Below are 171,888 nucleotides of genomic sequence, written 5' to 3' on the forward strand. Positions count from 1 at the left end.
CTTTCCGGAAGGGGTTGTATCCGCTGCCGAGGTTTGCGAGTCTCTTCTTGGCGATCGGGACGGCCCGCAAGACCGGCCTCCACTGAGAGCCAGAACCCCTCCTCAGTCCAAGGACCACACCAGTTCATCTGGCAGTCGGCCCTTCCCTTGCGGAGGGATTCGTGAAAGCGTTCACATTCACAAGCAACCTGCACGTAATACCAAGAGAGGTAGCAGCCATGGACTGGCGTCACAACGCCGTTTGTCGTGAGGAAGACCCCGAGCTGTTCTTCCCCATCGGCAACACCGGTCCTGCGCTGCTGCAGATCGAGGAAGCCAAGGCCGTCTGCCGCCGCTGCCCCGTCATGGAGCAGTGCCTGCAGTGGGCGCTCGAGTCCGGCCAGGACTCCGGCGTCTGGGGTGGCCTCAGCGAGGACGAGCGCCGCGCGATGAAGCGCCGTGCCGCTCGCAACCGGGCGCGCAACGCCAGCGCCTGACGCCCCACTTACAGCCTCAGGCGAGCGGCGCACACATCGCGTGTGCAATCACCGCCCTTGAGTCGCAGCGCGCAGTAGTAACCCACAGCATTCGAGCCCCGGACCGAATTCCCTTCGGTCCGGGGCTCGCTGCTCTGTTCCCCCGCCCGCTTCCCGGTCCTGTTTCCCGGTCCGTTTCTCCGCCGCGATGGCGGCGGAGGTCACTTCTGGGGCTGTACGGGAATGTCGAGGACCACCTTCGTGCCGCGCTCGGGGCCCGGCAGCATGTCGAAGGTTCCGCCCAACTCCCCCTCCACCAGGGTCCGTACGATCTGGAGGCCGAGGTTCCCGGCCCGCTGCGGGTCGAAGCCCTCGGGCAGGCCGCGGCCGTCGTCCTTGACCGTGATGAGGAGGCGGGCGTCGGCCCGGGCCTCGCCGCGGACGGCGGAGACCTCGACCGTGCCCTGCTCCCCCTGTGCGAAGGCGTGTTCCAGGGCGTTCTGCAGGACCTCGGTCAGCACCATGGAGAGCGGGGTGGCGACCTCGGCGTCGAGGATGCCGAAGCGGCCGTTGCGCCGGCAGGTGACCTTGCCCGGGGAGATCTCCGCGACCATCGCGATGACGCGGTCGGCGATCTCGTCGAACTCCACGCGCTCGTCCAGGTTCTGGGACAGCGTCTCGTGGACGATGGCGATCGAACCGACGCGCCGCACGGCCTCGTTGAGGGCCTCACGGCCCCGGTCGGAGTCCATCCGGCGGGCCTGGAGGCGGAGCAGGGCGGCCACCGTCTGGAGGTTGTTCTTCACCCGGTGGTGGATCTCCCGGATGGTGGCGTCCTTGGTGATCAACTCGCGCTCGCGGCGGCGCAGTTCGGTGACGTCCCGGAGCAGGACGAGCGAACCGATGCGGGTGCCCTTGGGCTTGAGCGGGATCGCCCGCAGCTGGATCACCCCGCCGTTGCCCTCGACCTCGAACTCGCGCGGCGCGTAGCCGGAGGCCAGGGTGACCAGGGCCTCGTCCACCGGGCCGCGCGAGGGCGCGAGTTCGGCGGTGATCTGGCCGAGGTGCTGGCCGACGAGGTCGGCGGCGAGGCCGAGCCGGTGGTAGGCGGAGAGGGCGTTGGGCGAGGCGTACTGGACGACGCCCTCCGCGTCCAGGCGGACGAGACCGTCGCCGGCGCGGGGCGAGGAGTCCATGTCGACCTGCTCGCCGGAGAAGGGAAACGTTCCGGCGGCGATCATCTGGGCGAGGTCGGAGGCCGACTGGAGGTAGGTGAGCTCCAGTCGGGAGGGGGTGCGGACGGTCAGCAGGTTGGTGTTGCGGGCGATGACGCCGAGGACCCGGCCCTCGCGCCGCACGGGGATCGACTCGACCCGCACCGGGACCTCCTCGCGCCACTCCGGGTCGCCCTCGCGGACGATCCGCCCCTCGTCGAGGGCGGCGTCGAGCAGCGGGCGGCGGCCGCGCGGGACCAGGTGGCCGACCATGTCGTCCTGGTAGGAGGTGGGGCCGGTGTTCGGCCGCATCTGGGCGACGGAGACGTACCGCGTGCCGTCGAGGGTCGGGACCCAGAGGACGAGGTCGGCGAAGGAGAGGTCGGAGAGCAGCTGCCACTCCGACACCAGCAGGTGGAGCCACTCGAGGTCGGAGTCGCTCAGGGCGGTGTGCTGGCGTACGAGGTCGTTCATGGAGGGCACGGTGCGAGCGTACCCGCGGAATTCGGGGGCGGTGAACCTGGATCTCCGGGGCCGCGTGTTGGAGTATGGGCCGGGAAAGACCGCGTTCCCGTGGATGGACAGACAAGAATGGTCTAGTCCACAATGAACGCAACGAGCCTCCATCCTCCCCGCACAGGAGGGTGGAACGAGGTACCCGACGCCCTCTGCCCTGATCGCGTCGAGACCTCCCACACGGCCGAGGGACCGCACACCCCCGGCCGGGCAAACTCCGGGCTGCGGTGCCGGGCGGGCCGAGGGTCCCGCCGGGTGCCGCGGCCCGCGGGTGCTTCCGGGGGCTTCGCCGGGATCGCCGCCGGGTTCGCGGCCGGGGCCCTACTCGCCCGCCTCTCCCGCCCCCTCCGCCGGCCAGGCGCGCATCGCCGCCCCGGCCACGGCCGCGAGCTCCTCCGCCGTCGCCCCGTCGCGGGCCTGCTGCGACATGCCCTGGAGGACGGCGCCGCTGAAGCGGGCGAGGGCGCGCGGGTCGGTGCCGGCCGGGAGCTCGCCGGACTCCACGTCCCGGCGGATCCGGTCCTCGAAGAAGGCCAGGTTGGCCTTCCTGCGGTCGCGCAGGGCCTCCTCGACCTCGGGGGTCGAGCAGTTGGTGGCGGCGGAGATCACCAGGCAGCCGCGGGGGTGACCGGGCTCGGTGAAGAGGTCGGCGGCCTCGCGCAGCATGCGGCCGACGGCGCCCCGGGCGGTCGGCTCCTCCGCGAAGGCACGGCCGCCGTAGGCCCCGTGCGAGAGCACGTACGCCTCGACGACCTCCTCGAAGAGGGTCTTCTTGTCGCCGAAGGCCGCGTAGAGGCTGGGCGCGCTGATGCCCATGGCGCGGGTGAGGTCGGAGACGGAGGTCGTCTCGTAGCCGTGCTCCCAGAAGGCCATCGTGGCCTGCTCCAGGGCCGTGGGCCGGTCGAAGGAGCGGGGGCGGCCGCGCTGTCTCGTCACCATGGAGTGAATTCTATAGCGCACGTTAAGGAAGTGGGGTACGGTCTTTACGTAACGACCGCTACAGATATGGGGGCATCGTCATGAGCGTGCGCGACGTGAGGGCGGCGGGGAAGCTGGCCGGGAAGACGGCCCTGGTCACAGGCGGCAGCCGGGGCATCGGACGCGGGATCGCCGAGCGACTGGGGCGCGACGGGGCGCGGGTCGCGGTGCACTACGGGACGAACGAGGCGGCGGCGAAGGAGACGGTGGCGGCGATCGAAGCGGCCGGCGGCGAGGCGTTCGCGCTCGGCCAGGAGCTGGGGGTGCCGGGGGACGCGGCGGCGCTCTGGGCGGCCTTCGACGCGCGGGCGGACGGGCTGGACATCCTGGTGAACAACGCGGGGATCGGCGCGTCGAGCCCCTTCGCGACGATCGCCGAGGAGGAGTTCGAGCGGGTCTTCGCGGTGAACACGAAGGCCCCGTTCTTCCTGGCGCGACTCGGCGCGGAGCGGCTGCGGGACGGCGGCCGGATCGTCAACGTGTCGACGGGGCTGGCGAGGACGGCGCTGATGCCGGACCTGATCGCCTACTCGATGTCGAAGGGGGCGCTGGACGTCCTCACCCGGGACCTGTCGAAGCTGCTGGGCCCGCGCGGGATCACGGTCAACTCGGTGGCGCCCGGGGTCGTGGCGACGGACAACACGGCGTGGCTGGAGGGCGACGAGGAAGCCAGGGCGCGGGCGGCGGGGTACTCGGCGCTGGGCGGGATCGGAAGCACGGCCGAGATAGCCGACGTGGTGGCCTTCCTGGCCTCGAATGACGCGCGGTGGGTGACGGGGGCCTGGATCGACGCCACGGGAGGTTCGCTGACCTGAGCCGCCGGGGCCGCGCGCCCGGGCTCCGAGCCGCCGGGGCCGCGTGCCCGGGGCCGCGTGTCCAGGGCCGCGCACCCGGGATCCGAGTGGCCGGTGGGGCGGGTGCGGCAGACGATGGGAGCGGGGCCGTCCGGGGGGCGGAACGGCATGGGAGGGGCGCCTCTCCTCTGCTAGATTTGGCCTTAGATTGGTCTATACCACCGGACCCCTTCCCAGCCCCTCACCAGATCGGCAGGCACAGCGTGGAAGTTGTCATCGTCAAGGACGCCAAGGCGGGCGGAGAGCTCATCGCGGACGGCATCGCCGGCCTCCTGCGCCGCAAGCCGGACGCGCTGCTCGGCGTGGCCACCGGCTCGACTCCGCTGCCCATCTACGACGCCCTGACCGCCCGGGTCAAGGCCGGCTCGGTGGACGCCTCGCGGGCCCGGATCGCCCAGCTGGACGAGTACGTCGGCCTTCCCGCCGGGCACCCGGAGTCGTACCGCTCCACCGTGCTCCGGCAGGTCGTCGAGCCGCTCGGGCTCTCCCCGGAGGCCTTCATGGGGCCGGACGGCTCCGCCGAGGACGTCCAGGCGGCCTGCGAGGACTACGACCGGGCCCTGCGCGACGCCGGCGGCGTGGACCTCCAGATCCTCGGCATCGGCACCGACGGGCACATCGGCTTCAACGAGCCGTGCTCCTCGCTCGCCTCCCGGACCCGGATCAAGACGCTCACCGAGCAGACCCGGGTGGACAACGCGCGCTTCTTCGACGACGACATCGAGCAGGTGCCGCACCACGTCATCACCCAGGGCATCGGCACCATCCTGGAGGCCCGCCACCTGGTGCTGCTCGCCACCGGCGAGGGCAAGGCCGAGGCCGTGGCGCAGACCGTCGAGGGCCCGGTGGCGGCGCTCGTACCGGCTTCCGCGCTCCAGCTGCACCCGCACGCCACGGTCGTCGTGGACGAGGCCGCCGCCTCCAAGCTGAAGCTCGCGGACTACTTCCGCCACACCTTCGCCGACAAGCCCGCCTGGCAGGGCATCTGACCCCTCCGGAGCCCCCGGTGACAGCGTGAAGGGGCCCGGCACCCGAGGGCGGGTGCCGGGCCCCTTCGCGTACGGGCGGCCGGGGCGGCCGTCAGGCGCCGGTGCCGACGACGGCCTCGGCGGCGGCGCGGCCGCAGACCCGGGCCGCGCCGTGCGTGGCGATGTGCAGGGCCCCGCGGGGCTCCGCCTCGTTGAGGCCCATCTCGACCACGACGGTGTCGGGGCGGGCCGCGAGCAGGCCGTCGAGGGCCCGGATCATCCACGGGTGCCGGTGGAGGTCGCGTACCACCGCCACGACGCGCCGCTCCCCCGCGGCGGCCAGGGCGGTGTCCGCGGTGGTCTCGTCGTACGAGCCGGTCTCCGTGCCGGGCAGCAGGCGCTCCAGCTCGGCGGCGATCCCCCAGGGGGTCTCGTCGCCGACGGCGAAGTTCGCGACCGGGGTGAAGGAGGCCACGTAGGGGGCGCTGGTGACCGGGGCGTACGGGCGCTCCCCGCGGGTCACCTTCAGGGCCCGGCGGGCGGCGACGAGCCCGATGTCGGCGCCGGGCGCGGTCCCCTCCTGCACTGCCGCGCCCGGCACCGATCCAGCCCCCCTGGCCCGGTGCGCCTGGGTCCAGGCCGCCAGGGCGCGCACGCGCGCCGCGGCGTCGGCCAGCCGCTCCTCGGGCAGTTCACCGGTCCGTACCGCGGCGACGAGCGCGTCGCGCAGTCGCAGCACGGTGTCCTCGTCGCACAGCCCGCCGCCGACGCAGATGGCGTCGGCGCCCGCGGCGATGGCGAGGACGGATCCGCGCTCGATGCCGTACGTCGCCGAGACGGCCTGCATCTCCATGCCGTCGGTGACGATCAGCCCCTCGAAGCCCAGCTCCTGGCGCAGCAGACCGGTGAGGATCTGCGGGCTCAGGGTGGCCGGGCGGTGCGGGTCGAGCGCGGACAGAAGGATATGCGCGCTCATGACCGCTTTGGTACCCGCGGCGACGGCCGCGCGGAAAGGCACCAGCTCACGGGCGTGCAGTGTGGCGAGGTCCACATCGATCCGGGGCAGCGCGTCGTGCGAGTCGACGTTGGTGTCGCCGTGTCCGGGGAAGTGCTTCGTGCAGGCCGCGACCCCGACGCCCTGGAGGCCGTCGACGTACGCCACGGTGTGCCGGGCGACCAGGTCCGGGTCCGGCCCGAAGGACCGGACGCCGATGACCGGGTTCTCGGCGTTGGAGTTGACGTCGGCGGAGGGGGCCCAGTTGAGGTCCACGCCGCACTGCGCGAGCCGGCGGCCGAGCTCGCGGGCCACGGCCCGGGTGAGCTCGACGTCGTCGACGCTGCCGAGGGCGTAGTTGCCGGGGAAGGACGAGCCCTGCTTGACCTCCAGGCGGGTGACGTCGCCGCCCTCCTCGTCGATGGCGACGAGGACGTCGTCCCGTTCGGCCCGCAGTTGCGCGGTGAGCGCGGTGAGCTGCTCGGGGGTGACGATGTTCCGGCCGAAGAGGCCGACCGACGACAGGCCCTCGCCGATGCGGCGGAGCAGCCAGTCGGGGGCGGTGGTGCCGACGAAGCCGGGCTGGAGGACCGTGAGCGCGTCACGGGTCAGGGTGTCCGAGCCGTGTACCAGTGTCGTCATGGGGATCCGTTATCCCTTCACCGCGCCGGCGGTCATGCCGCCGACGGCCTTGCGCTGGACGAAGATGAAGACGATCAGCACGGGGAGCGCGAAGAGGGTCGAGGCGGCCATGGTGGCGCCCCAGTCGCTGCCGAAGGCGGTCTGGAACTCGGTCAGCCAGCGGGTCAGGGTCTGCGACTCCCGGTCCTTGTTGAGCATGAGGATCATCGCGAACTCGTTCCAGGCCGTGATGAAGCCGAAGATCGAGGTCGACATCAGACCCGGGGCGAGCAGCGGGAAGATGACCTTGCGGAAGGCCTGGCCGCGGGTGCAGCCGTCGATCTGGGCGGCCTCCTCCAGCTCCACCGGGACGGCGGCGATGAAGCCGCGCAGGGTCCAGATGGTGAAGGGCAGGACCATCACGAAGTAGATCGCGGTGAGCATCGGGATGCTGTTCAGCAGGTCGTTCTCGCGCGAGATCATGTACATCGCGATGACCATGACCTCCCAGGGGGCCATCTGCGCCATCATCACGACGAGGATGATGCCCTTGCGGCCCCTGAACCTCATCCGGGCGAGCGCGAAGCTCGCGGCGAGGGCGACCAGGAGGGCGAGGAGCACGGCACCGAGGGTGACGGTGAGGCTGTTGCGGACGTAGGTCCAGAACAGGTCGACGCCGGTGGAGGTGCCGTAGTTCTCCAGGGTCGGCTTGAAGAGGAAGACCGGGTCCTTCGTCAGGATCTCGTGCTGCGGCTTCAGCGAGGACGAGAACATCCAGTAGACGGGGAAGACGAAGACGGCCGCGACGACGAGCGCGACGACGTTCTTGACGACCGCGCCGGCCGTGAGCTTCTTGCGGGTGCGCAGCTTCTGCGGGGCGGAGGCCGGGGCGCCCAGCGGGGCGGCGGCGTCCTGCGGGGCGGGGGCGGGGGCGGTGGCGCTCACAGCTCGTCCTCCTCCTTCAGGATCAGGCGGAAGTAGAAGGACATGATCGCGACGAGCATCACGATCGTGAGGACCGAGATGGCCGCGGCGACGCCGTAGTGGAACTGGCCGACGCCCTCGATGTAGGCGAAGACGGGGAGGGTCTCCGAGGCGCGGTTGGGGCCGCCCAGGTTCATCGCGTAGACCTGCGTGAACGCCTTGAAGATCCAGATGATCTCCAGGAACGTGGTGATCATGAAGAAGGACTTCAGGTTCGGGAAGACCACGGCCCAGAAGGTCCGCCAGCCGCTCGCGCCGTCCATCTTGGCCGCCTCGTACAGCTCGGTGCCGACGGTCGTCAGGGCGGCGTACATGTTGAGGGCGACGAAGGGGATGGAGCCCCAGACCAGCAGGATCAGGGAGATGGTGAGGGTCGAGAAGCCGGTCTCGAACCAGTTGTGCTGCTCGTAGCCGGAGAAGCCGAGCGTGCGCATCATCCAGTTGGCGACGCCGAACTGCTCGTCGAAGAGCCAGCGGAAGACGGTCACGGAGGCGACGATCGGCATGGCCCACGCGAGGACGAGGGACAGCGAGAGCACCAGCCGCATCTTCTTGCCCAGGCGGTCGAGGAGCAGGCCGATGCCGGTGCCGATGACCATGATGAGCACGACGTTGACGGCGGTGAAGACGGCGGAGCGGAGGGCGACGGTCCAGAACTGCGAGTCGCCCAGCAGGTGGGTGTAGTTGTCGAAGCCCGTCCACACCGTCTCGCGGGTGATGAACTCCTTCCGGTTGAGCGACTGGAAGGAGAGGATCACATTGCGGATCAACGGGTAGAGGAGCAGTCCGGCCATGGTGAGCAGGGCCGGTGCGACGAGCAGGTACGGCAGCAGCCCGCTGGGCAGGGAGCGTCTCCCGCGCGAGGGCTGAAGGACTTCCTTCGGGCCGGAAGAGGCCGGCGGGGGAGTCTGAGACGTCCCTGCCGCCCTTCCGGGCGCGTCCTGGGTGACGGCGGCCGCCGTCCCCGGGGAGTCCACGGTCATGGTCTTATTCCTCGCGGTCTTGGGGCTCCCGCGCCCACCGGGTCGCGGCCCGGGGGAGCGGGCCACTGGTCGCTGCGGAACCCCGGTGGTGCGGCCGGTGTCGCACGGCCGCACCACCGGGGTCGCGGATCACTGCTGGTTGATGCGCTCGTTGATGACCTTGTCGGCGGCCTCGGCGGCGGCCTTGGCGTCCTCGCCCTTCAGGACCTTGCTCATGTAGTCCTTGATCGGGTTCGGGGCGGTCTCGACGTTCGCCCAGCCCGGGGTCACCGGGGTGACCTTGCCGGAGACGGAGGAGGCGGCCATGGCCTCGGCGAAGGAGCCGGCGGCCGGCTTGAACTGCGCCGCGTCGGTGTTCGGAAGCAGCGCGCCCTCGGTGGCGGCGGCGTACTTCGTCATGTACTCCTTGCCGGCGGCCAGGGCCAGCCACTCCTTCGCGAGCTCCTTGTTCTGGGAGCGCTCGGCGATGGCGAGGTTGGAGCCGCCGAGGAAGACGGAGCCCGGCTTGTCGGCCGTCTTGCCCGGGATCGGGAAGTAGCCGAAGTCGGCCGTCTTGCCGGCCTTCTTGATGGCGTCGATCGCGCCGCCGGCCTCCCAGCCGAGACCGATCCAGGACGACACGCCGCCCTTGGGAACGACGTCGGTGGACTGCTGCGGGGTCGCCTCGTCCTTGTCCTTCGGAGCGGTGGAGTAGGACGCCAGCTCCTTGTAGAAGTTCATGGCGCTGACGGCCTCGGGGGAGGACAGGTTGCCCTTCCACTTGTCGCCGTCCTTGACCGCGAGGTCGCTGCCCTCGTCCCAGATGAGACCGGCGAGGACGTACCAGGACTGGCCGGGCAGGTAGATCGCCTGCGACTTCGGGTCGGAGGCCTTGAGCTTCTTCAGGCCCGCGATCCACTCGGCGCGGGTCTTCGGCGGGGTGACGCCGGCCTTCTTGAAGGCGGCCTTGTCGTAGACGACGACGCGGTTGGCGGCGTACCAGGGGGCGGAGTAGAGCTTGCCGTCCAACTCGTTGGAGGCGACCATGCCCTTGTTCCAGCCGTCGTAACCGAGCGTGGCCTTGTCGCCGCTCAGGTCCGCGAGGCCGCCGGTGACCGCGTAGCCGGCGGTCTGGGTGTTGCCGAGCTCCAGGACGTCCGGCGGGGTGTCCTCGGAGAGGGCGGTGGTGACCTTCTCCTGGATGCCGTTCCAGACCTGCTTCTCGACCTTGACCTTGACGCCGGGGTGCTTGGCCTCGAACGCCTTGTTGACCTCGGCCATCCAGGCGTCGGGCGCCGAGCCGTCCATGACCCAGACGGTCAGGTTCTTGTTGCCGCCGGCCGTGCCCTTGTCGCCGTCCTTGGCCTTGTCGCTGTCGGAACCACATGCAGCGATGGAGACCATCATGCCCGCGACGCCGATCGCCGCGATGAGCTTGCGCTTCACGCCACCCTCCTCAGGGATGCCTGCAACCCCCCTGCCCACCGCGCGAAGACATACGTCGGGTAATGCTCGTGGGGCTGGGACCTGGTCTTTAATGGTTTAGACCAGTACTCGGAGCTTGGCCTAGACCTTTTTGGGTGTCAAGGGTGCGCAAGACGGGTATGGGCGTCCGTTATCGGACCGACACCTGGTCGACGTCCGGCCACGACCGCCGGATTCACGCCAGTCGCCGCCCCCCGAAGACGCCGTGCGCGCCCCGGCGGACCGGAGGATCCCTTCCGTTCCGCCGGAAGAAGCCTCTCACCTCTCGGCCGGAATGGCCTAGACCAACGGGGGATATCACGGTGTATAAGAAGCAGGGAACGACTCCTCCTCGCCGGCGGTCCGCCGACGCCCCACCGGAGCGGCACGGATCGGCAGGAGAAACCGTGGCGGTACGGGAAGCGTGCCACCATGTGAGCCGCGACAGACGGAGGAGCCGGTGACGGCAACAGCACAGGAGTCGGGAAGGCAGGCCATGGCCACGGACGCGGGGAGCACGGAGACAGAGAGCGGGACGCCCACCCGTACCGCGCGCGTGCCCAAGTACTACCGGCTGAAGCGGCACTTGCTCGACATGACCGAGACCCTGCCGCCCGGCACGCCCGTCCCGCCGGAGCGGACGCTGGCCGCCGAGTTCGACACCTCCCGCACCACCGTGCGCCAGGCCCTCCAGGAGCTGGTCGTCGAGGGACGCCTGGAGCGCATCCAGGGCAAGGGCACCTTCGTCGCCAAGCCCAAGGTCTCCCAGGCGCTGCAACTCACCTCGTACACCGAGGACATGCGCGCCCAGGGCCTGGAGCCCACCTCGCAGCTCCTCGACATCGGCTACGTCACCGCCGACGACACCCTCGCCGGGCTGCTCGACATCTCGGCCGGCGGCCGGGTGCTCCGCATCGAGCGCCTGCGGCTCGCCAGCGGGGAGCCGATGGCGATCGAGACCACCCACCTGTCGGCGAAGCGCTTCCCGGCCCTGCGCCGCTCGCTCGTCAAGTACACCTCGCTCTACACCGCGCTCGCCGAGGTCTACGACGTGCACCTCGCCGAGGCCGAGGAGACCATCGAGACCTCCCTCGCCACCCCGCGCGAGGCCGGCCTGCTCGGTACGGACGTGGGCCTGCCGATGCTGATGCTCTCCCGCCACTCGCTGGACGCGCAGGGCGAGCCGGTGGAGTGGGTGCGGTCCGTCTACCGCGGCGACCGGTACAAGTTCGTGGCCCGCCTCCGGCGCCCCCACGACTGAGCGACCGCGCGCACCCCGCGCGAAACGGCCGCGCCCCCGGCGGGTGCGGCCGTTTCGCGTTTCCTGGAATGTCGTATTCCCGCCCCGCGCCACCGCGGACGACCGAAGAGGACCGCTTCCGACAAAACGCATCCGTTATGCGGACGGGGGTTCCATGCAGCGGACGCGTCCCCTAGATTTCCCCAGCATTACCGAGGTGATCAGTGAGGGGACGGAATCGCCATGTCAGAAGTGGCACAAGGGAAACAACCGACCATCACCCCCCTGCGGGTGGTGATCGCGCTCTGTCTCGTCGCCCCGTTCGTGGCGATGCTCTGGGTGGGCTCCTACGCGAAGGTCGAACCCCTCTTCGCCGGCATCCCCTTCTTCTACTGGTACCAGATGCTCTGGGTGCTGGTCTCCACCGCGCTCACCATGATCGCGTACAAGCTGTGGCAGCGGGACCAGCGGTCCCGCGAGGGGGGTGACGCGCGATGAAGGACGGCGTGAACGGCGTGGCGCTCGGCGTCTTCGTCTTCTTCTTCGTGGCCGTCACGGTCATGGGCTTCCTGGCCGCGCGCTGGCGCAAGGCCGAGAACGAGCACAGCCTCGACGAGTGGGGCCTGGGCGGCCGGTCCTTCGGCACCTGGGTGACCTGGTTCCTGCTCGGCGGCGACCTCTACACCGCGTACACCTTCGTCGCCGTCCCGGCGGCCATCTACGCGGCGGGCGCGGCCGGCTTCTTCGCCGTGCCGTACACGATCCTCGTCTACCCGCTGATCTTCACCTTCCTGCCGCGCCTGTGGTCGGTCTCGCACAAGCACGGGTACGTGACCACCTCCGACTTCGTCCGGGGCCGCTTCGGCTCCAAGGGCCTGTCGCTCGCGGTGGCGGTCACCGGCATCCTGGCCACCATGCCGTACATCGCGCTCCAGCTCGTCGGCATCCAGGCCGTCCTGGACGTGATGGGCGTCGGCGGCGGCGAGAACACCCACTGGTTCGTCAAGGACCTGCCGCTGCTCATCGCCTTCGGCGTCCTCGCGGCCTACACGTACTCCTCGGGCCTGCGGGCCCCCGCGCTCATCGCCTTCGTCAAGGACACCCTGATCTACATCGTCATCGCGGTGGCGATCATCTACATCCCGATCAAGCTGGGCGGCTTCGACGAGATCTTCGCCGAGGCGGGCAAGGCGTACGCGCAGACCAACCCGGCGACCGGCAAGCCGCGCGGCGCGCTCGTCCCCGGCGAGGCCGGCCAGTGGACGTACGCGACGCTCGCGCTCGGCTCCGCGCTCGCGCTCTTCATGTACCCGCACTCCATCACGGCGACGCTGTCGTCCCGGAGCCGCGAGGTCATCCGCCGCAACACCACGATCCTGCCGCTGTACTCGCTGATGCTGGGCCTGCTCGCGCTGCTGGGCTTCATGGCGATCGCCGCCGGGATCCAGGTGAAGAACGGCCAGCTCGCCATCCCGCAGCTCTTCGAGACCATGTTCCCCGACTGGTTCGCGGGCGTCGCGTTCGCCGCGATCGGCATCGGCGCGCTCGTCCCGGCCGCGATCATGTCCATCGCCGCGGCCAACCTCTTCACGAGGAACATCTACAAGGACTTCATCAAGAAGGACGCCACCCCGGCGCAGGAGACCAAGGTCTCCAAGATCGTCTCGCTCCTGGTCAAGGTCGGCGCGCTCGCCTTCGTCCTCACCATGGACAAGACGGTCGCGATCAACTTCCAGCTCCTCGGCGGCATCTGGATCCTGCAGACCTTCCCGGCCCTGGTCGGCGGCCTGTTCACCCGCTGGTTCCACCGCTGGGCGCTGCTCGCGGGCTGGGCCGTCGGCATGGTCTACGGCACGGTCGCCGCCTACGGCGTCGCCAGCCCGACCCAGAAGCACTTCGGCGGCTCCTCCGCCGAGATCCCGGGCATCGGCGAGATCGGCTACATCGGCCTCACCGCCTTCGTCCTCAACGTCGTGGTCACCGTGGTCCTCACCTTCGTCCTCAAGGCCGTCAAGGCCCCCGAGGGCGTCGACGAGACCTCCCCGTCGGACTACACGGCCGACGCCGGCGACCCCGGCGTGCAGGTCGAGATGGAGAAGGTCACCGCGCCGACCCACTGACGCCGGCCGTACGCAAAGGGCCCGGGACCTCCACCAGGAGGCCCCGGGTCCCGTCACGTACCGGGCAGGCACACTTCCCCCCATGGACTTCACGATCAGGGCGGTACGGCCCGAGGAGTACGAGGTGCTCGGCGAGCTGACCGGACGCGCCTATCTGGACGACGGACTGCTGACGTACGGGACGGAGGACTCCTACCTGGAGGTGCTGCGGGACACGGCGCGCCGGGCCCGCGAGAGCGAGGTCCTCGTCGCGGAGGACACCCGGGACGCGGCGGGCCGGATCGTCGGCGGCGTGACCTTCGCCCGGGGCGGCACCCCGTGGGCCGACATCGCCGTGCCCGGCGAGGCCGAGTTCCGGATGCTCGCGGTCGCCCGGGAGGCCCGCGGCCGGGGCATCGGGGAGGCGCTCGTACGGACCTGTGTCGACCGGGCGCGGGCCCTGCCGGGGTGCGCCCGGATCGTGCTCTCGACGGGCGCCGAGATGGTCGCGGCGCACCGGATCTACGAGCGGATGGGCTTCGTCCGCACCCCGCACCGGGACTGGGAGCCGATCCCCGATCACTCTCTGCGCACCTACTCCCTGGACTTCTGAGCCCACGTCCCGTCCAGGGGACGACACAACATGTGGGGGGTGCCACGAGCGGCGCCCCCCACATGTATGCTCGTCCTCGCTGTCGACGCAGGGGAATCCGGCGCGAATCCGGAACTGTCCCGCAACGGTGTACTTCGTGCGGTTTCGTCCGGGGTGAGTCCGAACACCTGCCGACAGTGCGCCCGGTCCTTCCGTTCCGGGTGCCCAGACGTCCGGGCCTCGCGGAGTGGGCCGGTGGACGCGGCGCGTCATGCCTGGACGCCCGCCCGTCCGCCCTCCCCCGCCGAGGCCCCGAGCCGAGCGAGGGAGAGCCCCCACGTGACCATCGCGCCCGCCGATCCGGCTTCGGCCGAGGCTTCCGCGGTCGAGAGCGACGGCCCCGGGACCGTACTGCTGCGGACCCTGACCGACCTCACCGCCGATCTCCCCGACACCGACCCCGGCAAGGTCGCCGCCGCCGCGCTCCGCGGCCGCAGCTCCGCCGCGGACGAGGCGGAGCTGCGCGAGCTGGCCACCGAGGCGGCCGCCGGCCTGATCGCCGAGGACCCCGCGTACTCCCGGCTCGCCGCCCGGCTCCTCACCATCACCATCGCGGACGAGGCCGCCTCCCAGGGCTCGGTGAACTTCTCCTCCTCGGTGGCCGTCGGCCACCGCGAGGGCCTGATCGCCGACCGCACCGCCGAGTTCGTCGCGCTGCACGCCGACCGCCTCGACGCCACGATCGACCGCGCCGGCGACGACCGCTTCGGCTACTTCGGCCTGCGCACCCTCTACTCGCGCTACCTGCTGCGCCACCCGATCACCCGCAAGGTGATCGAGACCCCGCAGCACTTCATGCTGCGCGTCGCCTGCGGCCTGGCCGAGGACGAGAGCGTCCGCGCGCTCGACGAAGTGGCCGCGCTGTACGGCCTGATGAGCCGCCTGGACTACCTGCCGTCCTCCCCCACGCTCTTCAACTCCGGCACCCGCCACCCGCAGATGTCCTCCTGCTACCTCCTGGACTCCCCCCAGGACGAGCTGGACTCCATCTACGACCGCTACCACCAGGTCGCGCGCCTCTCCAAGCACGCGGGCGGCATCGGCCTCTCGTACTCCCGCATCCGCGCCCGCGGTTCGCTGATCCGGGGCACCAACGGGCACTCCAACGGCATCGTGCCGTTCCTCAAGACCCTCGACGCCTCCGTCGCCGCCGTGAACCAGGGCGGCCGCCGCAAGGGCGCCGCCGCGGTCTACCTGGAGACCTGGCACGCGGACATCGAGGAGTTCCTGGAGCTCCGCGACAACACCGGCGAGGACCAGCGCCGCACGCACAACCTGAACCTGGCGCACTGGATCCCGGACGAGTTCATGCGCCGCGTGAACGCCGACGCCGAGTGGTCGCTGTTCTCCCCCTCGGACGTGCCCGAGCTCGTCGACCTGTGGGGCGAGGAGTTCGACGCCGCCTACCGCAAGGCCGAGGCGGCCGGCCTGGCCCGCAAGACGATGCCAGCCCGCGACCTGTACGGCCGGATGATGCGGACCCTGGCCCAGACCGGCAACGGCTGGATGACCTTCAAGGACGCCTCGAACCGGACGGCCAACCAGACCGCCGAGCCCGGCCACACCGTCCACTCCTCCAACCTCTGCACGGAGATCCTGGAGGTCACCGACGACGGCGAGACCGCGGTCTGCAACCTGGGCTCGGTCAACCTCGGCGCGTTCGTGGTCGGTTCGGACATCGACTGGGAGCGCCTGGACGCGACCGTCCGCACGGCCGTCACCTTCCTCGACCGGGTCGTCGACATCAACTTCTACCCGACCGAGCAGGCGGGCCGCTCCAACTCCCGCTGGCGTCCGGTCGGCCTGGGCGCCATGGGCCTCCAGGACGTCTTCTTCCAGCTGAAGCTGCCCTTCGACTCCCCCGAGGCGCGGGCGCTCTCCACCCGCATCGCCGAGCGGATCATGCTCGCCGCGTACGAGGCCTCCGCCGACCTCGCCGAGCGCAGCGGTCCGCTGCCGGCCTGGGAGAAGACCCGCGCGGCCCGGGGCGTGCTGCACCCCGACCACTACGACGTCGAGCTGAACTGGCCGGAGCGCTGGACCGCCCTGCGCGAGCGGATCGCCGCCGTCGGCATGCGCAACAGCCTCCTCCTCGCCATCGCGCCGACCGCGACGATCGCCTCGATCGCCGGCGTGTACGAGTGCATCGAGCCGCAGGTCTCCAACCTGTTCAAGCGCGAGACGCTGTCGGGCGAGTTCCTCCAGGTCAACTCGTACCTCGTCGACGAGCTGAAGAAGCTCGGCGTGTGGGACGCGCAGACCCGTGAGGCGCTGCGCGACGCCAACGGCTCGGTGCAGGGCTTCACCTGGGTCCCGGCCGAGGTGCGCGAGCTGTACCGCACGGCCTGGGAGATCCCGCAGCGCGGCCTGATCGACATGGCCGCCGCCCGCACCCCGTTCCTGGACCAGTCGCAGTCGCTGAACCTGTTCCTGGAGACGCCGACCATCGGCAAGCTGTCGTCGATGTACGCGTACGCCTGGAAGCAGGGCCTCAAGACGACGTACTACCTGCGCTCCCGCCCGGCCACCCGGATCGCCCGCGCCGCCCAGGCGTCGACGGCCGCCGCCGCGCCCATCCCCGTCCAGCAGGTCGCCGACCCCGACGCGGTCGCCTGCTCCCTGGAAAACCCCGAGTCCTGCGAGGCCTGCCAGTAATGTCCACCGAACAGAAGAACCTGCTCGACCCGGGCTTCGAACTCACCCTCCGCCCCATGCGCTACCCGGACTTCTACGAGCGCTACCGGGACGCCATCAAGAACACCTGGACCGTCGAGGAGGTCGACCTCCACTCGGACGTCGCCGACCTCGCCAAGCTGACCCCGGCCGAGCAGCACATGATCGGCCGTCTGGTCGCGTTCTTCGCGACGGGCGACTCGATCGTCTCGAACAACCTGGTCCTGACGCTCTACAAGCACATCAACTCCCCCGAGGCGCGGCTCTACCTGAGCCGGCAGCTCTTCGAGGAGGCCGTGCACGTCCAGTTCTACCTGACGCTGCTCGACACCTACCTGCCCGACCCGGACGACCGCGCCGCCGCGTTCGACGCGGTCGAGGAGATCCCCTCCATCCGCGAGAAGGCGCAGTTCTGCTTCAAGTGGATGGACTCGGTCGAGAAGATCGAGCGCCTGGAGACGGCCGCCGACCGCCGCCGCTTCCTGCTGAACCTGATCTGCTTCGCGGCGTGCATCGAGGGCCTGTTCTTCTACGGCGCCTTCGCCTACGTGTACTGGTTCCGGTCCCGGGGCCTGCTGCACGGTCTGGCGACCGGCACCAACTGGGTCTTCCGCGACGAGACGATGCACATGAACTTCGCCTTCGAGGTCGTGGACACCGTCCGCAAGGAGGAGCCCGAGCTCTTCGACGACGCGCTCCAGCAGCAGGTCACGGACATGCTGAAGGAGGCCGTGGAGGCGGAGCTCCAGTTCGGCCGCGACCTGTGCGGCGACGGCCTGCCGGGCATGAACACCGAGTCGATGCGCGAGTACCTCCAGTGCGTCGCCGACCAGCGCCTCCAGCGCCTCGGCTTCGCCCCGGTGTACGGCTCGGAGAACCCGTTCTCCTTCATGGAGCTCCAGGGCGTCCAGGAGCTGACCAACTTCTTCGAGCGCCGCCCGTCCGCCTACCAGGTGGCGGTCGAGGGCTCGGTGGACCTCGACGAGGACTTCTAGACGGTACGTGGAAGGGCCCCGCACTCCGGAGAGTGCGGGGCCCTTCCGCATACGTACGCGATACGTACGCGCGCGTGGATCAGTCGTTCGGGACCGTCTCGTAGCGCGGGGTGCCCTCCTCCATCTGGCGCAGGGCGTCCTTGCGGTCCCGCTTGGAGAGGCGGTCGATGTAGAGGCGGCCGTACAGGTGGTCCGTCTCGTGCTGGAGGCAGCGGGCGAAGTAGCCGGTGCCCCGCACCTTGATCGGGTTGCCCTGCGCGTCCCGGCCGTGGACCTCGGCGTAGTCCGGGCGGGCCAGCTCGGCGTAGGCGGTCGGCACGGAGAGGCAGCCCTCGTTGGACTCGTCCAGGACGCGGCGGTCCGCCGGCAGCTCCTGGAGCACCGGGTTGATCACGACGCCGGTGTGCCGGACGCCCTCGTCGTCCGGGCAGTCGTAGACGAAGACCTTGAGGTCCACGCCGATCTGGTTCGCGGCCAGGCCCACGCCCTCGGCGGCCTTCTGGCTGGCGAACATGTCGTCGATCAGCGCCGCGAGCCCGTCGTCGAACTCGGTGACGTCCTTGCACTCCTTGTGCAGCACGGGGTTGCCGACGACCGTGATCGGGCGGGCCTTGCCGCGCTCACGGTGGGCGAGCTCACGCGCCTCGCAGTCCTCCGTGTCCACGACGAAGCCGTCGTCGTCGATCTGCGTCTGCTCGTCCGTCTCCTGCTGCGCCATGTCCGGCCGCGCCTTCCTGAAAACCCGATTCCGTCGGAGGACAGCCTACGGGGAAGGGACGGACCGCTCAGCAGACCTCTTCGAGATCCCGCCACTCGCGGCTGTCCGGGCTGTCCGCCACCCAGCCGTCGAGGAGCCCGCGCACGAGCCCGGCCGGGGCCGCGATGCCGCACTCCCGCTCCGGCACCCACAGCTCGCCGGGCGAGCGGTGGCCGAGCGGCCCGGGGTGGCCCGGCTCGCTGTGGTCGTGCGGGTCGGAGTGCTCGCCCTCGCCCTCGGCGCTCGGCATGGTCGACTCCGAACAGGCGCGGCAGAGCAGCCGCACGGAGGACGACCAGTCCTCGGCGGCGAAGCCCGCCTCGGCGGCCAGCTGCTCCAGGGCGTCCCTGTCGGCCTCGGTGGCGGCCTCCAGGAGGACCACCCAGGTGGGGACGGGCGAGGGCGCCCACAGCTCGATCTCGTCGAAGACCGGATAGGAGGGCCCGGCGGTGGTGGTCCGCTCGCCGTTCGGCACGCCGTCGTGGAGGACGACCTCGCCCCAGCGGCGCCCGGAGGACGGCAGCGGGATGGAGAGCACCTCCATCCGGGCCGGGTCGAGCCGGCGGCCCCACACGACCTCGGCCTCGCCCTCGGGCGAGAGCCGGACGGCGGCGCTGCCCAGGTCCATGCCGGCGGGCTCGCCCGTGCCGGAGGCGGCCCCGGGCACCCGCAGTCCGTACGCCTGCCAGGCGCGGCGGGCCAGCGGCCAGTCCTGGAGCGCGGTGGCGGCAATGCCGACGTTCCACCAGTCGGGAGCGCCGGTCTCCTTGTCGAGCAGGGCGACCGCGCGCAGCCCGGCGGCCCGGGCCTGCTCCCAGTCGTGCCGGAACTTGTGCAGCAGCGCCAGGTTGAACCAGGACTCGGAGAGCCAGGGCTCCAGGTCCGCCGCCCGCGTCAGGAGCGCGCCCGCGTCCTCGTACCGGCCGTCGCCGATCAGCGTGAACGCGCGGTCGGTGGCCTGCCGCCACGAGGCGGAGGGCCGATGCCGTACCTTCCCGAAGATCTTCACGATTCCCGCCTGCCGGTCGCTTCACCCTCTTGTTCGCATCCAACCATGCCCGGTCGGACGCGCGCTCATTACCCATGGGTTACCCAGGGACGACCGGGGTCATCCCGGCGGCCCCGCCCCGGGCCAGGACCCTGGCCAGGCACTCGACCACGTCCGGGTGGTGGTCCCGGGCGGTGCCGAGCCGGAGCCGCTCCAGGGCGTCGAGGACGGCGCCCGCTCCCCCTCCTGCCCCGGTTCCCGGCCCGGCACTCGTCAGGTCGTCGTAGGCGTTCACGGTCCGGACGATCCGGGCGGGCAGCGGCTGCTCGCGGTACGGGTCGGCCTGCCGCTCGACGATCACGGCGACGGCCGGCGGGACCCCGGTCCTGCGGACGACCTCGCCGCCGAGGAGGGCGATCCGGCGCTGCTCCTCGGCCGGCAGGAGGGCGGTGGCGCCGCCCTCGACCGGGTCGACGAGGGAGAGTTGGCCGATGTCGTGCATGAGCGCCGCGTGTTCGAGGACGGTCAGCTCGGCCCCGGAGAGGCCCAGCTCGCGTCCGACGGCCGTGCTGAGGGCGGCGACCCGGCGGGCGTGGCCGGGCGGGGTGCAGCCGGCGACCTCGGTCGCCCGCGCGAGGGAGGCGATGGTCTGCCGGTTGACGGTGCGCACGGCCTCGTACCGCCGGTAGGAGACCTGGGTGAGCAGCAGCGGGACGGCGAGCACGGGCAGGGCCCAGAGTCCGGCGGCGGCGACGCCGAGGGCCATGACGGCGCCGGTGGCGCAGACGGCGGAGCCGATGCCGAGGAGGGCGCGCAGCTCGTCGCGGAGGAGGGGCCCGTACGGGAATCCCGTACGGGCGCGGAGCAGGAGGGCGGCGAGCACGGCGTCGCACAGGGCGGTCAGGACGAGCAGGAGCCCGAGGAAGAGGGCGTACGGGGGGCCCTCGCCGAGGTGCCGGACGACGGCGCCGGAGTTGTAGAGGGGCTGGAAGCAGAGCGCGGCGAAGCCGACGGTGAGGAGGCGGCGGGCGAGGTGGTCGGGGCCCGGCCCCCGGCCCCGGGCGAGGTGGGGGACGATCCCGGCGAGACCCCCGGCGGCGACGACGGCGACGGTCTGGAGGACGCCGTGGGTGGTGGCGTTCCCGGCGCTCTGCCCGAGCAGGGCGTACGCGAGGGCTCCGGCGGCGGCGAGCGGCGCGGGTTCCCGCTCGCCGGGGGCGGCGCCCCAGCGGGCCAGTTCGCCGAGGGCGACGAGGGTGCCGAAGGCGAGGGCGTTGCCGGGCTGGTCGACGCCGTGCCGGAGGGTGGCGCCGAGGGCGGTGAGGACGAGGAGCAGGGCGGCCGCGCGGACGGCGCCGACGGTGGCGGTGCCGGGCCTCACGCGCGCTCCCCGAAGGGGGCGGAGGACGGGGCGGACGCCTCCCGGGCCTTGGGGACGCCCCCGCCGGACGGGGTCTCGTCGGCGGTGACGGCGGGCCGCCAGCCGTGCCGGTCCAGGGCCCGGACCAGGGCACCGACCATCCGGGGGTCGAAGTGGGTGCCGGCGCACCGCTCCAGCTCGGCGACGGCCACGGGCACCGGCCGGGCGCGGCTGTAGGAGCGGTTGGAGGTCATGGCGTCGAAGGCGTCGGCGACGGCGACCATCCGGGCGAACTCGGGGATCTGCTCGCCGCGCAGCCCGTAGGGGTAGCCGCTGCCGTCCATCCGTTCGTGGTGGTGGAGGATCGCGGCCCGGGCCTCGTCGAGGAAGCCGATGCCCCGGACGATCTCGTGCCCGTACTCGGGGTGCAGTTCGATGACCCGGCGCTCCTCGGGGGTGAGGGGCCCGTCCTTGCGGAGCACCCGGGTGGGCACGCCCAGCTTCCCCACGTCGTGCAGGATGCCGGCGAAGCGGACGGCGTCGAGCCGGTCCTCGGGCATGCCGAGTTCGCGGGCGATGAGGACGGAGGCGTGGCCGACGCGCTCGCTGTGGCCCCGGGTGTAGCGGTCCTTGATGTCGACGGCCTGGACGAGGGCGCGGATGGTGGCCCGGTGGGCGGCGCGCTCGCGGTGGTACTGGGCGAAGACCCAGCAGGAGATGTACATGGGCAGGAGCACGAAGAGGCCCGCGACCGGCCCGTGGCTGCTGCTCCACAGGACGGCCATCATCAGGCCGGCGAGGCCGTGCACGGCGTGCGGGGCGAGCGCCCGGCCGAGCAGGCCGCGCCAGGCGGCCCGCACGGGCAGTCCGTCGGCGGTGGCGCGGATGCCGCCGTCGAGGGCGGTCAGGACCAGGCAGAAGGCGAGGGCGGCGGCGCCGGCGGGCAGCAGCGCGTACGGGAAGTCGGGGGCGCTGCGGCCGTGTCCGAGGGCGGCCGGGCCGCCCAGGGCCCCGGCGGTGTGGGCGGCGGCCCAGGCGGCGAGGGCCGTGGCGGCGGCCCGCCAGGCGCGGCGCGGTGCGGCCGGGGGTTCCTCGACGCGGGCGAGGAGGCTGCCGGGCACGGCGGTGAGCGCGGCGGCGGCGGGCGGCAGGAGCAGCGCGGCGGCGAGGAGGACGGGGAAGAAGGAGCCGGTGCCCATGGGGACGGAGCCGCCGAGCGCGCGGCCCAGGAGGGGGCAGCGGGCGGGCAGCTCGCAGAGCGCGTACAGGGCGGCGAGGAGCGCGATCGACTCCCAGGGCGCGCCGGGGCGCAGCGCGGGCAGGACGCACGCTCCGGCGGCGAGCAGGGCACAGCCGATGTACACGCGGGCCGCCGGGGGGACGACCTTCACACCCGTCATCCCCGTCACGCTAGCGAGTCGGGCGGCCCGCGACGGCGCGCCGGGACCGATTCGCACCATCGGGTGATACAAGCCGACTTACGCCGGAGGCCGCCGCGATCGCGTCGTGGCGGCCTCCGTTCCCGTCGGTGCGGGAGGGGTGCTACTCCTGTGGCGCGCTCGCCGTGACGTCCTGCTCGACCTGCTCGGGCGCCAACTGGCCGGCGCGGATCAGCTCGATCCGGCCCATGACCTTGGCCCTCAGGTCGGTGGGGACGTCGTCACTGCCGCAGCAGCGCTTGACGAGCTTCTTCACGGCCTGCTCCAGGCCGTACTTCTCCAGGCACGGGGAGCACTCCTCGAAGTGCACCTCGAACTTGGTGCAGTCGCTGTCGGGCATCTCGTGGTCGAGGAACTCGTAGAGGTGGTCCAGGACCTCCGAGCAGTCCGTCTCGTGCGGCTCTCCGCAGCTCATGAGCCCGAGCCTTTCAGATCGTTCGACGACTCTCCGGCGCCCGCGGGAACCAGCCCGCGGTCGCGGGCGTAGTCCTCGAGCATGCCGCGCAGCTGGCGGCGGCCCCGGTGCAGCCGGGACATCACCGTACCGATGGGCGTCCCCATGATGTCCGCGATCTCCTTGTACGCAAAGCCCTCGACGTCGGCGAGGTAGACGGCGATGCGGAACTCCTCGGGGATCGCCTGCAGCGCTTCCTTCACGTCGGAGTCGGGAAGGTGGTCGAGCGCCTGGGACTCGGCGGAGCGCAGGCCGGTCGACATGTGCGACTCGGCGCGGGCGAGCTGCCAGTCCTCGATCTCCTCGGCGGCGCTGCGCTGGGGTTCGCGCTGCTTCTTGCGGTACGAGTTGATGAAGGTGTTGGTGAGGATGCGGTACAGCCACGCCTTGAGGTTCGTGCCCTCGCGGAACTGGTGGAAGGACCCGTACGCCTTGGCGTAGGTCTCCTGCACCAGGTCCTCCGCGTCCGCGGGGTTGCGCGTCATGCGCAGCGCGGCCGAGTACATCTGGTCGAGGTAGCCGAGGGCGTCCCGCTCGAAGCGCGCGTTGCGCTCCTCGGTCGTCTCCTCGGGGCCGTCGTCGGTCCCTGTGTCGGTCCCAGTGACCGGACCCACCTCCTCCAGCGCGCCGGCGAGCCCGGGGGCGGACCCGCTCGTTTCGGAGGATAGACGAGGAACCGCTCCGCCCGCCGCCCGAATCGAGACGCCCTTGGGCGCGGGCAGCACCGTCCAGTCGAGGTCAGCGCCCTGCGCGCGCTCCGGGCAGATGGTCGAACCCATGCGACGGACTCCCTCTCCTTGCTCTTCCCTGCTGTCGTACGACGTACGGAACAACAGTGCTCCCCCGCCCGGCATTCCCGGGGCGGGGGCGCGGCGGACGGGGCGTCAGCGCAGGGCGCCGAGCCATTCGGCGACGCCGTCCACGAGGAGTCCGAGGGCCTCCTCCTGGCCGAGGGGGGCGCGCTTGGGCAGGGCGAAGCCGTGGTCCCCGTACGGGACCTCGACGAGGCGGTACGGGCCGTCCGGGAACTCCTGGGGGCGGCCGAAGGGGTCGTTGCCGCCCTGGACCACGAGGGTGGGCAGGCCGGTGGCGAGGAGTTCGCCGGCGCGGGTCTTCTCCGGCTTCCCCGGCGGGTGCAGCGGGAAGCCCAGGGCGAGGACGGCCGTCGCGCCGAGCTCGCGGCCGGTGCGGCAGGCGACCCGGGCGCCGGCGCTGCGGCCGCCCGCGACCACGGGGAGGCCGGGCTTCGCGAGGGCGGGCCAGAGGCCGCGCCAGGCGGTGTCGAGGGTCTTGGGGGCGGGCGCGAGCTTCTTGCCCGCGACCCGCCAGGGCTGTTCGACGAGGGCGACGGTCACGCCCCGGGCGGGCAGGGCTCCGGCCAGGGCCCGCAGATCGCGGGCCCCGATCCCGCCGCCGGCGCCGTGGCCGAGGGCGAGGACGGTCCGCGGCTCCGTGCCCGCGTCCGGCTCGTACCAGGTGACGCGGGCGTCGCCGGCGTCGGTGGGGACGGTCTCGTGCCGCGTCGCTCCGCGGGTCGTTTCGTCGGTCACGGCCCCATCCTGCCGCCCGGGCCCTCCGGGGCGGCGGTTCAGAAGAGCGTGCCCTCCTCCGGGCCCTCCAGCTCCGTCAGGAGTTCGGGGCCGTTGTTGCGGACGTTGCTGACGGCCGTCGGCACCGGGTAGGCCCGCATCAGGCCCTCCGGCGGCGGGGCGAGCAGCCCGCGCAGCTCGTCGGGGTCGGTGTTCTCCGGGGTGAGCCAGGCGTCCCAGCGGTCCTCCGTCAGCATCAGCGGCATCCGGGGGTGGATCTCGGCGAGCGAGCGGGGCCCCTCGGCCGGGGCCACGCCCAGCGGCCCGGTCTCCGCCTCCGTGGTGATCACCGAGCAGGTCACCCACCAGGAGGAGGGGTGGTCGTCGGGGAGGGTCCGGTCGCGCCAGAACTCGTACAGGCCCGCCATCGCGAAGACCGAGCCGTCCGCCGGGGTCACGAAGTACGGCTGCTTCCGCGGCCGCTTCTTCTTCCCCTCGACCTCCAGGTCCCGCTCCGCCGTCCCGGTCACCCATTCGTAGTAGCCGTCGGCGGGAATGACGCAGCGGCGGGAGGCGAAGGCCCGCTTGAAGGAGGGCTTCTCGTGGAGGGTCTCGGCCCGCGCGTTGATCATCCGGGCGGCGCCGTCCGGGTTCTTCGACCAGGAGGGGACGAGTCCCCACTTCAGGGTGCGCAGCTGGCGAACCGGCTCCTTGGAATCCGCGTCCTTCAAAGGACGCTCCAGAACGGCCCAGACCCGTTTGGTGGGGGCCACGTTCCAGTCGGGCTCCAGGGTCTCCTCCGGGTCCCACCGCTCCACCCCGAAGGTCTCCACCAGGTCCTCGGGCCGTCGACTCGATGCAAAGCGTCCGCACATACGTGCCACACTGCCACGATCCCGCCCGCGACCGAGGAGCCTTCAGCCGAATGAACGACGTCCTCGGCACCCAGCCCGCCCCGGACGAGTGGATCGTCTGGTTCACCGCCGGGTGCGCGCTCTCCCTGGTGCTGTTCCGGCGGCTCTGGCTGCCGGCCCGCAACGCGATCACCATCGCCCACGAGGGCGGGCACGGCGTCGTGGCCCTGGCCACCGGCCGCCGCCTCGAAGCGATCCGGCTGCACTCGGACACCAGCGGCCTGACCGTGTCCCGGGGCCGCCCGACCGGCCTCGGAATAGTCCTCACCCTGGCCGCCGGCTACCCGGCGGCGCCGCTGCTCGGGCTCGGCGGCGCGGCCCTGCTCGGCACCCACCGGACCACGCTGCTGCTGTGGGCGGCGACCGCGCTGCTCCTCGCGCTCCTGGTGATGGTCCGCAACGCGTACGGGGTCCTCACCGTCCTGTTGACGGGCGCCGCCTTCCTCCTCGTCTCCCTGTTCACCGGGCCCGACGTGCAGGGGACCTTCGCCTGCGCGGCGGTCTGGTTCCTCCTTCTGGGCGGTGTCCGGCCGGCCTTCGAACTCCAGGCGAAGCGGCGCCGGGGCGGCACCCCGGACTCGGACGCGGACCAGCTCGCGCACCTCACCCACGTGCCCGCCGGGGTGTGGCTGGTCTTCTTCCACACGGTGTCGATCTGCTGCCTGATCGGCGGCGGGCGCTGGCTCCTGCGCTTCTGACACCCCCGTACAGTGAGGACATGACCGCAGCAGCTTCCCCGCACACCGACCCGTCCACCGACCTCTGGCCCGCTCCGTACGCGCGTGGCGCCGTCGACGCGACCGTCACCGTGCCCGGGTCGAAGTCGGTCACGAACCGCGCCCTGGTGCTCGCCGCGCTCGCCGCCGAGCCCGGCTGGCTCCGCCGCCCGCTGCGCTCCCGGGACACCCTCCTGATGGCCGAGGCGCTCCGTACGCTCGGTGTGGGGATCGAGGAGGGCGTGGGCCCGGACGGGTCCGGCGAGGCCTGGCGGATCATCCCCGCGCCGCTGCGCGGCCCCGCGGCCGTCGACGTCGGCAACGCGGGCACGGTCATGCGCTTCCTGCCGCCGGTCGCGGCGCTCGCGGACGGCCCGGTGCGCTTCGACGGCGACCCCCGCTCCCACGAGCGTCCGCTGCACGGCGTGATCGACGCGCTGCGCGCGCTGGGCGCCCGGATCGAGGACGGCGGCCGGGGCGCGCTGCCGATGACCGTGCACGGCACGGGGGGCCTGGACGGCGGCACGGTCGAGATCGACGCCTCCTCGTCCTCCCAGTTCGTCAGCGCCCTGCTGCTCTCCGCGCCCCGCTTCAACCAGGGCGTGGAGGTGCGGCACGTGGGGTCGCGGCTGCCCTCGATGCCGCACATCCGGATGACGGTCGACATGCTGCGCGCGGTCGGCGCCCGGGTGGACGAGCCGGAGCACGGCGGCGAGCCGGACGTGTGGCGGGTGGCGTCCTCCGCGCTGCGCGGCCGCGACCTGGTCGTGGAGCCGGACCTGTCGAACGCGCAGCCGTTCCTGGCGGCCGCGCTGGTGACCGGCGGCCGGGTCACGGTCCGGGACTGGCCCGCGCGGACCACCCAGCCCGGTGACGCGCTGCGGGAGATCTTCACCGAGATGGGTGGTTCCTGCGAGCTGACGGACAGGGGCCTGACCTTCACCGGCACGGGCCGGATCCACGGCATCGACGTGGACCTCGGCGAGGTCGGCGAGCTGACCCCGGGCATCGCGGCGGTCGCGGCCCTCGCCGACTCCCCGTCCACCCTGCGCGGGGTCGCCCACCTGCGGCTGCACGAGACGGACCGGCTCGCGGCGCTCACCAAGGAGATCAACGAGCTGGGCGGGGACGTGACGGAGACCGAGGACGGTCTGCACATCCGACCGCGCCCGCTGCACGGCGGCGTCTTCCGCACGTACCACGACCACCGGATGGCGACGGCGGGCGCGGTCATCGGCCTGGCGGTCGAGGGCGTGGAGATCGAGGACGTGGCGACGACCGCCAAGACCTTGCCCGACTTCCCGACGATGTGGACCGAAATGCTCGGGGTCTGAGCGATGCGGCGCTACGGCAAGAACACCGACGAGGACGACATCCGCCAGCGGCCCAACCGCAAGGGGACCCGCCCCCGGACCAGCATCCGGCCGAAGCACGAGGACGCCGTCGAGGGCATGGTCCTCACCGTCGACCGGGGCCGGCTGACCTGTCTGGTCGGCGACCGGCCCGTGACGGCGATGAAGGCGCGCGAGCTGGGCCGCAAGGCCGCCGTGGTCGGCGACCGGGTGTCGCTGGTGGGCGACCTGTCCGGCGAGAGGGACACCCTCGCCCGGATCGTGCGGATCGGGGAGCGCTCCTCGGTGCTCCGCCGCACGGCCGACGACGACGACCCGTACGAGCGGGTGGTCGTCGCCAACGCCGACCAGCTGGCGATCGTCACCGCGCTCGCCGACCCCGAGCCGCGGCCCCGGCTGATCGACCGCTGCCTGGTCGCCGCGTACGACGGCGGCCTCTCCCCGCTCCTCGTGCTCACCAAGTCGGACCTGGCGTCGCCGGACGCGCTCCTGGAGATGTACGGGGCGCTGGGCGTGCCGCACGTGGTGACCACCCGGGACGAGTTCGTCGACGGGGCCGCCGCCGAGCGGGTCCACGAACACCTCAAGGGCCGGACCACCGCGTTCGTGGGGCACTCCGGGGTCGGCAAGACGACCCTCGTCAACGCCCTGGTGCCGCCGGAGCGGCGGCGCACCACCGGCGTGGTGAACGCGGTCACGGGCCGCGGCCGGCACACCACGACCTCGGCGCTCGCCCTGCCGCTGGACGACGAGGAGGGCGGCTGGGTGATCGACACCCCGGGCGTGCGCTCCTTCGGCCTGCACCACGTCGACCCGTCCCGGGTGATCCTCGCCTTCCCCGACCTCGTGCCGGGCACGGAGAACTGCCCGCGCGCGTGCAGCCACGACGAGCCGGACTGTGCCCTCGACGCGTACGTGGCGGAGGGGCACGCCGATCCGGCGCGGCTCGTCTCACTGCGGCGGCTCCTGGCGACCAGGGAGCGACGCGAGGGGGACTGAGACGCGGGGGGCTGAGACGTGAGGGGACTGAGACGCGAGGCGGCTGGGCCGTTCGCGTTTGCGCCCGTTCGGTACAGGTAAGTGCATAATCGCACCAAGTGCGACGAAGCAGTCACCGACGGCGTGGGAGGCACTGACGATGGCGTGGCTGCTGGTGGTGGTGGCCGGGTTCCTGGAAACGGGCTTCGCGGTCTGCCTCAAGCTCTCGCACGGCTTCACGCGCCTGTGGCCGACGATCGCCTTCGCCTCCTTCGCCCTGGGCAGCTTCGGGCTCCTCACGCTGGCGCTGCGGAAGCTCGACGTGGGTCCGGCGTACGCGGTGTGGACGGGGATCGGCGCGGCGGGGACCGCGATCTACGGCATGGTCTTCCTGGGGGACGTGGTCTCCACGCTCAAGATCGTCTCGATCACCCTGGTGATCGTGGGCGTCATCGGGCTCCAGCTCTCCGGCTCCGCACGCTGACCCTCCGCCCTCCGCGCCCCCGCGGCCGTTCCGTACGGCACCGGGGGCGCGACGACGTGACTGAGGGCGATCCTGACGGCGAGTTCGCAGCCGGCCGCCCACCGCTCGTCCGCGCAGGCCACGACGGCCGCCACCAGCTCCCCCGGCGCGGGCGGCCCGGCGTCGGCGCGGCGCTGGGCGGGGACGGCCGCGGGCCGGGCGCCCGGTCTGGCCGGCCGGGGCGCCGGGAGCCGCGCGTCCCAGGCGCCGGTGAGCAGGGCCCGCAGGACCGGCCGGGCGGCGGCCCGGACCACGATCCACTCGGCGAGGGCGGCGAGGGTCCGGCCGGGCGGACCGGGGGCGGCGAGCAGCTTCCGGACGCCCTGGAGGTAGGTGTCGGCCTCCCTGCGCACGAGCGCGCGGGCGAGCCCGTCCTTGCTGCCGAACTCGTTGTAGAGGGTCTGCCGGGAGACCCGGGCGGCCGTGGCGAGGTCGGCCATCCGCACGGCGGACCACGGCCGGTGCGTGAGCGCGGCGAGCGCCGCGTCGAGCAGGGCCTCGCGGGCAGTCGGCATGGGCGCCTCCCGGGCCGTACGGTTCGGTGCGGGGCCCGGCACGCTCCGCGTCCGGACCCGTACACAGCGTCGACAGGCGTGCGCGCCCTGTCAAGGAGCCGGGGGTCCGTGGACGGTTCCGCCGGCCGCGATCACCCGGGGATAGAGTGCCGACCATGGCCGATTACCACGATGACCTGCGCCTCGCCCACGTCCTCGCCGACGCCGCCGACGCGGCCACCACGGACCGCTTCCAGGCGCTCGACCTCAAGGTCGAGACGAAGCCGGACATGACCCCGGTGAGCGAGGCCGACAAGGCGGCGGAGGAGCTGATCCGCGGTCAGCTCCAGCGCGCCAGGCCGCGCGACGCGATCCTGGGCGAGGAGTACGGCGTGGAGGGCTCGGGCCCGCGCCGCTGGGTGATCGACCCGATCGACGGGACGAAGAACTACGTGCGCGGGGTGCCGGTCTGGGCGACCCTGATCGCGCTGATGGAGGCCGGGGAGACCGGGTTCCAGCCGGTGGTGGGCGTGGTGTCGGCCCCGGCGCTCGGCCGCCGCTGGTGGGCGGCGAAGGGCCTGGGGGCGTACACGGGCCGCAGCCTGGCCTCGGCGACCCGGATCGGGGTCTCGAAGGTCGCCTCCCTGGCGGACGCCTCGTTCGCGTACTCCTCGCTGAGCGGCTGGGAGGAGCGGGGCCGGCTCGACGGCTTCCTGGACCTCACGCGCGCGTGCTGGCGGACGCGGGCGTACGGCGACTTCTGGCCGTACATGATGGTCGCGGAGGGCTCCGTGGACATCTGCGCGGAGCCGGAGCTGTCGCTGTGGGACATGGCGGCGGTGTCGATCGTGGTCCAGGAGGCCGGCGGCACGTACACGGGCCTGGACGGGCGGCACGGGCCGCACAGCGGGAACGCGGCGGCCTCCAACGGACTGCTCCACGGCGAGCTGCTCGCGTACCTGAACCAGCGGGCGCCCGAGGAGGGCTGACCGCCCCTCAGGAAGGGCCCGGCGCTTCCGGACGCCCCCGGCGCTCCCGGGAAGCACCTCGCGCGCCCCCTTGTCGGCCTCCTCCCCCGGTGCCACTCTGAGACTCCCCCACTTGTGAACTTGTGAAAAAGTTCTCGAACCGGAGGTGGTCCCTTCCATGCTCGTCCGCGACGCCATGAGTCCCGTGACCCTCACCATCGGCCCGGCCCACACCCTCCGCCAGGCGGCGCGCCTGATGTCGGCGCGCCGCGTCGGCGCCGCCGTCGTCCAGGACGGGGATTCCGGCGGCATCGGCATCCTCACCGAGCGCGACATCCTCGACGCCGTCGGCGCCGACCGGAACCCCGACCACGAGACCGCCGACGCCCACACCACCCGGGACGTCGTCTTCGCCGCGCCCACCTGGACGCTCGCGGAGGCGGCCGAGGCCATGACCCGCGGCGGCTTCCGCCACCTGGTCGTCCTCGACGACCACGGGCCGGTCGGGATCGTCTCCGTGCGCGACATCGTGCGCTGCTGGATCCCGGTGCACAGCGCCGGCGCCGCCGCCTGAGCACGTGCGAGGGGGCCGGCCCCTTCCCGTACGGATACGGGTGGGGCCGGCCCTCTTCCCCTCGGCGGGCCGCCGTCAGCCGCGCAGGGCCTGGACCGCGGTCTCCAGCCGCTTGCCGAAGTCTCCGTCCGCGCCACTCTCCGTCCGCGCTGCGGAAGTCGTCGTCCTCGGCGCGGAGCGGGGCGGCGTGGTCGCCGAGGCCGCCCGCGACGGTGGAGAAGCGCAGGAAGGTCTCGGTCCCCTTGCCGACCTCGGAGAGGAACGCGGCGCGCGTCCACCGCGAGACGTCCCGGGTCGCGGTGAAGGTGCCGTAGGCGCCCGCCCCGCGCGCGTGGACCACGCTCCCCCACTGTCTTGAAGGCGTGGGGGGACCCCCGCCGGGACGCGCTCGCGGTTGAAGTGGGCGAGCTTCTCCAGGAGGAGCCGGTCCCGGACGAGGACCGGTCCGCCGACGCCCGCGGTCTCGCCGTTCCGGTTGTCGGCGACCGGAGCCCCGGCCTCCGTGGTGAGCGGTCCCCGCGTCACATGCGCCTCCTGCGTCATACCTGTGTCCTGTCTCCGGCCCACCCCTCATGGACCGCGCCAGTGCCGAGCTCGATCCCGCATTGGACAAAGTCCAAATCAATCTCATATCCAAAGTCACACTCGTTCGCGATCTTGTCACCGACTGTTAGGCTGGCCCTCATGAGCGACCTGTTGGAACGACTGCGCGGACATGGCTGGCGCATGACCGCGCAGCGGCGCGTCGTGGCCGAAGTCCTCGACGGGGACCACGTCCACCTGACCGCCGACGAGGTCCACGCGCGTGCCGTGACGCGGCTGCCGGAGATCTCGCGCGCGACCGTCTACAACACGCTGGGCGAGATGGTCACCCTCGGCGAGGTCATCGAGGTGGCCACCGACGGGCGCGCCAAGCGGTACGACCCGAACGCCCACCGCCCGCACCAGCACCTGGTCTGCGGCCGGTGCGGCGCGATCCGCGACGTGCACCCGGGCGGCGACCCGCTGGCGGACCTGCCGGACAGCGAGCGCTTCGGCTTCACGATCTCCGAGGTCGAGGTCACGTACCGGGGCGTCTGCCCGAGCTGCGCCACGACGGCCTGAGACGGACGGAGAAGGCCCCCGCCCCGAGCCCCCGCTCCGGCGGGGGCCTTCTCTCGTGTGTCGATACGACGAAGGCCCGGATCCGAGTGCATCGGATCCGGGCCTTCGTTTGCTACTGAGTAGCGGGGACAGGATTTGAACCTGCGACCTCTGGGTTATGAGCCCAGCGAGCTACCGAGCTGCTCCACCCCGCGTCGGTGAACCCAACCTTACGGGTCCTCCGTCACCAGCGCAAATCCGTTAACGTCCGCCACCTCCGGCCCGGCCGTCACGCCGCGAGCCGGCCGTCACGCCGTGAGCTCCTGGTGCAGCGCCTCGCTCAGCCGCGCGGCCCGCTCGGCGACCTCCGCCGGACCCAGCTCCACCGCGCGGGCGCACCAGCGGCGCCCCTCGGTGAGCTCGCCCCGGCGCGCCGCGAGCAGCGCGAGCCGGAGCGCGGCGCGGCCGTGGCCGGCCCGGGCGGCCCGGGTCCACCAGAGGGAGGCCTCGCGCTCGCTGCCCTCGCGGGCGAGGAGCAGGCCCAGGTTGAAGGCGCCGTTGCGGCTGCCCGCCTCGGCGGCCTCGCGGTACCAGCGGTCGGCCTCCGCCAGGTCGCCGCGCGCGGCGGCGAGCATCCCGACCCGCACCTGGGCGCGCCGGTGGCCCTGCCGGGCGGCCCGCTCGTACCACTCCTCGCACTCGCTCTTCTCCTCGCGGGAGGCGCCGAGCACGGCGGGGCCGGGCTCGGGGCGGCGCGCGTCGAGCACCGAGGCGAGCCGGAAGGCGGCCTCGGCGCTGCCGCCGCCCGCCGCGCACCGCAGGTGCCGCTCGGCGGTCAGCTCGTCGCCGTCGCGCAGGGCGGCGATGCCGACCTGGAGGGCGGCCTCCGTGTGCCCGGCGGCGGCGGCCCGCTCGTACCAGACGAGGGCCGTGCGGTCGTCGTCGCGGCCCGCGTGCAGGATGCCCAGGTTGAAGGCGGCGTCCACGCTGCCGGCCTCGGCGGCCTTGGAGAACCACGGCTCGGCGCCGTTCGCGTCGCCGGCCTGGAGGAGCAGTACGGCCAGCGCGTTGGCGGCCTCGCGGTGGCCCGCGTAGGCGGCCCGCCGGTACCACTGCTCGGCCTGCGGGATGCGGTCCTGGGCGGCGCAGAGCAGCCCGAGGTTGTAGGCGCCGTTGACGTCGCCGGCGTCCGTGGCGGCCCGGTACCAGCGCTCGGCGGTCTGCTGCTCGCCCCGGGCCGCGTGCAGGGCTCCCAGGGCGTTGGCGGCGTTGCCGTCGCCGTCCTGGGCGGCCCGCAGCCACCACACGGCGGCGCTCTCCTCGTCGCCCGCGTCGCGGAGCAGGAAGCCGAGCGCGCAGGCGGCCCTGGCCTCGCCCTCCTTGGCGGAGCTGAGGTACCAGCGGCCGGCCTCCTTCAGCTCGCCGCGCTGCTCCAGGAGGGCGCCGAGGTGGAGCGCGGCCCGCCGGTGGCCGCGCGCGGCGGCCTGCCGGAACCACTGCTCGGCCTCGGCGAGTTCGCCCACGGGCTCGGCGGCCGGACCGTCCGGCGCGGCGCCGGGGGTCGCCCCCGCGGCGCTCCTGGCGGCGCCGGGGACCGGGAGCCGGGTGCCGGTGGCGTGCGGGCCGCGGGGCGTCTCGGTGGCGCGCCGCTCCAGGGCCATGGCGAGCCGGTAGGCGGCCTCGCGGTGCCCCTGCTCGGCGGCGGCGCGCAGCCAGCGCTCGGCGCCGACGTCGCCCCGGTGCTCCAGGAGGTCGGCGAGGGCGTACGCGCCGAGGGCGTGGCCCTGCTCGGCGGCCTGGCGCAGCCAGTACTCGGCGGCGGGCTCGTCGCCGCGCTCGCGGTGGTGGCGGCCGAGCGCGTGGGCGGCGGGGGCGGAGCCGGCGACGGCGGCGACCCGCCACCAGCCGGCGGCCTCGTCGGCGTAGCCGCGCTGGTGCAGCAGGACGCCCAGGTTGTTGGCGGCGGCCCGGTCCCCCTCGGCGGTGGCGGCGCGCAGGTAGGGTTCGGCGCCGTCGAGGTCGCCGCGGCGCAGCAGCATGGCACCGAGGGCGCTCATCGAGGCGAGGTCGCCGTGCTCGGCGGCACGGCGGTGCCGGGCCTCGGTCTCGGTCTCGTTCTCGGCGTCGGCATCGGCCACGGCGGTGGTGCCGAGGACCGGGTCGGCGGCCCCCGCCGCCTCGATGATCTCGTCCGCGGCATTCCTCGCATGCCGCTGCACAAACCGCCCTGTCTCCAACAGAGTTGCCCTGTCCCCCATAAATACCATCGTCGCACCACCCGCCACCCGAGCACACCTGTAAACCGCAGCCAGTGAGGTCACTCAGCGTTTTGTCGACATGCCCACAGAGAGACAAGTCAAACACGACTCACGCCAACTCGCCCCTTCCCTACCGCTCTTCGGTACCCCCTGGCACGCCGACACACGACGAGGGCCCGGATCCTTATGGATCCGGGCCCTCGTTTGCCACAGAGTAGCGGGGACAGGATTTGAACCTGCGACCTCTGGGTTATGAGCCCAGCGAGCTACCGAGCTGCTCCACCCCGCGTCGGTGACGTAACAGTATCACGACGCGGAGGTGGAAAACCTCAGGTCAGCCCCCTGCTCCCGGGGACTTGAGCTTCGCCCCGGCGTCGGCGGCCTTCTGGAGGGCCGCCTGCAGGTCCTCCTGCGCCTTGCCGTACGCGGTCCAGTCGCCCTTCTGCAGGGCGGCCTCGCCCGCGTCGTACGCCTTCTGGGCGTCGGCGATCGCCTGCTTCAGGGCGGCGTCGTTCGACACCGGCGGCGTGGTGCCCGGCTGGTCCGGGTTCGGCTGCTCCGGCGTCGGCTGCGTCGGCGCCTCCACCCCGAAGACCGCGTTGAGCGCCTGGGTGAGGTTGTCCTCGAACACCGTGGTGTCCTTGGTCGTGTCACCCGCGGGCTGGTCCGCGTCCACGTACGAGACCGCGACCTTCTTCAGGAGCGGGTAGAGCGCGTTCCGCCCCTGGGCGTACACCGGCTCCACGTACAGGAACCCGCCGTCGAGCGGCACGGTCAGCAGGTTGCCGTACTGGATGTCGGAGTCGGCGCCCCTCATGTCCCGGACGAACTGGGCCACGGACGGCAGACCGTTCAGCTTGCTCTGCACCTGGGCCGGGCCCGGCACGTCCTGGGTGACCCGCAGCAGTCTCAGCCGGCCGTACTCCTTGCTGGTGGCGTCGGCGTCGACCGCCATGAAGCCGCCCAGGTTGGGCCGCCCGTTCGGCGTGAACGTCGTCGTCAGCGAGAAGCGCTGCGCCGTGTCCCCGGGCATCTTCATGCTCAGGTAGTACGGCGGGACCGCGTTGCCCTCCTTGTTGGTCGGGTCGTCCGGCACCTGCCAGGCGTCCGAGCCGCTGTAGAACTGCGCCGGGTTGGTGACGTGGTAGCGGGTCAGCAGCTCGCGCTGGACCTTGAACATGTCCTGCGGGTAGCGCAGGTGCTCCAGGAGGTCGCCCTTGATCTCGGACTTCGGCTCGACCGTGTCCGGGAAGGCCTTCATCCAGGTCTTGAGGACCGGGTCCTCGGCGTCCCACTGGTAGAGCTTCACCGTGCCGTCGTAGGCGTCGACGGTGGCCTTCACCGAGTTGCGGATGTAGTTGACCTGGTTCTGCTGGGCGACGACCGTGCGCTGCTGGTTGCCGACGGTCAGCGAGTCGGCCGTGGTGTCGCCGAGCGTGGTGCGCGAGGCGTACGGGTAGCCGTTGGTCGTCGTGTACGCGTCGACGATCCACTGGATCCGGCCGCCGACGACCGCCGGGTAGGCGTCGCCGTCGATGGTCAGCCAGGGCGCGACCGCCTCGACGCGCTGCTTGGGCGTGCGGTTGTAGAGGATCCGCGAGCCGTCGCCGATGGCCCCCGAGTAGAGGATCTGCGGCTCGCTGAAGGCCACCGCGTACGCGGCGCGGTTGAAGGTGCTGGAGAGGCTGACGCCGCTCTTCTCCTTGTAGCTGGTGGTCTTCTCGCCGTTCTCCTCGTAGTCCAGCTCCCGCTGGGGGCCGCCCACGATCGAGTACTGGTCGGTCTTCTCGCCGTAGTAGATCCGCTGCTCGTACGTCGGGAGCTGACCGGTGGTCGGCAGTCCGGCCTCGGTGAAGACCGGGGAGCCGTTGGCGTCCGTCTGCGTGCCCGCGGCCATGATCGCGCCGTAGCCGTGGGTGTAGGTGAAGTGGTCGTTGATCCAGTTCCGCTTCGGGATGCCCCGGATGTTGAGCTCGCGGAGACCGATGACGGTGTCCTTGCCCTGGTAGCGGTCCACGTCCAGGGTGGTCGGGAACTGGTAGTACTTCCGCTTCTGCTCCAGCTGCTGGAACGTGGGCGAGACGATGTTCGGGTCGAGGAGCCGGTAACTGGCCGCCGTGTTGGCGTCCGTCCGCAGCCTGTCCTTGTCCTTGACCGTCGACTTGCCCGAGTAGTTCTCGGGCTTCGTCCCGTCGATCGCGTACGCCTTGCGGGTCGCGTCGATGTTCTTCTGGATGTACGGCGCTTCCTTGGCCTGCTCGTTCGGCTGGACCTGGAACTTCTGCACGATGGCCGGGTACAGGCCGCCGATCAGGACCGCGGAGAGCACCATCAGGCCGAAGCCGATCACCGGGAGCTGCCAGGTGCGGCGCCAGAGCGTCGCGAAGAACAGCACGGCGCAGATCGCGGCGATGCAGAAGAGGATGGTCTTCGCCGGCAGGTAGGCGTTGGCGTCGACGTACCGCAGGCCCGTCCAGTTGCCGGTGGCCTTGAAGTCGCTCGACTTCACGGCCAGGCCGTACCGGTCGAGCCAGTACGCCACGGCCTTCAGCGACACGAAGACGCCGAGCAGCACCGAGAGGTGGCCCGTGGCCGCGGCGGTGGCGCGGGCGCCCGGGCTGGTGATCCGCAGCCCGCCGTACAGGTAGTGCGTGAGCGCGGCGGCGATCAGCGACAGGACGGCGGCGGCGAAGCCGAACGCGAGGAGGAAGCGGTACCAGGGCAGGTCGAAGGCGTAGAACGACACGTCGAGCCCGAACTGCGGGTCCTTCTGGCCGAACTTCACGCCGTTGACCCACATCAGCCAGGTGCGCCACTGGCCGGAGGCGGAGGCGCCGGCGATCAGGGCCACCAGGACCGTGACCGCGAGCAGCACCCACTTCTTGAAGGGGGCGAGGCCCATCCGGTACCGGTCGAGGCTCTGCTGCTCCAGCGACATCGCGCTGAGCGGCGGCCGCAGCCGGTACGCCAGCCAGATGTTGAGGCCGACGGCGAGCCCCATCAGGAGGCCGAAGACCGCGAAGAGGCCGATCTTGGTCCACAGGGTGGTGGTGAACACGGACGAGTAGTGGACCGAGCGGTACCAGAGCCAGTCCGTCCAGAACCCGGCGAACATCACGAACGCCATGGCCAGGACGGCCAGCACCCCGAGTGTCATGAGCAGGGTACGGGCCCGCCGGGACGGCCGGCCGACTCTCATCCTTGGCCCTGACGGGCCTCCGCCGCGGTCCGGCATCTGGAAAGCCAACGTACGCCCCTCGGTGTTGATGCGTCTCGGTGTCGATGCGTGTCGATGCTGCTGGTGGGTCCGACAGCAGGCCCCGCGATCGTAGGGCCCACTGATGCAACTTACCGAGGCTTTACCTAGTTCCCGGCTTCGGGGGAAGAGGAGGCAGGATATTGGTCATGTCCAACGTTTCCCCCTCCGGCCCGGCGATGGCCGCGAGCCCCCTCACCCGCGCGGTGCTCGAGATCGACGAGTACGCGTCGGGCCTCGGCTGGGACCAGCCCGCCCGCCTGTTCGCCCTGGTCGACACCGCTCGGCTGCGCGCCCGGGAACCCAAGCTCGCCTCCCAGCTCGGCCTGGGCGACGACGCCGCCTCCTACACCCCGATCGAGCAGGACAAGCTGCCGCGCGGGAAACCGCTCGACGAGTTCCTCGGCACGGTCGCCTGGCCCGACACCGTCGCCGGCTGCGCCATGACGGTGGAGCGGCTCATGCTGCCCCCGTCGGCGGAGGCCCAGGTGCCGCAGGGGCTGAGCGAGAAGCAGCTCGCCAAGTGGGTGGCCGGGCACCCCGACCGCCAGGAGGTCCGGATGACCGTGGCGGTGCTGCGGGGCGGGGCCCGCGAGGCGGCGATCCGGCTGCGCGAGAAGGACTCGCCGACCGAGGTCCTGACCGGCCCGGACCTGGTGCCGGGGCTCGCCGAGGCGCTCGCGGCCACCTTCGAGGGCTGAAGGCCCCTACGTACGCAGAAGAGGAGGGCGCCCTTGCCGGGGCGCCCTCCTCCCTTCTTCCGCGTGCTCTCAGTCCTTCGCGCAGTGCGGCAGGGACGCCGTGTCGCCCTTGCGGAGCTTCTCCAGGGACTTGGTGGCGTCGTCGATGGTGTCCACCTTGACGAGGGTGAGCCCGTCGGGGGTGTCCGAGGCGGCCGCGGCGCAGTTGTCGGCCGGGGTGAGGAAGTACTCGGCGCCCGCGTTGCGCGCGCCGACCAGCTTCATCTCGATGCCGCCGATCGGGCCGACCTCGCCCTTGTCGTCGATGGTGCCGGTGCCGGCGACGAACCGGCCGCCCGTGAGACTGTCCGGGGTGAGCTTGTCGACGATGCCGAGCGCGAACATCAGTCCGGCGCTGGGACCGCCGACGTCGGCCAGCTTGATGTCGATCGTGAACGGGAAGACGTGGTCGGTGCCGGCCTGGATGCCGACGACGGCCCGGTCGCCCTCCTCGGAGGTGGTGGTCGTGATGACCACCTTCCGCGTGGCGGTCGGCTCCTTGCCGGCCTTCTCGGCGGCGGCCGCCTCCTTGGCGGGGACGATCGTGAACTCGACCTTCTGACCGGGCTTCCGCTTCGTCACCTGGGCGGCGACGCCGCTCTGCTCGGTGATCGGCACGCCGTCGACGGCCTTGATGACGTCCCCGGCGTGCAGCTTGCCCTCGGCCGGGGCGCCCTTGACCACCGTGCCGACGACGACCCGGGAGACCACCGGGACGCCCAGCTCCCCGAGCGCCGCCACCTTGGCGCTCTCCTGGGACTGGGTGAACTCCTCGGCGTTCTCCTGGCTCGACTGCTCCTCGGTCTTGCCGTCCGGGTAGAGCGTGTCGTGCGGCACCACCACGTTGTCGTGGGCGAGCCAGCCGTAGACGGCCTCGACGGCATTCATCCGGTAGTCCGCGCTGGTGACGCGGACCGTCGTCATGTTGAGGTGGCCGTCGGTCGGGTAGGTCTTGCGCCCGGAGATCTGGAGGACGGGCTCCCCCCTGGCCTCACCGAGGGTGTTGACCGTCGGTCCGGGACTCATCTCCGCGTACGGCACCGGGATCAGAACGCCGGCGATGAGCAGGCAGATCAGGACCAGGGTGGAGGCGAGCATCGTCGCGGTGCGGCGTGGCATGGAACGACAGTACGGGACTCGCCTGTGGGCGCACCCCCGGGGCGGGTCCGTACGAGGCGGCCCGCGTCAGCCGGAGGAGGACGGGGTGACGGCGGTGGCCGCCGCGGCCGGTTCGCGCTCCTGGTGGACGGATTCGGCGAGCGTGGGGTGGGCGCGTTCCATCGCGTCCCGGAAACGGGCGTAGCCGGCGAGTTCGGCCACGTCGCCTATCGTCTTGTTCCTCGAAGCCCAGCTTCCCCATATCGCCGCGCCGACGACTGCGAAAAGCGGAATCAGCAACCAGGCCAGCGCTGCCATTCCGACCTCCCATCCCCAGTGAGTTGATCAGCAGACTGTTTCATCCCTGCCGTCAACGCTCGCGCGCGGGGGTCGGTTACGCAAATCGGGCGTTCGGCTACGCCGTGTCGGCGCGTCGCCTTGCCTCCCGGTCCTCCCTAGCAGGCACCCACCCATTCCTCGGTCCCGTCCGAGAAGGTCTGGTGCTTCCAAATGGGTACTTCGTGCTTGAGGTCGTCGATCAGCCTGCGGCAGGCCTCGAAGGCCTCCGCGCGGTGGGGGCAGGAGACGGCCACGACGACCGCGATGTCGCCGACCTTCAGGTCGCCCACGCGGTGGACGGCGGCCAGGGCGCGGACCGGGTGGTTCGCGACGACCTTCTCGGCGACGCGGCGCAGCTCCGCCCCGGCGGTGGGGTGGCAGGAGTAGCCGAGCGCGTCGACGTCCGCGCCGCCGTCGTGGTTGCGCACGGTGCCGACGAAGAGGGTCGTGCCGCCGGAGGCGTCGTCCCCGACCGCCCGGAAGACCTCGTCGACGGAGAGCGGGGTCTCCCGGATCGCGAGGAGCTTGATGGGGTCGGCCGCGGCCCGCTCGCCGGGGTGGTCAGACGTCAGTGCCATGAGCCCATCGTGCCGTACGCCGCCGACAACCCGGAATAGCGGTTTCGACCGGCGCTCCGGACCCTCCGTAGGAGGGTCCTACAGTCGGCCGGAAGGCCGCCTTCCGGATGGGGCCGACCCGCCGGAGGGCCGCCTCCCGGGCCGGGTCAGATCCCGCGCCGCTTCCGCATCTGCCGGACGAGCGCCGCCGTGCCGAGCAGCGCCACCGTCGCGCCGGCCGCGCCGGCCGCCGTCGCGTCCTTGCGGCCCAGGCGGCGCCCGGCGACCGTGTGACGGCCCTCGACCTCCTCCAGGAGCGCGGCGAGGACCTCCTCGTTCGTCCACTTCGGCCGCCAGCCGGCGTCGTGCAGGCGCCCGACGCTCACCACCCAGGGGTGCATGGTGTACGCGAGGTCGCCCGCCGGGGACGGGGTGAGGCCGATCCGGTGGAGGCGGGCCGCCGTGCCGAGGGCGACGGCGGAGGGCAGCTCCATGCGCCGGATCCCGGAGAGCTCCTCGACCTCCTCCTGCTCCAGCCAGCCCTCGCAGCCGACCGCGAACTCCCCGTCGACCTTCCCCAGGGCCGCGTACTCCAGGGCGCTCACCAGGTCCTCGACGTGGCAGAACTGCCAGGTGGGCCGGGAGCCGGCGACGACGAGCAGCCGGGGCGACTCGAAGTAGCGGGTCAGCGCCGTGTCCGTGCCGCCGACGAGGACGGCCGGGCGGACCACGGTGACGTGGAGGCCGGGGTGCGCGCGGGGCGCCCGGCGGCCCAGGCGCTCGATCTCCAGCAGGTCGCCGACGCCGGTGGCCTCCGCCGTGGCCTTCAGCTCGGCGTCCTCGGAGAGCGGGACGTCGTTGTCGGGCAGGGCGCCGTAGACCATCGCGGAGGTGCAGAGCACCACCCGGTGGACGCCGGCGGCCGCGGCGGCGGTCAGGACGGTCTGCGTGCCGCGCACGTTGTAGGCCGTCCGGGCCGCAGGGTCGGTCTCCAGGTCGAGGTCGACGGCGAGGTGCACGACGACGTCGGCGCCGCGCAGCTTCTCGGCGATGGCCGGGTCGCGCACGTCGAGGACGTGCCACTGCGCCTCGGGGACCTCGCCGCGGCGCTCGTCGATGGCGACGACCCGCTTGACCTCCTCGGAGGCGGCGAGGCGCCTGGTCAGCAGGTCGCCGACGCCGGAAGCGGCGCCGGTGACCGCGACGACGGGGCCACGCGCGGTGGACCGGGTCGAGTGGTTTCGCGCTCCGCGAACCTGTGGATCTGGGGAACTCACCGGGCGTCTCCAGCGGTTGTCTTCAGTACGTACGCCGCACGACGTACGGACCAGGTGGCGTCCATCCTGCCGCAGGGCACGCCCCGGCGGAGCACCGAGCCCGTTTCCGGCCCGGATGTCTACGCTGGTGGTGTGCGGAGCCTGTCGCGGGCAGGCTCTGGTCGGGCAGTCGCCGTCGGCAGGAGGCCGGCGGCCCTACGAGCCGAGGAAACCTGTGAGTGACACCCCATTCGGATTCGGCCTTCCGCCGGAGGAGCCGGAGGACGGCGACGAGGGCAAGAAGAAGGACCCCGCCGGAGGTGGCCAGGGGTCCGGTGGCCAGGGCGGCAACCCGTTCGGGGCGAACCCGTTCGGTTTCGGCGCACTGCCGGGCATGGGCGGGCCGGGCGGTCCCGGCGGCGCGGACAATCCGTTCGCGGCGATGTTCGGCTCGCTGAACCCCAACGACCTGGGCGCGGCCTTCCAGCAGCTCGGGCAGATGCTGAGCTACGAGGGCGGTCCCGTCAACTGGGACATGGCCAAGCAGATCGCGCGCCAGGTGGTCGCCCAGGGCACGCCCGACGGCACCAAGGACACCAGCGTGGGCCCGGCCGAGAAGTCCGCGGTCCAGGAGGCGCTGCGCCTGGCCGACCTGTGGCTGGACCAGGCGACCTCGCTGCCCTCGGGCGCGAACGTCGCCGTGGCGTGGAGCCGCGCGGAGTGGGTCGAGGCGACGCTGCCGGCGTGGCAGCAGCTCGTGGACCCGGTCGCCGAGCGGGTCGGCACGGCGATGGGCGACGTCCTGCCGGAGGAGATGCAGGCCATGGCGGGCCCGCTGATCGGCATGATGCGCTCCATGGGCGGCGCCATGTTCGGCCAGCAGATCGGGCAGGCCGTGGGCGCGCTCGCCGGTGAGGTCGTCGGCTCGACCGACGTCGGCCTGCCGCTGGGCCCGGCCGGGCGCGCCGCGCTGCTGCCGCTGAACATCGAGGCCTTCGGCAAGGACCTGGGCGTGCCCTCGGACGAGGTGCGGCTCTACCTGGCCCTGCGCGAGGCGGCCCACCAGCGCCTCTTCGCGCACGTGCCGTGGCTGCGGGCGCACCTGTTCGGCGCGGTCGAGGGGTACGCGCGCGGGATCAAGGTCGACACCTCGAAGCTGGAGGAGGCGGTGGGCCAGCTCGACCCGACGCACCCCGAGCAGCTTCAGGAGGCGCTCCAGCAGGGCATGTTCCAGCCGGAGGACACCCCGGAGCAGAAGGCGGCCCTGGCCCGTCTGGAGACGGCGCTCGCGCTGGTCGAGGGCTGGGTGGACGCGGTGGTCCACGAGGCCGCCAAGACCCGTCTGACCTCGGCGGACGCGCTGCGCGAGACGCTGCGCCGGCGCCGGGCGTCGGGCGGTCCCGCCGAGCAGACCTTCGCGACCCTGATCGGTCTGGAGCTGCGTCCGCGGCGGCTGCGGGACGCGGCGCGCCTGTGGGCCTCGCTCACCGATGCGCGCGGGGTCGACGGCCGGGACGGCCTGTGGGAGCACCCGGACATGCTGCCGACGGCGACCGACCTGGACGACCCGGACGGCTTCGTGCACCGCGAGCACCTCGACTTCTCCGAGCTGGACAAGATGCTCGGCGAGGCCGCGAAGGGCGACGCCCCGAAGAGTGACTCCCCGGAGGGTGACTCCCCGAAGGGTGACTCCCCGGAGGACGACGGCCGGGACGGGACCGGCGGCGGGGACGGCAAGGAGTGACCCTGCACGACGACGCGGTCCTCGTACTGAAGGAGTACGGGGGCCAGGAAGAGCTGCGGCAGGTCTATCTGGACCACCTGGACGCGCACCCGGACGGCATGTACAAGCCCTGCTCGGCCGGGCACCTGACGTCCAGCGCGCTGGTGGTCGACCCCGCGCGGGGCAGGGTGCTGCTGACCCTGCACAAGAAGCTGGGCATGTGGCTGCAGATGGGCGGCCACTGCGAACCGGGCGACGCGACGGTCGAGGCCGCCGCGCTGCGGGAGGCGACGGAGGAGTCCGGGATCCCGGGGCTCGTCCTGCTGCCGGGCGGCCCGGTGCGGCTCGACCGGCATCCGATCCCGGCGCCCTGCCACTGGCACCTGGACGTGCAGTACGCGGCCCTGGCGCCGGCGGAGGCGGTGGAGCGGATCAGCGAGGAGTCGCTCGACCTGCGCTGGTTCGCTTACGAGGACGTGGCGGGCGTGGCGGACACCTCGGTGGTCCGCCTCCTGGAGGGCACGCTGGCGCGGCTGTGAGGACGCGGGAAGGGGGCGGGCGCCCGACCGGCGCCCGCCCCCTTCTCCGTACCCCCTCCGTGCCCCCGGCTAGTTCCAGGCGTTGTTCTGGTTCTGGCCGTGGGCCCCGTGCTGTCCGGCGCCGTACTGGGCGGCGATGCCCTGGCCGATGGCCGCGTGCTGCGGGGGCATGACCTCGCTGGGCTGGACGAGGGCGAAGCCCTGCCCGAGGAAGCTGAGCTCCCAGCCCTCGCCGGTGTCGCCGCGCCGGCGGCGGATGCTGGAGTTGTGCGTCTGTGCCTGCATCTGGACCCGCAGACCGGTGGACCAGGCGACGATCGCGTCCGCGTCGACGCTGACGTACTTGTCGGGCGTGACCTGCATCATCAGCGGCTGCCCCGAGGTCATCAGGGCGACCTTGCCGCGGCCGGAGATGTTGAGCTGGTACTTGCCGGAGCCGGAGATGCCGTACTGGCTGTCGACGGCGATGACCTCGGTGTGGAGGGTCGAGTCGAGCGCCAGGACGTAGGCGCTGTCGACGGTGAGGCCCTCCTGCTCGACCTCCACGACGTGGACGTACTGGGCGAGGTTGGCGAAGTAGACCGTGCCCTGCCCGGAGCAGCGCATCAGGTCGAGGCCCTCACCGGTGCGGGCGCGGGCCCGGCGCTGGTTCGCGGTCTGGTACTCGCCGTCGAAGTCGATGAGCCCCTGGTAGGCGACCATGGCGCCCTTGCGGGCGAGGACGTCGTCCTGCCCGGTCAGGCTGACCCGCAGGAGCTGCGGGTTCTGGATGACGTACCGCTCCTGGCTCTGCTGTTCGGCGTGGTTGAAAAGCGGGCTCTGCATGGTGTGTTCTCGCTCCCCCTCAGCCCCGGACCCGCAGGCGGTCGGTGCTGTCCTCGCTCGGCTGTACGACGACGATGCCCTGGCCCGAGAAGGCCATCTGGTAGGCCTCGCCGCTGCCCCGTCCGATGAGGGAGGAGGCCTTGAAGCTGCGCTTGCCCTTGACCTTGAGCGCGGGCGACCAGGCGACGAGCGCGTCGGGGTCGACGTACGTCTCGTCCTCGCCGCGGCCGCAGTCGACGACGATCGGGGTGCCGCGCGAGGTGAGCGCGACCCAGCCGGTGCCGGCGATCGTCACGTTGAACAGGCCCTGGCCGGCGAACTTGGCGAGGCCCTTGACCCGCTCGACGCCCCACTGGAGGTGCGCGTCGAAGGCGAGGAGGTTGGTGCCGTTGACCGACAGGGAGTCGTTGTTCAGGTTGATCACGACGACGTCGGCGCCGTAGTCCGCGAGGTAGAGCAGTCCGTCGCCGGAGCACTTCATGATCGGCGCGCCTTCACCGGTGACCCACTGCTGGGCGTACTGGCGGACGGCGGGCGGGTTGGGCTCGTAGGTGATGAAGCCCTCGTAGGCGACCATCGAGCCCGACCGGGCGTAGAGGTCCTGGCCGCTCGCCATGGCGACCTTGAGCATGGCGCTGCCGTGGTTCTCCATCCGGGCCGCGACGGGGGTCGGGGCGTAGCCCGCGAGTTGCTGGTTCATGACTTCGGGCTCCCTCAGACCTCGTAGGGCTGGACGACGATGAAGTTGCCGGGGGCGCCCCGGAACTGCAGGTTCACGGTCTCTCCGCTGTGGCCCGGGTAGGCGTTGCGGCGCAGGCGCACCTGGCTGGAGAGGACGACCTGGGAGGCCGACGACCAGGCGACGACGGCGTTGCAGTCGGCGAAGGTCGTGGGCGTGACGGGGAGGACCACGGGGATGCCGCGGGTCTTCACGACGACCGTGCCGCTGCCCTGGAACTGCATGGCGAACAGGGCGCCGCCGGGGATGCCGTGGCCCTCGATGCGGCGGACCTCGTACTGGAGGGTCTCGTCGAACGCGAGGACGTTCTCGGCGGAGACGCAGATGCCGTCGCCCTGGAGCTCGATCGGGTGCAACTGTGCGCCCTCCTCGGCGAGGAAGACCTGGCCGCGGCCGGTGCAGCGCATGAGCTGCATCTCCTGGCCGGTGGCGTTGCCGACGATCCGGCCGGCGAAGCCCGCGCCCTTGTAGCCGAAGTCGACCTTGCCCTGGTACATGACCATGGAGCCCTGCCGGGCCAGGACGGGCGTGCCGCCCATGCCGAGGTCGACCCGCATGAGCTGCTGGTTCTGCGGGGTCCAGCGGGAGCCGGTGGCGGTCTCCTTGTACGGCGCGAGCGCGGCGGCGAGGCCCGCGCCGGCGGCGGGGACGCCCTGGGGCACGCCCGCGTGCTGCTGCCCGTACGCGGGCGGCTGCTGGCCGTACGGGGGCGGGGTCTGCCCGTAGGGGGGCTGCTGGCCGTACGGCTGCTGGTGGCCGTGGGGCGGGGTCTGCGGCGGCTGGCCGTGACCGGGGTACTGGCCCGGGGGCTGCCCGGGGACCTGGCCGTACGGGGGCGGCGTCTGCCCGTACGGGGCGGGGGCCGGAGCGGGCGGGGGCACGGGAGCCGGGGCCAGGGGCGCGACCATCGTGGGCGCCGTGTGGACCGGCGGCGCCGGCGGGGCGGGCGCGGGGGCCGGGGCGGGCGGGGCCGCCGGGGCGCCGAACGCGGGCGCGGGGGCCGGTGCCGGGGCGCCGAAGGCCGGGGGCGCCGTCGCCTGGGGCGGCGGGGCGAAGCCCGGGGCGGCCTGCTGCTGCGGGGCGGCGGGCTCCTCCTCGGCGACCTCGCCGCCGAAGTTCCGCAGGAGCGCCTCCAGGCCTCCGTCGAAGCCCTGGCCGACGGCGGCGAACCGCCAGACGTCCTTGAGGTAGAAGTCGCCGAGCATCACCGCGCGCTCGGTGGAGAACTCCGCTCCGGTGAACGCGTACCGGGCGACCTCCTCGCCGCCCGCCACGATCCGCAGGTGGCCGGGGCCGATCTGGGACATCTGGCCGGCGCCGTCGACCGTGGCGGTGAAGGACAGCTTGTGGATGTGCGCGGGGACGCGGTCCAGGGTGACGCGGAAGGACTCGGTGTCGCCGGCCTGGGCGCCGAGGAGCTGGACGGACTCCTCGGGCGACTTCGGCTGGTTGAAGAAGACGAAGTAACGGTCGTCCGAGAGCCTCTCGTCGGCGTCGAGACCGAAGCAGCTGATGTCGAAAGTCAGTCCGGGCGCCGCGATCTGCACGCCCACGTACAGATCGGTCCCCGCGGTCAGATCACTGATCTTGGCCTTGTGGCCGCGTTGGAATTCCCTGGCCATGCGTAACGACCGTCCCCCATCCCGAATGGCGAATGCTCGCGCCAGGCTAACCGCTGTGTGCGACATTGAGACAGGCCAGGCGGTTTTCGGTACGGAATCGGGAAATCCGCGTACCGCCGTGCGGGGGCGCCGTCACTCCTCGCGAGCGTCCGGGCCGTCCGGGTGATCCGGGTGATCCTGGTCGTCCGGGCCGTCCTGGCGGCCCGGAAGGTTCGGGAGGCGCTCGGCGGCGGCCACCCCCTCCAGGTAGCCCCGGGCCCGCTCGGTGCGGGGGTAGACCTCCAGGAGCCGCCAGAACCGGGGACCGTGGCCGGGGACGAGCAGATGGGCCAGCTCGTGCAGGAGGACGTAGTCGACGACGTACTCGGGCATGCCCTGGAGCCGGTGGGAGAGGCGGATGCTGCCCTCGGAGGGGGTGCAGGAGCCCCAGCGGGTGTTCTGGTTGGTCACCCAGCGGACCGAGCCGGGGCGGGCCCGGCCGTCGAAGTACTGGTCGGACAGGCGGCGCGCCCGCTCGGTGAGCTCGCGGTCGCCGAGGACGCTCCGGCTCTCCTTGGCGGCGAGCTTGTCCAGCATGACGCCGACCCAGCGCCGCTCCTCCGCCTCCGACATGCGGGCGGGGATGAGCACGATGGTCCGGTCGCCCTCGCGGTAGGCCGAGACGGTCCTGCTCCGCCGCGCGCTCCTGCGGACCTCGACCGCGCTCGTCCCCGTGTCGCGGGGCGGCTTGCTGGTCACGCTGCGTCGTGGATCGGCGGGCACGGCCCCGACGTTACCCGCCGCCGGGGCGGTTTCGGGAACGGTCCGGCCGCACCGCGCCCCATTTGAATGACTAATCCCCGGGCCTGTGGACAACTTTCGGCAGCGGCCGGAGCGACGGGGCATTCTCACTCACGGACGACGGAAAAACCGTTGTCGATCATGAATGCGGATCATGGTGTGCGGATCACGGTGTGCGGATCACCGATCACTGGTCGGCGATCACGGCGTGCGGACGGACGGGGGCGGGAAATGCATCCGATGGTGAAACCGGCGCTGCGGCGGGCCTGGCGGAGTCTGCGGTGCGTCCAGTTCGGGGTCGCCCCGGCCCACGCCGTGGTGCTCGATCCGGTCGGTCCGGAGACGGAGGCGGTGCTCGGGCTGCTCGACGGGACGCGCGGGGTCGAGCTGCTGCGGGCCGAGGCGCGGGCGCTCGGCCTGCCGGACGGACGCCTGGAGGCGCTCCTCGGCCGCCTGGAGTCGGCCGGTCTCCTCACGGACGCCGCGACGGGACGGCCCGGAAGGGCGGGGCCGGCCGCCGGGGCGGCGGGCGCGGCCCTCGATCCGCTCCGGGCCGACCTGGCCTCCCTGTCCGTGGTCCATCCCGCGCCGGAGGGGGCGGCGGGGGTCCTGGCGGCCCGCCGGGCCCTGCGCGTCCAGGTCCGGGGCGCGGGGCGGGTGGGGGCGACGGTGGCGGCCCTGCTCGCCGCGGCGGGCGTGGGCCGGGTCGAGGTGCTGGACTCGGGCCGGGTCGAGCCCTGGGAGACGGCGCCGGGCGGCCTGCCGGACGAGGCCGTCGGCGAGCGCCGGGCGACGGCCGCCCGACGCCTGGTCGGCCACTGGTCACGGGGCGGGCAGCGCGGGACCCGGCGCTCCGGGGGCGGCAGCGGGCCGGGAGCGGGCGGTCGCGGGCCAGGCGGAGGCGGCACCGGACCTGGCGGGGGCGGCAGCGGACCGGGCGGAGGCGGCACCGGAACGGGCGGCACGGGCGGCGGGCCGCGCGGAGGAAGCGGCGGCGCGGGTGAAGGGAGCGGCGGGGCCGGGCTTTCACTCGTGGTGGTGACGCCCCGGGACGGCCTCGGCGCGTACGTCCCCGATCCGCTCCCGGCCGAGCGGTGGATCTCCACCGGCACCCCCCACCTGTACGCAGGGGTCGTCGAGGCCACGGGGACGGTCGGCCCGCTCGTGCTGCCGGGCGGCACGGCCTGCGCCCGCTGCCTCCAGGAGGAGCGGACGGACCGGGAGCCGGTCCGGCCCCGGCTGCTCGCCCAGTGGCGCTCCGGCGCCCCGCACCCGCTGCCGGCCTGCGACCTGGCGCTGGCCACCGCGGTGGCGGGCCTGGCCGCCGCGCACGCCCTCGCCTTCCTGGACGGGGACCTGCCGGCGAGCACGGGCACCCGCTGGGAGGCGTCCCTGCCGTTCCTGGAGTGGCGGGCGGAGCGGCTGAGACCCCATCCGGCCTGCCCCTGCGGGGCGGCACCCCGGGGGAAGGGGGAGCGCGCCTCGGCAGCGGAGGACGCGCACGACACAATGGCGGGGAAACGGCCCGCGCGGCACGACAGTCTGGGTTTTGGAGGGGCGCATGTCTGATCTTCCCCGGAAGGCGGTCACCCGGACCGCCAAGCTGGCCGCGTTGCCCCTGGGCTTCGCGGGCCGGGCCACCTGGGGCCTGGGCAAGCGGATCGGCGGCAGGTCCGCGGAGATCGTCGCCCGCGAGCTCCAGCAGCGCACGGCCGACCAACTCTTCAAAGTATTGGGCGAGTTGAAGGGCGGTGCCATGAAGTTCGGGCAGGCCCTCTCCGTCTTCGAGTCGGCCCTGCCGGAGGAGGTCGCCGGGCCCTACCGGGCGGCCCTGACGAAGCTTCAGGACGCGGCGCCGCCGATGCCGACCCGGACGGTGCACACGGTCCTGGAGGAGCGTCTCGGCGCCGACTGGCGGGAGCTGTTCCTGGAGTTCGAGGACAAGCCGGCGGCCGCGGCCTCGATCGGGCAGGTGCACCGGGCCGTGTGGTACGACGGGCGCGAGGTCGCGGTCAAGGTGCAGTACCCGGGCGCCGGGGAGGCGCTGCTCTCGGACCTGACGCAGTTGAGCCGCTTCGCCCGGCTGCTCGGCCCGCTGGTCCCGGGCATGGACATCAAGCCGCTGATCACCGAGATGCGGGACCGGGTCTCCGAGGAGCTGGACTACGGCCTGGAGGCGACGGCCCAGCGGAAGCACGCGGAGGAGTTCGCGGACGACCCCGACGTGGTGGTCCCGGCGGTGGTGCACCAGTCGGAACAGGTCCTGGTGACCGAGTGGATGGAGGGTCTTCCGCTCGCGGAGGTGATCGCGGACGGCACCCGGGAGCAGCGGGACCGGGCGGGCCAGCTCCTCGCCCGCTTCCTCTTCTCCGGCCCGGCGCGCACCGGCCTGCTGCACGCCGATCCGCACCCGGGGAACTTCCGGCTGCTGCCCGGGTCCGGGGAGGACGAGGGGCCGGAGGGCTGGCGGCTCGGCGTCCTTGACTTCGGCACCGTGGACCGGCTGCCGGGCGGGCTGCCCGAGACGATCGGCACCTGTCTGCGGATGACGCTCGCCGGCGACGCCGAGGCGGTCTACGACCTGCTGCGCGCGGAGGGCTTCGTCAAGGAGACCGTCTCGCTCGACCCGGACGCGGTCCTGGAGTACCTGCTGCCGATCATCGAACCGGCCGAGGCGGAGTCCTTCCTCTTCACCCGCTCCTGGATGCGCGCCCAGGCTGCCCGCATCGCCGATCCCCGCTCCCCCGCGCACCAGTTGGGCAAGCAGTTGAACCTGCCGCCCTCGTACCTGCTGATACACCGGGTGACGCTGAGCACCATCGGCGTGCTGTGCCAGCTGAACGCGGCGGTCCGCCTGCGCGACGAACTGGACGCGTGGCTCCCGGGCTTCGCGCAGCCGGAAGCCGACTAGGGCCTGTCCGGCGGATCAGGGTCGGGTAGGCCGCGGCGTCTGGTGCATGGGGTCTCCCCAGGCCCTCAAGGGCCTAGGGGAAGCATCGCAAGGCGCCGGAGCGGCTCGATAGCGGAGCTATCGGGACGTTTCGGCAACGCGGCGAGGTACCGTGCCAGGCGTCGCGGCCCCGGCCATGATCCGCCGGACAGGCCCTAGGGGGTGTCCGGCGGAGGCGTCACCACCAGGAGGAGTCGAGCCTGCCCTCGATGGCGCGGAGGTTGTCCCGGGAGCAGTCCTCGCAGAAGTACACCCGGCGACCGTCCTCGACCGAGAAGGTCCAGGTCAGCGGCAGGGTGTCGGCGGTCCTGCCACAGCGCGCACAGGTGAGGGGCTCCTCGGGGGCACCGGCGTCGTTCACCCTCGCGACGATAGCCCGGCGGGACGTCCGCGGTCCCGCGCAACGCACCGCGGGGGCCGGTCCTGACGGACCGACCCCCGCGACGGCGCCCCGGAGGGCGCGGGTTCTCAGTGCATGACGGCCATGGCGAGCGCGCGGCGGGCGCGCAGCGAGACGCGCTCGGCGCGGCGCTGCATGCGCCGGGCGGCGACCAGGCGCACGGCCTGGCGTTCCGCGTCGGCCTCACGCTGTCGGTCGTGCATATGGGCACGAGCCAGGGCTTCGGGGATGAGTTGCATTTCACGGGTCCTGTTCTGACGCGCCACGGGAGCGGCGGCGGGGGAGAAGACTGAGGTCGCGGAGCCGGCGGGCTCGCTGGGGGAAGAGGTCATCGGGGCCTGCTTCTGGGGATCGTGCGTGTGGGGGCGGTCGATGGTTCCGGTGGCGTTCATGCCGCGACCGGGTTCTTGCGCGGGCGACCACGCGGCCGCTTGCGGGCGACGACCACGCCCTGGACGAAGAGCTCACCGCCCCAGACGCCCCACGGCTCGCGCCGCTCCTTGGCGCCGGCGAGGCAGGCGGCCATGAGCGGGCAGGTGCGGCAGAGGGACTTCGCGTACTCCACGTCCGCCGGGGACTCCGCGAAGAAGACCTCGGGGTCGTAGGAGCGGCAGGGGACGGGGACGCCGAGGTTCTCGATGGCGTCGTCGAGCGCGGTGAGCGCGGTGAGGGGGGTCAAAGCGGGGTCCTCCGTGAGGCCGGGCTGGGGGATCGATTCGGAAGGCGGTACGGACGGGGCGTGCGCTTCGAGTTGCACGGTGTTCTTTCCTCGTCTGGTCGTTCCGGCCTGTTGGCCGGGGTTTCGGCTGGTACCGGGTGTTTCTGTCCCGAGGCCCCTTCTCCCGCCCGCCTCCTCTCGGAGACGAACCGTCCCCGTTCGGGGACAAACAGAAGGGCCGCGGATCCCGGGTGGGGTTCCGCGGCCCTGAAGGCGCCTGCCTGATCCTGGATCAGGCTGGATCACTCCAGGGTTCGAGCCCACGGAAGGCCCACATCGTGTGGTGCATCGTCTGCTGCTGGGTGCCGGCACCGGTCGCCGCAAAGGCATAGGCCTTGGCCTTGCCCGCTGCTCCTGCTTCCAGTGCCTTGGTCGGTCGCTCATTGCGCAGGGCCACGGAGGGCCGCAGCTCCACGGCGACGGACGTGCCGAGGCCGGAGAGACCGGTGGTAGGCAGACCGGTGCCGATGAACGCCGAAGCCGAGAGGCCGAGCGTGCAGGCGGAGACGACCGAGCGATCGGTCATTTTGGCGGTGCTGACGAAGCTGACGGTGCTGGTCTGAATCGTGTAGCTGATCACTGGAATCGCCTCCTCTCGGCGTCTCGGAGGGCTCGGGTGCGAGCCGGACCCTCATGTTTATTTGGACAAGTACAGCACGAAGACAGGGCTTCGAAGAAGCCGCCGTTTCCGTGGTTAAGAACCTATGGGGCTTGACGGGGCGGGCGCAAACTATTTTTCCGACGAGTTTTCCTCAGAGCTCGTCGACACCCGCCCCTCCCTCCTCACCTGCGCAGATGGCCAGGACGTCGGCTCCGAAGCGGTTCAGCTTGCGGGTGCCGACGCCGGCGATCGAGGCGAGCTCTCCGCCGGTGCCGGGGACCCGCTCGGCGATCGCCATGAGCGTCTTGTCGGTGAAGACGCAATAGGCGGGCTGGCCGAGCTCCCGCGCCCGCTCGGCGCGCCAGTCGCGCAGCCGCTCGTACAGCCCCTCGTCCATGTCCGAGGGGCAGTCCTCGCAGCGCATCAGCTTCATCGCGCCCGCCTCGGTGAGGGTCGCGCCGCAGACCCGGCAGAGGACGGGGCCGCGCGGCTTGCGCCGGACGGGGCCGCTCCCCCGCTCGACGGAGCCCGGACCGCCGCCGTAGCCGAGGGTCCCGAGGGAGCCGGAGCCGGGGCGCAGGCCCTTGAGGAAGCGGGTGGGGCGCCGGGAGGGCCGGCCGCCCGGGGAGCGGGAGAGGGCCCAGGAGAGCGTGAGGTGGACCCGGGCGCGGGTGACGCCCACGTACAGCAGGCGCCGCTCCTCCTCGACCTGCTCGTCGGTCTTGGCGTAGGTGATCGGCATCATGCCCTCGGTGAGGCCGACCAGGAAGACGGCGTCCCATTCGAGGCCCTTGGCCGCGTGCAGCGAGGCGAGGGTGACGCCCTGGACGGTCGGGGCGTGCTGGGCGGCGGCCCGCTCGTCGAGTTCGGCGACCAGGTCGGAGAGGGTGGCGCCGGGCCTGGCGCGGGTGAAGTCCTCGGCGAGCCGGACGAGGGCGGCGAGGGACTCCCAGCGGTCGCGGACGGCGCCGGAGCCGGCGGGCGGCTCGCCGGTCCAGCCCTTGGTGGAGAGGACCGCCCTGACCTGCGCGGGAAGGTCCTCGGCGTCGTCGAGGAGGGAGTCGTTGCCCCCGGCGCGGGCCGCGCCGCGCAGGGCGACGCCCGCCTCCCGCACCTCCTGGCGCTCGAAGAAGCGCTCGGCGCCGCGGAGCTGGTAGGGCACCCCGGCGTCGGCGAGGGCCTGCTCGTAGACCTCGGACTGGGCGTTGATCCGGTAGAGGACGGCGATCTCGCCGGCCGGGACGCCGGCGGCGATCAGGTCGCGGACGCGGCGGGCGGTGCCCTCGGCCTCGGCGGGCTCGTCCACGTACTCCGCGTACACCGGCTCGGGACCGGGGTCGCGCTGGGAGATCAGCTCCAGGCGGTGCTCGGCGGCCCGGCCGCGGGCCTGGGAGAGCAGTCCGTTGGCCAGGTGGACGACCTGGGGGGTGGAGCGGTAGTCGCGGATCAGCTTGACCACGGTGGCGCCGGGGTGCCGGGTGCGGAAGTTCAGCAGGTGGTCGGGGGTGGCGCCGGTGAAGGAGTAGATCGTCTGGCTGGCGTCGCCGACCACGCAGAGGTTGTCGCGGTCGCCGAGCCACAGGTCGAGCAGCCGCTGCTGGAGCGGGGAGACGTCCTGGTACTCGTCGACCACGAAGTGCTGGTACTGGCGGCGGACCTGGTCGGCGATGTCGTGCCGGTCCTGGAGGATGCCGACGGTGAGCAGCAGCACGTCCTCGAAGTCGATCACCGAGCGGTCGCGCTTGAGCTGCTCGTACGTGGCGTAGATCTGGCCGATCTCGGCCGGGTCGCGGGGGGCGTCCCTGAGGGCCTTGGCGACGACCGCCGGGTAGTCGGCGGGGACGGTCTGGGTGACCTTGGCCCACTCGATCTCGCCGGTGACGTCCCGCAGCTCGTTCCGGTCGAGCCGGAGCCGGCAGCGGGCCGCGGCCTCGGCGACGAGCTGGACCTTCCGCTCCAGGAGCCGGGGCAGCTCGCCACCGATCGCTTTCGGCCAGAAGAACTGGAGCTGGCGGAGGGCTGCGGAGTGGAAGGTGCGGGCCTGGACGCCGCCCGCGCCGAGCTGCCGGAGCCGGCCGCGCATCTCGCCCGCGGCGCGGTTGGTGAAGGTGACGGCGAGGACTCCGGCGGGCTGGAGCACGCCCGCCCGGACCCCGTACGCGATCCTGTGCGTGAGGGCCCGCGTCTTGCCCGTGCCGGCTCCCGCAAGGACGCACACCGGGCCGCTCAGGGCGAGCGCGACCTCGCGCTGCTCGGGGTCGAGCCCGTCGAGCACCGCGTCGGCCGTCTCCGGGACCCGGGGGAAGAGAGTGGAGTGCGTTGCTGCTGTCACCCCGCCATGCTGCCAGGTCCCGTGGGGTGGGTGCGGCGGGTTGTCCACAGGCGGGAGGCGCCGGTCATACGAATCCGGGGCGTGGAACCGGGCCCGGGACCGGTTCCGGGAATGGGACGGGCAGGGCGTACGTTCTCCTTCTCGGACCCGTCAGCGAACGCGAGCGAAGAACCAGAGGAGCGCCTGGCCATGCAGGGCACTGTGACGATGTACAGCACCACGTGGTGCGGCTACTGCCGTCGGCTGAAGAGCCAGATGGACCGCGAGGGCATCGCGTACACGGAGATCAACATCGAGCAGGACCCGGACTCGGCGGCGTTCGTCGAGAAGGCCAACGGCGGCAATCAGACCGTGCCGACCGTGCTTTTCCCGGACGGCTCCACCCTGACCAACCCGAGCCTCGCGCAGGTCAAGCAGAAGATCGGCGTCTGAGTCTCCGCCGCCCCTTCGTGGTGGCCGAAAAGAGCCCCTGCCGGACACGTTGTCCGGCAGGGGCTCTTCCACGTGCGCGGAAGGCCGCGCGGGTCAGGTCACGTCGCCCGGCTTCGGGAGCGGTCTGCCGTACCAGCGTTCGATCAGGCGGGAGGCGATCGAGATGCCGTACGGGGGGAGGACCTCGCCGGTCTCGAAGGCCGCGGCCAGTTCCTCGCGGGAGAACCAGCGGGCCTCGTGGATCTCCTCGCCGTCCACGGTGATCTCCGAGGAGGTGGCGCGGGCGAAGAAGCCCAGCATCAGGCTGGACGGGAAGGGCCAGGGCTGGCTGGCGACGTACTCGACCTCGCCGATCGTGACGCCCGCCTCCTCGAAGACCTCGCGGACCACCGACTGCTCGATGGACTCGCCCGGCTCGACGAAGCCGGCGAGGGTCGAGAAGCGGCCCTCCGGCCAGTGGACCTGGCGGCCGAGCAGGGCCCGGTCGTGCTCGTCCGTGACGAGCATGATCACCGCGGGGTCGGTGCGCGGGTAGTGCTCGGCGCCGCAGGCCTGGCAGCGGCGGATGTGCCCGGCCGCGGCGATGACCGTGCGCTCGCCGCAGCGCGAGCAGAAGCGGTGGAGGCGCTGCCAGTTCTCCAGGGCCACGGCGTGCACCATCAGGGCGGTGTCCCGGTCGGAGAGCAGCAGTCCGGCCTCGCGCAGTCCGGCGGGGCGGGCGGACTGGTCCATGCGGCCGGGCAGGGAGTCCTTCTGGAGCGCGAAGTAGGAGACCCCGTCGGCGTCCGTGCCCAGGAAGTAGCGGTGGGTCTCGGTGACCGGGGCCTCGAAGGCCGGGGTCATGACGAGTTCGGTGGTGCCGTCGGGCCGGTCGTCGATCAGCACCTGGCCGCCGGAGACCACGAAGACCCGGGTCGTGGGGTGGCTCCAGGCCGCCGCGAGCCACGCCTCGTCGAGGCGGTGGTGGGCGGCGCGGTCGATGCCGCTCGGGGCGGTGAGCGAGATCGGGCGGTCCGCCGCCGGCGGGGTCGTCGGGGCCTTCTCCGGGGCGGGCTCGGTCGTCGGGACCTGGGCGTTCCCCGGGGCGGGCTCGGTCGTCGGGGCCGGCGCGTTCTCCGGGGCCGACGGGTCGTTCGGGGCCGGCGCGTTCTTCAAGGTGCTCACAGGTTGCTTCCAACTCCCCCGGTTCGGTGTGGTGGGTTCAGCGCTCGGCGGCCCGGAGGGCGACGGGCAGGTCGCCCCAGAGATGAGCGGTCGTCTCGACGCCCTTCATGAGGAGGTCGAGCTCGACCTTCTCGTTGGGGGCGTGCCAGCCGTCGGACGGGACGGAGATGCCGAGGAACAGGACGGGTGCCTCCAGGACGTCCTGGAGGTCGGCGGCCGGACCCGAGCCGCCCTCGCGGGTGTAGCGGACCTCGGCACCGTCGAAGGCCCGGCTCATGGCCCCGGCCACCGCCTTCAGGGCGGGGTGGTCGAGGGGGGTGAGGCAGGGGCGGGTCGGGGCGCCGAAGACGATCCCGTACCGGATCCCGGCCGGGACGAGTCCGGCGAGCCAGTCCCGTACGGCGAGTTCGATCTTGGCGGGGTCCTGGCCGGCGACGAGCCGGAAGGAGAGCTTGAGGTGGGCGGAGGCGGGGACGATCGTCTTGCCGCCGGGGCCCTGGTAGCCGCCGCCGATGCCGTTGACCTCGGCGGTGGGGCGGGCCCAGACCCGCTCCAGGGTGGAGAAGCCGGCCTCGCCGAGGGTGCCGTGGGACCTGGCGGTGCGCAGCCAGGCCGCCTCGTCGAAGGGCAGCTCGGCGACGAGGGCGCGCTCGGTGTCGGTCAGCTCGGTGACCCCGTCGTAGAAGCCGGGGATCGCCACGCGCTCGTCGGCGTCGTGGAGGGCGGCGACGATCCGGCCGGCGACGGTGGCCGGGTTCGGCACCGCGCCGCCGAAGGAGCCGGAGTGGATGTCCTGGTCGGGGCCGTACAGCTCGATCTCGCAGTCCGCGACCCCGCGCATGCCGGTGCAGACGGTGGGGGTGGTCTCGGACCACATGCCGGTGTCGGAGACGATCACGACGTCGGCGGCGAGCCGTCCGGCACGGGCCTCGACCAGCTCGCGGAAGTGCGGGGAGCCGGACTCCTCCTCGCCCTCGATCAGCAGCTTGAGGTGGACGGCGGGGGCCGTGCGGCCGGTGGCGGCGAGGTGGGCGCGGACGCCGAGGGTGTGGAAGAACACCTGGCCCTTGTCGTCGGCCGCCCCGCGCGCGTACATCCGGCCGTCGACGACGGTCGGCTCGAACGGGTCCGTGTGCCAGCCGTCCTCGCGTGCGGCGGGCTGCACGTCGTGGTGGCCGTAGACGAGGACGGCCGGGGCGTCCGGGTCGTCCGAGGGCCACTCCGCGAACACGGCGGGGGCGCCGGCGGTCTCCCAGACCTCGACCGTCGTGAAGCCGGTCTCCGTGAGCTCGGCGGCGAGCCAGTCGGCGCTGCGCCGCACGTCACCGGCCCGCTCCGGCTGCGCCGAGACGGACGGGATGCGCAGCCACTCGGCGAGGTCGTCGAGGAAGGCGGCACGGTGCCGCTCGATGTACGCGCGCACTGCGTGGACGGCGCTGTCCGGGGTCTCGCTCATACATATGAGCCTATCCGGCGTCCGGGGGTGCCCCGCCCAGCAGGATCGCCTCCAGGCCGGCCCGGCCGGGCAGCCGGGCGGGGCGGGCGACCTCGCCCGTCCGGACGTACACGAAGGCGGCGGCCACCTCCTCGGGCGCGAGGCCGTGCTGCTCGGCCCAGGCGAGCCGGTAGATCGCGAGCTGGAGCGGATCGGCGCTGCGGGTGCGGCTGGTCTTCCAGTCGACGATCTCGTACGCGCCGGTCTCCGGGTCCCGGTAGACGGCGTCGATCCGGCCCCGGACGACCCGGCCCGCGAGGGTGAGGTGGACGGGGACCTCGACGCGGTACGGGGTGCGGCGGGCGTACGGGGTGCGGGCGAAGGCCTCCTTCAGCTCCTCCAGGTCCCGTTCGTCGAGGATCTCGGGCTCGCCCGCGAACTCCTCGCCGCCGGGCAGCTCCTCCGGGCCGAGGAACGGCAGCGGCAGCTCCTCGTGGCGGGACTCCACCCACGCGTGGAAGCGGGTGCCCCGGCGGGCGGCGGGCTGCGGCGGCTTGGGCAGGGGCCGGGCCAGCTCCCGCGCGAAGCCGTCGGGGTCGGCGGCGAGGCGGAGCACCTGGGAGGCGGAGAGGTACGCGGGCAGCAGCACGTCCCGGGTGGTGGCGCGGGCGCGGCGGAGCTCGGTGGTGAGGGAGGTGAGGTCGCGGTCCCAGGAGGCGATGGTCCTGGCGTCCTCGGCGGTGAGGGCGTCGGGCCCTGCTCCTTCGAGCTCCTCCGGCTCCTCGGGCGCCTCCGGCTCCTCCGGTTCCGGGGTTCTCGGGCCCGGAACCGCGTCCGCGTGGGTGTCCTCGGGGAGCGACTCCTCGTCCTCGTCCCAGACGGGCTCCTCGTCCCAGGCCGGCTCCTCGTCCTCCCAGGGCTCCTCGGGGTGCGGGTCCCAGGGGCCGGGCGCCGCGCTCGTGGGGTGGTGCTCCCCCGTTCCCCCCTGCGGAACGACCGTCCACAACCGGTCCCGGACAAGCGCGGCGGCCGCCCGGCGGCGCTCGAAGGACTCCCGGTCCAGCGGCAGCGGCCAGGCCTGGTCCCGGTCGGCGTCCGCCAGGGTCGGGTTCTCCGCGTCCTCCTCCGGTTCGTCCGCCCAGGCCTCGATCTCGCCGTGGCCGGCCGCGCAGTGGTCGTACAGGTCGAGGAGGAAGTCCGAGGGGCCGCGGGGCTTCTTCTGGCTCGGGCCCCACCAGTGGCCGGAGCCGAGGAGGAGGGAACGGGGGCGGGTGAAGGTGACGTACCCCAGGCGCAGTTCCTCGGTGTGCTGGTGCTCGCGCATGGCGGTCTTGAAGGCGGCGAGGGACTTGGCGTCCCAGGTGTCGATCGACGGGAGCGTGGCGGCGTCGCCGCGCAGGGCGTGCGGGAGGACCTGCGGCTGGGAGGTCCACGCCTCGCGCGCGCGTGCGCTGGGGAACTGGCCGGTGACGAGGCCGGGGACGGCGACGACGTCCCACTCCAGGCCCTTGGACTTGTGGGCGGTGAGGACCTTGACGGTGTTCTCGCCGCCGGGCAGGGCGCTGTCGAGGCCCTTCTCGAACTGGACGGCCGTGCGCAGGAAGCCGAGGAAGGCGAGGAGGGTGGCCTCGCCGTCGAGGGAGGCGAAGCCGGCGGCGACGTCGAGGAAGTGGCCGAGGGTCTCGCGGCGGCGGGCGGCGAGGGCGTGCGGGGAGGCGGAGAGCTCGACCTCCAGGCCGGTCGTGGTGAGGACCCGGTGCAGCACGTCCATGAGGGGGTCCGCGAGCGAGGTGCGCAGGGAGCGCAGTTCGGCGGCGAGGCGGGCGAAGCGGACCTTGGCCTCGGCGGAGAACGCGAGGCCGTCGTCGGGGGTGCCGCCGGAGTCGAGGAAGGTGTCGAGCGCGTCGGCGAGGGAGATCACCTCGGCCGGGTCGACGCCCTCGACGGCGGCGGCGAGCCGCTGCTCGGGGTCGGTCTCCTCGCTCCCCCGGTGGACCAGGAGGCGGGCGCGGCGGCCGAGGAGGGCGAGGTCGCGGGGGCCGATCCGCCAGCGGGGGCCGGTGAGGAGCCGTACCAGGGAGGCGTTGGCGCCCGGGTCCTGGAGGACCTCGCAGACGGCGACGAGGTCGGCGATCTCGGGCAGGTGGAGGAGGCCGGAGAGGCCGACGACCTCGACGGGCACGTCCCGGGCGACGAGGGCCGCGTGGATCGCGGGGAAGTCGGTGGCGGTGCGGCACAGGACGGCGATCTCGCCGGGTTCGCGGCCGGTGCGGACGAGGTGGGCGAGGGAGTCCGCGAGCCAGTCGATCTCCTCGGCGTGGGTGGGCAGCAGGGCGATCCGCACGGTGCCGTCGTCCTCGGCGCCGGGCGCGGGCCGCAGCGCCTCCACGCCCGCGTGCAGGGCGCGCAGGGGAGCGGCGAGGCCGTTGGCGAGGTCGAGGAGGCGGCCGCCGCTGCGCCGGTTCTCGGAGAGCGCGTGGCGGCTCGCGGGGCTGCCGTCGCGGTGCGGGAAGTGCTCGGGGAAGTCGTCGAGGTTGGCGACGGAGGCGCCGCGCCAGCCGTAGATGGCCTGGCAGGGGTCGCCGACGGCGGTCACGGCGTGCCCGGTGCCCTGGCCGAACAGGCCGGAGAGCAGCAGCCGCTGGGCGACGGAGGTGTCCTGGTACTCGTCGAGGAGGACGACCCGGAACTCGTCGCGCAGGATCGTGCCGACCTCGGGCCTGGTGGTGGCGAGTTCGGCGGAGCGGGCGATCTGGTCGCCGAAGTCGAGCAGGTCGCGGGAGCGTTTGGCGGCGCGGTAGCGGACGACGAGGTCGAGGAGTTCGCGGCGTGCGGCGGCGGCCTCGGGGACCTTGCGCAGCTCGGCGTTGCTGAGCCGGACGCCCGCGAGGGCGGTGAGCAGCTCGGTGTCGTACGCGCGGAGCCGGTCGGGCGGTACGAGGTGCTCGGCCAGCTCGGCGTCGAGGGCGAGCAGGTCGGTGATGAGGGTCGGGAAGGACCGGGTGAGCGCCGGGTACGGGCCGGGGGCCTCGCGGAGCACGCGGGCGGCGAGCTGGTAGCGGGTGGCGTCGGCGAGGAGCCGGGAGGTGGGCTCCAGGCCGATGCGGAGGCCGTGGTCGGTGAGGAGCTGCCCGGCGAAGGCGTGGTAGGTGGAGATGCGGGGTTCGCCCGGCGGGTTGTCGGGGTCGATCGCGTCCGGGTCGGTGACGCCGGCGCGGACGAGGGCGGTGCGGACGCGCTCGGCGAGTTCGCCGGCGGCCTTGTTGGTGAAGGTGAGGCCGAGGACCTGCTCGGGGGCGACCTGGCCCGTGCCGACGAGCCAGACCACGCGGGCGGCCATCACCGTCGTCTTGCCGGAGCCGGCGCCGGCCACGACGACCTGCGGGGCGAGCGGCGCGGTGATGCACGCCGTCTGCTCCGGGGTGAACGGGATGCCGAGCAGCTCCTTGAGCTCCTCGGGGTCGGCGATGCGTGCGGTCACCGGAAGAGGCTAGCGGGGCGGTCGGACAGCGCCGGCCGGGTGCGGGGCTCCGGGGCCGGGAGTTCCGGGGGCGGGGCTCCCGCGCGCGTGACGGACCTCTCTTTCCGACGGGGCGTCACACACGCGCGCGCGCGTGGTCGGTCGCCCGTGACGGCGGAACGTCACGCGCGGGGCCGGTCGCCCGTGCCGGGACCCCTGCTGTTGTTCGATCTACTCGCTCTACTCGATGACGTGCCGGCCCTCCGGCCTGGCGCTGCACGAGGCGCGGAAGGAGCAGGTGGCGCAGTGCTGCCCGGTGGTGGGGGTGAAGCGCTCGTCGAGGACCCGGCCGGCGGCGCCGGCGAGCAGCTCCCCGACCCACTCCCCGGACAGCGGCTCCTGCGCCTGCACCTTCGGCAGGGCGTCGCCGCCCTCCTTCTTCGGTGCGGCCTGCCGCAGTTGTACGAGCTCGGCGCCGCCCGGCTCCGGGCGGCGCCCGTCGAAGACCTCGTCGAGGGCGCCCTCGCGGACGGCGAGCTGGTAGACGGCGAGCTGCGGGTGGCGGGCGACCTCGTCCCTGGTGGGGGCGGACTTGCCGGTCTTGAAGTCGACGACGTAGGCGCGGCCCTGCGCGTCGGTCTCGACGCGGTCCATGGAGCCCCGGATGCGGACCTCGTACTCCCCCGCCTCCAGGGTCACGTCGAAGTCGTGCTCGGAGGCGGCGGGGGTGCGGCCGGCGCGGTCCATGACGTGCCAGCTGAGGAAGCGTTCGAGCGCCACGCGCGCGTTCCGCTTCTCCTGGGCCGACTTCCAGGGGGCGTCGAAGGCGAGGGCGTCCCAGACGGAGTCCAGGCGGGCCATGAGGACGTCGAGGTCGGCGGGGGTGCGGCCGGAGGCCACCTCGTCGGCGAGGACGTGGACGACGTTGCCGAAGCCCTGGGCGGCGGTGGCGGGGGCGTCGGCCTTGACCTCGCGGCCCAGGAACCACTGGAGGGAGCAGGTGCTGACGAGGTTGTCGAGGGAGCTGGGCGAGAGCGCGACCGGCCGGTCGCGGTCGCGGAGCGGGGTCGTGGCGCGGGTCGGCTCGAACAGGCCCCACCAGCGGTCCGGGTGCGCGGCCGGGACCAGCGGCTGGCCCTCGTCGTCGGTGAGGGCGGCGAGCCGGGCGAGGCGGTGGGCGGCGGCGTCGCGGAGCGCGGGCGAGGCGTCGGGGTCGACGGTGGTGGCGCGCAGCTCGGCGACCAGGGCGGAGACGGCGAGGGGGCGCCGGGGGCGGCCGGGGACGTCCTTCGGCTCGGCGCCGAACTCGGTGAGGAAGCGGGAGGGCTGGTCCCCGTCCTCGGCGGCGGCCTTGACGGCGGTGACGACGAGTCGGTCACGCGCGCGCGTGGCGGCGACGTAGAAGAGGCGGCGCTCCTCGGCGAGGAGGGCGCCCGGGGTGAGGGGTTCGGCCAGGCCGTCGCGGCCGATGCGGTCGGCTTCGAGGAGGGAGCCGCGGCGGCGCAGGTCGGGCCAGAGGCCCTCCTGGACCCCGGCGACGACGACGAGGCTCCACTCCAGGCCCTTGGAGCGGTGCGCGGTCATGAGCCGGACGGCGTCCGGGCGGGTGTGGCGGCGGGTGAGGGTGTCGGCGGCGATGTCCTGGGCGTCGAGCTCTTCGAGGAAGTTGACGACGCCCCGGCCGCCGACGCGCTCCTCGGCGCGGGCGGCGGTCTCGAAGAGGGCGCAGACGGCGTCGAGGTCGCGGTCGGCGTTCCGCCCCGCGGGGCCGCCGCGCAGGGCCGAGCGCTCCAGGCGGCCGGACCAGGGGGTGCCCTTCCACAGCTCCCAGAGGGCCTCCTCGGCGGTGCCGCCCGCGGCGAGCAGCGTCCGGGTGTCCCGGAGGAGCCTGCCGAGCCGCTGCACGCCGTGGGTGTGCGCGGGGTCGTGCGCGACGAGCCGCTCGGGCTCGGCGAGCGCGCGGGCGAGCAGGACGTCGGAGGGCGGCGGCACCTTGTTGCCCGCGGCCCGCTCCTCGTCCCGCAGCGCCCGGCCGAGGCGGCGCAGGTCGGCCGGGTCGACCCCGGCGAGGGGCGAGGCGAGCAACGCGAGCGCGGTCTCGGTGTCGAGCCACCCGCCGTCGCCGTGGCGGTCGGGAGGGGTGCCGGTGCCTGCGCCTGTCTCTGCGCCTGAGCCTGCCTCCGCGTCTGCGCCTGCCTCTGCTCCTGGGCCTGCCTCCGCGCCTGTGCCTGCCTCTGCCTCTGAGCCCGCCTCTGCCTCCGCGTCCGCCTCCGCGCCTGGCGGCTCATCGGAAGCAGTCCCGCCGTCGGTGACGGTCCCGTCCGGAGCCGCGTCGTCTCCGGAGCCGCCCCGCGTCCCCGTCCCGGCGGGGGCCCCCGCCCCCGACACCGCCCGGAGGGCGAGCAGCAGGGGTGCCACCGCCGGTTCGTGGCGGAGGGGGGTGTCCGCCGCGTCCGTCTCGACCGGGACGCCCGCCGAGGTGAGGGCGCGGCGCAGGGCGGGCAGGGAGGCCCCGGCGCGGGCGAGGACGGCCATGTCCTGCCAGGGGACGCCGTCCTCCAGGTGCGCGCGGCGCAGCAGGTCGGCGATGTTCTCGGACTCCGCCGAGGCCGTCGGGTAGGTGTACGCCTCCGCCCGGCCCCCGTCCCGTACCGCCGTCAGCTCCCGGTGGGCGCGGACCCGGTCGGCGGGGAGCCGGGGCATCGGCATCCGCCGGGCGAGCTCCCGGGTCGCGGCGAGGAGCCGCGCGCCGGAGCGCCGGGAGGTGCCGAGGACGCGGATCCCGGCGCCGCCGAAGGAGTCGGGGAAGTCGAGGATGCCGTTCACGTCGGCGCCCCGGAACGCGTAGATGGACTGGTCCGGGTCGCCGAAGGCGACGACCGTGCTCCGGCCGCCGCCCGCGAGCGCGTGGAGGAGCCGGACCTGCGCCGGGTCGGTGTCCTGGTACTCGTCGACGTACACCGCGTCGTACCGGGGCAGGGTGACGCTCCCGGCGAGCAGGACGGCCCGGTGGACCAGCTCCGTGTAGTCGAGGACGCCCTGGAGGTCGAGGACGTCGAGGTACTCGGCGAGGAAGCCGGCCGCCGCCTTCCAGTCGGGGCGGCCGACCCGGTCGGCGAAGCGGGCGAGCGCGTCCGGTTCGAGGCCCAGTTCCCGCGAGCGCGCGAGGACGGCCCGCACCTCGTCGGCGAAGCCGCGGGTGGTGAGGCAGGCGCGCAGTTCGTCGGGCCAGCGGATGCCGCCGAGGCCGCTCTTCTCCAGGTCGATCTGACCGGCGAGCAGCTCGCGCACCGCGAGGTCCTGTTCGGGTCCGGAGAGCAGGCGGAGCGGTTCCGCGAAGAGTCCGGCGTCCTGGTGGGCGCGGATCAGGGCGTAGCAGTACGAGTGGAAGGTCGTCGCCTGCGGCGGGCGGCGGCCGCCGAGCCGGGCCGCCATCCGGTCGCGGAGTTCGACGGCGGCCTTGCGGCTGAAGGTGAGGACGAGGAGGCGCTCGGGGTCGGCGCCCGCCTCCACGCGGGCCGCGACCGCCTCGACGAGGGTGGTCGTCTTGCCGGTGCCGGGTCCGGCGAGGACGAGGAGCGGTCCGCCGTCGTGCTCAACCACTTCCCGCTGGACCGCGTCCAGTCGAGGGGGATCCAGCGGGGCCGGCGCGGTGCGCACCAGTCGGTACGCGCCCGGGGTCCGCTGCCGCCCCGGACCCGGGTGCGGCTGTCCCTGGTGCGGCGGCGTACGCCGGGTGGTGGAGGAGGAGCTCACGTGGATCGCCGGTCCTGGTGGGTGTGGTGGTGCGGGTGAGGCGGCCGTGTGCCGTGGCCGCCCCGGAACGGCCGGGTGCCGTGGCCGTCCTGGAACAGCCGGGTGCCGTGGCCGCCCCGGAACGGCCGTGTGCCGTGGCCGCCCCGGAAGACGCGAACGACGACGTTACGCGAAGCCGGGCGGCGGCGAGCCGCACTCCGCACCGCTTCCCGTACCGCGCCCGGTCCGTCCGCCCCGCCCGGCCCGTGCCTCCTGGGGCGATGCCCTCACGTGTGAGTTCCGGCACCCCCGCCGGCGTCCGTACCGGCGCTCCCGCCGGTCTCCACGCCCGCGCCCGGACCCGCGTCCGGCACCCCGTCCCAGCGCGCCCGCCGCATGTCGATCCTGGGCACGTGCCCCTCGGACGCCGGGCCCGCCTGCCGCAGCGGCGTGCCCTCCTCGCGGTAGTGGGCGAGGGCCCGCGGCTCGGCGCCGGGCAGCAACGTGCCGTCCGCGCGGACCACGCGCCACCACGGTGCCGCCCCGCCGTACAGGGCCATCACCCGGCCGACCTGGCGCGGCCCGCCCTCGCCCAGCCACTCGGCGATGTCGCCGTAGCTCATCACGCGGCCCGGCGGGATCGCGTCCGCGACGTCGAGCACCCGCTCCGCGTACGCGGGCAGCTCCCCGGCCGCCTCCTCCGGCGCCTCTCCGGCCTCCCCCACGGGCCCCTCCAGCCTCGTCCGTCCCGTCGCACGGGCCCCTCCGGACCCGTCCGTCCCATCCTGCCTCACTCCACCGACATGGCCCTGATGCCTCCGCCCGGGAGCTCTTCGTGCCACCATCGTGCGGGCGGTGACTGGTGATACGAGATCAAGAGCGACAAGAACGACACGAAGAAGAACGCGTACGAGGACGAGAGCGACACGGCGCGCGGGCAGGGACGGACAGGGTGATGGGGCAGGAGACGCAGCCTCCCGAGGAGGGCAGGGCCGACGTGCCCGAGCGGGTCTCCGGCGACGAGCCGCTGCTCGCGGCCCGGGTCCACCGGCCGTCCGACCTGATGCGGCTGCTGGGCGGCCTGCTCGCGATCGGGCTCGTGCTCGCCGTCGCCGCGTTCGCGCACTTCACCACCTCCGGCCTGGAGAAGGACATCAACGCGGGCGCCGGCGGCGCCCCCGACGTCTTCGTCAAGATCGCCGGTCTCGTCTCCTCCATCGCCGTCCTCCTCGTCCCGGTCGCCTTCGCCATCGAGCGGCTGGTCAAACGCGACGGGCTGCGGATCGCGGACGGCGTCCTCGCCGCCGTCCTCGCGCACGGCGTCACCCTCGCCACCGACCTCTGGGTCGCCGAGGCCGCGCCCGGCGCGATCCGGGACGCGCTGACCCAGCCGCAGTCCGGGGGCGGCCTGACCGACCCGGTGCACAACTACCTCGCCCCGGTGATCGCGTACATGACCGCGGTCGGGATGGCCCGCAGACCCCGCTGGCGGGTGTCGCTCTGGGTGGTGCTGCTGCTCGACGCGTTCACGATGCTGGTGGCCGGGTACACCACGGCGCTCTCGATCGTCCTGACCGTCCTCATCGGCTGGACGGTGGCGTACGGCACGCTGTACGCGGTCGGCTCCCCGAACGTCCGGCCCACCGGCCAGACCCTGCTCGCCGGTCTGCGCCGGGTCGGCTTCCGGCCGGTGACGGCGCTGCGCGCGGAGGGCGTGCCCGACGCCGCCGACAGCGGGGACCGGGGCCGCCGGTACATCGTGACCCTGGAGGACGGTCCGCCGCTCGACGTCACCGTCGTCGACCGGGAGCAGCAGGCGCACGGCTTCTTCTACCGCGCGTGGCGGCGGATCAGCCTGCGGACGATCACCACCCGCCGCTCCATCGTCTCGCTGCGCCAGGCCCTGGAGCAGGAGGCGCTCCTCGCGTACGCGGCGATCGCCGCCGGGGCGAACGCGCCGAAGCTGATCGCCACCTCGGAGCTCGGTCCGGACGCCGTGATGCTCGTGTACGAGCACATCGGCGGCCGCAGCCTGGACGCGCTGGACGACCACGAGATCACCGACGACCTGGCCCGCAGCGCCTGGCGGCAGGTGAAGGCGCTCCAGTCGCGCCGGATCGCGCACCGCAGGCTCACCGGGGACGCCATCCTGGTGGATCGTTCCGGCAGGGTGGTCCTCACCGATCTGCGGGGCGGCGAGATCGCGGCCGGCGACCTGGTCCTGCGGATGGACGTCGCGCAGCTGCTCACCACCCTCGGCCTGCGGGTCGGGGCCGAGCGGGCGGTCGCCGCGGCCGTCGAGGTGCTCGGTCCGGACACCGTCGCGGGCTGTCTGCCGCTGCTCCAGCCGATCGCGCTGAGCCGCTCCACGCGCGCGACGCTGCGGAAGCTGGCCCGGGAGCGGTCGGCGCGGGAGCGGGAGGCCGTCCTCGCGGCCTCCGCGGCGGCCAAGCGCGAGCGGGAGCTCGCCAAGGCCGAGGCCGCCGGGGCCGTCGACGCCTCGGACCACACGGCCGTACGGATCCCGGCCAAAGCCGGGAGCAAGGCCGAGAAGGCCGAGAAGAAGGCGGACAAGAAGGCCGAGAAGCGGGCCCTGGACACGGCGCTGGACGAGGCCCGCGAGGAGGACCTGCTCGCCCAGATCCGGCAGCAGGTGCTCCTGATCCGCCCGCAGGCCCCGGTGGAACCGGTGCGCCTCGAACGGATCAAGCCGCGGACCCTGGTCAGTCTGATCGCGGGCGCGGTCGCCGCGTACTTCCTGCTCTCGCAGATCGCCAGCACCCCGCTGTCGACGATCAGCGAGGCCGACTGGCGGTGGGTGGCGGCGGCGGTGCTGTTCTCGGCGCTGAGCTACGTCGCGGCGGCGATGAGCCTGCTGGGCTTCGTGCCCGAGCGGGTCGGGTTCCGGCGGACGGTGGTGGCGCAGGTCGCCGGCTCGTTCGTGAAGATCGTCGCCCCGGCGGCGGTCGGCGGCGTCGCCCTGAACACCCGCTTCCTCCAGCGGGCGGGGGTCCGGCCGGGGCTCGCGGTGGCCAGCGTCGGCGCCTCGCAGCTCTTCGGGCTCGGGGCGCACATCCTGCTCCTGCTCTCCTTCGGCTATCTGACGGGGACGGAGAAGTCGCGGTCCTTCACCCCGTCGAGGACGGTCATCGCCGGGCTGCTGACGGTCGCGGTGCTCGTCCTGGTGGTGACGGCGATCCCGTTCATGCGCAAGTTCGTGTCGACCCGGCTGCGCTCGCTCTTCGCGGGCGTGGTGCCGCGCATGCTGGACGTGCTCCAGCGGCCGGTGAAGCTGGTGACCGGCATCAGCGGGATGCTGCTGCTCACGGGCGCGTTCGTGCTCTGCCTGGACGCCTCGATCAGGGCCTTCGGCCACGACAGTCAATCGATCAGCTTCGCGAGCGTGGCCGTCGTCTTCCTCGCGGGCAACGCGCTCGGCTCGGCGGCGCCGACGCCGGGCGGTGTCGGCGCGGTCGAGGGCGCGCTGATCGGCGGTCTGGTGGCGGTGGGACACCTGCCGATCGAGGTCGCGACCCCGGCGGTGCTCCTCTTCCGCCTGCTCACCCTGTGGCTGCCGGTCCTGCCGGGCTGGCTCTGCTTCAGCTGGCTGACGAAACGCGAGGCGCTGTAGGGGCGTCGCGGGGGCAGGCCGGCCTGTACACGCCCGGGCCACCCGCTTGGCCCCTCTCCCGCGCGAACGCGCGGCCGACGGCCCACCATGGATCCATGCCGACCTCCGCAGCCCACCGCGCCGCTCTGCTCGCCGCCTCCGCCGTGCTGCTCGCCGCCGGGTGCTCGGACGGGGGGAGCGACGCCTCGGAGCCGCCGAAGGAGTCGGGCCCCAGCGGCCGCCCCGCGCTGACGGCGCAGAAGCTGTCCTGGGCGCCCTGTCCGCCGCCGTCCCCGGCCGAGGGCGGCGGGCCCGCCCCGTCCGCGCTCCCCGGCGGGGGCGCCTGGGAGTGCTCCTTCCTGCAGACCCCGCTCGACTGGTCGAAGCCGGAGGGCGAGACCATCGAGTTGGCCCTCATCCGGGCCCGCGCCCGGGACGCCTCGCGCCGGATCGGCTCGCTCGTCTTCAACTTCGGCGGCCCCGGCGGTTCCGGCGTCACCGGCCTGCCCAGCTTCGCCGAGGACTACGAGACCCTGCGCGGCCGTTACGACCTGGTCTCCTTCGACCCGCGCGGGGTGGGCCGCAGCGACCCGGTCGAGTGCCTCGGCGACAAGGAGCTCGACGCGTACTACGCCCTCGACTTCACGCCCGACGACACGGCCGAGGAGCGGACGCTGTCCGACGCGCAGAAGAGGTACGCGGCCGGCTGCGAGAAGGACTCGGGCCCCTCCCTGCCGCACGTCGGCACCGAGAACGCCGCCCGGGACATGGACCTGATGCGCCAGGTCCTCGGCGACGGGAAGCTGCACTACTTCGGCATCTCGTACGGCACGGAGCTGGGCGGCGTCTACGCCCACCTCTTCCCGAAGAACGTCGGCCGGGCCGTCTTCGACGCCGTCGTCGACCCGGAGGCGGGCGTCGAGGACGGCGCCCTCGGCCAGGCCAAGGGCTTCCAGCTCGCCCTGGACAACTTCGCCCAGGACTGCGTGGACCGGGGCGACGAGTGCACGCTGCCCGGCTCCAGCGTCGCCGGGATCGAGACCTTCATCACCGACCTGCTGGCGTCCCTCGACAAGAAGCCGATCGCCGGCATCGGGGACCGCAAGCTGACCCAGACGCAGGCCACCAACGGCATCGCGCAGGCCCTGTACTCGAAGGAGTTCTGGACCTATCTGGAGCAGGGGCTCGACGCGGCCGACGGCGGCGACGGGGCGCTGCTCCTCTCGCTCTCCGACTCGATGAACGGGCGCAGCCAGAACGGCTCGTACAGCAACATCCAGGCCGCCAACGCCGCCATCAACTGCGTGGACTTCAAGGAGCGCTACACCCTCGGCCAGGCGAAGGAGCGGCTCGGCGGGTTCCGCGAGGCCTCCCCCGTCTTCGGCGACTTCATGGGCTGGTCGCTCGCGGGCTGCTCGCAGTGGCCGGTGCCGGGCGCCTGGGAGCACCCGGACGTCTCCGCGCCGGGCTCGGCGCCGATCCTGGTGGTCGGCAACACCGGTGACCCGGCCACGCCGTACGAGGGCGCCCGGGCCATGGTGAACGCGCTCGGCAAGGGCGTCGGCGTGGAGCTGACGTACGAGGGCGAGGGGCACGGCGCCTACAACGGCGGCAGCGCGTGCGTGAAGAAGGCGGTGGACGCGTACCTGATCGACGGGAAGGTGCCGAAGTCCGGGACCGTCTGCAAGTAGGGGCCCACGAAGCACCCACCGGAAAAGATCTCGAAAAGCGGAATGCCTGCCGGCCGGAAACCATTATGGTTTCCGGCCGGCAGGCATTCCGGGGAAATGCGGGCCCCGTCCCGGGGGTCAGATCCGCGGACCGTGGCCGTGGTAGTAGCCGCCGACCTCGTCGTGGTAGCCCGGGTTGCCGAGGTGCTTCTCCTTGTCGAACTCCGGGGCGCTCTTGATCTCGTCCTTCGTGCGGGCCACGTGGACGGTCTCGTTGGCGGTGTCGATGTGCTTCACCGTGCCCGCCGGCAGCAGGACCTCCTTGCCGAAGATCCAGACGCCGGTGTCGACCACGATGTACTGCGAGTCGACGTCGTTGGAGTGCTTGTCGACCTTCCCGATGTGGCCGTCGGTCGCCTCGACGCGGTAGCCCGTGATGTCCGTCCCGGCGTCGTAGCCGGAGGCGGATCCGTAATTCCACACGTTGTTTTCGGGGGTGGTCACGAGAATCCTCCTGGAGCGAATGCGATTTCCGGGGTCATCGGGTCCGGTTGTCCGACCGGCCCTGCACTCCTTCTCTCTCGGATTCTCCGGCTCAAACCCGGGAATTCTCACGCCGCCCCGTCCGGAAACAGCGACGGGGGTCGTCGACCACGAGAAACCTCGTGGTCGACGACCCCCGGCCGCTGCCGTGTCCGGCCGCGCGGTTCCGCCTAGTAGACCGGCTTCTCGGGCTCGATCTGGTGGACCCAGCCGATCACGCCGCCGCCGACGTGCACCGCGTCCGCGAAGCCCGCGGACTTGAGGACGGCGAGGACCTCCGCACTGCGGACACCCGTCTTGCAGTGCAGGACGATCCGCTTGTCCTGCGGGAGGTCCTGGAGGGCGGTGCCCATCAGGAACTCGTTCTTGGGGATCAGACGGGCGCCGGGGATCGAGACGATCTCGTACTCGTTCGGCTCGCGGACGTCGATGATGTCGATGTTCTCGCCGTCGTCGATCCACTCCTTGAGCTGCTTGGGAGTGATCGTCGCGCCGGCCGCCGCCTCCTGGGCCTCCTCGGACACGACGCCGCAGAAGGCCTCGTAGTCGATGAGCTCGGTGACGGTCGGGTTCTCGCCGCAGACCGCGCAGTTCGGGTCCTTGCGGACCTTGACCTGGCGGTACTGCATCTCCAGGGCGTCGTAGATCATCAGGCGGCCGACCAGCGGGTCGCCCACGCCGGCCAGGACCTTGATGGCCTCGGTGACCTGGATGGAGCCGATGGACGCGCAGAGCACGCCCAGGACGCCGCCCTCGGCGCAGGACGGGACCATGCCCGGCGGCGGGGGCTCCGGGTAGAGGCAGCGGTAGCAGGGGCCGTACTCGGACCAGAAGACCGAGGCCTGGCCGTCGAAGCGGTAGATCGAGCCCCACACGTACGGCTTGTTCAGCAGCACGCAGGCGTCGTTCACCAGGTAGCGGGTGGCGAAGTTGTCCGTGCCGTCGACGATGAGGTCGTACTGGCCGAAGATCTCCAGGACGTTCTCGGCTTCCAGCCGCTCCTCGTGCAGGACCACGTTCACGTACGGGTTGATGCCGAGCACGCTGTCCCGCGCCGACGCGGCCTTGGAGCGGCCGATGTCGGCCTGGCTGTGGATGATCTGGCGCTGGAGGTTCGACTCGTCGACCTCGTCGAACTCCACGATGCCGAGCGTGCCCACGCCGGCGGCGGCCAGGTACATCAGCGCCGGCGAGCCGAGGCCGCCGGCGCCGACGCACAGCACCTTGGCGTTCTTCAGCCGCTTCTGCCCGTCCATCCCGACGTCCGGGATGATCAGGTGGCGGGAGTACCTGCGGACCTCGTCTACGGTGAGCTCGGCGGCCGGCTCGACCAGGGGTGGCAGCGACACGGGGACTCCGGTGGTCGGTATGTCAGTACGGTTGTTCTCCCCGTAACACTGCCACGCCCCTTCTCATTCCGAGACACCCGGTCCGATCCGCGAGACGATTTCGTCCCAGTAGCCGGGCAGCGAGTGGAACGGGTCGGTTTGTCCGGAGCGGCCCGGACGGTCGGTGAAGAAGATCGTCCCCGCGCCCTGCCAGCGGGCGATCCGCAGGGCCTCGTCGAGGTGGGTCCGCGGGACGCCGTGCACGAGGTGGACGAACTTCGCCTCCGTGTACTCGGCGGTCCACTCGGCCACCTGCGACCAGCGGTAGTCCGTCCAGGCACCGGAGAAGGTCACGAGCTGGTCGGCGGCCTCGGCGTACCCGGGGTGGGGGTGGGTGCCGTGGCCGAGGACGAGGTGGGCCTCGCCGCCGAGGACGGTCTCCAGGGTCGCGCAGACCCGCCGCACCCCGGCCAGGTCGGCCCGGTCGGCGGGGCAGCGGTCCAGGTAGTAGCCGTCCACCTCGTACCAGTCGAGGAAGCGGTGGGCGTCCGTGACGAGCTCCCCGAAGGGCCGGGAGCCGTGGGCGGCGTCCAGGTGCCCGAGGACCCTGACCCCGGCGTTGCGGAGCTTCCCGGCCGCCTCCAGGCAGTGCGGGTCGGGGCGACTGCCCGGCCCGTCCGCGACGTTGAGCACGGCCCAGTGCAGGGGGGTGCCGGGACGGGTCAGCCCGGCCCACTCGACGGGGGCGAGCAGCGGGTGGGCGTAGCCGGGGACGCCCACCCCCAGGGCCTGGACCGCTCCGGTGGCCGTGGTGCCCGTCAGATGCGACACGCCGCCTCCATCCAGATGTCGGCGAGCGACTCCTCCAGGTTGATCCGGGGCCGCCAGCCGAGCCGGTCGCGGGCGGTGCGCACGTCGGCCTGCTGCCAGGGGCCGCAGCCGTCGGGGTACGGGTAGGGGGCGGAGGCCAGCTGGTCGGCGATGGTCCCCTCGGTGCGGGGGGCGCCGATCATCGGGCGCTGCGGGATGCCGTGCGGGGCGTCCAGCTCGTTGAGGTTGCCGGAGTAGCCGGCGACCCGGGCCAGGACGGCGGCGGCGTCGCGGAGCCGGACCGCGCGGCCGGTGCCGATGTTGACGACGCCCTGGGCGGCGGAGAGCGAGGCCGCGTGGACGGCCCGGGCCACGTCCCGCACGTCGACGAAGTCCCGCTGCACGCCGAGTCCGCTGAGCTTGAGCTCGCCGTCCCCGGCCTGCATGGCCCGGCGCATCGCCTCGGCGAGGCGGCCGAGCGGGGAGCCGGCGGGGGTGCCGGGGCCCACGGGCGAGAAGACCCGCAGGACGACGGCGTCGAGGCCCGAGCCGAGGACGAGTTCGGTCGCGGCCAGCTTGGACACGCCGTACGGGCCGCCGGGGCGGGGCACGGCGTCCTCGGCGGTGGAGGAGCCGGGCTGGCTCGGCCCGTACTCCGAGGCGCAGCCGACCTGGACGAGCCGGGCGCCGCAGCCGCTGCGGCGCAGGGCCTCGCAGACGGTGGCGACGGCGACGGTGTTGTGCCGGGTCAGGTCGCGGGCGCCGCCGCGGGTGGCGCCGGCGCAGTTGACGACGACTCCGGGGTGGACGGCGTCGAGGAAGCGGGTGAGCGCGCCGGGGCTGCCGGACGCGAGGTCGAACCGCACGTCGGCGTCGTCGCCCCGGCCCAGGGCGGTGAGGTGGACGGCCGGGTCGGCGAGCAGCCGGTCGGCGACGAAGCGGCCGATGAAGCCGTTGGCTCCGAGCAGGAGGACCCTCATCGTGCGGCCCCTTCGTGCCGACCGGCCGTTCCTCGGGATTGCGGGGTCATGGTCTTCGTTCTCCTTGCGGGGTGATGAGGGATGAGAGGTGGGGGCGGGGCACGCCCGCGGCGTCGGCTCCGCGGGTGTGCGGGGGTTCACGGGCCGGCGTGGGCCGAGGCCCGGGCGAGGGAGCCGGTCGCGTGGGCCAGGAGGCCGAGCGCGGCGGCGCCGCAGACGAGGGTGGGGACGGCCCCGGGACCCCAGGCGTCGACGAGGGTGCGCACCGGGACGGCGAGCGCGTCGAAGCCGGGGACGGGGAGGCGGGAGGAGAGGACGCTCGCGAGGGCGAGCGCCTCGGCGGCGCAGGCCGCGGCGAGGGCGGCCGAGGCCGTCTCGGGGTGGCCGTGGACGGTGAGGAGGCGGGCGAGCAGCAGGAGCGCGCCGAGGGCGAGGGCCCCCGGGCCGGCCCCGGTGGGGACGAGGAGGGCGGCGAGGGCGAGGAGTTGGAGGGTCACGGTGCCGAGGAGCAGCGGCCGGACGGCGGCGGCGAAGTCGGCGAGGCCCCGGCTGTCGGCGATCCGGCGGCGGGCCCGGCGGGCGAAGAGGTGGGCGCACCAGGCGGCGGGGGCGACGGCGGGCGCGAGGCCCAGGAGGGGGCCGGGGGTGAGCTCCCAGAGGTCGTCGGGGCCGCCGGTGAGCACCTCCGCGAGGAGTCCGTCGCCGCCGACCGCGTACGCCAGGAGCCAGAGGGTCCAGAGGCGGGCGGCGGGCACGGTCCGTCCGCCGGGCGCGCGGAGGGGGCCGCGCCGGACGGCGAGGAGCAGCGCCCCGCCGAGCCCGAGGGCCCCGGCGGCGCCGACGGCGGCGCGCACGGGCCCGTGGGTGAGGGCGAGTCCGAGCCCGGCGAGGGCGGCGACGGCGCCGGGCGCGAGCACGGCGAGCGCCCAGGGGGCGGCGGGCTCCCGCCGGTCCTCGGCGGCGCGCGTCTCCTCGCGGCGGCGCGGCACGCGCGCGTACAGCTCCTCGGCGAGCGAGAACACGTCCCGGTGCCGGTAGCGGGCGGCGGTCCGGTCGGTGAACCCCCGCGCTTCGAGCCCGGCGGCCACGTCGAGGGGGTCGACGGCCCGCTCGCACAGCTCCCGGTGCCGGTGCATGAGCACGCGGACGGGGTCGGCGGTGCCGTGGCGGGGGCGGGGGGCGGCCGGGACGGCCTGCGCGGCCGGGGGCGGCGGGGGTGCGGGCGCCGTGTCCGGGGAGGGGGCCGTGTCCGGAGCGGGGGCCGGGGCGTCCCGGTCCGCCGACGGCTCGTCCCGGTCCTCGCCTCCGCTTCCGCTTCCGCGAGCGTTCCGGTCTCCGCTCCCGTGGGCACCCTCGTCTTCGCTCCCGCGAGCGTCCTGGTCTTCGCCCTCGCGAGCGTTCTCGCCTTCACTCCCGCGAGCGTTCTCGCCCTCGTCCCCGTGGGCTTCCTCGTCCCCGCTCCCGTGGGCGGGCACGGGCGCGAGCGGTGGCCGCGGCGGTTCGGCGGGCCGTTCCCCCCGGTCCTCCTGGTCCTTCCGGAGGGCGGGGGCGGTCGGGTGGGGCCGCAGGGGTGTCGCCGTGGCCGCCCCCGGGGCCTGGACTATCCCGGGCGGGGGGTCCTCGACGGTGCCGGCCCTGAGGGCGGGGGCGCCGAGGAGGGCCTCGGAGCGGGCGTCCCAGGCTCCGGGGCTGGTCGGGGCGGCGGAGCCGCGCATGGGGTCGTCTCCTTCAGGCATCGGGGGCTCCCGTGCCCGCGGTCACGGCTCCGGGGTTCCAGCTGCCCGGCACGTGCGCCTCGGCGGGGTGGGCGAAGAGGGCTCCGTCGCCGGGGCGGTGGCGCACCGGCGCGCGGGAGAGGAGTTCGAGGTAGATGCCGTGGAAGGCGGCCAGGTTCTGTTCGACGGTGAAGAGTTCGAGCGCGCGGGCGCGGGCGGCGGCGCCGAGCCGGTGCCGCCGTCCGGGGTCGCGCAGCAGCGCGAGGCACGCGTCGGCGAGCGCCCGGGGGTTGCGCGGGGGCACGACGAGCCCGGTGCCGCCGATGATCTCGACGACCGCGCCGACGTCGGTCGAGACGGTGGCCCGCGCGCAGAACATCGCCTCGACGAGGCCGGCCGGGAAGCCCTCGACGGTGCTGGAGAGGACGACGACCGCGGCGGAGGCGTAGGTGTCCTCCGGGGTGGGCGCCTCCGGGCCGCCGAGCTCCTCGAAGGAGACGGGGTTCTCGCCGACGGCGTGCGCCCCGGCGGCCTCGTCGGGGAAGAGCTGCGCGGCGAACCCCTTGCAGTGGGCGAGGTACGCGTCGGCGCCCGGGTCCCGCACGGGGACGGTGACGATCCGCAGCCGGGCGTCGGGCTGCCGGGCCCGGACGTCGGCGAAGGCGTGCAGCAGGGCGACGAGGTCCTTGGCGGGTTCGGCGCGGCCGACCCAGACCAGGGTGGTGGGGTCGCCGCTCTCCTCGTCCTCGCCGACCCCGTCGAAGCGGTCGGCGGCCATGCCGGGGTGGACGGTGCGGACGCGGGCCCGGTCGGCGCCGCACTTCTCCTGCCAGCGGCGGGTGTGGGCGTTGCCGGGGGTGAGCAGGGCGGCCTGCCGGTAGACCTCGGCGGCGAGCCGCCCGTGGAGGGAGGCGAGCAGGGTGCGCAGGGGCGCGGAGCGGTCGGCGCCGGCGGCCGAGAGGTAGTGGGCGCGGAGCTGGACGCCGTACTCGGTGACCAGGAGGGGGGTCCCGAAGAAGCGTGCGGCCAGGAGTCCGGGGAGGGCGGTGGTGCCTCCGGCGGCGGCGTGGCAGAGGTCGGCCGCGCCGAGGGCGTCCTCCTCGTACCAGTCGAGGGAGAGGGGGCGCAGGACCCGCTCCAGGTGCTCGGCGAAGGCGAGGTGGTCGGGGAGTCCGGCGGCGGCCGCGCCCCGGCGTGCGCCGGGCGCGCGGCAGGCGGTTTCGAGGGCGCGGACGGCGTCGTCGGAGCGGAGCGCGCCGGGCAGTCCGCCGCGCTCGCGGGCGAGTTCGGCGAGCGCGTAGAGCCCTTCGGCGAAGGCGTCCGCGCCGTCGCGGCCGCCCGCCTCCTCCTCCGCGCAGAGGCCCGTGGCGAGGAGCTCGTACGCCGCGGTGAAGCGGTGGCGGTCGCGGCGGCCGTAGGCGCGGCGGGCGGCGCGGGGCGTGCCGGGCGCGGTCCGTTCGAGGAGGGTGCCGGAGGCGTCCCCGGGGTCGGCGGCGCGGACGAGCCGGGCGTTGGGGGGCAGCGGCGGGGTGGCGCCGGTGGAGGACGGACGGCCGACGGCGTACAGGTCGAACCGGTGCTGTCCGAGTCCGCGCACGAGCCGCTCGCACCAGACGCCGGACTCACCGACGGCGTACGGGTAGCCACCCTCCGTGAGCAGTCCGATCCGCACGCGTGCACCCCCGATCTCCCTTGACGGCGGCCACCGTTGGTCCGGTGACTCGCAGCGGGAAGAACGTAAACAAAGAAGTCGGTGGTGCGACGGACGGTTGTCCGTCGCACCACCGGAAGGGGTGAATGCTCGTAACTTTCCCACCCCGGTCGCGTTCTGTCGCGGTAAGCAGCGGAACGGTGACGGAGGGTCAGGCGACGGCCAGCTCCTTGCCCTGCCCACCGAGTCGTTCCCGGCGCTGTGCGCGGCGCGCCGCCGCGAGGACCGGGTCGAGCGAGGGGACGGCGGCGAGCAGCTGCCGGGTGTACGGGTCCCGGGGCGCCCCGTACACCTCCTCGACCGTGCCCTGTTCGACGATCCGGCCGCCGCGCATGACGGCGACCCGGTCGCTGACCTGCCGGACGACCGCGAGGTCGTGGGCGATGAAGACGAGCCCGAGGCCGAGTTCGGCCTGGAGCTCGGCGAGCAGCGCGGTCACCTGGGCCTGGGTGGTGACGTCGAGCGCGGAGACGGGTTCGTCGCAGACGACGATCCGGGGTTCGGCGGCGAGCGCGCGGGCGATGCCGACGCGCTGGCGCTGGCCGCCGCTGAACTCGTGCGGATAGGCGCCGTACCGGTCGGGTTCGAGCCCCACCCGGTCGAGCAGCTCCCGCACCCGGCCCCGGATCCGCCGCTCGTCGCGCTCCCCCGCCGCCCGGAGCGGGTCGGCGATCGACTCGCCGACGGAGCGGCGCGGGTTGAGGGAGGCGACGGGGTCCTGGAAGACCATCTGGAGTTCGCGGCGGTACGGGCGCAGCTCCCGCTCCGGCAGGACGCCGATCTCCGTCCCCCCGTAGCGGAGCCGGCCGCCGGTCGGGTCGAGGAGCCGCACCAGCATCCGGCCGAGGGTGGTCTTGCCGCTGCCGGACTCCCCGACGACGCCGAGGGTCTCGCCCGCGCGGACGGTGAGGGAGACATCGTCGACGGCGGTCACGATCCGCTTGCCGCGCCCGAACTCCCGCCGCAGGCCCACCGCTTCGAGCAGCACCTCGCCCTCTTCCGACACACCTCTGACCGGCCCGTCGAGCCGGGGCACGGCGGAGAGGAGCGTGCGCGTGTACGGCTCCGAGGGAGCGGCCAGGAGGCCGGCGACGGGGCCGCGTTCGACCTCGCGCCCGTCGCGCATGACGAGCACCTCGTCGACGCTCTCGGCGGCCACGCCCACGTCGTGGGTGACCAGGAGCAGCGCGGTGCCGGTCTCGCGGCGCAGTTCGTGCAGCAGGTCGAGGATCTGGGCCTGCACGGTGACGTCGAGGGCGGTGGTCGGCTCGTCGGCGACGAGGAGCCGGGGCTCGCAGGCGAGGGCCATCGCGATGAGGGCGCGCTGGCGCATGCCGCCGCTGAACTCGTGCGGGCGGGAGCGGGAGCGGCGGGCCGCGTCGGGGATGCCGACCCGGTCGAGGACGTCCACGGCGCGGGCGCGGGCGGCCTTCCGCGAGCCCCCGGCGTGGATCCGGTACACCTCGGCGATCTGGTCGCCGACGGCGTAGTAGGGGTCGAGGGAGGACAGCGGGTCCTGGAAGACCATGGCGGCGACCCCGCCGCGCAGTCGCCGCAGGTCGGCGGGGCCCGCGGTGGCGACGTCGACGCCGCCGACGCGCACGGTGCCGGCGACCCGGGCGCCGGTTCCCCGGTGGAGGCCGAGGAGGGCGCCGGCGACGGTGGACTTGCCGCTGCCGGACTCCCCGACGAGGGCGAGCGCGCGGCCCTCGGCGAGGGTGAGGGAGAGCCCGTCGACGGCCCGTACGGAGCCGCCGTCGCGGTCGAAGGAGACCGTCAGGTCCCGCACCTCGACCAGGGGGGCCGGGGTGTCGGACGGGGCCGGTCCGGAAGCGGTCCCGGTCGTCACGTCGGGACCACTCTTCTCCGTCGTCACATCGGGACCACCCTTCTCCGTCGTCACGTCAGGACCACCCTTCGGTCGGCGGCCGCGTACAGCAGGTCCGCGAGGACGTTGGCGAGGACGACGGCCGTGCCCATCACCATGACCACGCCGACCACCACGGGCAGGTCGACCTGGCGCACCCCGTCGATGAGGGTCTTGCCGAGGCCGGGGATGCCGAAGAGGGACTCGGTGAGCACGGCTCCGCCGAACATCGAGCCGAGGTCGACGGCGCTGATCGCGATCACCGGCGGGACGGCGCCGCGCAGGGCGTGCCGGGTGACGACGGACCGCTCCCCCACCCCGTAGGCGCGGAAGGTGCGGATGTGGTCCTCGGCGAGCGTCTCCAGCGTGGAACTACGGGTGAGCCGGGCGTACTTGGCGGATTCGAAGAAGCCGAGGGTGATCCAGGGAAGGAGCATGTTCCAGGCCCACTGCTCGGGGTCCTCGCCCAGCGGCACGTAGCTGGGGAAGGGCAGCCACTGGAGGTGGGCGCAGACGGCCATGAGGAGGAGCAGGCCCAGGATGAAGACGGGCGTGCCGGTGCCGGCGAGGGTGAGGACGGTGAGGACGCGCTCGGTGATCCCGCCCCGGCGCAGGGCCGAGAGCAGTCCGGTGCCGACGCCGACGAGGAGCCAGACCACCATGGCGCCGAGGGCGAGGGAGGCGGTGGCGGGCAGGCGCTCCAGGACGAGCCGGGTGACCTGTTGGTCGCTCTGGTAGGAGAGGCCGAGGCAGGGCGCGTCGCAGTGCACGACGGAGGTGCCGGTGGAGTGGTCGCGGCCGGTGAACACGCCCTGGAGGAAGTGCAGGTACTGCGCGAACACACTCTGGTCCAGGCCGAGTTGCTCGCGGACCTGGGCGATCTGCTGGGGGTTGCAGCGCTCGCCGCAGGCCAGCCGGGCGGGGTCGCCGGGGGCCAGGTAGAACAGGGCGTACACGAGGACCGAGAGCGCCAGGAGGACGAGCGCGGCACCCGCGAGCCGCTTGAGGACGAAGCGGGTCATCGGGAGGACTCCTTACGGGTGCCCACGCGCAGCCGGCTCGCCTCGCGCGGGTCGAGGGCCGTGCGGACCGCGTCGCCGAGGACGGTGAAGGCGAGCACGGTGGCGAAGAGCAGTCCGGCGGGCAGCAGGACGTACGCCGGGTCGGCGCGGAACCAGGTCTGCGCGGTCGACAGCATCTGCCCCCAGGACGGGGTGGGCGGGGTGACGCCGACGCCGAGGAAGGAGAGGGACGCCTCGACGACGATGTTGGTGGGGACGAGGATCGCCGCGTAGGTGATGACGGGGGCGGCGAGGGCGGGCAGCAGTTCCCGGCGGGCGGTCCGCCACCGTCCGGAGCCGGCGAGGCGGGAGGCGGCGACGAAGTCGAGGCTCTTGAGGGTGAGCGTCTGGGCGCGCACGATCCGGGAGGTGCCGGCCCAGCCGAGGAACCCGATGACGAGGATCAGGAGCAGCGGCCGGGGGAAGTCGCGGGGGACGACGGCGGTCAGCGCGACGGCGAGGACCAGCATCGGGAGGGCGACGAGGACGTCGGTGGTCCGGCCGAGGACGGTGTCGACCCAGCGGTTGCCGAGTCCGGCGGCGAGGCCGACGAGGACGCCGATGAGGATCTGGACGGCGGTGGCGCCGATGCCGACGAGCAGCGAGATCCGGGCGCCGTACAGGAGCCGGACGAACAGGTCGCGGCCGGTGCCCGGTTCGACGCCGAGCCAGTGGTCGGCGCTCGCGCCGCCGAAGGAGCCGTACGGGACGCCGCCGCGCGCCGAGTCGACGAGGTCGTCGTGGTACGCGTACGCGTCCTGGCCCTCGATGGAGGCGAGCAGCGGCGCGGCGAGGGCGAGGAGGACGAGCAGGAGCAGGACGGCGGAGGCGGCGAGGGCGGCCGGACGGGTGCGCAGCCGTCGCCACACCTGCCGGGCGGCGCCCGTGGCGGGGATGCCCGCCACGGGCGCCGGCGTGTCGGTCAGGGCGGTCACTTGACCGCGACCTGCGAGACGTCGAGGACTCCGGTCCAGTCGCTGATGACGACGTTCTTGACGTCCTTGCCGACGAGGCGCTTGTAGACCGGGTGGAAGAGCGGCACGTCGAGGGCCTGCTCGCCGATCTTCTTGTCGAGGGCGCCCCAGCGCGCGGCGGCGGCCTTGAGGTCGGTCAGCTTGTTGATCTCGTCGATCTCCTTGTTGACCGCCGGGTCGTTCAGCTGCGCGTGGTTGTAGTTGGAGCCGTTGGTGACGATCTGGCGTCCGTCGAAGATCGGCGCGAGGAACGGGCCGCCGGCCGGCCAGTCGGCGCCCCAGCGGGAGAGGAAGAAGCCGGGGGCGTCCTTGACGCTCCAGCGCTTCTCATTGAAGGAGTTGGGCTCTTGGCCGTCGAGCTCGACGGTGATGCCGGCCTTGCCGAGGGCCTCCTGGACGGCGGTGGCGATCTCGGGGCTGGTGGTGCGGTTCTGGGCGGTGGAGTGCAGCAGGGTGACGGTCAGGCCGTTGGGGAAACCGGCCTCCTTGAGCAGCTCCTTCGCCTTCTCCGGGTCGCCCGTCTTGCCGGCCGGGAAGTGGTCGTACGGCGTGAAGCCGAAGGCCTTCTGCTCGGGCAGGAAGGTGGTGGCGGGCTCGGCGAGCGCGGAGCCGCCGGCGGCGTTGACGACGCTGGTGCGGTTGACCGCGTACGAGATGGCCCGGCGGACCTTGGGGTTGTCGAAGGGCTTCACCTTCGGGTTGAAGGCGATGTAGTTGGTGAAGCCGAAGTGGCCGGTGCCGACACGGGCGGCGAGCGCCTTGTCCGAGCCGATCTGGGCGAGTTCGGCGGGGCCCAGGTTGGTGTCGGTGGTGACGGCGGCGGCGTCGGCGCCGGAGGAGGTGGCGAGGCGCTGGTTGATGACGGCCTCGTCGAGCCCGGACCGGACGTCGATCTTGTCCGGGTAGGCCTTGCGCTCCTCGTCGGTCTCGGGGTCCCAGTGCTCGTTGCGCTCCAGGACGAGGCGCTCGCCGTCGTTCTCGTTGCTCACGACCTTGTACGGGCCGGAGGAGACGGGGTGCTCCTCGTACGTCGCGCCCTTGTCCTTGGCCTTGGGGACGGGGGCGAACTGCGTCTGGGTGGCGACGAAGGGGAACTCGCCCTCGGGCTTCTTCAGCTTGAAGACGATGGTCTTCGGGTCGGGGGTGACGATCGAGGCGAGGCCCTTGGGGTCCTTGTAGGGGCCCTGGTAGGTGTCGCCGCCGACCAGCCAGTCGCGCAGGTAGGGGGCGCCGCCGGAGAGCTCGGCGGCGAAGGAGCGCTCGATGCCGTACTTGACGTCGGCGCTGGTGATGGGCGTGCCGTCCTCGAACTTCAGCCCGTCCTTGAGGGTGTACGTCCACTCCGTGGCGTCCTTGTTGGGGCGGCCGGTGTCGGTGGCCAGGTCGGGGACGACCTGGGTGCCGGCGGCGCCCGCCTCGCGGTTGCGGGTGGTGAGCGTGCGGAAGACGAGGGAGGGGACGTTGCCGCCGCCGGAGGTGTAGAGGCGGGCGGGGTCGAAGTCGGTCTGGGCCTCGGCGTTGAGGACGGTGAGCGTGCCGCCCTTCCGCGGGGCGGCCGAGCCCTTGCCGGAGGTGCCGTCCTTGGCGCCGGCGTCCTCGGGTCCCGCGCAGGCGGCGGCGCCCGAGACCAGGACGACGCTGACGGCGGCCGCTGCCACGCGGCGGGAAATGACGGACGGTTGACGCATCGGAGAAGACCTCTCGGAGAACTGCGGCGGAAGGAGGGGGAATTCCTCGCGGGCAGCGGCGAGAGACGGTGTTGCCGGTGTTTCCGTTGTTCTCAGGGAGTTGCCGAGCATTCCTGACACACGGAGGCCGCGCCCACGGGGACGGAACCCGGGCGCGGAAAGGCGTCGGCGATGGCGGGAAACGCGAAGGGGCCGACCTGCGCTCGGGCGGTGGTCAGCGACAGAGAACGTCGGACACGGCATGTCCGGACACGCCGATGAGCGCCAGCTCAAGGGCGGCGCGCTCGGAAACGGCGTGACGGGTCGACATGCCGAGAAATATGGACGAACACGCGAGCGATGTCAACGCAGTTCGCACTGCTTTTGAGACAAGCGTCTCGGCATACGATCGGCCACGAAAGGGCCGTCGGCCGGGATCGACCTCAACTTCCGGGGTGTACCCAGGGGTTGGGACGGCACGCGATGCCGTCGATGTTCAGGGACTTGGTCTGCTGCTGCATCACGGGGGCGAGCGCGCCGGGAGTGCGGCAGGACACGTGGTTGTGCCCGAGCCGGTGGCCGACCTCGTGGTTGATGAGCATCTGGCGGTAGGCGTACATGGCCTTGGGCCCGAAGGTGCTGGAACCCTGGGCCCAGCGGAACGCGTTGATCATCACGCGCTCCGTGGAGGCGGAGTCGCAGGACACGTTGTCGACCGTCGTGTCGAGCCCGGACTTCCGGCACCAGGCGGCGGTGGTGCCGGGGCTGGCGAGCGTGATGACGAACTCCGGCTCCCCGCTGGAGACCCGCTCGAACGTCATCGCGCCGTCGCCGGCCCAACTGCGGGGGTCGTTGAGGGTCTTCTGCACGGCGTCGGCGAAGAGCCCCGGATCGAGCCCGATCCCCTTCTCGACGTCGACCCGGTAGCGGATGAGCCGCCCCTTCCCGGGCGCCTTCTGGAACCCCTGGACGGCCTCGAAGGCACCGGCCCCCTTCAGCTCGGGGTCGATGGGGAACTGACGGGTCATGAGCTGTTCGTACGTGGGCGCCGGGGGCTTCGAGGGGAGCGCCGGGAGCGACGGGGCGGTCCGGCCGTCGGAGCGGGAGGCGGAGGAGTCGTCCACGGCCCGCTCGGCCGGTTCCCCGGCGGCGCGCGGGGCGGGCGAGGACGCCTCCTCGTCGGTGACCTGTCCGGCGACGACGACGGCGAGGACGGTGGCGACGGCGGCTGCCGCGACCCCGGCGAGGGTGCGGCCGAGCCCGCCCCGGCCGGCCGGGGTCCCGGCCCCGTCCTCGTCCTCGTCCTCGTGACGGGGCGCGGGGACGAACGGCTCCTGCTCGCCGGCCTGTTCGGGCTCGGCGGTCAGGGTCCGGCCGCGCCGGCCGCCGTACGGAGCGGGACGCGCCCCGCCCTCGTCGTGCTGCGGGTGCCCGCCCCGTACGACACCCGCCCGGTGGACGGGGACGCCGCGGGCGGGGGTCTCGTGCGCCGGGGTGCCGTACACCGGGGTCCCGTGGGCCGGCGTGCCGTGCGCCGGAGTGCCGTGCGCGGGCGTCCCGTACGCCCGGGGTCCCGGTGCGGGAGCGCCGTGCGGCGGCGGTCCGTACGCCGGTGTGCCGGCGGGCGGTGTGCCCGTCGGGTCCCGGCCGTCGTCGGCCGCGGTCGCGGTCCTGCGGCGGCGGCCCGTACCGGCGGGGGCCGGTCCGGTCGCGCCCGGTTCCGCCCCGCTCCGTCGCTGTCCCGCGCCCCGCGCCCGGCCGGTGTCGACCGGCGGGGGCGCGGCGCCCTTGCGGCTGTGTCGTCCCACGCCCCGGATCAGCTCCCGCCGTGATCGGCGATCAGTTCCCGGGCGGCCTGGGCGACCGTCTCGGGGTACTCCATCATCGCCACGTGCCCCGCGTCGGGCAGGGTCAGCAGGCGCGAGCCGCGGAAGGCGGTGGCCGCCCTCCGGGCCATCCGGAACGAGACGAGCCGGTCGCGCCCGCCGTAGACCAGCAGCGTCGGGGCGAGGACCCGCTCGGCCTGCCGCCACAGGCCGTGCTGCCCGCCGAGGGTGTAGGCGTCGACGATGCCGCGCGAGGAGCGGGCCATCGCGTCCCAGAAGTACGGCAGCTCCAGGCGCCGCTCCATCTCCTCGACCGCGTGCAGGAAGCCCTCGTCGGTCACCCGGCCGGGGTCGCCGTAACAGAGCGCCATGACCCCGCGGACCCGCTGCTCGGGCGTCCAGCCCCGGGTCAGCCGGGCGAAGGAGGAGGAGACGCCGGGCAGCGCGAGGAGCGCGGTGGGCCAGGCGCTGCGCTGGGCGCGCAGCTCGGGCAGGGCCGGCGAGATCAGGGTGAGGGTGCGGACCAGGTCGGGCCGGACGGCGGCGACGCGGGTGGCGACGGCGCCGCCCAGCGAGTTGCCGAAGAGGTGGACCGGTCCGCGCCGCTCGGAGTCGAGGAGCCGGATGACGGCGCGGGCGTGCCCGGTGACCGAGTAGTTGCCGTCCGCGGGCGGCGGGGAGACGCCGAAGCCGGGCAGGTCGACGGCCTCGCCGTCGACGAGGTCCGCGAGCAGCGGCATCAGGGCGGACCAGTTCTGCGAGGAGCCGCCGAGGCCGTGGACGTACAGCGCGGACGGCAGTCCCGGCCGGTCGCCCGGCCGGGCGCGGACGTTCAGGCTGAGGCCGGGCAGGGTGACGGAGCGGAGCTCCTCGCCGTCGGCGACCCGTACGGCGCGGGACCGTGACGCGGGTGGTGCGGCGGCGGTCCGGGTTTCCGGCAGCTCGGTCGAGGACATGGCCGCAATATTACGAGACGATCACGCGCCCCCGTGTGTGGGTGCGGTCACAAGTCCGTGTGCGGCGGGGCGCATGTACTCCTAGGCTCGAAGGGAAGTCGTCGGGCAGGACCTCGATCCGTCCACCGGAGGGAGCCGCATGACTGTCGATCCGACCGAGCCGGACACGTTCGCCGAGGAGGAGGTCGTCGAGTTGCACGAGGAGACGCCGGAGGCCGACGCCGCCGAGCAGCACGCCGAACTCAGGCCGAGCGAGGACGAGCCGCTGACCCACGTCGAGCGCGATTCGGCGAACGAGGCCGACGCGTCCGAACAGGCCCGCGTCGTCGCCCTGGACGAGGACGACTACCGCTGAACGCCCGGACGGGCGGGCGGGGGAACGGGCGGGCGGACACGGGAGCGGCCGCCGCCGGGCCGCACGCGGCGCCGATTCGTTCGGTTCAATCCTGAACCGGCTGTCGACCCCGGTGTCCGGTCCGTGAAATTCTGCGTCCGCACCGCGCACAGCCGGGTTACCCAAAAGTACGATGGCGGCGCGTCGCTACAGCGCGCATGGATCGATTCTTGGGAGGCCGCGTGAGCGCCATCGAGCAGACAGAGGCAGCACGCCCTCGGGGCACGCGCCTGCCGCGACGTGCCCGACGGAACCAGCTGCTCGGCGCGGCCCAGGAGGTCTTCGTCGCCCAGGGGTACCACTCCGCCGCCATGGACGACATCGCCGAGCGGGCGGGCGTCAGCAAGCCGGTGCTGTACCAGCACTTCCCGGGGAAGCTGGAGCTCTACCTGGCCCTCCTCGACCAGCACTGCGAGTCGCTCCTCCTGGCGGTGCGCACCGCCCTGGCCTCCACCACGGACAACAAGCTCCGGGTCGCGGCGACCATGGACGCGTACTTCGCCTACGTCGAGGACGAGGGCGGCGCGTTCCGGCTGGTCTTCGAGTCCGACCTGACCAACGAGCCGGCCGTGCGCGAGCGCGTGGACCGGGTCAGCCTCCAGTGCGCCGAGGCGATCTCCGAGGTGATCGCCGAGGACACGGGACTGTCCAAGGACGAGTCGATGCTGCTCGCCGTGGGCCTCGGCGGCGTCTCCCAGGTCGTGGCGCGCTACTGGCTGTCGAGCGAGTCCCCCATCCCGCGCGACAAGGCGGTGGGGCTGCTCACCTCGCTCGCCTGGCGCGGCATCGCGGGCTTCCCGCTCCACCCGGTCGACGGCCAGCTGAGCGCCGAGGGCCACTGACTCGCGGCTCCTCGCCGCGTGTTCGCTCCTGGCGTGCGGCGACCGCACCGTGCGCGTCCCCTCACCGGGCTAATGTGTGCAGCGTACGGCGCGGAGGAATCGCGCAACGCCGACGTTCGGAGGGACATAGCCGTGGAGGTCAAGATCGGCGTGCAGCACGCACCCCGGGAGATCGTTCTGGAGAGCGGGCAGTCCGCCGAGGAGGTCGAGCGCGCTATTGCCGACGCGCTGGCCGGCAAGACGCAGCTGCTCAGCCTCGCGGACGAGAAGGGCCGCAAGGTCCTCATTCCGGCCGACAGGATCGCGTACGTGGAGCTCGGCGAGCCCAGCGTCCGCCGTGTGGGGTTCGGCGCGATCTGAGCCCGGGAGCCATCGGAAGGGCCCGGCGGACCGTCCTCGGTCCACCGGGCCCTTTCGTCTGTCCGTATGCCCGTATGTCCACGTCGGGCGGTACGGGAGGATTGCGCGCCGGACGCCACGGGTAGGGAAGACCTCGACCGCAGCACCCGCCCCGCACCCCTCGCGAGGTGATCCCCCGATGTACCTGGAAGCCCTCGGCTCCGCCCTGTTCGGTCTCGTCCTGGCCTGGGCCGCCGTGCACCGGCTGCCCGACCGCCTCCCCGGCCGGGGGCCCGTCCTCGCCACCGGAGCGCTCGGCGGGGTGTTCGGCGCGTTCGTCACCCACGGGGCGCTCGGCCCCGGCCACCCCTTCGCCACCCTGGTGGGCGCCGTGGCGGTGGCGGCGGTGGTGCTGTCGCTCCTGGTCCGCCCCCGGGCCGCGCGCCGGCTGCGCCGATCAGCGACGGGCCGGTCGGCGACGGTCTGAGCGCCGCCGCCCCTCCGTACGGTCCGTGACTAGGCGGCGAGGCCCAGGGCGGCCATGCGCTTGGTGTGCGCCTCGGTGATCCGGGAGAACATCCGGCCGACCTCCGCGAGGTCGAAGCCGTCCGCGACCCCGCCGACCAGCATGGTGGAGAGCGCGTCCCGCTCGGCGACCACGCGCTGGGCCTGGGAGAGCGCCTCGCCCATCAGGCGGCGCGCCCAGAGCGCGAGCCGGCCGCCGACGCGCGGGTCGGCGTCGATCGCGGCGCGGACCTTCTCCACGGCGAAGTTGCCGTGGCCGGTGTCGTCGAGGACGGAGAGCACCAGGGCGCGGGTGTCGGAGTCGAGCCGGGCCGCGACCTCCCGGTAGAAGTCGCTGGCGATCGAGTCGCCCACGTACGCCTTGACCAGGCCCTCCAGCCAGTCCGACGGCGCGGTCTGGCGGTGGAAGTCGTCGAGCGCCTTCGCGAAGGGCTCCATGGCCTCCGTCGGCTCCGCGTCGACGGCCGCGAGGCGGCCCCGGAGCTGCTCGAAGTGGTGGAACTCGGCCGAGGCCATCTTCGCCAGCTCCGCCTTGTCCGCGAGGGTCGGCGCCAGCTTGGCGTCCTCGGCGAGCCGCTCGAAGGCCGCCAGCTCTCCGTAGGCGAGGGCGCCGAGGAGGTCGATCACGGCGGCGCGGTACTGCGGCTCGGCGGAAGCCGCCGCCCAGTCCTTGGCGGCGATCCCGGTGGGTGTGGCGTTGTCAGGCGTCTCCATGCAGCGCACAATAGCCCGCCCGCGCGGCCCGGGAAGGTCCTGGTCAGTCAGTGTGACCGTGCCCTCATCACGTTTTCCCCCGACACACATGCGCGATTCCGGGGTACAGTGGTAAGGCGCCTGCTGAGTATGCGGACATGCTTTCGCACGTTCGGACGTATCCGGTGGGCCGACTCATGAATGAGGATGCCCGGTCGGTGGCCCGATCGGCTCCGGCCCGACAGCCCTTCCGGCGGACCCGCGGAAGGGTCACCCTCAGCGGTACGACGCTCGAGCGACGGCAGTGGTCCCGTGCCACCCGGCGGCGGTCTTTCCGATCGCGCCGACAGTGATCCGGCACGGTACGACCCCCTTCGTTCGCCTCGCGCCGCGTCTCACAGAAGAGGCAGCACCCTGACTACCACTTTCCGAGAGCTCGGAATCCTTTCCGAGACGGCCGAGGCCCTGGAGGCCGTCGGCATCGTGAACCCCTTCCCCATCCAGGAGATGACCCTCCCGGTCGCCCTCACCGGCACCGACGTCATCGGCCAGGCCAAGACCGGCACGGGCAAGACCCTCGGCTTCGGCCTGCCGATCCTGGAGCGCGTGACCGTCCCCATGGACGTCGAGGCCGGCCGGGCCAAGCCCGAGCAGCTCACCGACGCCCCGCAGGCGCTCGTCGTCGTGCCCACCCGCGAGCTGTGCACCCAGGTCACCAACGACCTGCTGACCGCCGGCAAGGTGCGCAACGTGCGCGTGCTCGCCATCTACGGCGGCCGGGCGTACGAGCCGCAGGTCGAGGCGCTGCAGAAGGGCGTCGACGTGGTCGTCGGCACCCCCGGCCGCCTGCTCGACCTGGCCGGCCAGCGCAAGCTCGACCTCTCCCACGTCAGGGTCCTCGTCCTGGACGAGGCCGACGAGATGCTCGACCTGGGCTTCCTGCCCGACGTCGAGAAGATCATGAACATGCTTCCGGCGAAGCGCCAGACCATGCTGTTCTCGGCCACCATGCCGGGCGCGGTCATCGGCCTGGCCCGCCGCTACATGTCGCAGCCGACGCACATCCGCGCCACCTCGCCCGACGGCGAGGGCGTCACCGTCGCCAACATCAAGCAGCACGTCTACCGCGCGCACTCGATGGACAAGCCGGAGCTGGTCTCCCGCATCCTGCAGGCCAACGGCCGCGGGCTCGCGATGATCTTCTGCCGCACCAAGCGCACGGCGGCCGACATCGCCGAGCAGCTGGAGCGCCGCGGCTTCGCCTCCGGCGCCGTCCACGGCGACCTGGGCCAGGGCGCCCGCGAGCAGGCGCTGCGCGCCTTCCGCAACGGCAAGGTCGACGTGCTCGTCTGCACCGACGTCGCCGCGCGCGGCATCGACGTCGAGGGCGTCACCCACGTCATCAACTACCAGTCGCCGGAGGACGAGAAGACGTTCCTCCACCGCGTGGGCCGCACCGGCCGCGCGGGCGCGAAGGGCACGGCGGTGACCCTGGTCGACTGGGACGACATCCCGCGCTGGCAGCTGATCAACAAGGCGCTCGGCCTGGACTTCCACGACCCGGTCGAGACGTACTCCAGCTCCCCGCACCTGTACGAGGAGCTGGACATCCCGGCGGGCACCAAGGGCATCCTGCCCCGCGCCGAGCGGACCCGCGCGGGTCTGGGCGCGGAGGAGCTGGAGGACCTGGGCGAGCCCGGCGGACGCCGTGCCCGCGGCCCGAAGGCGGCGGAGAGGACCGAGGAGCGCCCGGAGCGCACCCGGACCCCGCGCCAGCGCCGGCGCACCCGCGGCGGCGGCGACGCCGTCGACGCCCCGGCGCCCTCGGAGCGCACCGACGCCGCCCAGGCGGCTCCGGCCGCCGTGCCGGCGGGTGACGAGGCCCGGACCGAGTCCGGTCCGCGCACCCCGCGCCGCCGCCGTCGCACCCGGGTCGGCGCCCAGGGCTCCGCGCCGGTCGCGCAGACGGCCTCGGTCGCCGTCGCCGAGGCCCCGAAGGCCGTCGAGACGCCGAAGACCGAGGCTCCGGCCCCGGCCCCGGTCGTCACCGAGACGCCGAAGGCGGAGGTTCCGAAGGCTGACGCGCCCAAGGCCGAGGCCCCGAAGGCCGAGACGCCCAAGGCCGAGGAGCGGAAGGCCGAGGAGCCGAAGGCTCCCCGTCGCCGTGCCCGTGCCGCCCGTCCGGAGGCCGTCCAGGCCGCCCCGGCGGTCCGTACCCCCGCGGCCCCCGCCGTCCAGGAGCCCGCTCCGGTCGTGCGCCGTCGCCGCGCCCGGGTGCGTCCGGCCGAGGAGACCGTCTCCTTCCAGACGCCCGAGACCGCCGCGGCCGCCCTGCGGGCGCAGTCGGCCGTCGAGGCGCCGAAGACCGAGGCCCCGGTCGCCGTCGAGGCGCCCAGGGCCGAGGAGCCGAAGCGGGCCCCGCGCCGCCGTGCGGCCGGTAAGGCCGTCGAAGCCGCTCAGGCCCCCGAGGCCGTCGAGTCGGCCGTCAAGACCGCCGAGCCCGTCGCCGCCCCGGTGGCCGAGCCCGTCGCCGTCGTCGCCGAGGCCCCGGCCGAGGTTCCGGCCCCGCGCCGTCGCCGTACGGCCCGCAGGCCCGCCGGTTCGCCGGTGACCGCCGAGGCCCCGGCCGCCGAGCCGGTGGCCGAGCCGGTCGCGGCTCCGGTCGTCGAGGAGGCGCCCGCCCCGCGCCGCCGCCGCGCCGCCACCCGGGCCGCCGGTTCCCCGGCGTCCGCCGAGGCCGCGGTCATCGTCGTACCGGCCGTGGCACCGGCGCCGGTGGCCGAGGAGGCTCCCGAGCCCGCCCCGCGCCGCCGCGCCGTCCGCAAGGCCGCCGCCGCGCCGGTGACCGCAGAGGCGCCGGTGGCCGAGGCCCCCGCCGAGCAGGTGGCGGAGCCGGTCGTCGAGCCGGTCGCGGAGGAGGCCCCCAAGAAGGCCGCCCCGCGCCGCCGCACGGCGAAGAAGGCCGTGGCCGAGGCCGTTCCGGCGGTCGAGGCCCCCGCCGTCGAGGAGGCCCCGAAGGCTCCCCGTCGCCGCGCGGCGAAGAAGACGGTCGCCGCCGAGGCGCCCGACGCCTCCGAGCCGCAGGCGCCGAAGGCTCCGGCCCGTCGCCGTACGGTGAAGAAGGCCGTCGCCGAGCCGGTCGCCGAGGCCGTGGCCGGGGACGAGGAGCCGAAGAAGGCCCCGCGTCGCCGCACCGCCAAGAAGACGGCGGCCCCGGCCGAGAGCTGAGCCCGTCCCGCACCACCGCCGCGGCCCGTCCCCTTCCCGGGGGCGGGCCGCGGCGGTGTCCCCGGGCCGCGCCGCCCCGCCGTCCCCGGACTACAGTCCGGGTCATGAGCAAGCCCAGGTCCCTGACCCTGCCGCCGCGCACCCGCGCCCGCCGTCTCGACACCGTGCGCGGACCGTTCGCCGTGCTCGACGCGGAGCCCGAGGGGGAGCGGCGGGGGACGGTGCTGCTGCTGCCCGGGTACACCGGCAGCAAGGAGGACTTCCTGGCCCTCCTGGAGCCGCTGACCGGCGCCGGGTACCGGGCCGTGGCCGTGGACGGGCGCGGGCAGAACGACACCCCGGGCCCCCGGGGCCGGGCCGCCTACCGCCGCCGGGCGCTCGCGCTCGACGCGGTGGCGCAGGCCCTGGCGCTCGGGGACGGCCCCGTGCACCTGGTGGGCCACTCGTTCGGCGGTCTGGTGGCCCGGGCGGCGGTGGCGGTCGCGCCGGACGCCTTCCGCTCGCTCACCCTGCTCTCCTCGGGCGTCGGGCGGGTCTCCCGGCCGCAGCGGATCCGGGTGCGGGCGCTGCGGGCCGGACTCGCGCTGCTGTCGAAGGAGCGGGTCTGGGAGGCGATGTGCCGGCTGGACAGCCGGGGCGAGGAGCCGGACACGTCCGACGTGCCGGGGCTCGCGGACTTCCTGCGGCGGCGCTGGACCCGCACCCGGATCGCCCAGCTGCGGGGCGCCGGGCGGCTGCTGCTCGACCGCCGGGACGGTACGGAGGAGCTGCTCGCGCTGCGGACGCCGCTGCACTTCGCGTACGGGACGGACGAGATGGTCTGGTCGACGGCGGACCTCGCCGCGGCGGCGGCCCGCACCGGCGCGCACCACACGGTGGTGGCGGGCGCGGGCCACTCCCCCAACGTGTCGCACCCCGGGGAGCTGACGGCCCGCCTCCTCGGCTTCTGGGAGCGCGTGGTCGCGTCCCCGGAGGTCAGTACTGCGCCTTGAGGTGCTGCCAGAAGCCGTCCCGCAGGGAGCGCCGGAGCGCGGCGTGGCCGCGCAGGGAGCGGCTGAGCAGGCGCTCCGCCTCGACGAGCAGGTCCTGGTCGAACGATCCGGGCAGATAGGGCGCGCCGGGCAGGAGCTCGGCGAGCCGGTCCCGGCCGCGCTCGGCGAGCCAGGCCGCCGCGATCTGCGCGCCGACGAAGCGCACCTCCTCGCGGGAGGGCGGCGGCTCGCCCTCGTTCTCGTACGTGGTGACGGGGCGGCGGGTGACGTACGGGCGGCAGAAGTCCAGGTCGAAGGTGCGCTGGCTGTCGACCTCCCAGAGGAGGGCCTCGGCCTGGTTGCGGCCCTCGGCGGCCTCGATGCCCCAGAGGTGGACGCGGGCGCCGTAGCCCTGGGCGGCCTCGACGGCGGAGACGAGGTCCTCGTCGCCGCCGACGAGGGCGGCGTCGCTGATGGCGCGGTGGCGGGCGAGGGACTCCAGGTCCGTGCGGATGAGGGAGTCGACGCCCTTCTGCTGGTTGTTGGCGTTGAGGTTGCCGAGGCGGACCTTGACGTCGGGCAGTTCGGCGATGGCCTGCTGCTCGGGGGTGTGGATGCGGCGGCGGGCGCCGTCGTACCAGTAGACGCGCAGGAGCCGGCTGTCGGCGAAGATCGTGCGGGCCTTGTCGATGAAGGCCTCGATGAGCCCTTCCGCGTCGAGGTCGAAGGAGCGCCGGTCCTCGGTGCCGACGACAAGCAACCCGGCCGCAGCATGGACGTAACCCGCGTCGACGAAGATGGCGTGTGTGGAAGGGGTCTTGGCGACCTCGGCCAGCATCCGCCGGAGGAGCTCGTTGGTGCGCTCCAGGCGTGCGTCGAGTGCGCGCAGGCGGGCGTCGGTCTCGGTCACCTGTGTGGTGTCTGCGTCGTTCATACGCGGCTCATTGTCCGCCATGCGCGGCTCGTTGTCCGCCGCCGTCGGTCCGGCCGCCGCACCCCCTTACTCGCCAGTATTTAGACATCCGAAAATTTTCCTTAGCGTAAGGAATGTTTGCAGGATGCATGTCGTTGTAGAGATACGTAACGCAGTTCTCCATCAGGAGGATCAACTCAGACGAAGGGAGAAGCCCGTGCGCTTCGAAATCCTGCGACTCGACGACGTCGACGGCACGCCCGTCGACCGGACGGTCGTGGACGCCGCCTCCGTCAACCGGATCGTGCAGCAGGCCGCCTCGATCGGCCAGCGCATCTGGATCCGCCCCGCCGAGACCTCGGCCTCGTAACAGGCCGGGTCCACCCCGACGCACCGCGCCCCCGCGCGGACTCCGCGACAGCGGAATCCGTACGGGGGCGCAGTGGCGTCCGGGCCCGTCCCGGCGGGCTCAGGAGCCCCGGACGACCTGGGTGACGCCGTTGATGATCTGCTGCACCGCGATGGCGGAGAGCATCATGCCGGCGAGCCGGGTCACCAGCACCACGCCGCCGTCCTTGATGATCCGGATGATCACGAGCGAGTACCGCATGGTCAGCCAGAGGACGACGTGCATGGCGGCGATGGCGGCCCAGACGGAGATCTGCGAGGCCACGCCGTCGGCGTGCTGCACGGCGAGGATGACCGAGACGATCGCGCCGGGCCCGGCGAGCAGCGGCATGCCGAGCGGGACGAGGGCGACGTTGACGTCCTTGGTCTGCTTGGGCTCGTCGGTCTTGCCGGTGAGCAGGTCGAGCGCGATGAGCAGCAGGAGCAGTCCGCCCGCGATCATCAGGGCGGGGACGGAGACGTGCAGGTACGCCAGGATCTGCTGGCCCAGGATGCCGAAGACGGTGATGACGCCGAAGGCGACGGCGACGGCCTGCCAGGCCATCCGGCGCTGCACCTTGGCCGGGCGGCCGGAGGTGAGGGCGAGGAAGATCGGGGTGATCCCGGGGGGATCCATGATCACGAAGAGGGTCAGGAACAGCGAGCCGAAGACGGCGACGTCGAACACGGTGGGGTGCCTTGCGGGAGAGGTGGAACGGTGGGGTGTCGCCCGTGGGATCCGGAACGTGGGATTCCGTCACCGGGGCAGGGGGTGTGCCGCCCCGCGTACGGCACAGGGCGGTACGAAGGGTGGACCGGGAGCGGTGATGAGGCCTGCGGACGGCTCCGCGGACGCGCGTCGGCGCGGCGGGTTCCGTCGAGCGAGGTACGGCCCAGGGCCTGTCCGGCGGATCATGGCCGGGGCCGCCGGGCAGGCCCTAGGCGGTGACGGGTCCCCCGGCGCCGGGGACCGGGAAGGCACCCGCCGCGCGGCGGGTGATCTCGCCGTAGATCTCGGGGTCGGTGGTGTACTCGCCGAGCCGGCAGGTCTTGCGGCTGCCGTGGTAGTCGCTGGAGCCGGTGGTCAGCAGGCCCAGCTCCTTGGCGAGCCCGCGCAGCCGCGCCCGCGTCGCCTCGTCGTGGTCCATGTGGTCGACCTCGACGCCGTCGAGCCCGGCCTCGGCGAGCCGGGCGATCGCGGCCTCCGGGAGCACCCGGCCGCGCTTGACGGCGAGGGGGTGCGCGAAGACGGTGACGCCGCCGGCCGCCTTGACGAGGCGGATCGCCTCGACCGGGTCCAGCTCGTGCTTGCCGACGTGGGCCCGGCCGCCGTCGGCGAGCCACTCGGGCGTGAAGGCGCCGGACACGTCGGGGACGACCCCGAGCTCGACGAGCGCCTCGGCGACGTGCGGACGGCCCACGGAGCCGTCGCCGGCGATCCGGGCCACCCGCTCCCAGGTGACGGGGACGCCGAGGTCCCGGAGCTTGTCGACCATCGCCCGGGCGCGGGGCACGCGGTCGTCGCGGACGAGTTCGCGCTCGGCGAGGAGCGCGGGCTCCTCCGGGTCGAAGAGGTACGCGAGCAGGTGCAGGCCGATGCCGTCCATCCGGCAGGACAGCTCGGCCCCGGTGACGAGGGTCAGCCCCTCGGGCAGCGCGGCGATCGCCTCGGCGTGGCCGCGGGTGGTGTCGTGGTCCGTGAGGGCGACGACGTCGAGCCCGGCGGCGGCCGCGTTCCGGACGAGCTCGGCCGGGGAGTCCGTGCCGTCGGAGGCCGTGGAGTGGGTGTGCAGGTCGATGCGCACGACGCGGTACTCCGGGGGCTCGGGACGGACGGGGACGCTCCAGCATAACGGGCGAATCGAACACGCCCGTACGGAAGGAACGCCCCGGCCCGACGAGAACTCGGCGCGGTGAAACCGTGGTCCGGCGGCGGTCTCAGCCCAGCAGTCTCGGGGTGAGCGCCCCGCACGGCAGCAGTTCGACCTCGGCGCCGGCGTCCCGCAGGTCCGTCAGGACCAGTTCGTCGTACATCAGGAGGCCGGACTGCTCGGGCCAGACGATCGCCCACAGCCACAGGCCGCGCGCCTCGCCCGCGAAGACCGCGCGGTCGTGCGGGGCGCCGGTGACGTGCCAGAGCGGGGTGGGGCGCCCGGCGGCGAGCACCTTCGTCTGGGGCGGCTTGTCGATGGCCATGCCGGAGCCGGGGTCGAGCCCGTCGATGCCGGCGTACCGCGCGCCGAGGCCGACGCCGAGCTCCTCGGCGACCAGGAGCAGCTCCCCGATCCCGCCGAGCGGGCCGGGGCCCGAGCAGGCGACGGCGGTCGCGCGTCCGCCGCTGCGGTCGTCGCCCGCGTACGCGACGCCGGTGAAGAGCCAGCCGACGGGCAGGGGCCACGGCATCCACACGGGCACCCGGGAGCGGTGCACCACGACGCCGAGGGCCTCGACGCTGGGCGGGACGACGGGCTGGAGCGGGTGCACCGAGCCGTGCACGTCACACTGCCAGGAGTCGGCGAAGAGGCCGGGCGCTCTGACCCGGCCACCGCACTTCGGGCAACTGGGTTCGCCCCTCATAGGGCTCAACGGTCCTACCCCTTCCGTCCCGCGTCAAGGACGACCCCGAACGATCACCCGTCCGACACGGGCCGCCCACTCGCACATCCCTTCCGCTATACCCGCACACCGCCTCCCCATATAGGTGTAGCTTGCACTCATTAGGCCGTCTAACTTATTCTGTGTATATCGCACCCATCCGGTCGCCACGGAGGAACAGCACCCATGGAGAGAGAAGCAGCGCCCGCGGAAGACGCGCCCACGGGCGGGAGCATCCTGCGCCAGCCCCCCGCCGTCTGGGCCACGGCCGGCGCCTCGGTCGTCGCCTTCATGGGCATCGGCCTCGTCGACCCGATCCTGCCGTCGATCGCCCAGGGCCTGCACGCGACCCCGAGCCAGGTGTCCCTGCTCTTCACCTCGTACTTCCTGATCACCGCCGTCGCGATGCTGGTCACCGGCTTCGTCTCCAGCCGCATCGGCGGCCGCAGGACCCTGCTCGCCGGGCTCGCCCTCGTCGTCGTCTTCGCCGCCCTCGCCGGCACCTCCGACATGGTCGGGCAGCTCGTCGGCTTCCGGGCCGGCTGGGGCCTCGGCAACGCGCTCTTCGTCTCGACCTCGCTCGCCGTCATCGTCGGCGCGGCGGCCGGCGGCAGCGCGGCGGCGATCCTGCTCTACGAGTCGGCGCTCGGCCTCGGCATGGCCTGCGGACCGCTGCTCGGCGCGGTCCTGGGCGACGCGAGCTGGCGCTACCCCTTCTTCGGCACCGCCGCCCTGATGGCGATCGGCTTCCTCTGCATCGCGGTCTTCCTCAAGGAGCAGCCGAAGCCGGCCCGGAAGACCTCGCTGCTCGACCCGGTCCGGGCCCTGGGCCACGGCGGCCTCGCCTCGGCCGCGGCGGCGGCGTTCTTCTACAACTACGCCTTCTTCACGGTCCTCGCCTTCACCCCGTTCGTGCTGGACATGACGCCGTACAAGTCCGGCGCGGTGTTCTTCGCCTGGGGCGTGCTGCTCGCCGTCTTCTCGGTGCTCGTCGCGCCCCGGCTCCAGCGCCGGTTCGGCTCGCTCACGGTGCTCACCGGCTCGCTGGTGCTGCTCGCGGCGGACGTCGTGGTGCTCGGCTACGGCGGCCACACCACCGCGATCGTCTGCACGGTCCTGTCGGGCGCGTTCATCGGCGTCAACAACACCGTCTTCACCGAACTGGCCCTCGGCGTCTCGGACGCCCCGCGCCCGGTCGCGAGCGCGGGCTACAACTTCGTCCGCTGGTTCGCCGCGGCGGCCGCCCCGTACTTCGCCCCGAAGATCGAGGAGTGGACCGACGTCCACGTGCCGTTCGTGGTGGCCGGCGCGGCAGCGCTGCTCGGCGCCGTCGTCGTCACGGTCCGCCGCGCCTCCCTCACCCACGAGGCCGAGGAGCAGGCGCCGAAGCACGCCACCGAGGACGGCGTCGGCGTCTTCGCCAACTGACCGGCGACGCGAAGGGTTTACGGGCCCGTCAGTCGAGAGGCACGGACCTGCGCAGGGGATCGCGCAGGTCCGTCCCGTGCGCCAGCCAGCGCTCCTCCAGGGCCTGCGCCCCGTGCACCCGCTTCCACGCCGCCTCGTTCGAGGTCATCGGCAGCAGCGGCAGGAACCGCACCGGGTCCATCGGCTCGTCCAGCTCCAGGTCCTCCACCAGGCCGCCCGACTCGGCGACGAGCACCGAACCGAAGGGGGCGTCCGGCCAGAGCGGTTCTCCCACGTCGAGCGAGGCGCCCGGGGCCACGACCACGCCCTCCACCTGCGGGGTGGAGGCGAGCACCGCGAGCGGGCGCAGCACCTTGTCGGTGTCGGCCAGGCCCGCCCGTACGGTGAGGACGAGTTCCGCGCGCGGACCCTTCACCGGATCGGCGAGCACGGCGGTCGGATCGGCCATCGGCCGCGCGGACATCCCGAGGGTCGCGTACCGCACGAGATCGCCGTCGACGAAGCGGAGCACCTCGATCCGGTCCGTGCCGAGAAACGTCACCGCGGCGCGCGCGTCCGGTTCCCCGAGGGCCGTGCGCAACCGGGCCTCGACCAGAGCAAGAACTTCTCCCATGGGTTGAGCATAAAGCGCGTATGGAACGGGCAAAGGAAGGGATTGACCCTCTGTCGGCTGATAGTCTTGGCCGCTGGCCGGGAGCGTTGGATCCCCGACCACTCGTCACACGTCATCCCTCACGGGGGACCGGCCGGAGGAGGTGGGGCTGCGATGGACCGAAGTCGGTCGGGCAGTACCAGCGGCTCTTCCGCCCCGCACCCGAGCCCGGTGCGCTTTTCCTCCCGGTGATTCCGGGTACGCGACTCCAGGACCGCGCGATCCCCCGATCCGCACGGACCGCGCGACCCCCTTCTCCGGCATCTCGCACGACGGAAGAGCATTTCGCCCTCGCCTGTCCGTAGCGAATGTCTGTAGCGAACGCCGTCACCGCGATCCCCCGGTGCCGCCCGCTTTGTGGACGACGTAGCTCCACGTCCCCATTCCGGGCTGTGCCACGCTCGCCGACGGCCTCTCCGTGAAGGAGCATGCCCATGTCGATGATCCGTGACCTGCGTGCCGCCGTCCGTCCGAGCCTGCGGCACCCCCTGCGCAAGACCCCCACCACGTACACCGCGTACGACCCCACCCGCGACCACTCGGCGTCCACCGCCGTCGTCGACTGCGCCGTCTACCGCGACGGGCGCCGGGTCGAGGACGACGCGTGCCTCACCCCGCGCGGCGCGATGCGGCGCGTACGGGAGAAGGGCGGCTTCGCCTGGATCGGCCTGCACGAGCCGACCGAGGCCGAATTCGCCGTCATCGCCGCCGAGTTCGGGCTGCACCCGCTCGCCGTCGAGGACGCCGTCCACGCCCACCAGCGGCCCAAGCTGGAGCGGTACGACGACACCCTCTTCACCGTCTTCAAGACGATCCACTACGTCGAGCACGCCGAGCTGACCGCGACCAGCGAGGTCGTCGAGACCGGCGAGGTCATGTGCTTCACCGGACCCGACTTCGTCATCACCGTCCGGCACGGCGGGCAGGGCTCCCTGCGCAACCTCCGCCACCGCCTCCAGGGCGAGCCCGAGCTGCTCTCCAAGGGCCCCTCGGCCGTCCTGCACGCCATCGCGGACCACGTCGTCGACGGCTACATCGCGGTCGCCGACTCCGTCGAGCTGGACATCGACCAGCTGGAGATCGACGTCTTCTCGCCGGCCGTGAAGGGCTCCACGCGCGGTACGGACACCGGCCGGATCTACCAGCTCAAGCGCGAGGTCCTGGAGTTCAAGCGGGCCGTCACCCCGCTGCTGCGGCCGATGCAGCTGCTCAGCGAGCGGCCGATGCGGCTGGTGGACCCGGACATCCAGAAGTACTTCCGGGACGTCGCGGACCACCTCGCCCGCGTCCAGGAGCAGGTCGTCGGCTTCGACGAGCTGCTCAACTCGATCCTCCAGGCCAACCTGGCGCAGGCGACCGTCGCGCAGAACGAGGACATGCGCAAGATCACCTCGTGGGCGGCGATCGTCGCCGTCCCCACGGCGGTCTGCGGGGTGTACGGCATGAACTTCGACCACATGCCGGAGCTGCACTGGAAGTACGGCTACCCGATGGTGCTCACCGGCATCGTCGTGGTCTGCCTCACCATCCACCGCACCCTCAAGCGCAACGGCTGGCTGTAGCGCCGGCCCCGGTGGATAGGCTGCGGGCATGACCGATCAGTCGCTCGGGCCCGCCCTCGTCGAGGAGGCCACCAAGAAGTCCGGCCTGGTGTGGGTGCGCGGCACCGGGCCCGCCCGCGCGCTCTGGCACGTCTGGCACGACGGCGCCGCGCTCGTCGTCGGCGACGGGCCCGGCGAGCAGCCGCTGCCGGGCCTGGCGGACGGCGGCACGGCCGAGGTGACCGTCCGCAGCAAGGACAAGGGCGGCCGGATCGTCGCCTGGACGGCCGCCGTGCGCGAGCTGGCCGCCGGTACGGAGGAGTGGAACGCGGCCGTCGCGGAGCTGAAGGGCAAGCGGCTCAACGCGCCCGACGGCGAGGCGATGCCGGAGCGCTGGGCGCGCGAGTGCCGGGTGGTGCGGCTCGTACCGCGCGAGGTCGCCGCCGAGCTGCCGGACGGCTCCCTGGCGGCCGTACCGCTGCCCACGGCGGCGACGACCCGCCGTCCCGTGCCGGCCGCGCTCCCGCGCCTGCTCCTGAAGCGCCGCAGGCGCCGCTGAGGACCCGCGAGCCCGTCAGGTGCGGGGCAGCTGCTTGCCGTAGTCCACGGTCTCGTCCTTCGTCGGCGCGGCCAGCGGGAAGTCCTTGTTCCAGTCGGAGAGCGTCACCACGCCCCCGCCCCCGCCGCGCGCGAACTGCACGGGGTACGGGGAGCCGTCCAGGGACACGTCCAGGACGCCGCCCTCGCCCCCCGCGCCGCCCTTGACCTTGATCGTGCGGACCCCGCCGACCCGCGTGCGGTCGCCCTTGACCTTCTCGCCGTGCAGCCCGATGAGGCCGTCGAGCAGCGGCTTCATGTCGGTGAAGCCGCGCAGCTGCTTGTACGAGGGGTCGTCCTGCGGCACCTTCACGTACTTGCCGTCGAGCTTCTCGGCGGCCTCGACGTCCGTCTCCGTCGGCTTGTCGTCGCCCTTGCCGTGGGACCAGAAGCCGGCGTCGGCCTTCAGGTAGAGCGTGTCGCCGACCCGCGTCAGCTCGAAGGTGCCGTTCCGCGTCGTCACCGAGCCGCTGGCGCCATCCCGCTTGAGGCGCATGTTGAGCTTGAAGGTGCCGCCCTTGCTGACCAGGGTGCCGGCCAGGCGCACCGCCTTCGCCCCGTCCGCCACCGTCCGCGCCTTGCGCTCGATGTCGGGGGCGGCGAGCCGCCCGACCCCGTTGGTCCCCTCGTCCGGGTCGGCGGCGCAGGCCGTGAGCCCCGCCGTCAGTCCGGCGCAGAGCGCCAGGGGCACGACGGCCCCGCGGATACGCGATGCCGGGGTGCGGACGGTCATCTGCGCTGCCTCTCGTGATCGTGCGGGCGTACGGGCGCCGGGCCCCGGCCGGGCGGAAGGGCGGGGTCCGGTACCCGTAGCGGTACCGGGGGTTCCGGCTCCGGTACCGGGGTAACAGCAGACCGCAGCGTACCCGGGCCGGCCGGCGGCCCCCGCAGGCAGCCGTACGGAGGCACTGCCGGAGCGGGTCGGAACGGCACGGGCTAGCCTGAACCGGTAGCGCTCCGCGATCACCGGCGGGGCGCTGCGAGGACTCGAATCGTGCGACACCGAGGAGGCGCGTGGCATGGCGGCAGGCGCCCCCCGGATCTTCGTCTCCCACCTGGCGGGGGTCCCCGTCTTCGACCCCGTCGGCGACCAGGTCGGCCGGGTCAGCGACCTGGTGGCCATGCTCCGGGTCGGCCGCCGCCCGCCGCGCCTGCTCGGCATGGTCGTGGAGGTGCTCAGCCGCCGCCGGGTCTTCGTGCCCATGACCCGGATCACCGGCGTCGAGTCCGGGCAGGTCATCACCACCGGCGTGGTGAACATGCGCCGCTTCGAGCAGCGCCCCACCGAGCGGCTCGTCCTCGGCGAGCTCCTGGACCGGCGGGTGCGGCTCGTGGGGAGCGACGGGCGGGAGGGCGAGGAGGTCACCGTCCTCGACGTCGCCATCCAGCAGCTGCCCGCCCGCCGCGACTGGGAGATCGACAAGGTCTTCGTCCGCAAGGGCAAGGGCGGGGTGCTGAGCCGCCGGGGCGAGACCCTGACCGTCGAGTGGTCGGCCGTCACCGGCTTCTCCCTGGAGGAGCACGGCCAGGGCGCCGAGAACCTGCTCGCCACCTTCGAGAAGCTGCGCCCGGCCGACCTGGCCAACGCCCTGCACCACCTCTCCCCCAAGCGGCGCGCCGAGGTGGCCGCGGCCCTGGACGACGACCGGCTCGCGGACGTCCTCGAAGAGCTCCCCGAGGACGACCAGATCGAGATCCTCGGCAAGCTGAAGGAGGAGCGGGCGGCCGACGTCCTGGAGGCGATGGACCCGGACGACGCGGCCGACCTGCTGTCCGAGCTGCCCGAGGAGGACCAGGAGCGGCTGCTGACCCTGATGCAGCCGGACGACGCGGCGGACGTGCGCCGCCTCCTGGCGTACGAGGAGCGCACGGCGGGCGGTCTGATGACGACGGAGCCGATCGTGCTGCGGCCGGACGCGACCGTCGCGGACGCGCTGGCCCGGGTCCGCCAGCAGGACCTGTCCCCGGCGCTTGCCGCGCAGGTGTACGTGTGCCGGCCGCCGGACGAGACGCCGACCGGGAAGTACCTGGGCACGGTGCACTTCCAGCGGCTCCTGCGGGACCCGCCGTTCACCCTGGTCAGCTCGATCGTGGACAGCGACCTGCCGCCGCTCGGCCCGGACACCCCGCTGTCGGCCGTCACCAGCTACCTCGCCGCGTACAACATGGTCGCCGCGCCCGTCGTGGACGAGGGCGGCTCCCTGCTCGGCGCGGTGACCGTCGACGACGTGCTGGACCACCTGCTGCCGGACGACTGGCGCGAGACCGAGTTCCACGAGGAGGAGGGGGCGGGGCATGGCCGCTGAACGCACGCAGGACCGGGAGCGCGAGCGGGACCGGGAGCGGGCCGTGCCCCGGATCCGGCTCGACCTGCCGAGGGAGCGGCGGGCCCGGCTGCTGCCGGAGTACGACCCGGAGGCCTTCGGGCGCCTGTCGGAGCGGATCGCCCGCTTCCTGGGGACGGGCAGGTTCCTCGTCTGGATGACGCTGACGATCGTCGTCTGGGTGCTGTGGAACATCTTCGCGCCGGGGCCGCTGAAGTTCGACGAGTACCCGTTCATCTTCCTGACGCTCGCGCTGTCCCTCCAGGCCTCGTACGCGGCGCCGCTGATCCTGCTCGCCCAGAACCGGCAGGACGACCGGGACCGGGTCAACCTCGAACAGGACCGGAAGCAGAACGAGCGGTCGATCGCGGACACCGAGTACCTGACGCGGGAGATCGCGGCGCTGCGCATGGGCCTCGGCGAGGTCGCCACGCGCGACTGGATCCGCTCCGAGCTCCAGGACCTCCTCAAGGAGATGGAGGAGCGCCGGGATCCATTCCCGCCGGGCGGCACCCGGGGAAGTGACGTACCCGACCGTTGACGGCCCTTCCACGGGGCGGTGGTCGGCGCCGTACCATCGTCGGTATGGCTACGGAAGACGCGGTGCTCGCGGCACTGGCGACGGTGAACGACCCTGAGATCAACAAGCCGATCACTGAGCTCGGCATGGTCAAGTCGGTGGAGATCGAACCGGACGGCAGGGTCGCCGTCACGGTCTACCTGACGGTCTCCGGGTGCCCGATGCGCGACACCATCACCCAGCGCGTGACCGAGGCCGTCTCCCGGGTCGAGGGCGTCACCGCCGTCGACGTCTCGCTGGACGTGATGAGCGACGAGCAGCGCAAGGAGCTGGCGACCGCGCTGCGCGGCACGACCGCCGAGCGCGAGGTGCCGTTCGCCAAGCCCGGCTCGCTGACCCGGGTCTACGCGGTCGCCTCCGGCAAGGGCGGCGTCGGCAAGTCCTCCGTCACCGTGAACCTGGCCGCGGCGATGGCCGCCGACGGCCTGAAGGTCGGCGTCGTGGACGCCGACATCTACGGCCACAGCGTGCCCCGGATGCTGGGCGCGGACGGCCTTCCGACCCAGGTCGAGAACATGATCATGCCGCCGTCGGCGAACGGCGTGAAGGTCATCTCGATCGGCATGTTCACCCCGGGCAACGCGCCGGTGGTGTGGCGCGGCCCGATGCTGCACCGCGCGCTCCAGCAGTTCCTCGCGGACGTGTACTGGGGCGACCTGGACGTCCTCCTCCTCGACCTGCCCCCGGGCACCGGCGACATCGCGATCTCGGTCGCGCAACTCGTGCCGAACGCCGAGATCCTGGTCGTCACGACCCCGCAGCAGGCGGCGGCCGAGGTCGCCGAGCGGGCCGGCTCGATCGCCGTCCAGACGCACCAGAAGATCGTCGGCGTCGTGGAGAACATGGCGGGCCTGCCGTGTCCGCACTGCGACGAGATGGTGGACGTGTTCGGCACCGGCGGCGGCCAGAAGGTCGCGGACGGCCTGACGCAGACCACGGGCGCGACCGTCCCGGTCCTCGGCTCGATCCCGATCGACGTGCGGCTGCGCGAGGGCGGCGACGACGGGAAGCCGGTCGTCCTGTCCGACCCGGACTCCCCCGCGGGCGCGGCGCTCCGCGCCATCGCCGGCAAGCTGGGCGGCCGCCGGCGCGGCCTGTCGGGCATGAGCCTGGGCATCACGCCGCGCAACAAGTTCTGAGTCCCGGCGCACGCCGAAGGGGCGCCCCCGTGCGGGGGCGCCCCTTCGGCGTTCTCGCCCTACGCGTACGCGTCGAGGTCCTTGATCTGCGCGAACCCGAGCCCGTACGCGCTCATCCCCCGCCCGTACGCCCCCAGGTGCACGCCCGCCGCCGAGCCGGCCAGGACCCAGCCGAACTCGGACTCGCGGTAGTGGAAGGGCACCGGCACCCCGTCCACGGGCAGCGAGAGCGTCGTCCAGGCGGGCCCGTCGAGGTCGTCGGCGAGCTCGAAGGCCGTCTCGGTCTGCTGGTCCAGCCAGTGGTCGCGGGTCACGTGGTCGAGCGAGGCCGGCCAGGTGTGGACGAGCAGCCCGGAACCGGCCAGCCAGGCGGCGGAGGAGACGGTGGTGGCGTCGAGGACGCCCGTCCCGTCCCCGGTCCGCCGGACGGGGCTCGCCGCGACCGTCACGACGACGGCGAAACGCTCCTTCTCCGCACCGCTCGCGTCCGACCTTATCGACGGCGCGTCACCGTGCCCGATCGATCCGTGCTGCACGCTGCCGTCCGCCGCCGTGCCGACCTGCATCAGCCGGCGTGGCCCGGTGAAGGCCTCGTCCAGGCCGTACCAGGCGAAGGGCGCCCGCAGGAAGCCCTCGTCGATCCGCCGGGCCACGGGCGTGCCCTCCACCCGGCTCGTGGTCTCCATCTCGGCCGCCTCCTCGTTCCGTCAACAGAGCGAGGATAGCCACCGGGGCGCGCCGGGGCGGTGACAGCCCGTCGTCAGGTCGCGTCGGAGTCGTACGGGGGGCGCTCGGCGGCGCCCGGTTCGTCCCGCTTCTCGAGGAGGTCCGGGGTGCCCGCCGGGGCGCCGCCGACCGCCGTCCCGCCGGTCGCCGAGCCGTTGACGGCGGGCAGGGTCTCGCGGCCGTGGACCGCGTCGGCGACCTCGTTCATCTCCTTCTTGAGGTCGAAGGTGCCGCGCAGGTCCTTGAGCTCCCTGAGGTCCTCGTTGCTCTCCATCTGCTTGCGGAGGAACGTCTTGGGGTTGAGGTCCTCGAACTCGAAGTCCTTGAAGTCCGGTCCCAGCTCGCTGCGGATGTCGTTCTTCGCGCTGTCGGAGAACTCGCGGACCTTCCGGATGAAGCGCGAGACGTCCTGGATCACCTTCGGGAGCTTGTCCGGCCCGAAGACGAGCACGGCGAGGACCACGAGCGTCACCAGCTCGAGTGCGCCTATGTCGCTGAACACCTAGTAGCTCCTTCACGCCGGTCCGGGGCCCGGTCCACGGTACCCGCCGAAACTGCCGGGCGGGTACCTCGCGGTGTCCGCCGCATGGCGCTCAGGTGCCCTGCGAGGAGCCGAGCGTCAACGTCTTTGTCAGCTCTTTGCCGTCGCGGCTCAGGGTGAGCTCCAGGCGGTCGCCGGGGCGGTGGGCGCGGATCTTCACGATGAGCTCCTCGCCGTTGTGCACCCGCTGGCCGTCGACCTTGGTGATGACGTCGCCGGGCCGGAGCCCCGCCTCGGCGGCCGGGCCGCCGGGCGTGACGGAGGCGGTGCCGTCCTTGCCCTTCTCGCCGACGCGGGCGCCGTCGCCGTTGTACTGCATGTCGAGGCTCACGCCGATGACCGGGTGGGTCGCCTTGCCGGTGCTGATGAGCTCCTCGGCGACCCGCTTGCCCTGGTTGATCGGTATGGCGAAGCCGAGGCCGATGGAGCCGGGCTGGCTCGCGCCCTCGCCCTCGCCGTCGCCGGAGCCGCCGGCCGCGCGGATCGCGCTGTTGATGCCGATGACCCGGGCCTTGGAGTCGAGGAGGGGCCCGCCGGAGTTGCCGGGGTTGATGGGGGCGTCGGTCTGGAGCGCGTCGACGTAGCTGATGTCGCTGCCGTCGCCCTTCTCGCCGCCGGCGGTGATCGGGCGCTCCTTGGCGCTGATGATGCCGGAGGTCACGGTGTTGGAGAGGTCGAAGGGGGCGCCGATGGCGACGACGGGGTCGCCGACGCGCACGTTGTCGGAGTTGCCGAGCGGCAGGGCCTTGAGGCCGGAGACGCCGGTGACCTGGACGACGGCCAGGTCGTAGCCGGTGTCCTTGCCGACGAGCTTGGCGCGGGCGGTCTCGCCGCTGGCGAAGGTCACCGAGATGTCCGCGGAGGACCGGGCGCCGTCCACGACGTGGTTGTTGGTGAGGATGTGGCCCCGGGTGTCCAGGACGAAGCCGGTGCCGGTGCCGGACGAACCGCTGCCCTTGACGTGCAGGGTGACCACGCCGGGCAGGGCGCTGGCGGCGATCCCGGCCACGCTGTCGGGGGCGCGGCCGGTGTCCTCGGCGGCGGCCTGGGGAAGTTCGACGGCGGTGATCCCGCCGTTGCGCTCGACGTACGCGCCGATGCCGCCGCCGACGACGCCGGTGATCAGCGCGAAGACGAGCGCCCCGGCGACGGCGAGCCCCTTGCGGGACCGCTTCGCGGACGGGGGCGGGAGGGCGGGCCCGCCGACGCCCCAGGGGTCGTACTGCCCCCAGGGCGCGGGCCCCTGCGGGTGCGGCTGCGGCTGGTGGTGCGCCTGGGGCGGTACGGGGCCCTGCTGGGGCGGTACGGGGGACGGGGGCCGCTGCACGGGCGGCGCGGGCGCCCACGGCCCGGGCTCGCCGTAGGGCGGCGTCCGGTACTCGTCGGGGGCGTGCAGGGGCGGGGCGGCGGCCTGCGGCTGCGCCTGTTCCCGCGGCGCGGGGGCGGTCTCGGGCGCCGGGCCCCGGACCTGCTCCTGTGCCGGGTCCCGGTCCTGCGGCTCGCCCTTGGTCAGGACGACGGAGGGGGCGGCGGGCGCGGAATCCGGGGAGCCGGACGCGGCGGGCGCGACGGCCTCGGGGTCGGCCCCGGCGGCTCCGGCGGCCAGCGCGGAGGAGTCCCGGGTGTCCGTCCCGGCGGGCGCGACGCCCTCGGGGCCGGCCGGGGCCGCGTCGGCCGGGGTGGTCGCCGTCGGCGGCTCCGGGGCCGCCGGCGGCTGTGGTGCGGGCAGGGGGAAGTCGCCGTCGCCCTCACCGGACGGAGACGGCGCGGGTATCCGCGCCGCCTCCGGTGCGCTCGAAGGACGGCTCCACCAGTTCGGCTTCCCGTTGTTCATGCTCTCCCCGCAACCGCTGACCCGTCCGCGCCCCTGGGTCGGACGCCGCTCTCCCTGGATTCAACCAGGTCGCGGGTCAACGGGGGGAGCCGAGCGGCGTGGTCGTCGGGCTCGGTCCCGGACCGGGCCCGGGAGCGAGGGCCGGCGGAGGGACCGGACCCGCCGGACGCACGAGCGGAGAGAGGGGGAGTAGGGGACGGGAAGACGGGTACGAGAGGCCCACGGCCACCCGGGGCGAGACGAAGGAGTGCCCGGCCATCAACGGGACCGCGGCCGCCACGGGACCCTGCGGAAGCGCCGCCGGGGTGATCGCGGCGAGCGGCTCGGCGGCGACGAGCGCCTGGGCGCCCGTGCGCTCGCCGGAGCGCGCGCCGCGGGCGAAGGGCGTGCCCGTGCCGCCGCCCGCGGTGGTGGTGCGGAACGGGGTGACCGCGCTGCCCGTGCCCTGGGCGCCGCGCCCGGCCGCGCTCACCGACGCGTCCAGCGGCAGCGTGCCGCCGAGGGCGATGGCCGCGAACGAGACGGCGCTGGCCGCCGCGAAGGCGAAGCGCCGGCCGCGTCCGCCGGAGCCCGGGGAGCGGTCGCCGACCTCGTGTATGCGGAAGCCCGTGGCGGGTCCCCCGGGGTGCGGGGTGACGACCGCCGCCGTGGCGAAGCCGTCCGACTTCATCCCCCGGGTGCCGAGGAGCTCCTCGAGGGGGCTTTTGGGGCCCCCGGAACCCCTGAGGTCGGAGCCGCCCCTGAGACCGCCCGGGCCGCCGAAGCCCCCGGCACCCCCCGACGGATCGCCGGGTCCTCCGGGAAGGCCCTGGAGGCGGGCGAGGAAGCCCTCGGAGGGCGGTGGGGGCGCGGCGGAGGCGAAGACGCTCTTGAGGGTGCGCTGCGCGTCGGCCTCGGCCTTGCAGCGGGCGCAGGTCGCCAGGTGGGCGAGGACCCGCTCGCGGGCGTCGTGGCCCAGCTCGCCGTCGACGAGCGCGGCGAGCCGGTCCCCGAGGTGGTGCTCCGCGGGGGTCGGTGACGTGGGGAGTGTGCCGCTCACGCTGTGCCCGCCTCCCATCCGACGGAGGCGAGCGCACGCTCCGCCCGGGCCTCGGGCGAGCGGTGCTTGAGCGCCTTGCGGAGGTGGGAGCGCCCGCGGTGGATCCGGCTGCGGACGGTGCCGAGCTTCACGCCGAGGGTCGCGGCGATCTCCTCGTACGACAGTCCTTCGATGTCGCAGAGGACGACGGCCGCGCGGAACTCGGGCGCGAGGGTGTCGAGGGCCTGCTGCACGTCGGCGTCGAAGTGCGTGTCGTTGAACGCCTGCTGCGGCGAGGGCTCGCGGCTGGGGAGCCGCTCGGCGGCGTCGTCGGCGAGCGCGTCGAAGCGGATGCGCTGCTTGCGGCGGACCATGTCGAGGAAGAGGTTGGTGGTGATGCGGTGGAGCCAGCCCTCGAAGGTGCCCGGCGTGTACGTCGACAGCGAGCGGAAGACGCGGACGAAGACCTCCTGGGTGAGGTCCTCGGCGTCGTGCTGGTTGCCCGTGAGGCGGTAGGCGAGGCGGTAGACCCGGCCACTGTGCGTGCTGACGATCTCCTCCCAGGTGGGAGGGGTCCACGCCTGCGATTCCGCATCCGATGCGAAGGTCGCCGTGGTGGGTGCGGAGTCCGCGGTGCGGGAACGGTCAGCGGTGTCGGTCACGGATTTCGGCTCACCCGCCGACCTGAGAAGGCGCCGAAGCACTCCTCCCCGATCCCCAGGCGCAGCCGCACCTCCCCTGTCGGCTCTGGTGGTGTCCAGTGGAGCCCCTACCATAGCCACCTCGCCCGTTAGTTCCGGATAAGAATCTTTACGCGAATTTGGGACCGGCTCGCCCGGCTGTCCCCGTCGCGTCCCTCCCCTGGTGAACGCCCGGTCCCATCTGCGGGTTCCCGTCGGCAGCGGATACAGTCACCGTTGCGTCAACTACGGGGACAGGAGAGGGCCATTACCGCCAACCGGCAGACGAGCTGGGCGTTCGCCGACGCCTTTGTCGCCGAGGACGAAGCGCTGCGCTGGGCCCGTGAGCGGGCCCACGAGGCAGGGCTCCCCTCGGTGTCGCCGGGCACCGGCGGGGCGCTGCGCCTGCTCGCCGCGACGGCGGACGCCAAGGCGGTGGCGGAGATCGGCACCGGTACGGGCGTGTCGGGCATCTACCTGCTGCTCGGGATGCGGCCGGACGGGGTCCTGACGACGGTGGACCTCCAGCCGGAGCGGCAGCAGCTCGCCAAGACGGCCTTCCGGGCGGCGGGCTTCGCGGGCAACCGGGCCCGGTTCATCCCCGGCCGCGCCCTGGACGTGCTGCCCCGGCTCGCGGACGGCGGGTACGACCTCGTGTTCTGCGACGGCGACCGGCTCGAGTACCTGGACTACCTCGCTGAATCGTTGCGCCTGCTGCGACCTGGGGGTCTGGTCTGCTTCGAGGGCGTCTTCGCGGACGGCCGCACGATCGACTCGTCGGCGCAGCCGGCGGAGGTCCAGCGGGTCCGCGAGCTGCTGCGGACGGTGCGGGAGAGCCAGGACCTGGTGGCCTCGCTGCTGCCGGTGGGCGACGGCCTGCTGTGCGCGGTGCGCCGCGGCTGACCGGCCGCGCCGACACCGGAACCGTACCCCCGCCGGAGGGACCGCCGGACCCGGAGGCCGTACGGGCCCCGGAGCCGTACGGGCCCGGAGACACCGCCGCCCCGGCACGGCGGACCGTACCGGGGCGGCGGTGGAAATCCTGGAGAGAGGGTCAGCCGACGACCTTCTTGAGGGCATCGCCGAGCGCCTCGGCCTCGTCGGGGGTCAGCTCGACGACAAGCCGACCGCCGCCTTCGAGCGGAACGCGCATGACGATGCCCCGCCCCTCCTTGGTCACCTCGAGCGGGCCGTCACCCGTCCGCGGCTTCATGGCCGCCATGCTTGTTCCCCTTCCTGAAACCAGCCCATCGGCAACCGGGCAGCTCCTTGGTGTGGAGCACGCGTCACCGGCTTCGAACACATTGCTTCCAGGTCATTATCCCGCATGGCAGGACCCGATGACCAACATCGAATGGCATCGCTTGCGCAACGCGCCCTCTCATAACCCCACATTTCGGCGATCGGCCTGCGATACTTCGCCGCCCGGCGTCCGGTCGGCCGCCCCCTTTCTTTGACGCAGCTCACATGTGCGGCGGGGGTGATCTCCGCCATGCTGTGCTGGTCAACCACGCGACGAGGCGGAGGAAACCCATGGCCGACACGGTGCTGTACGAGGTGAGCGACGGGCTCGCCACCATCACGCTCAACCGGCCCGAGGCCATGAACGCCCTGAACGTGGCGACCAAGGTCGCCCTCAGGGACGCGGCGGAGACGGCCGCGTCGGACCCCGCCGTACGGGCGGTGCTGCTCACGGCGGCCGGGGACCGGGCGTTCTGCGTCGGACAGGACCTGAAGGAGCACGTGGGGCTGCTCCTGGCGGACCAGGAGTCCGGCACGCGCGACACCATGAACACGGTCCGCGACCACTACAACCCGATCGTCCGGGCGTTCGCCGGCATGCGGAAGCCGGTGGTCGCGGGCGTGAACGGCGTCGCGGCGGGGGCCGGCTTCGGCTTCGCGCTGGCGGCGGACTACCGGGTGGTCGCGGAGACGGCCTCCTTCAACACCTCCTTCGCGGGCGTCGCGCTCACCGCCGACTCGGGCGTGTCCTGGACGCTGCCGCGCCTGATCGGCGCGAGCCGCGCCTCCGACCTGCTGCTCTTCCCGCGCTCGATCGGCGCGCGGGAGGCGTACGAGCTGGGCATCGCGAACCGCCTGGTCCCGGCCGCCGACCTCGCCGCCGAGGCGGCGAAGACGGCCCGCGCCCTCGCGGACGGCCCGACGGTGGCGTACGCGGCCCTGAAGGAGTCCCTCGCGTACGGCGCCGACCACTCGCTCTCCGAGGCCCTGGACAAGGAGGAGGAGCTCCAGACCCTGGCGGGCGCGTCGGAGGACCACACCATCGCGGTCCGCGCCTTCGTCGCCAAGGAGAAGCCGGTCTACCTGGGCCGCTAGACGGTCTCCGCCGGGGCCTTCCCCGGGGTGACGGCGAGGCCGCCGCCCCGGGCCGCGCAGTCCGCGAGGTGGTCGTCGACCAGGCCGCAGGCCTGCATCAGGGCGTAGGCCGTGGTGGGGCCGACGAAGCGGACGCCGCGCTTCTTGAGGGCCTTGGAGAGGGCCGTGGACTCGTCGGTGACCGCCGGGACGTCGGCGAGGGTGCGCGGGGCCGGACGGGTCGCCGGGTCGGGGGCGTGCGACCAGATCAGGGCGTCGAGTTCGCCCGGCTCCCAGCCGGCGAGCAGCTTCGCGTTGGCGAGGGTGGCGTCGATCTTGGCCCGGTTGCGGATGATGCCCGCGTCCAGGAGGAGCCGCTCGCGGTCCGCGTCGCCGAAGGCCGCGACGGCGGCGATGCCGAAGTCCGCGAAGGCGCGCCGGAAGCCCTCGCGGCGGCGCAGGATCGTGATCCAGGACAGTCCCGACTGGAAGGCCTCCAGGCAGAGGCGCTCGAAGAGCGCGTCGTCACCGTGGACCGGGCGGCCCCACTCCTCGTCGTGGTACGCCACGTAGTCCTCGGTCGACAGGCCCCAGGGGCAGCGCGCGAGGCCGTCCGGACCGATGAGCGTCCCCGCGGCGGTCACGGGCGGTCGTCCTCGGCGTCACCGGAACCGGAGCCGGGGGCGGAACCGGAGCCGGGAACGGGACCCGCGCCGAGGGCCGGGCCCGCGCCGAAGCCGGGGCCCGGGCCCGTACCCCCGCCCCCTCCCCCGCCCGTGAGCGCCTCCTCCAGTTCCGCGATCCGGGCGTCCCGCTCGGCCAGCTCCGCGCCGAGGCGGACCAGGACGTCGTCCACGTCCGCCATCCGGTAGCCCCGGGCGGCGACCGGGAGGCGGAGCGCCTCGACGTCGGCGCGGTCGACCGGCCGGGCGGTCGGCAGGGGGTCGACGAGCTGCTCGGGCGCCGCCTCGGGCAGCACCTCGCTCTCACCGCCGCCGACCACGGCCAGGGTCACCGCGGCGACGACCACGACCATCGTGATGAGCAGAAACCAGAACACCTGCGTGCCTCTTCCCGGAGTGGAAACCGTCCGGTGCCGATCGTGCCATGCGTCACCGACGGTTAGGGTCGCAGGCGAACGGATGCGAGGGAGGGCACAAGGGATGCTGCGCTTGGGACGGCGTGAGTTCGGGCCGCACGAGCCGGTGGTCATGGCGATCGTGAACCGGACCCCGGACTCCTTCTACGACCGGGGCGCGACCTTCCTGGACGAGCCCGCGCTCGCCCGGGTCGAGCAGGCCGTGGCCGAGGGGGCGGCGATCGTCGACATCGGCGGGGTGAAGGCGGGCCCCGGCGAGGAGGTGACGGCCGAGGAGGAGGCGCGGCGCACGGTCGGTTTCGTCGCCGAGGTCCGCAGGCGCCACCCGGACGTGGTGATCAGCGTGGACACCTGGCGGGCGGACGTCGGCGAGGCGGTCTGCGAGGCCGGGGCGGACGTCCTGAACGACGCGTGGGGCGGGGTCGACCCGCGGCTCGCGGAGGTGGCGGCGGCGTACGGGGCGGGGCTCGTCTGCACCCACGCGGGGGGCGCGGAGCCGCGGACCCGGCCGCACCGGGTGGAGTACGAGGACGTGATGGCCGACGTGCTGCGGGTGACCGTGGGCCTCGCGGAGCGGGCGGCCGCGCTGGGGGTGCGCCGCGACGGGATCATGATCGACCCGGGGCACGACTTCGGGAAGAACACCCGGCACAGCCTGGAGGCGACCCGGCGGCTCGGCGAGATGGCGGAGACCGGCTGGCCGGTGCTCGTGTCCCTGTCGAACAAGGACTTCGTGGGCGAGACGCTCGACCGCCCGGTGCAGGAGCGGCTGCTCGGCACCCTGGCGACGACGGCCGTCTCCGCGTGGCTGGGCGCGCGGGTGTACCGGGTGCACGAGGTCGCGGAGACGAAGCAGGTCCTGGACATGGTGGCGTCCATCGCGGGCCACCGCCCGCCGGCCGTGGCGCGGCGCGGACTGGCGTAGGGCGGCGAGAGGGGGCGCCGCGCCGCGGCGCCCCCGGAAGCGGACCGGTCCTACTTGCCGGTCTCCTTGCTCACCAGCGCGACCGCCTCCTCCACGTCGTCCGTGACGTGGAAGAGCAGCAGGTCCTGCTCCGCGGCCTTGCCGCCCGCGACGACCGCGTCGCGCAGCCAGTCGACGAGGCCCTTCCAGTACTCCGTCCCGAACAGGACGATCGGGAAGCGGGTGACCTTGCGGGTCTGCACCAGGGTGAGCGCCTCGAAGAGCTCGTCGAGGGTGCCGAGGCCGCCGGGCAGGACGACGAATCCCTGGGCGTACTTCACGAACATCGTCTTGCGGACGAAGAAGTACCGGAAGTTCATGCCGATGTCGACGTACGAGTTGAGGCCCTGTTCGAAGGGCAGCTCGATGCCGAGGCCGACCGAGACGCCCTTGGCCTCGCTGGCCCCCTTGTTGGCCGCCTCCATGGCGCCGGGGCCGCCGCCCGTGATGACCGCGAAGCCGGCCTCGACGAGCGCCCGGCCGATCCGTACGCCCGCCTCGTACTCGGGCGAGTCCGGCTTCGTGCGGGCCGAGCCGAAGACGCTGATCGCGTTCGGCAGTTCGGCGAGGGCGCCGAACCCCTCGACGAACTCGGACTGGATGCGCATGACCCGCCAGGGGTCGGTGTGCACCCATTCCGAGTCGCCCTCGGTGTCGAGCAGCCGCTGGTCCGCCGTGCCCGGCTGGACCTGGTCCCTGCGCCTGAGCACCGGGCCCTGACGCTGCTCCTCGGGCTTCGCCACTCCCTCGGGAATGCCCATGGCCTGCTCCCTCCGCCGATCGGCGGTCCGCCGTGGACCGCCAACTGATCTTCTGGTCCGGTCAGGGTAGGACGACACAGGTGACGAAACGCGAAATTACGGAAGTCGGGCAGTCAGCCAGTCGCGGAGCCGGGCCTCGCAGTGGTGGATCCGCTCGACGACGACGTGCTCGTCCCGCTTGTGCGCGTACATGGGATCGCCGGGCCCGTAGTTGACGGCGGGGACGCCGAGGGCGCTGAAGCGGGAGACGTCGGTCCAGCCGAACTTGGGGTGCGCGCTGCCGCCGACGGCCTTCATGAAGGCCTCCGCGGCGGGGTGGGAGAGGCCGGGCAGGGCGCCGGGGCTCTCGTCGTCGACGACGAGCTCGGCGACGTCGCAGTCGGCGAAGACCTCGCGGACGTGGGCCAGGGCCTCGGCCGGGGAGCGGTCGGGCGCGTACCGGTAGTTGACGGTGACCGTGCAGGCGTCGGGGATGACGTTGGTGGCGACGCCGCCCTCGATCGCCACGGCGTTGAGGCCCTCGTGGTACTCCAGGCCGTCGATGACCGGCTTGCGCGGCTCGTACGCGGCGAGGCGGGCGAGGATGGGGGCGGCGGCGTGGACGGCGTTGGAGCCCATCCAGGAGCGGGCGGAGTGGGCGCGCTCGCCGGCCGTGTGCAGGACGACGCGGAGGGTGCCCTGGCAGCCGCCCTCGACCTGGCCGTCGGAGGGTTCGAGGAGGACCGCGAAGTCGCCCTCCAGCCACTCGGGGTGCGCGGCGGCGATCTTCCCGAGGCCGTTGAGGTCGGCGGCGACCTCCTCGTTGTCGTAGAAGACGAAGGTGAGGTCGCGGTTGGGCTCGGGGACGGTGGCGGCGATCCGGAGCTGGACGGCGACGCCGGACTTCATGTCGGAGGTGCCGCAGCCCCACAGGACGCCGTCCTCGTCGAGGCGCGAGGGCACGTTGTCCGCGATCGGGACGGTGTCGACGTGCCCGGCGAGGACGACCCGCTCCCCGCGGCCGAGCGTCGTGCGGGCGACGACGTTGTTGCCGTACCGGTCGACGGTGAGGTGCGGCAGGGCGCGCAGGGCCCGCTCGATCGCGTCGGCGAGCGGCTTCTCGGTCCCGCTGACGGACGGGAAGTCGACGAGGGCGGCGGTGAGCGCGGCGCCGTCCAGGGACAGGTCGAGGGGGGCGTCGAGCGGGGTGATGTCAGCCATGTGCCGACCCTAACCCGGCCTCCAGTACGGTGGGCCCCGTGTCCGAGCCCATCCGTCCCGCCCGCCGTGGCCGCCTCGCCCGTTCCGGGGTCGCCTTCGCCGTGCTCATCGGCCTCGCCTCGTACGTCGGCCTCCACCAGACGACGGGGAGCAAGGGCACTCCGCGGTGCGCCGTGGGCAGCGGCGACCACCGGTACGAGTTCACTCCGGAGCAGGCGTCCAACGCGGCGACGATCTCGGCCGTGGGCACCACCCGGGGGCTGCCGGAGCGGGCGGTGACGATCGCGCTCGCGACGGCGCTCCAGGAGTCGGCGCTGCGGAACATCCGGCACGGCGACCGGGACTCGCTCGGCCTCTTCCAGCAGCGTCCCTCGATGGGCTGGGGGACGCCGGCGCAGATCATGGACCCGGTGTACTCGGCGGGGAGGTTCTACGAGGGCCTGGAGAAGGTCCCGGGGTACTCGCGGCTGCCGCTGACGGTGGCGGCGCAGAAGGTGCAGAAGAGCGGCTTCCCGCAGGCGTACGCGAAGCACGAGCCGGACGCCGCGCTGCTCGCCGCGGCCCTGACGGGCCGGACGCCGGCCGGGCTCTCCTGCACGGCGGACCCGGAGAAGGGCCGGCCGGGCGATCCCCGGCGGGTGCGCGCGGAGCTGATACGGGCCTTCGGCGAGAGGGCGGCCCCGACGGCGGTGACCGGCGGCCCGAGCGCGGGCCGGTCGGCGACGGGGCCGACGGTCCTCGTGGTGCCGGTGCGCCCGGTGGCGGGCGCGGGGCCCGGCGCGGACGAGCGGCACGGCTGGGAGCTGGCGCAGTGGGCGGTGGCCCGTGCGGAGGTCCTGCGCATCGCGGAGGTCTCCTACCGGGACCGGGTCTGGCGCGCGGGCGAGGCCCTCGGCGGCTGGTCGAAGACCTCGGGCACCCCGGCGGGCGGCGACTCCGTCCGCGTGCGGCTGGCGGAGTAGGGCCCGGTCCGTCGGACGGGCCCCGGCCGACGGAGCCGGGACGCGTCCTGCGCGGCGCGGCCGGTCGCGAGGGAGGCCCCGCGCGGCTCGCGCGGTCGTCGGAGCGGGGCGTACGGGCGTTCCCGGGGTCACTCGGCCGGGGTACGGGGCCGGGGCGGGGTGCGGAGAATTCGGCGGGGTTTCGTGGCGGCTTTCCCGGGGGTGGCTCCGGCCCCCCATACCCTTCTCCCGCAAGGGAAGTGACGGTTCGCCGGGCGACCGCGCAATGACGTGTTCGTCCATTTTCCTCCCCGCCCGACCATCCGGCGCCTTGCCAATTCTTTACCTCCGGCCGCCGCAACCTCTCCCGCCCCGGGGCCGGTTGTCACTGCGTCCGAACGCACACGTCGCACCTCGTCGAAGGAGCACCATGTCCCTCCCCCTGACCCGTCGGATCGCCCGCGCCGCCCTCATCGTCGCGGCCGGAGCAGCCCCCGTGGTCGGTGCGGCCGGCTCCGCGAGCGCCCTCGACCACGGCCTCGCGCCGGCCGGCGCCCTCGGCAGCCTGACCGCCGTGGACGTCGCCGAAGCGGGCAGCACCCTCGACGGCGCCTCGCGGTCCACCTCCGGCGTCGTCGGCCAGGCCGGCGAGGCCGCCGCCCCGGTCGCCGAGAAGGTCGCCGGCGACACCGCCGGCAGCACGGCGGGCAAGGTCGTCGGCAAGACCGCCGGCGCGGCCGCCGAGAGCGCCGAGGGCCCGACCGGCGGCGCCCTGGGCGGCGGCCTCGGCGGCCTGCCGACCGGCCAGACGCTGGGCGGCCTGCCCCTCGGCGGCTGACCTCCGCGCGGAACGCCGGAAGGGCCCGGGGAGCACCTCGCTCCCCGGGCCCTTCCGTGTGCCCCGTCCGGATCAGCCCAGGCGCTTGACGGCCGCCTCGACCCGCTCGTCCGTCGCCGTGAACGCCACCCGCACGAACCGCTCCCCGGCCTCGCCGTAGAAGTCGCCGGGCGCCACCAGGACGCCCTTCTCCGCCAGGTACGCCACCGTCTCCCAGCAGGGCTCGTCCCGGGTCGCCCACAGGTACAGGCTCGCCTCGCTGTGCTCGATCCGGAAGCCGTGGGCCTCCAGGACCGTCCGCAGCGCCGTCCGCCGGGCCGCGTACCGCTCGCGCTGCTCGGCCACGTGCGCGTCGTCGCCGAGCGCCGCGACGGTCGCGGCCTGCACCGGGGCCGCGGTCATCATGCCGCCGTGCTTGCGGATCTGGAGCAGCTCGCCCAGCACCTCCGGGTCGCCCGCGATGAACGCGGCGCGGTAACCGGCCAGGTTGGAGCGCTTGGAGAGCGAGTGGACGGCGACGATCCCCTCGTGCGAACCGCCGTTGACGTCCGGGTGCAGGACGGAGACCGGGTCGGTCTCCCAGCCCAGCTCCAGGTAGCACTCGTCGGAGAAGACCAGGACGCCGTGCTCGCGCGCCCAGGCCACGATCCGGGTCAGCTCGTCCTCGCCGAGGACCTTCCCGGTCGGGTTGGACGGGGAGTTGAGCCAGAGCAGCTTCAGGCCGGCCGGGTCCAGCTCGGTGGGGTCGTCGTACACCACGGGCTCCGCGCCGCAGAGCCGCGCGCCGACCTCGTACGTCGGGTAGGCGAGCCGCGGGAAGGCGACCCGGTCCCCCGCGCCGAGCCCCAGCTGCGTCGGCAGCCAGGCCACCAGCTCCTTGGAGCCGACGACCGGGAGGACGTTCTCGTGGGCGAGGCCGACCGCGCCGAGGCGCCGCTCGCACCAGCCGGTGAGGGCGTCCCGCAGCTCCGGCGTCCCCCAGACGGTGGGATAGCCCGGCGAGTCCACCGCCGCCACCAGGGCCTCCTGGATCACGGCGGGGACCGGGTCGACGGGCGTGCCGACGGACAGGTCCACGATCCCGTCCGGGTGCGCCAGGGCCGTCTTCTTGTACGGCTCCAGCTTGTCCCAGGGGAAGACGGGGAGGCGCGAAGAGACTGCGCTCACGGGTTGGCTCACTTCCTCGTACCGGTTCGTACGGACTGACGGACTCGGACCGTCCGTCTCGGGAAACGCGTCGGCCCCGCACGGCGGTGGACGCCGTACGGGACCGGATGCGGTCGATCAGCCGTTCTGCGGCGGCAGGGCGGCGATGAAGGGGTGGTCCCGCTCGATCTCGCCGAGCTTGGAGGCACCACCGGGCGAACCGAGCTCGTCGAAGAACTCGACGTTCGCCTTGTAGTAGTCCTTCCACTCCTCCGGGGTGTCGTCCTCGTAGAAGATCGCCTCGACCGGGCAGACCGGCTCACAGGCCCCGCAGTCGACGCATTCGTCCGGGTGGATGTACAAGGACCTCTTGCCCTCGTAGATGCAGTCGACGGGGCACTCCTCGATGCACGCCTTGTCCTTGACGTCGACACAAGGCTGCGCGATGACGTAGGTCACGCTGTCGTTCCTCCTCGATAGGGCTGGTCTGCGCGGGAGCGCGGCGTCGTCGATGCCCGCACCTAGTATCTCCGTTCTCGGGGGCGATCCGAACAGGAGGGGTGGAGAAGCAGTGGAATTCACCGGCGGAGGACGCCTTGAGATCCGTGTCACCAGCGCTGACGTGGGAAAACGTGTCTCCGTTCGGTACGTGACCGACTCGGGCGAGGCGGGCGGCATGTTCACCGACGCGGTCGGGGTTCTCACATCCTGGGACGACGGGGTGCTGCTGATCGCACGAAGGAGTGGCGAGACCGTCCGGATCGCGGAATCCTCCCTGGTCGCGGGCAAGGTCGTGCCCGCCGCGCCGGCCCGCCGACGGGGCCCGTCGGCCACCTTCCCGGAGCTGGCGCGGGCCACCGCGCGCGCGTGGCGGCCGGTCGAGAGCGAGGCGCTCGGGGAGTGGACGCTGCGGGCCTCCGACGGATTCACCCGCAGGGCCAACTCCGTGCTCCCCCTGGGTGATCCGGGCCTCCCGGTCGCCGGGGCGCTGGCGTACGTACGGGAGTGGTACGCCGACCGGAAGCTGCCCGCGTACGTCCAGACCGCGACCGGCGCCGAGGGCACCCAGGAGCTGCTCTGCGCCGAGCTCGACCGGCTCGGCTGGCGGCGCGAGGTGTCCGCCGAGGTGCGGATCGCGGCGCTCGCCCCGATCGGGGACCTGGACGCCGACGTCTCCGCCGTCCGCCTCTCCCGCACCGTCGACGAGGCGTGGCTGCGCCGCTACCGGCGCTTCGGGGAGCCGGGCCCGGCGGTGCGGGAGGTCCTCGCCTCCGGTCCGAGCGTGTGGTTCGCGTCCGTGGCGGGCACGGACGGGACACCGGCGGCCATCGGCCGCTGCGTCGTCGACGGGCGCTGGGCCGGCTTCCTGGCCGTCGAGGTCGACCCGGACCTCCGGCGCCGGGGCCTGGCCACGTCCGTGATGACCGCGCTCGCCCGCCGGGCCCTCGACGAGGGCGCGTCGGCGGCCTGGCTCCAGGTGGAGGCGGACAACGACGGCGCGCGGGCGCTGTACGACGGGATGGGCTTCGCGCCCCACCACCACTACCACCACTACCGATGGGCGGAGGCGTGACGGAGGAAGGCCCCCACGACGACCCGGCGGACGGGCCGCCCGACTGGCGGCGGGAGTTCGCGGAGGAGGCGCGGGCCGAGCGGCCCGACCTCGCGCGGCTCTGTCTGCTCATCGGGGCCGTGGCCGACCCCTCCGTCACCCGGCACGACCTCGACGCGGCCGAGATCGAGCTCGACCGGCTCGCCGGGCTCGTCCCGTACGCCACCCGCCGCACGGGCGACTGGGCCGCCGCGCTCGCCGCGCTCCTCGGCCGCCGCGAGGGGTTCGAGGGCGTGCCCGCCGACTACCAGCGCCTGGAGTCCTCGCTGCTCCACGAGGTGCTCCGGCGCCGCCGCGGGCTGCCGATCCTGCTCTCGGTCGTCTGGATGGAGGTCGCCCGCCGGGCCGGGGCGCCCGTGTACGGGCTCGGGCTGCCCGGCCACTTCGTCGTCGGCTTCGGCGACCCGGCCGACCTGGACCTCGCGGACCCGTTCGCGGGCGGGCGCGCCATGACGGGCGCGGACGCCGAACTCCTGGTGGCGAGCGCGACCGGCGAGGCGCTCGACCGCTCGATGCTCCGGCCGGCCGAGCCCGGCGCGATCGTGCTGCGCGTCCTCAACAACATCCGCGCCTGGGCGTCCTCCCGCCCGGAGCGCTCCGGCGTCGCCCTGTGGGCGGTGGAGCTCGCCCTGCTCCTCCCCTCCCACCCGGCGAAGCTCCGCTACGAGCGCGCCGAGCTGCTCGTCCGGCGCGGGCAGTTCCTGACGGGCGCGGTGGAGATGGAGGCGTACGCGCAGGTGATGGACGCGGTGGACCCGGAGGCGGCGACCACCATCCGGCGGCGGGCCCTCGCGGCGCGGGCCCGGTTGAACTAGCCCGGCCCGGAACGGCGGCGGGGGCGGGTGGTCTCCCACCCGCCCCCGCCGCCGTTCGCGCGGACCGTCAGCCCTCGCCGGACAGGTCGATCGTCTTCGTGCGCTCGGCGGGCGTCTTGCCCAGGAGCGCGTCGCGCATCACGAAGGCCACGTCATCGGCGGAGACCTCGTGCTTGGTGCCGTCGCCCTTGGTGATCGTGAGGCCGTCGAAGGCGCCGTCCAGGAGCCGCTCGATCGCCTTCTTGTCGTAGACCTCGACCAGCCGGCCGTCGACGGCCTTCATGGAGAGGATCTGCGGCAGCGACCGCGCCGGACCGAACTGGATCTCCTTGCCGCCCGCCCTGATCGTGATCCGGTCGGACATCGCGGGCTCCGCGAACTCCTTCATCGCCCGGTCCAGCTCGGCCTTGGTCACCGTCGGCTCGCGGGACGTGACGGGCAGCTCGACCACCTTGGCCTGCCCCGTCTCGACCTGGGCGCGGAAGGCGTCGCGGACCGAGTAGATCGAGCGCCGGACGTCCAGGCCCTTGCCGGGCTTGCCCTCGACCGGGGTCACCTTGTTCGGCGAGAAGAGGATCGTGCCCTCGGTGGCGGAGCCGGAGGCGCCCGCCAGGTCGGTCAGGGCGACGGCCAGCTTCTCCTCGTCGACCGGGAAGACCGGCTTGGCGACCCGCTCGCCGCCGAAGAGGGAGCCGATGACCGAGACGGGGTTGTAGTCGCTGCCGGCGGCGCCCCGGACGGTCTCCTGGCTGTCGAGGGACAGACCGGCCTTGTCCGGGGAGAGCTCGACCTTCTTGCCGCCGACGGAGAGCTGGAGCGGGGCGTGGGCGCGCTTGCCGAGCGCCGCCTCCAGCTTGTTGACGCCCTCCTCCTTAGTGCCGCCGCCGATGTCCACGCCGAGCACCGTGGTGCCCTTGGGGACGTCGGAGTGGTTGAGGAGCAGCCCCGCGCCGTAGGCGACGCCGAGCAGGCCGACGAGCCCGGCGCCGACGAGGACCAGCTTGGAGCGGCCCTTCTTCGCCGGGGCCCGGCCGGCCGGAGGGGCCTGGCGCGCGGCCGGGGCGGGAGCGGGGGCCGGGGCCGGTCGCTCCTCGATGCGCGGGGTGAGGTTCGGGCGGGCCGCCGCCGGCGGGACCACGGGGATGCCGCTGGTGAGCGTGTCGCCGGAGACGTGGCCCGCGCCCGCCGGAGCGCCCTGGCCGGGCGCCGGGGCGGGCTGCTGGGGCGTCAGGATCGCGGTGTCGTCGGACATGCGGGGGGCTCCGCCGGGGAACGGGGAGCCGGCGCCCGGGGCCTGTCCCCGGCCCTGCGTCCGTCCCTGTGCCTGGCCCTGTCCCTGGCCCTGGATCCGTCCCTGGCCCGGGAAGGGGCCCTGGCCCGCGCCGACGGGCCCGCCGGGGCCGCCGAGCGAGGCGGTGCCGCTGGCCGGGCCGGTGGTCGGACCGGTCGGCGCCGCCGGACCCCGGTGGACGGGGGTGCCGCCGGCCGGGGTGCCGTCGTACACCGGGGTGTCGGCGGCGGGCGTCCCCTCGTACGTCGGCGTGCCGCCCGCCGGGGTCCCGTCGTACCGCGGAACACCTCCCGCCGGGGTGCCGTCGTACCGCGGAACACCGCCGGAGGGCGTCCCGTCGTACTGCGGGACACCGCCCGCCGGGGTGCCGTCGTACATGGGCGTGCCGCCCGCCGGCGTGCCGGTCTCGTACAGCGGGTTGCCCGGGACGGGGCCGGCCGGGGCGACCGGGCGGCTCGACGGGGTGCCGCCGACCGTCGGGACGCCCGAGGTCGCGGAGCCCGCGAAGCCCGTGCCCGGGGCGTCCGGGCCAGGCGCCGTCCGCTTCGGCCCCGGAGCGGGGGCCGGGGACGGCGCGGGAGCGGGCGCGGGAGCCGCGGCTTTGCGCGGCGCGAACCAGTCGCTCGTCTCCTTCGCCTTCGGAGCGGCCTCCTCGGCCCCGGGCGGCTCCGGGGCCGCCACCGGCTCGGGCTCCGGCTCCACGGCGGGGGCGGGCTCCGGCTCGGCCTCGGGGGCGGGCGCCTCGTTGACCGTCTTGCGGACCACGACCGGCGGGATCGGACGCGAACCCGGGATGTTGATCCGGATCCGGGTGGTCAGCGTCGTCTCGGTCTTGGGCTCCTCCGGCGGCGCGGACGCGGCGGTCTCCTCCGGCGCGTCCTGCGTGGGGTGGAGCGACGGATACTGGCGGGAACCGTACGGCGGGGTGCCCGAGGGGTATGCGGCTCCACCGCGCCCCTGGGCGCCGGAGGACGGACTGTCAGTCTCTCGACCAGTTTCACGACTCAAAGCAGGATCTCCCGGTTGGCTCCACCGCCCGCTCTTGCTGGTGCTCGTGTGACCCGGGCGGTTCGGCGGCGCGCACCACCATACTGGCCGCCGCCGTCGCGCACCCGACCCCCGGGCCCCCGACGACGGGCAATCCGGCCGAAGTCGGGACGTCCCCGACCTCAAGTCCTCCTGTTCAACGGGTCGGACGCGGCAGCCGGGACAGCGTGGCGCACATCACAGCGACACCCATGCCCCCGAAGAGGAAGAGCAGCTCGCCGACGCCCCCGCCGAACACCCCGTCGCCCTCGGGGCGTCCGAAGCTGAGCAGGACGACGGCGAGGAGCCAGCCGCCGCCCGCCGCGGCCACGCCGACCTGGGTGCCGGTGGCGCGCAGGCCGCCGTAGAAGAGGCCCGCGGTGGCGAGGAGCGCGAGGAGCAGGCCGGCGGGGAGCCAGGCGGCCTGGACGAGGGACCCGGCGGCCCCGACGAGGGCGCCGAGGACGAGCAGGAGGGCGTACCAGACGTAACGGACGTTGCGGGAGGCGGGGAAGCCGTCGGACCCGGAACCGGACCGCGAGGACCCGGACGCCCCGGAGCCGGACCGCGAGGGACCGGGCGCCCCGGAGCCGGAAGACGCGCGTTCGCGCCGGGGCGGGTTCGGCCGGGAGGGGCTCACGCGGTCACCCCCGCGAAGAGGTCCGTCTCGCGCTCGCCCTCGGGGGCGCCGGGGACGCCCCGGACCAGCTCGTAGTACTCGGTGGTGAGGAGCGGCTGCCCCAGGTCGTTGGAGAGGGCGAAGAAGGGCCCGTCGACCGCGACTTGGGTGGCGTGCGCGGCCATCGCGGCGCTCTTGCGGGCCGCCTGCTCCGGGGTCGCGGCGATCTCGGCGGTGATCCGGTCCTCGTCGACGACCCCGGGGACGTCGTCGACCTCCGCGGCCGCCGGGAAGGCGGAGCCCTCGGCGCGCAGCCGGGCGAAGCCGGCCTCGGCGACGGGGCGCGGGACGCGGTTCCAGTAGATCTTGGCGATCGTGTGGGCCGGGCCGAGGTCGGGGCGGAAGCCCGGCTCCGCAGCCAGTTCGGCGGCGCGGGTGGCGACCCGGTGGGCCTGGATGTGGTCGGGGTGGCCGTAGCCGCCGTCGGGGTCGTAGGTGACCAGGACCTGCGGGCGGGTCTCGCGGATCACCTCGACGAGGTACGGGGCGGCGGTGTCGACGTCCGTGTTCCAGAAGGCGCCTTCCCGCCCGTTCTGCTCGACGCCCATCATCCCCGAGTCGCGGAAGCGCCCCGGGCCGCCGAGGAAGCGGTGGTCGGTGACGCCCAGCTCGGCCATCGCGGCGGCGAGTTCGCCGACGCGGTGCGGGCCGAGCCGGTCCTCGCGGTCCGGGGCCAGGTGGGCCAGGCCGGGCGGGATGACCTCGCCCTCCTCGCCGAGCGTGCAGGTGACGAGGGTGACGAGGGCGCCCTCGGCCGCGTACCTGGCCATGGTGACGCCGTTGTTGATCGACTCGTCGTCCGGGTGCGCGTGCACGAGGAGCAGCCGACGGGCGGGGAGATCGGACATGCCCCCACCCTACGAGACCCCGGGACGCCGGACCGGGAGGAGACCCCGGACCCGGACGCTCAGAACTTGAGGCCGCCGATCATGCCCGCCACGTTCGTCGTGAAGGTGCTGATGGACGGGGCGATGGACGAGCTCGCCAGGTAGAAGCCCAGGAGCGCACAGACCGCCGCATGTCCAGCCTTCAACCCGGATTTCCGGATCAGAAGGAAGACGACGATCGCCAGCAGCACCACCACGGAGATCGAGAGTGCCACGGCGGTTCACCTCCACACTTCTTCGGTCGGACTTCTTCGGTCGGTTCGTTCGAGCGGTTCCGGCAAGGAGCAGAAAGCATGTGCCAGACGGATGCCTACCCACCCAGCGCTACGGATCATAACTATCCGTGCCATCGCATCGATCGGCGGACGGAGGCACGAGGGGGGCGCACAGCGCTAGTTTCGGCCTCATGACCTTGTCTCGACAGCAGTCGGCCACACCCTCGGCCGGGCTCTCCTTCCCCCGCCAGTACGCCCGGACCCAGCGGTTCGCCCTGGGGGTCCCGCGCGGTTTCTCGGTCTCCCCGGACGGGGAGCGCGTGGTGTTCGTCAGATCCGCCTCCGGCACGGACCGTTCGCACCGGCTGTGGGTGCTCGACCTGCCGCCGGGGGGCGAGCCGGCGGAGCGGGTGGCGGCCGACCCGGAGGTGCTGCTCGGGGGCGCGGAGGAGGAGTTGTCCCCGCAGGAGCGGGCGCGCCGGGAGCGGAGCCGGGAGGGCTCGGCCGGGATCGTGGCGTACGCGGTGGACGGGGCCGTGGAGTTGGCGGCGTTCGCCCTGTCGGGGCGGCTGTTCGCGGCGGAGCTGCGGGCGGGGACGGCGCGGGAGCTGCCGGTGCCGGGGCCGGTGATCGACCCGCGTCCCTCGCCGGACGGGCGGCTGGTGGCGTACGTGGCGGAGGGCGCGCTGCGGGTGGTGGGCGCGGACGGCGCGGACGACCGGGCGCTGGCCGTTCCGGAGGACCCGCACGTCTCCTACGGATTGGCCGAATTCATCGCCTCGGAGGAGATGGGGCGGTATCGCGGCCACTGGTGGTCCCCGGAGTCGGACCGGCTGCTCGTGGCGCGGGTGGACGACCGGGCGGTGCGGTCCTGGTGGATCGCGGACCCGGCGCACCCGGACCGGGAGCCGCAGCGGGTGGGGTACCCGGCGGCGGGGACGGCCAACGCGGAGGTGCGGCTGTTCGTCGTGGGCCTCGACGGGTCGCGCACGGAGGTGGAGTGGGACCGGGAGCGGTACCCGTACCTGGCGCGGGCGCACTGGTCGGCGGCCGGGGCGCCGCTGCTGCTCGTCCAGACGCGGGGGCAGCGGGAGCAGGCGCACCTGGCGGTGGACCCGGCGACCGGGGCGGTCTCGACGGTGCTCGTGGAGGAGGACCCGGCATGGCTGGAGCTGCTCCCGGGGGCGCCGGCGTGGAGCGCGGACGGGCGGCTCGTACGGATCGCGAACGTCGCGGAGGGCGGCGCGGACGTGGACACGGGCGACGGCGGGGCGCGGGTCCTGGCCGTCGGGGACCGGGCCCTCACCGACGGGCGGCTGCACGTCCGGGCGGTGCTCGACGTGGGGCCCGGCGACGTCCTGGTGTCGGCCTCGGCGGGCGCGGGCGCGCAGGCGCCGGAGACCGGCGAGGTCCATGTGTACCGGGTGACGGAGGAGGGCGCCGAGCGGCTCTCCGAGGGCGTCGGCGCGCACGGCGCGGTGCGCGCGGGGGCGGTGACCGTCATGGTGTCGGCGCGCCCGGACGAGCCGGGGAGCACGGCGCGGGTGCTGCGGGACGGCGAACGGGTCGCGACGGTCGCCTCGTACGCGCAGCGGCCGGTGATCACCGCCCGGCCCCGGCTCACGGAGGCCGGGGCCCGGCGGATCCCGTGCGCGGTGCTGCTGCCCTCGGGGTACGCGGAGGGCGACGGGCCGCTGCCGGTCCTGATGGACCCGTACGGCGGCCCGCACGGGCAGCGGGTGGTGGCCGCGCACAACCCGCACCTGACGTCCCAGTGGTTCGCCGACCAGGGCTTCGCGGTGGTCGTGGCGGACGGGCGCGGCACGCCGGGCCGCTCCCCCGCCTGGGAGAAGGCGATCCTGCGCGACCTGACGCCGACGCTCGACGACCAGGTGGAGGCGCTGCACGCGCTCGCCGGGCGCTTCCCCCTCGACCTGGACCGGGTGGCGGTCCGGGGCTGGTCGTACGGCGGCTACCTGGCGGCGCGGGCGGTGCTCCAGCGGCCGGACGTCTTCCACGCGGCCGTCGTCGGGGCGCCGGTGACGGACTGGCGGCTCTACGACACGCACTACACGGAGCGGTACCTCGGCACCCCGCAGGACGACCCGGAGGTGTACGCGGCGCAGTCGCTGCTCACCGACGACGGGCTGTCGTCCCCCGAGGTGCCGGTCCGGCCGATGATGGTCGTGCACGGGCTCGCGGACGACAACGTGGTGGTGGGGCACGCGCTGCGGCTCTCCTCCGCGCTGCTCGCGGCGGGCCGGCCGCACGAGGTGCTGCCGCTGTCGGGGGTCACGCACATGACGCCGCAGGAGCAGGTGGCGGAGAACCTGCTCCTGCTCCAGGTGGACTTCCTGCGGCGGTCCCTCGGCCCCGACCGGGGCTGAGGCCGGGTCACCAGCCGGGCGGCCGGGGGTGCGGCGGGGGCGGGGGCAGCGCCCCGGCCGGCGGGTACGGGCCGGGCGCGGCGGCGGGGGCGCCGCGCCCGGCCAGGAGGGCGAGGACGGCGACGCCCGCGAGCAGGCCGAGGACGGAGGTGAGGACGTCCGCCCGGTGCGGTGCGGGGAGGTCCGCGAGCCGTTCGAGGATCCCGTACCGGACGGCCCCGGCGGTCCCGGCGAGGCCGCGGGCGGCCAGGAACGCGCCGGCGAGCAGGCCGAAGGCGCGGCCGTGGCGGGCCCGCGCGAGGACGGAGCCGGCGGCCGTGGCGTACAGCGCGGCGAGGACGGCCGCCAGCCAGCCGGGCGGGGGCGCGAGGGCCGCCCCGGCGACGGACCGGCCGCCGGTGAACCGGTCGACGGTGATCTCCGGGGGCAGCCGGACGGCCCAGTACAGCTCCCAGCCGGCCGCGGCGAGGGCGGCGGCCGCGAGGAGGGTCCCGGCGGCGACGGCGGGGCCGGTGCGGGGGCGGCCGGGGAGCGGCTCGTACGGGGTGTCCGGCGGGCGGCGTCCGACGGCGGCGACGAGGACGAGACCGGCGGCGAGGGCCAGTTCGAGCAGGGCGGTGACGAGGGCCCCGCTCCAGGGCGTCCAGAGGCCGGGCAGGCGCAGGGCGAGGGTGGCGGTGCCGGTGGCGGCGAGCGCGGAGGCGGCGTGCCGCGAGCGGAGGGCGGCGACGGCGGTGGCCGCGGAGGCGACGAGGAGCACCGGGTCGACCAGGGAGGTGGCGGCCCGCCCCCGGGCGAGGAAGGACCGGTCCCCGGCCCAGTACCACGCGAGGTCGGCGGGCGAGCCGAGCGCGGCGAGGTCCTGGAGGATCCACACTGCGGCGACGAGGACGAGCGCGCCGCTGAGCGCGGCGCCGGTGAGACGTGCCGGTCGTGTCACAGTCACGGCTTCGATACTCACGGTCGCGACCGGCCGAAACAAGCGGTTCCGGATATCCGGCGAGCGCGGGGCGGCCGGCCGGGGCGCACGAGGCGCTCCGGCCGGCCCACGGCACCCGCACGGCCGTACGGTGTGCAGCCTGGCGCGTCCGTATATCGGAGCCGAGTCGGGCGGGTTGCCCGGGTGTTAAGGGGCGCCGGGGGGCGGGGGCTCCGTCCCCGGGGCGCCGTCCTCCGGGCGGAGGAGGTGGCTGCCTCCCGGGGGCGGGGGCCCGGGCTTCTTCTCCAGGTCCGGAGCGCCGTCCCCCGGCTTCTCCAAGGCCGCCCTGTGCTCCTCCGCGACCACGTGCTTCTCCTCCGCGAAGTGGCAGGCCGAGTCGTGGCGGGCCGGGCTGTCGGTGAGGCGGAAGACGGCCGGGACCGCCAGGAGGGGGACCTCCTGGGCGCAGCGCTCCCGCGCCTTCCAGCAGCGGGTGCGGAAGCGGCAGCCGGAGGGGATGTTCGCCGGGGAGGGCACGTCGCCGGTGAGGATGACCCGCTCGCGGTGGGCGCGCGCCTCGGGGTCGGGGACGGGGACGGCGGAGAGCAGCGCCTGGGTGTAGGGGTGGGTGGGGTGGTCGTAGATCTGCGCGTCGGTGCCGATCTCGACGATCCGGCCGAGGTACATGACGCCGACCCGGTCGGAGATGTGCCGCACGATGGACAGGTCGTGGGCGATGAACACGTACGACAGGGAGAACTCGTCCTGGAGCTTCTCCATCAGGTTGATGACCTGGGCCTGGACGGAGACGTCGAGGGCGGAGACCGGTTCGTCCGCGACGATGACCTCGGGCTGGAGGGCGAGGCCGCGGGCGATGCCGATGCGCTGGCGCTGGCCGCCGGAGAACTGGTGCGGATAGCGGTTGATGTACTCGGGGTTGAGGCCGACGACGTCCAGGAGGTCCTGGACCTTGCGGCGCCGGTCGCCCTTGGGGGCCACCTCGGGGTGGATCTCGTACGGCTCGCCGATGATGTCGCCGACGGTCATGCGCGGGTTGAGGGAGGTGTACGGGTCCTGGAACACCATCTGGATGTTGCGGCGGACCGCCTTCAGTGCGCGCGCGGAGAGCGTGGTGATGTCCTCGCCCTTGTAGCGGATGGTGCCGGAGGTGGGCCGTTCGAGGTTGACCAGCATCTTCGCGACGGTCGACTTGCCGCAGCCGGACTCGCCGACGATGCCGAGGGTCTCGCCGGCGACGAGGTCGAAGTCGACGCCGTCGACGGCCTTGACGGCGCCGACCTGCTTCTTGAAGAGGACGCCCCGGGTGAGCGGGTAGTGCTTGTGGAGGTCCCGGACTTCGAGAATCGCCTCGGCCGTCTCAGCCATGGAGGCACTCCTTCCAGAAGTGGCAGGCGCTGGCGCGCGGCACCGGGGACTCGGTCACCTCGTACAGCGGGGGCTCGTCGGTCCGGCAGACGTCCTGGGCCATCGGACAGCGCGGGTTGAAGGCGCAGCCGGGCGGGATGTGCAGCAGGTTGGGCGGCAGGCCCTTGATCGCGTAGAGCTCCTGGCCCTTCTGGTCCAGGCGCGGGATCGATTCGAGGAGGCCCTTGGTGTAGGGGTGGGCGGGGGCCTTGTAGATCTCGTGGACGGGGGCCTGTTCGACGATCCGGCCCGCGTACATCACGGCGATCTTGTCGGCCACGTCGGCGACGACGCCGAGGTCGTGGGTGATGAGGATCAGGCCCATGTTCAGCTCGCGCCGGAGCTCCGCGAGCAGGTCCATCACCTGGGCCTGGACGGTCACGTCGAGGGCGGTGGTGGGCTCGTCCGCGATGATCAGGTCCGGCTCCAGGGCGAGCGCCATGGCGATCATGATGCGCTGGCGCATGCCGCCGGAGAACTGGTGCGGGTACTGGCCGACGCGTTCCTTGGCGGCGGGGATGCGGACCCGGTCCATCAGCTCGACGGCCTTGGTCCGGGAGTCCTTCCGGGACATCCCCCGGTGGACCTGGAACATCTCGCCGAGCTGGTCGCCGACGCTGAGGACGGGGTTGAGCGAGGACAGCGCGTCCTGGAAGACCATCGCCATCCGGGCGCCCCGGATCTTGCGCCGCTCGTCCTCCCTGAGCTTCAGGAGGTCCTGGCCCTGGAAGAGGATCTCGCCCCGCGTGATCTTCCCCGGGGGGACGTCGAGGATGCCCATGACGGCCTGGGCGGTGACGGACTTGCCGGAGCCGGACTCGCCGAGGACGGCGAGGGTCTCCCCCGCGTCGACGGAGTAGTCGACGCCGTTGACCGCCCTGGCCACCCCGTCCCGGGTATGGAACTCCACGTGCAGGTCGCGCACTTCGAGCAGCATGGGTCCCTACCTCAGCTTGGGGTCGAGGGCGTCGCGGACGGCGTCGCCGAGCATGATGAAGGCGAGCACCGTGACGGCCAGCGCGCCGGCCGGCCAGAGCAGCATGTGCGGGGCGTTGCGGATGTACTGCGAGGCCGAGGAGATGTCGATGCCCCAGGAGACGGTGGGGGGCTTGAGGCCGACGCCGAGGAAGGAGAGCGTGGCCTCAAGGGAGATGTACGTGCCGAGGGCGATGGTGGCGACGACGATCACGGGGGCCACGGCGTTGGGCGTGATGTGCCGGAGCAGCATCCGGGAGTTGGAGGCGCCGAGCGCGCGGGCGGCCTGGACGTAGTCGTTCTGCTTGGCGGTGATGACGGAGCCGCGGGCGATGCGGGAGATCTGCGGCCAGCCGAGCAGCACCATGAAGCCGATGACGGGCCAGACGCTGTTGTTGCTGACGACGGAGAGGAGGACCAGGCCGCCGAGGACGACGGGGATGGCGAAGAAGATGTCGGTGATCCGGGAGAGGAAGCCGTCCCAGGCGCCGCCGTAGAAGCCGGCGAGGCCGCCGAGGACCGAGCCGAGGAGGGTCACGCCGAGGGTGGCGAGGACGCCGACCTCGATGGAGGCCCTGGCCCCGTGGACCGTACGGGTGTAGACGTCGCAGCCCTGGCCGTTGAAGCCGAAGGGGTGGCCGGGCTGGGAGCCCTCCTGGGCCTTGGAGAGGTCGCAGTCCAGCGGGTTGCCGCTGGCGATGAGCTGCGGCCAGATGGCGATGACCACCAGGAAGAGGATGACCAGGCCGGAGACGATGAAGATCGGGTTGCGGCGCAGGTCGTGCCAGGCGTCGGACCAGAGGGAGCGGGCCTTCTTGTCGGGCCCGGTGCCGTCGTGGCCGACGGGGACCCTCTCCAGGGTCTCGGCCTCGGACATCGCGAGGTCGGTGGCGCCTCCGGCCCCGGTCGAGGCGATGGCCGACCCCTCGTCGTGGTGCTCGGGCATCTCAGGCATAGCGGATCCTCGGGTCAAGGACGGCGTACAGGAGGTCGACGAGCAGGTTGGCCACCAGGAAGACCAGGACGAGTACGGTCACGAAGCCGACCACGGTCTGGGTGTTCTGGCGGAGGATGCCCTGGTAGAGCTGGTAGCCGACCCCGTGGATGTTGAAGATCCGCTCGGTGACGATGGCGCCGCCCATGAGCGCGCCGATGTCGGTGCCGATGAAGGTGACCACGGGGATGAGGCTGTTGCGCAGCAGGTGCCGGGTGATGACCCGGCGGCGGGGCAGGCCCTTGGCGACGGCGGTGCGGACGTAGTCGGCGCGCTTGTTCTCGGCGATCGAGGTCCGGGTGAGCCGGGTGACGTAGGCGAGCGACACGGAGGCGAGGACCAGGCCGGGGACGATCAGTTCGTCGAAGGGGGCCTCGGAGGAGACCGAGGGGTCGATCCACTTCCACTTGACGCCGAGGAGGAGCTGGACGAGCAGGCCGGTGACGAAGGTCGGGACGGAGATGACGACCAGGGTGAGCAGCAGCACGCCGGTGTCGACGGGCCGGCCGCGCTTGAGGCCGGTGAGGACGCCGAGGCTGATGCCGATGAGGATCTCGAAGACGATCGCGACGATGGTGAGGCGGATGGTGACCGGGAAGGCGTCGGCCATCAGCTCGGTGACCTCCTGGCCGTTGAAGGCCGTGCCGAAGTCGCCGGTGAAGACGTTGCCCATGTAGGTCAGGTATTGCTGCCAGACCGGCTTGTCGAGGCCGAACTCCTTCTTGAGCTGGGCGGCGGTCGCCGGGTCGCACTGGCGGTCGCCGCACAGTCCGGCGACGGGGTCGCCCATCACGTTCACCATCAGGAAGATCAGCAGCGTGGCGCCGAAGAAGACCGGGATCATCTGCAGCAGTCGCCGGATCACGTATCGACCCATGGGGGGCTCCGGGGGTTGGCTCCGGGAAGGGATGCGGGAAGGCGTACGGCCCGGCGCGGGGGTCCGCGGGCCGGGCCGTGCGCCGTCGGCCTGCTACGCCGTCAGTTCACCTTGATCTGGTCGTAGACCGGGACGCTGAAGGGGTTCAGGGTCACGTTGCTCACGCGCTCCGAGTAGCCGGCGCTGCCGTTCTGGTACCAGAGCGGGATGGCGCCCATGTCGTCGCGGAGGACTTCCTCGGCCTGCTGGAAGAGGCCGACGGCCTTGGCGGTGTCGGCCTCGGCGTTGGCCTGGTTCACCAGCTTGTCGAACTCGGGGTTCGTCCACTTGCCGTCGTTGGACGAGGCGTTGGTGTAGTACAGCGGCTGGAGGAAGTTCTGGATGAGCGGGTAGTCCATCTGCCAGCCGGCGCGGAACGGGCCGGTGAGCTTCTGCGTGGTGACCTGGTTGCGGTAGTCGGCGAAGGTGCCGACGGGGTTGCCGACGCAGGCGCGGTCGTTGCCGAGGGCGCGGTTGATGGAGTTGCAGACCGCGTCCACCCACTCCTTGTGGCTGCCGGTGTCGGCGTTGTACGAGATCTTCATGGTGCCGCCGGGGATGCCGCCGCCCTCGGCGACCAGCTTCTTCGCCTCGGCGGCGTCGTACTTGCAGAGGTCGCCGCAGACGTCCTTGAAGCCGCCGTCCTCGCCGAGGACGGGCGAGGTCCAGTCGACGGCGGGGGTGCGGGTCTTCTGGAAGATCGTCTCGGTGATCTGGTTCCGGTCGATCGCCCGCGACAGGCCCTGGCGGAGCTTCGCCTGGTTCGGCTTGTTCCAGTTCGCGTCGTAGAACGGGAAGGAGAGGGTCTGGATGATGCCGGCGGGCACGTTGATGTACCGGTCGCCGAGGTCGGCCCCGACGTTCTTGAGCTGGGCGGCGGGGACGTCGTCGACGAGGTCGAGGTTGCCGGCGATCAGGTCGGTGTAGGCGGTGTTGTTGTCGGTGTAGACCTTGAGGGTCACGCCGCCGTTCTGCGCCTTGTCGCTGCCGGGGTAGGCGTCCCACTTCTTCAGGACCATCTGGGACCCCTTGGAGTAGGAGTCGATGGTGTACGGGCCGTTGCCGACGGGCTTCGAGAGCCAGCCGGCGTGGTCGCTGAAGAAGGACCGGGGCAGCGGGGCGAAGGCCGCGTAGCCGAGGGTGACGGGCCAGGTGGAGAACTTCTGGGTGAGCTTGACCGTGAAGGTGCGGTCGCCGGTGACCTTGAGGCCGGACATGGTCTCGGCGGTGGGCTCGCCCTTCTCGGGGTGGACCTGGTCGTAGCCCTGGATCTGGCCGAAGAAGTAGGCGTTCTTCTGGTTGTTCTTCAGGTGGGCGCCGTAGTTCCAGGCGTCGACGAAGGACTTGGCGGTGACCTTCTCGCCGTTGGAGAAGGTCCAGCCGTCCTTGACGGTGACGGTGAAGTTGGTCGAGTCGGTGGTCTCGATCTTCTCGGCGAGCATGTCCTTGGCCTCGCCGGTCTTGGGGTCGTACTGCTTGAGGCCCCGGAAGATCATGGACAGGACCTTGCCGCCCTGGACCTCGTTGGTGTTGGCGGGCTCCAGCGGGTTCTGCGGGTCGCCCCACGAGGAGGACACGACGCCGTCGGCCCCTCCGCCACCGCCGCTGTCGCCGCCGCCGCAGGCGGTCGCCGCGAGGGCGACGGCGGTGGCCAGAGCGGCCCACTTGGCGTGCGTGGCTCCGCGCATGGAGTGCCTCCCGTATGTCCCGATTCACACTGAGAGCCCCAATATCACCCCGCGTCAGCACGCCTGCATGTTGTCGGCGCCCATCAGTGCGACGGCGGGGGCGCGCGAAAACGGCCGGCTCCCGGCGCCGTGGGGGCGCCGGGAGCCGGCCGTGCGGAACCGCGCGGGGTGTCAGTGCACCGGGACGACCTGCTTCTCCTCGGCGAAGTGGCACGCCGAGGGGTGGGCGGCCGGGGTGTCCTGGCCCTGGAACGCGGCCGGCACCGCGAGGAGCGGCACCTCCTGGGCGCAGCGCTCCTGCGCCTTCCAGCAGCGGGTGCGGAAGCTGCAGCCCGACGGCGGGTTCGCCGGCGAGGGCACGTCACCGGTGAGGATGATCCGCTCGCGGTGCGCGCGGGCCTCCGGGTCCGGCACCGGCACCGCGGAGAGCAGCGCCTGCGTGTACGGGTGCGTCGGGTGCTCGTAGATCTCCGCGTCCGTACCGATCTCGGCCATCTTGCCGAGGTACATGACGCCGACGCGGTCCGAGATGTGCCGGACGATCGACAGGTCGTGCGCGATGAAGAGGTAGGAGAGGTTGAACTCGTCCTGGAGCTTCTCCATCAGGTTGATGACCTGGGCCTGGACGGAGACGTCCAGGGCCGAGACCGGCTCGTCGCAGATGATGATCTCGGGGTTGAGCGCGAGGCCGCGGGCGATGCCGATGCGCTGGCGCTGACCGCCGGAGAACTGGTGCGGGTACCGGTTGATGTACTCCGGGTTCAGACCGACGACGTCCAGGAGCTCCTGCACCTTGCGGCGCCGGTCGCCCTTCGGGGCCACCTCGGGGTGGATGTCGAAGGGCTCGCCGATGATGTCGCCGACCGTCATGCGCGGGTTGAGCGAGGTGTACGGGTCCTGGAACACCATCTGGATGTTCCGGCGGACCGCCTTCAGGGCGCGCCCGGACAGCTTGGTGATGTCCTGGCCCTTGTAGAAGACCTCGCCCGCGGTGGCCCGCTCCAGGTTCATCAGGAGCTTGGCGACCGTGGACTTGCCGCAGCCGGACTCGCCCACGATGCCGAGGGTCTCGCCCTGGTAGAGGTCGAAGGAGACCCCGTCCACGGCCTTGACCGCGCCGACCTGCTTCTTGAAGAGGACGCCCTGCGTCAGCGGGAAGTGCTTCTTCAGACCGCGCACCTGGAGGATCGGCTCGCCGCGGCCCACGGGGGCCTCGATGGCGGCGACCAGAGCCTCTTCGTTGGCGGCGGCCACGGCCTCGTCGTTCTTACTGAGGTCAGCCATGGATCGTCTCCTTCCAGAAGTGGCAGGCGCTCTTGCGGCCCGGAAGGTCCGTGCCGTCCTGCTCGGTGACCGGCGCCAGGGCCGGGATCTCCGTGCGGCAGATGTCCTCGGCCTTCGGGCAGCGCGGGTTGAAGGCGCAGCCGGTGGGGACGCGGAGCAGGTTGGGCGGCAGGCCCTTGATCGCGTAGAGCTCCTGGCCCTTCTGGTCCAGGCGCGGGATCGAGTCGAGGAGACCGCGGGTGTACGGGTGGGCCGGGCGCTTGTACAGCTCGTGCACGGGCGCCTGCTCGACGATCCGGCCGGCGTACATCACGGCGATCTTGTCCGCGACGTCGGCGACGACGCCGAGGTCGTGGGTGATCAGGATCAGGCCCATGTTGTATTCCTGCTGGAGCTCCGCGAGGAGGTCCATGACCTGGGCCTGGACGGTCACGTCGAGAGCCGTGGTGGGCTCGTCGGCGATGATCAGGTCCGGCTCCAGGGCGAGCGCCATGGCGATCATGATGCGCTGGCGCATGCCGCCGGAGAACTGGTGGGGGTAGTCGGTGACCCGGGCCTTGGCGGCCGGGATCTTGACCTTGTCCATCAGCTCGATGGCCTTGATCCTGGCGTCCTTCTTGGACAGGCCCTGGTGGACCCGGAACATCTCGCCGAGCTGGTAGCCGACGTTGAGGACCGGGTTCAGGGAGGACAGCGCGTCCTGGAAGATCATCGCGATCTTGCGGCCGCGGATCTTCCGGCGCTCCTCGTCGGACATCTTCAGCATGTCCTGGCCGCGGAACAGGATCTCGCCCTGCGGGATCTTGCCGGGGGGCATGTCGAGGATGCCCATGACGGCCTGGGCGGTGACGGACTTGCCGGAGCCGGACTCGCCGAGGACGGCGAGGGTCTCGCCGGCGTTCACCGAGTAGTTGACGCCGTTGACCGCCTTGGCCACACCGTCACGGGTGTGGAACTCCACGTGCAGGTCGCGGACTTCGAGCAGCGGGCCGGTGCCGGACCCGTCGCGCGGCGCGGGGACGGCCGCGGTCTTGTCGATGATGCTCATCTTTTACGCCCTCCTCAGCGCAGCTTGGGGTCGAGGGCGTTGCGGACGGCTTCGCCGAGCATGATGAACGCCAGGACGGTGAGGCTCAGCATGATCGACGGGTACAGCAGGATGTGCGGCGACGTACGGATCGCCTGAACACCCGCGGAGATGTCGACACCCCACGAGACGGTCGGGGCGGCGAAGCCGAGCCCCAGGTAGGACAGGGTCGCCTCGGCCGAGATGTAGCCGCCGAGGGCGATGGTGGCGACGACGATCACCGGCGCCATGGCGTTCGGCAGGATGTGCCGGAACAGGATCCGGGCGGTACCGGCGCCCAGCGCCTTGGCGGCGTGGACGTAGTCGGCCTGCTTGACCGTGATCACGGCGCCGCGCATGACGCGGGCCATCTGCGTCCAGCCGAGGAAGGCGAGGGCGAAGACGACGACCATGATGGTGCGGTCGGTGAAGGACTGCAGGACGACCATGGCGCCGAGCAGGAACGGGATGCCGAAGAAGATGTCGGTCAGACGGGAGAGGATCGTGTCGGTCCAGCCGCCGAAGTAACCGGCGATCATGCCCATGAGACCGCCGACGACGGTGACGATCAGGGTGACGCAGATGCCGACGATCACCGAGGCGCGGGTGCCGTAGATGAGGCGGGCGTAGACGGAGCGGCCCTGGATGTCGTAGCCGAACCAGCCGGGGGAGCCGACGTCACCGAGCTCCGGCTTGCCGATGTAGTGCTTGACGAGGTCGCCGGCCGTGGGCGAGGCGCTGGTGAACATCCCCGGGAACGCGGCGATGAGCAGCAGGAAGAAGATCAGCACCGACGACACGAGGAAGTACGGGTTGCGGCGCAGGTCGCGCCAGGCGTCACCCCAGAGCGAGCGGGGCTTGTCCGGCTTGCCCTGCGGGGCGGACGCCTCCACCGGAGGGGTGGTGACGGCGTCCACCGCCGTCGCGGCTGTGGTCTTGGTCGCGTCAGGCATACCGGATCCTCGGGTCCAGGACCGCGTACAGCAGGTCGATGAGCAGGCTGGTGACGAGGTAGACGACCACCAGGACGGTGACGAGGCCGACGAGGGTGCTGCCCTCACGACGGGTGATCGACTCGTAGATCAGACCACCGACACCCTTGATGTTGAAGATGCCCTCGGTGACGACCGCGCCGCCCATCAGGGCGCCGATGTCGGTGCCGAGGAAGGTGACGACGGGGATCATCGAGTTGCGCATGAGGTGGACGCCGATGACGCGCCGCTTCGGCAGGCCCTTGGCGACGGCCGTGCGCATGTAGTCGGCGCGCAGGTTCTCCGCCATGGAGGTGCGGGTGAGCCGCGCCACGTAGGCGAGGGAGAGACCGCCGAGGACGATGGCCGGAGCGATCATCTCGGAGAGCAACTGCTCGTTGCTCACGTTGGGTTCGATCCAGCCGAGCTGGACCCAGAAGACCACCTTGATGATGTAGGCCAGCACGAAGACCGGGATCGAGATGATCAGCAGGGTGAAGATCAGGATGATGTTGTCGGCGAGACGGCCGGCACGGAGGCCCGCGATGATGCCGAGACCGACACCGAACACGAGCTCGAAGGCGAAGGCGAGGGCCGCGAGCTGGATCGTGACGGGGAACGCGTCGCCCAGCACTTCGGTCACAGGCCGTTCGTTGCGGATCTGCGTGCCGAAGTCGAAGTGGAAGAGGATTCCACTGATGTAGTCCCAGTACTGCTTCAGGATGTGCTGATCGAGACCGAGCTTGTGTCTGATCTCCGCGATGGTCGCGGGCGACGCCCCCTTGTCGCCGAACAGACCGGCCACGGGGTCACCGGGCAGGCTGTAGACCATGAGGAAGATCAGCAGGGTTGTCCCGAAGAAAACCGGGATCATCTGGAGCAGTCGTCGTGCGACATAGCGCCCCATCATGCCTCCGTTGAGATGTGACGGCCGCAGCCGAGGGCCCTCCCCCGACGCGCCTGCCCGGATTCGGACAGCGCGGTGCCGTGGAAGGGCCCCCCAGCCGCTGCGTAAGGCGCCGAGACGGGACTGACGATCCGTCAGTCCCGTGACGGCGTGCGGACTACGCTTTCGGGTTTACTTGTGGACCTCGACGCCGGTCAGGATCGGGTCGCCGTCCTGACCGTAAGCCACGCCCGAAACCTTCTCGGAGTAGCCCGCGTTGACCTTGTAGTACCAGAGCGGGATGGACGGCATGTAGTTGACCAGGTCCTTCTCGATGGCCTGGTACTGCTTCACCGACTCGTCCAGCGTCGGAGCGGAGTCCGCCTTGGCGATCTTGGCGTCCAGCTCCTTGTTGGAGAAGTCGCCCTGGTTACCCGCCGCACCCGTACGGAACAGGTCGGAGATGAAGTTGGCGTTCACCGGGTAGTCGAGCACCCAGCCGGAGCGGTAGAACGACTTGACCTGCTTGTTCTTGCGCGCCTGCAGGTCGGCCTGGAAGTCCGCCTTGCCGTCGCCGACACAGGCGACGCCCGTGGACTGGGTGATGGAGTTGCAGACCGCGTCCACCCACTCCTTGTGACCGCCGTCGGCGTTGAACTGGATGGAGATCTTGTTGCCGGGGACGCCGCCGCCGGCCTTGATGAGCTCCTTGGCCTTGGTCGGGTCGAACTTGGTGACGTCGACCGCGTTCGGCTGGTAGCCGAGCACACCCTTGGCGACCCAGCCGGTGGCGGGCTCGCGGGTGCCCTGGAGCACCGTCTTGGTGATGGTGGCGCGGTCGATGGCCATCGAGATGCCCTGGATGACCTTCGGGTCGACCTGCTTCGGCTTCTTCCACTGGTCGGAGTAGAAGGCGACGGCCATGGTCTGGATCGCGGAGTACGCCTGGTCGACGGCGCGGTCGCCGAGGTCCTGGCGGTAGACCGGGAGGTCCTTCGGGGCGATCTGGCGCAGGACGTCGACGTTGTCCGACTTCAGGTCCTCGTAGGCGGCCTCGAGGGTGGTGTAGTTCTTGAAGACCACACCGCCGTTCTTCGCCTTGTTCGGGCCCTTGTAGTCGTCGTAGCGGACGATCTCGATCTGCTTCTTGTGGTCCCAGCTCTTGAACTTGTAGGGACCGTTGCCGATCGGCTTCTGGCCGGCGGCCTTCGGGTCCTTGTAGAAGGACTCCGGCAGCGGCGCGAAGACGACGTAGGCGAGCTTGTGGGCGAAGTACGGGACGGCCTTCGCGAGCTCGATGGTGAAGGTGTTCTCGTCGACGACCTTCAGACCGTCCAGCTTGTCCGAGGTGGGCTTGGCACCCTCCTCCGACGGGCTGAGCTTCTCGAAGCCCTTGATGTCGGCGAACCACGAGTTGAGACCCATGGCGTTCTTGACGTTGGCGTTCCAGTTCCACGCGTCCACGTAGGACTTGGCGGTCACCGGGGTGCCGTCGTGGAAGGTCCAGCCCGGCTTGAGCTTGACGGTCCACGTCTTCGAGTCCGTCGTGGTGACCGACTCGGCGTTGATCATCTCGAGCGAGCCGTCGGTCTTGTAGTCGACGAGACGCGAGAACAGTCCGTCCATGACCGCGGAGCCGTTGGACTCCATCGTGTCGCCCGTGTACAGGGGCTTCTCGGGCTCGCCGAGTTCGATGGAGAAGATTCCGTTCGGGTCAACAGCGCCCTTGGCGTCGCTGCCGCCGTCGCTCTTCCCCCCGCCACAGGCGGTCGCAGCAAGGGCGACGATGATCGCGCCCGTTACCCACTTGGCGCTCTTGGCACCGCGCATGGGTTCCTCCTCATGAGTCCACTTTGTCACTACAAGAGGGGCACTCCGAGTTTCGCCGACACCCCTGACGGCTATGCACTCAAGTGCCCCGAGTGTGCTCGTGAGTCGGCACTCCCCACAGTGCGTGACCCATTGACCCGAGCTCAATGGAGCCAACTATTAAGTACGTCCGGGCCGTAAACCACACTTAAGTGGTCTCGTTTTGACAACATCACCCCGCCCCGAGGTACCGAAATCCGGACAAAGTGAGTCCAGACAGACACCCCCGAAACGGACTGTTAATACACGTTCCGGAGAGCGATGACCGGTATCCGGACAGAGGGTCACCTAATTCGACTTGACGGCGGGACCGGGATCCACCCTCCTCCCCGGCCCGGCGGCGGTCCGTCCGGCGGCCCGTCCGGCGGAGGACACGACTGAGCCCCGCCGGGGACGGCGGGGCTCAGGTCGTACGGGCGGGACCGGTCCAACCGGCCCCGGATCAGCCGTTCTTGGCGCGCGAGGACGCGCGACCGCGCGCGTTCTGGTCCAGGATGACCTTGCGGATGCGCACGGCCTCCGGGGTCACCTCGACGCACTCGTCGTCGCGGCAGAACTCCAGGGACTGCTCCAGGGAGAGCTTGCGCGGCGGGACGATCGCCTCGAAGGAGTCGGCCGAGGAGGAGCGCATGTTGGTGAGCTTCTTCTCCTTGGTGATGTTCACGTCCATGTCGTCGGAGCGCGAGTTCTCGCCGACGATCATGCCCTCGTACACCTCGGTGCCGGGGTCGGTGAACAGGACGCCGCGCTCCTGGAGGTTGGTCATCGCGAAGGCGGTGACGGCACCGGCGCGGTCGGCGACCAGCGAACCGTTGTTGCGGGTCGTCAGCGTGCCGAACCACGGCTCGTGGCCCTCGTGGATCGAGTGGGCGATGCCCGTGCCGCGGGTGTTGGTGAGGAACTCCGTACGGAAGCCGATGAGGCCGCGGGACGGGACGACGAACTCCATGCGGACCCAGCCGGAGCCGTGGTTCGACATGTTGTCCATGCGGCCCTTGCGGACGCCCATGAGCTGCGTGACCGCGCCCATGTGCTCCTCGGGGACGTCGACCGTGAGGCGCTCGACGGGCTCGTGCACCTTGCCGTCGACGAGCTTGGTGACGACCTGCGGCTTGCCGATGGTGAGCTCGAAGCCCTCGCGGCGCATCTGCTCGACCAGGATGGCGAGCGCGAGCTCACCGCGGCCCTGGACCTCCCAGGCGTCCGGGCGCTCGGTGTCGAGGACGCGGAGCGAGACGTTGCCGATGAGCTCGCGGTCCAGACGGTCCTTGACCTGGCGGGCGGTGACCTTGCGGTTCTTGACGGCGGCCTTGGCGTCCGCGCCCTTGCCCGTGCCGCCGCGGCCGACGAGCGGCGAGGTGTTGGTGCCGATGGTCATGGAGATGGCCGGCTGGTCGACCGTGATCAGCGGGAGCGCGATCGGGTTCTCCGGGTCGGCCAGGGTCTCGCCGATCATGATGTCGGGGATGCCGGCGACGGCGCAGATGTCACCGGGGCCGGCGACCTCGGCCGGCTTGCGGGTGAGCGCCTCGGTCATCATCAGCTCGGTGATGCGGACGTTGGAGATCGTGCCGTCCCGCTTGATCCACGCGACCGTCTGGCCCTTGCGCAGCTCGCCCTGCTCGACGCGGAGCAGCGCGATGCGGCCGAGGAAGTTGTCGGCGTCGAGGTTGGTGACGTGCGCCTGGAGCGGCGCCTCCTCGTCGTACACCGGGGCGGGGACGTGCTCCAGGATGGCGCTGAAGAACGGCTCCAGGCTGTCGCTGTCGGCGGGAACGGTGCCGTTCTCCGGCTTGGTCAGCGAGGCGATGCCGTCACGGCCGCAGGCGTAGACGATCGGGAACTCGATCTGGTCCTCGTCCGCGTCCAGGTCCAGGAACAGGTCGTAGGTCTCGTTGACGACCTCGTCGATCCGGGAGTCCGGGCGGTCCGTCTTGTTGATGCAGAGGATGACGGGCTTGCGCTGCTGGAGGGCCTTGCGCAGCACGAACCGGGTCTGCGGGAGCGGACCCTCCGAGGCGTCCACGAGGAGGACGACCGCGTCCACCATCGACAGACCGCGCTCGACCTCGCCGCCGAAGTCGGCGTGGCCGGGGGTGTCGATGATGTTGATCGTGATCGGGGCCCCGCCGTCCTTGGGGTGGTACTTCACCGCCGTGTTCTTGGCGAGGATCGTGATGCCCTTCTCACGCTCCAGGTCGTTCGAGTCCATCATGCGGTCGTCGAGCTGCTGGTGGGCGGCGAAGGCACCGGCCTGCTTGAGCATGGCGTCGACGATGGTCGTCTTGCCGTGGTCGACGTGGGCGACGATGGCGACGTTACGGATGTCGTGGCGCGTGGGCATGGGTGGCTTGCGCTTCTCTCGGATCGTGGGAATCGGCGTCAGTTCCTCTTACGCCCGCCGGGCGGACGCGCCACGGCTGTCTCCATGGTACGGGGCTGCCGCGCAAGAGGCTTCCCCGCCCGGGTTCCGAGAGGGTCTACTGGGAGGTTTCGAGGGTGTGGGGGAGGTCGTGCGGCCGGGTCAAGGGGCCGACGCGATCCTGCCCGCCGGGATCACCGGCGGGCAAGGAAGTTGAGCTGGTTCTGAGGTTGTGACCTGCGCTTTCAGCCGCTTCGGCGCTTTCGGTGGTTTCGTGCCGCGCCGCTAGCCGTGCTTCCGGCCCGTTCCACCGGTCCCCTCCGGGCCCTTGGGGGTCTCCTTCTTCTTGAAGCCGATGTCCTGGTAGCGGGGGGCGGCGAAGCCCCAGGCCCCCGCGTTCACCAGATCGGCCCTGGCGGCGACGAGCTGCGGGCGCTGGTAGAGGGGGATGGAGCCGGCCGCGGCCCAGATCCGGGCGTCGGCCTGGCGCACGAGCTCCAGGGCCTCCTCCTCGTCGAGCGTGCCCGCCGCCTGGTCGAACAGCTGGTCGATGCGGTCGGTGCCGACCCGGGAGTAGTTCTGCTCGACCAGGAGCGAGCCGTCCGAGGCCGGCTCGGGCTTGGCGAAGATCGGCCGGGCGTCGGTCGCGGGGAAGGCGGAGGCCGGCCAGGAGTAGAGGGCCAGGTCGTAGTCGCCCGAGGCGATGTGGTCCTTGAAGAAGCTCTCGTCGGAGACCTTGGTGACCTCGGTGCGGATCCCGACCGCGTCGAGCATCCGGACGATCCGGTCCCCCACCGTCCGCAGCGGCTCGGAACCCGGCCCGGACGGCAGGACGAAGCGGAGGCTGAGCGCCTTGCCGTCCTTGCCGAGGCCCTGGTTCGCCCCGGGGACGGCGGCGGGCGCGGCGGTGCCGCGCGGGGCGTAGGCCCCGGCCACCCCCCGGTCGGGCTTGGCGGCCCGGTCGGGCCCGGCGGCCTGCGGGGCGCGGGCGGCGGCGCCCGTACCGGTGTCGAGTGCCTCGGCCCGGGCGAGGACCCCGGTCCGGGTGTCGAGGGCTTCGGCCCGGGCCTGGAGGGCGGCGCCCTGCCGGGCGGCGGCGGAGGCCGGGGCGAGGACGTGGGTGCCGGTCTCGGCGCCGCCGGCGACGGGGGCGGGGGCGGCCCGGCGGTCGCCCGGCTTGTCGTCGCCGACGATGTAGAGGCCCTCGTCGGAGGGGGTGTCCCCGGAGGCGTCGTCGCTCTTCTTCTCGGCGTCGGCGCTCGGCATGCCCTTCGCGGGCTTCCCGGCCTTCTCGGCCGCCTCCTTCTCCGCCTCGCTGCCCGCCTTGGTACCGGCGGGCCGCTCGGCCGCCCCGCCGGGGACCCAGCCGGCGTCGGCGAGGAGCGCCCGCGCCTCCTGGGTGTCCTGGCCGCCGAGGGCGTCGCTGCCGTCCTCGTACGCCGCCTGGCCGGCGAGGGCCAGGTGGCTGCCGGGGGGCTTCGCCGGGAGGCCGAGCGGCTTGAGTACGGATTCGGCCAGTTCCTGGCGGTCGATGGCGCGGGCCACCGCGCGCCGCACCCGCTCGTCGGCGAGCGGCCCGGACTCGCCGTTCAGCGAGAGCTGGGTGTAGGCGGGCTCCAGGGACTTGCGGACCACGTACTTCGCCAGGGTGTCCTGTGCGCTCGCGTACCGGGCGATCGCCTCCTGGTTCTCCTTGCGGGCGGCCCGCACCTCCTCCGCCCTCTCCTCGTCGGAGCCGTGGGCGAGGGCCCAGGACCTCAGGGCCTTGGAGGGGGTGATCGAGGAGCCGGGGCCGTGGGCGAGGGCGGCCTGCGCGCCGTTCCGTCCGGCGCGGGCGTCCCGGACCGCCAGGGAGATCCGCTCGGCCGTGGACCGGTCGATCTCGGCCAGGTCGAGCGTGCCCGCGGCGAGGGCCTCCGCCCGGTCGGCCCGGGGGACGGCCTTGAGGACGAGGGTGTCGAGCTTGGCGGGCTGTCCCCACCAGTGGGGGTTGCGGGCGAGGGTGACGTCGCCGCCCTCGGCGTCGACCGACTTCAGCAGGAACGGTCCGGCGGTGGCCTTGAGGGCGGTGCGCGCGCCGTCGTTGAAGGCGTCCGGGGACCCCATCACCTGCTTCGGGTAGAGGGGGGTGAAGAGGGACTGCCAGTCGGCGTAGGGCTTGGCGAAGGTGACCCGCACCTCCAGGTCGTTCTTGCCCCGCTCGATCTTCTCGATCCGCTCGTAGCCGGAGTTCCGGGCGGTCCAGTACGCGGTGTCGCGGCCGCTCAGGGCCCGCCACTGGGCGACGAAGTCGGGCGCCCCGACCTCGCGCCCGTCGCTCCACACGGCCTGCTGGTTGAGCTTGTAGAGGACGACCTGCTTGGGCTCGGTCTCGATGACCTGCGCGGACTCCAGGTAGTCGGGGTTCCGCTGCGGCCGGCCCCGCTGGTCGAGGGTGTAGAGGGCGGGGAGCACGGCTCCGGCGACGCGGGAGGTGGTGGCGTCGGCGTCGGCCTGGAAGGCGTTGAGGGTGGCGGGGGCCGCGTCGACGGCCCAGCGCAGGGTGCCGCCGTCGGCGACCCGCTCGCGCGGGGCGGGCGCGTTGTCCTGGGCCGCGAGCGGGGCCGCGTCGGTCTCGTCGTCCGCGCTGCATCCCGCGAGGGCGGAGACGGCGAGGACGGCGCTGGTGAGGGTGGCGACGGTGCGGAGCGTCCGGGAGCGGGGGCTCTTGGGGCATGTCCCCCCGTGAGGGGCGCCGATCTGGGACATGTCTTGTACCCCTTCGTCCGGATTCATTCCATTTGGGGATGATCACACCTACTGTTCATCCACTGAAAAGGAAGAAGGGAATCCGGCCATGCCGACACGGCGGCATGGCCGGAAAACGCCACTCGGGCGGCTCAACGGCGGGCCTGGCGGGGCGGGTGGTACGGGGATCAGGCCGCGGCCCGGCCCCCGGCGCTCTTCACTCCCGCCCCCGTTCCCGCCCCTGCCCCCGCTCCCGCGCTCCAGCGGCCGAGGACGGGCTCGGCCAGGGTGCGGGCGGCGAGGCACAGGGTCTGGCCGTGCCGGGCGAAGAGCTCGTCGCGCGAGGCGAAGCGGCCCAGGTCGGTCCTGAGGTGGGCGGACAGGTCGCAGGGGGCGGAGCCGGCGCACGCGGGCGGCGCGTCCCAGTCGACGGCGGTCCGGGCCACCGCTTCGAAGAGCGTCTCGGGGCCGGAGTTCGTGAAGCCGCCCCCGGCCGGAGCGCCGCCGTCCGCCCCCGCCCCCGCCCCGCGTGCCCCGTGGCCCGCGAAGAGATCGGTCACCGGAACCCAGGCGCCGTCGAGCAGGAACTCCGGCCACGCGAGGAGCACGTCCTCGGGCACGAGGGGGCGCAGCCCCGGGAAGCGCGGGTACCAGAAGGCGCCGTCGACCAGCAGGCCCCGGACCCGCGTGGGCACGCCGAGGGAACGGGCCACCGCCTCCAGGACCGCCATGCGCTGGCTGCACGAGCCCCGGCCGAGCCGCAGCGTCCGCGACACCCGGCGCAGGTCGTCCACGGAGTACACCGGACGCACGGCGGAGGCGATGACCCCGTGCGCGATCCGGAGCCGGTCGCGGTCCGTCACCGCGCCCCGCGCCCGCGCCTCGCGCCGCACCCGGTCCGCGAAGGCGGCGGTCAGGGGGTGTTCCAGGTCGAGGACCGCCGTGGGCCGGGTCGACCCCGGGACGTCCCGCGCCGGGACGGGCCCCGGCGCGGCGGACCGGAAGGACATCAGAAGACGGCTGGTCATGGTGGGCTCCCCCTCTGCCGGTGGTGGCGGGCCCATCCTCCTCCCGCACCGCCCGGCCCGGAGCCACGGAGGTCGCGAAAACCGGTGGGTACGGGCGGCCTCCCGGCGCCCTCCGGACGGCTCGGCCCGGTCGCGGGGGGACATACCCGGACATAGCCTCGCGTGTGTGACGCGAAGGTATGCAGCGCGGGCGGATGCGGTGCGGACGGGTGCGGTACGGGTGGGTGCGGCGCGGACGGGTGCGGCGCGGGCGCGTCCGGCACGGTCTCGTGGAGCGCGGACGGCCGCCCGAGCCCTTCTCGCGGCCCTGGTGGCGGTGGGGTGGCTCGTGGTCCCCGCCGCGGTCGGGGCGCCCGTCGCGGTCGGGGCGCCCGCCGCGGTCGGGGTGCCCGCCGCGCACGGTGTCCCCGCCGCGATCGGGGTGCCCGCCGCACATGGTGTCCCCGGCGCCCACGGTGTCCCCGCCGACGACCCCGTCGTCCTGTCCCGGGACGGGCAGATCACCGACCGGGTGGGCGCGCTGGGCGACCGTCGCGCCTCCGTGGAGCAGGCCCTCGACCGGCTCTACGAGCAGGAGCGCGTCCAGCTCTTCGTCGTCTACGTACGGGACTTCTCCGGGCGCTCGGGCCAGAGCTGGGCCGACGCCACCGCCGAGCGCAACGGCTTCGGCGCCGACGACCTCCTGCTCGCCGTCGCCACCCACGACCGGCGGTACGGCTACTCCGCCGACCCCGGCTCCGGCCTCACGCAGGCGCGGCTCGACGAGGTCGCGCGGACCGCGATCGAACCGGCGCTGCGGCAGAACGACTGGGCCGGGGCCGCCGTCGGCGCGGCGGACGGCTACGGCGCCGTCCTCGCGGGCCGGCCCGTCACCGCTCCCCCGATCACCCCCGGGCCCGCCGACCCGGGCGGCGCGGCCGGCGACGGCCCCTCGGGCTCCGACCTGATCCTGCCCGTGGTGCTGGTCGGCGGCGCCGGGGCGGTGGCGGCCTACGCGTACGCCAAGCGGCGCCGGCGGACCCGGACCCGCACCACGCCCGCGAACGGGCAGGGCTGGGGGCCGCCGAAGGAGCCCGCGCCGCCGTCCCTGGACGAGCTGGACGGGCAGGCCCGCCGGACCCTGGTCGCCACCGACGACGCCGTCCGCACCAGCCAGGAGGAGCTGGGCTTCGCGTCGGCGCAGTTCGGCGAGGAGGCGGTGCGGCCCTTCACCGAGGCCGTCGCCTTCGCCCAGGAGCAGCTGACGGCGTCGTTCCGGCTGCGGCAGAAGCTCGACGACGCCTTTCCCGAGGACGACGCGACCCGCCGGAGCATGCTGGAGGAGATCCTGCGCCGCTGCGGGGAGGCGGACGCGCGGCTCGACGCCGAGACCGAGTCCTTCGACCGGCTCCGCGCCCTGGAGCGGAACGCCCCCGAGGCGCTGGCCGCGGTCGGGGCCGCGCTCCGGGAGCAGACGGCCCGGACGGGTACGGCCGAGGCGGCCCTGACCGCCATGCGCGAGCGGTACGCGGAGACGGCGGCCTCGCCCGTCGCCGGTGACGTCGAGCAGGCGAAGGACCGGCTGGCCTTCGCGGAGGAGCGGGTCGGCGAGGCCCGGCGGCGGATCGACGCCGGTGACAACGGTGGGGCGGCCGTGCACGTACGGGCCGCCGAGGGGGCCGTGGACCAGGCGGCCCGGCTGATCGAGGCGGTGGACCGGCGGGCGCAGGAGCTGGCCGAGGCCGTGGGCCGGCTGCCGGGGGTGCTCGCGGAGACGGACGCGGACCTCGCGGACGCCCGCGGCCTCCTGAAGGGGACCGCCGCCGGGGTGTCCACGGCCGACCTCCAGGGCCGGATCGCCCGCGCCGAGGCGGTGGCGGCCGAGGTGCGGCGGGGCGTGGAGGCCGGGCGGTACGACCCGATCGGCGCCCTGCGCCGGGTCGAGGAGGCCGACGCGGCCCTCGACGAGGCCCTGGAGGGGGCGCGGGAGCGCGAGTCGGGCACGCGGCGCGCCCGCGCGCTCCTCGACCAGGCGATGCTGACGGCCCGTTCGGCGATCGGGGCGGCGTCCGACTACGTCACCACCCACCGGGGCGCGGTGGGCAGCGAGGCCCGGACGCGGCTGGCCGAGGCCGGGCGCCGCTGGGAGGAGGCGCGGGCCCTCGCGGCCGGCGACGACCCGCAGGCCGCCCTCGCGGAGGCCCGGCAGGCGGACGCGCTCGCCCGGCGGGCGCAGGACCTCGCCGAGCGGGACGTCCGCGCCTACGGGAACCCGGACGGCATGGGCGGGATGCCGGGGACGGGAGGAGGCCCCGGCGGCGGGCTCGGCGGCGCGGTGCTCGGCGGCATCATCCTCGGCGGTCTCTTCGGCGGGGGCGGAAGGGGTGGTGGGCCCGGAGGGTTCGGGGGCGGCGGGGGCTTCGGGGGCGGCGGCTTCGGCGGCGGGCCCGGCAGCTTCGGCGGCAGCGGCACGCGCGGCCGGCTGGGCGGCGGCGGACGTTTCTGACGCCGGGCCGCCCCCACGACCCTTCCCACCTTCCCCACCTTCCCCATCCGTCCCTCTCCCCCTCACACCCCTCAAGGAGAAGCGCCATGAGCAAGCAGACCGTCCTCGGCCGGGTCGCCCAGCTGGCGAAGGCCAACATCAACACCCTGCTGGACCAGGCGGAGGACCCGCAGAAGATGCTGGACCAGCTGATCCGCGACTACGCGAACAACATCGCGGACGCGGAGGAGGCGGTGGCCGCGACCATCGGCAACCTCCGGCTGATGGAGCAGGACCACCAGGAGGACGTGGAGGCGGCGAAGGAGTGGGGCGGCAAGGCGCTCGCCGCCAGCCGGAAGGCGGACGAGCTGCGGGGCGGCGGGCAGGCCGCGGAGGCGGACCGCTTCGACAACCTGGCGAAGGTGGCCCTCGGCCGCCAGCTCCAGTCGGAGAAGGAGGCGCGGACGGCGGAGCCGACGATCGCCGCGCAGACCGAGGTGGTGGCGAAGCTCAGGACCGGCCTCGACCAGATGCGGGCGAAGCTCGGCGAGCTGGAGGCGAAGCGGGACGAGCTGGTGGCCCGTGCCAGGTCGGCGCGGGCGCAGAACACGATGATGGACGCCGTGAAGAACGTCGACGTCCTCGACCCGACCAGCGAGCTGAGCCGCTTCGAGGACAAGGTGCGCCGGGAGGAGGCCCGGGCCCTCGGCAAGCAGGAGCTGGCCGCCTCCTCCCTGGACGCGCAGTTCGAGCAGTTGGACGCGCTCGGGGACAGCGCCGAGATCGAGGCCCGGCTGGCCGCGCTCAAGAAGTGACCCGGCGGCCCCCTCGTACCCGCACGGCTCGTCCTCGTACGGCTCGTCCTCGTACGGCTCAGAACATGCTGAGCAGCTGCTCCACCGTGGGTTCCGCCGCCTCCCCGCCCTCCGGCAGGGCCAGTTCGAACCAGACGGTCTTGCCGCGCGGGGTGCGGCGCGAGCCCCAGGAGGAGCTGAGCAGTCCGACGAGCTGGAGGCCGCGGCCGCCCTCGTCGGTGTCCTTGGCCCGGCGGCGGCGCGGCTGGACCAGGCCCGCGTCCCAGACCTCGCAGACGAGGGTGCGGTCGCGCAGCAGGCGCAGCCGGATCTCCCCCTCGCCGTAGCGCAGGGCGTTGGTGACGAGTTCGCTGACGAGGAGTTCGACGGTGTCGACGAGCGGGTCGAGGTCCCAGGCGGCGAGCTGGGCGCGGGCGAGTTCGCGGGCCCGGCCGACCGAGCGCGGCTCCCTGGGCAGCCGCCAGTCGCCGACGGCCTCGGCGGGCAGCCCCTGGACCCGGGCCATGAGGAGGGCGATGTCGTCCTCGCCGTGCCCCGTGTTCAGGCTGCCCAGGACCCGGTCGCAGACGTCCTCCAGGGGGCGGGACGGGTCGGTGAGGGCGCGCCGGAAGGCGCTGAGGCCCTCGTCGAGGGGGTGGTCGCGGGACTCGACGAGCCCGTCGGTGTAGAGGGCGAGGAGGGCGCCCTCGGGGATCTCGACCTCGACCTCCTCGAAGGGCTCGCCGCCGACCCCGAGGGGCATCCCGGGGGGCACGTCGAGCAGCAGGGCCTCCTCGCCGGGTGCGACGAGGACCGGCGGCAGGTGGCCGGCGTTGGCGAAGGTGCAGCGGCGGGTGACCGGGTCGTAGACGGCGTAGACGCAGGTGGCGAGGTAGACCTCGGAGAGTTCGGGGCCGCGGTTCTTGTGGGCGCGGGACTGCTGGGTGCCGATGGGGGCGCCGAGGCCGCGGGCGATCTCGTCGAGGTGGGAGAGGACCTCGGCCGGTTCCAGGTCGAGCTGGGCCAGGGTCCGCACGGCGGTGCGCAGTTCGCCCATGGCGACGGCGGCGCGCAGGCCGCGGCCCATGACGTCCCCGATGACGAGGGCGGTGCGGTGGCCGGGGAGTTCGATGACGTCGAACCAGTCGCCGCCGACCTCGGTGGCGTCGGTGCCGGGCAGGTAGCGGCAGGCGATGTCGAGTCCGGCGGCCTCGGGGTCGCCGGGCGGGAGGAGGCTGCGCTGGAGGATCAGGGCCCGCTCGTGCTCGCGGCGGTAGAGGCGGGCGTTGTCGATGCAGACGGCGGCCCGGGCGGCGAGTTCGACGGCGAGGGCCCGGTCGCGCTCCCCGAAGGGCTCGCTGCCCTTGGCGCGGGAGAACTGCACGAGGCCGACGACGGTGTCGTGGGCGGTCATGGGGACGGCCAGGGTGTGCCGGGCGAGGTCGCCGTCGTCGCCCTGCACCGTGCGGATCCGGCCGGTGCGCAGGGCTCCGGCGTACGGGGAGTTGAAGGGGTAGCGGTGGACGGCGCCGACCTCGATGGGGGCGGTGTCCGGACGGTCGGGGTCCGGGGCGTGTCCCCCGCCGGTCCCGCGGGGGGTGTCGGAGACGGCGCTGGCGAAGGCGACCCGGCGCAGTTCGGCGCTGCCGGCGCCGTAACCGACGTCGTGGGAGCTGCCCCACCGGCCCGGCGGCGCCTCGTCGCCGGTCAGCAGGCCCTGGTAGAGGTCGACGGAGGCGAGGTCGCAGAAGCCGGGGACGGCGACGTCGAGGAGTTCGCGGGCGGTGGCCTCCAGGTCGAGGGAGTTGCCGATGCGGGCGCCGGCCTGGTTGAGGAGGGCGAGGTTGCGGCGGGCGCTGGCGGCCTCCCTGGCCGCGTTGTGGCGGCGGGTGACGTCGATGCCGAGGCCCGCGACGCCGATCGGACGGCCGGAGCCGCTGTGCACGCGGTAGAGGTTGATGGACCAGTGGCGGCGGTCCCTGGCGCCCGGGGCGGCGCCGACGATCCTCAGGTCGGTGACGGACTCGCCGGTCTCCAGGACCTTGCGGAGGGCGCCGGTCATCCGCTCGGCCTCGGCGCGGCCGAGGTAGTCGTGGACGGTGCGGCCCCGGTGGTCGTCGGCGTCGCCGCCGAAGACGGTGGCGAAGCGCCGGTTGGCCCGCCGCACGGTCAGGTCGGTGTCGAAGAGGAGGAAGCCGAACGGGGATTGGCCGAATATCGCCTGGGAGGCGGCGAGGTCAGTCTCGATGCGGCGGAGGGCGCGCACGTCGACGACGATGCACAGCGCGGCCCGTTCGCCGGTCTCGGTCTCGGTCGGCATGACGTACATCTCGGCCATGCCGTGGGGGCGTTCCTCGCCGGGTACGCGGAAGGGGACGAGGCCCGTCCACTCCTTGCCGTCGAGGATCTCCCTGACCCGTCGGTGGCCGCGCTCGCGCAGGTCGGCGGGCACGAAGACCTCCACCGGGTCCTTGCCCCTGGCCTCCTCCGCGGTGACTCCGAAGAGGTCCACGGCCCTTCGGCTCCACTGCTCGACCAGGCCGTCGGGCCCGATCGAGAAGGAGGCCACCCGGATGTAGTCGTAGATCGAGCCGGGCGGGCTGCTCTGCCACACGACGCCGCCGCTCGCCGTCTCAGGTATCTCGCTCACGCGACCGTCCCCTCCAGCTCACCGCACCGGACCGGCCATGCCCGCAGTATTCAGTACGGCGGGCCCCGGTGGTACGACGTTCACGATCACAGGGTGGTCTCGTTCGTTCCGTGCCGAGTACCGGTGATCGTTGTCCCACCCTCTTTACTCACCAGGGAGAGCCAGCTCGAACCATACGGTTTTGCCGGCCGTCCCCCCGCGGATCCCCCAGCGGCGGGCGGTGCAGGCCACGAGGCCGAGGCCGCGGCCCCCCTCGTCGTCGGGTCCGGGGGCCTTCGCGGTCGGCGGATCCGGAAGCGGATCGGAGACCTCCACGAGCAGGGCCGACGCGTGCGCCGGGCCGGTGCCGTCCGGGTGGACGCGGACCAGGCGGACCCCGATGGGGCCGGAGGCGTACCGCAGGGAGTTGGTCACCAGCTCGCTGACCAGCAGGACGGTCACGTCGCCGAGGACGCCGTCGAGGTCCCAGGAGCGCAGGGTCTCGCGCACCGCGTGGCGGGCGGTGCGCACGGCGTTCGCCTCGGCCGGGAAGGTCCACTCGGCGCGGTCGCCGTCGGTGTAGATCACACCCGATCACTTCCCCAGCCGTGCGTCAGCAGGAAGGCCCACGTCCCCTTGCGAGGTACCAATGGGGACATACCCACCAAGTGGTGCAAGTTATCCCGCTGGGGGCGGTCACCGGCGCACGGTGGCACGAACGGCGTAGGGAGCCGGGCGTACGCCCCCACCGGAGGGCGCGTCCGGCGAAGGGGCCGGCCGGGGAGCCCCGGCGGTCCGGGAGGTCCGGCACTCCGGAGCCTCAACGCTCCGGGAGCCCCGGCACTCCGGGAGCCTCAGCGCTCCGGGAGTCTCCGCGCGGCCTCGGCGACGGCGGGGCGGTCCTGGTCGAGCCAGTCGACCGAGTCGACCTCCGCCCGGGTCAGCCAGCGCAGTTCGTCGTGGTCCTCCAGGGGGCGCGGCTCGCCGGAGAGGAGGCGGGCGGTCCACACCCGCAGGACGTACCCGGGCTTCAGCGGCCATTCGCCGGGGATGCGCTCCCCCGGCTCGACCTCCACGCCGAGCTCCTCCCTCAGCTCCCGGACCAGGGCCTCCTCCGGGCCCTCGCCCGGTTCGACCTTGCCGCCGGGCAGTTCCCAGCGGCCGGCGAGGTCGGCGGGGGCGCTGCGCCGGGCGGCGAGCAGGCGCCCCCGGTCGTAGAGGGCGCCGGCGACGACCACCACGGGGACGGGGCGGCGGTCGGGGCCGGGGTCACCGCCGGGGCGGCGGTCGTGGGGCGCGGCGGGCTCGGTGGTGCGTTCCGTCATGGGCGCGAGCGTAGTCCGGGGCCCGGGGACCGGGGCCCCTCGGACCGGGCGGGCCCGGGGGCTCAGAGGGCCGGGCTGCCGACGCGCTCGACCCAGTAGAGCTGCTTGTGGCCGCGGTCGTCGAGGGTGTCCGCGATCTTCTGCGCCTCGTCCTGGGTCGCGTACCGCCCCACCCGGTAGCGGTTGCCGTTGTCGTCCTGCCGGATGACGAGCCAGGGGAGGACAGGGCCGCTGTCGGTCATCGAGCTTCTCCCTCCGCCGGTCCGGTCGTCGTCGTGGATCTCCGGGAAACCGCAATCCGCATATGCCGGAGCTTACGCCTGACCTTCACACAGCGGATACGGGTTTGCACAAAGAGGCACGGTTCGGCCGGTTACCGACGGAGGGAGGCCGAAGTCAGGCGCCGGACATCGCCCTCGGAACGGTGGGCACCGGCATCAGGACGGGGCCGCCCGCGCCCGCGGCATCCTTGCGGCAGACGTCCCCGCACGCGGCGTCGAGCGAGCAGCACAGGGAGCAGATCGGGCCCGCCTGGACGGGGCAGTCGGCGACGTCGGGCAGCTCGTAGGCCGTCTCGCAGACCGCGCAGGTGTGGGTCGCCCGCTCGTCGGCGACCTCGGCGCCGGGGCCGTTCACCGTGTTGGGGCGGGCCAGGTAGTAGCGGCCCTTGGTGGCCCACGCGATCAGCGGGCAGAGGACGAGCGCGAGACCGGCGGCGATGAAGGTGGAGAACGCCTGCGCGTAGGTGCCGAAGAGGCCGAAGAAGGCGAGGATCGAGACGACGGAGGCGATCACCATGGCGCCGAAGCCCGCCGGGTTCACGGCGTACAGGTAGGCGCGCTTGAACTCGATGTACGGCGGGCTCCAGCCGGCCCGCTTGTTGATGACGAGGTCGGCGGCGACGGCCGCGATCCAGGCGATGCCGACGTTGGAGTAGAACCCGAGCAGCTTGTTCAGGGCCGCGAACATGTTCATCTCCATCAGCGTCAGCGCGATGGCGAGGTTGAGGAAGATGTACCAGACGCGGCCGGGGTGGCGGTGGGTGACGCGGGAGAAGAAGTTCGACCAGGACAGCGAGCCGCTGTAGGCGTTGGTGACGTTGATCTTGATCTGGGAGACGATCACGAAGAGCGCGGCGGCGGGCAGGGCGAACGTGCCGAGCCAGGGCTTGAGGGCCTCGATCTGCGGGGCGATCGGCTCCAGGGCGTGGGTCGTGCCGACGGCCTCCAGGGCGACGAAGGCGAGGAGGGCGCCGCCGAGCTGCTTGGCGGCGCCGATGACGACCCAGCCGGGCCCGGCGGCGAGCACGGCGAGGTTCCAGCGGCGCTTGTTGGCCTCCGTCTTCGCGGGCATGAAGCGCAGGTAGTCGGCCTGTTCGCCGATCTGGGCGATCAGGGAGAGCGCGACGCCGGTGCCGAGTCCGAAGCCGATCCAGGAGAAGCCCGCACCGGCGCCCTCCGTGCCACCGAAGGAGGTGAAGGCGCCCCAGGCGTCGGGGGCTTCGAAGGCGAGGACGACGAAGGGCAGCACCAGGCCGACGATCCAGACCGGCTGGGTCCAGGCCTGCACCTTGGCGAGGGCGCCCATGCCGCGGAAGACGATCGGGATGACGATCAGGGTCGTGACCAGGTAGCCGATCTCGACCGGGAGGCCGACGGCCTGGTGCATGGCCTGGGCCATGATCGAGCCTTCGAGCGCGAAGAAGATGAAGGTGAAGGAGGCGTAGATGAGCGAGGTGAGGGTGGAGCCGAAGTAGCCGAAGCCGGCGCCGCGGGTGATCAGGTCCATGTCCAGGCCGTACGTCGCGCAGGCGCGGGCGATGGGGATGCCGGTGAGGAAGATGAGCGCGGCGGCGGTGAGGATCGAGGCGAGGCCGCTGCCGAAGCCGTAGGTGAACACGATCGAGGCGCCGATCGCGAAGTCGGCGAGGTAGGCGATGCCGCCGAGGGCGGTGCCCGCGACGGTGGCGGGGGACCAGCGGCGGAAGGAGTGCGGGGCGTAGCGCAGCGAGTAGTCCTCGCGGCTCTCGTCCGCGGCGAGTTTCGCGTAGCTGCGGCGGGGCCCGGGAGGGGGCGCGGCCCCCTCCGGCGCCCCGGGCGGCTCCGGGAGGGGGGCGGGGGTGGTGACCGTGTCCGTCATGAGGGTTCCTGTCGTCTCGTCCGACCGGATGCGGGTACGGACGAGGAAGGTAGGAGCCGGTCGTGACGGCCGGGGTCGGCGCGGGATTGCCGGGCGGTTACGCGGCCTGACGCGCCGTTAACTCGCGGTCACGGCGCCCGGACACGGAGGTCCGCTGAACGGTCGGGGCGCCCGCTCCCCCGGGACCCGCTCGCCCCTGGACCGCCGGACGGTCCCGAGGGCGCCGCCCCCTCACCTCACCGGCAGGTGGTACGCGATGCGGTAGCGGTCGGCCGGGACCACGACGTCCGCCGTCTCGACGGCCCGGCCCGAGGCGTAGTAGGTGCGCTCCACCACCATCACCACGTGGCCCGGCACCCCGCCGAGCGCCAGGAGTTCCTCGGCGAGGCCGGGGCGGGCGCCGACCTCCTCCACCACGTTGTCCACGACGACGTCGATGGCGGCCATCCGCTCGACGACCCCGAAGCCGCCCAGGGGGCCCTCCTCGGGCAGCATGACCGGTGTCCGGCCGGTGACGGCGAGGGGCTCCCAGGAGGTGGAGACCATCATGGGCTCGCCGCCGTCCCGGTACACGTACCGCGTGCGCATCACCCGCTCCCCCGGCTCGATGCCGAGCCGCTCGGCGACCTCCGGGCTCGCGGGCTCCTGCCCGCTGTTCGACTCCCAGGTGCCGCGGGCCCCTTCGGCCGCCTGCTCCTGCCGGAAGGGGCTGGCCCCGGTGGCCGGGCGGTAGCCCGAGCGGGCGATCCGGCGCGGCACCGGGCGCTCCCGCACGTACGTCCCCGAGCCGGAGCGGCCCTCCACGAGCCCCTCGGCCATCAGTACCTTGCGGGCCTCCAGTGCGACGGTGTCCGACACCCCGTACTCCTCGCGGATGCGTGCCTGCGAGGGAAGGCGGGTATGGGGCGGAAGCGAGCCGTTGGCGATCTTCTCCCGCAGATCGCTCGCCACGCGCAGATAGGCGGGCTGCTCACCGAACGTCACTGGACACTCCCCTCAGGTTGACTGTCAGCTACAGACTGGCAACCGTGGGTCGCGAACCGCAAGCATGGGCCAGAGTTTCACCCGAAGTGATGAACACCTGGCCGCCACCCCCTCTACGCGCGGTCACCCCCGGGCGGATGCGGCCGGACCCCTTGACCCGTATTGGTACAGACCAATACGTTCCTGCCTGCGCGCCCCGCGCGCCGCACCTCTCCCCCGCTCCACCGCGTCTCCCCCTGCTCCCCCGCTCCACCGCACGCTCCATCCCGCTCCGCACAGGAATGAGCCCATGCGTCCCAGAGCCATGACCAAGCTGACCTTCGGCGCGGCCACCGCCGTCACCCTCGGCCTCCTCGCCGCCCTGGCCCCCGCCGCCGACGCGCACCAGGCCCCGCGCGGATCCGCCCACGAGCCCGCCCACGGGCAGGCGCTCAAGCGGATCGGCTACTTCACCCAATGGGGCATCTACGGAAGGAACTTCCAGGTCAAGGACCTGGAGACGAGCGGCACGGCCGCCAAGCTCAGCCACATCAACTACGCCTTCGGCGTGATCGGCGCGGACGGCAAGTGCCTCATGGGCAACGCCCCCGGCTCCGACCCCTGGGCCGACTACGTCCGCCCCGTCGACGCCGCGAACTCCGTGGACGGCGCCGGCGACACCGACGGGCAGCGCCTGGCCGGGAACTTCAACGAGCTGCGCGAGCTGAAGGCGAAGCACCCCGGCCTCAAGGTCATGATCTCGCTGGGCGGCTGGAGCGGCTCCGCGCACTTCTCCGACGCGGTGCGCACGGACGCCGGCCGCAAGGCCCTCGTCGCCTCCTGCGTCGACACGTACATCAAGGGCGACCTGCCCGTGGACGGCGCCCGCGGCGGCGCCGGGGCGGCCGCCGGGATCTTCGACGGCGTCGACCTCGACTGGGAGTGGCCCGGCTCGGACGGCGCCCCGGGGAACGTGATCCGCCCCGAGGACAAGCCCAACTTCACCGAGCTCGTCCGGGAGTTCCGCGTCCAGCTCGACGCGTACGGGCGCTCGCTGAAGAAGCGGAAGCGCTACGAGCTGAGCGCGTACGTGCCCACCGCCCCCGCCAAGATCGACGCGGGCTTCGAGGTCGCGAAGATCATGCGGGACTTCGACTTCGTGAACCTCCAGGGCTACGACTTCCACGTCTCCGGCGAGCCGAGGACCGGGCAGCAGTCCGCGCTGTACGCGAAGGACGACTTCAGCGTCGACCAGACCGTCGGGGCCTGGCTGCGGCGCGGCGCCCCCGCCCGCAAGCTCGTGGTCGGCATGCCCTTCTACGGCCAGGGCTGGACCGGCGTGACCGGCGGCGGCAACGGCCTCGGCAAGCCCGCGACCGGCCCCGCCCCCGCCACCTGGACGGCGGGCTCCGAGGACTACAAGTTCCTGAAGCGGCTCGCGGAGTCGGGGACGTACACGCTCTACCGGGGCGAGAGGAACGGGCACGCCTGGCTCTTCGACGGCACCACCCTGTGGACCTACGACGACCCCACCGTGCTGCGCACCAAGGCGTCCTACGTCCGGAAGAACGGGCTCGGCGGCGCGATGGTCTGGTCCCTCGACGGGGACACCCCGGACGGCGAGCTGATCACCGCCATCGACCGGGGTCTGAACCGGCACTGACCCCCGCCCCCGTGCCCGGCCGCCACAGAACGGCCGGGCACGGGGCGGCCGGGCACGGGACGGCCGGGCACGGGAGCACGCGCGCGTACCGCCCCTCAGACCGAGGTGCCCGCGCCCTCCGGCGGAGTGCCCGTCAGTCCGAGCGCGTCCCGTGCGTCCCCGGTGCCGGGCAGGGCGTCGAAGGCCGCGTCGTACGCCTCCCCGTACGCGTCGGAGTCGGCCGCCGCGGCCAGCGTGCGCCACCGCTTCGAGGCCGCCGCGAGGTCCTTCCGGAGCGCCGTGACCGGTTCCGTGGAGGCGCCGGGCCAGTAGTGCTCCCCGAGGCCCGCGTGCGCCCCGTCGAGCGCCGCCAGGACCTCGCCGGCCCAGGCCCTGTTGGCCGCGAAGCCCTCGTCGAAGTCCTCCTCCGGCTCCCGGTGGACGGCCGTCTCGATCGGGTTCACGTACTTCAGGAAGTGCGTCTGGTCGGCGCTCAGGGTCGTGGCGTCGGAGCGCAGCGAGCCGCTGAACGGCTTCTTGTCGGTGGCGAGCGTGCAGGTCACCGTCCGGTCGCCGAGCTTCCAGCTCTGGCCGCTGGGCAGGTAGTAGAAGAGCCAGACCTCCTGCGGGATCGCCCAGGTGTCCATCGCGTACGCCAGGTTGGTCGTCTCGCAGCGCTTCTCCGCGAGCACGTCGATCGCGTCCTCGCCGGGCCACGCGTCGAAGCCGGTGACCTCGAAGCCGCCGGTGACCTCGCCGTCGTGCGGGCGCGCGCAGTCGACGACGGTGATCTCCGTCGTGTAGTCCTTCCGCATGCCGCGGTCGGTGAAGCACTGGCCGGTGCGCAGCGAGAACGGGGACTTGGAGCGGGCGGCCTCGTCGACGCCCTCCTTGAAGCCGCTCCACGCCGCGGAGAATCCGCCGGTCGCCAGGCCGAGGACGAGGAGCAGACAGCTGAGGGCGGAGAGCGCGATGCCCGCGATCGCGAGCCCCTTGCCCGCCTGGTCCCTCTTCCTGATCTGCGGGAGGGCCACGAGGCCCAGGACCAGGCCGAGGGGCGGGAGGCAGCAGACGATGCCGGAGACGAGGGAGCCGACGGCGAGTCCGTTGGTGGTCCGCGGGGGCCGCCCGTGGGGGCCGGGGCCGCCGGGCGGGCCGTAGGGGCCGGCGGCGTACGGCCCGCCCGGGGAGGTGTACGGACCGCCCGGGGAGGTGTACGGGCCCGGGGCGGGCCATCCCTGCGGCTGCGGGCCCCCTGGGGGCGGCGGGGGCGGCGGGGCCGGCTGGGTCGGGTCCACGGGTGGTTGCTCCTGCGGGGCGGCGATGCGAACAGACGAACGAGCGCGCATCGTACGCGGTCGGGCGGGGAGCCGTCGCGTGTGCGGGGCGGGAGGGACGGCCGCGCACGACGGAAGGGGCGGCCGCCCGCAGGCGACCGCCCCCCGTCACGCGGTGTTCGGGTCAGAACTGCAGGCCCCAGGAGTCGATCTTCCCGGTGTCGTAGGTCGCGTTGTCCGTGACCCGCAGCTTCCAGGTGCCGTTGGCGACCTCCGAGGAGGCGTTCACGGTGTACGTGGTGTTGATGTTGTCCGCGCTGCCGCCGGTGCCGAAGGCCTTCAGCGTGTACGCCGAGCCGTCGGGGGCGATCAGCTGGACCTGGAGGTCACCGATGTAGGTGTGGACGATGTTCACCGGCACCTTGAGGGTGGCGGGGGCGTTGCCGGTGACGCCGGTGACGGTGATCGGGGACTCGACGGTCGCGTTGTCGGCGATGGCGTGGTCCGCGGTGTTCTCGAAGTTCTTGCCGGTGGGCGGAGGGGTGGTGCCGCCGTCACCGACGTACAGGAGCCTGTTCGGGGAGCCGGAGCCCGGGTTGGTGACGACGTTCGGGGTGGCGGCGTTCGTCAGGGCCGTGGAGACCTGGGCCGGGGTCGCCGTCGGGTTGGCGGCGAGGTAGAGCGCGGCGGCGCCGGCGACGTGCGGGGTCGCCATCGACGTGCCGGAGATGGTGTTGGTGGCGGAGTCGCTGGTGTTCCAGGACGAGGTGATGGAGGAGCCCGGCGCGAAGAGGTCCAGGATCGAGCCGTAGTTGGAGTAGCTGGCGCGGGCGTCGGTGTTGGTGGTGGCGCCGACCGTGATGGCCTCCGCGACGCGCGCCGGCGAGTAGTTGGAGGCGTTGGCTCCGTCGTTGCCCGCGGCGACCGCGTAGGTGACGCCGGAGGCGATCGACCTGCGGACGGCCTCGTCGAGGACGGTGTCGACGCCGCCGCCGAGGCTCATGTTGGCGACGGCCGGCTTGACGGCGTTCCGCGTCACCCAGTCGATGCCGGCGACGACCTGGTCGGTGGTGCCGGAGCCCTGGTTGTCGAGGACGCGGACGCCGACGATCTTGGCCTTCTTGGCGACGCCGTAGGAGGTGCCCGCGACGGTGCCGGCGACGTGGGTGCCGTGGCCGTGGCCGTCCTGGGAGACGTTGTCGTTGTCGATGGCGTCGAAGCCGTTGTAGGCCCGGCCGCCGAAGTCGCCGTGGCTGATGCGGACGCCGGTGTCGATGATGTACGCCGTGACGCCCTGGCCCGCGGCGTCCGGGTAGGTGTAGCTCTGGTTCAGCGGGAGGGCCTTCTGGTCGATCCGGTCCAGGCCCCAGGACGGCGGGGAGGGCTGCGTGGCGTCGATGGTGAAGACGCGGTTCTGGACGACCGACTCGACGGCCGGGTCGGCCGCGAGCCGCTTCGCCTGCGCCTCGGAGAGCTCGATCGCGTAGCCGTTGACCGCCGAGGTGTACGTGCGCTTGATCTTCGCGCCGAACTTGGCGGGGATCGCGCGGCCCCGGGCGGTCTCCGCCGGGGCGGACTCGTCGAGGGTGACGATGTAGCTGCCCGGGACGGTGCCTTCGGCTCCGGCGTTCTCGACGACGCCTTCCGGGGCGGCCGGGGCGGCGGTGGCCGGGAGGGCGGAGAGCGGGCCGAGGGTGAGGGCGGCGACGGCCACGGCGGCGGCGGTGGCGATTCTGCGACGCGAGTCACGCATCACTGACATGTGAGGGGTCCTCCTCATTGGTGGTGCGCTGCTGTGGGGGTGCGACAGGGACATGACAAGACGACATGGGGCGTCCGGACCGTTCCTCATGTCCGGCTGTCGAGCGAAAGGTTGGCTGATCCATAGGAATCGCACAAGGGTGTCCGCCGCCCCGTAACGTCCGCGCCACACGGCTGCCATCCTGGGGACCATGAGCGCCTACACGTGCCCCCGCTGCCGCGTCTCCTCGCCCGTGTCCGCGCTCACCTGGCGTTGTCCGCAGTGCCGGGGACCGTGGGACCTCGACTTCGCGAGCGGACCGGTCCCCCTCCCGTCCCTCGCGTCACGTGTGAATTCCTTGTGGCGTTACGCGGAGGCGCTGCCTCCGATCCCGTGCGCGCCGGAGGTGACCCTCGGGGAGGGCCGCACGCCCCTCGTCCCGCTGGAGGAAACCCCTTCGGGATCCGTCTGGGCCAAGCTCGACTTCCTCATGCCCACGCTGTCGTTCAAGGACCGGGGCGCGGTGGTGCTCGCCGCGCACGCCCTGCGCCTCGCGCGCGCCGGCGGCCTCGACCGGGTCGTGGCCGACAGCAGCGGGAACGCGGGCACGGCCGCCGCCGCGTACTGCGCGCGGGCCGGACTCGACTGCCGCGTGTACGTCCCCGGGGGCACCTCCCCGAAGAAACTCGACCAGATCCGGGCGCACGGCGCCGAGGTGGTCGAGGTGCCCGGCGACCGCGAGGCGACGGCCCGCGCGGCCCGGGAGGCCGCCGACGAGCCCGGCACCTTCTACGCCTCGCACGTCTACAACCCGTACTTCACGCAGGGCACCAAGACCTACGTGTACGAGCTGTGGGAGGAGCTCGGCGGGCGGCTGCCCGACACGATCGTCGTCCCCGTCGGCAACGGCACCCTGCTCCTCGGCGCCGCCCTCGCCCTCGACGAGCTGCACCGCCACGGGCTCGCGGACACCCGGCCCGCGCTCGTCGCCGTGCAGGCGGAGGCCGTGTCCCCGCTGGCCGGGGCGTTCCGCGCGGGCGCGGACGACGTCGCGGGACCGGCCGCAGCCCGCCCCACCCTCGCCGAGGGCATCGCGATCCCGGCGCCGCCCCGGGCCCGGCAGATCCTGCGGGCGGTCCGGGCGACGGGCGGCACGTTCCTGACGGTGACGGAGGAGCGGATCCGCGCCGCCCAGCGGGACCTGGCGCGGCGCGGCCTCTTCGTGGAGGCCACCGCGGCGGCCTGCTGGGCGGCGGTGGGCGCGGCCCCGCCGCGCCCCGGCCTCACGGTGGTGCCGCTGTGCGGGGCGGGGGCGAAGACGGGCCTGGCGCCCTGAGGGCCCCCGGCCCCGCACCGGTCAGAACTCGTCGGCGCCGTTGCGCAGCTCGTACGTCCAGTAGCCGGTCTTCGCGGCGGCCTCGTCGACCGCGAGGCCGCCGGCCGGGGCCTTGACGACGACGCTGCCCTCGGCCGGGCCCTCGGCGGCGAAGAGGTTCACGTTGAACTCCTTCACGACCTCGTTGTCCTCGTGGACGCCGCCGAGGGAGATCCGCACGTTGGCGTAGGCGGACTCGCCGTTCTTCACCACGACCGGCACGGCCGGCCTGCTCTTCTCGACGGCCGGGACGTCCTTGGCGGTCTGGATCGGACCGAAGGCGAGCAGCGGGTACTTGAGCAGGGTGCAGGTGCGGCCGGAGACGTTGGTGGCGGTGAGGACGACGTGCTCGGTCGGGACCTCGTCCGCCTTCTTCACCGTGACCCTGACGTCGCCGTAGGCGCAGGCCGGGGCCTTGGCGGAGGTCTTGCCGCCGGTGGAGCCGGTGGACGCGGTGGAGGCGGTCGTGCCCTTGCCGCCGGACGTGGAACCGCCGGCGGTGGCCCCGCCGGACGTGGAACCGCCGGTCGTGGAGCCCCCGGTCGTGGCGGTCGGGTCGCCCTGGGCGGAGGTCCCGGCGTCGCCCGTGCCGGCGGCGGCCCGCGGGGCGGAGCTCGCGCTCCCGGCGTCCTTGGCGCCGGTGTCGTCGGAGCCGCCGCAGGCGGTCAGGCCCAGCGAGAGGGCGGCGACGGCGGCGACGGCCAGGACGGTGTTCTTGCGGTGGTGGCGCATGGTGGTTCTCCCCCGGGAAGCGGTCGGTCGGCGCGCGGTCGGTGCTCCCGCGCCGGTGCACCCTTTCGATGCGTACGCACCGGTTCGACGATCGGTGCTGTATCCAGCTTCCCGTCCCGTACTGCCGTCCCGCTTGCGCGCCGCTAACGATCGGCTGACAGGCGCGAAAGGCGGGCGGCGGCCCGCGCCGATCCCTCCGGGAAACCGGCCTCGTCGAAGGACACGATCGCGCGTTCGAGCTGGTCGGTGGCCTCTTCGAGGCGTCCGATCCCGGCCAGCGCCTCGCCCCGGGCGCTCTGGAGCTCGGCCCGCACGACCACCGCGTCGGGGGCGACCAGCGCCTCCGCGCGCAGGACGTGCGCGAGCGCCGCCTCGTACTCCTCGGCCTTCAGGCAGTGGCCCGCCAGGTGCTGGAGGGTGAGGACCTGGGTGGAGGGGTGGCCGGTGCGGTCGGCGAGCGAGACCGCGTGCAGCATGAGCAGGCCGGCCCGCTCGTGCTCCCCGGTGGCGTCCAGGACGGCGGCGTGGTTGACGTGGGCGATGGCCTCGCTGATCGGGTCGCCCGCGCGGGCGGCCAGGCCGGGCGCCTTCTCCAGGTGGACGAGCGCCTCGGCGTTCCGGCCCTCCGCGTGCAGGATCCAGCCGAGCAGCGCCCGGGTCCGGGACTGGGCGTCGGCGTCGCCGATCCGTCGGGCGGAGGCGAGTCCGGCCTCCAGGAGCGGGGTCCAGCCGTCCCCGATCCGCACGAGCATCAGCGGCCACTGCACCAGGGCGAGCCGCCAGGCCCGGTCGTGCAGGCCGAGGGCGGCCGCGGCGGTGACCGCGCCCTCCAGGGCGGCGCGCTCGGCCGCGTACCAGTCGAGCGCCGCCGTACGGTCCTCGAACTCCCTGGTGGCGGCGGGGCGTCGGGCGTCGGCGGGCAGCGCGTAGCAGGGCTGGGAGCCCGGTTCGGCGGCGGCGTCGGCCGCGAGGCCGGTGTAGAGGTAGTGGTCGAGGAGGCGGGGCAGCCCCTCGGGGTCGGCCTGCGGGGCGAGGTGGCGGGCGTAGAGGCGCACGAGGTCGTGGGGGGTCCAGCGGCCGGGGACGGCCTCGGTGAGCAGGTGCGCGGCGGCGAGCCGGTCCAGGTCGGCGGAGGCCTGCGCGGGCGAGGTCCCGGCGAGCGCGCCCGCCGCGAACCGGTCCAGGTCGGCGCCGGTGTGCAGGCCGAGCGCGCGGAACATCCGGGCGGCGGAGTCCGGGAGCTGCTGCACGGTGAGGCGCAGCGCGGCGGAGACCCCCCGGTCCTCGACGTCGAGCAGGGTCAACCGGCCCTGTTCGTCGGCGAGTTCGCCGACCATCGCGCCGAGGGTCCAGGCGGGCCGCTCGGCGAGCCGGGCCGCCGTCACCCGCAGCGCGAGCGGCAGCCCGTCGCAGAGCCCGGCGAGCCGCGCGGCGGCGGCGGGCTCGGCCGCGACCCGGTCCTCGCCGAGGACGGTGGCGAGCAGGGCGGCGGCGTCGGCCTCCGGCAGGTGGCCGAGCGGCACCGGCCGGGCGGCGTCGGAGGCGATGAGGCCGCCGAGCCGGTCGCGGCTGGTGACGAGGGTCGCGCAGTGGTCGCCGGCGGGCAGCAGCGGCCTGACCTGCCCGGAGGAGCGGGCGTTGTCGAGGACGACGAGCAGCCGGCGCTCGGCGGTGAGGGAGCGGAAGAGGGCGCCCCGCGCCTCGACGCCCTCCGGGATCCGCCGGTCCGGGACGCCGAGCGCGAGCAGGAACTCGCGCAGGACGGCGGCGGACTCGGGCGCGGGGGTCTCGCTGAAGCCCTTCAGATCGGCGAAGAGCCGCCCGTCGGGGAAGCCGGCCCGCCGCTCGTACGCCCAGTGGACGGCGAAGGCCGTCTTGCCGACGCCCGCGGGGCCGGTGACCAGACAGACGGGCCCGTCCCCGTCCCGCACCGCCCGGTCGAGCGCGGCCAGCTCGGCGCCGCGTCCGGTGAAGCCGCGCGGCGGCCGGGGCAGGCCCTCCGGCGCCGGGGCCTCGGCGGGCGGGGCGACAAACCGGGCCACGGGGGCCGGGGCGGGCTCCGCGGCCCGGAGCAGCGTCGCGTACGCCCCGGCGAGCGTCTCGCCGGGGTCGACGCCCAGCTCTTCGGCGAGCAGCCGCCGGGTCCTGTGGTACCAGTCGATCGCGTCCGACTGGCGCCCGGAGCGGCCGAGGGCCAGCATCAGGGCGGCCGCGAGGGACTCGCGCAGGGGGTGGGCGACGGCCTCGGTGCGCAGCACGGCGGCGGCCCTGGCGTGCTCGCCGAGCTGCCCGTACGCCTGCGCCAGCGCCTCCACGGTGGCGAGCCGCAGCTCTTCCAGGCCGGTGGCGGCGGCCTCCAGGGGCCGGCTGTGGACGGTCCCGGTGAGCGCCGGGCCCTGCCAGTACGACAGCGCCTCCCGCAGCATCCGGACCGCGTCGGCGGGCTGCCGCTGCACCCCGGCGAGCCCCACGAGCTCCTCGAACCGGTGCACGTCCACCAGCGACTCCGGCATCCGCAGCACGTACGCCGAACCCTGGGTGGCGAGCTCGACCCCGTACGCCTCGGCGCCGTGCTCCGCGAGGAGGGCCCGCAGCCGCGAGACGTGCCCCTGGAGGACGGTCTTGGCGTGGACGGGCGGCTCCTCCTCCCACAGGGAGTCGATCAACTGCCCCACGTTCACCGCGCTGTTGGGGCGCAGCAGGAGCACGGCGAGGAGGCTGGACCGCTTGGCGGGTCCCAGGGCCACGTCCCCGTCCTCCGTCACCATCGCAACGGAGCCGAGCAGCCGGAACTCCACCTTCACACCTCCGCGATCACGCACCCCCGTCTTCCCCGGCAGTCGAGGATACGTGGGGGAAGAGGGTCGGCCGTGACGCGGAGTTCCCCCGTACCGCCCGCGACGGCCGAATCCGGACGTGGTGTTTCACACAGGGGGTGCACGGCGGTGCGCCTGGCGTTTCCGCCCGGCGTGGACGATGCGGGAGGGGGCCGACGGGGGCGACGGGGCTGACGAGGCTGACGAGGCTGACGAGGCTGACGGGATCAGATGTAGCCGTTCTCGACCGCGCGCTGGCCCAGCTGGAAGCGGCTCTGGGCGCCCAGCTTCTCCATCAGCTCCGAGATCAGGCGCCGTTCGCTGCGCAGGGAGATGCCCAGGCGGCGGGCCGCGGCCTCGTCCGTGTAGCCCTGGGCCAGGAGGCGCAGCAGCTCGCGGGGCTGCGAGCCGGGGTCCTCCAGGCTGCGCCGGGGGGCCTCGCCGAACGGGACCGCCGACGCCCACACCCCCTCGAACAGCGCGAGGAACGCCGCCACCGCGCCGGGCTGGCGCAGCAGCACCGCGCCCGCCGCGCTGTCGGCCGGGTCGATCGGCACCATCGCCAGTTCCTGGTCCTTGATCCACAGGCGCATGGGCAGCGCCGGTACGGTGCGGACCTCCGCGCCGCGTTCGGTGAGCCACTGGGCGTGCTCCAGGGTGCCCGGGGCGTTGCGGATCGAGTCCAGGTACACCGAGCGCATCCGCACCCCGCGCGCCAGCGGCTCCGCGCTGGTCACCTTGCTCGCCGCGAGGACCTCCGGGGTCTGGGCGCCGCCGGGCACGAAGGCCAGGGACTCCTTGCGCATGGTGGGCACCAGGTCGGTCATCCGGGCCCGGACCGCCTCGGCACCGCGGAGCTGCTCGACCTCCGGCTCCTCGTCGCCGCCGTGCCGCGCGGCGTACTGGGCGAGCAGCATCTCGGCGGCGGCCTGGCTGCGGGCCAGCGTGCGGTTCCGCTCGGCTATCTCGGCCTGCTGGAACGCGAGCAGGGTGTCCAGGGCGGCCTTGGGGTTCACGACGTACAGCCGGCCGTGGTCCGGCCCGTCGGACGTGAGCAGTTCCCGCCGCGTCAGCTCCTGGAGCGCCTCGTCCAGCGCGCGGGCCGAACCGTCGAACTCCCCCGCGGCCTTCGCCGCGTCACACCCCGGCTGGGCGAGGACGAACCGGTAGAGCCGGTCGGCCCCTTCCGTGAGACCGAACGGAGTCAGCACGTGGACAGCTCCCCCACAAGTCACAGCGCTGCAAAGGGCGGTGCGGACCGGCTTCGTCGGCGGTCGGCGCCCCGAGACGTACGAGTCGTCGCCCCCTGTTGCGGCGCACCCCCAGTTGATGTCTTTCACTCGCGCCGCATTGCAGTGTCGGACACGGAACACGGTGACGCAACGCACGTCCAACGGGCGGACGGGGGGCGGGGGGTGGGTGGGGGCGTGTGCGGTGGGTGGTGGGCGGTGACACGGTTGTGCCTGGGTGATTCGTGCCAGCCGATCTCCCTGTCCGCACGCCCGCTCCGGCGGCAGTATCGGTGCCGCCGGGGAACACCGGCCGTCACGAACCGTCACTCAGCGAACGTAAGGACTCCTCATGCTGCGCGCCGCCGTCGCCACCACCGTCACCGCCGTCGCCCTCGCCCTCGTCGCCCTGGGCGGCACGGCCACCGCCGCGCAGCAGCAGGACGGCACGGCCCTCGCGGTCTCCTCCCTCCCGGTCAAGCCCGCCGCGGCCAACGAGGAGCCCATCTGGGGCTGATGCCCCCCGCTCCCCCTCCCCCTCGACGGCCCGAGGCCGCCGCATCCGACACCGGGTGCGGCGGCCCCGGGCCGTCGCGCGTCGGCCTCCGCTCACCCCTGCTCGGGGAAGTACACCGCTCACCCCTGCTCGTGGAAGTACACCGGTACGGCCTCCGGCAGGACCGTCCCGGCCGGGACGAGCCGCTCGTCCTCGTCGGCCCAGAGCGGCAGCCGGGTCTCCCGGTCGACGGCGAGGCCCAGCTCCCCGGCGAGGAAGGCGGACCAGCCGGGCATCAGCGGCGCCGCCGCGATCGTGAACGCGGCGAGCAGCTCGACGTGGGCGGCGAGCCCCGTCGCGTACTCCCCCTCCTGCCCGGCGTCACGGAGCACCCGCAGCCGGTGCACGTCGATCAGCGCCCGCTCCACGGCGGCGGCCAGGGCCTCCGCGGCGCGCGCCGGCGCGTGCGCGTCGACACCGAGGGCGTCGGCGGTCCGCCGGGTCAGCTCGCGCCTCTCGGCCGTCATCGGACCGGCCGGCAGGGCGGCGGGGACCGCCCGGTGGAAGTCCTGGGCGAGCAGGTCGAGGACGGTGTCGGTCCACGTCTCCAGGCCGCCGGCCAGCACGGTGGCGACGGTGTCGGCGTACTCGCCCAGGGAGAAGTCGGCCGGGGAGGGATCGGCCGGGGAGAAATCCTTTCCGGTCTGTTCGGCCGCGGTGAGACAGAGGTGGAAGCGCAGCGCGTCGGCGTTCGTCCGGCGCAGGAAGTCGCCGTTCCACGCGGCGCCCGACTCCGCGTCCCTCGGCCGGACGTCCTCGCCGACCACCACCCGGGCGGGCAGGCCGAGCGTGCCCTCGGCGAGGAGCAGCGCGGGCCAGAGCGCGACGTGCGCGAAGAGCTGGTCGACACCGGTGAAGGAGACGATCCGGGTGGCCGGGTCGGACCACAGCGGCAGCGCCCCGTCCTTCTCCCCGTACGCCTCGGCCAGCCGCTCGGTGGCCGCGACCAGGCCCCAGATCCCGCTGAACCCCGTGTCGAGGACGTGCCCCTCCCACTCCGGCAGCGGCACCGGAACGCCGTGGTCCGCCACCGTGCTGACCGGGACGACGGGCAGTCCGGCGGCGAGCAGCCGGTCCAGGAAGGCGTGGGTACGGCCCCGCCGCCCGGCCTCGTCCCGTGTCCCGTCGTGGTGCGCGACGAGCCGCTCGCGGTACCGCTCCAGCGGGAAGGCGATCCGGCTCCGGAGGACGGTGCCGGGCTCCGTCCCGCAGTCGGCGCACCGGGGGTCGGCGAGCGCCCCCGGGCCCTGCGGGAGACCGCAGGAGCCGCAGGACGCCCCGTCGACGGGCGCCGCGCAGTGCCGGCAGCCGCCGCGCACCTCGGCCTCGTGCAGGTAGCGGTCGCAGGGGGCGCAGCGGAAGACCGGGAGCTCCCGCACCTCCAGGGCGCCCGCCTCCCACAGGGCGAGGAAGAACCGGCGTACCCAGTGGGCGTGCGCGGCGTCGGTGAGCGGCCGGGTGAACCAGTCGGGGCGCATCGCGCCCAGCGCGAGGGTGTCCCCCGTCCGGTCGCCGACGACCCTGGCGAGGGCGTGCGGCGTGACGCCGGTCTCGGCGGCGCGGGACGCCACCCGGGGGGAGTACTCGTCGCAGTAGCCGACGTACCGCACGTGGTGGCCCCGCTGGCGCAGATGGCGGGTGAGCACATCGGCGCCGAGGAACGGGCCGGCGAGCCGGCCGAGGTGCGGGTCGGCGTCGGGGCTCGGAGGGGCGGTGGTGACGACATACGTGTTCATGGCAGGGGTTTCCCGGGAGGTGCGGCGGGCGGCGGGGGACTCGGGGCGGGGGCGGCGCGTGGCGGAGGGGGCGGGGCGGCGGGGGCGGCGCGTCCGGGCGCCGGGCTCATCGCACGCCGAGTGCCGCCTCTTCGCGGAGGCGCGGCGCCGGGGCGAGTCCCAGGGCCGTCTCCAGCTCGACCAGGGCGCTGTGCGCCGGCCCCGGCTGCGGGACCACCCGGTCCGCGTGCCACGTGACGGAATCGGCCGGATCCCGCCCGTGGTCGCGGCGGACGACGCGGTGGTGGTCCTGGAGCGACCGGACCTCCCCGGGGAGGTTCCGGAGCGCGTCGATGCCCTGGACGGCTGCGGCGAGGGCCTGGACGGTGGTCAGGCACGGGACGCCGCGGGAGACGGCGGCGGTGCGGATCTCGTAGCCGTCGAGGCGGCCGCCGGTGCCGTAGGGGGTGTTGACGATGAGGTCGACCTCCCCGTCGTGGATGAGCTGCACGATCGTCTTCTCGCCGTGCGCGCCCTCGCCCTCGCTGAGCTTGCGCACCACGGTGGCGTTGATGCCGTTGCGCTTGAGGACCTCGGCGGTGCCGGAGGTGGCCAGGAGCTCGAAGCCGTGGGCGACCAGCTCACGGGCCGGGAAGATCATCGAGCGCTTGTCGCGGTTGGCGACCGAGATGAACGCGCGGCCCTTGGTGGGCAGGGGGCCGTAGGCGCCGGCCTGGGACTTGGCGTAGGCGGTGCCGAAGACCGAGTCGATGCCCATCACCTCGCCGGTGGAGCGCATCTCCGGGCCCAGGACGGTGTCGACGCCGCGGCCGTGGATGTCGCGGAAGCGGCTCCAGGGCATGACGGCCTCCTTGACCGAGATCGGCGCGTCGAACGGCAGGGTGCCGCCGTCGCCGTTCCTCGGCAGCAGGCCCTCGGCACGCAGCTCGGCGATGGTGGCGCCCAGCGAGATCCGGGCCGCGGCCTTCGCCAGCGGCACCGCGGTGGCCTTGGAGGTGAAGGGCACCGTGCGCGAGGCGCGCGGGTTGGCCTCCAGGACGTAGAGGATGTCCCCGGCCATCGCGAACTGGATGTTGATCAGACCGCGCACCCCGACGCCCCTGGCGATGGCCTCGGTGGAGGTCCGCAGCCGCTTGATGTCGTGCCCGCCCAGCGTGATCGGCGGCAGCGCGCAGGCCGAGTCACCGGAATGGATACCGGCCTCCTCGATGTGCTCCATCACACCACCGAGGTAGAGCTCCTCACCGTCGTAGAGCGCATCCACGTCGATCTCGATCGCATCGTCCAGGAACCGGTCGACCAGCACCGGGTGTTCGGCTATCAGCCCGGCGTGCTGCCGCAGGTAGACGGCCAGCGACGGCTCGTCGTACACGATCTGCATGCCGCGTCCGCCGAGGACGTACGACGGGCGGACCATCACCGGATAACCGATCTCACCGGCGATCCGCGCGGCTTCCTCGAAGGAGAACGCGGTGCCGTACTTGGGCGCGGGAAGCCCGGCCTCGTCGAGCACCCGGCCGAAGGCGCCGCGGTCCTCGGCGGCGTGGATGGCCTCCGGGGAAGTACCCAGGATCGGCACGCCGTTGTCCTTGAGCGCCTGGGACAGGCCGAGGGGGGTCTGGCCGCCGAGCTGGACGACGACACCGGCGACCGGGCCGGCCTGCTGCTCGGCGTGGACGATCTCCAGGACGTCTTCGAGGGTGAGCGGCTCGAAGTACAGGCGGTCGGAGGTGTCGTAGTCGGTGGAGACGGTCTCGGGAT

At 73.3% G+C, this 171,888-nt stretch carries 147 protein-coding genes, 2 tRNA genes, 2 pseudogenes and 1 riboswitch; of the genes and pseudogenes, 50 read left to right on the plus strand and 101 right to left on the minus strand.

Going from position 1 to position 171,888, the window contains the following annotated elements:
* Positions 1-218 precede the first annotated feature (218 nt).
* Positions 219-476: a WhiB family transcriptional regulator gene (locus ACIP5O_RS29170; protein WP_003953983.1), complete on the plus strand. Its 258-nt coding sequence runs from the start codon at positions 219-221 to the stop codon at positions 474-476.
* 200 nt (positions 477-676) lie between these two features.
* On the opposite strand, the gene ACIP5O_RS29175 is transcribed toward ACIP5O_RS29170, so the two are convergent.
* Both ACIP5O_RS29175 and ACIP5O_RS29180 read right to left on the minus strand, forming a co-directional pair.
* Positions 677-2,143 carry a PAS domain-containing sensor histidine kinase gene (locus ACIP5O_RS29175; RefSeq protein ID WP_356542569.1) on the minus strand — a complete coding sequence of 489 codons (1,467 nt, stop codon included), beginning with the start codon at positions 2,141-2,143 and terminating at the stop codon, positions 677-679.
* 363 nt (positions 2,144-2,506) lie between these two features.
* The gene (locus tag ACIP5O_RS29180) at positions 2,507-3,124 is read right to left on the minus strand and encodes a TetR/AcrR family transcriptional regulator (RefSeq protein ID WP_401298398.1); all 618 of its coding nucleotides are present in this window, start codon (positions 3,122-3,124) and stop codon (positions 2,507-2,509) included.
* Between the two features lie 80 nt (positions 3,125-3,204).
* Here ACIP5O_RS29180 and ACIP5O_RS29185 point away from each other — a divergent pair, with 80 nt between their 5' ends.
* Both ACIP5O_RS29185 and nagB read left to right on the plus strand, forming a co-directional pair.
* A complete protein-coding gene (locus tag ACIP5O_RS29185) occupies positions 3,205-3,978 on the plus strand; it encodes an SDR family oxidoreductase (protein ID WP_401298401.1) in 774 nt (257 codons plus the stop codon).
* A 242-nt stretch (positions 3,979-4,220) separates the two neighbouring features.
* Positions 4,221-5,006, plus strand: coding sequence for a glucosamine-6-phosphate deaminase (nagB, locus tag ACIP5O_RS29190; RefSeq protein ID WP_401298403.1), 786 nt, complete (start codon positions 4,221-4,223; stop codon positions 5,004-5,006).
* A gap of 91 nt (positions 5,007-5,097) precedes the next feature.
* On the opposite strand, the gene ACIP5O_RS29195 is transcribed toward nagB, so the two are convergent.
* From ACIP5O_RS29195 to ACIP5O_RS29210, 4 genes are all read right to left on the minus strand, one after another.
* Positions 5,098-6,621, minus strand: coding sequence for a glycoside hydrolase family 3 protein (locus ACIP5O_RS29195; protein ID WP_401298405.1), 1,524 nt, complete (start codon positions 6,619-6,621; stop codon positions 5,098-5,100).
* A 9-nt stretch (positions 6,622-6,630) separates the two neighbouring features.
* Positions 6,631-7,467, minus strand: coding sequence for a carbohydrate ABC transporter permease (locus tag ACIP5O_RS29200; protein WP_356542878.1), 837 nt, complete (start codon positions 7,465-7,467; stop codon positions 6,631-6,633).
* 74 nt (positions 7,468-7,541) lie between these two features.
* A complete protein-coding gene (locus ACIP5O_RS29205; protein WP_356542561.1) occupies positions 7,542-8,567 on the minus strand; it encodes a sugar ABC transporter permease in 1,026 nt (341 codons plus the stop codon).
* Positions 8,568-8,696: 129 nt separating this feature from the next.
* Positions 8,697-9,992, minus strand: a complete 1,296-nt coding sequence (locus tag ACIP5O_RS29210; RefSeq protein WP_401298408.1) for an extracellular solute-binding protein — start codon at positions 9,990-9,992, stop codon at positions 8,697-8,699.
* A 514-nt stretch (positions 9,993-10,506) separates the two neighbouring features.
* Here ACIP5O_RS29210 and ACIP5O_RS29215 point away from each other — a divergent pair.
* From ACIP5O_RS29215 to ACIP5O_RS29240, 6 genes are all read left to right on the plus strand, one after another.
* On the plus strand, positions 10,507-11,271 hold the full coding sequence (locus ACIP5O_RS29215) for a GntR family transcriptional regulator (protein ID WP_125658612.1): 765 nt from the start codon (positions 10,507-10,509) through the stop codon (positions 11,269-11,271).
* A 222-nt stretch (positions 11,272-11,493) separates the two neighbouring features.
* Complete coding sequence (locus ACIP5O_RS29220; protein WP_125658586.1) at positions 11,494-11,748, plus strand: DUF3311 domain-containing protein; 255 nt, start codon at positions 11,494-11,496, stop codon at positions 11,746-11,748.
* A complete protein-coding gene (gene mctP / locus ACIP5O_RS29225; protein WP_401298412.1) occupies positions 11,745-13,370 on the plus strand; it encodes a monocarboxylate uptake permease MctP in 1,626 nt (541 codons plus the stop codon). The genes ACIP5O_RS29220 and mctP overlap by 4 nt, the downstream gene beginning before the upstream one ends.
* A gap of 82 nt (positions 13,371-13,452) precedes the next feature.
* The gene (locus ACIP5O_RS29230; RefSeq protein WP_401298415.1) at positions 13,453-13,962 is read left to right on the plus strand and encodes a GNAT family N-acetyltransferase; all 510 of its coding nucleotides are present in this window, start codon (positions 13,453-13,455) and stop codon (positions 13,960-13,962) included.
* Positions 13,963-14,011: 49 nt separating this feature from the next.
* A riboswitch (cobalamin riboswitch) is annotated at positions 14,012-14,152 on the plus strand.
* A 128-nt stretch (positions 14,153-14,280) separates the two neighbouring features.
* Entirely contained in the window at positions 14,281-16,656 is a 2,376-nt protein-coding gene (locus ACIP5O_RS29235) for a ribonucleoside-diphosphate reductase subunit alpha (protein ID WP_401298418.1), read from the plus strand.
* The gene (locus tag ACIP5O_RS29240) at positions 16,656-17,669 is read left to right on the plus strand and encodes a ribonucleotide-diphosphate reductase subunit beta (RefSeq protein ID WP_053646824.1); all 1,014 of its coding nucleotides are present in this window, start codon (positions 16,656-16,658) and stop codon (positions 17,667-17,669) included. Before ACIP5O_RS29235 ends, ACIP5O_RS29240 begins: the two co-directional genes overlap by 1 nt.
* Before the next feature lie 79 nt (positions 17,670-17,748).
* On the opposite strand, the gene def is transcribed toward ACIP5O_RS29240, so the two are convergent.
* The 8 genes from def to ACIP5O_RS29280 all read right to left on the minus strand — a co-directional run bounded on the left by def (position 17,749) and on the right by ACIP5O_RS29280 (position 25,071).
* The gene (gene def, locus ACIP5O_RS29245; protein WP_401298422.1) at positions 17,749-18,387 is read right to left on the minus strand and encodes a peptide deformylase; all 639 of its coding nucleotides are present in this window, start codon (positions 18,385-18,387) and stop codon (positions 17,749-17,751) included.
* 67 nt (positions 18,388-18,454) lie between these two features.
* Positions 18,455-19,435 (minus strand): hypothetical protein, encoded by a 981-nt coding sequence (locus ACIP5O_RS29250; protein WP_125658568.1) that lies wholly within the window; start codon positions 19,433-19,435, stop codon positions 18,455-18,457.
* A 79-nt stretch (positions 19,436-19,514) separates the two neighbouring features.
* Complete coding sequence (locus tag ACIP5O_RS29255) at positions 19,515-20,795, minus strand: HD-GYP domain-containing protein (RefSeq protein WP_401298426.1); 1,281 nt, start codon at positions 20,793-20,795, stop codon at positions 19,515-19,517.
* Positions 20,792-22,165 carry an HD-GYP domain-containing protein gene (locus tag ACIP5O_RS29260; RefSeq protein WP_401298723.1) on the minus strand — a complete coding sequence of 458 codons (1,374 nt, stop codon included), beginning with the start codon at positions 22,163-22,165 and terminating at the stop codon, positions 20,792-20,794. Before ACIP5O_RS29260 ends, ACIP5O_RS29255 begins: the two co-directional genes overlap by 4 nt.
* A 151-nt stretch (positions 22,166-22,316) precedes the next feature.
* On the minus strand, positions 22,317-22,628 hold the full coding sequence (gene rsrA, locus ACIP5O_RS29265) for a mycothiol system anti-sigma-R factor (protein ID WP_401298429.1): 312 nt from the start codon (positions 22,626-22,628) through the stop codon (positions 22,317-22,319).
* Positions 22,625-23,281 (minus strand): sigma-70 family RNA polymerase sigma factor, encoded by a 657-nt coding sequence (locus ACIP5O_RS29270; protein WP_030207302.1) that lies wholly within the window; start codon positions 23,279-23,281, stop codon positions 22,625-22,627. The genes rsrA and ACIP5O_RS29270 overlap by 4 nt, the downstream gene beginning before the upstream one ends.
* 270 nt (positions 23,282-23,551) lie before the next feature.
* Positions 23,552-24,217: an alpha/beta family hydrolase gene (locus tag ACIP5O_RS29275; protein WP_401298432.1), complete on the minus strand. Its 666-nt coding sequence runs from the start codon at positions 24,215-24,217 to the stop codon at positions 23,552-23,554.
* A 38-nt stretch (positions 24,218-24,255) separates the two neighbouring features.
* A complete protein-coding gene (locus ACIP5O_RS29280) occupies positions 24,256-25,071 on the minus strand; it encodes an SOS response-associated peptidase (protein ID WP_401298435.1) in 816 nt (271 codons plus the stop codon).
* 50 nt (positions 25,072-25,121) lie between these two features.
* Between ACIP5O_RS29280 and ACIP5O_RS29285 the strand changes: the two genes are divergently transcribed.
* The 4 genes from ACIP5O_RS29285 to ACIP5O_RS29300 all read left to right on the plus strand — a co-directional run bounded on the left by ACIP5O_RS29285 (position 25,122) and on the right by ACIP5O_RS29300 (position 28,640).
* On the plus strand, positions 25,122-25,808 hold the full coding sequence (locus ACIP5O_RS29285; RefSeq protein WP_401298438.1) for a M50 family metallopeptidase: 687 nt from the start codon (positions 25,122-25,124) through the stop codon (positions 25,806-25,808).
* Positions 25,809-25,828: 20 nt separating this feature from the next.
* Positions 25,829-27,160: a 3-phosphoshikimate 1-carboxyvinyltransferase gene (gene aroA, locus ACIP5O_RS29290; protein ID WP_401298441.1), complete on the plus strand. Its 1,332-nt coding sequence runs from the start codon at positions 25,829-25,831 to the stop codon at positions 27,158-27,160.
* Positions 27,161-27,163: 3 nt separating this feature from the next.
* Positions 27,164-28,177 (plus strand): ribosome small subunit-dependent GTPase A, encoded by a 1,014-nt coding sequence (gene rsgA, locus ACIP5O_RS29295; protein ID WP_365541243.1) that lies wholly within the window; start codon positions 27,164-27,166, stop codon positions 28,175-28,177.
* A gap of 139 nt (positions 28,178-28,316) precedes the next feature.
* Positions 28,317-28,640, plus strand: coding sequence for a DMT family transporter (locus ACIP5O_RS29300; protein WP_401298445.1), 324 nt, complete (start codon positions 28,317-28,319; stop codon positions 28,638-28,640).
* On the opposite strand, the gene ACIP5O_RS29305 is transcribed toward ACIP5O_RS29300, so the two are convergent.
* Positions 28,532-29,194 carry a TetR/AcrR family transcriptional regulator gene (locus ACIP5O_RS29305; RefSeq protein WP_401298448.1) on the minus strand — a complete coding sequence of 221 codons (663 nt, stop codon included), beginning with the start codon at positions 29,192-29,194 and terminating at the stop codon, positions 28,532-28,534. The two genes, ACIP5O_RS29300 and ACIP5O_RS29305, sit on opposite strands and share 109 nt — an antisense overlap.
* A gap of 155 nt (positions 29,195-29,349) precedes the next feature.
* On the opposite strand from ACIP5O_RS29305, the gene hisN reads away from it, so the two are divergent.
* Positions 29,350-30,162: a histidinol-phosphatase gene (hisN, locus tag ACIP5O_RS29310; RefSeq protein WP_356542529.1), complete on the plus strand. Its 813-nt coding sequence runs from the start codon at positions 29,350-29,352 to the stop codon at positions 30,160-30,162.
* Positions 30,163-30,319: 157 nt separating this feature from the next.
* A complete protein-coding gene (locus ACIP5O_RS29315) occupies positions 30,320-30,715 on the plus strand; it encodes a CBS domain-containing protein (RefSeq protein WP_356542527.1) in 396 nt (131 codons plus the stop codon).
* 193 nt (positions 30,716-30,908) lie between these two features.
* Here the strand turns inward: ACIP5O_RS29315 and ACIP5O_RS29320 are convergent.
* Positions 30,909-31,258 (minus strand): annotated as a pseudogene (locus ACIP5O_RS29320) (catalase); the annotation flags it as partial.
* A gap of 141 nt (positions 31,259-31,399) precedes the next feature.
* Here ACIP5O_RS29320 and ACIP5O_RS29325 point away from each other — a divergent pair.
* Positions 31,400-31,819, plus strand: coding sequence for a Fur family transcriptional regulator (locus ACIP5O_RS29325; RefSeq protein ID WP_401298451.1), 420 nt, complete (start codon positions 31,400-31,402; stop codon positions 31,817-31,819).
* 120 nt (positions 31,820-31,939) lie between these two features.
* Here the strand turns inward: ACIP5O_RS29325 and ACIP5O_RS29330 are convergent.
* From ACIP5O_RS29330 to ACIP5O_RS29345, 4 genes are all read right to left on the minus strand, one after another.
* Positions 31,940-32,013, minus strand: a tRNA-Met gene (locus ACIP5O_RS29330).
* Positions 32,014-32,106: 93 nt separating this feature from the next.
* Positions 32,107-34,065 (minus strand): tetratricopeptide repeat protein, encoded by a 1,959-nt coding sequence (locus ACIP5O_RS29335; RefSeq protein WP_401298454.1) that lies wholly within the window; start codon positions 34,063-34,065, stop codon positions 32,107-32,109.
* A 206-nt stretch (positions 34,066-34,271) separates the two neighbouring features.
* A tRNA-Met gene (locus ACIP5O_RS29340) sits at positions 34,272-34,345 on the minus strand.
* A gap of 45 nt (positions 34,346-34,390) precedes the next feature.
* A complete protein-coding gene (locus ACIP5O_RS29345; RefSeq protein WP_401298457.1) occupies positions 34,391-37,291 on the minus strand; it encodes a UPF0182 family protein in 2,901 nt (966 codons plus the stop codon).
* A 170-nt stretch (positions 37,292-37,461) separates the two neighbouring features.
* On the opposite strand from ACIP5O_RS29345, the gene ACIP5O_RS29350 reads away from it, so the two are divergent.
* The gene (locus ACIP5O_RS29350; RefSeq protein ID WP_401298459.1) at positions 37,462-38,013 is read left to right on the plus strand and encodes a PPA1309 family protein; all 552 of its coding nucleotides are present in this window, start codon (positions 37,462-37,464) and stop codon (positions 38,011-38,013) included.
* Between the two features lie 69 nt (positions 38,014-38,082).
* On the opposite strand, the gene ACIP5O_RS29355 is transcribed toward ACIP5O_RS29350, so the two are convergent.
* The 4 genes from ACIP5O_RS29355 to ACIP5O_RS29370 form a co-directional block, all read right to left on the minus strand.
* Complete coding sequence (locus tag ACIP5O_RS29355) at positions 38,083-39,171, minus strand: PDZ domain-containing protein (protein WP_401298462.1); 1,089 nt, start codon at positions 39,169-39,171, stop codon at positions 38,083-38,085.
* A 66-nt stretch (positions 39,172-39,237) separates the two neighbouring features.
* The gene (locus ACIP5O_RS29360) at positions 39,238-39,372 is read right to left on the minus strand and encodes a hypothetical protein (protein ID WP_401298742.1); all 135 of its coding nucleotides are present in this window, start codon (positions 39,370-39,372) and stop codon (positions 39,238-39,240) included.
* 233 nt (positions 39,373-39,605) lie between these two features.
* Positions 39,606-40,067, minus strand: coding sequence for a molybdenum cofactor biosynthesis protein MoaE (locus ACIP5O_RS29365; protein WP_401298465.1), 462 nt, complete (start codon positions 40,065-40,067; stop codon positions 39,606-39,608).
* A gap of 146 nt (positions 40,068-40,213) precedes the next feature.
* Complete coding sequence (locus tag ACIP5O_RS29370) at positions 40,214-41,323, minus strand: SDR family oxidoreductase (protein WP_125658511.1); 1,110 nt, start codon at positions 41,321-41,323, stop codon at positions 40,214-40,216.
* 214 nt (positions 41,324-41,537) lie between these two features.
* Between ACIP5O_RS29370 and ACIP5O_RS29375 the strand changes: the two genes are divergently transcribed.
* Both ACIP5O_RS29375 and ACIP5O_RS29380 read left to right on the plus strand, forming a co-directional pair.
* Positions 41,538-43,046 (plus strand): zinc-dependent metalloprotease, encoded by a 1,509-nt coding sequence (locus ACIP5O_RS29375; protein ID WP_401298468.1) that lies wholly within the window; start codon positions 41,538-41,540, stop codon positions 43,044-43,046.
* Positions 43,043-43,564 carry an NUDIX hydrolase gene (locus tag ACIP5O_RS29380; RefSeq protein WP_125658505.1) on the plus strand — a complete coding sequence of 174 codons (522 nt, stop codon included), beginning with the start codon at positions 43,043-43,045 and terminating at the stop codon, positions 43,562-43,564. Before ACIP5O_RS29375 ends, ACIP5O_RS29380 begins: the two co-directional genes overlap by 4 nt.
* A gap of 69 nt (positions 43,565-43,633) precedes the next feature.
* Here ACIP5O_RS29380 and ACIP5O_RS29385 read toward each other — a convergent pair whose 3' ends face one another.
* The 4 genes from ACIP5O_RS29385 to ACIP5O_RS29400 form a co-directional block, all read right to left on the minus strand.
* Positions 43,634-44,389 carry an AIM24 family protein gene (locus tag ACIP5O_RS29385; protein ID WP_401298471.1) on the minus strand — a complete coding sequence of 252 codons (756 nt, stop codon included), beginning with the start codon at positions 44,387-44,389 and terminating at the stop codon, positions 43,634-43,636.
* Between the two features lie 19 nt (positions 44,390-44,408).
* Entirely contained in the window at positions 44,409-45,089 is a 681-nt protein-coding gene (locus ACIP5O_RS29390) for an AIM24 family protein (RefSeq protein WP_366371735.1), read from the minus strand.
* A 14-nt stretch (positions 45,090-45,103) separates the two neighbouring features.
* A complete protein-coding gene (locus tag ACIP5O_RS29395; RefSeq protein WP_401298475.1) occupies positions 45,104-46,750 on the minus strand; it encodes a TerD family protein in 1,647 nt (548 codons plus the stop codon).
* A gap of 132 nt (positions 46,751-46,882) precedes the next feature.
* A complete protein-coding gene (locus ACIP5O_RS29400) occupies positions 46,883-47,512 on the minus strand; it encodes a M48 family metallopeptidase (protein WP_401298478.1) in 630 nt (209 codons plus the stop codon).
* Positions 47,513-47,761: 249 nt separating this feature from the next.
* Between ACIP5O_RS29400 and ACIP5O_RS29405 the strand changes: the two genes are divergently transcribed.
* Together ACIP5O_RS29405 and ACIP5O_RS29410 are read left to right on the plus strand one after the other, a co-directional pair.
* Entirely contained in the window at positions 47,762-49,099 is a 1,338-nt protein-coding gene (locus tag ACIP5O_RS29405) for a TOMM precursor leader peptide-binding protein (RefSeq protein WP_401298480.1), read from the plus strand.
* Entirely contained in the window at positions 49,092-50,441 is a 1,350-nt protein-coding gene (locus ACIP5O_RS29410; protein WP_401298482.1) for an ABC1 kinase family protein, read from the plus strand. Before ACIP5O_RS29405 ends, ACIP5O_RS29410 begins: the two co-directional genes overlap by 8 nt.
* A gap of 217 nt (positions 50,442-50,658) precedes the next feature.
* Here the strand turns inward: ACIP5O_RS29410 and ACIP5O_RS29415 are convergent, their stop codons facing one another.
* From ACIP5O_RS29415 to ACIP5O_RS29435, 5 genes are all read right to left on the minus strand, one after another.
* Complete coding sequence (locus tag ACIP5O_RS29415) at positions 50,659-50,841, minus strand: hypothetical protein (RefSeq protein ID WP_125667765.1); 183 nt, start codon at positions 50,839-50,841, stop codon at positions 50,659-50,661.
* Between the two features lie 107 nt (positions 50,842-50,948).
* Positions 50,949-51,272 carry a hypothetical protein gene (locus ACIP5O_RS29420; protein ID WP_356542500.1) on the minus strand — a complete coding sequence of 108 codons (324 nt, stop codon included), beginning with the start codon at positions 51,270-51,272 and terminating at the stop codon, positions 50,949-50,951.
* Positions 51,269-51,637, minus strand: coding sequence for a WhiB family transcriptional regulator (locus tag ACIP5O_RS29425; RefSeq protein ID WP_401298486.1), 369 nt, complete (start codon positions 51,635-51,637; stop codon positions 51,269-51,271). The genes ACIP5O_RS29420 and ACIP5O_RS29425 overlap by 4 nt, the downstream gene beginning before the upstream one ends.
* Before the next feature lie 193 nt (positions 51,638-51,830).
* Entirely contained in the window at positions 51,831-52,178 is a 348-nt protein-coding gene (locus ACIP5O_RS29430; protein WP_401298489.1) for a hypothetical protein, read from the minus strand.
* A 172-nt stretch (positions 52,179-52,350) separates the two neighbouring features.
* The gene (locus tag ACIP5O_RS29435) at positions 52,351-54,531 is read right to left on the minus strand and encodes an ATP-dependent DNA helicase UvrD2 (RefSeq protein ID WP_401298492.1); all 2,181 of its coding nucleotides are present in this window, start codon (positions 54,529-54,531) and stop codon (positions 52,351-52,353) included.
* A 189-nt stretch (positions 54,532-54,720) separates the two neighbouring features.
* On the opposite strand from ACIP5O_RS29435, the gene ACIP5O_RS29440 reads away from it, so the two are divergent.
* Complete coding sequence (locus tag ACIP5O_RS29440; protein ID WP_030688646.1) at positions 54,721-54,963, plus strand: mycoredoxin; 243 nt, start codon at positions 54,721-54,723, stop codon at positions 54,961-54,963.
* Positions 54,964-55,056: 93 nt separating this feature from the next.
* Here ACIP5O_RS29440 and nudC read toward each other — a convergent pair whose 3' ends face one another.
* The 5 genes from nudC to ACIP5O_RS29465 all read right to left on the minus strand — a co-directional run bounded on the left by nudC (position 55,057) and on the right by ACIP5O_RS29465 (position 65,602).
* Positions 55,057-55,968, minus strand: coding sequence for an NAD(+) diphosphatase (gene nudC, locus ACIP5O_RS29445; protein ID WP_401298727.1), 912 nt, complete (start codon positions 55,966-55,968; stop codon positions 55,057-55,059).
* Positions 55,969-56,164: 196 nt separating this feature from the next.
* Entirely contained in the window at positions 56,165-57,583 is a 1,419-nt protein-coding gene (locus ACIP5O_RS29450) for a dipeptidase (RefSeq protein WP_401298495.1), read from the minus strand.
* 10 nt (positions 57,584-57,593) lie between these two features.
* Positions 57,594-61,043: an ATP-dependent helicase gene (locus ACIP5O_RS29455; RefSeq protein ID WP_401298498.1), complete on the minus strand. Its 3,450-nt coding sequence runs from the start codon at positions 61,041-61,043 to the stop codon at positions 57,594-57,596.
* A 219-nt stretch (positions 61,044-61,262) separates the two neighbouring features.
* Positions 61,263-64,778, minus strand: a complete 3,516-nt coding sequence (locus ACIP5O_RS29460) for an ATP-dependent helicase (protein ID WP_401298501.1) — start codon at positions 64,776-64,778, stop codon at positions 61,263-61,265.
* A gap of 266 nt (positions 64,779-65,044) precedes the next feature.
* Positions 65,045-65,602, minus strand: a complete 558-nt coding sequence (locus ACIP5O_RS29465) for an MGMT family protein (protein WP_401298503.1) — start codon at positions 65,600-65,602, stop codon at positions 65,045-65,047.
* Positions 65,603-65,712: 110 nt separating this feature from the next.
* Between ACIP5O_RS29465 and ACIP5O_RS29470 the strand changes: the two genes are divergently transcribed.
* Both ACIP5O_RS29470 and ACIP5O_RS29475 read left to right on the plus strand, forming a co-directional pair.
* The gene (locus tag ACIP5O_RS29470; protein ID WP_401298506.1) at positions 65,713-68,388 is read left to right on the plus strand and encodes a lysylphosphatidylglycerol synthase domain-containing protein; all 2,676 of its coding nucleotides are present in this window, start codon (positions 65,713-65,715) and stop codon (positions 68,386-68,388) included.
* Between the two features lie 95 nt (positions 68,389-68,483).
* On the plus strand, positions 68,484-70,058 hold the full coding sequence (locus ACIP5O_RS29475; protein WP_401298508.1) for an alpha/beta hydrolase: 1,575 nt from the start codon (positions 68,484-68,486) through the stop codon (positions 70,056-70,058).
* 117 nt (positions 70,059-70,175) lie between these two features.
* Here the strand turns inward: ACIP5O_RS29475 and ACIP5O_RS29480 are convergent, their stop codons facing one another.
* The 13 genes from ACIP5O_RS29480 to ACIP5O_RS29540 all read right to left on the minus strand — a co-directional run bounded on the left by ACIP5O_RS29480 (position 70,176) and on the right by ACIP5O_RS29540 (position 85,475).
* A complete protein-coding gene (locus ACIP5O_RS29480) occupies positions 70,176-70,541 on the minus strand; it encodes a PRC-barrel domain-containing protein (protein WP_388656941.1) in 366 nt (121 codons plus the stop codon).
* A gap of 209 nt (positions 70,542-70,750) precedes the next feature.
* Positions 70,751-71,929 carry an adenylyltransferase/sulfurtransferase MoeZ gene (gene moeZ, locus ACIP5O_RS29485; RefSeq protein ID WP_125665389.1) on the minus strand — a complete coding sequence of 393 codons (1,179 nt, stop codon included), beginning with the start codon at positions 71,927-71,929 and terminating at the stop codon, positions 70,751-70,753.
* Positions 71,930-71,992: 63 nt separating this feature from the next.
* Positions 71,993-72,739: a spherulation-specific family 4 protein gene (locus ACIP5O_RS29490; RefSeq protein ID WP_401298513.1), complete on the minus strand. Its 747-nt coding sequence runs from the start codon at positions 72,737-72,739 to the stop codon at positions 71,993-71,995.
* Positions 72,727-73,698 (minus strand): NAD(P)-dependent oxidoreductase, encoded by a 972-nt coding sequence (locus ACIP5O_RS29495; RefSeq protein WP_125665393.1) that lies wholly within the window; start codon positions 73,696-73,698, stop codon positions 72,727-72,729. Before ACIP5O_RS29495 ends, ACIP5O_RS29490 begins: the two co-directional genes overlap by 13 nt.
* A gap of 137 nt (positions 73,699-73,835) precedes the next feature.
* Entirely contained in the window at positions 73,836-75,434 is a 1,599-nt protein-coding gene (locus tag ACIP5O_RS29500; RefSeq protein ID WP_401298517.1) for a hypothetical protein, read from the minus strand.
* On the minus strand, positions 75,427-77,085 hold the full coding sequence (locus ACIP5O_RS29505) for a DUF3492 domain-containing protein (protein ID WP_401298519.1): 1,659 nt from the start codon (positions 77,083-77,085) through the stop codon (positions 75,427-75,429). Before ACIP5O_RS29505 ends, ACIP5O_RS29500 begins: the two co-directional genes overlap by 8 nt.
* 190 nt (positions 77,086-77,275) lie before the next feature.
* Complete coding sequence (locus ACIP5O_RS29510; protein ID WP_401298522.1) at positions 77,276-78,973, minus strand: ABC transporter ATP-binding protein; 1,698 nt, start codon at positions 78,971-78,973, stop codon at positions 77,276-77,278.
* A 50-nt stretch (positions 78,974-79,023) separates the two neighbouring features.
* On the minus strand, positions 79,024-80,013 hold the full coding sequence (locus tag ACIP5O_RS29515; RefSeq protein ID WP_401298525.1) for an ABC transporter permease: 990 nt from the start codon (positions 80,011-80,013) through the stop codon (positions 79,024-79,026).
* Positions 80,010-80,987, minus strand: a complete 978-nt coding sequence (locus ACIP5O_RS29520; protein WP_401298528.1) for an ABC transporter permease — start codon at positions 80,985-80,987, stop codon at positions 80,010-80,012. Before ACIP5O_RS29520 ends, ACIP5O_RS29515 begins: the two co-directional genes overlap by 4 nt.
* Positions 80,984-82,714: an ABC transporter substrate-binding protein gene (locus ACIP5O_RS29525; RefSeq protein ID WP_401298530.1), complete on the minus strand. Its 1,731-nt coding sequence runs from the start codon at positions 82,712-82,714 to the stop codon at positions 80,984-80,986. The genes ACIP5O_RS29520 and ACIP5O_RS29525 overlap by 4 nt, the downstream gene beginning before the upstream one ends.
* Positions 82,715-82,928: 214 nt before the next feature.
* A complete protein-coding gene (locus tag ACIP5O_RS29530; RefSeq protein WP_356542865.1) occupies positions 82,929-83,024 on the minus strand; it encodes an Ms4533A family Cys-rich leader peptide in 96 nt (31 codons plus the stop codon).
* Between the two features lie 112 nt (positions 83,025-83,136).
* On the minus strand, positions 83,137-84,501 hold the full coding sequence (locus tag ACIP5O_RS29535; RefSeq protein ID WP_401298533.1) for a DUF3152 domain-containing protein: 1,365 nt from the start codon (positions 84,499-84,501) through the stop codon (positions 83,137-83,139).
* 8 nt (positions 84,502-84,509) lie between these two features.
* The gene (locus ACIP5O_RS29540) at positions 84,510-85,475 is read right to left on the minus strand and encodes an alpha/beta fold hydrolase (RefSeq protein WP_401298536.1); all 966 of its coding nucleotides are present in this window, start codon (positions 85,473-85,475) and stop codon (positions 84,510-84,512) included.
* Between the two features lie 139 nt (positions 85,476-85,614).
* Here ACIP5O_RS29540 and ACIP5O_RS29545 point away from each other — a divergent pair, with 139 nt between their 5' ends.
* The 4 genes from ACIP5O_RS29545 (at position 85,615) to ACIP5O_RS29560 (ending at position 87,537) form a co-directional block, all read left to right on the plus strand.
* Complete coding sequence (locus ACIP5O_RS29545; RefSeq protein ID WP_125657812.1) at positions 85,615-85,830, plus strand: hypothetical protein; 216 nt, start codon at positions 85,615-85,617, stop codon at positions 85,828-85,830.
* A gap of 221 nt (positions 85,831-86,051) precedes the next feature.
* On the plus strand, positions 86,052-86,711 hold the full coding sequence (locus ACIP5O_RS29550; protein WP_401298540.1) for a TetR/AcrR family transcriptional regulator: 660 nt from the start codon (positions 86,052-86,054) through the stop codon (positions 86,709-86,711).
* Between the two features lie 132 nt (positions 86,712-86,843).
* Positions 86,844-87,071 carry a DUF3107 domain-containing protein gene (locus tag ACIP5O_RS29555; protein WP_401298543.1) on the plus strand — a complete coding sequence of 76 codons (228 nt, stop codon included), beginning with the start codon at positions 86,844-86,846 and terminating at the stop codon, positions 87,069-87,071.
* Between the two features lie 178 nt (positions 87,072-87,249).
* A complete protein-coding gene (locus ACIP5O_RS29560; protein ID WP_401298546.1) occupies positions 87,250-87,537 on the plus strand; it encodes a hypothetical protein in 288 nt (95 codons plus the stop codon).
* A 29-nt stretch (positions 87,538-87,566) separates the two neighbouring features.
* Here the strand turns inward: ACIP5O_RS29560 and ACIP5O_RS29565 are convergent, their stop codons facing one another.
* The gene (locus ACIP5O_RS29565) at positions 87,567-88,289 is read right to left on the minus strand and encodes a ferritin-like fold-containing protein (RefSeq protein WP_356542460.1); all 723 of its coding nucleotides are present in this window, start codon (positions 88,287-88,289) and stop codon (positions 87,567-87,569) included.
* A 486-nt stretch (positions 88,290-88,775) separates the two neighbouring features.
* Here ACIP5O_RS29565 and ACIP5O_RS29570 point away from each other — a divergent pair, with 486 nt between their 5' ends.
* Complete coding sequence (locus ACIP5O_RS29570; RefSeq protein WP_401298730.1) at positions 88,776-91,496, plus strand: DEAD/DEAH box helicase; 2,721 nt, start codon at positions 88,776-88,778, stop codon at positions 91,494-91,496.
* A 104-nt stretch (positions 91,497-91,600) separates the two neighbouring features.
* On the plus strand, positions 91,601-92,488 hold the full coding sequence (locus ACIP5O_RS29575) for an alpha/beta fold hydrolase (protein WP_401298549.1): 888 nt from the start codon (positions 91,601-91,603) through the stop codon (positions 92,486-92,488).
* Here ACIP5O_RS29575 and ACIP5O_RS29580 read toward each other — a convergent pair.
* Complete coding sequence (locus ACIP5O_RS29580) at positions 92,472-93,401, minus strand: NYN domain-containing protein (protein WP_365541174.1); 930 nt, start codon at positions 93,399-93,401, stop codon at positions 92,472-92,474. The genes ACIP5O_RS29575 and ACIP5O_RS29580 overlap by 17 nt on opposite strands.
* Before the next feature lie 196 nt (positions 93,402-93,597).
* On the opposite strand from ACIP5O_RS29580, the gene ACIP5O_RS29585 reads away from it, so the two are divergent.
* Entirely contained in the window at positions 93,598-93,750 is a 153-nt protein-coding gene (locus tag ACIP5O_RS29585) for a hypothetical protein (protein WP_104860408.1), read from the plus strand.
* Between the two features lie 99 nt (positions 93,751-93,849).
* Here the strand turns inward: ACIP5O_RS29585 and ACIP5O_RS29590 are convergent, their stop codons facing one another.
* The 3 genes from ACIP5O_RS29590 to ACIP5O_RS29600 form a co-directional block, all read right to left on the minus strand.
* Positions 93,850-94,455, minus strand: a complete 606-nt coding sequence (locus ACIP5O_RS29590) for a MarC family protein (RefSeq protein WP_401298553.1) — start codon at positions 94,453-94,455, stop codon at positions 93,850-93,852.
* Between the two features lie 250 nt (positions 94,456-94,705).
* Positions 94,706-95,572, minus strand: coding sequence for a PHP domain-containing protein (locus tag ACIP5O_RS29595; protein ID WP_401298556.1), 867 nt, complete (start codon positions 95,570-95,572; stop codon positions 94,706-94,708).
* A gap of 133 nt (positions 95,573-95,705) precedes the next feature.
* Positions 95,706-96,344: a DUF6758 family protein gene (locus ACIP5O_RS29600; RefSeq protein ID WP_125657783.1), complete on the minus strand. Its 639-nt coding sequence runs from the start codon at positions 96,342-96,344 to the stop codon at positions 95,706-95,708.
* A gap of 204 nt (positions 96,345-96,548) precedes the next feature.
* Here ACIP5O_RS29600 and ACIP5O_RS29605 point away from each other — a divergent pair, with 204 nt between their 5' ends.
* A complete protein-coding gene (locus ACIP5O_RS29605; RefSeq protein WP_401298559.1) occupies positions 96,549-97,790 on the plus strand; it encodes an MFS transporter in 1,242 nt (413 codons plus the stop codon).
* Positions 97,791-97,818: 28 nt separating this feature from the next.
* Here the strand turns inward: ACIP5O_RS29605 and ACIP5O_RS29610 are convergent, their stop codons facing one another.
* Positions 97,819-98,403: a suppressor of fused domain protein gene (locus ACIP5O_RS29610; protein WP_401298562.1), complete on the minus strand. Its 585-nt coding sequence runs from the start codon at positions 98,401-98,403 to the stop codon at positions 97,819-97,821.
* Between the two features lie 473 nt (positions 98,404-98,876).
* On the opposite strand from ACIP5O_RS29610, the gene ACIP5O_RS29615 reads away from it, so the two are divergent.
* Positions 98,877-100,004 carry a magnesium and cobalt transport protein CorA gene (locus tag ACIP5O_RS29615; protein WP_356542446.1) on the plus strand — a complete coding sequence of 376 codons (1,128 nt, stop codon included), beginning with the start codon at positions 98,877-98,879 and terminating at the stop codon, positions 100,002-100,004.
* Between the two features lie 28 nt (positions 100,005-100,032).
* Positions 100,033-100,542, plus strand: coding sequence for a hypothetical protein (locus tag ACIP5O_RS29620; RefSeq protein WP_401298565.1), 510 nt, complete (start codon positions 100,033-100,035; stop codon positions 100,540-100,542).
* 15 nt (positions 100,543-100,557) lie between these two features.
* Here ACIP5O_RS29620 and ACIP5O_RS29625 read toward each other — a convergent pair whose 3' ends face one another.
* Positions 100,558-101,313, minus strand: a complete 756-nt coding sequence (locus ACIP5O_RS29625; RefSeq protein ID WP_401298568.1) for a hypothetical protein — start codon at positions 101,311-101,313, stop codon at positions 100,558-100,560.
* 286 nt (positions 101,314-101,599) lie between these two features.
* On the opposite strand from ACIP5O_RS29625, the gene ACIP5O_RS29630 reads away from it, so the two are divergent.
* Genes ACIP5O_RS29630 through ACIP5O_RS29640 form a run of 3 tightly spaced genes read left to right on the plus strand, consistent with a single transcriptional unit; the run spans position 101,600 to position 104,623 of the window.
* Positions 101,600-102,886, plus strand: coding sequence for a magnesium transporter MgtE N-terminal domain-containing protein (locus tag ACIP5O_RS29630; protein ID WP_401298570.1), 1,287 nt, complete (start codon positions 101,600-101,602; stop codon positions 102,884-102,886).
* A complete protein-coding gene (locus ACIP5O_RS29635) occupies positions 102,876-103,445 on the plus strand; it encodes a DUF1003 domain-containing protein (protein ID WP_401298573.1) in 570 nt (189 codons plus the stop codon). Before ACIP5O_RS29630 ends, ACIP5O_RS29635 begins: the two co-directional genes overlap by 11 nt.
* A gap of 44 nt (positions 103,446-103,489) precedes the next feature.
* A complete protein-coding gene (locus ACIP5O_RS29640; RefSeq protein ID WP_401298576.1) occupies positions 103,490-104,623 on the plus strand; it encodes an Mrp/NBP35 family ATP-binding protein in 1,134 nt (377 codons plus the stop codon).
* Between the two features lie 59 nt (positions 104,624-104,682).
* Here the strand turns inward: ACIP5O_RS29640 and ACIP5O_RS29645 are convergent, their stop codons facing one another.
* From ACIP5O_RS29645 to sigE, 5 genes are all read right to left on the minus strand, one after another.
* Positions 104,683-105,309, minus strand: a complete 627-nt coding sequence (locus ACIP5O_RS29645; RefSeq protein WP_401298579.1) for a hypothetical protein — start codon at positions 105,307-105,309, stop codon at positions 104,683-104,685.
* A gap of 74 nt (positions 105,310-105,383) precedes the next feature.
* Positions 105,384-105,851 (minus strand): sec-independent translocase, encoded by a 468-nt coding sequence (locus ACIP5O_RS29650; protein ID WP_401298582.1) that lies wholly within the window; start codon positions 105,849-105,851, stop codon positions 105,384-105,386.
* A 91-nt stretch (positions 105,852-105,942) separates the two neighbouring features.
* The gene (locus ACIP5O_RS29655; protein WP_401298585.1) at positions 105,943-107,724 is read right to left on the minus strand and encodes a trypsin-like peptidase domain-containing protein; all 1,782 of its coding nucleotides are present in this window, start codon (positions 107,722-107,724) and stop codon (positions 105,943-105,945) included.
* Positions 107,725-107,800: 76 nt separating this feature from the next.
* Positions 107,801-108,763 carry an anti-sigma factor family protein gene (locus ACIP5O_RS29660; protein ID WP_401298588.1) on the minus strand — a complete coding sequence of 321 codons (963 nt, stop codon included), beginning with the start codon at positions 108,761-108,763 and terminating at the stop codon, positions 107,801-107,803.
* On the minus strand, positions 108,760-109,518 hold the full coding sequence (gene sigE, locus ACIP5O_RS29665) for an RNA polymerase sigma factor SigE (protein WP_125657747.1): 759 nt from the start codon (positions 109,516-109,518) through the stop codon (positions 108,760-108,762). The genes ACIP5O_RS29660 and sigE overlap by 4 nt, the downstream gene beginning before the upstream one ends.
* A 141-nt stretch (positions 109,519-109,659) precedes the next feature.
* Here sigE and ACIP5O_RS29670 point away from each other — a divergent pair, with 141 nt between their 5' ends.
* Entirely contained in the window at positions 109,660-110,325 is a 666-nt protein-coding gene (locus tag ACIP5O_RS29670) for an O-methyltransferase (RefSeq protein ID WP_401298592.1), read from the plus strand.
* 151 nt (positions 110,326-110,476) lie between these two features.
* Here the strand turns inward: ACIP5O_RS29670 and ACIP5O_RS29675 are convergent, their stop codons facing one another.
* On the minus strand, positions 110,477-110,644 hold the full coding sequence (locus ACIP5O_RS29675; RefSeq protein WP_009997451.1) for a DUF3117 domain-containing protein: 168 nt from the start codon (positions 110,642-110,644) through the stop codon (positions 110,477-110,479).
* Positions 110,645-110,955: 311 nt separating this feature from the next.
* Between ACIP5O_RS29675 and ACIP5O_RS29680 the strand changes: the two genes are divergently transcribed.
* The gene (locus tag ACIP5O_RS29680) at positions 110,956-111,759 is read left to right on the plus strand and encodes an enoyl-CoA hydratase/isomerase family protein (RefSeq protein WP_401298597.1); all 804 of its coding nucleotides are present in this window, start codon (positions 110,956-110,958) and stop codon (positions 111,757-111,759) included.
* On the opposite strand, the gene ACIP5O_RS29685 is transcribed toward ACIP5O_RS29680, so the two are convergent.
* Together ACIP5O_RS29685 and ACIP5O_RS29690 are read right to left on the minus strand one after the other, a co-directional pair.
* On the minus strand, positions 111,756-112,382 hold the full coding sequence (locus ACIP5O_RS29685; protein WP_401298600.1) for a DNA-3-methyladenine glycosylase I: 627 nt from the start codon (positions 112,380-112,382) through the stop codon (positions 111,756-111,758). The genes ACIP5O_RS29680 and ACIP5O_RS29685 overlap by 4 nt on opposite strands.
* Entirely contained in the window at positions 112,379-112,798 is a 420-nt protein-coding gene (locus ACIP5O_RS29690) for a hypothetical protein (protein WP_401298603.1), read from the minus strand. The genes ACIP5O_RS29685 and ACIP5O_RS29690 overlap by 4 nt, the downstream gene beginning before the upstream one ends.
* Before the next feature lie 103 nt (positions 112,799-112,901).
* Here ACIP5O_RS29690 and folP point away from each other — a divergent pair, with 103 nt between their 5' ends.
* A complete protein-coding gene (folP, locus tag ACIP5O_RS29695) occupies positions 112,902-113,762 on the plus strand; it encodes a dihydropteroate synthase (RefSeq protein ID WP_401298606.1) in 861 nt (286 codons plus the stop codon).
* Positions 113,763-113,812: 50 nt separating this feature from the next.
* Here the strand turns inward: folP and ACIP5O_RS29700 are convergent, their stop codons facing one another.
* Positions 113,813-114,562, minus strand: a complete 750-nt coding sequence (locus ACIP5O_RS29700) for a TIGR00730 family Rossman fold protein (protein WP_401298609.1) — start codon at positions 114,560-114,562, stop codon at positions 113,813-113,815.
* A 96-nt stretch (positions 114,563-114,658) separates the two neighbouring features.
* The gene (gene dapE / locus ACIP5O_RS29705; RefSeq protein ID WP_356542420.1) at positions 114,659-115,762 is read right to left on the minus strand and encodes a succinyl-diaminopimelate desuccinylase; all 1,104 of its coding nucleotides are present in this window, start codon (positions 115,760-115,762) and stop codon (positions 114,659-114,661) included.
* 29 nt (positions 115,763-115,791) lie between these two features.
* Here dapE and ACIP5O_RS29710 point away from each other — a divergent pair, with 29 nt between their 5' ends.
* Both ACIP5O_RS29710 and ACIP5O_RS29715 read left to right on the plus strand, forming a co-directional pair.
* A complete protein-coding gene (locus ACIP5O_RS29710) occupies positions 115,792-116,724 on the plus strand; it encodes a hypothetical protein (protein ID WP_401298612.1) in 933 nt (310 codons plus the stop codon).
* Between the two features lie 409 nt (positions 116,725-117,133).
* Complete coding sequence (locus ACIP5O_RS29715) at positions 117,134-117,541, plus strand: ATP-binding protein (RefSeq protein WP_356542417.1); 408 nt, start codon at positions 117,134-117,136, stop codon at positions 117,539-117,541.
* 72 nt (positions 117,542-117,613) lie between these two features.
* On the opposite strand, the gene dapC is transcribed toward ACIP5O_RS29715, so the two are convergent.
* Together dapC and fdxA are read right to left on the minus strand one after the other, a co-directional pair.
* Entirely contained in the window at positions 117,614-118,708 is a 1,095-nt protein-coding gene (gene dapC / locus ACIP5O_RS29720) for a succinyldiaminopimelate transaminase (protein WP_401298615.1), read from the minus strand.
* Positions 118,709-118,825: 117 nt separating this feature from the next.
* Entirely contained in the window at positions 118,826-119,146 is a 321-nt protein-coding gene (gene fdxA / locus ACIP5O_RS29725; RefSeq protein WP_015035968.1) for a ferredoxin, read from the minus strand.
* 112 nt (positions 119,147-119,258) lie between these two features.
* On the opposite strand from fdxA, the gene ACIP5O_RS29730 reads away from it, so the two are divergent.
* Together ACIP5O_RS29730 and ACIP5O_RS29735 are read left to right on the plus strand one after the other, a co-directional pair.
* Positions 119,259-120,260: a GNAT family N-acetyltransferase gene (locus ACIP5O_RS29730; protein ID WP_401298620.1), complete on the plus strand. Its 1,002-nt coding sequence runs from the start codon at positions 119,259-119,261 to the stop codon at positions 120,258-120,260.
* A complete protein-coding gene (locus ACIP5O_RS29735; RefSeq protein ID WP_401298623.1) occupies positions 120,245-121,114 on the plus strand; it encodes a tetratricopeptide repeat protein in 870 nt (289 codons plus the stop codon). Before ACIP5O_RS29730 ends, ACIP5O_RS29735 begins: the two co-directional genes overlap by 16 nt.
* A 67-nt stretch (positions 121,115-121,181) precedes the next feature.
* On the opposite strand, the gene ACIP5O_RS29740 is transcribed toward ACIP5O_RS29735, so the two are convergent.
* From ACIP5O_RS29740 to ACIP5O_RS29755, 4 genes are all read right to left on the minus strand, one after another.
* Positions 121,182-122,783, minus strand: a complete 1,602-nt coding sequence (locus ACIP5O_RS29740) for a hypothetical protein (protein WP_401298733.1) — start codon at positions 122,781-122,783, stop codon at positions 121,182-121,184.
* A gap of 805 nt (positions 122,784-123,588) precedes the next feature.
* Positions 123,589-124,071, minus strand: a complete 483-nt coding sequence (locus ACIP5O_RS29745; protein ID WP_401298626.1) for a DUF6113 family protein — start codon at positions 124,069-124,071, stop codon at positions 123,589-123,591.
* Positions 124,068-124,958: an N-acetyl-1-D-myo-inositol-2-amino-2-deoxy-alpha-D-glucopyranoside deacetylase gene (gene mshB, locus ACIP5O_RS29750; protein WP_401298629.1), complete on the minus strand. Its 891-nt coding sequence runs from the start codon at positions 124,956-124,958 to the stop codon at positions 124,068-124,070. Before mshB ends, ACIP5O_RS29745 begins: the two co-directional genes overlap by 4 nt.
* 59 nt (positions 124,959-125,017) lie before the next feature.
* Entirely contained in the window at positions 125,018-125,212 is a 195-nt protein-coding gene (locus ACIP5O_RS29755) for a hypothetical protein (RefSeq protein WP_401298632.1), read from the minus strand.
* Positions 125,213-125,403: 191 nt separating this feature from the next.
* On the opposite strand from ACIP5O_RS29755, the gene ACIP5O_RS29760 reads away from it, so the two are divergent.
* Positions 125,404-127,599, plus strand: a complete 2,196-nt coding sequence (locus ACIP5O_RS29760) for an alpha/beta fold hydrolase (protein ID WP_401298634.1) — start codon at positions 125,404-125,406, stop codon at positions 127,597-127,599.
* A gap of 7 nt (positions 127,600-127,606) precedes the next feature.
* Here the strand turns inward: ACIP5O_RS29760 and ACIP5O_RS29765 are convergent, their stop codons facing one another.
* From ACIP5O_RS29765 to ACIP5O_RS29830, 14 genes are all read right to left on the minus strand, one after another.
* Positions 127,607-128,545 carry a hypothetical protein gene (locus tag ACIP5O_RS29765; protein WP_401298636.1) on the minus strand — a complete coding sequence of 313 codons (939 nt, stop codon included), beginning with the start codon at positions 128,543-128,545 and terminating at the stop codon, positions 127,607-127,609.
* Between the two features lie 180 nt (positions 128,546-128,725).
* Positions 128,726-129,904 carry an ABC transporter ATP-binding protein gene (locus ACIP5O_RS29770; RefSeq protein ID WP_401298639.1) on the minus strand — a complete coding sequence of 393 codons (1,179 nt, stop codon included), beginning with the start codon at positions 129,902-129,904 and terminating at the stop codon, positions 128,726-128,728.
* A complete protein-coding gene (locus ACIP5O_RS29775) occupies positions 129,897-130,880 on the minus strand; it encodes an ABC transporter ATP-binding protein (protein WP_401298642.1) in 984 nt (327 codons plus the stop codon). Before ACIP5O_RS29775 ends, ACIP5O_RS29770 begins: the two co-directional genes overlap by 8 nt.
* A gap of 6 nt (positions 130,881-130,886) precedes the next feature.
* Positions 130,887-131,873 carry an ABC transporter permease gene (locus ACIP5O_RS29780; RefSeq protein WP_401298645.1) on the minus strand — a complete coding sequence of 329 codons (987 nt, stop codon included), beginning with the start codon at positions 131,871-131,873 and terminating at the stop codon, positions 130,887-130,889.
* A complete protein-coding gene (locus ACIP5O_RS29785) occupies positions 131,866-132,789 on the minus strand; it encodes an ABC transporter permease (protein WP_365546114.1) in 924 nt (307 codons plus the stop codon). The genes ACIP5O_RS29780 and ACIP5O_RS29785 overlap by 8 nt, the downstream gene beginning before the upstream one ends.
* Positions 132,790-132,890: 101 nt before the next feature.
* The gene (locus tag ACIP5O_RS29790) at positions 132,891-134,516 is read right to left on the minus strand and encodes an ABC transporter substrate-binding protein (protein WP_401298649.1); all 1,626 of its coding nucleotides are present in this window, start codon (positions 134,514-134,516) and stop codon (positions 132,891-132,893) included.
* A 171-nt stretch (positions 134,517-134,687) separates the two neighbouring features.
* Positions 134,688-135,800 (minus strand): ABC transporter ATP-binding protein, encoded by a 1,113-nt coding sequence (locus tag ACIP5O_RS29795; RefSeq protein ID WP_401298652.1) that lies wholly within the window; start codon positions 135,798-135,800, stop codon positions 134,688-134,690.
* Complete coding sequence (locus ACIP5O_RS29800; RefSeq protein ID WP_401298655.1) at positions 135,793-136,848, minus strand: ABC transporter ATP-binding protein; 1,056 nt, start codon at positions 136,846-136,848, stop codon at positions 135,793-135,795. The genes ACIP5O_RS29795 and ACIP5O_RS29800 overlap by 8 nt, the downstream gene beginning before the upstream one ends.
* Positions 136,849-136,862: 14 nt before the next feature.
* Complete coding sequence (locus tag ACIP5O_RS29805; protein ID WP_401298657.1) at positions 136,863-137,819, minus strand: ABC transporter permease; 957 nt, start codon at positions 137,817-137,819, stop codon at positions 136,863-136,865.
* Positions 137,812-138,744 (minus strand): ABC transporter permease, encoded by a 933-nt coding sequence (locus ACIP5O_RS29810; protein ID WP_401298660.1) that lies wholly within the window; start codon positions 138,742-138,744, stop codon positions 137,812-137,814. The genes ACIP5O_RS29805 and ACIP5O_RS29810 overlap by 8 nt, the downstream gene beginning before the upstream one ends.
* 171 nt (positions 138,745-138,915) lie before the next feature.
* Positions 138,916-140,553 (minus strand): ABC transporter substrate-binding protein, encoded by a 1,638-nt coding sequence (locus tag ACIP5O_RS29815; RefSeq protein WP_401298663.1) that lies wholly within the window; start codon positions 140,551-140,553, stop codon positions 138,916-138,918.
* 481 nt (positions 140,554-141,034) lie between these two features.
* Positions 141,035-142,936, minus strand: coding sequence for a translational GTPase TypA (typA, locus tag ACIP5O_RS29820; protein WP_401298666.1), 1,902 nt, complete (start codon positions 142,934-142,936; stop codon positions 141,035-141,037).
* Between the two features lie 303 nt (positions 142,937-143,239).
* Positions 143,240-145,702: an ABC transporter family substrate-binding protein gene (locus ACIP5O_RS29825; protein WP_401298669.1), complete on the minus strand. Its 2,463-nt coding sequence runs from the start codon at positions 145,700-145,702 to the stop codon at positions 143,240-143,242.
* 167 nt (positions 145,703-145,869) lie between these two features.
* Entirely contained in the window at positions 145,870-146,709 is an 840-nt protein-coding gene (locus tag ACIP5O_RS29830) for a transglutaminase domain-containing protein (protein WP_401298672.1), read from the minus strand.
* A gap of 421 nt (positions 146,710-147,130) precedes the next feature.
* Here ACIP5O_RS29830 and ACIP5O_RS29835 point away from each other — a divergent pair, with 421 nt between their 5' ends.
* Positions 147,131-149,194: a TPM domain-containing protein gene (locus tag ACIP5O_RS29835; RefSeq protein ID WP_401298736.1), complete on the plus strand. Its 2,064-nt coding sequence runs from the start codon at positions 147,131-147,133 to the stop codon at positions 149,192-149,194.
* A gap of 86 nt (positions 149,195-149,280) precedes the next feature.
* Positions 149,281-149,988 (plus strand): PspA/IM30 family protein, encoded by a 708-nt coding sequence (locus ACIP5O_RS29840; protein ID WP_401298675.1) that lies wholly within the window; start codon positions 149,281-149,283, stop codon positions 149,986-149,988.
* A 58-nt stretch (positions 149,989-150,046) separates the two neighbouring features.
* Here ACIP5O_RS29840 and ACIP5O_RS29845 read toward each other — a convergent pair whose 3' ends face one another.
* From ACIP5O_RS29845 to ACIP5O_RS29870, 6 genes are all read right to left on the minus strand, one after another.
* Complete coding sequence (locus ACIP5O_RS29845; RefSeq protein ID WP_401298678.1) at positions 150,047-152,617, minus strand: SpoIIE family protein phosphatase; 2,571 nt, start codon at positions 152,615-152,617, stop codon at positions 150,047-150,049.
* Between the two features lie 144 nt (positions 152,618-152,761).
* On the minus strand, positions 152,762-153,184 hold the full coding sequence (locus tag ACIP5O_RS29850) for an ATP-binding protein (protein WP_401298681.1): 423 nt from the start codon (positions 153,182-153,184) through the stop codon (positions 152,762-152,764).
* A 266-nt stretch (positions 153,185-153,450) separates the two neighbouring features.
* Positions 153,451-153,921, minus strand: a complete 471-nt coding sequence (locus ACIP5O_RS29855) for a (deoxy)nucleoside triphosphate pyrophosphohydrolase (RefSeq protein WP_401298683.1) — start codon at positions 153,919-153,921, stop codon at positions 153,451-153,453.
* A 62-nt stretch (positions 153,922-153,983) separates the two neighbouring features.
* Complete coding sequence (locus ACIP5O_RS29860) at positions 153,984-154,163, minus strand: SPOR domain-containing protein (RefSeq protein ID WP_125668424.1); 180 nt, start codon at positions 154,161-154,163, stop codon at positions 153,984-153,986.
* 154 nt (positions 154,164-154,317) lie between these two features.
* Positions 154,318-156,060 carry a purine-cytosine permease family protein gene (locus ACIP5O_RS29865; protein ID WP_401298687.1) on the minus strand — a complete coding sequence of 581 codons (1,743 nt, stop codon included), beginning with the start codon at positions 156,058-156,060 and terminating at the stop codon, positions 154,318-154,320.
* A 231-nt stretch (positions 156,061-156,291) separates the two neighbouring features.
* Positions 156,292-157,044 (minus strand): GntR family transcriptional regulator, encoded by a 753-nt coding sequence (locus ACIP5O_RS29870; RefSeq protein WP_401298690.1) that lies wholly within the window; start codon positions 157,042-157,044, stop codon positions 156,292-156,294.
* A 289-nt stretch (positions 157,045-157,333) separates the two neighbouring features.
* Between ACIP5O_RS29870 and ACIP5O_RS29875 the strand changes: the two genes are divergently transcribed.
* Positions 157,334-158,686 carry a glycoside hydrolase family 18 protein gene (locus ACIP5O_RS29875; protein ID WP_401298692.1) on the plus strand — a complete coding sequence of 451 codons (1,353 nt, stop codon included), beginning with the start codon at positions 157,334-157,336 and terminating at the stop codon, positions 158,684-158,686.
* Positions 158,687-158,781: 95 nt separating this feature from the next.
* Here the strand turns inward: ACIP5O_RS29875 and ACIP5O_RS29880 are convergent, their stop codons facing one another.
* Together ACIP5O_RS29880 and ACIP5O_RS29885 are read right to left on the minus strand one after the other, a co-directional pair.
* Positions 158,782-159,963: a DUF4190 domain-containing protein gene (locus ACIP5O_RS29880; protein WP_401298695.1), complete on the minus strand. Its 1,182-nt coding sequence runs from the start codon at positions 159,961-159,963 to the stop codon at positions 158,782-158,784.
* Positions 159,964-160,126: 163 nt separating this feature from the next.
* Positions 160,127-161,704 (minus strand): S8 family serine peptidase, encoded by a 1,578-nt coding sequence (locus ACIP5O_RS29885; protein WP_401298697.1) that lies wholly within the window; start codon positions 161,702-161,704, stop codon positions 160,127-160,129.
* A gap of 190 nt (positions 161,705-161,894) precedes the next feature.
* On the opposite strand from ACIP5O_RS29885, the gene ACIP5O_RS29890 reads away from it, so the two are divergent.
* Positions 161,895-163,019 (plus strand): pyridoxal-phosphate dependent enzyme, encoded by a 1,125-nt coding sequence (locus ACIP5O_RS29890; protein ID WP_401298700.1) that lies wholly within the window; start codon positions 161,895-161,897, stop codon positions 163,017-163,019.
* Positions 163,020-163,040: 21 nt separating this feature from the next.
* Here the strand turns inward: ACIP5O_RS29890 and ACIP5O_RS29895 are convergent, their stop codons facing one another.
* The 3 genes from ACIP5O_RS29895 to ACIP5O_RS29905 form a co-directional block, all read right to left on the minus strand.
* Complete coding sequence (locus tag ACIP5O_RS29895; protein WP_401298703.1) at positions 163,041-163,790, minus strand: DUF4232 domain-containing protein; 750 nt, start codon at positions 163,788-163,790, stop codon at positions 163,041-163,043.
* Between the two features lie 143 nt (positions 163,791-163,933).
* Positions 163,934-166,588: a BTAD domain-containing putative transcriptional regulator gene (locus tag ACIP5O_RS29900; protein WP_401298739.1), complete on the minus strand. Its 2,655-nt coding sequence runs from the start codon at positions 166,586-166,588 to the stop codon at positions 163,934-163,936.
* A gap of 245 nt (positions 166,589-166,833) precedes the next feature.
* The gene (locus ACIP5O_RS29905) at positions 166,834-167,817 is read right to left on the minus strand and encodes a DUF6879 family protein (RefSeq protein WP_401298706.1); all 984 of its coding nucleotides are present in this window, start codon (positions 167,815-167,817) and stop codon (positions 166,834-166,836) included.
* Between the two features lie 370 nt (positions 167,818-168,187).
* Between ACIP5O_RS29905 and ACIP5O_RS29910 the strand changes: the two genes are divergently transcribed.
* Complete coding sequence (locus tag ACIP5O_RS29910) at positions 168,188-168,352, plus strand: hypothetical protein (protein ID WP_401298709.1); 165 nt, start codon at positions 168,188-168,190, stop codon at positions 168,350-168,352.
* A gap of 119 nt (positions 168,353-168,471) precedes the next feature.
* Here the strand turns inward: ACIP5O_RS29910 and ACIP5O_RS29915 are convergent, their stop codons facing one another.
* On the minus strand, positions 168,472-170,127 hold the full coding sequence (locus ACIP5O_RS29915; protein ID WP_401298712.1) for a class I tRNA ligase family protein: 1,656 nt from the start codon (positions 170,125-170,127) through the stop codon (positions 168,472-168,474).
* A 262-nt stretch (positions 170,128-170,389) separates the two neighbouring features.
* Positions 170,390-171,888 (minus strand): annotated as a pseudogene (gene carB / locus ACIP5O_RS29920) (carbamoyl phosphate synthase large subunit); the annotation flags it as partial.

This window comes from Streptomyces sp. NPDC088915 (assembly GCF_044749825.1).
Classification (GTDB): Bacteria; Actinomycetota; Actinomycetes; order Streptomycetales; family Streptomycetaceae; genus Streptomyces.

What these genes read in the sequence shown, in the direction of transcription:
- ACIP5O_RS29220 (WP_125658586.1), top strand. Translation starts at nt 11,494, where the DNA reads ATGTCAGAAGTGGCACAAGGGAAACAACCGACCATCACCCCCCTGCGG.
- ACIP5O_RS29865 (WP_401298687.1), bottom strand. Translation starts at nt 156,060, where the DNA reads ATGACGGACACGGTCACCACCCCCGCCCCCCTCCCGGAGCCGCCCGGG.
- ACIP5O_RS29890 (WP_401298700.1), top strand. Translation starts at nt 161,895, where the DNA reads ATGAGCGCCTACACGTGCCCCCGCTGCCGCGTCTCCTCGCCCGTGTCC.
- ACIP5O_RS29280 (WP_401298435.1), bottom strand. Translation starts at nt 25,071, where the DNA reads ATGTGCGGACGCTTTGCATCGAGTCGACGGCCCGAGGACCTGGTGGAG.
- ACIP5O_RS29230 (WP_401298415.1), top strand. Translation starts at nt 13,453, where the DNA reads ATGGACTTCACGATCAGGGCGGTACGGCCCGAGGAGTACGAGGTGCTC.
- ACIP5O_RS29355 (WP_401298462.1), bottom strand. Translation starts at nt 39,171, where the DNA reads ATGCCACGCCGCACCGCGACGATGCTCGCCTCCACCCTGGTCCTGATC.
- ACIP5O_RS29540 (WP_401298536.1), bottom strand. Translation starts at nt 85,475, where the DNA reads ATGTCCTCGACCGAGCTGCCGGAAACCCGGACCGCCGCCGCACCACCC.
- ACIP5O_RS29205 (WP_356542561.1), bottom strand. Translation starts at nt 8,567, where the DNA reads ATGACCGTGGACTCCCCGGGGACGGCGGCCGCCGTCACCCAGGACGCG.
- ACIP5O_RS29785 (WP_365546114.1), bottom strand. Translation starts at nt 132,789, where the DNA reads ATGGGTCGATACGTGATCCGGCGACTGCTGCAGATGATCCCGGTCTTC.
- mshB (WP_401298629.1), bottom strand. Translation starts at nt 124,958, where the DNA reads ATGTCCGATCTCCCCGCCCGTCGGCTGCTCCTCGTGCACGCGCACCCG.
- aroA (WP_401298441.1), top strand. Translation starts at nt 25,829, where the DNA reads ATGACCGCAGCAGCTTCCCCGCACACCGACCCGTCCACCGACCTCTGG.
- ACIP5O_RS29465 (WP_401298503.1), bottom strand. Translation starts at nt 65,602, where the DNA reads ATGGTGGCACGAAGAGCTCCCGGGCGGAGGCATCAGGGCCATGTCGGT.
- ACIP5O_RS29195 (WP_401298405.1), bottom strand. Translation starts at nt 6,621, where the DNA reads ATGACGACACTGGTACACGGCTCGGACACCCTGACCCGTGACGCGCTC.
- ACIP5O_RS29500 (WP_401298517.1), bottom strand. Translation starts at nt 75,434, where the DNA reads ATGCCTGAAGGAGACGACCCCATGCGCGGCTCCGCCGCCCCGACCAGC.
- hisN (WP_356542529.1), top strand. Translation starts at nt 29,350, where the DNA reads ATGGCCGATTACCACGATGACCTGCGCCTCGCCCACGTCCTCGCCGAC.
- ACIP5O_RS29600 (WP_125657783.1), bottom strand. Translation starts at nt 96,344, where the DNA reads ATGAGGGGCGAACCCAGTTGCCCGAAGTGCGGTGGCCGGGTCAGAGCG.
- ACIP5O_RS29185 (WP_401298401.1), top strand. Translation starts at nt 3,205, where the DNA reads ATGAGCGTGCGCGACGTGAGGGCGGCGGGGAAGCTGGCCGGGAAGACG.
- ACIP5O_RS29450 (WP_401298495.1), bottom strand. Translation starts at nt 57,583, where the DNA reads ATGAGCGAGACCCCGGACAGCGCCGTCCACGCAGTGCGCGCGTACATC.
- ACIP5O_RS29645 (WP_401298579.1), bottom strand. Translation starts at nt 105,309, where the DNA reads ATGGAGACCACGAGCCGGGTGGAGGGCACGCCCGTGGCCCGGCGGATC.
- ACIP5O_RS29825 (WP_401298669.1), bottom strand. Translation starts at nt 145,702, where the DNA reads ATGTCCCAGATCGGCGCCCCTCACGGGGGGACATGCCCCAAGAGCCCC.
- ACIP5O_RS29305 (WP_401298448.1), bottom strand. Translation starts at nt 29,194, where the DNA reads ATGCCGACTGCCCGCGAGGCCCTGCTCGACGCGGCGCTCGCCGCGCTC.
- ACIP5O_RS29830 (WP_401298672.1), bottom strand. Translation starts at nt 146,709, where the DNA reads ATGACCAGCCGTCTTCTGATGTCCTTCCGGTCCGCCGCGCCGGGGCCC.
- ACIP5O_RS29560 (WP_401298546.1), top strand. Translation starts at nt 87,250, where the DNA reads ATGTACCTGGAAGCCCTCGGCTCCGCCCTGTTCGGTCTCGTCCTGGCC.
- ACIP5O_RS29620 (WP_401298565.1), top strand. Translation starts at nt 100,033, where the DNA reads ATGACCGATCAGTCGCTCGGGCCCGCCCTCGTCGAGGAGGCCACCAAG.
- ACIP5O_RS29440 (WP_030688646.1), top strand. Translation starts at nt 54,721, where the DNA reads ATGCAGGGCACTGTGACGATGTACAGCACCACGTGGTGCGGCTACTGC.
- ACIP5O_RS29715 (WP_356542417.1), top strand. Translation starts at nt 117,134, where the DNA reads ATGTCCCTCCCCCTGACCCGTCGGATCGCCCGCGCCGCCCTCATCGTC.
- ACIP5O_RS29180 (WP_401298398.1), bottom strand. Translation starts at nt 3,124, where the DNA reads ATGGTGACGAGACAGCGCGGCCGCCCCCGCTCCTTCGACCGGCCCACG.
- ACIP5O_RS29760 (WP_401298634.1), top strand. Translation starts at nt 125,404, where the DNA reads ATGACCTTGTCTCGACAGCAGTCGGCCACACCCTCGGCCGGGCTCTCC.
- ACIP5O_RS29545 (WP_125657812.1), top strand. Translation starts at nt 85,615, where the DNA reads ATGACTGTCGATCCGACCGAGCCGGACACGTTCGCCGAGGAGGAGGTC.
- ACIP5O_RS29300 (WP_401298445.1), top strand. Translation starts at nt 28,317, where the DNA reads ATGGCGTGGCTGCTGGTGGTGGTGGCCGGGTTCCTGGAAACGGGCTTC.
- ACIP5O_RS29530 (WP_356542865.1), bottom strand. Translation starts at nt 83,024, where the DNA reads ATGTCGACCCGTCACGCCGTTTCCGAGCGCGCCGCCCTTGAGCTGGCG.
- ACIP5O_RS29570 (WP_401298730.1), top strand. Translation starts at nt 88,776, where the DNA reads ATGACCCTCCCGGTCGCCCTCACCGGCACCGACGTCATCGGCCAGGCC.
- ACIP5O_RS29795 (WP_401298652.1), bottom strand. Translation starts at nt 135,800, where the DNA reads ATGGCTGACCTCAGTAAGAACGACGAGGCCGTGGCCGCCGCCAACGAA.
- ACIP5O_RS29855 (WP_401298683.1), bottom strand. Translation starts at nt 153,921, where the DNA reads ATGACGGAACGCACCACCGAGCCCGCCGCGCCCCACGACCGCCGCCCC.
- ACIP5O_RS29580 (WP_365541174.1), bottom strand. Translation starts at nt 93,401, where the DNA reads ATGAACGACGCAGACACCACACAGGTGACCGAGACCGACGCCCGCCTG.
- mctP (WP_401298412.1), top strand. Translation starts at nt 11,745, where the DNA reads ATGAAGGACGGCGTGAACGGCGTGGCGCTCGGCGTCTTCGTCTTCTTC.
- ACIP5O_RS29655 (WP_401298585.1), bottom strand. Translation starts at nt 107,724, where the DNA reads ATGAACAACGGGAAGCCGAACTGGTGGAGCCGTCCTTCGAGCGCACCG.
- ACIP5O_RS29390 (WP_366371735.1), bottom strand. Translation starts at nt 45,089, where the DNA reads ATGAACCAGCAACTCGCGGGCTACGCCCCGACCCCCGTCGCGGCCCGG.
- ACIP5O_RS29525 (WP_401298530.1), bottom strand. Translation starts at nt 82,714, where the DNA reads ATGCGTCAACCGTCCGTCATTTCCCGCCGCGTGGCAGCGGCCGCCGTC.
- ACIP5O_RS29700 (WP_401298609.1), bottom strand. Translation starts at nt 114,562, where the DNA reads ATGGGCATTCCCGAGGGAGTGGCGAAGCCCGAGGAGCAGCGTCAGGGC.
- ACIP5O_RS29895 (WP_401298703.1), bottom strand. Translation starts at nt 163,790, where the DNA reads ATGCGCCACCACCGCAAGAACACCGTCCTGGCCGTCGCCGCCGTCGCC.
- ACIP5O_RS29345 (WP_401298457.1), bottom strand. Translation starts at nt 37,291, where the DNA reads ATGCCGGACCGCGGCGGAGGCCCGTCAGGGCCAAGGATGAGAGTCGGC.
- dapE (WP_356542420.1), bottom strand. Translation starts at nt 115,762, where the DNA reads ATGGCTGACATCACCCCGCTCGACGCCCCCCTCGACCTGTCCCTGGAC.
- ACIP5O_RS29860 (WP_125668424.1), bottom strand. Translation starts at nt 154,163, where the DNA reads ATGACCGACAGCGGCCCTGTCCTCCCCTGGCTCGTCATCCGGCAGGAC.
- ACIP5O_RS29630 (WP_401298570.1), top strand. Translation starts at nt 101,600, where the DNA reads ATGGCGGCAGGCGCCCCCCGGATCTTCGTCTCCCACCTGGCGGGGGTC.
- ACIP5O_RS29335 (WP_401298454.1), bottom strand. Translation starts at nt 34,065, where the DNA reads ATGGTATTTATGGGGGACAGGGCAACTCTGTTGGAGACAGGGCGGTTT.
- def (WP_401298422.1), bottom strand. Translation starts at nt 18,387, where the DNA reads ATGGCGCAGCAGGAGACGGACGAGCAGACGCAGATCGACGACGACGGC.
- rsrA (WP_401298429.1), bottom strand. Translation starts at nt 22,628, where the DNA reads ATGAGCTGCGGAGAGCCGCACGAGACGGACTGCTCGGAGGTCCTGGAC.
- ACIP5O_RS29215 (WP_125658612.1), top strand. Translation starts at nt 10,507, where the DNA reads ATGGCCACGGACGCGGGGAGCACGGAGACAGAGAGCGGGACGCCCACC.
- ACIP5O_RS29475 (WP_401298508.1), top strand. Translation starts at nt 68,484, where the DNA reads ATGCCGACCTCCGCAGCCCACCGCGCCGCTCTGCTCGCCGCCTCCGCC.
- ACIP5O_RS29770 (WP_401298639.1), bottom strand. Translation starts at nt 129,904, where the DNA reads ATGGCTGAGACGGCCGAGGCGATTCTCGAAGTCCGGGACCTCCACAAG.
- ACIP5O_RS29680 (WP_401298597.1), top strand. Translation starts at nt 110,956, where the DNA reads ATGGCCGACACGGTGCTGTACGAGGTGAGCGACGGGCTCGCCACCATC.
- ACIP5O_RS29175 (WP_356542569.1), bottom strand. Translation starts at nt 2,143, where the DNA reads ATGAACGACCTCGTACGCCAGCACACCGCCCTGAGCGACTCCGACCTC.
- ACIP5O_RS29605 (WP_401298559.1), top strand. Translation starts at nt 96,549, where the DNA reads ATGGAGAGAGAAGCAGCGCCCGCGGAAGACGCGCCCACGGGCGGGAGC.
- ACIP5O_RS29470 (WP_401298506.1), top strand. Translation starts at nt 65,713, where the DNA reads ATGGGGCAGGAGACGCAGCCTCCCGAGGAGGGCAGGGCCGACGTGCCC.
- ACIP5O_RS29800 (WP_401298655.1), bottom strand. Translation starts at nt 136,848, where the DNA reads ATGAGCATCATCGACAAGACCGCGGCCGTCCCCGCGCCGCGCGACGGG.
- ACIP5O_RS29775 (WP_401298642.1), bottom strand. Translation starts at nt 130,880, where the DNA reads ATGCTGCTCGAAGTGCGCGACCTGCACGTGGAGTTCCATACCCGGGAC.
- ACIP5O_RS29790 (WP_401298649.1), bottom strand. Translation starts at nt 134,516, where the DNA reads ATGCGCGGAGCCACGCACGCCAAGTGGGCCGCTCTGGCCACCGCCGTC.
- ACIP5O_RS29625 (WP_401298568.1), bottom strand. Translation starts at nt 101,313, where the DNA reads ATGACCGTCCGCACCCCGGCATCGCGTATCCGCGGGGCCGTCGTGCCC.
- ACIP5O_RS29815 (WP_401298663.1), bottom strand. Translation starts at nt 140,553, where the DNA reads ATGCGCGGTGCCAAGAGCGCCAAGTGGGTAACGGGCGCGATCATCGTC.
- ACIP5O_RS29565 (WP_356542460.1), bottom strand. Translation starts at nt 88,289, where the DNA reads ATGGAGACGCCTGACAACGCCACACCCACCGGGATCGCCGCCAAGGAC.
- ACIP5O_RS29385 (WP_401298471.1), bottom strand. Translation starts at nt 44,389, where the DNA reads ATGCAGAGCCCGCTTTTCAACCACGCCGAACAGCAGAGCCAGGAGCGG.
- ACIP5O_RS29780 (WP_401298645.1), bottom strand. Translation starts at nt 131,873, where the DNA reads ATGCCTGAGATGCCCGAGCACCACGACGAGGGGTCGGCCATCGCCTCG.
- rsgA (WP_365541243.1), top strand. Translation starts at nt 27,164, where the DNA reads ATGCGGCGCTACGGCAAGAACACCGACGAGGACGACATCCGCCAGCGG.
- ACIP5O_RS29635 (WP_401298573.1), top strand. Translation starts at nt 102,876, where the DNA reads ATGGCCGCTGAACGCACGCAGGACCGGGAGCGCGAGCGGGACCGGGAG.
- ACIP5O_RS29915 (WP_401298712.1), bottom strand. Translation starts at nt 170,127, where the DNA reads ATGAACACGTATGTCGTCACCACCGCCCCTCCGAGCCCCGACGCCGAC.
- ACIP5O_RS29395 (WP_401298475.1), bottom strand. Translation starts at nt 46,750, where the DNA reads ATGGCCAGGGAATTCCAACGCGGCCACAAGGCCAAGATCAGTGATCTG.
- ACIP5O_RS29740 (WP_401298733.1), bottom strand. Translation starts at nt 122,783, where the DNA reads ATGTACGACGGCACCCCGGCGGGCGGTGTCCCGCAGTACGACGGGACG.
- ACIP5O_RS29640 (WP_401298576.1), top strand. Translation starts at nt 103,490, where the DNA reads ATGGCTACGGAAGACGCGGTGCTCGCGGCACTGGCGACGGTGAACGAC.
- ACIP5O_RS29285 (WP_401298438.1), top strand. Translation starts at nt 25,122, where the DNA reads ATGAACGACGTCCTCGGCACCCAGCCCGCCCCGGACGAGTGGATCGTC.
- ACIP5O_RS29240 (WP_053646824.1), top strand. Translation starts at nt 16,656, where the DNA reads ATGTCCACCGAACAGAAGAACCTGCTCGACCCGGGCTTCGAACTCACC.
- ACIP5O_RS29810 (WP_401298660.1), bottom strand. Translation starts at nt 138,744, where the DNA reads ATGGGGCGCTATGTCGCACGACGACTGCTCCAGATGATCCCGGTTTTC.
- ACIP5O_RS29315 (WP_356542527.1), top strand. Translation starts at nt 30,320, where the DNA reads ATGCTCGTCCGCGACGCCATGAGTCCCGTGACCCTCACCATCGGCCCG.
- ACIP5O_RS29910 (WP_401298709.1), top strand. Translation starts at nt 168,188, where the DNA reads ATGCTGCGCGCCGCCGTCGCCACCACCGTCACCGCCGTCGCCCTCGCC.
- ACIP5O_RS29325 (WP_401298451.1), top strand. Translation starts at nt 31,400, where the DNA reads ATGAGCGACCTGTTGGAACGACTGCGCGGACATGGCTGGCGCATGACC.
- sigE (WP_125657747.1), bottom strand. Translation starts at nt 109,518, where the DNA reads ATGGTAGGGGCTCCACTGGACACCACCAGAGCCGACAGGGGAGGTGCG.
- ACIP5O_RS29875 (WP_401298692.1), top strand. Translation starts at nt 157,334, where the DNA reads ATGCGTCCCAGAGCCATGACCAAGCTGACCTTCGGCGCGGCCACCGCC.
- ACIP5O_RS29885 (WP_401298697.1), bottom strand. Translation starts at nt 161,704, where the DNA reads ATGTCAGTGATGCGTGACTCGCGTCGCAGAATCGCCACCGCCGCCGCC.
- ACIP5O_RS29515 (WP_401298525.1), bottom strand. Translation starts at nt 80,013, where the DNA reads ATGACCCGCTTCGTCCTCAAGCGGCTCGCGGGTGCCGCGCTCGTCCTC.
- ACIP5O_RS29365 (WP_401298465.1), bottom strand. Translation starts at nt 40,067, where the DNA reads ATGGCACTGACGTCTGACCACCCCGGCGAGCGGGCCGCGGCCGACCCC.
- ACIP5O_RS29575 (WP_401298549.1), top strand. Translation starts at nt 91,601, where the DNA reads ATGAGCAAGCCCAGGTCCCTGACCCTGCCGCCGCGCACCCGCGCCCGC.
- ACIP5O_RS29610 (WP_401298562.1), bottom strand. Translation starts at nt 98,403, where the DNA reads ATGGGAGAAGTTCTTGCTCTGGTCGAGGCCCGGTTGCGCACGGCCCTC.
- ACIP5O_RS29805 (WP_401298657.1), bottom strand. Translation starts at nt 137,819, where the DNA reads ATGCCTGACGCGACCAAGACCACAGCCGCGACGGCGGTGGACGCCGTC.
- ACIP5O_RS29840 (WP_401298675.1), top strand. Translation starts at nt 149,281, where the DNA reads ATGAGCAAGCAGACCGTCCTCGGCCGGGTCGCCCAGCTGGCGAAGGCC.
- ACIP5O_RS29735 (WP_401298623.1), top strand. Translation starts at nt 120,245, where the DNA reads ATGGGCGGAGGCGTGACGGAGGAAGGCCCCCACGACGACCCGGCGGAC.
- ACIP5O_RS29405 (WP_401298480.1), top strand. Translation starts at nt 47,762, where the DNA reads ATGCATCCGATGGTGAAACCGGCGCTGCGGCGGGCCTGGCGGAGTCTG.
- ACIP5O_RS29420 (WP_356542500.1), bottom strand. Translation starts at nt 51,272, where the DNA reads ATGAACGCCACCGGAACCATCGACCGCCCCCACACGCACGATCCCCAG.
- ACIP5O_RS29170 (WP_003953983.1), top strand. Translation starts at nt 219, where the DNA reads ATGGACTGGCGTCACAACGCCGTTTGTCGTGAGGAAGACCCCGAGCTG.
- folP (WP_401298606.1), top strand. Translation starts at nt 112,902, where the DNA reads ATGCTGCGCTTGGGACGGCGTGAGTTCGGGCCGCACGAGCCGGTGGTC.
- ACIP5O_RS29350 (WP_401298459.1), top strand. Translation starts at nt 37,462, where the DNA reads ATGTCCAACGTTTCCCCCTCCGGCCCGGCGATGGCCGCGAGCCCCCTC.
- ACIP5O_RS29410 (WP_401298482.1), top strand. Translation starts at nt 49,092, where the DNA reads ATGTCTGATCTTCCCCGGAAGGCGGTCACCCGGACCGCCAAGCTGGCC.
- typA (WP_401298666.1), bottom strand. Translation starts at nt 142,936, where the DNA reads ATGCCCACGCGCCACGACATCCGTAACGTCGCCATCGTCGCCCACGTC.
- ACIP5O_RS29615 (WP_356542446.1), top strand. Translation starts at nt 98,877, where the DNA reads ATGTCGATGATCCGTGACCTGCGTGCCGCCGTCCGTCCGAGCCTGCGG.
- ACIP5O_RS29495 (WP_125665393.1), bottom strand. Translation starts at nt 73,698, where the DNA reads ATGAGGGTCCTCCTGCTCGGAGCCAACGGCTTCATCGGCCGCTTCGTC.
- ACIP5O_RS29675 (WP_009997451.1), bottom strand. Translation starts at nt 110,644, where the DNA reads ATGGCGGCCATGAAGCCGCGGACGGGTGACGGCCCGCTCGAGGTGACC.